Source organism: Amphritea sp. HPY (assembly GCF_050870985.1).
Classification (GTDB): Bacteria; Pseudomonadota; Gammaproteobacteria; order Pseudomonadales; family Balneatricaceae; genus Amphritea.
The window spans coordinates 2,696,058-2,926,743 of record NZ_CP194015.1; the positions used below are offsets into that span (position 1 = coordinate 2,696,058).

185 protein-coding genes and 1 pseudogene (2 of these 186 only partly in view) are annotated in these 230,686 nt (G+C 50.8%); 89 read left to right on the forward strand and 97 right to left on the reverse strand.

From position 1 onward, the window contains the following. The 6 genes from ACQUQM_RS12010 to ACQUQM_RS12035 form a co-directional block, all read left to right on the forward strand. Window position 1, forward strand: partial view of an acyl-CoA dehydrogenase family protein gene (locus tag ACQUQM_RS12010; RefSeq protein WP_432474777.1) — a 1-nt sliver only. 1,271 nt of this gene lie to the left of the window's left edge; just 1 of its 1,272 coding nucleotides falls inside the window; the start codon falls outside the window, past its left edge; only part of the stop codon is in view: it crosses the left edge, with 1 base visible at window position 1. Between the two features lie 85 nt (window positions 2-86). Further along, the gene (locus ACQUQM_RS12015; RefSeq protein ID WP_432474778.1) at window positions 87-1,202 is read left to right on the forward strand and encodes a saccharopine dehydrogenase family protein; all 1,116 of its coding nucleotides are present in this window, start codon (window positions 87-89) and stop codon (window positions 1,200-1,202) included. 89 nt (window positions 1,203-1,291) lie between these two features. Continuing rightward, entirely contained in the window at window positions 1,292-2,845 is a 1,554-nt protein-coding gene (locus ACQUQM_RS12020) for a class I adenylate-forming enzyme family protein (RefSeq protein ID WP_432474779.1), read from the forward strand. An 11-nt stretch (window positions 2,846-2,856) separates the two neighbouring features. Continuing rightward, complete coding sequence (locus ACQUQM_RS12025; protein ID WP_432474780.1) at window positions 2,857-4,047, forward strand: thiolase C-terminal domain-containing protein; 1,191 nt, start codon at window positions 2,857-2,859, stop codon at window positions 4,045-4,047. Between the two features lie 101 nt (window positions 4,048-4,148). After that, on the forward strand, window positions 4,149-5,696 hold the full coding sequence (locus tag ACQUQM_RS12030) for a DUF1254 domain-containing protein (protein WP_432470103.1): 1,548 nt from the start codon (window positions 4,149-4,151) through the stop codon (window positions 5,694-5,696). 208 nt (window positions 5,697-5,904) lie between these two features. Further along, the gene (locus ACQUQM_RS12035; RefSeq protein ID WP_432470105.1) at window positions 5,905-7,320 is read left to right on the forward strand and encodes a DUF1254 domain-containing protein; all 1,416 of its coding nucleotides are present in this window, start codon (window positions 5,905-5,907) and stop codon (window positions 7,318-7,320) included. 47 nt (window positions 7,321-7,367) lie between these two features. Here the strand turns inward: ACQUQM_RS12035 and ACQUQM_RS12040 are convergent, their stop codons facing one another. After that, window positions 7,368-8,354, reverse strand: coding sequence for a GlxA family transcriptional regulator (locus tag ACQUQM_RS12040; protein WP_432470106.1), 987 nt, complete (start codon window positions 8,352-8,354; stop codon window positions 7,368-7,370). Window positions 8,355-8,520: 166 nt separating this feature from the next. On the opposite strand from ACQUQM_RS12040, the gene ACQUQM_RS12045 reads away from it, so the two are divergent. Continuing rightward, window positions 8,521-9,498, forward strand: coding sequence for an NAD(P)H-dependent flavin oxidoreductase (locus ACQUQM_RS12045; RefSeq protein ID WP_432470107.1), 978 nt, complete (start codon window positions 8,521-8,523; stop codon window positions 9,496-9,498). A 73-nt stretch (window positions 9,499-9,571) separates the two neighbouring features. On the opposite strand, the pseudogene ACQUQM_RS12050 reads toward ACQUQM_RS12045, so the two are convergent. Next, window positions 9,572-10,104 (reverse strand): annotated as a pseudogene (locus tag ACQUQM_RS12050) (REP-associated tyrosine transposase). 354 nt (window positions 10,105-10,458) lie between these two features. On the opposite strand from ACQUQM_RS12050, the gene ACQUQM_RS12055 reads away from it, so the two are divergent. From ACQUQM_RS12055 to ACQUQM_RS12085, 7 genes are all read left to right on the forward strand, one after another. Further along, window positions 10,459-11,223: an SDR family NAD(P)-dependent oxidoreductase gene (locus tag ACQUQM_RS12055; protein ID WP_432470108.1), complete on the forward strand. Its 765-nt coding sequence runs from the start codon at window positions 10,459-10,461 to the stop codon at window positions 11,221-11,223. A 212-nt stretch (window positions 11,224-11,435) separates the two neighbouring features. Further along, entirely contained in the window at window positions 11,436-13,067 is a 1,632-nt protein-coding gene (locus ACQUQM_RS12060; protein WP_432470110.1) for a DUF1302 domain-containing protein, read from the forward strand. Window positions 13,068-13,091: 24 nt separating this feature from the next. Further along, the gene (locus ACQUQM_RS12065) at window positions 13,092-14,453 is read left to right on the forward strand and encodes a DUF1329 domain-containing protein (protein WP_432470111.1); all 1,362 of its coding nucleotides are present in this window, start codon (window positions 13,092-13,094) and stop codon (window positions 14,451-14,453) included. Between the two features lie 165 nt (window positions 14,454-14,618). Then, window positions 14,619-15,854: a WD40/YVTN/BNR-like repeat-containing protein gene (locus ACQUQM_RS12070; protein ID WP_432470112.1), complete on the forward strand. Its 1,236-nt coding sequence runs from the start codon at window positions 14,619-14,621 to the stop codon at window positions 15,852-15,854. Then, window positions 15,854-18,238 (forward strand): efflux RND transporter permease subunit, encoded by a 2,385-nt coding sequence (locus tag ACQUQM_RS12075; RefSeq protein WP_432470113.1) that lies wholly within the window; start codon window positions 15,854-15,856, stop codon window positions 18,236-18,238. Before ACQUQM_RS12070 ends, ACQUQM_RS12075 begins: the two co-directional genes overlap by 1 nt. Before the next feature lie 225 nt (window positions 18,239-18,463). Further along, complete coding sequence (locus ACQUQM_RS12080) at window positions 18,464-18,745, forward strand: hypothetical protein (RefSeq protein ID WP_432470114.1); 282 nt, start codon at window positions 18,464-18,466, stop codon at window positions 18,743-18,745. A 233-nt stretch (window positions 18,746-18,978) separates the two neighbouring features. After that, window positions 18,979-19,317: a hypothetical protein gene (locus ACQUQM_RS12085; RefSeq protein WP_432470115.1), complete on the forward strand. Its 339-nt coding sequence runs from the start codon at window positions 18,979-18,981 to the stop codon at window positions 19,315-19,317. A 278-nt stretch (window positions 19,318-19,595) separates the two neighbouring features. Here the strand turns inward: ACQUQM_RS12085 and ACQUQM_RS12090 are convergent, their stop codons facing one another. The 3 genes from ACQUQM_RS12090 to ACQUQM_RS12100 all read right to left on the reverse strand — a co-directional run bounded on the left by ACQUQM_RS12090 (window position 19,596) and on the right by ACQUQM_RS12100 (window position 23,553). Then, window positions 19,596-20,810 carry an ABC transporter substrate-binding protein gene (locus ACQUQM_RS12090; protein ID WP_432470116.1) on the reverse strand — a complete coding sequence of 405 codons (1,215 nt, stop codon included), beginning with the start codon at window positions 20,808-20,810 and terminating at the stop codon, window positions 19,596-19,598. Between the two features lie 41 nt (window positions 20,811-20,851). Continuing rightward, complete coding sequence (locus ACQUQM_RS12095; protein WP_432470117.1) at window positions 20,852-22,435, reverse strand: fatty acyl-CoA synthetase; 1,584 nt, start codon at window positions 22,433-22,435, stop codon at window positions 20,852-20,854. Window positions 22,436-22,548: 113 nt separating this feature from the next. Further along, window positions 22,549-23,553: an AraC family transcriptional regulator gene (locus ACQUQM_RS12100; protein ID WP_432470118.1), complete on the reverse strand. Its 1,005-nt coding sequence runs from the start codon at window positions 23,551-23,553 to the stop codon at window positions 22,549-22,551. A gap of 387 nt (window positions 23,554-23,940) precedes the next feature. Between ACQUQM_RS12100 and ACQUQM_RS12105 the strand changes: the two genes are divergently transcribed. From ACQUQM_RS12105 to ACQUQM_RS12115, 3 genes are read left to right on the forward strand one after another with little or no spacing between them, the layout of a single operon-like run. Beyond that, window positions 23,941-25,083: an acyl-CoA dehydrogenase family protein gene (locus ACQUQM_RS12105; RefSeq protein ID WP_432470119.1), complete on the forward strand. Its 1,143-nt coding sequence runs from the start codon at window positions 23,941-23,943 to the stop codon at window positions 25,081-25,083. Between the two features lie 60 nt (window positions 25,084-25,143). Beyond that, a complete protein-coding gene (gene bktB, locus ACQUQM_RS12110; RefSeq protein ID WP_432470120.1) occupies window positions 25,144-26,331 on the forward strand; it encodes a beta-ketothiolase BktB in 1,188 nt (395 codons plus the stop codon). Further along, window positions 26,328-28,631, forward strand: coding sequence for a 3-hydroxyacyl-CoA dehydrogenase NAD-binding domain-containing protein (locus ACQUQM_RS12115; protein ID WP_432470122.1), 2,304 nt, complete (start codon window positions 26,328-26,330; stop codon window positions 28,629-28,631). Before bktB ends, ACQUQM_RS12115 begins: the two co-directional genes overlap by 4 nt. Window positions 28,632-28,696: 65 nt before the next feature. Here ACQUQM_RS12115 and torS read toward each other — a convergent pair whose 3' ends face one another. Further along, complete coding sequence (gene torS, locus ACQUQM_RS12120; RefSeq protein WP_432470123.1) at window positions 28,697-31,624, reverse strand: TMAO reductase system sensor histidine kinase/response regulator TorS; 2,928 nt, start codon at window positions 31,622-31,624, stop codon at window positions 28,697-28,699. A 99-nt stretch (window positions 31,625-31,723) separates the two neighbouring features. On the opposite strand from torS, the gene torT reads away from it, so the two are divergent. Beyond that, the gene (torT, locus tag ACQUQM_RS12125; RefSeq protein WP_432470124.1) at window positions 31,724-32,770 is read left to right on the forward strand and encodes a TMAO reductase system periplasmic protein TorT; all 1,047 of its coding nucleotides are present in this window, start codon (window positions 31,724-31,726) and stop codon (window positions 32,768-32,770) included. 39 nt (window positions 32,771-32,809) lie between these two features. Here torT and torR read toward each other — a convergent pair whose 3' ends face one another. Then, entirely contained in the window at window positions 32,810-33,532 is a 723-nt protein-coding gene (gene torR, locus ACQUQM_RS12130; protein ID WP_432470125.1) for a two-component system response regulator TorR, read from the reverse strand. A gap of 229 nt (window positions 33,533-33,761) precedes the next feature. Here torR and ACQUQM_RS12135 point away from each other — a divergent pair, with 229 nt between their 5' ends. From ACQUQM_RS12135 to torD, 5 genes are all read left to right on the forward strand, one after another. Then, window positions 33,762-36,419 (forward strand): molybdopterin-dependent oxidoreductase, encoded by a 2,658-nt coding sequence (locus tag ACQUQM_RS12135; RefSeq protein WP_432470126.1) that lies wholly within the window; start codon window positions 33,762-33,764, stop codon window positions 36,417-36,419. Between the two features lie 185 nt (window positions 36,420-36,604). Further along, window positions 36,605-36,772 (forward strand): periplasmic nitrate reductase, NapE protein, encoded by a 168-nt coding sequence (locus tag ACQUQM_RS12140; protein ID WP_432470127.1) that lies wholly within the window; start codon window positions 36,605-36,607, stop codon window positions 36,770-36,772. 47 nt (window positions 36,773-36,819) lie between these two features. Further along, on the forward strand, window positions 36,820-38,004 hold the full coding sequence (torC, locus tag ACQUQM_RS12145; protein ID WP_432470128.1) for a pentaheme c-type cytochrome TorC: 1,185 nt from the start codon (window positions 36,820-36,822) through the stop codon (window positions 38,002-38,004). Window positions 38,005-38,060: 56 nt separating this feature from the next. Then, window positions 38,061-40,523 carry a trimethylamine-N-oxide reductase TorA gene (gene torA / locus ACQUQM_RS12150; RefSeq protein WP_432470129.1) on the forward strand — a complete coding sequence of 821 codons (2,463 nt, stop codon included), beginning with the start codon at window positions 38,061-38,063 and terminating at the stop codon, window positions 40,521-40,523. Between the two features lie 91 nt (window positions 40,524-40,614). Beyond that, window positions 40,615-41,283 carry a molecular chaperone TorD gene (gene torD / locus ACQUQM_RS12155; RefSeq protein WP_432470131.1) on the forward strand — a complete coding sequence of 223 codons (669 nt, stop codon included), beginning with the start codon at window positions 40,615-40,617 and terminating at the stop codon, window positions 41,281-41,283. Window positions 41,284-41,342: 59 nt separating this feature from the next. On the opposite strand, the gene moaA is transcribed toward torD, so the two are convergent. The 3 genes from moaA to ACQUQM_RS12170 form a co-directional block, all read right to left on the reverse strand. Next, complete coding sequence (gene moaA, locus ACQUQM_RS12160; RefSeq protein WP_432470132.1) at window positions 41,343-42,347, reverse strand: GTP 3',8-cyclase MoaA; 1,005 nt, start codon at window positions 42,345-42,347, stop codon at window positions 41,343-41,345. 236 nt (window positions 42,348-42,583) lie between these two features. Further along, window positions 42,584-43,273, reverse strand: coding sequence for a Crp/Fnr family transcriptional regulator (locus ACQUQM_RS12165; RefSeq protein ID WP_432470133.1), 690 nt, complete (start codon window positions 43,271-43,273; stop codon window positions 42,584-42,586). Window positions 43,274-43,549: 276 nt separating this feature from the next. Then, window positions 43,550-44,326, reverse strand: coding sequence for an IclR family transcriptional regulator (locus ACQUQM_RS12170; RefSeq protein WP_432470134.1), 777 nt, complete (start codon window positions 44,324-44,326; stop codon window positions 43,550-43,552). A gap of 394 nt (window positions 44,327-44,720) precedes the next feature. Here ACQUQM_RS12170 and bhcA point away from each other — a divergent pair, with 394 nt between their 5' ends. The 5 genes from bhcA to ACQUQM_RS12195 all read left to right on the forward strand — a co-directional run bounded on the left by bhcA (window position 44,721) and on the right by ACQUQM_RS12195 (window position 50,299). Further along, entirely contained in the window at window positions 44,721-45,902 is a 1,182-nt protein-coding gene (gene bhcA, locus ACQUQM_RS12175; protein ID WP_432470135.1) for an L-aspartate--glyoxylate aminotransferase BhcA, read from the forward strand. A gap of 38 nt (window positions 45,903-45,940) precedes the next feature. After that, window positions 45,941-46,921, forward strand: a complete 981-nt coding sequence (gene bhcB, locus ACQUQM_RS12180) for a beta-hydroxyaspartate dehydratase BhcB (RefSeq protein ID WP_432470136.1) — start codon at window positions 45,941-45,943, stop codon at window positions 46,919-46,921. Between the two features lie 24 nt (window positions 46,922-46,945). Continuing rightward, window positions 46,946-48,103 (forward strand): 3-hydroxy-D-aspartate aldolase BhcC, encoded by a 1,158-nt coding sequence (gene bhcC, locus ACQUQM_RS12185; RefSeq protein ID WP_432470137.1) that lies wholly within the window; start codon window positions 46,946-46,948, stop codon window positions 48,101-48,103. Between the two features lie 71 nt (window positions 48,104-48,174). Then, on the forward strand, window positions 48,175-49,188 hold the full coding sequence (gene bhcD / locus ACQUQM_RS12190) for an iminosuccinate reductase BhcD (RefSeq protein WP_432470138.1): 1,014 nt from the start codon (window positions 48,175-48,177) through the stop codon (window positions 49,186-49,188). A 238-nt stretch (window positions 49,189-49,426) separates the two neighbouring features. Beyond that, complete coding sequence (locus ACQUQM_RS12195; RefSeq protein WP_432470139.1) at window positions 49,427-50,299, forward strand: isocitrate lyase/PEP mutase family protein; 873 nt, start codon at window positions 49,427-49,429, stop codon at window positions 50,297-50,299. Between the two features lie 259 nt (window positions 50,300-50,558). On the opposite strand, the gene ACQUQM_RS12200 is transcribed toward ACQUQM_RS12195, so the two are convergent. The 4 genes from ACQUQM_RS12200 to ACQUQM_RS12215 all read right to left on the reverse strand — a co-directional run bounded on the left by ACQUQM_RS12200 (window position 50,559) and on the right by ACQUQM_RS12215 (window position 57,349). Then, window positions 50,559-50,885 (reverse strand): hypothetical protein, encoded by a 327-nt coding sequence (locus ACQUQM_RS12200; protein ID WP_432470140.1) that lies wholly within the window; start codon window positions 50,883-50,885, stop codon window positions 50,559-50,561. Window positions 50,886-51,237: 352 nt separating this feature from the next. Then, window positions 51,238-54,651 carry an adenylate/guanylate cyclase domain-containing protein gene (locus tag ACQUQM_RS12205; RefSeq protein WP_432470141.1) on the reverse strand — a complete coding sequence of 1,138 codons (3,414 nt, stop codon included), beginning with the start codon at window positions 54,649-54,651 and terminating at the stop codon, window positions 51,238-51,240. 331 nt (window positions 54,652-54,982) lie between these two features. Further along, window positions 54,983-55,561 (reverse strand): hypothetical protein, encoded by a 579-nt coding sequence (locus ACQUQM_RS12210; protein ID WP_432470142.1) that lies wholly within the window; start codon window positions 55,559-55,561, stop codon window positions 54,983-54,985. A 153-nt stretch (window positions 55,562-55,714) separates the two neighbouring features. Next, window positions 55,715-57,349: an acyl-CoA synthetase gene (locus ACQUQM_RS12215; protein ID WP_432470143.1), complete on the reverse strand. Its 1,635-nt coding sequence runs from the start codon at window positions 57,347-57,349 to the stop codon at window positions 55,715-55,717. A 321-nt stretch (window positions 57,350-57,670) separates the two neighbouring features. On the opposite strand from ACQUQM_RS12215, the gene ACQUQM_RS12220 reads away from it, so the two are divergent. Together ACQUQM_RS12220 and ACQUQM_RS12225 are read left to right on the forward strand one after the other, a co-directional pair. After that, a complete protein-coding gene (locus ACQUQM_RS12220) occupies window positions 57,671-60,541 on the forward strand; it encodes a cache domain-containing protein (protein ID WP_432470144.1) in 2,871 nt (956 codons plus the stop codon). Between the two features lie 39 nt (window positions 60,542-60,580). Next, window positions 60,581-61,288 (forward strand): response regulator transcription factor, encoded by a 708-nt coding sequence (locus ACQUQM_RS12225; RefSeq protein WP_432470145.1) that lies wholly within the window; start codon window positions 60,581-60,583, stop codon window positions 61,286-61,288. Between the two features lie 107 nt (window positions 61,289-61,395). Here ACQUQM_RS12225 and ACQUQM_RS12230 read toward each other — a convergent pair whose 3' ends face one another. Together ACQUQM_RS12230 and ACQUQM_RS12235 are read right to left on the reverse strand one after the other, a co-directional pair. Then, window positions 61,396-61,638 carry a hypothetical protein gene (locus ACQUQM_RS12230; protein WP_432470146.1) on the reverse strand — a complete coding sequence of 81 codons (243 nt, stop codon included), beginning with the start codon at window positions 61,636-61,638 and terminating at the stop codon, window positions 61,396-61,398. A 390-nt stretch (window positions 61,639-62,028) separates the two neighbouring features. Next, a complete protein-coding gene (locus ACQUQM_RS12235; protein ID WP_432470147.1) occupies window positions 62,029-62,520 on the reverse strand; it encodes a cyclic nucleotide-binding domain-containing protein in 492 nt (163 codons plus the stop codon). Window positions 62,521-63,111: 591 nt separating this feature from the next. Between ACQUQM_RS12235 and ACQUQM_RS12240 the strand changes: the two genes are divergently transcribed. From ACQUQM_RS12240 to ACQUQM_RS12275, 8 genes are all read left to right on the forward strand, one after another. After that, on the forward strand, window positions 63,112-64,389 hold the full coding sequence (locus ACQUQM_RS12240) for a flavin-containing monooxygenase (protein WP_432470148.1): 1,278 nt from the start codon (window positions 63,112-63,114) through the stop codon (window positions 64,387-64,389). An 85-nt stretch (window positions 64,390-64,474) separates the two neighbouring features. Continuing rightward, window positions 64,475-64,912 (forward strand): RidA family protein, encoded by a 438-nt coding sequence (locus tag ACQUQM_RS12245; protein ID WP_432470149.1) that lies wholly within the window; start codon window positions 64,475-64,477, stop codon window positions 64,910-64,912. 3 nt (window positions 64,913-64,915) lie between these two features. Next, window positions 64,916-65,587, forward strand: coding sequence for a DUF1028 domain-containing protein (locus tag ACQUQM_RS12250; protein WP_432470150.1), 672 nt, complete (start codon window positions 64,916-64,918; stop codon window positions 65,585-65,587). Between the two features lie 158 nt (window positions 65,588-65,745). Next, window positions 65,746-67,440: a hypothetical protein gene (locus tag ACQUQM_RS12255; RefSeq protein ID WP_432470151.1), complete on the forward strand. Its 1,695-nt coding sequence runs from the start codon at window positions 65,746-65,748 to the stop codon at window positions 67,438-67,440. A gap of 336 nt (window positions 67,441-67,776) precedes the next feature. Beyond that, on the forward strand, window positions 67,777-68,934 hold the full coding sequence (gene argE, locus ACQUQM_RS12260; protein WP_432470152.1) for an acetylornithine deacetylase: 1,158 nt from the start codon (window positions 67,777-67,779) through the stop codon (window positions 68,932-68,934). Between the two features lie 125 nt (window positions 68,935-69,059). Next, entirely contained in the window at window positions 69,060-70,484 is a 1,425-nt protein-coding gene (locus tag ACQUQM_RS12265; protein ID WP_432470153.1) for an APC family permease, read from the forward strand. Between the two features lie 538 nt (window positions 70,485-71,022). Beyond that, window positions 71,023-72,417, forward strand: coding sequence for an aminotransferase (locus tag ACQUQM_RS12270; RefSeq protein WP_432470154.1), 1,395 nt, complete (start codon window positions 71,023-71,025; stop codon window positions 72,415-72,417). A gap of 816 nt (window positions 72,418-73,233) precedes the next feature. Then, complete coding sequence (locus tag ACQUQM_RS12275) at window positions 73,234-73,908, forward strand: TorF family putative porin (protein ID WP_432470155.1); 675 nt, start codon at window positions 73,234-73,236, stop codon at window positions 73,906-73,908. A gap of 365 nt (window positions 73,909-74,273) precedes the next feature. Here the strand turns inward: ACQUQM_RS12275 and ACQUQM_RS12280 are convergent, their stop codons facing one another. After that, window positions 74,274-75,017 carry a pyridoxine 5'-phosphate synthase gene (locus tag ACQUQM_RS12280; protein WP_432470156.1) on the reverse strand — a complete coding sequence of 248 codons (744 nt, stop codon included), beginning with the start codon at window positions 75,015-75,017 and terminating at the stop codon, window positions 74,274-74,276. Between the two features lie 103 nt (window positions 75,018-75,120). Here ACQUQM_RS12280 and ACQUQM_RS12285 point away from each other — a divergent pair, with 103 nt between their 5' ends. Continuing rightward, window positions 75,121-75,630, forward strand: a complete 510-nt coding sequence (locus tag ACQUQM_RS12285; RefSeq protein WP_432470157.1) for a hypothetical protein — start codon at window positions 75,121-75,123, stop codon at window positions 75,628-75,630. Between the two features lie 166 nt (window positions 75,631-75,796). On the opposite strand, the gene ACQUQM_RS12290 is transcribed toward ACQUQM_RS12285, so the two are convergent. From ACQUQM_RS12290 to ACQUQM_RS12310, 5 genes are all read right to left on the reverse strand, one after another. Next, complete coding sequence (locus tag ACQUQM_RS12290; protein ID WP_432470158.1) at window positions 75,797-76,468, reverse strand: TorF family putative porin; 672 nt, start codon at window positions 76,466-76,468, stop codon at window positions 75,797-75,799. Window positions 76,469-76,745: 277 nt separating this feature from the next. Further along, complete coding sequence (locus ACQUQM_RS12295; protein WP_432470159.1) at window positions 76,746-77,591, reverse strand: ABC transporter permease subunit; 846 nt, start codon at window positions 77,589-77,591, stop codon at window positions 76,746-76,748. Continuing rightward, window positions 77,588-78,496 carry an ABC transporter permease subunit gene (locus ACQUQM_RS12300; protein WP_432470160.1) on the reverse strand — a complete coding sequence of 303 codons (909 nt, stop codon included), beginning with the start codon at window positions 78,494-78,496 and terminating at the stop codon, window positions 77,588-77,590. The genes ACQUQM_RS12295 and ACQUQM_RS12300 overlap by 4 nt, the downstream gene beginning before the upstream one ends. Continuing rightward, window positions 78,493-79,659 carry an ABC transporter ATP-binding protein gene (locus ACQUQM_RS12305; protein WP_432470161.1) on the reverse strand — a complete coding sequence of 389 codons (1,167 nt, stop codon included), beginning with the start codon at window positions 79,657-79,659 and terminating at the stop codon, window positions 78,493-78,495. Before ACQUQM_RS12305 ends, ACQUQM_RS12300 begins: the two co-directional genes overlap by 4 nt. A gap of 81 nt (window positions 79,660-79,740) precedes the next feature. After that, window positions 79,741-80,841 (reverse strand): polyamine ABC transporter substrate-binding protein, encoded by a 1,101-nt coding sequence (locus ACQUQM_RS12310; protein WP_432470162.1) that lies wholly within the window; start codon window positions 80,839-80,841, stop codon window positions 79,741-79,743. A gap of 565 nt (window positions 80,842-81,406) precedes the next feature. On the opposite strand from ACQUQM_RS12310, the gene ACQUQM_RS12315 reads away from it, so the two are divergent. After that, the gene (locus tag ACQUQM_RS12315) at window positions 81,407-82,318 is read left to right on the forward strand and encodes a GntR family transcriptional regulator (RefSeq protein WP_432470163.1); all 912 of its coding nucleotides are present in this window, start codon (window positions 81,407-81,409) and stop codon (window positions 82,316-82,318) included. 745 nt (window positions 82,319-83,063) lie between these two features. Here ACQUQM_RS12315 and nhaB read toward each other — a convergent pair. Together nhaB and ACQUQM_RS12325 are read right to left on the reverse strand one after the other, a co-directional pair. Beyond that, window positions 83,064-84,569, reverse strand: a complete 1,506-nt coding sequence (gene nhaB / locus ACQUQM_RS12320; protein WP_432474824.1) for a sodium/proton antiporter NhaB — start codon at window positions 84,567-84,569, stop codon at window positions 83,064-83,066. A gap of 159 nt (window positions 84,570-84,728) precedes the next feature. Then, window positions 84,729-86,228, reverse strand: coding sequence for an APC family permease (locus ACQUQM_RS12325; protein WP_432470164.1), 1,500 nt, complete (start codon window positions 86,226-86,228; stop codon window positions 84,729-84,731). A 329-nt stretch (window positions 86,229-86,557) separates the two neighbouring features. Between ACQUQM_RS12325 and ACQUQM_RS12330 the strand changes: the two genes are divergently transcribed. The 5 genes from ACQUQM_RS12330 (at window position 86,558) to ACQUQM_RS12350 (ending at window position 92,669) form a co-directional block, all read left to right on the forward strand. Then, entirely contained in the window at window positions 86,558-87,928 is a 1,371-nt protein-coding gene (locus ACQUQM_RS12330; RefSeq protein WP_432470165.1) for an aminotransferase, read from the forward strand. Between the two features lie 110 nt (window positions 87,929-88,038). Continuing rightward, a complete protein-coding gene (locus ACQUQM_RS12335; RefSeq protein WP_432470166.1) occupies window positions 88,039-89,412 on the forward strand; it encodes a glutamine synthetase family protein in 1,374 nt (457 codons plus the stop codon). 48 nt (window positions 89,413-89,460) lie between these two features. Then, window positions 89,461-90,849, forward strand: a complete 1,389-nt coding sequence (locus tag ACQUQM_RS12340) for an aldehyde dehydrogenase family protein (protein ID WP_432470167.1) — start codon at window positions 89,461-89,463, stop codon at window positions 90,847-90,849. An 81-nt stretch (window positions 90,850-90,930) separates the two neighbouring features. Continuing rightward, window positions 90,931-91,641 carry a glutamine amidotransferase-related protein gene (locus tag ACQUQM_RS12345; RefSeq protein WP_432470168.1) on the forward strand — a complete coding sequence of 237 codons (711 nt, stop codon included), beginning with the start codon at window positions 90,931-90,933 and terminating at the stop codon, window positions 91,639-91,641. Between the two features lie 398 nt (window positions 91,642-92,039). After that, window positions 92,040-92,669: a helix-turn-helix domain-containing protein gene (locus ACQUQM_RS12350; RefSeq protein ID WP_432470169.1), complete on the forward strand. Its 630-nt coding sequence runs from the start codon at window positions 92,040-92,042 to the stop codon at window positions 92,667-92,669. A 666-nt stretch (window positions 92,670-93,335) separates the two neighbouring features. Here ACQUQM_RS12350 and hisD read toward each other — a convergent pair. Together hisD and ACQUQM_RS12360 are read right to left on the reverse strand one after the other, a co-directional pair. Continuing rightward, a complete protein-coding gene (gene hisD / locus ACQUQM_RS12355; protein ID WP_432470170.1) occupies window positions 93,336-94,658 on the reverse strand; it encodes a histidinol dehydrogenase in 1,323 nt (440 codons plus the stop codon). A 27-nt stretch (window positions 94,659-94,685) separates the two neighbouring features. Next, window positions 94,686-95,585 (reverse strand): LysR family transcriptional regulator, encoded by a 900-nt coding sequence (locus ACQUQM_RS12360; RefSeq protein ID WP_432470171.1) that lies wholly within the window; start codon window positions 95,583-95,585, stop codon window positions 94,686-94,688. Window positions 95,586-95,707: 122 nt separating this feature from the next. On the opposite strand from ACQUQM_RS12360, the gene ACQUQM_RS12365 reads away from it, so the two are divergent. Further along, window positions 95,708-96,664, forward strand: a complete 957-nt coding sequence (locus ACQUQM_RS12365; RefSeq protein ID WP_432470172.1) for a DMT family transporter — start codon at window positions 95,708-95,710, stop codon at window positions 96,662-96,664. Window positions 96,665-96,958: 294 nt separating this feature from the next. Here ACQUQM_RS12365 and ACQUQM_RS12370 read toward each other — a convergent pair whose 3' ends face one another. The 4 genes from ACQUQM_RS12370 to ACQUQM_RS12385 all read right to left on the reverse strand — a co-directional run bounded on the left by ACQUQM_RS12370 (window position 96,959) and on the right by ACQUQM_RS12385 (window position 102,592). Then, the gene (locus tag ACQUQM_RS12370) at window positions 96,959-98,443 is read right to left on the reverse strand and encodes an aldehyde dehydrogenase (RefSeq protein WP_432470174.1); all 1,485 of its coding nucleotides are present in this window, start codon (window positions 98,441-98,443) and stop codon (window positions 96,959-96,961) included. Between the two features lie 26 nt (window positions 98,444-98,469). Then, window positions 98,470-100,317: an aspartate ammonia-lyase gene (aspA, locus tag ACQUQM_RS12375; RefSeq protein WP_432470175.1), complete on the reverse strand. Its 1,848-nt coding sequence runs from the start codon at window positions 100,315-100,317 to the stop codon at window positions 98,470-98,472. A gap of 230 nt (window positions 100,318-100,547) precedes the next feature. Further along, complete coding sequence (locus tag ACQUQM_RS12380) at window positions 100,548-101,492, reverse strand: LysR family transcriptional regulator (RefSeq protein ID WP_432470176.1); 945 nt, start codon at window positions 101,490-101,492, stop codon at window positions 100,548-100,550. A gap of 230 nt (window positions 101,493-101,722) precedes the next feature. Beyond that, window positions 101,723-102,592, reverse strand: coding sequence for a LysR substrate-binding domain-containing protein (locus ACQUQM_RS12385; protein WP_432470177.1), 870 nt, complete (start codon window positions 102,590-102,592; stop codon window positions 101,723-101,725). A gap of 127 nt (window positions 102,593-102,719) precedes the next feature. Between ACQUQM_RS12385 and ACQUQM_RS12390 the strand changes: the two genes are divergently transcribed. After that, on the forward strand, window positions 102,720-103,850 hold the full coding sequence (locus ACQUQM_RS12390) for an S-(hydroxymethyl)glutathione dehydrogenase/class III alcohol dehydrogenase (RefSeq protein WP_432470178.1): 1,131 nt from the start codon (window positions 102,720-102,722) through the stop codon (window positions 103,848-103,850). Between the two features lie 53 nt (window positions 103,851-103,903). Beyond that, window positions 103,904-104,749, forward strand: coding sequence for an S-formylglutathione hydrolase (gene fghA / locus ACQUQM_RS12395; RefSeq protein ID WP_432470179.1), 846 nt, complete (start codon window positions 103,904-103,906; stop codon window positions 104,747-104,749). Window positions 104,750-104,753: 4 nt separating this feature from the next. Here fghA and ACQUQM_RS12400 read toward each other — a convergent pair whose 3' ends face one another. From ACQUQM_RS12400 to ACQUQM_RS12425, 6 genes are all read right to left on the reverse strand, one after another. Continuing rightward, complete coding sequence (locus tag ACQUQM_RS12400; RefSeq protein WP_432470180.1) at window positions 104,754-105,347, reverse strand: TetR family transcriptional regulator C-terminal domain-containing protein; 594 nt, start codon at window positions 105,345-105,347, stop codon at window positions 104,754-104,756. A gap of 104 nt (window positions 105,348-105,451) precedes the next feature. Beyond that, window positions 105,452-107,098, reverse strand: coding sequence for an electron transfer flavoprotein-ubiquinone oxidoreductase (locus ACQUQM_RS12405; RefSeq protein ID WP_432470181.1), 1,647 nt, complete (start codon window positions 107,096-107,098; stop codon window positions 105,452-105,454). A 127-nt stretch (window positions 107,099-107,225) separates the two neighbouring features. Next, entirely contained in the window at window positions 107,226-108,008 is a 783-nt protein-coding gene (locus ACQUQM_RS12410) for an enoyl-CoA hydratase/isomerase family protein (RefSeq protein WP_432470182.1), read from the reverse strand. 36 nt (window positions 108,009-108,044) lie between these two features. Then, the gene (locus ACQUQM_RS12415; RefSeq protein WP_432470183.1) at window positions 108,045-109,247 is read right to left on the reverse strand and encodes an acetyl-CoA C-acyltransferase; all 1,203 of its coding nucleotides are present in this window, start codon (window positions 109,245-109,247) and stop codon (window positions 108,045-108,047) included. Window positions 109,248-109,258: 11 nt separating this feature from the next. Further along, complete coding sequence (locus ACQUQM_RS12420; protein ID WP_432470184.1) at window positions 109,259-109,729, reverse strand: MaoC family dehydratase; 471 nt, start codon at window positions 109,727-109,729, stop codon at window positions 109,259-109,261. Between the two features lie 10 nt (window positions 109,730-109,739). After that, the gene (locus ACQUQM_RS12425) at window positions 109,740-110,525 is read right to left on the reverse strand and encodes an SDR family oxidoreductase (RefSeq protein WP_432470185.1); all 786 of its coding nucleotides are present in this window, start codon (window positions 110,523-110,525) and stop codon (window positions 109,740-109,742) included. 450 nt (window positions 110,526-110,975) lie between these two features. On the opposite strand from ACQUQM_RS12425, the gene ACQUQM_RS12430 reads away from it, so the two are divergent. Both ACQUQM_RS12430 and ACQUQM_RS12435 read left to right on the forward strand, forming a co-directional pair. Continuing rightward, window positions 110,976-112,361 carry a DUF1329 domain-containing protein gene (locus tag ACQUQM_RS12430; protein ID WP_432470186.1) on the forward strand — a complete coding sequence of 462 codons (1,386 nt, stop codon included), beginning with the start codon at window positions 110,976-110,978 and terminating at the stop codon, window positions 112,359-112,361. Window positions 112,362-112,385: 24 nt separating this feature from the next. Further along, the gene (locus ACQUQM_RS12435; RefSeq protein WP_432470187.1) at window positions 112,386-113,921 is read left to right on the forward strand and encodes a DUF1302 domain-containing protein; all 1,536 of its coding nucleotides are present in this window, start codon (window positions 112,386-112,388) and stop codon (window positions 113,919-113,921) included. Between the two features lie 162 nt (window positions 113,922-114,083). On the opposite strand, the gene ACQUQM_RS12440 is transcribed toward ACQUQM_RS12435, so the two are convergent. Next, entirely contained in the window at window positions 114,084-114,443 is a 360-nt protein-coding gene (locus ACQUQM_RS12440) for a nuclear transport factor 2 family protein (protein ID WP_432470188.1), read from the reverse strand. Between the two features lie 440 nt (window positions 114,444-114,883). Here ACQUQM_RS12440 and ACQUQM_RS12445 point away from each other — a divergent pair, with 440 nt between their 5' ends. Beyond that, a complete protein-coding gene (locus ACQUQM_RS12445) occupies window positions 114,884-115,231 on the forward strand; it encodes a DUF3127 domain-containing protein (RefSeq protein WP_432470189.1) in 348 nt (115 codons plus the stop codon). A gap of 271 nt (window positions 115,232-115,502) precedes the next feature. Here the strand turns inward: ACQUQM_RS12445 and ACQUQM_RS12450 are convergent, their stop codons facing one another. The 16 genes from ACQUQM_RS12450 to ACQUQM_RS12525 all read right to left on the reverse strand — a co-directional run bounded on the left by ACQUQM_RS12450 (window position 115,503) and on the right by ACQUQM_RS12525 (window position 132,693). Then, entirely contained in the window at window positions 115,503-117,092 is a 1,590-nt protein-coding gene (locus ACQUQM_RS12450; RefSeq protein WP_432470191.1) for an amidase, read from the reverse strand. A gap of 2 nt (window positions 117,093-117,094) precedes the next feature. Further along, on the reverse strand, window positions 117,095-117,979 hold the full coding sequence (locus tag ACQUQM_RS12455) for an SDR family oxidoreductase (protein ID WP_432470193.1): 885 nt from the start codon (window positions 117,977-117,979) through the stop codon (window positions 117,095-117,097). A gap of 266 nt (window positions 117,980-118,245) precedes the next feature. After that, window positions 118,246-119,400 (reverse strand): acetyl-CoA C-acetyltransferase, encoded by a 1,155-nt coding sequence (locus tag ACQUQM_RS12460; protein WP_432470194.1) that lies wholly within the window; start codon window positions 119,398-119,400, stop codon window positions 118,246-118,248. Further along, entirely contained in the window at window positions 119,400-120,461 is a 1,062-nt protein-coding gene (locus tag ACQUQM_RS12465) for an acyl-CoA dehydrogenase family protein (protein ID WP_432470195.1), read from the reverse strand. The genes ACQUQM_RS12460 and ACQUQM_RS12465 overlap by 1 nt, the downstream gene beginning before the upstream one ends. A gap of 8 nt (window positions 120,462-120,469) precedes the next feature. After that, a complete protein-coding gene (locus ACQUQM_RS12470) occupies window positions 120,470-121,636 on the reverse strand; it encodes an acyl-CoA dehydrogenase family protein (RefSeq protein ID WP_432470196.1) in 1,167 nt (388 codons plus the stop codon). A gap of 8 nt (window positions 121,637-121,644) precedes the next feature. Continuing rightward, window positions 121,645-122,397 (reverse strand): enoyl-CoA hydratase family protein, encoded by a 753-nt coding sequence (locus tag ACQUQM_RS12475; RefSeq protein WP_432470197.1) that lies wholly within the window; start codon window positions 122,395-122,397, stop codon window positions 121,645-121,647. Window positions 122,398-122,407: 10 nt separating this feature from the next. Continuing rightward, the gene (locus ACQUQM_RS12480) at window positions 122,408-123,475 is read right to left on the reverse strand and encodes an NAD(P)H-dependent flavin oxidoreductase (protein WP_432470198.1); all 1,068 of its coding nucleotides are present in this window, start codon (window positions 123,473-123,475) and stop codon (window positions 122,408-122,410) included. Window position 123,476: 1 nt separating this feature from the next. Further along, complete coding sequence (locus tag ACQUQM_RS12485) at window positions 123,477-124,367, reverse strand: enoyl-CoA hydratase (protein WP_432470199.1); 891 nt, start codon at window positions 124,365-124,367, stop codon at window positions 123,477-123,479. Between the two features lie 49 nt (window positions 124,368-124,416). Continuing rightward, window positions 124,417-125,226 (reverse strand): CoA-transferase subunit beta, encoded by an 810-nt coding sequence (locus ACQUQM_RS12490; protein ID WP_432470200.1) that lies wholly within the window; start codon window positions 125,224-125,226, stop codon window positions 124,417-124,419. Between the two features lie 24 nt (window positions 125,227-125,250). Continuing rightward, window positions 125,251-126,126, reverse strand: coding sequence for a CoA transferase subunit A (locus ACQUQM_RS12495; RefSeq protein WP_432470201.1), 876 nt, complete (start codon window positions 126,124-126,126; stop codon window positions 125,251-125,253). After that, window positions 126,119-127,027, reverse strand: a complete 909-nt coding sequence (locus ACQUQM_RS12500; protein ID WP_432470202.1) for a VOC family protein — start codon at window positions 127,025-127,027, stop codon at window positions 126,119-126,121. The genes ACQUQM_RS12495 and ACQUQM_RS12500 overlap by 8 nt, the downstream gene beginning before the upstream one ends. A 233-nt stretch (window positions 127,028-127,260) precedes the next feature. Further along, a complete protein-coding gene (locus tag ACQUQM_RS12505; protein WP_432470203.1) occupies window positions 127,261-128,196 on the reverse strand; it encodes an OB-fold domain-containing protein in 936 nt (311 codons plus the stop codon). A 4-nt stretch (window positions 128,197-128,200) separates the two neighbouring features. Continuing rightward, on the reverse strand, window positions 128,201-129,445 hold the full coding sequence (locus tag ACQUQM_RS12510) for a thiolase family protein (protein WP_432470204.1): 1,245 nt from the start codon (window positions 129,443-129,445) through the stop codon (window positions 128,201-128,203). Beyond that, window positions 129,426-131,273 (reverse strand): long-chain-acyl-CoA synthetase, encoded by a 1,848-nt coding sequence (locus tag ACQUQM_RS12515; protein ID WP_432470205.1) that lies wholly within the window; start codon window positions 131,271-131,273, stop codon window positions 129,426-129,428. The genes ACQUQM_RS12510 and ACQUQM_RS12515 overlap by 20 nt, the downstream gene beginning before the upstream one ends. A gap of 48 nt (window positions 131,274-131,321) precedes the next feature. Next, window positions 131,322-131,951 carry a nuclear transport factor 2 family protein gene (locus ACQUQM_RS12520; RefSeq protein ID WP_432470206.1) on the reverse strand — a complete coding sequence of 210 codons (630 nt, stop codon included), beginning with the start codon at window positions 131,949-131,951 and terminating at the stop codon, window positions 131,322-131,324. Window positions 131,952-131,961: 10 nt separating this feature from the next. Next, window positions 131,962-132,693, reverse strand: coding sequence for an SDR family NAD(P)-dependent oxidoreductase (locus ACQUQM_RS12525; protein ID WP_432470208.1), 732 nt, complete (start codon window positions 132,691-132,693; stop codon window positions 131,962-131,964). Window positions 132,694-132,956: 263 nt separating this feature from the next. On the opposite strand from ACQUQM_RS12525, the gene ACQUQM_RS12530 reads away from it, so the two are divergent. The 6 genes from ACQUQM_RS12530 to ACQUQM_RS12555 all read left to right on the forward strand — a co-directional run bounded on the left by ACQUQM_RS12530 (window position 132,957) and on the right by ACQUQM_RS12555 (window position 141,279). Next, window positions 132,957-133,787, forward strand: a complete 831-nt coding sequence (locus tag ACQUQM_RS12530; protein ID WP_432470210.1) for an alpha/beta fold hydrolase — start codon at window positions 132,957-132,959, stop codon at window positions 133,785-133,787. A gap of 53 nt (window positions 133,788-133,840) precedes the next feature. Next, window positions 133,841-135,958 (forward strand): FAD-dependent oxidoreductase, encoded by a 2,118-nt coding sequence (locus tag ACQUQM_RS12535; RefSeq protein WP_432470211.1) that lies wholly within the window; start codon window positions 133,841-133,843, stop codon window positions 135,956-135,958. Between the two features lie 149 nt (window positions 135,959-136,107). Next, on the forward strand, window positions 136,108-138,489 hold the full coding sequence (locus tag ACQUQM_RS12540; protein ID WP_432470212.1) for a multiheme c-type cytochrome: 2,382 nt from the start codon (window positions 136,108-136,110) through the stop codon (window positions 138,487-138,489). Between the two features lie 797 nt (window positions 138,490-139,286). After that, a complete protein-coding gene (locus tag ACQUQM_RS12545) occupies window positions 139,287-140,363 on the forward strand; it encodes an alpha/beta hydrolase family protein (protein ID WP_432470214.1) in 1,077 nt (358 codons plus the stop codon). Window positions 140,364-140,502: 139 nt separating this feature from the next. Beyond that, a complete protein-coding gene (locus ACQUQM_RS12550) occupies window positions 140,503-140,817 on the forward strand; it encodes a hypothetical protein (protein WP_432470215.1) in 315 nt (104 codons plus the stop codon). 114 nt (window positions 140,818-140,931) lie between these two features. Continuing rightward, window positions 140,932-141,279, forward strand: a complete 348-nt coding sequence (locus ACQUQM_RS12555) for a DUF3024 domain-containing protein (protein WP_432470216.1) — start codon at window positions 140,932-140,934, stop codon at window positions 141,277-141,279. Between the two features lie 82 nt (window positions 141,280-141,361). Here the strand turns inward: ACQUQM_RS12555 and ACQUQM_RS12560 are convergent, their stop codons facing one another. The 8 genes from ACQUQM_RS12560 to ACQUQM_RS12595 all read right to left on the reverse strand — a co-directional run bounded on the left by ACQUQM_RS12560 (window position 141,362) and on the right by ACQUQM_RS12595 (window position 149,518). Further along, a complete protein-coding gene (locus ACQUQM_RS12560) occupies window positions 141,362-141,649 on the reverse strand; it encodes a type II toxin-antitoxin system RelE/ParE family toxin (protein ID WP_432470217.1) in 288 nt (95 codons plus the stop codon). After that, a complete protein-coding gene (locus tag ACQUQM_RS12565; RefSeq protein ID WP_432470218.1) occupies window positions 141,642-141,863 on the reverse strand; it encodes a TA system antitoxin ParD family protein in 222 nt (73 codons plus the stop codon). The genes ACQUQM_RS12560 and ACQUQM_RS12565 overlap by 8 nt, the downstream gene beginning before the upstream one ends. Window positions 141,864-142,252: 389 nt before the next feature. Continuing rightward, window positions 142,253-143,452 carry an acyl-CoA dehydrogenase family protein gene (locus ACQUQM_RS12570; RefSeq protein WP_432470219.1) on the reverse strand — a complete coding sequence of 400 codons (1,200 nt, stop codon included), beginning with the start codon at window positions 143,450-143,452 and terminating at the stop codon, window positions 142,253-142,255. 15 nt (window positions 143,453-143,467) lie between these two features. Then, window positions 143,468-144,655, reverse strand: a complete 1,188-nt coding sequence (locus ACQUQM_RS12575; RefSeq protein WP_432470220.1) for an acyl-CoA dehydrogenase family protein — start codon at window positions 144,653-144,655, stop codon at window positions 143,468-143,470. 131 nt (window positions 144,656-144,786) lie between these two features. Further along, window positions 144,787-146,256: an arylsulfatase gene (locus ACQUQM_RS12580; RefSeq protein ID WP_432470221.1), complete on the reverse strand. Its 1,470-nt coding sequence runs from the start codon at window positions 146,254-146,256 to the stop codon at window positions 144,787-144,789. Between the two features lie 37 nt (window positions 146,257-146,293). Further along, on the reverse strand, window positions 146,294-147,091 hold the full coding sequence (locus tag ACQUQM_RS12585) for an enoyl-CoA hydratase-related protein (protein ID WP_432470222.1): 798 nt from the start codon (window positions 147,089-147,091) through the stop codon (window positions 146,294-146,296). Window positions 147,092-147,314: 223 nt separating this feature from the next. Continuing rightward, a complete protein-coding gene (locus ACQUQM_RS12590) occupies window positions 147,315-148,970 on the reverse strand; it encodes a GMC family oxidoreductase (RefSeq protein ID WP_432470223.1) in 1,656 nt (551 codons plus the stop codon). Between the two features lie 2 nt (window positions 148,971-148,972). Beyond that, a complete protein-coding gene (locus ACQUQM_RS12595) occupies window positions 148,973-149,518 on the reverse strand; it encodes a hypothetical protein (protein WP_432470224.1) in 546 nt (181 codons plus the stop codon). 292 nt (window positions 149,519-149,810) lie between these two features. On the opposite strand from ACQUQM_RS12595, the gene ACQUQM_RS12600 reads away from it, so the two are divergent. The 6 genes from ACQUQM_RS12600 to ACQUQM_RS12625 all read left to right on the forward strand — a co-directional run bounded on the left by ACQUQM_RS12600 (window position 149,811) and on the right by ACQUQM_RS12625 (window position 158,087). Next, complete coding sequence (locus ACQUQM_RS12600; protein ID WP_432470225.1) at window positions 149,811-151,019, forward strand: acetyl-CoA C-acetyltransferase; 1,209 nt, start codon at window positions 149,811-149,813, stop codon at window positions 151,017-151,019. A 13-nt stretch (window positions 151,020-151,032) separates the two neighbouring features. Then, entirely contained in the window at window positions 151,033-153,210 is a 2,178-nt protein-coding gene (locus ACQUQM_RS12605; protein ID WP_432470226.1) for a 3-hydroxyacyl-CoA dehydrogenase NAD-binding domain-containing protein, read from the forward strand. A gap of 74 nt (window positions 153,211-153,284) precedes the next feature. Next, complete coding sequence (locus ACQUQM_RS12610) at window positions 153,285-154,310, forward strand: NAD(P)H-dependent flavin oxidoreductase (protein ID WP_432470227.1); 1,026 nt, start codon at window positions 153,285-153,287, stop codon at window positions 154,308-154,310. A gap of 35 nt (window positions 154,311-154,345) precedes the next feature. Next, window positions 154,346-155,485, forward strand: a complete 1,140-nt coding sequence (locus ACQUQM_RS12615) for a CaiB/BaiF CoA transferase family protein (protein WP_432470228.1) — start codon at window positions 154,346-154,348, stop codon at window positions 155,483-155,485. A 181-nt stretch (window positions 155,486-155,666) separates the two neighbouring features. Further along, window positions 155,667-156,788 (forward strand): acyl-CoA dehydrogenase family protein, encoded by a 1,122-nt coding sequence (locus tag ACQUQM_RS12620; protein ID WP_432470230.1) that lies wholly within the window; start codon window positions 155,667-155,669, stop codon window positions 156,786-156,788. A gap of 36 nt (window positions 156,789-156,824) precedes the next feature. Then, the gene (locus tag ACQUQM_RS12625; protein WP_432470231.1) at window positions 156,825-158,087 is read left to right on the forward strand and encodes an acyl-CoA dehydrogenase family protein; all 1,263 of its coding nucleotides are present in this window, start codon (window positions 156,825-156,827) and stop codon (window positions 158,085-158,087) included. 114 nt (window positions 158,088-158,201) lie between these two features. Here ACQUQM_RS12625 and ACQUQM_RS12630 read toward each other — a convergent pair whose 3' ends face one another. Then, the gene (locus ACQUQM_RS12630) at window positions 158,202-158,861 is read right to left on the reverse strand and encodes a glutathione S-transferase family protein (RefSeq protein WP_432470232.1); all 660 of its coding nucleotides are present in this window, start codon (window positions 158,859-158,861) and stop codon (window positions 158,202-158,204) included. 119 nt (window positions 158,862-158,980) lie between these two features. On the opposite strand from ACQUQM_RS12630, the gene ACQUQM_RS12635 reads away from it, so the two are divergent. Beyond that, on the forward strand, window positions 158,981-159,559 hold the full coding sequence (locus ACQUQM_RS12635) for a TetR/AcrR family transcriptional regulator (RefSeq protein ID WP_432470233.1): 579 nt from the start codon (window positions 158,981-158,983) through the stop codon (window positions 159,557-159,559). Between the two features lie 64 nt (window positions 159,560-159,623). On the opposite strand, the gene ACQUQM_RS12640 is transcribed toward ACQUQM_RS12635, so the two are convergent. From ACQUQM_RS12640 to ACQUQM_RS12655, 4 genes are all read right to left on the reverse strand, one after another. After that, window positions 159,624-160,292: a glutathione binding-like protein gene (locus tag ACQUQM_RS12640; RefSeq protein ID WP_432470235.1), complete on the reverse strand. Its 669-nt coding sequence runs from the start codon at window positions 160,290-160,292 to the stop codon at window positions 159,624-159,626. 1,088 nt (window positions 160,293-161,380) lie between these two features. Next, entirely contained in the window at window positions 161,381-162,517 is a 1,137-nt protein-coding gene (locus ACQUQM_RS12645) for a dienelactone hydrolase family protein (protein ID WP_432470237.1), read from the reverse strand. A gap of 828 nt (window positions 162,518-163,345) precedes the next feature. Further along, the gene (locus ACQUQM_RS12650) at window positions 163,346-164,275 is read right to left on the reverse strand and encodes an SDR family oxidoreductase (RefSeq protein WP_432470238.1); all 930 of its coding nucleotides are present in this window, start codon (window positions 164,273-164,275) and stop codon (window positions 163,346-163,348) included. Window positions 164,276-164,360: 85 nt separating this feature from the next. After that, window positions 164,361-165,983: a GMC family oxidoreductase gene (locus ACQUQM_RS12655; RefSeq protein ID WP_432470239.1), complete on the reverse strand. Its 1,623-nt coding sequence runs from the start codon at window positions 165,981-165,983 to the stop codon at window positions 164,361-164,363. Between the two features lie 186 nt (window positions 165,984-166,169). On the opposite strand from ACQUQM_RS12655, the gene ACQUQM_RS12660 reads away from it, so the two are divergent. Further along, on the forward strand, window positions 166,170-167,066 hold the full coding sequence (locus tag ACQUQM_RS12660) for a LysR family transcriptional regulator (RefSeq protein WP_432470240.1): 897 nt from the start codon (window positions 166,170-166,172) through the stop codon (window positions 167,064-167,066). A gap of 154 nt (window positions 167,067-167,220) precedes the next feature. Here ACQUQM_RS12660 and ACQUQM_RS12665 read toward each other — a convergent pair whose 3' ends face one another. The 3 genes from ACQUQM_RS12665 to ACQUQM_RS12675 form a co-directional block, all read right to left on the reverse strand. Then, a complete protein-coding gene (locus ACQUQM_RS12665; RefSeq protein ID WP_432470241.1) occupies window positions 167,221-168,774 on the reverse strand; it encodes an acyl-CoA synthetase in 1,554 nt (517 codons plus the stop codon). 56 nt (window positions 168,775-168,830) lie between these two features. Further along, window positions 168,831-170,321 (reverse strand): coniferyl aldehyde dehydrogenase, encoded by a 1,491-nt coding sequence (locus tag ACQUQM_RS12670; RefSeq protein WP_432470242.1) that lies wholly within the window; start codon window positions 170,319-170,321, stop codon window positions 168,831-168,833. Between the two features lie 353 nt (window positions 170,322-170,674). Continuing rightward, window positions 170,675-171,586, reverse strand: a complete 912-nt coding sequence (locus ACQUQM_RS12675) for a LysR family transcriptional regulator (protein WP_432470244.1) — start codon at window positions 171,584-171,586, stop codon at window positions 170,675-170,677. 218 nt (window positions 171,587-171,804) lie between these two features. Here ACQUQM_RS12675 and ACQUQM_RS12680 point away from each other — a divergent pair, with 218 nt between their 5' ends. Then, window positions 171,805-172,488 (forward strand): nitroreductase, encoded by a 684-nt coding sequence (locus ACQUQM_RS12680; protein ID WP_432470246.1) that lies wholly within the window; start codon window positions 171,805-171,807, stop codon window positions 172,486-172,488. Between the two features lie 98 nt (window positions 172,489-172,586). Here the strand turns inward: ACQUQM_RS12680 and ACQUQM_RS12685 are convergent, their stop codons facing one another. Further along, the gene (locus ACQUQM_RS12685) at window positions 172,587-173,003 is read right to left on the reverse strand and encodes a hypothetical protein (RefSeq protein WP_432470247.1); all 417 of its coding nucleotides are present in this window, start codon (window positions 173,001-173,003) and stop codon (window positions 172,587-172,589) included. 190 nt (window positions 173,004-173,193) lie between these two features. Between ACQUQM_RS12685 and ACQUQM_RS12690 the strand changes: the two genes are divergently transcribed. Beyond that, window positions 173,194-173,523 carry an antitoxin Xre/MbcA/ParS toxin-binding domain-containing protein gene (locus tag ACQUQM_RS12690; RefSeq protein ID WP_432470248.1) on the forward strand — a complete coding sequence of 110 codons (330 nt, stop codon included), beginning with the start codon at window positions 173,194-173,196 and terminating at the stop codon, window positions 173,521-173,523. Between the two features lie 33 nt (window positions 173,524-173,556). Here ACQUQM_RS12690 and ACQUQM_RS12695 read toward each other — a convergent pair whose 3' ends face one another. After that, entirely contained in the window at window positions 173,557-174,582 is a 1,026-nt protein-coding gene (locus ACQUQM_RS12695; protein ID WP_432470249.1) for a permease, read from the reverse strand. Window positions 174,583-174,689: 107 nt separating this feature from the next. Here ACQUQM_RS12695 and ACQUQM_RS12700 point away from each other — a divergent pair, with 107 nt between their 5' ends. Beyond that, window positions 174,690-174,983, forward strand: a complete 294-nt coding sequence (locus ACQUQM_RS12700; protein WP_432470250.1) for an ArsR/SmtB family transcription factor — start codon at window positions 174,690-174,692, stop codon at window positions 174,981-174,983. Window positions 174,984-175,038: 55 nt separating this feature from the next. On the opposite strand, the gene ACQUQM_RS12705 is transcribed toward ACQUQM_RS12700, so the two are convergent. From ACQUQM_RS12705 to ACQUQM_RS12715, 3 genes are all read right to left on the reverse strand, one after another. After that, on the reverse strand, window positions 175,039-175,554 hold the full coding sequence (locus ACQUQM_RS12705) for a nuclear transport factor 2 family protein (RefSeq protein ID WP_432470251.1): 516 nt from the start codon (window positions 175,552-175,554) through the stop codon (window positions 175,039-175,041). A 308-nt stretch (window positions 175,555-175,862) separates the two neighbouring features. Then, window positions 175,863-176,048 (reverse strand): hypothetical protein, encoded by a 186-nt coding sequence (locus ACQUQM_RS12710; protein WP_432470252.1) that lies wholly within the window; start codon window positions 176,046-176,048, stop codon window positions 175,863-175,865. Between the two features lie 21 nt (window positions 176,049-176,069). Beyond that, on the reverse strand, window positions 176,070-177,788 hold the full coding sequence (locus ACQUQM_RS12715) for an FAD-dependent monooxygenase (RefSeq protein ID WP_432470254.1): 1,719 nt from the start codon (window positions 177,786-177,788) through the stop codon (window positions 176,070-176,072). Window positions 177,789-177,928: 140 nt separating this feature from the next. On the opposite strand from ACQUQM_RS12715, the gene ACQUQM_RS12720 reads away from it, so the two are divergent. Next, the gene (locus tag ACQUQM_RS12720; protein ID WP_432470256.1) at window positions 177,929-178,693 is read left to right on the forward strand and encodes a helix-turn-helix domain-containing protein; all 765 of its coding nucleotides are present in this window, start codon (window positions 177,929-177,931) and stop codon (window positions 178,691-178,693) included. 28 nt (window positions 178,694-178,721) lie between these two features. Here the strand turns inward: ACQUQM_RS12720 and ACQUQM_RS12725 are convergent, their stop codons facing one another. After that, complete coding sequence (locus ACQUQM_RS12725) at window positions 178,722-178,931, reverse strand: hypothetical protein (protein WP_432470257.1); 210 nt, start codon at window positions 178,929-178,931, stop codon at window positions 178,722-178,724. Between the two features lie 1,130 nt (window positions 178,932-180,061). On the opposite strand from ACQUQM_RS12725, the gene ACQUQM_RS12730 reads away from it, so the two are divergent. The 9 genes from ACQUQM_RS12730 to ACQUQM_RS12770 all read left to right on the forward strand — a co-directional run bounded on the left by ACQUQM_RS12730 (window position 180,062) and on the right by ACQUQM_RS12770 (window position 191,091). Beyond that, window positions 180,062-180,730 (forward strand): class I SAM-dependent methyltransferase, encoded by a 669-nt coding sequence (locus ACQUQM_RS12730; protein ID WP_432470258.1) that lies wholly within the window; start codon window positions 180,062-180,064, stop codon window positions 180,728-180,730. A gap of 717 nt (window positions 180,731-181,447) precedes the next feature. Beyond that, a complete protein-coding gene (locus ACQUQM_RS12735) occupies window positions 181,448-181,783 on the forward strand; it encodes a DOPA 4,5-dioxygenase family protein (RefSeq protein WP_432470259.1) in 336 nt (111 codons plus the stop codon). A gap of 507 nt (window positions 181,784-182,290) precedes the next feature. Further along, window positions 182,291-183,745 (forward strand): betaine-aldehyde dehydrogenase, encoded by a 1,455-nt coding sequence (betB, locus tag ACQUQM_RS12740; RefSeq protein WP_432470260.1) that lies wholly within the window; start codon window positions 182,291-182,293, stop codon window positions 183,743-183,745. 125 nt (window positions 183,746-183,870) lie between these two features. Continuing rightward, complete coding sequence (betA, locus tag ACQUQM_RS12745) at window positions 183,871-185,598, forward strand: choline dehydrogenase (RefSeq protein WP_432470261.1); 1,728 nt, start codon at window positions 183,871-183,873, stop codon at window positions 185,596-185,598. Window positions 185,599-185,789: 191 nt separating this feature from the next. Next, window positions 185,790-186,680: a choline ABC transporter substrate-binding protein gene (locus ACQUQM_RS12750; protein WP_432474825.1), complete on the forward strand. Its 891-nt coding sequence runs from the start codon at window positions 185,790-185,792 to the stop codon at window positions 186,678-186,680. Between the two features lie 129 nt (window positions 186,681-186,809). Then, window positions 186,810-187,655: a choline ABC transporter permease subunit gene (gene choW / locus ACQUQM_RS12755; RefSeq protein ID WP_432470262.1), complete on the forward strand. Its 846-nt coding sequence runs from the start codon at window positions 186,810-186,812 to the stop codon at window positions 187,653-187,655. A 2-nt stretch (window positions 187,656-187,657) separates the two neighbouring features. Continuing rightward, entirely contained in the window at window positions 187,658-188,851 is a 1,194-nt protein-coding gene (gene choV / locus ACQUQM_RS12760) for a choline ABC transporter ATP-binding protein (RefSeq protein WP_432470263.1), read from the forward strand. Between the two features lie 259 nt (window positions 188,852-189,110). After that, window positions 189,111-190,244 carry a BCCT family transporter gene (locus ACQUQM_RS12765; protein ID WP_432470264.1) on the forward strand — a complete coding sequence of 378 codons (1,134 nt, stop codon included), beginning with the start codon at window positions 189,111-189,113 and terminating at the stop codon, window positions 190,242-190,244. Between the two features lie 124 nt (window positions 190,245-190,368). Next, window positions 190,369-191,091: a TorF family putative porin gene (locus ACQUQM_RS12770; RefSeq protein ID WP_432470265.1), complete on the forward strand. Its 723-nt coding sequence runs from the start codon at window positions 190,369-190,371 to the stop codon at window positions 191,089-191,091. A 107-nt stretch (window positions 191,092-191,198) separates the two neighbouring features. Here ACQUQM_RS12770 and betI read toward each other — a convergent pair whose 3' ends face one another. The 4 genes from betI to ACQUQM_RS12790 form a co-directional block, all read right to left on the reverse strand. Continuing rightward, a complete protein-coding gene (betI, locus tag ACQUQM_RS12775) occupies window positions 191,199-191,816 on the reverse strand; it encodes a transcriptional regulator BetI (RefSeq protein ID WP_432470266.1) in 618 nt (205 codons plus the stop codon). Window positions 191,817-192,025: 209 nt separating this feature from the next. Continuing rightward, a complete protein-coding gene (locus ACQUQM_RS12780; RefSeq protein ID WP_432470267.1) occupies window positions 192,026-193,354 on the reverse strand; it encodes an outer membrane beta-barrel protein in 1,329 nt (442 codons plus the stop codon). Between the two features lie 256 nt (window positions 193,355-193,610). After that, entirely contained in the window at window positions 193,611-194,522 is a 912-nt protein-coding gene (gene metA / locus ACQUQM_RS12785) for a homoserine O-succinyltransferase MetA (protein ID WP_432470268.1), read from the reverse strand. Between the two features lie 109 nt (window positions 194,523-194,631). Then, the gene (locus ACQUQM_RS12790; protein WP_432470269.1) at window positions 194,632-195,747 is read right to left on the reverse strand and encodes a GlxA family transcriptional regulator; all 1,116 of its coding nucleotides are present in this window, start codon (window positions 195,745-195,747) and stop codon (window positions 194,632-194,634) included. Between the two features lie 224 nt (window positions 195,748-195,971). Here ACQUQM_RS12790 and ACQUQM_RS12795 point away from each other — a divergent pair, with 224 nt between their 5' ends. Further along, on the forward strand, window positions 195,972-196,892 hold the full coding sequence (locus ACQUQM_RS12795) for a LysR substrate-binding domain-containing protein (RefSeq protein ID WP_432470270.1): 921 nt from the start codon (window positions 195,972-195,974) through the stop codon (window positions 196,890-196,892). On the opposite strand, the gene ACQUQM_RS12800 is transcribed toward ACQUQM_RS12795, so the two are convergent. The 7 genes from ACQUQM_RS12800 to ACQUQM_RS12830 all read right to left on the reverse strand — a co-directional run bounded on the left by ACQUQM_RS12800 (window position 196,842) and on the right by ACQUQM_RS12830 (window position 204,663). After that, complete coding sequence (locus tag ACQUQM_RS12800) at window positions 196,842-198,101, reverse strand: MFS transporter (RefSeq protein WP_432470271.1); 1,260 nt, start codon at window positions 198,099-198,101, stop codon at window positions 196,842-196,844. The genes ACQUQM_RS12795 and ACQUQM_RS12800 overlap by 51 nt on opposite strands. Window positions 198,102-198,141: 40 nt before the next feature. Beyond that, the gene (locus ACQUQM_RS12805) at window positions 198,142-198,687 is read right to left on the reverse strand and encodes an ACT domain-containing protein (protein WP_432470273.1); all 546 of its coding nucleotides are present in this window, start codon (window positions 198,685-198,687) and stop codon (window positions 198,142-198,144) included. A 108-nt stretch (window positions 198,688-198,795) separates the two neighbouring features. Further along, a complete protein-coding gene (locus tag ACQUQM_RS12810; RefSeq protein WP_432470274.1) occupies window positions 198,796-200,091 on the reverse strand; it encodes a TRAP transporter large permease in 1,296 nt (431 codons plus the stop codon). 116 nt (window positions 200,092-200,207) lie between these two features. Beyond that, window positions 200,208-200,792, reverse strand: a complete 585-nt coding sequence (locus ACQUQM_RS12815; RefSeq protein ID WP_432470275.1) for a TRAP transporter small permease — start codon at window positions 200,790-200,792, stop codon at window positions 200,208-200,210. A 78-nt stretch (window positions 200,793-200,870) separates the two neighbouring features. Beyond that, window positions 200,871-201,896, reverse strand: a complete 1,026-nt coding sequence (gene dctP, locus ACQUQM_RS12820) for a TRAP transporter substrate-binding protein DctP (protein ID WP_432470276.1) — start codon at window positions 201,894-201,896, stop codon at window positions 200,871-200,873. A 163-nt stretch (window positions 201,897-202,059) separates the two neighbouring features. Beyond that, window positions 202,060-203,271 (reverse strand): M24 family metallopeptidase, encoded by a 1,212-nt coding sequence (locus tag ACQUQM_RS12825; protein ID WP_432470277.1) that lies wholly within the window; start codon window positions 203,269-203,271, stop codon window positions 202,060-202,062. A 360-nt stretch (window positions 203,272-203,631) separates the two neighbouring features. Continuing rightward, complete coding sequence (locus tag ACQUQM_RS12830) at window positions 203,632-204,663, reverse strand: YeiH family protein (RefSeq protein WP_432470278.1); 1,032 nt, start codon at window positions 204,661-204,663, stop codon at window positions 203,632-203,634. A 369-nt stretch (window positions 204,664-205,032) separates the two neighbouring features. Between ACQUQM_RS12830 and thiC the strand changes: the two genes are divergently transcribed. Beyond that, window positions 205,033-206,913 carry a phosphomethylpyrimidine synthase ThiC gene (gene thiC / locus ACQUQM_RS12835; RefSeq protein WP_432470279.1) on the forward strand — a complete coding sequence of 627 codons (1,881 nt, stop codon included), beginning with the start codon at window positions 205,033-205,035 and terminating at the stop codon, window positions 206,911-206,913. A gap of 341 nt (window positions 206,914-207,254) precedes the next feature. Here thiC and ACQUQM_RS12840 read toward each other — a convergent pair whose 3' ends face one another. From ACQUQM_RS12840 to ACQUQM_RS12850, 3 genes are read right to left on the reverse strand one after another with little or no spacing between them, the layout of a single operon-like run. Then, complete coding sequence (locus tag ACQUQM_RS12840) at window positions 207,255-208,085, reverse strand: dienelactone hydrolase family protein (protein ID WP_432470280.1); 831 nt, start codon at window positions 208,083-208,085, stop codon at window positions 207,255-207,257. Window positions 208,086-208,134: 49 nt separating this feature from the next. Continuing rightward, window positions 208,135-208,800, reverse strand: coding sequence for a hypothetical protein (locus ACQUQM_RS12845; protein WP_432470282.1), 666 nt, complete (start codon window positions 208,798-208,800; stop codon window positions 208,135-208,137). A 51-nt stretch (window positions 208,801-208,851) separates the two neighbouring features. Beyond that, on the reverse strand, window positions 208,852-209,268 hold the full coding sequence (locus ACQUQM_RS12850; protein WP_432470283.1) for a hypothetical protein: 417 nt from the start codon (window positions 209,266-209,268) through the stop codon (window positions 208,852-208,854). Between the two features lie 206 nt (window positions 209,269-209,474). Here ACQUQM_RS12850 and ACQUQM_RS12855 point away from each other — a divergent pair, with 206 nt between their 5' ends. Next, entirely contained in the window at window positions 209,475-210,422 is a 948-nt protein-coding gene (locus ACQUQM_RS12855) for a hypothetical protein (protein WP_432470284.1), read from the forward strand. 110 nt (window positions 210,423-210,532) lie between these two features. Here ACQUQM_RS12855 and ACQUQM_RS12860 read toward each other — a convergent pair whose 3' ends face one another. The 3 genes from ACQUQM_RS12860 to ACQUQM_RS12870 all read right to left on the reverse strand — a co-directional run bounded on the left by ACQUQM_RS12860 (window position 210,533) and on the right by ACQUQM_RS12870 (window position 212,306). Beyond that, entirely contained in the window at window positions 210,533-211,108 is a 576-nt protein-coding gene (locus ACQUQM_RS12860; protein WP_432470285.1) for an acyloxyacyl hydrolase, read from the reverse strand. Between the two features lie 117 nt (window positions 211,109-211,225). Beyond that, window positions 211,226-211,741 carry a DUF192 domain-containing protein gene (locus tag ACQUQM_RS12865; RefSeq protein WP_432470286.1) on the reverse strand — a complete coding sequence of 172 codons (516 nt, stop codon included), beginning with the start codon at window positions 211,739-211,741 and terminating at the stop codon, window positions 211,226-211,228. A 286-nt stretch (window positions 211,742-212,027) separates the two neighbouring features. Continuing rightward, window positions 212,028-212,306: a hypothetical protein gene (locus tag ACQUQM_RS12870; RefSeq protein ID WP_432470287.1), complete on the reverse strand. Its 279-nt coding sequence runs from the start codon at window positions 212,304-212,306 to the stop codon at window positions 212,028-212,030. 294 nt (window positions 212,307-212,600) lie between these two features. On the opposite strand from ACQUQM_RS12870, the gene ACQUQM_RS12875 reads away from it, so the two are divergent. The 3 genes from ACQUQM_RS12875 (at window position 212,601) to ACQUQM_RS12885 (ending at window position 214,300) form a co-directional block, all read left to right on the forward strand. Then, on the forward strand, window positions 212,601-212,981 hold the full coding sequence (locus tag ACQUQM_RS12875) for a DUF3461 family protein (protein WP_432470288.1): 381 nt from the start codon (window positions 212,601-212,603) through the stop codon (window positions 212,979-212,981). Window positions 212,982-213,530: 549 nt separating this feature from the next. Further along, entirely contained in the window at window positions 213,531-213,935 is a 405-nt protein-coding gene (locus ACQUQM_RS12880; RefSeq protein ID WP_432470289.1) for a GNAT family N-acetyltransferase, read from the forward strand. Between the two features lie 77 nt (window positions 213,936-214,012). Continuing rightward, entirely contained in the window at window positions 214,013-214,300 is a 288-nt protein-coding gene (locus tag ACQUQM_RS12885) for an excalibur calcium-binding domain-containing protein (protein ID WP_432470290.1), read from the forward strand. Between the two features lie 598 nt (window positions 214,301-214,898). Here ACQUQM_RS12885 and ACQUQM_RS12890 read toward each other — a convergent pair. From ACQUQM_RS12890 to ACQUQM_RS12910, 5 genes are all read right to left on the reverse strand, one after another. Continuing rightward, window positions 214,899-216,263 carry an NAD-dependent succinate-semialdehyde dehydrogenase gene (locus ACQUQM_RS12890; protein ID WP_432470291.1) on the reverse strand — a complete coding sequence of 455 codons (1,365 nt, stop codon included), beginning with the start codon at window positions 216,261-216,263 and terminating at the stop codon, window positions 214,899-214,901. Window positions 216,264-216,362: 99 nt separating this feature from the next. After that, the gene (locus ACQUQM_RS12895) at window positions 216,363-217,292 is read right to left on the reverse strand and encodes a dimethyl sulfoxide reductase anchor subunit family protein (RefSeq protein ID WP_432470292.1); all 930 of its coding nucleotides are present in this window, start codon (window positions 217,290-217,292) and stop codon (window positions 216,363-216,365) included. A 104-nt stretch (window positions 217,293-217,396) separates the two neighbouring features. Then, window positions 217,397-218,086, reverse strand: a complete 690-nt coding sequence (locus ACQUQM_RS12900; protein ID WP_432470293.1) for a 4Fe-4S dicluster domain-containing protein — start codon at window positions 218,084-218,086, stop codon at window positions 217,397-217,399. Between the two features lie 21 nt (window positions 218,087-218,107). Then, the gene (locus ACQUQM_RS12905; RefSeq protein ID WP_432470294.1) at window positions 218,108-221,062 is read right to left on the reverse strand and encodes a molybdopterin oxidoreductase family protein; all 2,955 of its coding nucleotides are present in this window, start codon (window positions 221,060-221,062) and stop codon (window positions 218,108-218,110) included. Window positions 221,063-221,341: 279 nt separating this feature from the next. Then, window positions 221,342-222,781 carry an aldehyde dehydrogenase family protein gene (locus tag ACQUQM_RS12910; RefSeq protein WP_432470295.1) on the reverse strand — a complete coding sequence of 480 codons (1,440 nt, stop codon included), beginning with the start codon at window positions 222,779-222,781 and terminating at the stop codon, window positions 221,342-221,344. 208 nt (window positions 222,782-222,989) lie between these two features. Here ACQUQM_RS12910 and ACQUQM_RS12915 point away from each other — a divergent pair, with 208 nt between their 5' ends. From ACQUQM_RS12915 to ACQUQM_RS12935, 5 genes are all read left to right on the forward strand, one after another. Continuing rightward, on the forward strand, window positions 222,990-224,795 hold the full coding sequence (locus ACQUQM_RS12915; protein ID WP_432470296.1) for a SulP family inorganic anion transporter: 1,806 nt from the start codon (window positions 222,990-222,992) through the stop codon (window positions 224,793-224,795). Beyond that, on the forward strand, window positions 224,792-225,541 hold the full coding sequence (locus ACQUQM_RS12920; protein WP_432470298.1) for a TSUP family transporter: 750 nt from the start codon (window positions 224,792-224,794) through the stop codon (window positions 225,539-225,541). The genes ACQUQM_RS12915 and ACQUQM_RS12920 overlap by 4 nt, the downstream gene beginning before the upstream one ends. A 609-nt stretch (window positions 225,542-226,150) precedes the next feature. Then, window positions 226,151-227,149 carry an AAA family ATPase gene (locus tag ACQUQM_RS12925; protein WP_432470300.1) on the forward strand — a complete coding sequence of 333 codons (999 nt, stop codon included), beginning with the start codon at window positions 226,151-226,153 and terminating at the stop codon, window positions 227,147-227,149. Then, window positions 227,136-228,899, forward strand: coding sequence for a cobaltochelatase CobT-related protein (locus ACQUQM_RS12930; RefSeq protein ID WP_432470301.1), 1,764 nt, complete (start codon window positions 227,136-227,138; stop codon window positions 228,897-228,899). Before ACQUQM_RS12925 ends, ACQUQM_RS12930 begins: the two co-directional genes overlap by 14 nt. Window positions 228,900-230,187: 1,288 nt before the next feature. Then, window positions 230,188-230,686, forward strand: the 5' portion of a protein-coding gene (locus tag ACQUQM_RS12935) for a Na+/H+ antiporter NhaC family protein (RefSeq protein ID WP_432470302.1). 833 nt of this gene lie beyond the right edge of the window; 499 of the gene's 1,332 nt are visible here — the first part of the coding sequence; it begins with the start codon at window positions 230,188-230,190; the stop codon falls past the right edge of the window.

Consider the following 230,686-nt stretch of genomic DNA (forward strand, 5'->3'; position numbering starts at 1 on the left):
AATAGAACCTTCTTATCAGTAACAGCACATCAATAAAAGCATCTATAAAAACTATCTATAAAAACAAGAGATTTGAGGATAATAAAATGAGTAAGAGCCCTGTAATTTTGTACGGCGCCAGCGGTTACACCGGTCGCCTGGTTGCCGAATACCTGCGTGAATATCAACTTCCGTTTATCGCTGCAGGCCGCGATGCCGCACGTTGCAAAGAAGCAATGAGTCTGGTGCCAGGTATTGAAACTGCCGAATATGAAGTAGTACAGGTTGAGCACACGCTGGATGCGCTGGTCGAGCTCTTCAGTGGTGCCAAAGTGGTTTGTAACACCGTAGGACCTTTTGCCCGTTTCGGTACTCTGGTTGTTCAGGCGGCTCTTAAGGCAGGCTGTCACTATCTGGACACTACCGGAGAGCAGGAATGGATGCTGGCGATGCGTGACGAATTCGGTGCTGCCTATGCCGAAAAGGGACTGGTACTGGCTCCTTCGACCGCATACATGCACGCCGTAGGTAACATAGCCGCCGAACTGTGCCTGGAGCAACCGGGGATTGATAGTCTGGATGCGGTCTGTGTACCAACCGGTGTGCCGACCGTCGGCTCTACCCGCACCGTTATGGATATGTGCCGTAACAAGCAGCACTGGCTGGAGAATGGCCAACTGGTTGAGATCGAAAACCCGATGGCCGGCTGCGAAGTGGCAGTGCCGGGGATGATTTCGACTGTACTGGGCCTGCCCTGGGGCGGCGGTAGCCTGCCACTGTGGTACGCTGAAGACCACCGCGTTCGCAACTGCCAGTCCCGCACCGGTTTCACCAACCGACCGCTTATGCAGGGGGTGGTTGATCTGGCTGCACACTACGAGGCCAACTTGAAACATCTGCCAAATGACGAGCAGGAGGCTGCATTGAACGCAGTCGCCGACAACGTCACACCGGGCATGCCACCACGGGAAAATCGCAACATTCACCGTACCGTCGATATGTGCTACGGCACAGGCAATAACACCCAGGTCAAGTGCACCATTGTCAGTAACGGTGGCTACCTGATGACCGGGCTGGTACAGGGCTTTATTGCCAACCAACTGATTAAAGGTGGCGGCAAGGCAGTTGGTTTCCAGGCGCCGACCAATATTGTAGGTCATCATGAGCTGCTGGCGGCGCTGCAAAGCTACGGTTTCTGCAACGTCAACGTCGAGACTATCTAACCAGACCTGATCTGTTCTAGTTCTGTTTTCTATGCTTCACGACCGGAGCGGTTGCTGCTCCGGTCGTTCTAATTACACAGGAGTGTCTCATGCGAGTTATTGATTCGTTTGACAATGGCGCAGCCCTCTACCCGGACAACCTGGCCTTTGTCGATGGCCCTGACAAAATCACCTACCGTGATGCGCAATCCCAGACCCGGCGTATTGCCGCGGCGATCCGGGGCCACGGTTACGCAGCCGGAAGTAAAATTGGCATCCTCGGCCCTAACGCCAACATTTCGTTTATTGCCCTGCTGGGCCTGTTCCGCTCCGAATCGGTCTGGCTGCCGGTAAATCCACGCAACGCAGTGGATGCCAATATCGATCTGCTGGACCGGTTCGACTGTGAACTATTGATGTTCCACTCCAATTACGAAGCCGAAGCCCGCGCTATCATGGCTGCTGTCGAGGGCATCAAAGAGATCCTTTGTATCGATTCTCAAGTTGATGGCATCGCGTCACTGGAAGGCTGGCTGGACGGGTACAGCGATACATTCGAAATGGCACCGGAAGATCCCGATGGGCTGTTTGCGATATTCCCTACGGGAGGTACCACCGGCCCGTCCAAGGGCGTTATGCTGGTTCATAAAAACATCGACACGATGTTCGCCAACTACTGGTCCCACCTGCATTATTACGACAATACCCGTCACTTAGTCGTCGCGCCGATGACCCACTCAGCCGGCATTTTGGGTTGTCTGCACTTTGCCCGTGGCGGCACCAACTATATGATGGCTGCACCCAGCCCCGAAGGCGTGCTGCAGCAAATTCAGGAACATGGCATTACCCACCTATTTTTGCCACCAACCGTACTCTATATGATGCTGGCACAACCTAACGTACGTGATTACGACTGCTCATCACTACAACACTTCCTGATCGGTGCTGCACCTTGCTCACTGGAAAAACTTAAAGAAGCGATCGCTGTCTTCGGCCCGGTTATGACCGAAGGTTTTGGTCAGACCGAAGCCCCTGCGGCAATCACCATCAAAGCCCCGTGGGACTATATGGATGCCGACGGCAATATTGACGAGGCACGCCTGCAAAGTATTGGTCGCCCTGCAGTATTTAACGAGGTTGCCATTCTGGACGACGAAGACCAGCCGGTAGCCAACGGCACTGCCGGTGAGATCTGCATTAAGGGTCGCCTGGTGACCCCGGGCTATTACAAGAACCCTGAAGCGACCGCAGAAATTCGCACCAACGGCTGGCACCATACAGGTGACATTGGCGTGAAAAGCGACGACGGTTTTATCACTATCGTCGATCGTAAGAAAGATATGATCATCACCGGCGGTTTCAACGTATTCCCTAACGAGATCGAGCAGATTCTGACGACCCATTCGGCAATTCAGGACTGTGCTGTGATCGGCGTTCCCGACGAAAAATGGGGCGAATCGGTTAAAGCGGTTATCCAGCTAAAACCCGGTTACACCGCCACCGAAGATGAATTGATAGCACTGACCAAACAGAAGCTGGGCAGCGTAAAAGCACCCAAAACAGTCGATTTCATCGCCGATCTGCCGCGCAGTGCGGCGGGCAAAGTGCTTAAAAAAGACCTGCGAAACCTGTACTGGGAAGGCCAGAGCCGCGCCGTTAACTGAGGATAAAACCTATGTCAGAGAATATTGTAATCGCCGGCGTCGGGATGATCCCCTTCAACAAACCCGGCCAGAGCGAAAGCTACGATGTGATGGGTGGCAAAGCCACCCGGGCGGCACTGACCGATGCCAACATCGACTACGATCTGATCCAGCAGGCCTATGCCGGATATGTCTATGGCGACAGTTGTGCCGGGCAGGCTGCGCTGTATCGGGTCGGCATCACCGGGGTACCGATCTTTAACGTCAATAACAACTGCGCCAGTGGTTCATCAGCGTTCTACCTGGCCAGCCAGGCAGTAAAAACCGGCGCCGTTGAATGCGCCCTGGCGGTCGGCTTTGAAGAGATGACACCGGGCGCCATCGAGATGGTATTCCCGGAGAAGACCCCGCCGCTGCAACGCCATACCGAAGCGGTTGGCCGGTTGATGAACCTGACTGAAGAGGAGATGAAACTACCACCAGCAGTGGTGATGTTCGGCTGTCAGGTTGACGCGACTAAACAAGAGCTGGGTATTGGCGATGAGGTGCTGGCGCAGATCGCTGTGAAAGCACGGACCCACGCCAAACATAACCCGTACGCTATCTTCCGCGATCCGATCTCCCATGAAGCGATCATGGAATCACCTTCAATCTACCGTGGTCTGAAAAAACTTTACGCCTGCCCGCCCAGCTGCGGTGCTGCCGCCGTTATCGTCTGCAGCGAAGCCTTTGCCAAAAAACACGGCATCGATTCCAGTGTCCAGGTGATCGGACAGGGTGTCTGCAGCGACAGTAAAGAGTACTTCGAAGATAACGTATTAGACGTCATGTTCCGCGCCCTTAGCCGTGATGCGGCCAATGAAGCTTACGAACAGGCCGGTGTCGGTCCTGATGATATCGACGTTATCGAGCTGCACGACTGCTTTACCAGTAACGAGATTCTCACCTACTCCGCCCTCGGCCTCTGTGCTGACAGTGATATGGAGAAGTTCGTAATGGAAGGTCGCAACACCTACGGTGGCGATGTGGTGGTTTGTCCATCAGGCGGCTTGCTGTCCAAAGGCCACCCACTGGGGGCCACCGGACTATCGCAGCTGACCGAGCTTGTATGGCATCTGCGCGGTACCGCCGGCGAACGCCAGGTCGAAGGCGCACGGACTGCTCTGCAGCATAACGGCGGTCTGGGCAGCGCAGGGTTCGTCAATATCCTGCAGCGCAGTTGAGGATACTTTTATAAATCAGCACAACAGCGCTGGAGCCCCTGCTACCACAGGGGTTCCTTGCGTCTGGCTACACTTAAAAATCACACCCGAGGTGATGAAAAATGAAAATAATAAAAAAGCAGAGAAAAGCGTTCACCATACTACTTGGCATGTCTCTGGGCCTGCTAATCAGCAGCCAGACAACGGCACAAATCAGTGATGAAATTTTGAATTCAATTACCACTCCTGACAGTGTTGAAACATCGGTCGGCACATTGCAGTTTATCGACGGGGCTCCTCTGCCGGAAACTTCCCGCAAGGTCTACGACCACCTCGATACCATGCGTGGTGTCGACGCCTTTCTCAAGGGTATCCCCGGTGCCTCCCTGCACGCCCTGATATCGGGCACCTATGCAGCAGGTGCCGTTGAGGCGCATCAGGTGCTGATCATGGACCGGATGCTGGACTCCCAACCACTGTTTTTAACCGGTAATACCTCAACCATGTACGTCATGCCGACACTTGATCTGGAACGTGACGGCCCGACTGTAATGGAAGTCCCCCCCGGCATGCTTGGCCTGATCGATAATGCCTGGTTCCGTTATCTGGGCGACATCGGTCCTTTGGGGCCTGACCATGGTAAAGGCGGTAAATTCCTGGTCTTACCACCAGGCTATGAAGAAACGCATGAGGATGATATCCCCGAGGGCTATTATGTTGTTCCCTCCGATAGCTACCACGTGTGGGTTGTAATGCGCGCTTCCGTCGCCAACGGCATCGAAGCGGCCGCGAAGAATATCAAAGATAACCTTCGAATCTACCCGCTGGCTAAGCAAGACAACCCGCCGGAAATGGAGTTTATCAGTTCCGACGGCAAGTCATTCAATACCATTCACGCCAATGACTTTAAATTCTATGAGGAAGTGAACGCTGTAATCCAGAAAGAGCCACTGGAGCTGCTAGACCCTGAGTTGCGCGGTTTATATGCCTCAATCGGTATTGAAAAAGGCAAGCAGTTTAACCCCGATGTCCGGATGAAAAAACTACTGACCGATGCGGTAGCAATTGCCAATGCTACTGCGCGTGCTACCGTCTGGTACCCACGTACCGAGGGCACCATGAAGGGTATTGAGGTCTTTCCCGATACAGGCAGTGCATGGAATATGGGGTGGGTCGACAAAAATGTCTTCTTCACCGGACCGGACGGCAGCACCATGAATTCTGATGCGCGCACCTATTTCCACTACTTCGCAACCGGAATAACCCCGGCCATGGCGGTCAGTATTCCCGGCAAGGGGTCAGACTATGCGATCGCTTTTGTTGATGCCGACAAGCAGCCATTCGATGGTGCCAAAACCTATAAAGTGCATATCCCTGCAGATGTCCCGGTTAACGACTTCTGGGCTCTGACCGTTTACGATTCGCAGACCCGCTCACAACTGCAGACCGATCAGCGCTTCCCTTCGGTCGATAGTTTGCAGGACTTAAAGCAGAACGGCGATGGCTCCTACGATATCTACTTCGGGCCAGTGGCACCTGAAGGTTTCGAGGAGAACTGGCTGCAGACTGTTCCGGGAAAGAGCTGGTTTACCGCACTCAGAATGTATGGTCCGCTTGAGGAATGGCTGAACAGAAGCTGGCGTCCCAGTGAGGTGGTGCGGGTTAACTGATCCCGTTATCCCCTTGAAAAAAAACACCTAAAAGCAGGCGTAGGGTGCAATAGCGGAGCGTATTGCACCTTTAACCTATGCTTTACCAAGCCCATCCTTTGAGGCGGTTATTACTCTGTCGATCAGGTTTTTGGCTTCTGGTTTCGCACAATGCTTACTAATTAGCCTACAGAATAGAAATAAGATTCCTGAAGGAGGCTTAACCCTAATGAAAAGACTCAAACTTTTGCTCATACTTGCCGCCGTAAGCATGATGCCATTTATAGCTACTGCTAAAGATTTCGATCTAAGCAAAGCGGATATTCATGACCGTATGGCATACCACCGCGCCATTGATGCAGTGGTGTGGAGCCAACCACTTATGAACTTTAAAACCTTTCGCGATGCCTTGACCGATGCCGGCGCCGGGCCTAATGATGTGAGCTATTTCGCCACAGTTCAAAACTGGAAATTCCAAACGGCTACACCGAACAATACGACCCCCTATATTATGGGATATTGGAACATGAAAGATGGTCCGATCGTGGTGGAATTACCTTCAGTTGTTGAAGGCCTGGGGATGTTCGGGACCATCATGGATGCGTGGCAACGCCCGATTGAAGATGTTGGCTCCCGTGGCCGCGACAAAGGCCAGGCTACTAAATATTTGTTGATTCCATCAGGGTATAAAGGTCCGTTGTTGCGAAACGCCAAGGTCTATACTCATGAAACCAACAGTGGCTTTATCGTTTTACGTCCGATTATTGCGGGGATCACCCCTGATAATATGGCTAAGGTTACAGACTATGCCAAAGGCGTAAAGATCTATCCCCTTTCCCAGGCCGATAACCCTCCCGAAATGAAATATGTCGATCTCTACGACAAACAGCTTGAGATGACACCGGTCAATTCCAGTGATATTTACAATCAGCTTCACGGGATGATCCAGGAAGAGGTCGTTCTTGATCGTGACTTATCCATGATGGGCCTGTTGGCGCGAATTGGTATCAAAAAAGGAGAAGAATTTAAGCCGGATTCAGAGATGCAGGCCATCTTTAAACAGGCAGCACCTGAAGCCCGTGAGTATTTGATTGAACAATACCATCGCAAGCTGAACCCCTGGATTTATGACAATAAGAAATGGAGTTCCCTCACTCCTTTGGGAGACATTGAAACAGACTGGACTTTTGAGTACCCGGCTTATTACGATTATGTCGCCCGTGGCGGCCTGTATTATGCCATCATCACAAGTATCAAGAATTATGGAACAGCGACTTTCTATGTTGATCTGGCAGAGACAAGTGACGGTCAGTGGCTGGACGGCTCTAACAATTATCGCCTGAGAGTGCCGCCAAACGTTCCTGTCAGTCATTTCTGGTCTGTTACAGCCTACGATCTGGAAACTGCATCCTATATCCGCGATGTTTCTGAAAGCAGCATCGACTCAATTACCAATACTGTACAGAGAAATGCTGACGGCTCTATTGATATCTATTTCGGCCCCAAGTCGCCTGAAGGCAAAGAAAGCAATTGGCTTCCCACTGAACCCGGGCGTCGTTTCTTCATGCTGTTCAGAGCCTATGGCCCTCAACCAGGTCTGTTTGATGGTAGCTTTGAGCTCAACGACATAGAGCCGCTTAACTAAGAAATTAGCGGGGGACAAAGCGGCTTGACCGGGCCGCTTACTCTAGTTTAGCCCCGCCTGAATCGCTCCCGATATACAGTCGGTGTCAGCCCGGCCCGCTCCTGAAACAGTCGGGAAAATGAGCTTGTGTCCTCATACCCCACCTCCTGAATGATCGATTCGATATTCATTTCCGTCGTTTCCAGCAAGTGTTTGGCTGCCTCTATGCGTAGATTCTGCAGATAGGTTAAAGGGGGCATTCCAAGCGCGCTATTAAACCGCCGCATCAGGGTTCGCTGGCTCACCGCCAACTCATCCGCCAGCTCTTTCATACTGATATTTTTACGCAGATCCTGTTGCAAGCGATACTGCGCCCTGGCCACCAGCTTATCACCATGATCGGTGGTTTTAGACAGAGAGAGGTAAGGCGCCTGGGCAGTCTGACCGATATCCACCAGCAGCGCTTTAGCGCAGAGCGAGGCTATGGCCGGGGAGAAAAACCGCTCAACCATACGTAGCGCCAGATGCTGATGGGTCGTAATAGCACCCGCGCAAACAAGTCGATCATCCTCGGTTAACAGCTGTTTCACATCGAGTGAGACATTTGGAAAGCGGCTGCGAAACTGCTTCTCCAGCCACCAGGTTGTGGTCGCGGTATGGCCGTCAAGAAGACCGACCTCTGCCAGTAAAAAAGTACCGGTGCAGTTAGCCGCCAGGATCGCTCCCCGCTGCCATTGTTCAATCAGCCAGCTGCCAATGACACCATGCTTCTTCAGAAAAAGATCAAATGCCTCAGCCCCGCCGTAGAAAACCCCGGGGATATAGACCACATCAAAGACTGTCTTCATATCAGGAGCGGAATCAACCGCTAACGGCAGGCCGCCACTGGCTTTTACATTGTTACCGTTAATAGAGAGAAGCTGCCACTCAAACGGTTCCATAGCATCTCCCAGCTGTTTTCTGGCGTGGGCATTGGCGATCTGCAGCAAGTCCATAAAACCGGTCAGACTTGAGGCATAACAGTCATCCATCGCTAATAGTGCAACCCGGGGCATATTGTCCATTCTCGCATTTAAGTTGTCATTTACGACCTTACACTTTAACAGAGCGACTCTTTAAACTCATCTCTAAGATAAAGAAAACATAAAGTAGCTGATTAATAACTATCCAGTTTTTTTGACAAGTCAGACAGACTTAGAGCAATTTACGAGGTGCTTAGACGTGATTAAGACAAGGTTTACAGAACTCTTTAATATCGAACACCCGGTAATTCAGGGCGGTATGCAACGGGTATCCACCGCTGAACTGGTCGCCGCCGTTGCCAACGCAGGTGCTTTAGGCTTTCTGAGTGCCCTCACCCAGCCAACACCTGAAGCATTAAGAGAGGAAATTGAACGTACCCGTTCGATGACCGACAAACCGTTCGGCGTTAACCTGACGATCCTGCCGACTCTGACCCCTCCCCCGTATGAGGAATACGCGCAGGTTATCGTCGACAGCGGCATCAAGGTGGTCGAAACCGCTGGCCGCAGCCCGCAGCCCTTTATGCCGATGTTTAATGCTTCCGGCGTTAAAGTTATTCATAAATGCACCTCAGTACGGCATGCTCTGAAGGCACAACAGGTTGGCTGCGCCGCTGTCACCATTGACGGTTTTGAAGCGGCAGGGCATCCCGGCGAAGACGATATCCCATCTCTGATACTGGTGCCCCGGGCCGTTGATGAGCTGGATATTCCGGTTATCGCCTGTGGTGGTTTCAGCGATGCCAGGGGCCTGGTTACCGCCCTGGCACTCGGCGCAGATGCCGTCAGCATGGGTACACGCTTTGTCGCAACTCAGGAAGCTCAAGTGCATGACAATATGAAACAGAAGCTGCTGGAGGCCAGTGAACTGGATAGCCAGCTGATCTTCCGCAAGTTCAGAAATACCGCACGGGTGTACAAAAATAGCATATCGACTGAAGTCGCCTCGATCGAAGCAAAACCTGACACTGAGTTCTCAGATGTTGCCGATCTGGTGGCGGGCAAGCGTGGTGCGGTAGTGCTGGAGACCGGCGATATGGAAGCCGGAATCTGGTGGGCGGGAATATCTGCCGGACTGGTCTATGATATCCCCAGCGTCAATGATGTTGTGTCAAACATAGTCACCGGAGCGGAACAGATTATCCAGCAGAAGCTGCAAGGGTATCTAAGCTCATAAAACCCAGCTATTTACTCCCCCAGAGATAAGTTACGTAGGGTGCAATAGCGCAGCGTATTGCACCAAAACTGTCTCAATCTTCGTAACCTAACGTATCTGCAACCGAGCTGTCCGCCCAATCCTTGTTATATCCCCCTGTTCCACCAAACGATGAAAAGTGGAATAGGGCCAATCCCCCACCCTGGATACCAGACCATGTTTGAGTGGATTGATATGGATGTAGTCCATATGGGCATTAAAGTCCTTTTCATCCCGTATCAAATGTTCCCAGAATCGCCTCTGCCAGATACCCCGTTCACCGCGTTTCTGACGCGATAGAGATCGCCGCTCTGAATGAGGAAGCATCTTCGAAAATTCCCCTTTTATTAACCGCCAGCGCAGTGAAAAGTTTGAGTCCCCCGGAGGTAAGCTGAAAATGCAATGAATATGATCAGGCAGCACTACCCAACCATGGATAACGAAGGGATGGCGCTCACGGACATCACGCACAACCGCACGTAAGATATCGACATGACGCACCAGCAAATTACTCTGCTGGCGCTGAAGTAGATTGACTGTAAAAAAATAGGTGCCGCCCGGCATCCATGCACGTCGGTAGTTTGACATAAGCAATACTGGCTGATTTAGCAAAGCGGTGCAATACGCTACGCTATTGCACCCTACGATGCTGAAGTAGATTGACTGTAAAAAACAGGTACCGCCCGGCATCCATGCACGTCGGTAGTTTGACATAACCAGATACTGGCTGATTTAGCAAAGCGGTGCAATACGCTACGCTATTGCACCCTACGATGCTTGCCTCTGCCAAGGCTACACGCAGCCACCGGCAGTTATAGCCACTACTTTCCAAAACCACCCTTTCAAGTGATCCCACCTGCCTCAGCCTCGATTAACGTCTGTATCAACGCCTCTATTGTCTGCGCAAAACGGCAAATGTTAATTATAAAAAGGTAAACAATCATGACTCAATTTTCTAACAAGGTGGTTATCGTCACCGGAGCATCCGCAGGTATCGGTAAAGCCACAGCACTCACTTTCGCTAAGCAAGGCGCGAAAATTGCCCTCGCCGATATTAACGAAAGCAGCCTGCACGGTGTTGCCGACGAAATTAAAGAGCTGGGTGGCGAAGCCCTGGTTGTTGTTACCGATGTCGCCGATGAAATTGCCTGCCAGAAGATGGTTGCAGACACCGTTAACCAGTTCGGTCGTCTGGACGTGATATTCAACAATGCCGGTATTTCCGGTGAGCGCGCGCTGGTTGCCGATACCACAGCGGAACAGTGGCAGAAAGTGATCAGCATCAACCTGAATGGCGTGTTCTTCTGTACTAAAGCGGCAATCCCTGCGATGCAGAACAGCGGCGGCGGTGTAATTATCAATACCGCATCTGTCGACGGCCTGATCGGCATGGCCAGCCTGAGCCACTATACCGCCAGCAAACATGCAGTAATGGGCCTGACCAAAGTGACCGCTCTGGAGTATGCCGACCAGAACATCCGCTGTCTGGCCGTTGCCCCCGGTTATATCGCAACAGCAATGACAGAAGAAGGCTTTAGCGACGAAGAAAAGCAGGGCTTACGCAGTATGGTGCCGATGAAGCGCCCTGCGGCACCGCAAGAGATAGCCAACTTTGTCGTCTGGGCTGCATCTGACCAGGCCTCTTACATCAGCGGCTCATCCCATGTCATCGATGGCGCACTGCTGGCGGGTATCAGCGGTAAATAGTCTTACCTTCATCTGACGGGTTAAGAAAGCATTGAGCTTTGTCAGTTCACAGTGCTCCAGAAAAAGGGTGATCTGAAAATTCACCCTTTAGAGGGACGTACTAATTACCCGTGACCTATAGTTTTAAACATAAGATCCAGCTCGGAGAGCAACATGCTGATGGTCATAGCAAATCGCTCGAAGACATTAATAAATATAATAAAGGAAGCACTATGAATCAGCTCGCAATGGCGATTCGCAAAACTGTTCGCCAAAAACATCTACGAATACTCTCTTCAGGGCTAATCGTAGCCGGTCTGGCGTTAGGCGCCTCATCGGCACACGCACTTAGCTTCGAACTGGAAAACGGCGTCACCATCGATTGGGATACCACCCTGAAATACGATGCCCAGTGGCGTATGGAAGACCAGGACAAAACGTTACTGGAGACCAGCCTTAGCGCTGGCAACGGCTTCCTGAGGGATGACGGCAACCTTAACTTTGATAAGCACGACATGACCCAGAACCGGGTCAGTTTCAGCACCGAAGCGGACATCAATGCCGGCAATTACGGCGCCTTCCTGCGCGCCCGGGGCTGGTATGACGAGGTTTACGATGATGACTCTTTGGCAGCAGCCAATTTTCAGCAGGATGGTATCGATCAGCATAAATCAGAGATAGAGATGCTCGACGCATTTATCTACGGTGACATCGAGATCGGTGAGAGAAGCCTGAACCTGCGGATCGGTGACCAGGTTGTCAGCTGGGGCGAGAGCCTGGCGCTGTATGGCGGAATCTCTTCGGCCCAGGGACCGATTGATGCGACCAAAGCTAACTCTCCCGGTGTCGATCTGAAAGAGATCTTCCTGCCAGTTGGTCAGGTTTACGGTGAGATGGACCTGAGCGATACCCTTTCGGTAGGCGCCTATTATCAGTATGAGTGGGACGAATCCCGCGTCGATGCACCGGGCACCTATTTCAGTCCTCTGGATGTCTATGGCCAGGGTGCTGTCGGGGACTCTTCAGCTTTAGGTATAGTGACTGAAATTACGCCTGACAGTGATTCTTACGGTATTGCACTACGCTACGTAGCCGAGGAACTGAACAGCACCGAATTCGGTCTTTACTACCTGCGTTATAACGACTTCATTCCAACGATTCAACTAACCGGTGATGGAACCCCATATCCCAGCGTCACCCTTGAGCACTTTAATGATATCAATCTCTTGGGCCTGAGCTTCGGTACCGTGATCGGGGATACGAATATCAGTGGTGAGATCAGCTACCGTGACGGTCAACCGGTTCAAGTTGGCGATGGCCCATTTTTCTATTTTACAGAGGCTGAGACCGTTCAGGCGCAAGCCTCATGGCTACATCTGTTCGGTGCAACGCCATTTGCCGATAATCTGACCTTTATAGGTGAAGTTGGTTACAACCGTGTAATCGGTATTGATGATGATGCCCTGGGTAGTGCATTAGCGATAACCACAGGTGCTTCAGGTGGCCCGCTTAGTCAAGAAAATATTGACAATGTTCTCAATAATGATCAGGAAGCGGCCAGTGCTCTGCTGCGACTGAAAGCAGATTACTACAGCGTCGCCCCTGGCCTGGATATGTCCGTTACCGGTACTTACCGCAACGACTTCTACGGTACTTCCTCGGTGCTGTTCACCTTTACCGAAGGCCGTGAAGACCTGGCGTTAAACCTCGATTTCACCTATCTCGATAAACACACCTTTGGCGCCAGCTATGTCGCTTTCCTGACCGATCCGGAAGACATTGTGGCGGGTGGCGATCCGATAGAGTTTGCCCATCACACGGCTGACCGCGATTACGCCTCCCTTTACTACAAGTACAGTTTCTAAAGATATTGTTACGGAGCTAAAATAATGAAAATAACTAAAGCCCTTTTACTTACCGGTGCAGCCAGCCTCGCGCTGAGCGCCTCTTCCCTCACCCTGGCTCAGGTCAGCGCAGAGGAAGCCGCCAAGCTGGGTGCTGAACTGACCCCTTACGGTGCCGAACGTGCCGGCAATGCCGACGGTTCAATCCCGGAATGGACCGGCGGTCTGAAGCAAACGCCTGCCGGTTACCAGGCCGGTGGTCTGCGTCCCGACCCTTACGCCAGCGATACTGTGCAGATGACCATCACCGGCGCAAACTACAAAGACTACGCCGACAAGCTGACCGAAGGCGCTAAGGCGATGTTTGAAAAGTATCCCGATACTTTTCAGATGCCGGTCTACCAGACCCGCCGTAGCTTTGCCGCACCGCAATGGATCTATGACAACGTAGCCAAAAACGCTACCAGCGCATCACTGAGTACGGACGGTAACGGTATCGACAATGCTGCCGGAGGCATTCCGTTCCCGATAGCTAAAACCGGTGCCGAAGTCGTTTGGAACCATAACCTGCGCTGGGCCGGTAAAGGCACCTATAAGGAATTCAGCTCTTACACCGTGTTTGACAATGGTCAGATCAATCTGGGTGGTGGACTCGCCTGGGAATCGTTCCCTTACTATAAGAAGAGCGAACCTTCCAAAGCGGATGATATCTACTTCCAGCTGCTGGTTCAGTACGCCCAACCGACCCGTCGCAAAGGTGAAGTAATTCTACTTCGTGACCCGATGAATCAGTCAGATAACCCGCGTCAGGCATGGCAGTATATCCCTGGCCAGCGCCGTGTTCGCCGTGCACCGACTGTTGCTTTCGACACTCCGAATGCTCAGTTCAGCGGGCAGGCAACATACGATGATGCCTATATGTTTAACGGCTCGCCCGAGCGTTATAACTGGACGCTTATCGGTAAGCAGGAGATGTACATCCCGTACAACAACTACAAGTTCATCAATGAAGCGGCATCCGGTCCTGAAGCCTTCGCTACACCGAACTTTCCAAACCCGGACCTGGAGCGTTGGGAGTTGCACCGGGTATGGGTAGTCGAAGGTGAGCTGAAAGACGGCAAACGTCATATCTACGGCAAGCGTCGCTTCTACTTCGACGAAGACAGCTGGCTGATGGTCGCTAACGACGCCTTTGATGGTCGCGGTGAACTCTGGCGTGCGGGTTTTGCCCACGTCGCTCACCTTTACGATCAGGATACTACCGTTCTGCGTGGCTACTGGCTGGCAGATATGCTCAACGGTGCCTATGCAGTTAACGAAGTTGATAATAAGCCGCTTGAACTTACTGAAGGTAAAGAAGCTAAATTCTTTACCCCGCAGTCGGTTCGTAAACTCAGCCGTCGTTAACCTGAGTTAATAATACAGACAGGGGCCTCTCAGCCCCCGGTCTGTATTTCCTATCCCCCGGTACGTGAGAAAGCTAAGCAGAAGATGATTGGCTCCTGAGCAGTGATCTGCTGTTAGATTTTTCCCTTTTGCCTCTCTACATAATAATAATCAGAGTGAAGTTTTATGTATTCTATTATCACTAAGCCACTTTCGGCGCTGGCCAGCCGGAGGGTTGATTTCATCCCCCGCGTCAAGAAACCAGGTATCCCTTTCAGTGGCTTACTCCGGCCCCTGGCTAAAGCACTCTGTATTGCCACCCTGACCTGCGCTCCCGCTGTTTATGCGGCTGAACCTTCATCGCAAATATTGAGCATTCCTTCTGAGACATCACCTTTAGCGCAACATAGCCTGCTGCTGGATACGGCTAATGCAGGTTCCCGTCAGGTGTCCGTTGGACAGTTCGGTCATATCCTCTATTCCGATGATGATGGCTCCAGCTGGACTCAGGCGAAGGTGCCTGTCAGCAGTACCTTAACAGCGGTCTACTTCGTCGATGAACAATCTGGCTGGGCAGTCGGGCACGAAGGCGTAGTACTGGCCACTACAGACGGCGGCGTTAACTGGACGCAGCAACTAAATGGTCTGGATATTAATGAGTTGGGGCTGAAACACGCCCAGGAATTACTCAGCTATCCGGCCAGTAATAATGGTCAGCTGCCACCGGGTATTCACCCTGACCTGAGCGCTGAAGATTTTGAAATGCTGGAAATGGACGCCGCTGATTTTGCCGCCGAAGGGGCATCACGACCTCTGATGGACGTCTGGTTCAAGAACAAAAATGAAGGGATGATTGTCGGTGCCTACGGCCTTATTCTGCGTACCAATGATGGCGGTAACAGCTGGGCTCCGGTTTTCGACACTATTTATAATATCGATAATTACCACTATTACAGCATCGTTCCGGCGCCGGGCCCACAACACTCTGATGCACTGATACTGGTCGGTGAAGCTGGCTTGTTGCAACGTTCACTTGATAACGGGCTGACCTGGGAGGCCCTTGAATCACCCTACGAAGGAACCTTCTTTGGCGGGCTTTATAATCCGGCAAGCAATGATCTCCTGGTTTACGGTCTGCGCGGCAACCTGTACCGCTCTTCTGACCTGGGTACCCACTGGCAAACCATCAACAGCAAAACGACGGCGACTATCTTCGATGGCAGCGTGCTGAACGATGGCTCGATATTGCTGGTCGGTAGCGCCGGACTGCAAATTTCAATTGATAGTAAGTCCTTTGCTGCGAAACCCGGTTTCAGCCCGCAACGTACCCCCTATAGCGCCGTGACAGTATCAGAATCCGGTAAGGTTTTATTAACCGGACTGCGTGGTCTTGAAGTGATGTCAGAGCAGAGGAGCCAATGATGAGCAATATGTCTGATAGTAAAACGGTAAAAGCCACGCTGCATGCGATCGATAGCAGCGAAGCTGTGGTTGAGAACATTCTTTTTAACAACCGCCTGGTCGTGGTTTTGTTTGCCCTCATCATAACGCTGTTTGTCGGGTATCAGGCGCTGCAACTGCGTCCCGATGCCAGTTTCGAGAAGATGATTCCGGCTTCCCACGAATACGTGCAAAATTTCTTTACCTATCGTGATGACCTCAAAGGCCTGGGTAATGCAGTACGCATCTCAGTCGAGACCACCGATGGTGACATCTTCAGCGCCGAATTTATGGACCATCTGCGTCAAGTACATGACGAGGTATTCTACCTCAACGGTGTCGACCGTAGCGCCCTGATGTCCGTCTGGGCAGCTGGCGCACGCTGGAGTGAAGTCACCGAAGAGGGCTTCTCCGGTGGCCCGATCGTACCCGACGATTATGATGGTACCCCTGCCAGCCTGGAGCGTCTGCGCCAGAACCTGCTTAAGTCAGGTAAGGTTGGTTCGCTGGCAGCAAATAACTTTAAGTCGGCGCTGATCTACGCGCCCCTGTACGATAAGGACCCGCAGACCGGCGAGGCCCTGGACTACCAGAAGTTTTCTGAAGATCTTGAAACCCTGGTACGTGAAAAGTACCAGACCGAAAATGTAAAAATTCACATCACCGGTTTTGCCAAAGTAGTGGGCGACCTGATCGATGGCGCGTCGCAGATTATTCTGTTCTTTGCCGGAGCCTGCCTGATCACGCTGATACTGCTGTATCTCTACTCACGCTGCATTACCAGCACTCTGATCGCACTATTCTGTTCGGTTGTTGCGGTAATCTGGCAGCTGGGATTACTGCATACGATGGGCTTCGGTCTGGACCCTTACTCGATGCTGGTGCCGTTTTTAGTATTTGCCATCGGCGTCAGTCACGGGGTGCAGATTATCAATGGTATCTCGCATATGTCGATCGCCGGATACAACAAGCTTGAAGCCGCTAAACGTACCTTCCGCATGCTGTATATTCCCGGCATCATCGCCCTGATCAGCGATGGTGTAGGCTTCTCTACCCTGATGGTTATTGATATCGCAGTGATTCAGGACCTGGCGGTTGCCGCCAGCGTCGGTGTCGCAGTCGTCATCTTCACCAACCTGATTCTGCTGCCGATTCTGATCTCCTATGTCGGTGTGAGTAAAAAAGCGGTCAAAAGCCTGCAGCATGAGGAAAATGACGAAGAGCATCCGATCTGGCACTTCCTTGCTAATTTCAGTCGTCCGAAGATGGCTTCTATCGCGCTTATTACCGCGGTTATCGGTTACGGTTTTGGTTTCTATAACAGTCAGGAGCTGAAAGTCGGTGACCTTGATCCGGGTGCGCCGGAACTGCGGGCCGATTCACGCTACAACCTCGATAACGCTTTTATGGGTGCCAACTACTCGGCCAGTTCCGATGTCTTTGTAGTGATGATCAAGAGTGCAGCACGGGAGACCTGCGCACTGTATGAAACAGTTGAACTGATGGACCGATTACAGTGGAAACTGCAGAACCTGCAAGGTGTGCAGTCGACCCAGTCCCTGTCGTCTATCACTAAACTACTGATCTCCGGCATGAACGAAGGCAGCCTGAAATGGATGGCACTGAGTCGTAACCAGGCCATTATGGATGCGGCTTCGATCCGGGTGCAGGAGATGGGTGGCCTGATCAACGGTGACTGTGATCTGGCGCCGATGCTGATATTCCTCGACGATCACAAAGCTGAAACCCTGCAGCGGGTCGTTACAGAGGTTGAGCAGTTTGCCAATGACCACAACAGTGACCAATACCAGTTCCTGATGGCGGCCGGTAATGCGGGTATCGAAGCGGCGACTAACGAAGTGATCGGTTCGGCACAATATGAAATCCTGATCTGGGTATACGGCGCGGTATCGTTCCTCTGCCTGCTGAGCTTCCGCTCGGTGACTGCAACAATCTGTATCATCCTGCCGCTGACGCTGACTTCTGTTCTGTGTCAGGCACTGATGACCTATCTGGGTATTGGTATCAAGGTGGCGACCCTGCCGGTTATCGCGCTGGGTGTCGGTATCGGTGTTGACTACGGCATCTACATCTTCAGTAGGCTCGATGGCTACCTGAAAGCTGGCGATAACCTGCACGATGCCTACTTCAAAACCCTGCAGAGTACCGGTAAAGCGGTTGCATTCACCGGTGCAACACTGGCGATCGGAGTTACAACATGGGCCTTCTCTCCGATCAAGTTCCAGGCCGACATGGGCATATTGTTAACCTTTATGTTCGTCTGGAACATGCTGGGGGCTCTGATCCTGCTGCCTGCACTGGCTTGCTTCCTGCACAAGCCGAAACAGATTAAAGGTAGGACTTGATCAATTTATCAGGTGCTATGCAAACATGCCTGTACAACCCTTTCCTGGCAGTTATACATGTTCAGCCCAACCTCTTCCCCCCGCTCGGCGGGGGATTTTTTTCTAGCTTAAGTCGACTTAAATTTCAGGCAAAGACTAGGGTTAACCGGTCTCTGACGACTGAAAAAAGCCTATCAAAGGTTGCTCAGGCTGCACCCCACAACAAGATTCAACATTGGAGTAATTATGCTATCAACTATTTTCAACCTTCTGAAAGTGGCTACTGTAATTTTCTATCTGCTCGCACTGGCGTCACTGGTGATCGAACCATTACATGGCTTTCAGATGATCCTGTTAACGATTGTCGCAGCCTTAGCGATCGCCCATGCCGCTGAATTTTTACTGGTAAGAAACAAGCTGGCACTGATTGAGAAAGCTGCTGGCCATCACTTATTGAATGTGATGCTGTTTGGTTTCCTGTATTGGATTCCGCTGCTCTATACAGATAACGCGAATTCAAATACCTGATACAACAGCCGGCTATTCAACCTTTATTAGCAAATCGAATCCGGCTATCTCTTTTCCTTATATGATCCTTTCGGGTGATACGCTTCACCCTCCATTTTCCTCCTTTCGGGGGATTCATTGCACCAGCTGAAAAGATAAATTTAAAGTGCAAAGGAAGTATGGAACCTGAACACAATTTACGGACAGCATGGAGTCGATAACGAGCAACTGAAAATAAAGAGATAGGTGACGAAATGTTAACGCAGCAAACCACACTACAACTCGCTGAAGAGAACCGTCAGTTCGCAGGAACCGGTGGCGTCAGTGAAGGTAATGCTCAAGCCAATTTCGCTCCCGCATTTCAGGATGCCACTACCGGACAAATTGCAGTATCACGGTTCAAAGATGGCCGCCCCGCACCCTTCCACCTTCTGGACGGTTTACCCGAAGCCTGGATCATGGAGCGGGATTTGAAAGGTCGTGTTATTGAAATTAAGGCTTCCGTAATTTCCGGTTTTGTCCGCCTGGGTCGTTTCTTTACCCGCCAGCAAGCCTCAGATTTTATGGCGCAGCACTCGCCTTCAGGTATCTGACACCGTTCACAAATCCCGAAGGGGCTCTTTCCACCAGGCTTAATTCCCCTGCTTCGGTACACGCTCCCAGGCTGCAGGGAGCCCACCGGTCCAGCGTTTGAATGCACTACGGACAAGCAGCTTGTTACTTAATATAAAGTCGCTGTAACGTTGATCAAATTGCAATTGACCGCTGCACATCTGGCGATGAACCAAAAAAAGCCCGCTTGCGCGGGCTGAACAGGGCTGTAATCAAGTTCTGCAATTAAGCCCTGAAGTTCTGCTTCTCAAACAGATCTTTACTTAAAGTCGCACTGGGCCAACATCGGGCCGAACGCTTCTTCGCCAGAAATAACATTCTCGACCACAAACAGGTCATCATCACCGTTACGTTCGGCTGCGGTTTTGATTCGCATCTGGTACATATCGTGGACCATCCGGCCATCGTTACGCAGTTTTGCGTTACGGGCGAAGAAGTCATCCGGTTTGCTGGATTTCATCTGCGCCATGACCGCATCCGACTCATCGGTGCCTGCCGCTTTTACGCTATTCAGGTAGTGCATAGTGGCAGAATAAACACCGGCATGGGCCATAGACGGGATACCACCGTGGCGGGTCTTGAAGCGAGCCGACCATTCACGGGTAGCATCATCCATATCCCAGTAGAAACCCGTCGTTAGCTTCATGCCACCGGCTATATCGGGATCAAGTGCCAGGGCGCTCTGGGTAAATACCAGCAGACCGGCAACATCCATTGTTTCGGTCAGACCAAATTCGGCTGATGTTTTCAGGGCGTTGATAAAGTCAGCGCCAGCATTGGCCAGAGCGACGACATCGGCGCCGGAAGCCTGCGCCTGCAAAACATAGGATGAGAAATCAGTAGTACCCAATGGTGCCCGGACCGCACCGACCACTTCACCACCATTGCTGTTTATAACTTTACTGGCAACACCTTCCAACGCGTGACCGAAAGCGTAGTCTGCGGTAATAAAAAACCATTTCTTCTTACCAGCATCGACCATCGGCTTTACCGTACCATTTGCCAGCGCCACTACGTTGTAAGTCCAGTGAGCGTTATAGGGAGAGCAGGCTTTAGTGGTAAACGCGTGGGAAGCGGATGCACCTATAAGCGCGATCTTTTTGTTATCGGTCAGTACCTTAGTAACCGCGCCAGTCACTGAAGAAGCGACCAGGCCGGTTACCGTATCGACCTGCTCATCTTCGATCCACTGCCGTACCTTGGCTGAACCGACGTCCGGTTTGTTCTGATCATCGGCACTGACCAGCTCAATCGGCTTACCCAGTACTGTACCACCAAAGTCTTCAACCGCCATTTGCGCGGCGGTGACACAGCCAGGCCCGCAAATATCGGCGTATACACCGCCCATATCACCCAGAACACCGATCTTGACTACATCGTCTGAGATGGCGCCCGCCTGAGCACTGCTGGCAATAGCAGCGCTCATGGTTACAGTGATTGCTGCAGTCAGTACAGCGTTTTTCAATCTTTGCATATGTTACTCCTGCTGTTCTTTCTTATTGTTGTGTAAAGGGGTTAAACCGACAGGGCCGCTGTCAACTGAGTTTCGTTAAACTGCTCTCGCAGGGTCCGCTTCAGTAGTTTTCCCGCAGTATTCTTAGGCAGAGCATCGATAAAGATAAATGACTTAGGGATCTTGAACGGTGCCAGATGCTGCTGGCAGTGACGGGTTAGTTCATCGCTGTCGGCATCTTCGCCCGCCTTGAATACGATGACGGCGGTGATCGCTTCTATCCAGCGCTCATGGGGGGTACCGATAACTGCAACTTCGGCTACTGCGGGATGCAGGTACAGCGCTTCCTCAACATCGCGGCTGGCAACCAGCACGCCACCGGTATTTACCACATCTTTGATGCGATCAACGATATAGAGGTAGCCCTCTTCATCGGCGTAGGCCAGATCACCGGAGTGAAACCAGCCTCCGCTAAAGGCTTCGGCGGTCTGCTCCGGCTTTTCCCAGTAGCCGACCATCACATGGGGTGAACGGTGGATAATTTCACCCCGCTCTCCCACTGGACAGTCTTCCATCGTCACCGGATCGACGATGCGGGTTTCTACCGACATCACCGGTTTACCGATGGAAGCGAGTCTGCCTTCCTGTTCTTCCGGGGCCAGTACGGTGGCAATAGGAGCCATCTCACTCTGGCCATAGCAGTTAAACAGCTGACAACCGGGCAGGCGCTGCTGTAGCTCAGCGACTATCGGCTCCGGCATAATCGATGCACCATAGTAGATATTAACCAGTGAGCTGAGATCATGCTGGTCGAAGCCGCTATCCCTTAGCAGACCGATCCATACGGTAGGTGGTGCGAAAACAGAGTTAAGCTTTTCGTTGCTGATCGCCTCAAATACCAACGGTGGCAAAGGCGCCTGCATAATATAACTGGTGGCGCCGATCATCAGTGCGGGCATAGTAAATACATGCATCTGGGCAGAGTGATACAGCGGTAGAGCACAAAGTGAACGATCATCTGAACTCAGGTAGAGGTGTTGAATGCAGCTGTTATATTCAGCCATAAAGCCCCGATGGGTATGCATCGCGCCTTTTGGATGAGAGGTGGTGCCCGAGGTGTAAAGGATCTGTGCCAGGTCGGTATCTTTTACCGTCACAGCGGGTGGCTGATGGTCTGCATCCGATAGAGCTGTCTGTAGAATATCAGCCCTCAATGCTGATGAGGCCTGGGTGTGTAACGTGCCGGTGGTGATAAGCGATGTATCATGCAGCACCGCTTCGATATTGGCGCTCAGATCATCATCTATAAAGACTGCTAGCGCGCCTGACTGATTCAGCAAATACAGCAGCTCATCTTTGACCAGGGCAAAATTGATCGGCACATGAATCAAACCGGCTCGGGCGCAGGCCAGAAACAGCAGCAGGTAGGCGTCTGAGTTCTTGCCGTAGGCAGCAACCCGGTCGCCCTGTTTTAAACCGCTTTGCAGTAGAAAGTTAGCTACGCGATTTACCGCGCGGTCAAGCTGTTGGTAGGTCCAGCGGCGCTGCTGGAAGATGATCGCTTCTTTGTTGGCAAAGCGCTTTGCGGAACGGCGCAGGCCATCTCCGATGGTATTCAGCGTGGCAATTTCTACTTCGGGAAGCATGGTTGTCAGCCCTCTTATTGTTGTTGTGCAATAAGAGTGTCTGTTGGACGTAGTTGAGACAATGATCAAACTGTCCAAAGCATTTGATAAAAGAGGTCAGAAACTGACCGGAATTAATATTTTCCGCTCTGATATGCTCTGGGCGCGACACCGGTCCAGCCTTTAAACGCCCGACAAAATGCAGCTTGTTCTGTAAAGCCGACCAACTCACTGGTTTCGGCTACAGTGAGGGACTCCTCGGTGAGCAGACGAATGGCTATATCGCAGCGTACCCGATCTTTTATCTGCTGATAACTGACCCCTTCATCCTTCAATTTGCGGCGCAGGGTGCGCGAAGTCATATGCAGGCAGCAGGCAATTTCTTCCAGCGTCGGTGCTTGCTCCAATCCCTTTTCCAGGATCAGTCGCTGCACCTGAATACTCAGACTGTTGTTCTCGCCAACCCGGCGTAACACCTCAAGGGGCGACTGGCGCAGAAATGATTTCAGCTCCATCAGATCCCGTACCCGGGGCAGGTTTAGCAACTTGCTGCTGAAGGTGAATCCGGCGCTGGTCTGATTAAACAGCAACTGCTCGCCAAACATCGGCGGGTACTCTTCATAATGTACGGGTACCGGGTAATTAAACCGGGTAGCGTGGATCGCCAGTTGCGAGTTGATCAGCCAGCTGCTGAAGCGTTGCCACATCAGCAGGACAAACTCCTGCAGCAGATGATCCGGGTCCAGTTCCGGCCGCCGCAGGGTGATACTGATATCCACCCGGTCTGCATCGGTAGTCATGGTGAAATCGATCTCACTCTGCACTGCGTTATAGAAACGAACACTCTGCTGCAGCATCGCCCCAAGAGTTTTCAGTTGGAACAGGGACTCCATCATCAGAGCAAAAACACCGTTTTTACATGGGTGTTCTGTCAGCCCCATAAATTCATCACCGGTGGCGCGCCAGACCGCTCTGATCAGATTAGCCAGCTGGACCTCTGTGATACGGGCCTTCGGCTTATGCATCAGCTCGGCAGGCACCGCCGCACTTTCCAGCAGGGGCTGAGGATCATAGCCCTGTTTGATAGCGCCATGCAGGCATGCCTGGATGTAGTGATTGGAGACCAGTTTTTTCTTCATAGTTAATAATGGTTTTCCCTAGTAGGAGAAGCATACCCTGATGTTATCCAGGGCACAAAAAAGCAACTGAATCGCTGTCTCATCAGAAGTAGGAACTCTTGTAACAAGAAGTCAGGATAGTACTGGACGTCACGCAACTGCAGACGGAAGAAAACCCGCCCGCCCTGATTTCATAGACCTCCTGCACGCGGCATATCCCTGCCGCCCCGCACCACCAATACAGGTTTATAAACATCAATTCGTAATATGGGCATTGCTCATAGTAATCCGCTGGTGCCTTTTCGGTTAATTTTTTTGTCCTTCCAGGTCATTCATGTGGATCAGTTGATTAGATCTAATAACCGAAGCTCACTTTTTAAAACTATCTTAGCAACCTGAGGGGTACCTATGTCAGCTCATGATAACGATATCGAACTGTTCCAAACAATGATTACTCGTGTATTAGAGCAGGAAATAGCCCCCCACTATGATGAGTGGGAAGCTGCAGGCGCTACCCCGAAATCACTTTGGCAAACATTAGGGGCTGCTGGCATGCTCGGCATCGATATGCCGGAAGAGTATGGCGGCGCTGGTGCCAGCATAGAGATATCCCAGCTGGCCGTAGAAGAGATTGCCCGACAGGGCTTCGGCGGTTTTTGTGGCAGTTACAATATCCACGCCAATATCGTCATGCCCTATATCCTTCATATCGGCAGCGATAAGCAAAAACAGCAGTGGCTGCCATCCATGGTCAGCGGTGAAGCGGTCGGCGCCATTGCGATGACCGAGCCAGGTGCCGGTAGCGATCTGGCGGCAATACGCACCACAGCCAAGCGCACAGACGATGGTTGGCTGATCAACGGTGCCAAGATATTTATCACTAACGGTCTGCAGGCCGATATCGTGATCGTTTGTGCAAAAACCAATCCGGACGCGGGCGCCAAAGGCGTTTCTCTGTTTCTGGTAGATGCCCGTTTACCGGGCTTTTCTCGCGGTAAAGGTATTCATAAAATTGGCCAGCACTCTGGCGATACCGCCGAGCTTTTTTTCTCTGATTTATTGGTGCCGCACGATGCCCTGCTCGGTGAAGAAAACAAGGGCTTTAGCTACCTGATGCAGGAGCTGCCTCGCGAACGTCTAGGTGTCGCTGCGCAGGCGATCGGCGCAACCGAAGGTGCACTGGCGCTGACCCTCGATTATGTACAGGAACGCAAGGCATTCGGCCAGCGTGTGGCTGACTTCCAGAATACCCGTTTCAAACTCGCCGAAGCTAAGGCGCAGCTGGATATGGCGCGGGTTTATCTCGATCACTGTATCGAAAAGTACAAACACAATGCGATGACCCCCACCGATGCTGCGGTTCTGAAACTGCAGCTGACCGAGATGCAGTGCAAGATCACCGACGAGTGCCTGCAACTGTTCGGTGGCTATGGTTATACCCTCGAATACCCTATCTCACGTTTCTATGTCGATGCCCGGGTACAGACTATCTATGCCGGCACCTCAGAAATAATGAAGGAAGTGATCGCCCGCTCCCTTCTGGGCAAGTAATCAACGCCTGAAATGTGAAGATCAGCAAAAGTAGAAACAAGAACAGATTCAGGAATCAGTATGAAAATTTCAGACGTTGTAATTTTAGATGGTGCACGCACCGCAATCGGTGGTTTTGGTGGCAGCTTATCAACAATGGCTCCGGCAGAAATTGGTACCGTCGCAGCTAAAGAAGCGATCAAACGTTCCGGCGTTGCTGCCGGGGATATTGATCACTCGGTATTTGGCCACATCATTACCACCGGCCCGGAAGATGCGTACATTGCGCGGCATATCGGCTTAAATGCCGGGCTGAAAGCCAGCTCTGCCGCGCTCAACGTAAACCGTCTTTGTGGATCGGCGGTGCAATCGGTAATCTCTGCAGCGCAGATGATCATGATGGGCGACAGTAAGTTCGCCCTCGCCGGTGGCGCTGAGTGCATGAGCCAGGGAGCCTATATGCTGCCTGGAATGCGTACCGGTCAGCGTATGGGTGACGGCCAGGTTGTAGACATGACAATTGGAGTATTAAGCGATCCCTTTGGCAGCGGCCACATGGGCATGACCGCCGAAAGGATTGCCGAACAGTACGGTCTGACCCGTCAGGATCTGGACACATTCTCTGCCGAGAGTCATCGTCGTGCCAGCAATGCGATCGAGAACGGTTATTTCGACGATCAGATCGTACCTGTGACCGTTAAGAAAGGCCGCAAAGAGTTCACCTTCAGTCAGGATGAACATGCCCGCGCGGGTACCACCGTTGAAAGTCTGGGCAAACTTAAGCCCGCCTTTAAAAAGAACGGTATTGTCACACCTGGTAATGCATCGGGAATTAACGACGGAGCGGCGGCGATGGTACTGACCAGCGCTGACGAAGCGGCAAAACGCGGCCTCAAGCCGCGTGCCCGTCTGATCGGTTATTCCTTTGCCGGAGTCAATCCTGATGTGATGGGACTGGGACCGATTCCTGCGGTCAAACAAGTATTGGAGCAGACCGGTTTAAGTACTACTGATCTGGATGTTATCGAATCTAACGAAGCCTTTGCTGCCCAGGCGATGGCCGTGACTCAAGCCCTGGAGCTTGACCCGGCTAAAGTGAACCCCAACGGCGGAGCCGTCGCGCTGGGTCATCCGGTAGGTGCCACCGGTTCAATCATTATCATTAAAACCCTGGCCGAACTGGACCGTATCGACGGCCGTTACGGTATGGTGACTATGTGTATCGGTGGCGGCCAGGGCATCGCTCTGATCCTGGAGCGTGTCGCATGAGTCAGCTGAGTAACGCACCAGAAATTAAAAAAGTAGCAGTTATCGGTGCCGGGGTGATGGGTGCCGGTATTGCAGCTCAGGCCGCGAATGGCGGGGCCGAGGTTCTGCTACTGGATATCGTACCGGCGGATTGCACTTCAAATGATCGTAGTCAGATAGCGCAGGGCGCATTGGATCGTTTTTTAAAAGCCGGCAGCGGCGGTGGCCTGATGCACCCATCAATTGCCGAGCGCGTGTCTGTCGGCAATATCGAAGACGATTTTCAGCTGTTAGCCGATGCTGACTGGATTATCGAAGTGATCGTCGAACGCCTGGATATTAAACAGGATCTCTATCGCCGTATAGCGGAAGTTCGTCGTCCTGATGCTATCGTCTCATCGAACACTTCCACCATCCCATTGGCCAGGCTGGTCGAAGGTCTGCCTCAAGATTTTTGTCAGCACTTTGTCGTTACGCACTACTTTAACCCACCTCGCTATATGCGTCTGGTTGAGATTGTTGCCGGCGAACAAACGCTTCCACAAGTGGTCGACAGCGTCAGTCTGTTCAACGATAAACAGATGGGTAAAACAGTTATTCACTGTGCCGACCGTCCCGGTTTTATCGGTAACCGCCTCGGCGTATTCTGGATGCAGGTAGCCCTGCAGGAAGCGATCAACTTCGGCCTTACTGTTGAGGAAGCTGACGCAGTCATGAAGGTCTGCGGCTTCCCTAAGACCGGTATCTTCGGCCTGTGGGATCTGTGTGGTATCGATCTGATGCCATCGGTCACCGAGAGTCTGGGCAGCCTGTTACCTGAAAATGATGACTTTGCCCCTTATGCGACGACCGTAAATACTGTTCAAGGCATGTTAGACAAAGGTTATTACGGCCGTAAGGGACGTGTGCTTCAGGGCTTCTACCGCCAGACAAAAGATGACAACGGTAAGCGAATTAAAGAGGTGATTGACCTCGATACTTTGACCTATCGTGCCCCGCTACAAGCGACGTTGACCAGCGCAAAACTCAAGCCCGGCCAGTTAACCGAGTTACTCGCCTGCGATGATAAGGGCGGCCGATACGCCTGGCGCGTGTTGTCTCAGATGCTGCACTACGCAACTAAACTGATTCCCGATGTGGCAACAGAAGTAAACGCCTTCGATCAGGCGATGAAACTGGGTTACAACTGGACCTGGGGTCCCTATCAGATGATCGACATAATCGGGTTGTCTACGTTTGCTGAACGCCTTAGTGACGACGGTATTGAGCTTTCCAGTTTTATGCAAGCTGCAGAGCAGCGTCAGGTCTACAGCTATCAGAATCAACAACAGAGCACTCTTAATGCAACTGGCGTTTATCAGGCTGTTAGTACCCGCGAGGGGATCCTGAATCTGGCCGACATCAAGCGTCAACCAGCCATCGCTCGAGACAGCAGATCAGCCGTATGGGATCTGGGCGATGATGTCTGGTGCATGGAGTTTACCGGTAAGGTTCCTGCTTTAAGCAGTGAATTACTGGATCAGATATCAGATGCTCTGGAACGTGCTTGTACGCATAAAAAAGCGCTCATATTTTATAATGCAGGACCGGTATTTGCGGCGGGTGCTGACCTGAAAGAATTCCTCTCCTTCATCGACAATCCCGTGCAGCTGCAGGCCTATATTGAAAAAGGTCAGCAACTGTTCCACGCCCTGCAAACCGCTCCGGTAGCAACTGTCGCGGCGTTATCCGGCAAGGCGCTTGGCGGCGGACTCGAACTGGCGCTGCACTGCCAGGCGATTCAGGCCCATGCCGAAACATATATTGGACTGGTAGAAAATCAGGTCGGTATCGTACCAGGCTGGGGCGGTTGTAAAGAGCTGTTACTGCGCTGCTCTGAGCGCTTTGGCCGAGACAGCGCGATCAAACACTGTTTCGAACTGATTCAATCCTGCAAAGTCACCGCTTCGGCGATGGAGGCCCGGCAATCCGGTATTCTCCGCGACAGCGATGGCGTCAGCATGAATCTGGACCGCTTACTGTTTGACGCCAAACAACAGGCGCTGACGTTACAAGCAAAACGTCTGCAGTCAGAACCACAACCTGCTATCCGACAGGTGGAGCCACTGACCAACGACCGGAAGATTACACTGAGTAGTGACGGCTATCAGGCACAGTTGGAAGCATCCCTGTTAAACCTGTTATCACGAGCTCAGGCTGATAACTGGTATCAGAACTTCTTTCAGGAGGAGAAAAACACCAATCTGGCGCTATGTCAGCACGGGGAGGCGAAACAACGTATGCAACATCTGATGGACACCGGGAGAGCACTGAAAAACTAAAAATTATCAGATCAGAACCGAAGGCACTGATATGCCTTCGGCTTATGTTTGTAAGCTATGTTCGGTTAACTGAACTCATTTTTAATTATGCTAAGTGACCGGTTCAGCGCTTCGTTTAATTGCTGAATCAACTCCTGGCTCAGCATTGAACTCTCAGCTTGCTGCTCCAGTTCGCTACAAAGTTGGTGCAACCGGGTCAGGCCGACGCTAGCCGCGGCCCCTTTCAATTTATGTAGTAAGCGTGATTGTTCTACAGCCTCACCGGCAACAGAAATCGCACTCACAGTTTGTACCGAATCCTGGGCAAACAGCTCGATCAGCTGCTGAACTTTCTCCCGGCCCAGATACTCCATATCCTGTTCCAGAACCCGGCGCTCAAACCATTCGTCGATACTTTCTGATTCTGCTGTATCAGCCTGTTCAGTTTCAATCTGCACAGCTCTAGTCTGATCAGATTCTGGCAACTCAAGTCCAACGACACTGTAGCCTTTAATCACTTTTGCCAGCATCGGTCGCAACTTCTTCATCTGGACCGGCTTGGCGATGAAACCATCAAAGCCCGCTGCCAGATAGCCCTCAACTTCCTCTTTCAGCACCTGGGCCGATACCGCAACAATGGGCAGTTGCCGGTTCTGATGGGCGGCCAGTTTACGTAATTGCCCGCTTAACTCGACGCCATTAATGTCCGGTAGATTAATATCTACCAGCGCGATATCAAAAACCTGGCTGGTCACTTCATCGAGGGCGCTGACGCCATCCCCCGCGACGGTCACCTGGTGTCCGAGTTTTTCAAGCAACCCCCGGGCGACCATCTGATTGACCTCATTATCCTCCACCAGCAGCACGCGCAATGGTCCGGTATCCGGCAACACCTGATCGATACTGTTTTCGTCCTGTGGCTCACCAACAGTCAGCTCAAGACTGAACCAGAAGCTGCTCCCCTGCTGCGGTTCGCTGACCAGCTCCAGTGTTCCACCCAGCCCCTTCACCAACCTCTGGCTGATAGTCAGGCCCAGTCCGGTGCCACCCATCGGGTTGTATAGCCCCTCCTGGGAGAAAGCTTCGAATACCATCGCCTGTTTGTTAAACGGAATCCCGATACCGGTATCAATCACTTCAAACTTAACCCTGAGCGGCTCTTCTCCGACAGAGGATTGCAAGCCGACTCGCAGAGTAATACCGCCTTCGTAGGTAAACTTAATCGCATTGCCTAACAGGTTAGCCAGAACCTGGCGAAGCTTACCCTGATCAGTCACCAGCCAGCGGGGAATGTTGCTATCAACCTCGGCTGTAAGCTGCAGCCCCTTCCCCTTAGCCCTGGCGGACATCAGCGCAACCAGATCGGCAATCAGCCGTGACAGATCAAAACTGGCCGGATTGACCTCCAGCTGGCCAGACTCGATCTTGGAGTAATCCAGAATATCATTGAGGATATCAAGCAAATGCTCACCGGAGCTGAGTATGGTTTCGACATACTGCTGCTGAAGCTGGCTAAGCTGGGTATCGGCCAGCAGCTCCAGGGTGCCGATAACGCCATTCATAGGGGTACGGATTTCGTGGCTCATATGGGCCAGAAAGGTCGACTTAGCCTGGTTCGCCTGCTCCGCCCTTAGCTTGGCAATCTCATGCCCCTGCACCTCTTCGCTGAGCCGGTCATTGGTATCACTGAGCTGCTCGGTACGTTGCTCCACCAGCTTTTCCAGGCTGGCCTTGTGATGCCTTAACTGGCGCTCGGTTTCCAACTGCTCCCGCTCCAGTTGACGTTTGGCCAGAGCATTTTGCCGGAACACTTCAAGCCCCCGGGCCATCTCGGCCAGTTCATCACTGCCACGGGCATCAACCTTCACCGTCAGATCACCCGAAGCCAGTCGGTGTAAAGCGTTAGTACTGCTGCTCAGGCGCCGTACGATATCCCGGTAAACCACCCGCCACATCAGGTATACCAATAGCAGCAGCGTCGCAGTACCACTGACCAGGACAATAATTTCACCTTGCTGCAGCAAAACGCGAAGCTGGTCAGTGGCATCAGAAGTCGCTCTGGAACTCTGCTTAACCAATCGATCTACGCCCTGATTCAGGGCGATAAAACGGATGCGGTTAGCCTCACTGATACCATCCACCTGTTGCTTCATTTCAAGCAACTGCCGTCGGGCAGTAAACAGTGGCTCGATCCGACTAAGCTGCCCCAGCGCAATCACCATCGCAGTTTTACGCTGAGGATCATTAACCGCTTGTACCCGCCGCACGATCACTTCCAGCAGCTGCCGGTACTGCTGCTCCAGCTGGCCGACCTTTGCAAGTTGCTGCTCTGTGGATAAACGATTAATCACATGCCTCAACTGCAGGCTGTTGCGTTGCAGTTCGGACATCTGTTCCAGTTGATCCAGATCCTCTTCGAGGGTCCGGTCCAGGGATGCGAAGATGGACGATTCAGGCGTTGCATCAGCAACCTGATCATAGACACTGGTCAGATTAACAATGGTGATAGTCTGGGCGTTAGCAACCTGGGACCCGGTCTGCTCGGCAATCTCCTGCGCGGCCCCCGCATATTTCACCAGTTCGACCGCCAGCGCCTGTTCCTGATCGATACGATGCCGGGCCAGTGGCACCAGTTGCTCCAGACTCTTGCCGATCTGTTGCGCGGTATCCTCCAGCGCCAGAATCTGCTGCGGCAGGAAACCCAGGGTTTTAAATTTTACCAACAGAGTCGATAGCTGATCTTTCTGCTTGCCCAGCTCCTGTTCCAGCTGCTTGCGTTGGCTCTGCCCGGTCGCATCTCTCAATTCCTGCGCGGTATGGGTTATACGCAGATTCAGTTCAGCCAGCTGGCGGGCGGCGGTCATGGTAGGAATTGCCTGCTCAGTAATCAGCTTTTCGCTACTGGTAATTTCCTGAAAACCGATCCAGGCGATAACTGTTGCGGTCAGTGAAAGACCCGCCATCAGAGTGAAGGCGTACAGCAGTTTTCGACCGATACCCAGGTTAGCAAGCAAGATAGTTTATCCCCGAACGGTTAACGAGCCTGATGAATTTAGTTTAACATTATGATTAACATTAAATTGATTCGCTTGATGATACCAGTGAGGAAGTCGATGGCCAGAGGACTCAGGACAGCAGTATTTATTCTGCTGACAGCCGTTACGCTTACGGTATCGGCCTGGCCGGTAGAAAACCGTACTCCGGCGTTTCAGTTTGCCGAGTCTGAAACGATTGAACTGACCCCACTGGCACTGGCAAAGAAGCCCTGGCGCCTCTGTGCCCTCTACCCGCACATGAAAGATTCCTACTGGCTGAGTGTCAATTTCGGCATGGTGCAACAGGCCCGACAGCTGGGTGTTACCCTCCAGGTTGCTGAAGCTGGCGGCTATCATCAACTGGAACGACAATGGCAGCAGGTTCGTGACTGTCTCGACTGGCAGGCCGACGCAATCCTGCTCGGCACTGTCTCTTTTCAGGAGATCAATAAGCGGCTAAAGGCACTGAATAACTCAACACCGCTCTTTGGTCTGGTTAATAACCTCTCGGCGCAAGGCCTCTCCGGTCGTGTCGGTGTACCCTGGTATCAGATGGGCTACCGTACCGGTTCTTTTCTGGCCAAACGACATCCGGCAGGTAGCCCACCAGTGACTATGGCCTGGTTCCCCGGCCCTGAACAACGCGGCGGTACACCGGAGTCGGAACAGGGACTCAGGGATGCGCTGGCCGGCAGTTCAGTAAAGATTCTGACCAGTGCCCACGGCGACAATGATCGCAATATCCAGCGTACCCTGCTACAACAGGTACTGGACCAGTATTCTGATCTTGATTATCTGGTGGGTAGTGCCGTGCTGGCGGACGTTGCGGTGAATGAGCTAAGAAAACGCAGCCTTGCTAAGCCCCCGGAAATTATCAGCCACTACCTAAGCCATGGTGTTTACCGGGGCCTTAAACGAGGAAAAATCCTGATGGCCAACAGCGATCAGATGGTGTTACAAGGACGTTTGGCGGTTGATCAGGCGGTACGCTCTCTTGAAGGGCTTGAATTCAAACCGGATATCGGGCCCCGGATTATCCAGCTCAGCCATGAAAACCGAAACCTGGAGCAGGCTGCAGAATCACTCTCTCCGGCCGGGTTCACACCAACTTATCAGGTGCCCTGAGGGATTCAGACCTATCTATAAAGCGATCTATCTACGGGCCTAATCAAGGTCAGCAGCAAACAGGTAACCTTCACCGTGCACTGTGATAAATAACTCAGGTTCTTTAGGGTTATCTTCCATCTTGTTGCGTAAACGACGTACCAGAACATCGATAGTACGATCACTGGGCGCATCGACCCGATGGCTGATCAGGTTTAACAGGCGCTCCCTGCTCAACACCCGGTCCGGGTATGCAACGAACGCCACCAGAACCTCATATTCCGCTTTGGTTAGCTTAACCGGCTTACAGTCACGGGTCAGTTTTCGTTTCGGTATATCAAACCGCCAGGGGCCGAAACAGGTGGCATCGTCCTCTTCGACAACCGCATCCAGTACCTTCTCTCTGGCCTGCTCGACCAGGCCGACCCGCCACAGCAGGTTTTTCACCCGCACCAGCAGCTCCCGAAGTTCGAAGGGCTTAGTGACATAGTCGTCAGCACCCATCTCCAGTCCGATAATACGATCGATACTGTCGGTGCGCCCTGTCACCAGGATGATGCCGATGTCGGAATGGCTGCGCAGTTCCCGGGTCAGTGCCAGGCCATCCTCATCCGGCAGGTTGATATCGAGCATGATCAGGTCGATATCATCAGTCTGCAGGATCGCCCGCATCTGCTGACCGCAGTCAGCCTCGCTGACACGATATCCGGCTTTCTCGAAATAGCCGCTCAACTTGGCCCGGGTAACGGGTTCATCTTCGACGACTAATATGTGATGACTCATGGCAGCTTCCTGATGACGACCTGATAACGATATGGACGGGGCTATCTTAGGCAGTTTTTCCCATAAATGCACACCTCTGATAATCAGACTAGCAGGGACCAAATTATCTGTTCACATTTTTTCACATTCCTTCACTGGCTGTTCACGGCCGACGGCTTACCCGTTCATATCTGCCCGGTAACCTAGTACTCAATCAAGAGATATAGAGATTTTGTCCAGGAGACTCGCCATGAATATCAGCCGTCGTAAATTCCTCAGCAGCTCCATTACTGCTACCAGTGCAGTGCCTGCACTAACCCTGTTTGGACCCAGTGCCGTATTCAGTGATGATACTGTACTGATTCCCCACGCGACCCACTTTGGTCCGTTTAATGGCGTGATCAAGAACGGCAAGCTGGTCGGCGTTCAGCCGATCGGCAGTGTCGATGCGATGCCTACCAAGATGCTCACCGAAGGCGTGCTTAGCCGAACCTTTCATGAGACCCGGGTGGATTATCCGATGGTACGTAAATCCTATCTGGAAGGGATGACCTCCGGCAGCGGAGATACTAAACCCGAGCTGCGCGGTAAAGAGGAGTTCGTGCAGGTATCCTGGGATGTCGCACTGGGTCTCACCTCCAAGGCTATTCTCGATACTATCGACACCCATGGCAACGAAGGAATTTTCAGTAGCTCCTACGGTGGCTGGAGCAACGCCGGTATCTTCCGTCCAAATGTGCTGCAGGGCCGTTTCTTCAACCTGATCGGTGGCCATAGCACAACATCTGGCGACTGGTCCGGCGGTGCATCCCAACTCAGCCTGCCGCACATTATCGGTGATATGGAGGTGTACTCACCTCAGACTGCCTGGGAGCAGGTGCGGGACAATACTGAAGTATTCTGTCTTGTTGGCTGTGATCCATTCAAGAACAACCGGATCGAATACCGGGTAGCTGACCACCAGATGTACCCACGCTGGGAAGCGATCAAGAAGTCCGGTGTCAAATTTGTATCCATCAACCCGCAGTACACTATTACCGATGAAGCGCTTGACGCTGAGTGGATCAAGATCATTCCGGGTACCGACACCGCGCTGTTCCTGTCCATGTGTTATCACGTCTACACTACCGGTCAGCATGATCAGGCTTATCTGGATAAGTACACAGAAGGCTTTGAAAAATTCCTGCCCTCCCTGCTCGGCGAAGGAGAGGACGGCAGCCCGGCTAAAACACCGGCATGGGCTGCAAAAATAACCGGTATTTCTGAAAACAAAATCATCGAACTGGCGGATATGTTTGCCAAGAACCGTAGCCAGTTCGCCGGTTCCTGGTCACTACAGCGCCAGGACCACGGCGAGATGCAGCACTGGGCGATCATCGCCTTCTCCAGCATGCTGGGTGGCATCGGTAAGCCGGGCCAGGGTGTTGGTTTCAGCTGGCACTATGGTAATGGCGGTATGCCGCAGTCAGGTAAGTCTACTCCTTCCGGTATGTCTCAGGGACGTAACCTGGTTAAGTCGTACTGCCCGGCATCCCGTATCACTGAGATGCTGGAGAATCCGGGTAAGGAGTTCGACCATAATGGCAGCAAGCATAAATACCCGCTGGTTAAGATGATCTATAACGCCGGCAACAACTTTATGTCCCATCAACAGGATACCAATCGCCTGGTAAGAGCGCTGAACGCTAATGTCGAAACCATTGTAGTGCAGGACCCATGGTGGTGTGCCTCCACCCGCTGGGCGGATATTGTGCTGCCAGCATCCAGTACGTTGGAGCGGGACGATATCACTTCCGGTGGTACCTACAGTAATGACAAGGTCTACGCCATGAAGCAGGTGATCGAGCCTCAGGGTCAGGCTCTGGATGATTTTGAGATCTTCCGCCGCCTGTCCCAGCTGTTTAACTGCGAATACCAGTACCTGGAAGGCAAGACCAAGCTACAGTGGATCCAGGAAGCTTATGCCAAGAGCTCTGCAACCATGCCGTTTAAAGAGTTCTGGAAGAAAGGAATAGCGCCGATTGAAGTTCCGCAGGAAGCCAACAAGTGGGTCCGCCACGGCGACTTCTTTACTGATCCGGTAAACAATCCGCTGGCGACTAAGTCCGGCAAGATCGAGCTGTATTGTCAGGACTTTGCCGACTATGACCTGGATGATTGCCCGCCGATTCCAACCTTTATTGAACCGCACGAGTATCTGGGTAACGCCAAACCGGGACAGGTTCATGTTGTAAGCCCGCACCCACGGATGCGCCTTCACTCACAGATGGCCAATACCAGCGTGCGTGAAGTCGATAACGTTCAGGGCCGTGAGCCTTGCCTGATGAGCCCGGAAGATGCCGCCGCTAACGGTATCAAAGATGGTGATCTGGTTGAGGTATACAACGAGCGTGGTTCCATCATCGTCGGTGCCCGTGTTGATAAACGGATCATGAAGGGGGTTGTCAGCATCTACGAAGGTTGCTGGCCGTCAGTGGATAGCAAGGGACGCTGTAACAGTGGGCTGGTGAACTTTATTACCTCCACCAAGGCATCCAGTAAGCTGAGCCAGGCGACTACTGCCAACACTGTGATCGCCAGTATCCGTAAGTGTACTGACCCGGATGGCCCGAACATGGCCTACACCAAACCGGCAATCCAGGAGATGACCGCTAAACCGGATCCATCTATCTACGGCTTGGCCCGTGCGGCGAATCTGAAGGATAAGATGACTGCGGACCTCAGCCCCGGCGAGAAGATCTTCTACCAGCGCTGTACTGTCTGTCACAGTCCGAAGGAGCCGTCTCACTTCACCCAGCTGCAGTGGAAGGGTATTACCCAAAGTATGTTCCCCCGTGCAGGCCTTAATGATGGCGAGCGTAACCTGGTAATGGAGTTCCTGCTGAAGAACGCCAAGGATGCAATTTAAGCCAACAGCATCTGCCTGAACAGCGCCCGGTGGCATATGTCACCGGGCGCACTTATATAGCCAGCGGCTACACTGTACTTAAATTCAACTGATCCGTTGTCATCACATTTTCTTCTGATCGGTAATCGGTCTCTCAGTGTTATTTCGCTCCCTGCAGACCGGTTAATACCAGAATGGAGCTTGTTATGAGTAATACCCCACCCACTGATGAAAAACCCTCTTTGTTCCAGGAATCAAAGGCATTTCTGCTCATTACCGCTGTACTGCTACCGCTGCTTACCGTCACGTTGATTGCCGGCTACGGCTTTACCGTATGGTTCTCGCAGTTGCTTCTTGGCCCGCCGGGCCACTGAATAATCAGGCAACCGGCAGTGCAGAAATATTTTGAGGATCTGGACTTATGAAACAATTTATTAAAACCATGTGGCAGGTGATGCGGTCACCCAGTACACACTTCAGCCTGGGGCTTCTGACCCTCGGCGGCTTCATTGCCGGTGTTATTTTCTGGGGCGCATTTAATACCGGCCTGGAAACAACAAACACCGAAAAATTCTGCATCGGCTGCCATGAGATGGCAGAGAACGTCTATGTGGAACTGCAGGACACAGTGCACTGGTCTAACCGTTCCGGTGTACGGGCCACCTGCCCTGATTGTCATGTGCCGCACAACTGGACTGATAAAATTGCACGCAAGATGCAGGCAAGTAAAGAGGTCTGGGGCAAAATGTTTGGCACCATCAATACCCGGGAGAAATTTCTCGAGAAACGCCTGGAACTGGCGCAGCATGAGTGGCAGCGTTTCTCCGCTAACAACTCTCTTGAGTGTCGAAACTGCCACGATTACAAGAGCATGGACTTCACTAAGATGTCCGAAAAGGCTCAGGTACAGATGCGCCGGGCAGCAGAGCGCGATCAAAGCTGCATTGACTGTCACAAAGGCATAGCTCACCAGTTACCGGATATGCTGGAAGGCAACTCTGAAGCCTTTGCCCAATTAGAGCAATCAGCCTCTGTGTCCAGTTTTAAGGTTGGCAATAACTACTTCAGTGTGCGACTGCTGCCCCTGTACCAGGATGAAGCACTACAAACCAAAGGTGGTCAGCTTAACCCTGTGACACCTGTAAAAGTGGTGCAGATAGAAGGCGACAAGATAAAAGTCGAACTGGCTGGCTGGCGTAAAACCAAAGGCTTTGGCCGGGTGGTCAATGAAGATTTCGGTTTCAATATCATCTCTGGTTTCCTTACAAAAGATGTCGCCCAGAGCGATGCCTTCGTCGAATCCTTTGAAACCAAAGTCGACGAACTGACCGGCCTGAAATGGCAACGGGTCACCGTTCAGTTATGGATGAAAGCCTCTGCGTTATCAGATTCAACTGAACCGCTTTGGGATTACGCCCGGGAAACTTACCAGACCAGTTGCAGCGTCTGCCATACCCAGCCGGATGAAGATCATTTTGATGCCAATACCTGGCCCGGCATGTTCAACGGCATGCTGTCGTTCGTCAATCTCGATGGCGACACCCAGGCGCTGGTACTTAAATACCTGCAGAAGCACTCGTCGGACTTTTCCGAAACAGGTCACTAATCACCTCAGGGCGATATAGCTGAAGCAGTTAGATTATAAGGATTAAGGAGGCAAATATGCCTGTTAGTCGACGCAGATTTCTAAGCGGTATCCTGACATCAGGAGCCGCAGTGATGGTCGGGCCAAGCTTACTGGCCAGTAAGGTACAAGCCGGAGAAGCGTCCGGCCGTTGGAAAATAACCGGCTCCCACTGGGGCGCGTTCCGGGCCCGGGTGTATGGCGGAAAAGTAGTTGAGATCAAACCCTTTGAGCAGGACCGGTATCCCACCGATATGCTGAACGGTATCCGGGGCCTGATCTACAGTCCCTCCCGAATCCGCTATCCTATGGTGCGCTATGACTGGTACCTGAAACGACATAAGAGCGATACCACCAAGCGTGGCGATAACCGTTTTATCCGGGTCACCTGGGATGAAGCGCTGGACCTGTTCTATGAAGAACTTGAACGTGTCCAGACCAGCTACGGCCCCTGGGCCCTGTTTGCCGGCCAGAGCGGCTGGCGTCAAACCGGGCAGCTACACAGCTGTGGCAACCATATGCAACGCGCCGTTGCGATGCACGGTAATTCGGTGAAAAAAGTTGGCGACTATTCTACCGGCGCCGGCCAGACAATTCTGCCTTACGTGCTGGGTTCGACAGAAGTTTATGCCCAGGGCACTTCCTGGTCGAAGATTCTGGAGCACAGCAAAGTAGTCATTCTTTGGGCATCGGATCCGGTCAAGAACCTGCAGGTGGGTTGGAACTGTGAAACCCATGAGTCTTACGCTTACCTGGAGCAACTGAAGCAGAAAGCGGCAGCCGGTGAGATACGCGTAATCAGCATTGACCCGGTACGTTCCAAAACCCAGAAATACCTGGATTGCGAGCAACGCTATGTCAATCCACAGGCTGATCTGCCACTGATGTTGGCCATCGCCCACACCCTATATAAGGAAAAACTCTACGACGAGAAGTTCCTTGATACTTACTGCCTGGGCTTTGATCGGTTCCTGCCATACCTGTTAGGTGAAGCGGAAGACAAAACAGAGAAAACACCTGAGTGGGCAGCCTCTATCTGTGGCGTACAGGCCGATGAAATTCGTGCCCTGGCCCGCCTTATGGCCAACAACCGAACCCAGCTGATCTTTGGCTGGTGTATCCAGCGCCAACAGCACGGCGAACAACCTTATTGGATGGGTGCGGTACTGGCTGCAATGCTGGGTCAGATAGGCTTGCCTGGCGGTGGTATCAGCTATGCTCACCACTACAGTTCAATTGGTGTTTCCTCATCAGGAGCCAGTGGTCCCGGTGGCTTCCCACGCAATGTTGATAAATTCAAGAAACCACGCCACGAGAGCGAAGATTTTAAGCACTATAGCAGCACTATTCCTGTCGCCCGCTGGGTAGATGCGCTGCTGGAACCCGGTAAGGAGATCGAGTACAACGGCTCGAAAGTGACCTATCCAGATATCAAAATGCTGATAATGAGCGGCTGTAACCCCTGGCATCATCACCAGGATAAAAACCGCATGAAACTGGCGTTTCAGAAGCTGGAAACGGTAATCGCTGTGGACTTCACCTGGACAGCTTCCTGCCGTTTCTCCGATATCGTGCTGCCGGCCTGCACTCAATTCGAACGTAACGATATTGACCTGTACGGTTCTTACAGTGGTAAGGGCGTCATCGCAATGCAAAAACTGGTTGATCCACTGTTCCAGTCAAAAACCGATTTTGAGATTTTTACCGCCCTCTGCCGCCGTTTTGGCAGGGATAAAGAGTACAGCCGTAAAAAGAATGAAATGGAGTGGCTGGAAGAGCTATACGAGGCATGCAGGGAAAGCAATCAACCCAAATTCCCAATGCCTCCGTTCCGGACTTTCTGGCGTGAGGGCTATGTAGAATTTGGCGCAGGTAAGCCCTGGGTCCGTCATGCTGACTTCAGGGAGGACCCTGAGATCAATTCATTAGGCACACCTTCCGGCTTTATTGAAATATTCAGCCGCAAAATCGACCGCTATGGCTACAGTGACTGCCAGGGTCATCCTGTATGGCTGGAAAAAAGCGAGCGCTCCCACGGTGGTCCGGGATCAGACAAGTTTCCTTTATGGATGCAGTCCTGCCATCCGGATCAGCGCCTGCACTCACAACTCTGTGATTCAGAAGAATACCGGGCGACTTATACAGTTCAGGGCCGCGAGCCCGTTTACATCAGCCCACAAGATGCTAAAGCCAGGGAGATTGAGGATGGGGATCTGGTTCGAGTCTACAATGAACGCGGGCAATTACTGGCCGGAGCCCGGGTATCTGATGACTATCCTGAAGGCGTTATCCGCATTCAGGAAGGTGCCTGGTATGGGCCTGTAGATGAAACTATTGGCGCTCTGGATACCTATGGTGATCCTAATACCCTGACACAGGATATAGGTACCTCCCGGCTGGCTCAGGCGGTCAGTGCCAATACCTGCCTGGTTGAGATCGAAAAATATTCCGGTCAGGCTACGGCAGTAACAGCCTTTGGCGGGCCTGAAGAGACCGCATAGTAAAGTCCTGATATAGCAAAGTCCCGATATAGTATTGTCGGGACATAGCTTTTTCGGGACCACTCTGAGCAAAAAAATTTGAGACGCGATCATGCAGATAGATTCACAAGAGACTGAAGCCCGCGCCAGCATATACTGGTGGCTATCAACGGTCTTTGCCAAAGAGTTAACCACGGATCAGCTAAATACCTACTTTGACAAGCCGGGGCTGCTTTTCATGGATGCTTTATCAGATGCGCTTCCGGGCGCAGCTGAGCATCCGTCGATAACCCGGCTCAAGAATGCGCTGGCTGGACTGCAGTTAAACCCGCATCCACAACTGGAGCTGGCAGCCGACTTCGCTCAGCAGTTCCTGGCTGATAAACGATCCTCTGCCCTGCCATATGCCTCGATTTACCTTTCTCCGGAGGGGTTGCTGTATCAGCAACCCCACGAAGAGATGCTGGCCCTGCTGACGAAAGAGCAACTAGTCGTCGTCGAAGAGTTCCGGGAGCCGGCGGATCATCTGGCAATTATGCTGGATTACCTGGGTAATCAGGTACTGAAACTACTTCAAACAAACAAGGAAGAAGAATACAGGGAGTTGCTGTACCAGCAACTCAATTTTATAGAGGAGCGCCTGCTGAGCTGGATACCTGAATTCAGGCTACGTAGCAGACAGATAAAAGGCTGCGGATTCTATCCTGCCGTGGCTGATTACTTACTCAGCTACCTGGAGTCTGAAAAGGCGTATCTGACCGGTATACTGGACAAAGAGTGACACTTCAATAGGAATTGGAGTTGGAGTTGGAATTAGGTGGCAACACTAACTTGTACAATTCAACCACCGGTCATGTTCATAAAACGCACAACCTGAACATCGTCACCATGACTAAAATCGTGCGCTTCAGGTTTGTGCTGCAGGGCATCGCAGATAGCCTGCTTTACCGCTGTCAGGTCACCCGGATGACCACGTAACAGACGTCGCAAATCGAGTGATTTTTCATTGCCCAGACAGAGCAGTAGCTGTCCCTCTACGGTAACCCTCACCCGATTGCAGCTATCACAAAAATTATGGCTGTAAGGTGAGATAAAGCCGACCCGGCTTTTGCTGCCCGCCATACGGAAGTAACGCGCCGGACCGCCGCTGGATTCGGTACTGGACAGCAGCGGAAAACGCTCAGCAATGATAGTCTGAACCTCATCACTGGAACAGAAACTCTGCTGCCGCGAATGTTCCTGAATATCCCCCAGCGGCATCTCTTCAATAAAAGTGATATCGATCCCCCGGCTACGGGCAAACTCAACCAGATCCAACACCTCATCGTCATTACGACCTTTCATCACGACCGCATTGAGCTTGATGCGCTCAAAACCGGCAGCAACTGCGGCATCGATTCCACTGATAACCTGAGCCAGCTTGTCACGCCGGGTAAGATCGGTAAAACGCTGCTGATCCAGCGAATCCAGGCTGATATTGATCCGTTTCACTCCAGCCTGGCGCAGCCCTTCAGCATAACGCTCAAGTTGCGAACCATTGGTGGTCAGGGTCAGTTCCCGCAACCCCGGCAGCTGACCGACTTCACGACAGAGGTCTACAATTCCGGGGCGCACCAGAGGTTCACCGCCGGTCAGACGAATTTTGTTAACCCCAAGCTCAGTAAAGGTTTGCGCAACACTATAAAGTTCTTCCAGTGTCAGAACCTGCGCCCGGGGCAGAAATTTAACATCTTCGTTCATGCAGTAAACGCAACGAAAATCACAGCGATCAGTGACCGACAGACGCAGATAGTTAATACTGCGACCAAAACTATCCTGTAACAGGGGTTTCACAAGTTGATTCATACCATCTGCCTCATATCAGTCAAGCAGTTAATGCTACGCCCGAAACTATCCTCAAATAGAAACATCACCAGCTGATTCATACCATCTGCCTCATATCAGTCAGGCAGTTAATGCTACGCCCGAAACTATCCTCAAATAGAAACATCACCAGCTGATTCATACCATCTGCCTCATATCAGTCAGGCAGTTAATGCTACGCCCAAAACTATCCTCAAATAGAAACATCACCAGCTGATTCATACCATCTGCCTCAGATCATTCAGACAGTTAATACTCAATCGATTGCCGTCCACTTCCAGCAGGCCCTTCTGACGAAAGCCGGCAATAACACGGGAGAAGGTTTCCGGCTGCATCGACAGGCGGGCAGCGATCAGACGTTTGGTGATCGGCAGTTTAATCTCGACCTTGTCACTCTTATGCTCGATCTCATCTATCTGGTTAAGAAGAAAGCTGATAACCCGATGGGAAGCGGTTTGCTTAGACAGGGCCTCTATCTCACAAGATCGCTCCTGTAATCGGGCTGCCATAGTGGCTATCACACCTAAACAACAGGCATTAGACGTCTGTAGAAGGGCTTTATACACATGGCTGCTAAAACTGATTAAACGCGTGCTATCCACCGCCGCAGCATTAAACGGAAACCCCGCTACATCAAGAAAGATCTCAGCTTCACCAACACATTCCATTTCACCAAACACATTAAGTACGGTTTCCCGGCCATCATTGGTGACCCGGTATAGCTTTACGCCTCCCTGAATAATAAGGAAAAAACGATCAACGCTGCTGTCCTGCAAAAACAGGGTCTCCCCCTTACGCAGGTCATGTAGCCGCGCGCTATCACTCAGGATATCGAACTGCTCAACGTCTAAGGATTTGAACAAAGGATGTTTACGGGCAATCTGTAATGGGTACTTGAGTTGGGACATGACCTTCACCAATGGGGGAGCTCCCCCTTTGCTTGGCACCTAATCCGAAATCAGAGCGTATTTATGTGCCAGTTAAATATCTACCGGCGGCTGCGGTAGTTAGCCCCTTACTTCATTGACTGTAGCGAGGGGCTTCTCAGAGTCTGATTCTATGGTTGTTATATGAACGACGATGCCCATGTCGGTTAACAGCGAATGACTAAATGTGAAAAGTTGTGAACAGTAGTGCTCCAGATATGATCTGGAGCTAAATTAAAATTCAGACCTGCACCCGATTCAAACAGCTGCTGTTTCTGACGCATACCCCAGCTGGGCGGATATCGCTTTTCCCGCTGCAATCAGATCTTCTATCCATTCATCCTTGCGCCGTTCGATAGGTGCCGACAATGACAGTCCGGCGGTAATACCCCCGCTTTGGTCATATAGAAGTACTCCTATACAGCCAACATCAATTTCGGCTTCCTCATTATCAAGCGCATAACCCCGCTCGACACTGGTGTGACATTCTTCGATCAGCGCAGGCAGTGAGGAAAATGTGTTGCGAGTATAGGAAGGCAGGTTAGTACGCTGTGCGTAGCTACGGATCTCATCTTCACCACTCAGACCTAGCATCAGTTTACCCACGGCGGTCACATGCAGTGGTGCCCTGCTGCCAACTATCTGCTGAACATGCATCATGCGGTTAGGCGTAGCTTTCTCGAAGTAGATCACAACATCACCTTCACGGATCGTCAGGTTCACCGTCTCACCTATTTTATCCCGCAGTTGCTCCATATAAGGCAGTGCAACCGCGCGCAGATCAATATCCGTATGCTGGCGATTACTCAACTGCAGCAAGCGTTGTCCGAGTCGGTACTCACCGCTGCCATCACGATCAACAAACCGGTTATCGATTAATGAGTGCAGAATCCGGTGTGCCGTCGATGGATGCAAATTAGTATCCGCACTTAGCACTTTAAGCTTCACTGGTTTTGTATACCGCGATATCGCATCAAGCAATAAAGCAGCCCTATCGATAACCTGAATGCGGGATTCCGGTTTTGTATTGTTCATAGCGGCAACACCTCAGGTCTACGCAATATTTTCAAAATTTATGTACTGAAGAATACAATCGATCTCATATAACGGAAAGGCTTATTTTGAAATATCACATTGTGAAATCTCTAAAATTATAGATTTGCTTTTTTAAACTGTTACTTATCAACAAGTTGAAACACATAAGCTCAAAAAAAGAATAAATTTCATATTGTGAAACCGTTGCGTATTGCGGAACCAAAGATAAATTTCTAAAGTAGTTCCCATACCAATGACAAACAGCTTGTGTACATACATTAGAAATTTGCAATTACAATCTAGAATCAATTGGATTATATTTGCATAAATCTTGTATACAATTTAGTCATTTATCGAACTAACTTAATTACTAACACTGACGGAGTGGATCCATATGTCTGATCAAAATCCGGTCTTTATCCCAGGCCCAACCAATATCCCTGATCGCTTGCGGAATGCGATGCACGTACAAACCCGTGATCATCGTTCACCGGATTTTGTCGAAACCCTTGCCCCGGTACTGCGTGACTGTAAACGTATCTTCGGTACCGACAGCGGCGAAATCATCACTTTCCCGTCGACCGGTACCGGCGGCTGGGAAGCAGCGATCTGCAACACTCTGTCACCGGGTGACAAGGTACTGATTGCACGCTACGGCATGTTCTCTCACCGCTGGATCGACCTGTGCCAGCGCCATGGCCTTGAAGTAGAGATTATCGAATGCCCATGGGGCAGTGGTGCACCGGCTAACCAGTTTGCAACCCGACTGAGCGCCGATACCGACAATGAAATTAAAGCGGTTCTGGTTACCCATAACGAAACAGCTACCGGTGTACGCAGTGATATCGCAGGTGTTCGTGGTGCGATGGATTCCGCCAGCCACCCGGCGATGTTGTTCGTTGACTGCGTAAGCTCTCTGGCTTCCATGCCGTTTGATATGGATGCCTGGGGCGTTGATATCGCGATCTCCGGTTCCCAGAAAGGCTTCATGCTGGCTACCGGCATGGCAATTCTGGCGGCAAGCCCGAAAGCGCTGGCGGCGATGGAAACAGCGCAACTGCCACGCACTTTCTTTGATTTCCGCGACATGATGGCGGCTAACAGCAATAGCGGTTTCCCTTATACGCCACCGCTGCAGCTGATCTACGGTCTGAAAGAAAGCCTGGAAATGTTGTTCGATGAAGGCCTGGATAATGTTTATGCCCGTCATCACCGTCTGGCAGAAGGTGTACGTAAAGCGGTTGATGCCTGGGGCTTGAAACTGTGTGCTAACTCACCAGATCTGTACTCCGATACGGTAAGCGCGATCTACGTACCGGAAGGCTTCGACAGCAACAAACTGACCGAGCACGCGTTCGATGCTTACGGCGTTTCCTTCGGTATCGGTCTGGGTGAGATGAACGGTAAAGCATTCCGTATCGGCCACCTGGGTTCTCTGACTGATGTAATGGTGTTGTCCGGTCTGGCCACTATCGAAATGGCGATGGCTGACCTGAACTATCCGATTCAGCTGGGTTCCGGCGTAGCGGCTGCACAGGAATATTTCCGCAAGACAGCGACTAAAGCAACAGCCTGATAACAGGCTGTTCATCAAATAACTTTGTGAGGTATTCCATGAGCAGTTCAGACGAACAGAACATGACGATTCCGACCTATGACGATGTATTGATCGCCCATGAGCGAATCAAGCCATACATCCATGAAACACCAGTACTGACCTCTCGTTTCCTTAACGAGCTGACCGGTGCAGAGTTGTTTTTCAAGTGCGAAAACCTGCAGAAGGCCGGCGCTTTTAAAGTACGCGGAGCTTCGAATGCAGTGTTTGGCCTGAGTGAAGAAGAAGCCAAGATCGGCGTTGCAACACACTCTTCCGGCAACCATGCGCTGTCTCTGTCCTATGCGGCAGGCCAGCGTGGCATCCCGGTCACCGTAGTAATGCCCCGTACCGCACCGCAAGCTAAAAAAGATGCGGTAATTGGCTACGGCGGCACTATCGTCGAGTGCGAGCCATCAACCAGTTCCCGTGAAGCGGTATTTGCTGATGTGGTTGCTGAATCCGGTGCTGACTTTGTTCACCCATACAATGACCCGCGGGTTATTGCGGGACAGGCAACCTGCTCTAAAGAGTTGCTGAGTCAGGTTGAAAACCTGGATGCGGTAGTCGCACCTATCGGTGGCGGCGGAATGATTTCAGGTACCTGCCTGACTATCTCCAATATCGCGCCAGAAGTGAAAATCTATGCCGCTGAGCCGCTCAATGCTGACGATGCTGCCCGCTCCTTCCGTGCTGGCCACATCATCGCAGACGACGCACCAGACACCGTTGCCGATGGCCTGAAAGTTCCGCTTAAGGATCTGACCTGGCACTTTGTCAGCAACCATGTAACCGATATTTTCACCGCGACTGAAGATGAAATTATCGATGCCATGAAGCTGATCTGGAAGCGCATGAAGATCGTTATGGAGCCAAGCAGCGCAGTACCGCTGGCTGTCATTCTGAAAAACCCTGAAGTCTTTAAAGGCAAGCGCATCGGGGTAATTATCACCGGCGGCAATGTCGATCTCGACAAACTTCCGTGGCTCAACAACAAATAAAAATATCCGACAGGAGAATAATAAATGACTACATTCAACAATCCTGAACAGCTGGAAGTTGGTTACGATGTCCCGGCTTTACCGGGTATGGACGAAGCCGATATTCAGACCCCTTGCCTGATTGTCGATCTCGACGCGCTGGAAAAGAACATTCGCACTATGGGTCAGTACGCTAAAGAGATGGGCGTACGTCACCGTGTACACGGCAAGATGCATAAATCAGTCGATATCGCATTGCTGCAAGAAGAGCTGGGCGACAGCTGCGGCGTTTGCTGCCAGAAAGTATCTGAAGCTGAAGTATTTGCCCGCGGCGGTATCAAAGACGTACTGGTTTCCAACCAGGTTCGAGACCCTGCCAAGATCGATCGTCTGGCACGTATGCCAAAACTGGGCGCACGCACTATCTGCTGCGTAGACGACATTGAAAACGTAGCTGAGCTGTCTGCAGCAGTACAAAAGCACGACACGCAGATCGAATGTCTGGTCGAGATCGACTGTGGCGCAGGCCGTTGTGGTGTTCAGGCGGGTCAGCCGGTAGTTGATATTGCACTGGCAATTGAAGCGGCTCCAGGCCTGAAATTCGCCGGTATCCAGGCGTATCAGGGTGCGATGCAGCACATGCAGAACTACAACGAGCGTAAAGAGAAGATCGATATCGCCGTTGAGATGGTTGCCCGTTCCATGGAGATGCTTAAAGAGAAAGGCCTGGAATGCGACATCGTTGGCGGTGGCGGTACCGGTTCTTACTACTTCGAAGGTAACTCCGGCGTATTCAACGAACTGCAGTGCGGCTCTTACGCCTTCATGGATGCTGACTACCAGACTATCCACGACGAGAATGGCGAGCGGATCTCCGAGTTTGAAAACTCGTTGTTTATCCTGACCACCGTTATGAGCCACACCAAAGCCGACAAAGCGATCTGTGATGCCGGCCTGAAGGCACAATCTGTAGACAGCGGCCTGCCATACATCTTCGGTCGTGACGATGTTGAATACATCAAGTGCTCCGACGAGCACGGTGTAATCACCGATCCTAACGGTGCACTGAAAGTGAACGACAAGCTGAAGCTGGTACCGGGTCACTGTGATCCAACCTGTAACGTACACGACTACTACGTTGGCGTACGTAACGGCAAGGTTGAAACCTTGTGGCCGGTTAGCGCTCGCGGTAAAGCATTCTAAATCACCCTTCTCAGGCAATCCCGGTATCTGATCCGACCGGGGTTGCCCGAAAAACTTAAAGGAGAAAGTCTATGGTTACTCCGAATGACGGAGCTGCAGTAACAACCACCGACAAAGGCATCTCGCTGGTTTCAGAAGCGGTGTGCGAAGCCGTAGTCGGTCGGCCTGAAGCATTTACTGCGGTCGAAAATGTATTCGCTGCGATGGCCAAAGGCGATGCCTACAATTTCCCGGTTGTACGCGAAGCAATTGGTCACGCCGATGCACTCTACGGTTTTAAGTCCGGTTTCGATCGTGCAGGTATGGCGCTGGGTGTTAAGTCCGGTGGCTACTGGCCTGGCAATGTCGACAAGAACCTGACTAACCACCAGTCTACGGTTATCCTGTTTGATCCGGATACCGGTAAGCTGAGGTCTCTGGTTGGCGGTAACTACCTGACAGCCGTGCGTACTGCAGCATCATCCGCTGTATCTATCGCCCACCTGGCGCGTAAAGATGCAAAAGTGCTGGGTATGGTTGGCGCAGGTCATCAGTCGACTTTCCAGCTGCGCGCAGCGGTCGAGCAACGCAACTTTGAAAAAGTCGTGGCCTGGAATCCGCATCCCGAATATCTGCCTAGACTGGCCGAACTATGCGAAGAGCTGGGTCTGCCTTTCGAAGCAGTTACCCGCGAGCAACTGGGTGCGCAGGCTGATGTCATTATTACTATTACATCGGCGTTTGAGCCGTTGCTGATGAAAGACTGGATCAAGCCGGGCACGCACATCGCCTGCATGGGTACCGATACCAAAGGCAAGCAGGAAGTCGATCCTGAACTGCTGGTTGCAGCTACCGTGTTTACCGACGAAGTCGCTCAGTCTGTCTCCATCGGTGAAGCCCAGCATGCAATCGAATCAGGCGCTATTAAGGCCGAAGATATCATACCGGTTGGTGCCGTAATCAACGGTACACACCCTGGCCGACGTTCCGACGAAGAGATCACTCTGTTTGACGGTACCGGTGTTGGCCTGCAGGATCTGGCGGTTGCTCAGGCGGCAGCAGTATTGGCTGAAGAACAAGGTCTGGCTAACTTCATCAGCCTGTAACAGCGTTTTGCACTTGCGATAGATAGCTTGCTGATTTTTAAGTTTAAGATTTTCAATTCACGGCAGTCTCAACTTAACAGCGGCTATTTATCTAAAGTGCGTCCCCTTGCTCCTGGTTCCGCCCGGTAGCATCCACACCCCCTCGTATAGGGAGGGGGTGTTCTTTCCTTTGCCAGTCCGATTTCTCGACAAAAGAGAGATCACCCTCCATCCATTAACTTCAGTTTGGTGTAACTTAATGAATAGTATTGCCCGCAGCCACATGAGAGAACTCCTCGAAACCGAACAGTGTATGACCTGCGCTTCAGTGTTTGATCCGCTGTCATCTCGTATGGCAGAAAGCATAGGTTTCAAGGTCGGCATTCTGGGTGGTTCTGTTGCTTCTTTAATGTCGCTGGGCGTACCCGATATTACCCTGCTAACACTGAACGAACTGGCCAATCAGGCCCGCCGCGTCTGCAGCGCATCGGATCTGCCGGTTATTGTCGATGGCGATAACGGCTATGGCAATTCACTCAATGTAATGCGTGCGGTAGAAGAGCTCGAATATGCCGGGGCTTCTGTCATCACCCTGGAAGACACTATACTGCCCCGCCCCTTCAAGGGTCCGGCGCTGAGCCTGATCTCTGTCGAGGAAGGCAAAACCAAGCTGAAAGCCGCCGTTAAGGCACGTAAAGACCCTGCATTCTCAATTTTCGCCCGTACCCACGCCTTAGAAAGCCAACCGTTAGATGAACTGCTGACACGGGTTAAGGCCTACAGCGAAACAGGTGTTGATGGTATCTGTATTTTCGGCATCTCCGACAAAGACAAACTGGCAAAGATTTCAGAAGCGACCGATCTGCCGTTAATGCTGATCAGTTATGGCGATGTTGATCTGGGTACTCCGGACGAGCTGGCACAGCAAAATGTGCGTATCCGTCTCAACGGCCACCGTCCCTATGAAGAATCAGTGAAAGCCATTTATCGCTCATATATGGAACTGCACCTGGGAAATGAGTACTCCGAAACGGAGAAAAGTGCGCAGGATATAATCAAAAAATATTCGCAGAGCTGTAAATACAGTGATATCACCACTGACTTTATATTTCCCGCCAACACGCAGACGTAGAAATCAGGCAACCAATAGGAATTAAAGCGACCAATTTAGTGATCTGCTAAGCCAGATTGAGATAGTAGTTCTACCCCTCCGTAACAATCAGGCAAAAAAAAGGCTTAAGGGCCGACAAACCCTTAAACCTTGAACTCAGGAAATAGCATAAGGTAATTTGGGGGCTTAACCCTGAAAGCTTAGCCCTGAAACCCAGGCCCCGAAACCTATGACCTGAGAAGAGTGAAGAACAGTCCCGACTCAACACTTAAACTGGTTTTCATACGAAGCTCTGCGCCATAAAATCGGCGGCCTCTTCACGTGTAAAGAATCGCCCCAGTCTCACAAATCCGGAAACAACGGAATCCTTAATCTCAACAACTCGTCCGCTAATACTGCGTTCTATAACCCATTCGTCCGGTACACCTTCCAATGAATGGAAAGGAGCGGGTGTGCCATTACCAAACCTGGAAATTTCTATTTCACCACTCAGCTGATCCATAAAGGCAGGGCAAAAATTCAAATGAGCGTTCCCCAGACTGACGCCACCTGTTCCGGAAAATTTCTGATTCTCTTTCTGTAAACGCAGTACTTGCTGAGTTGTCATGGCTTTCGCCTCCGCTTCAAAACCGTCTGGCCTCTGCCCTTCCCTGCATCTGTTTCCGATGACTAAAGCATCGCATATGGCCTGACAGCCAACGAGGTCAAAAATGGCCGGGGATAGTATCCATTTCGGCCAGACAATCACTTCTCTCGCAAACCTTAAACGTTCTCATATTCAGCACGAATACTAAAAAGGGAACCAAACGGCTCCCTTCAGTTTTGATGTCCGAATATCGCAATAGCCACTAAAAAGACGCCAATGTATCTCCAATGAGGCGCTGAATATCGTTGCAACTTTATGACTGATTTTAAGCACATATAGTGCTCAGGGGGTGAAGTTCAAGCACCGCGCCTATCTAATTTTTTTGATTTAACCGGGTAATTTTAGCTTCAGCGGATTTAAATATCTCCGGCTCAATGCTTTCATATGAAGCACTGCGAAGCTCATTCAATAATTGACGAGCTTCCTCTATATTGCCCTGTCGTATTCTAAATTGTGCAAGGGCTAACATTGCCCGCCACAATAATAGATTTGCACCTTGCCCACTGGACACATCCATTGCCTGCTTTAAACAGTTTTCAATCTCTCCATCTGTTTCTTCCTGCTTGAGATTCTTCTGCCTGATCAGGCATTCCCCCTTCAGCCTGTAAAGTTCAGCCTCATAGAAACGCTGCTCTGTTTTTTCAACCAACTCCAATGCTTCTGCTAACACTTCTATAGCTTCTGCAATTTTACCCGCCCTGATCAGAGCTTCAGCCCGAATCCCAAGGAAATATGTCAAATACAGTTCTGCACCTGTAGCACGGTACCCAATTATTCCCTGTTGCATCTGCTCAATTCCATGATTCCCCGGCTCCTGCCCGGTGAGAGCCCAGCCATACAGTATATTTCCATAACTAATCCAATAGGCCAGACCCTTTTCGGTCGCCAGGGTAATAGCTGAGCCAGCACTTACCTGAACCTCCGCAGCATCTCCCCGAAGCTGATGCAGTTCAGCGGCAAAGTCCAGAGCAAACGCAAGACTGGCTGGATGGGAAAGCTGGCGAGCCAGACTAAGAGCCTGGTCACATCGCTCCATTGCTCTTACCAAATCACCTTCCAACGCCAGAATCAGACTTAAAAAAGACAAGCTGAGCACACCTAAATCCAGCGCATAATGGAACGCGAGGCTACTGTGCTCTTCTGGATTATATTGATCACTTACAACCTCAAGAAAACTCCGGGCATTTTCCAGTTCGCCAAAAGCAAATAACAAAACCCCCATCTCACTTTGGGCTCCCAGCAAAAGAGCCTTATCTTTCGAATCCTTTGCTATTTTCAGTAGACGCTCAGCTTGTTTCAACGCAGTTTTGAGGTCTCCACGAACATAGTAATAGCTAAACAACCCGTCCAGAATTTTAAATTGTTCAAGTTCGGTCCCTATCTGCTGACATAGAGTCAGCGCCCGACCGTAGGTCTTTTCTACTTCAGTGGAAGCAAAGCCCTTGAGGGCCATCCACACAGGTCCAAGAATAAGCTCTAACTCAAGTTCCAGCTGAGTCCTCGCGGGTGTATCTGGCAGGCGCTTGAGCAATTTCAGAGCAGCCTGAAGATGATCAGCCGCCTCGGCATTAGCAGAACGGTAAACGGCCTGCTCTCCTGCCTGCTTCAGATATTCCACCGCTTTCGGAATATTGCCGCTGCAACTGTAGTGATGGGCCAGTTCGCTGCAGCGATCTTCAAGCCGACCGCTAAACAGATCCTCAATAGCACTGGCTGTGCGTTCGTGAAGCGCATTGCGCCGCAATGTAAGCATCGAACCGTAGGCAACTTCCTGAGTCAGACCATGTTTGAAGGTATATTCCACCTCAGGAAAAGCCGGCCTTTCATATAAGAACTCCCCGGATTGCAACCGTGATAACAACTGCCGCAGATCATTCTCAGGCAGATCAACCACCTGCAGAACAAGGCTCAGTGGAAATTCCTTGCCGATCACCGCTAACGTCTGCAGAAGCTCCTTCTCTTCCACCGACAAACGATCGATACGTGCTGCGAGCACGCCTTGAACTGTGGCCGGTATGTGCAGCGCAACAGGTGACTGTGCCAAACGGTAATAGCCAACTTCACCGCTAAGCATCTGCTCCTCCGCCAGGGTTTGTACAACCTCTTCGATGAAAAAGGGATTGCCTTCAGTCTGCGCCATTACTTGCTGTTTAAGCGGTTCCAAGCTCTTATCATTGCCCAACAGGGAAGCTAACAGCTCCTCGGCTTCCGCTTCACCGAGGGGGTCCAGCCGCAGTTGAATAAAGTAGCCCCTATGTCCCCAGTGGTGCTGGTATTCAGGCCTGTAATTAACCAATAACAGAACAGGGGCACTAGCGAGCCCCTCGACAAGAAAATTCAAAAATGCTTCCGTTTCATTATCCAGCCACTGCAGATCTTCAAAGATCACTATCAAAGGCTGAACCAGGCTTTCGCGCATGAGCAACCGTTTGACGGCCTCGAATGTACGCTGACGCCTCATCTGTGGATCCATCTCTATTAAAGGCGAATCGGGCTCTGCGATTCCCAACAGATAAAACAGATACGGAAGACCGTCTTCGAGACTACGATCCAGGGTCAAAACCTTACCTGTCACTTTTTCCCGGCGTCTTCGATCATCATCCTGAGGACTAATCTGCAAATAAGCTTTCATCAGCTCAATAAGGGGAAGATAGGCAAATGCCTTGCCATGAGATACAGAGAAGGTTTCCAGGACCATACAATCCTGCTGCAAACGCTGTTTGTACTCATAAAACAAACGGGATTTTCCTACACCTGGTTCACCCACCACTCCAACGATTTGCCCATGCCCATTCTTTGCGTGCTTCCGGGCACTGGAGATCTGCTCAAGCTCTTGCCGTCTGCCAACAAATGGAGCGAGACCTTTACGGGCAGCGACTTGCAGCCTGGTACGAAGGGGGCCGTTACCCAGCACTTCATACACTGTAATCGGATCTGTAATTCCCTTGATTGGGATAGCTCCCAGGGCCTTAAACTCAAAATACCCTTCAACCAATCTATAGCTGGATTCACTGACGACTATGGTGCCGGGAGTTGCAATGCCTTCCATTCTGGACGCCAGATGAATCGACTGGCCAACCGGCTCATAGTCGGTATGCAGATCCTCTGTGCGGATCGAGCGAACCACCACTTCACCGGTATGAATACCTACCCTGATCTGTAACGGCACTTCCTTTTCCAGGCGTACTTTATCAGCATATCGACGCATGGAATCCTGCATCCGCAAAGCAGCATAGAGCGCCCGCTGTGGATGGTCCTCATGGGAAATGGGAGCACCGAACAGAGCCAGGATGCCATCACCTAACGACTTAGCTACATAGCCCTCATAATAGTGCACGGCCTCCATCATCAGCTCCAGTATAGGATCAATCAGACTACGGACCTCTTCCGGATCGAGGTTCTGGATCAGTGCAGTAGATCCGGCCATATCTGCAAACAAAGCAGTCACTATCTTGCGCTCACCAATCTCAGCACCCTTAGACTGTAGTGCCACCTGCTCAGCCAGAATGCGTTCAGCCAGGTGCTTGGGAGTGTAATGAATAGGCGCAACTGATTCTGGCATCGCAACAACAGGTTTGATTAGTGCTGTACCACACTGATCACAGAACTTAGCTCCGGGACTTACAGAATGCCCGCAGCTGGGGCAGGCCCGTGCAAGCGATTCACCACACTGATTGCAGAACCTGGCTTCTGACGGGTTGTCAGCCCCGCAACTGATACAGTGCATAAGGCCTCCTGGACTCATACTGCTAAGCAACTAAAAGCATAGCTCAGCCGTACCGGAAGTATTCAGAGAAAGGGTCTTGATTAGAAATTAGGGGTGAAAATTGACACGTCAGAATCCATCAGGAAAATTTCGTATGGCGCCACCCATGACGTCATATTACAAGGGAAATTGAAAGCCTTGGTTTGGCCAGTCTGTCGAGCTCAAATAGTGCTGTCTGCCCCACTTTTATCAAATAAATAGCCAATAAAAACACTCAACCTGAATGCGGCCTCGCTGCTACCAGTACGTAGCGAGACCATAAAACAGGTTATTGAATTAAAATCAGGGACAATCAGGCGCTAGCTTCAAACGCCTGCCCCCCTCTGCTTACAGAAATATTCCGGCCATATAACCCGTCGTTGTGTAATGGACCTGCGTTCATCAAGGGCAGCTCGACGGTATGTAAACCACTGCCAATCTCCCTGATTACAAGTAATCGATAGAGACTGCTTGGTGGACAGCTGGCACACCGAAACTCCAGTAATTCAGCCAGCATTTTTCCAATCTGGCGGCTTTCTGGACTGCCATCTTCCCGACCAATAAGAACCAGATCCGGCGTATCCGTTTGTATAAGTTCAAGCAGTTGTTCTGCGATTTCCATCGTGCCCGGTGCCATATCACTGGCAATTCTAATGCTCCGATCAAAGCCCCGTATCAGCATAGGTTCTATACAGTGAGTAGCTCCGTCCTGGCCCATAACGGCGAGCGTAACTTCATTGGCAGCGTCCTTTCGCTTTAATTTAAGCCCCTCTTCAATCACTTCATTCAAAGGGTTTGTTCTATTTGGCATTACATCCGAAGGCTGGCTCAGGATCTGTGAATGCCATTCTGGCTGGGTAGCAACAGGCGGTAGTACTACTAGGATTTTCATCGCGACTCCCGGATCAACGGCATACTTATATGCACAATCATCGATCCTGATAAGGCAATAGAGAGAAAGGAAAAAATACCGGCCCGAAGGCCGGCTAAAAGAGCGTCAAACATTCCACAACGAACTTATATCTAAGGGCTTAGATCTAAGGAATCAGTCCAACTCTTTCGCTTTCTGACGCAATACAAACTTCTGAATTTTACCGGTCGATGTCTTAGGCAGATCGCCCAGCACAACTTTTTTAGGGGCTTTGAAATTAGCCATATTTTCACGGCAAAAGTCGATAATCTCCTGCTCGCTCACGGTCTCTCCAGGGGCTGGCGTGATAAAAGCACAAGGGGTTTCACCCCACTTTTCATCCGGACGAGCGACTACTGCCGCATCCTGAATTTTCGGATGGCGATAAAGCACATCTTCAACTTCGATACTGGAAATATTTTCTCCGCCTGAAATGATCACATCCTTAGAGCGGTCTTTAATCTCGATATAACCATCTTCATGCCAGACCGCCAGATCACCCGAGTGGAACCAGCCGCCTTTGAAGGCTTCATCGGTGGTCGACGGATTTTTCAGGTAACCTTTCATAACCAGATTGCCACGCATAAAGATCTCACCAATGGTCGTGCCATCCTGCGGTACCGGCTCCAAAGAATCAGGATCAGCAACCATCAGACCATCCAGCATCGGCGCTCTGACGCCCTGGCGGGACTTCAATCGTGCTTTCTGCGCTTCATCGTACTGATCCCAATCGTCATGCCATGCGCAAACAACTGACGGACCATAGGTTTCTGTCAGACCATAAACATGGGTCACTTTGAAACCCAACTCTTCCATCCCCTGAATCACTGACGCCGGCGGCGCAGCGCCAGCAGTCATCACTTTCACTTCATGATCGATGCCCGTTTTCAGTTCTTCAGGGGCACTGTTCATCATATTCAGAACAATCGGGGCACCGCAGAAATGATTAACCTTATGCTCTTTAATTGCACCGAAAATCTGGTCCGCACGTACATGCCGTAAACTAACACTGGTACCTGCAGCTGCTGCGATAGCCCATGGGAAGCACCAGCCATTACAATGAAACATAGGCAAGGTCCAGAGATAGACCGGGTGTTCGCCCATATTCCAGGAAACGATATTGCTGACCGCATTCAGATAAGCACCGCGGTGATGATAAACCACGCCTTTCGGGTCGCCAGTGGTGCCAGACGTGTAATTAAGAGTTATCGCATCCCACTCATCGGCAGGCATAACACCGGTGAAACTCTCATCCCCTTCGGCCAGAAAATCCTCATAGGTAAGATCCCCGATCAGCTCACCCTCATCGTAATAAGGATCATCTATATCGATCACCAGGATCTTCTTACCTATCATCTTCAGCGCGCGGGATACGGCCGTTGAAAACTCCCGCTCCGTAATCAGTACTTTTGTTTCGGCATGTTGCAGTACAAAGGCAATAGCTTCAGCATCGAGCCGGGTATTGATCGAGTTCAATACCGCACCACTCATAGGTACACCGAAATGGGCTTCAAAATGCTCGGATAAATTTGGCGCTATGATCGAAACAGTATCACCGACGCCAACGCCCCGGGCCTGCAACGCGCTGGCCAGCTTACAACAACGTTGATAGGTTTCACGCCAGTTACGGCGAATCTGGCCATGGATAGTCGCGATACGATTGGGATAGACTTTAGCGGTGCGTTCCAGAAAGCTCAGCGGCGTCAACGCCGTAAAGTTTGCCTGCGTCTGGTCCAGCGACTGGTTATAGATATTATGCGATTGAGACATGTTCGTTTCCTGTTGCGGTCATCAGCATATTTCTGCAAACAGATATTCAGATCTAAGCATGCGCAAAGTCTGCGGTCTGATGAGACAACTTCCCGTCTGGTAAGTTATCGGCAGCTGATTCCCAACCACGCTTCAGGCATGGCATTGTTATTATTTTTATAAGCAGAGCAGATTTCCCCTCCCTGTCTTGTACCCCTAGTAGAAAACAAGAGTTTTACGGGAGTTTTGCTGAATTCCTACAAAATGTAACAATGCCTAAACAGGCCTTACATTTTGTATAGAATAAAGACTGGGAAGGCACATTTTCCCCAACTACAAATAATGCGTTATCCACAAGCCAGCGGTACCGATATGCTATTCAAATCGAAACTGATGCAACGTTTCATTGTTACCATCCTGATTGTTTTTTCGGTGACCTTTACCGCCATCTATTTCTACTCTGTGCCACTGATCAAAGAGAAGGTTTTTGAGATCGAAAGAACCTCCAGCCGAATCGCCCTGGACAGTGTGTTCTCGCTGGCCAGCAAAATGTATTTCGATACGGAAAAATACCGCAGCCAGGCATTAGCATCACGCAAACAACACCTGAGAACTGTTGTCAGCCTGACAGAATCTTATTTGCAAAGCGTATTTGACCAGGTTACCCGGGGTGAATTGAGCCTGGAAGAAGCCCGCAAACAGGCCTTTGAAAGAATCCGCAACCTGAAGTACGGCAGCGACGACTACATATGGATATCCGACTATAACTCTATCATATTGTCACATCCTGACCCGCGGTATCACGGTACCGATGCTTCCAGACTGGTAAACAGCGATGGTGAGGCCGCGATTCCCGAAATGGTTAACCTGGCCGTAGAACAAGGCGAAGGTTTCTATCACTACAAATGGAATCGCCTGAGAGAAGACCGGCCCCAGGATAAAGTGTCTTTTATTAAAAACTATCCACAATGGGGCTTTGTCGTCGGTAGCGGAGTCTATCTCGATGACCTGAAACAAGACGTACTTAAGATCCGCGAAGAGGCTCTGCAAGAGCTACGGGAAGGTATGAAAGAGATCAAAATAGCCTCAACCGGCTACCTGTTTATCTTCGATGCCAGTATCAATATGCTGATTCACCCGAACCCCAATATCGATGGCACCAACTTCCTTGACCTGACCAATCCGGTCACCGGGCAATCAATCGCTCAGGAGCTGATCCGGGTTGCCAATACAGGCAAAGAACTCTATTACAAATGGGACCGCCCCGATGATCCCGGCAATTATAACTATGAGAAACTGTCTCTGGTACGTTATCTGCCCGGCTTCGATTGGTATATCGGTTCATCGGTGTATGTTGATGAACTAAAGAGCAGTTCCGAACTGCTGTCAGAACGTATTCTGACTATAGCCGCTATCGCAATGGTCATCGCGGTTGCCCTGATGTTCCTGTTTGCGCAATGGGTTACCCGTCCAATTCAGCAACTGGCCGATACCGCAGTCAGGATCAGCAGCGGCGAGTTAAACGCTAAAAGCGGGATCAACCGCGACGATGAGGTTGGCTTACTGGCACGCACTTTCGATGAGATGGTTGATCGTCTCGGCGACTATATCCAAAATCTGGATTCAAAAGTCGAACGGCGCACCCAGGCGCTGGCAGAGAAAAATGAACAGTTACTGGATGCGTCTGCCTCAGTACTCAGCGCTCAGGAGGAACTGACTCAGGTTGAAGAACGACAGCGATTAATTCTCGATGCCCTGCCTGCTCAGATCGCTTATCTGGACGGTGAACTGAACTACCTCTTTGTCAATCAGGGTTATGCCGAGATGTTCAACCAGGACAAACAGAACATAATTGGCCAGCCCGCGGCCAGAATCATTGGCAATGAACTCTATGCGGATATGGCCCGACAGATAAATGCGGCCCTCAAAGGGGCCGACTCAGTGCAGGAATACAGAATCACTATCGACGGCAAGGATGTCATAACCAAGCGCACTCTTATCCCCTGTTATGATAGCTCCGGTACAGTTAATGGTCTGTTGACTCTGGCCTTTGATATTACCGCTGAGAAAGAAGCAGAACGCCAGTTGACCGAAGCTCAGCGCATGAATGCCGTCGGTCAGATGGCTGGAGGACTGGCCCATGACTTTAATAATCTGCTAACGATTATTCTGGGTAATCTTGATGCTGCCAGCGAACATGTGCAACACGGCGATCTGACTAAGTACCTTACCCCTGCCATTCGGGCAACCCGCAGAGGAGCCGATATCACCAGTCGCCTGCTGTCGTTTTCACGACGCCAGCCTCTATCACCCAGCCTGGTCGATCTGAACCACCTGATAATGGATGCCATTAAGCTGATCAGCAGCTCAATGCCTAACTGTATCAATATCAGCCACCAGCAACACCGGTTAACAAGTCTGCCATTCGTCGATCCTGGCCGTCTGGAAGATGCCCTGGTCAACCTTGCCTTTAATGCCAGAGATGCCATGCCCGAGGGAGGAGAACTGGGGTTCAATGTCACCGAGCGGGAGGTATCAGAAACCCTCATTCTGGATGAGCCGGTAATACCCGGACACTATGTTGAGATCCAGGTATCCGATAGTGGCTCAGGCTTTTCCGATGAAACCCTGACCCAGGCTTTTGAGCCCTTCTTCACTACTAAAACAGGTGGTGCCGGTTCCGGTCTGGGGCTGAGTATGGTGTACGGTTTTGTCAAACAATCTAAAGGCTATATCAGCATCCATAGTGAGCAAAACCAGGGCTCAACCATATGTCTGTTATTACCCGCTAAACCGGTGGAACCAACCATAACCGAAATGCCAGAAATGACGTCTCAAAGCGCTGACGCGAGCTTTAAAGGTAAACTCATCTTACTGGTTGAAGACAACCCCGATGTCCGTGATGTGGTGCGGCAACAGTTACTCGGTATAGGTTTCGACGTGGTCGACGCCGCCAGCGCCGATGAAGCAGTCAACTTAATTCCCCTGTTACCCGATCTTTATGCTTTGGTATCCGATATTATGTTGCCAGGCAGTATGAATGGTATAGAGCTGGGACAGTGGCTAAGATCCCGCGCGGCTGACAGTAAGATCGTTCTTATCAGTGGTTATTCATACCAGCAATCGTCTGCCAGTTCGATTGATCCACCTTTTACATTACTGGAAAAACCCTTTGCCAGCGCAGACCTTAAAAAGGTACTGCAACAGCTGTAGCACATGAATACAGCCGATAGTCCATAACAGGAGACACCGTTGAACAACAATAAGACTATCTATGTTATCGATGATGAACGGGATATCTGCGATCTGGTTGCCAATGAACTCGAATTGTTTGGTTATTCAGTTCGCTCGTTCAACACCGGCACCCAGGCCAGCCATGCCATAAAAAATCAGCCACCGGCATTGTGTATTATCGATCTGGGGCTACCCGATATGGACGGTATGGATCTGGTCAAACAGTTGTGTGAAGAAAACAGTGTCGGGGTATTAATTCTCTCCGGCCGTAGCAGCGTGCCTGATAAGGTTCTGGGTCTGGAACTTGGTGCCGACGACTACATCGTCAAGCCATTTATTCCACGGGAGCTGGTCGCCCGGGTCAATAGTCTGCTGCGTCGGCTGGACAAAAAAGAACCGAATAACGATCAGCAGAAGAAACGCCACGCCCACTTTGCCGACTGGACTTATGATTCAGCTACCTTGTCACTGATTCATAAAGAAAAAGGTACCATCGAGCTGAGTTCGGCAGAAAGCGAACTGCTTCTGATGCTGCTCAAAGCGCCTAAAACCATTCTTTCCAGAGATCAGCTATTAGGCGAAAGAGCATCGCCGTTTGATCGTAGTATTGATGTCAGAATGTCACGGGTCAGAAAAAAGATCGAAGCCGATCCGAAAAATCCAGAAATTATTAAAACCATCTATGGCGTCGGCTACATTCTCACTGCGGATGTTAGCTGGAGCTAAAATCCAGCTAATAAAAAGCTCGGTATCACCGGGCTTTTTATTTAAACTGCGGCCATATATCGTAGCCTGCTTTGTGCCATTATCGAACCGGCATAATTACAACCGTTTTACTTTTCCTCAAATGACCCCTTAAAGCTCAGATCGGGTAAATTGACTCGCCCGATCATAATCAACACAATACCGCAGGTGAAAAAGAAAAAGGTTGATGCCAGATAGCTGGCTGAAAATATATCCTCCATACCATATTCCCGTGATCTGATGATCAGCATTACCAGGCAGAGCACCGAAATAACTTCACTGACAATACCCATTACCAGAGATGTTTTTTGTAGGAAGCCTTTTTTCTTCATGTAAATCACAATACGCTTTGACAGATAGGAGAGGCGATCATATCACTTAAAGGAAAGCTGAGTTTGACATGCATCAATTGATTTAGGTCGCATCCAGACCTTGTAGCAACACAGAGCTGTCTGAATCAAGTGGAACGATGCCAGGTAAAACACGAGAGTATAAGGTTTTCTGTTTAAGCAACGGGATTGTGTCGGTAAACGATCCAGAATAAATCGACTAGCATAAAGCCAAAAAAAATATCCAGTTACTCATAGCCAGGCCCTGTACAGTGCCATACAAGCTGAAGTCTCATACAAACCAGTTAACTCTGCGGTTGTTCTACCCTCTGACCAATTCGTCAAAGCAAGCAAAGTCATAACAAACGCCCCGCTACTTAGTGCCGCAGATAATTATTCAGCCGACCAGCCAACGCTCTTACCGATAACCTCTTCCAGCATCGCAATCTCCCGTGCCAGCTCCCGTGACAGGTTGATCATTAAGAGACCAAAGTCTGCCGGAAAATCCTGATGCAGATCGAAAAACTGAACGCTGCTGACCTGCAACACCAGACTATCTTCATAACCAATCTCAGTACCGCTGTTGGCAATCATGCCAATCATCGTATCAAAGCCGATCTGCTCGCCAGCCCGGAAATGACGGGTCAGGACATCTTTGCCTTTACAGTGTTTATAAAAGGCGATATTTCCCTGCAATACGATAGCGAATCCGGTCACCGGCATATCATAACTGCTGAGGACCTCCCCCTTATGCAGTGACTTCACCGTCCCCCTTGAAATCAGATCGATGATAGCAGCATCCGATATTGCACCAAATGTTGCCAGCTCCCTCAGGTATCGCAGGGTCAGATCCGCTATAACCTGCTCAGGTTGTAGAGTGTTCATCTCAGCATCCCCTTTATCAGTAGAGAATGTCTACAAGTATATACAAGGGATACCCGGCACACGCCGACGGCCTGCAGATACAGACCGTTGTTCGTCCACTATTGCATCAGATATTCAGCACTCGGTGATACTGGTGCATTTAGCTAATGAATTGACCTTGTGCGAGACACTACCTCAGATCCTGTAAACAGCTCTCAGCCACGCTGCATTATTTTTTTTAATGCAATTGCAAAGTTAATAATATTTTAACAATGCAGCGAGTTCTCATAACCTGAATGGGCAATCTGAAGAGACCGCTATGTTTGCTATCTATCAATCATTTCTGAAGCCGTCTGTTTATTCAGCCGGGTACTCAGATGAACACGACACAACGTCATAGAAATACCAGCGGTGTCATCACAGTAAACAGCGTAATCCAACCAATCAGATACGTTGCTGAACAGATTCCTGAGGCGCCCACCGCTTTCATCGGCTTACCGGGCGCTTAGCAAACAGGGCCAAAGCGGCCTTTGCAATAACAACAACAGTTCTTGCTGAAACTGCACTGACGCTGACTAAACCGTCTGATGCTAACTACTGGAGAGAATAAGAATGGCAATACGCACAGGTGAAAAAATAGAAATAGATACGCTGATTATCGGCGCCGGTCAGGCTGGGGTGGCCATGAGCGAGCATCTGAGTAAGCTCGGCGTTCCCCACCTGGTACTTGAGCGCAACCGTATCGCTGAACGCTGGCGCACAGAACGTTGGGATTCTCTGGTAGCCAACGGCCCGGCCTGGCACGACCGTTTCCCGGGACTGGAATTTGAAGGAGCAGACCCTGAATCCTTTATCCCTAAAGAGCAGGTTGCGGACTATTTCGTAGCCTATGCAGAGAAATTCAACGCGCCTATTCGTACCGGCGTGGAAGTAAAGAAGGTTGAACGTAATTCTGACCGCCCGGGCTTTACTATTGAAACCTCTGAAGGCCTGATCGAAGCCAACCGTGTGGTTGCCGCTACCGGTCCTTTCCAGCGGCCCGTAATCCCACCGATTGCGCCACAGAGTGAAGGGATCACGCAGATCCACTCTGCAGAATACCGTAACCCTGCACAGCTGCCTGAGGGCGGTGTACTGGTCGTAGGTGCAGGTTCTTCCGGAGTACAGATCGCGGATGAACTACAGCGTTCAGGTAGACAGGTACATCTATCTGTTGGCGCACATGATCGTCCGCCTCGCTCCTATCGTAACCGTGACTTTGTCTGGTGGCTGGGCGTTCTGGGCGAGTGGGATGCCGAGGCTATGAAGCCAGGCACCGAGCACGTAACTATTGCCGTAACCGGTGCCCATGGCGGTAATGGTACGGTTGACTTCCGCGGGCTTGCTCATCAGGGCATCACCCTGGTTGGCCTGACCGAATCATTCAATAACGGAACAGTAAACTTCAAATCAAATCTGGTAGAAAACGTTAACCGGGGCGATAAGAACTATCTGGATCTTCTGGATGCTGCTGACGCCTACATTGAACGTAACGGCCTGGATCTGCCAGAAGAGCCGGAAGCGCGGAACATGCTTGCAGATCCGGAATGTATGACTAATCCGGTGCTTGAACTGAATCTGGCCGAGGCAGGCATCACTTCAATCATCTGGGCGACCGGTTTTTCGGTTGATTACAGCTGGCTGAATGTCGACGCCTTCGACGAAAACGGCAAGCCTGCGCATCAGCGCGGTGTATCAACTGAGCCAGGGGTTTATTTCGTAGGCCTGCCATGGCTGTCGCGTCGTGGATCTACCTTCATCTGGGGTGTATGGCACGATGCAAAACATATTGCAGACCATATCGCTACTCAGCGTAAATACAGTGCTTACCGTGATCCTTCACAGCTGTAAACAATAACCCAGCTAAACCTGAGGGTAGGCCGACTGGCGCTACCCTTTTTTACCTTTAAGAATTTAGTTTATTTGGAGTAAGCAGATGCCGACTCATACTCGAATCCGTATGTTTAACACTAAAGAGACCTATCCGAATCAAACCCTGGATAACGATCTTTGTCAGGCGGTGCGGGCTGGGAACACCGTCTATGTCCGGGGGCAGGTTGGCACCGATTTCGACGGCAACCTGGTAGGTCTGGGTGACCCTGGCGCACAGACTGAACAGGCCATGAAGAATGTAAAGCAGTTGCTGGAAGAAGCCGGTTCTGACATGAGCCATGTGGTTAAAACGACAACCTACATTACTGATCCCCGTTTCCGCGAAGCAGTTTATAAAGAGACCGGTAAATGGTTCAAAGGCGTGTTCCCGATTTCAACCGGTCTGGTAGTGCAGGCCCTGGCCCAACCGGAATGGCTGATGGAGATCGATATCATCGCCGTAATCCCTGATAACCAAGAGCCGGATAACCAGGAGACGTAAGCTATGACATTTTCAGTTGCAGGCGTTTGCCCTGATACCGGCATGGTCGGTTGTGCTATCACCTCTTCCAGTATCTGCGTCGCCAGCCGGTGCGCCTTCACCCGCAGTGGTACCGGCGTTGCCCTGACGCAAAATATCACTAACCCGGATCTTGGACCACTGGCGCTGGATCTGATGAGTGAAGGGCTGAACCCCACAGCAATAATGGCGGCACTGGCCGAGGCCGACAGTAATGTACAGTGGCGTCAGCTCGGCGTACTCAATAAGACCGGTGAAGGCGCTACCTTCAGTGGTACAGAAGCGTTGGGATTGTACGCCACTGCAGAAGGTAAAAATTGTATCGCGATGGGTAACCTGCTGGACAATACCGATGTTCCACAGGCGATGATCGACAGTTTTGAAAACAGCAGCGGTCACCTTGCCGAGCGTTTACTCAACGCCCTGGAATCAGGCCTTGCCGCGGGTGGCGAACTGGGACCGATTCAATCGGCAGGTTTGCAGGTTTGTGCTGAACCCAACTGGCCGGTGGTTGACCTGCGGGTCGACTGGCATATTGAGCCGATCAGTGAGCTGCGCATGGTCTGGCGCAATTACCAGCCCCAGATGGACGCTTATATCACCCGTGCCAAAGACCCTGCTAATGCAGAATCTTATGGCGTTCCGGGCGACGAATAACACAACAGATCAGATCCCGTAAAAGCAAAGACCCGCGCGAATGACGCGGGTTTTTTTGCCCTTTTTATGTCGTAATGGCACTCTCGGAGTAATCACGGAAAAAGTACTATCCGAACTGTGCACTAATCGGGTATCACCAACAGAGAGTCTTCTTTAGCATGAGCCAAGCGAACCAGGAGGAAACCGGATACCATGCCTGGAACCCCGGTATCAGTACTGAACTACCCTCCGCCCTGCTTAAGCTGGAAACTCTTTATCGGCCGCCATATACCTCAACCGGGTTTGATGAACTGCAGGAACTGACCCGGCTGACCGGCATTAAGCAGGAACGGCTGGTCGCTTTCACCCCTGAACGTCTGGTACTGCACGAACTGATTATCCGGATCACCGCTGATATCCTGGTCGAGGAAGGACCAGAGGAAGAGATGCTGGGGCAGCGCTTTCGCCAGATCGCTCATCAGATACTGGCACAATATATTGCCCCCTCCCTGCACGAGCTGGAAGACTGTTTTAATACCCTGCAGCAGGAAGTGGAACAACAGGTATGGGATATCCTGCAACAAACCCTGTTTCAATCGGTACCGAACATGCCCGTCCAACCGCAGGGCTTCTTTGCACGCTGGCGCCGGCAACCAGGCCAGCCCCGACTATCCATAGAAGAACAACAATACCGGATCATCAAGCAGTTCAAAGATCAGGGCCTGCAGAGCAATCGCCCCTACGATAAAGCGCTCTACAAGAGCCTGTATGTCATTCTCAGCGCAATGGCAACAACCAGCGGCCGCATAATCCGTGATCCGGAACTGCTTACAACGCTGATCAGCCGCCAGATGTGCAACGATTACGGCAGCCGGCTAATCGGCCAGATGCTAGACCCGATCATCCGCCGGGCAATCAGTCAGGAAGGCTATAAAACGGTTCTGCCTACCGAGAAACCCTTGCTGATTAGCCTGAAAGGGGCTTCGGCATCCGGCAAGAGCACCCTGCGCCCGCTGTTACGTGAAGTGATCCGGCAACAAGGTATTGAGTCGGAAAGCTTTGGCACTATCAGCCCGGATATATGGCGGCGTCTGCTACTGGATTACGATGCCCTGGACCAGCATTATAAATATGCAGGGCGTCTCACCAGCAATGAAGTCAACATTATCGACCGAAAACTGGACCAGTACATCAGGGCCAAAGCCCAGCGCGACCGCTCTATCCCTCACCTGATCGTGGACCGCTTCCGGTTTGACAGTTTCACCACCAAACAGATCGCCGCAGTGCTGCACGACACTTACGCCCGCTACGTTGACACTATGCATATGTACTTCATTATCACACCGCCTGAAGCCACCGTAGAGCGGGGCTGGCAAAGGGGGCTGGAACGAGGTCGCTATAAGTCGGTAGAAGACTTTCTCGGTCACAGCGTCGAAGCCTACAGCGGTATGCCAAAACTATTTTTCAAATGGCTTGCCTACGATAAACCGGTGTTCAAATTCAGCTTTATGGACAACAGCGTTGCCAAAGGAGAATCACCGCTGACAGTAGCCTGGGGCTCTCAGCGGGAACTCAATATCATCGATCCAATGGCACTGATCAATATCGAACGCTATCAAAAGATCAATATCTACGCAGACTGTGAAGCTGAGGTTTACCCCCAGGGCAATCTGTTGGAGGTCAGTAACAATTGTGGCTTCCTGCAACAGTGCATCACCCGATTACCCAGAGTTAACTTTCTTACTTCTGTCGATTCAAAGCCCTACCTGATCATAGAAGGAAATCAGAAGCGTATTTTGAATACTTCCCAACTGAATGCGCTGCGCGATAGCGCTGAACTCGATAGCCTGTTCAGCATACTGCTGAATAACTGACCCCTGCCCCTCTACTTTAATTGACTCGCCCCCTTTCTCCTTTATTAACTCACACCTCTCTGCATAGGTTTTTCTGATCTATTCGAAAAATTAATAATATTTTAATGATAAAGAGATTAGTCATATCCTGCTCTGACAGATGAAATATTGATTTCGATCAATATTTACCCCTCCACTGAACAGGGTGATTCACGGCTCACCCCGATCGGCTCTCATGTAATCGTCTGTACAGGATAGTAGTCACAAGCACGGCCATGGATGGCACTCTCCGCCCAGCTATTTTAGCCCGCAGCGGAAATGAATTTAGCACTGCATTTTTTAGTTAACGGAGCAAACATGGCCCAGCCACTCACGCTAGAAATACTCGCTGACCTGATCGGTTTCGATACCACCAGCTGTAACTCCAATCTGGCGCTGATGGCTTATGTGCAGCGTTTTCTGGAACAGCAAGGCGTGAACAGTGAGCTGGTTTATGACGGTCAGGAAAGCAAAGCCAACCTGTACGCAACTATCGGACCGGCAAACAAAGCAGGTGTAATGCTCTCGGGTCATACCGACACAGTGCCGGTTACCGGTCAGAACTGGACCACAGAGCCTTATCAGCTAAGCGAACAGGACGGCCGCTACTATGGCCGCGGCACCAGCGACATGAAGGGCTTTATCGCGGTGGTTCTGGCCGCTGTACCCGAGATGTTGAAACAGCCACTGCACACCCCTATCCATCTGGCGTTCTCTTATGATGAAGAGATAGGTTGCGTCGGCGTAAGACGCCTCATCGATACCATGCAGAATCATCCAATGAAGCCAGCGTTCTGCATTATTGGTGAACCTACCTCAATGCAGGTGGTTACCGCCCATAAGGGTAAGCTCGCGGCAAAAGTCACTGTGACTGGCAAAGAGTGCCATTCAGGCATGGCGCCATTAGGCGTAAATGCGATTAACTATGCAGCCCGCATGATCATCTGGCTGGAACAGCTGGCACAGAATAAAGAAGACTTTGGCCCCTTTGAAGAGGGCTACGATATCCCGCACAGTACCGTACATACCGGTACAGTGAAAGGTGGTACAGCACTAAACATCGTACCTAACCGTTGTGAGTTCCTGTTTGAGATCCGCAATATCGCCGCAGAAGATCCCCGTGTCCTGCTCGCCCTGTTACAAACTTACGCTGATGAGCTGGTCCACGAAATGCAGCAGATCGATGCCGGCTGCAATATCAGCATCGAGATCACCACTGAATACCCCGGCCTCAGCACTGCAGAAGATGCTGAGGTCGTTGCCTTCGTAAAGAAACTGGCTCAGTCCACTGCCAACGCCAACATCAACTTCGGCACCGAAGGAGGTCTGTTCAGTAATGTTCTGGGCATTCCAACCGTTGTTTGCGGTCCCGGCAGCATGGATCAGGGACACAAGCCGGACGAATTCATCCACATTTATCAACTACAACAGTGCGAAGCCTTTATGGCGCGCTTGATCGATGAGCTAAGCGCTTAAAAATCCTAAGGAGGATAAGTAACAACAACAACAACAACAACAACTTACCCGGGCCATCTAATATGGCTCATACTTAACACTAACCTGATAACAAAAATATAAGAACTCTATTTCAGGAGCGAAAAATGTCTGACAACTCCACATATGCCACCAGCGCCGACGTCAGCGCTGAAAAAAGCCAGAAATCGGGCTTCAGCAGAGTACTGGGCCTCGGTTCACTGCTAGCTGTCGCGGTTGGCTTGGTAGTTTCCCAGGGTGTAATGGTTCTCATGCTGCAAGGCGCTGGTATCGCTGGTCTGGGTTTCATTATCCCGCTGGTAATCGGCTATATCCTTGCACTGACCTATATCTACTCTTTCTCTGAACTGTCCCTGATGATTCCCCGTGCAGGTAGTCTCAGTAGCTATACCGAGGTTGCCCTGGGTCACTTCCCGGCTATTCTGGCGGTATTCTCAGGTTACGTTGTCGTAGCGATGTTTGCGCTATCAGCAGAACTCTTACTGGTCGATTTCATTATCGAAAAGATCTATCCGGGAGCCTTCCCACAATATGCGGTAGGTTTTGGTCTGCTGGGTATCTTCACGGTACTTAACCTGATGGGCATCGACCTGTTCGCCAAGCTGCAGTCGGCACTGGCCTTCATCATGGTTGTGGTACTGTTAGTCTTGGGCCTGAGCGCTGTTGGTGGTGTAGCAAACCCGCACCCTGAAGGTATCGATCTGACGGGCACCTGGAATCCGCTTGGCGCTGAGGTAATCACCTTGGTTGCTCTGGCAATCTGGGGTTACGTTGGTGCTGAGTTCGTCTGTCCTCTGGTAGAAGAATCAAAAGATCCGAACCGTAACATTCCAAGATCCATGCTTATCGGCGTCACAGTCATCTTTGTTACTATCGCGGTTTACTGCTTAGGCGCGCTGCTATATATCCCAGCCGATGATCTGGCTGGCTCTGCCCTGCCGCATTATGACTTTGCTAAAGCAGTATTCGGTGATATCGGGCTGAGCTTCCTGGCGGTTGCCGCAGTCACTGCGACTTGTAGTACGGTTAACACCTCTCTGGCAGCTATTCCTCGTATGCTCTACGGTATGGCACAAAACGGTCAGGCATTCCCACAATTGAAGAAACTGACCAAGAACAAAACCCCTTGGGTTGCGGTATTGTTTGTTGCTGCGATCACCGGCCTGCCAATGCTGATCATGCGTGACAATCCGGATGCCATCGGTCTGTTGCTAATCTCTGCCGCTATCGCCTGGTTGCTGGCCTATATCATTACGCATGTAAATGTTATCGCCCTGCGCAGACGCTACCCGGACATCAAGCGCCCTTACAAGACACCGTTCTATCCTCTGCCACAGATCATTGGTATCGCAGGCATGATCTATGCCGTGATCTACGCCTCTCCGGCGCCTGAGCTAAGCAATCAGATATTCACTGCTACTGGTGTGGTTCTGGCTGTGGTCTCTGTGATCGGCGTATTCTGGGTCAAAGTTGTGATGAAGAAAGATCTGTTTAAACCAGAGCCAATTGAAAAAGCCCTGGAAGCGGAATAACAACCTCTAACCACACTCAAGTAAATCCCGACTCAGTGCTGACCTCTTGTCAGGTCAGCACTGAGTAAAAAGGGCGGTAAGTATAGGCTACCGCCCTTTTTCTTCTCCTGGCTTTACATCAATCTTTTAGCGCCCTGCCTGATCATGGACCTACCTACGGCTATGAGTGAATTCCAAGCCATCTGATTGGTGCCATCGCCACTGTCACTTACTTCAACGGTATCCCCCTGGGCCTCAGGCTTTTATTACCCGTTTATAACAACATCAGTACCAGATAAGCCTGGCTATTGCGGCATCCTTCTGAAACCTGAAAACCCGCTGACCATCTATACTTAAAGACATACTTAGAGCTATACCTAGAGCTATACCTAGAGCTATAAAACAGCTGATTGATAATGCTTTTTCTATGCCATGACCGCTGCATTTGTTTTTTTAATACAACAACACAGAAATTAATATTTTATCTATACCGGCATTACTAATACTGTAGAGATAAGCATTCGGCAGACTAAAATTACAATGAGGAGCAATCTCGAAAATGACCGATAACAAAGACATCAATATGCAAGACGTGTGGCAACAGGATAAAGACCACTATATTCATCCCTGGACTGATTTTTCAACATTCAAAGAAACAGGATCTATGATCCTGGCAGACAGCGACAATGTTCATGTAACAGATGGTGAAGGTCGGCAATATCTTGATGGCATCGGCGGGCTATGGTGTGTGAATATCGGCTATGCCCGCAAAGAGATGGCTGAAGCCATTGCCGAACAGATCATGAAGATCCCGTACTACTCCTCTTTCGGCCATCATACTACCGTACCTGCTGCACAACTGGCCGCTAAACTGGCCGAGCTGGCTCCGGGTAACCTGAACCATGTTTTCTATGGCTGTGGCGGCTCCGTGGCTAACGATACTGCAGTACGGATGATCCACTTCTACTTCAACCAGCTGGGTAAGAAGAGCAAGAAGAAGATCATCTCGCGCATCGACGGTTACCACGGCAGCACCTACATGGCGATGTCGATTACCGGTGTTAAATTTGACCATATCGGCTTCGATATCGAAGAAGAACTGGTGCACCATATCTCCTGCCCGAACCCGTACCGCCGTCCGGCAGAGCAAAGTATCGAAGCGTTCTGTGACGAAAAAGTGCAGGAACTTGAAGACAAGATTCTGGAACTGGGCCCTGATAACGTCGCAGCTTTCTTCGCCGAGCCGATTATGGGCGCCGGTGGTGTTATCGTGCCACCAGAGGGTTACCACAAACGTACTCTGGATGTATGCCACAAGTATGGCGTGCTCTATGTATCCGATGAAGTGGTTACCGCATTCGGACGTCTCGGCCACATGTTCGCCTCGGAAGACGAGTTCGGTATAGTACCGGACATGATCACCTGCGCTAAAGGCCTGACTTCAGGCTACCTGCCGCTGGGCGCGACTATCATCTCTGATGAGATCTACGACGTAATCAGCAAGCCACAGGCTGACGGTGCTCTGTTCACCCACGGTTACACCTATTCCGGCCATCCGGTAAGCTGCGCCGCCGGCGTTAAGAATATCGAGATCATGGAGCGCGAGAACATCTGCGGCCATGTTAAAGATATGGGCACTTACTTCGAAGAACAGGTTAAGTCACTGATCGATCTGCCTATCGTCGGCGATGTTCGTGGTCGCAAGTTCATGATGTGCATCGAGAACGTTGCCGATAAAGAGACCAAAGAGCTGATCAATCCGGATGCCAAAGTCGGCAACCGTATCGCTGATCACTGTCAGGCCCGTGGCCTGATCGTGCGTCCTCTGGCGCATATGAACGTACTATCTCCACCGCTGACCCTGACTAAGGAGAACATCGACTTCCTCGTGGCAACATTGCGTGAAAGTATCGAAGCTACTATGGCTGATCTGAAACAGGAAGGTTTTCTCTGATCTGAGAATAACCTGAGTTATTACCCCTGCACTTTCGTGTTACTCACCACCGGCAACTGCCGGTGGTTTTTTACCGTCGTAAGGCTCATGCACTGAGCCTTTTTTTCACAGTGAATCTGATTAGCCCCCATTAATCGGTGTTGCCATTGCTGTGTTTTTTTGAGGGCTTATTGCCCTCCTTTTTTTGAAACAACAGCCAGATTAAAACCAACCAATCTTTTCAATAAAAACAGAAATAGCATTTATTCAATTAAAAAAAACCAATCAACACACTTCCTCCAATTAATTAACATTAATTTAGCATTATGCATCGTAGATTTAAAAGGCAATAATCATTGTTATTTCTCTATATCATGAAGATATAAAGCCACCAGCTCACTCATTTTCATAAATAAACAAAATAAAAATAAAAACCACATAATTCAGGTAGCATGCGTCATCGCAGTGACAACGGCTGATTGTTATCAACCGACACTTGATAATACTTGCTATGGTGTTCGCCTCAAACGCTCCTTTTCATGCTGTCAGCAGCTATGAGCCAACTTAATTTCATTAGCAATAGCGCAATAATATTCCAGTGCCAAAAAACCAAAATCAATAACCATACTATTAACAAACCAATGGAGGTTATAAAAAAGGCTTATCTGTGTATTAAAATTTCAGATCCTAGCCATCAGTATTAAATATTTTATCAAATCATCCTTACATCATATATTTACACCTCAGTTCTACGCTGAAGCAGAAAACACTCAATCAAGAACATTAATTGATTCAGAAGCCCTTCTGCATTTCTAAAAAAATAATAAGGATTGATCGATGAAACTAACCTGGTTAGCTCCTGCTGTTCTATTTGCTGCATCCGCTGTACAAGCCGCAGAAGTATCAAGCACTATCACCTTCACTAACGATTACCGTTTCCGTGGCGTATCTCAGACCTCCGGCGATCCGGCCCTTCAGGGCAGCATCGATGTCGGTTTCGATAACGGTATCTACGCGGGTATCTGGGGCAGTAACGTAAACTTCGGTGACTCTGACAATGCCAACCTGGAAATTGACTATTATGTCGGACACGCCGGCGATCTGACCGAAGAGCTCAGCTATGCCGCTACTTTGTATTACTTCCAGTACCACGGTTATACCGACGGCACAGATATCGACTTTGCCGAGATAGATCTGCAGGGTTTCTACAAAGATTTCTCTGTGCTTTATGCCTATACCGATAACTACGTAAACAGTGGCGACGACTACCATTACGTGGCAGCTGACTATTCTACCGCAATCACTGAACAGGTTAATCTCGACCTGCACGCCGGTTACACCTTCGGTGATGCTTACGACGATGCAGAGTATTCTGACTACTCCATTGGCCTGTCAGGCAGCGCTGCAGGTCTTGATCTGTCAGTGGCTTACCTGACCAACGATGTTAAAGGCTCAAAGATTGATGATCTGGACGACAATACTGTCGTCTTCGCGGTATCCCGCTCGTTCTAAACCCTCCTCCCCTTCAGGGCAGAACGAAAAAAAGCCAGTCATGTGACTGGCTTTTTTGATGAGCCTGAAAAACCAATGGAGTATTGGTCATCTTATATAGATAGGAAAGAACAGCGTTCGGCACATAAGGAATCATGAGAAATCTGATGATTTGTGCTCAGGTTTTCCTTCTCAGAAACCTGAAATCAGACATAAACCTTAGTATCAAAGTTGGGTAGATATGTGCCAAGAGCAGCCATATTAATAATGCTCAAACCCATCGCTAGCCTCGCTTACCCACCGCCTTAAACATCGGAAATACTGAACCATTATCCGCAATATTACGGATGGAGAAACTATTAGGCCCATAACAAAACTTTAGCTTATTAAGCTAATGCTTCTCTGTATTTCGCCACTGTATTTCCCAATCCATATTTGAGTGAATCAATAATCAAAGCATGGCCAATTGACACTTCCTTTAAGTCAACTGACGAGGCAAGCATAGATATATTTTCAAGATTAAGGTCATGCCCTGCATTGATTTCCAAACCAAATGACTGTGCAATCTCAGCTGCAAGTATATATTTCTTTAATATTTCTCCCTGCCCCTGGGTTCCATATGCCTTAGCATATTCTTCAGTATAAAGCTCAATTCTATCTGCCCCTATGTGTGCAGCTAACTCATACTGAATAGCCTCCAAGCCTGGATCCATAAATAAGCTGACTCTAACACCCTGGCTTTTCAATTTTTTAATTATAGGTCGCAACGTATCTTTATCTCTCACCAAATCCCAACCATGATCAGAAGTAAGCTGGTTAATCTCATCAGGAACCAGAGTGCACTGATGAGGTTTAGCCTTGTGCACTAAAGTCATAAATCCTGGGTAGTTTTCATTCTCAGGTTCAAAGGGATTTCCTTCAATGTTAAGTTCAGTAGAGTCTGTAATATCTGATAGTCGATATACGTCGCATGGGCGGATATGACGTAAATCTGGCCTTGGGTGGACAGTAATGCTATCGGCACCATTTAAAATAGCTATTTTAGCCATTTCATATATATCTGGTAAGTTAGACAGACGTGAATTTCTTATTAATGCTATTTTGTTAATATTTACACTGAGCTTTACCATGATGTTATCCGTTTTGTTTTGTGTTTCAAGTGAAAAAGGCAATACTTTCCTATTCGGAGCTATTATTAACAATGAAGATTAGTTGTTATTTAAGGTGATGGCTTTGAAAACAATAAGTTATGAGCAGGTTGTAGATGAATATGGCATTGCATATTTTAGAGGATTAGCCTCTTTTGGTGCTTTGTCGGATGAGGTTATCACCTACTTGTTGGCGTCTGGCGTTATTTCTTCATATGCTGCTGGAGAAGTTATTTGTAAATATGGGGAAAGAGACCGTAGTTTTGCAATTATTATTAATGGCGATGTCGCATTCTATAAGCATTGTAAGGATCGTGATGTATTGACCAGACATTTTATTAGCGGAGATCAGATGTGCTTTGATCTTATGATTGGTCTTATTAAGCATAATGGTACTGAAATTGCTGACAAAGACAGCTTGATATTAGAGATGGCTGATCATCTATTGTTTGACTTACATGAGAAATTCCCTCAGCAGTTTGGTCTGTTTATGATTAACATGTCCCGTGAGCTTTCTCGCGAGATATCTTTACTTGAGGAAGTTATTGGCGATAGTACAGGCTGGGAGAAAAGGAACAGATATAAGAAAGCATAGCCTTCTATATCGAAAGTTATCTAATCTGCATTACCAGCCATAATTCCAGGTTTTGTTTAAGCTCTTATTTTTTAATAAATAAAATTAGTTTTATATTTTGAATCAGTTGTTAAAAAAAGGCTGCCATGAGCAGCCTTTCATATCTCAGAAGGGGGTGAGATATATATTAAAACGAACGTGACACACTAAAAACGATGGTGTCGTCATTTCTTTCAATACCGGATGAGACTGTATCGGCATCAGTCGTAATGTAATCGGCCGCGAGGTCCAGTCCCTGAAAGCTGCCTGAGATGCCGATAGAGTAATCAGAGTATTCTTCGTCTGGTTCAAACGCATCACCAAATGAGTAACCCGCATGCAGGTTCAGGCTGATAACCTCAGATACATCGTTGCTGTAATCTAAGGCTACGTATTGGCCATACAGAGAGCTGTCTTCTGCATCATTGGCAATGGCATAAAGAAAGCTGAACGACTTATAGTTCAGACCCAGAAATACTTCAGCGTAGTTTGAATCGGCATCATCACCCGGGTACTGGTAGTAGACTATGCTGGCATCGTATTCGAGTTCATCACTGATGCTTGCGGAATGGCCTATGTAATAGTCCAGTTCCAGGTGAGCATCGTCGCCATAATCTATGTTACTTCCCCAGAGTCCTGCGTAAACGCCATTATCAAAGGCGACATCCAGGCTACCTTGCAGTGCTGGATCTCCTCCTGTCTGCGAAATGCCCCGGAAGCGATAATCACTTGTAAAGCCTACAGTACCAGACACTTCAGCAGCGTTTACAGTACCGCACAGAGCACCGACTACAGTTGCCGCAAGTATAACATTTTTCATTTCTAATCCTCAGTTCGTGAATATTCAGATTTGTGAAGTTAATTGAATATATTTTTATTTTTGAACTAGTTGATTTAAACCTTTGGTGATCAGCTGATCACCCCCCTTAATACCATTGCAATACTTTCTTCAGACGTAGAGATGCCGCTTAACCGGTATCAAACAGGTAAGAAAAATATACTGTTTTGGTAACTGTTGTATTTTGGAATGACCGAAATGGACTTTTTTCGGTAGTCTGGGCAGGGGCTATTATTTGAAATAATCCCCTGCCTTATACTTAAGTTTTGTTTCTCGCTTTCGCCAGTTGATTCATAAGCTCTTGTTCTTTCTTTTGTCTCCAGCTTGCAAGCCACCACGTTAAGCAAACCAGGAACGACATAGTCATAATGATTATCGTAGCCAGTGCATTGATTTTGGGACTCACACCTAATCGCGCACTAGAAAAGACAACCATAGGCATAGTGGTTGAGCCGGGGCCTGCAACAAAGCTCGATATGACAACGTCATCAAGCGATAGTGTGAAAGCCATTAAGAAACCAGCCAACAGAGCTGGGGCGATAACAGGAACCGTTATAACAAAGAATACTTTGAAGGGTGTTGACCCCAGATCTTGAGCGGCTTCCTCAATAGACAAGTCCATATCTCGCATTCGAGAACTGATAACAACAGCAGCAAACGCAGTACAGAAAGTAGTATGGGCAATCCAAACAGTTACGATACCCCTATCACTTGGCCAGCCCAGTACATCTCCCATTGACACAAACAGCAATAGCAAAGACAAACCGGTAATGACTTCTGGCATTACCAGCGGTGCGGTCATCAATCCGCTGAACAAAGTATGGCCTCTGAAACGGCCAAACCTGATCATCACAAATGAAGCGATAGTGCCAAGAACAACCGCCGAAGTCGCTGATAAGAAGGCGATCCTTAAACTCATCCAGATCGAGGCTAATAATTGCTCATCCTTCATTAGTTCGAAATACCACTTAACTGAAAAGCCTCCCCAAACAGTTGCCAGCTTTGACTCATTAAATGAATAGATAATAAGAATCAGCATAGGCAGATACAAAAATGCTAAGCCAAACCCGAGCATACAGTTTTGCAAATTAAGAAGCTTTTTCATGATTCCGCCTCCATTGATTTTTGCTGAAGCCTATTAAAGAGAATAATGGGCACAATAAGCAGACAAAGCATCACTATCGCTACCGCAGAGGCTACGGGCCAGTCCCTGTTATTAAAGAATTCCTGCCATAAAATCTTACCGATCATCAGGGTACTCGGGCTGCCAAGTAGTTCAGGTATTACAAACTCACCTACCGCAGGGATAAACACCAGCATGCAGCCTGCTAAGATTCCCGCTTTAGTTAGCGGAACAGTTACCCTTAGAAAGGTTTTCCAGGGTCTGGCACCTAAATCGGAAGAAGCTTCGAGCAAGGAGTTATCTAACTTCACAATGTTGGCGTATAACGGCAGTACCATGAATGGTAAGTAGGCATAAACAATACCGACATACACGGCAAAATCAGTATGTAGCATGTGGATTGGCTCATCGATAATGCCTAAGCCCATCAAAGCACCATTAATAAGCCCCTGGTTTTTCAGAATGCCTATCCACGCGTATACCCGAATCAAAAATGATGTCCAGGAAGGCAATATAATCAACATCAGCAACACATTGCGCGCATTAGGTTCTGCGCGGGCTATGGCATACGCCATAGGGTATCCCAGCAACAGTGCCAGGAAAGTAGCTATTGCGGCAATTTTTACTGAGCTCAGATACGCTGTCAGATACAGGTCATCTTCAAGTAATAAAATGAAATTTGAGAAACTAACTTGGAAACTGAACATTTCATCCTCAACCCCCCAAATATCAGTATAAGGCGGTATTGCTACCGCAACTTCTGAGAAACTAATCTTAAAAATGATAAGAAAAGGAATTACAAAAAAGGCAAGCATCCAAACATATGGGATTGAAATCACCCCACTGCGTCCACTAGGAAGTATTTTATTTTTAAGTAATTTAATCATGACTCTAATACCACGCCGCTATCTTCAGACCAATGCAAATAGACACTGTCTCCGATTCTGAAACCATGTTCTCTTCGTTGAGAATTCAAGCTTACTACCTGAATTTCCAGACCTCGCTTACCGACTACGTTATAGACCGAATGCCCCCCCATATAGGCGACTTCTTCCACCGTACCTTTTGTATAGTTACAGTCAGCCTCTGGCTCAGTTCGACTTAAGGAAATTTTTTCAGGCCGGATAGCAACAAGAACATCTTGTCCGCCTGGCCCTGTAATACCGTGATCAATCGTAATCGGCACTTCTACATCTTCAGAGTGAACAATCACATGCCCCGGAGTTTCTTCCGAAACATAACCTTCAAATAGATTTACAGAGCCTATAAACTCAGCGGTATAACGGCTGTTAGGAAACTCATAAATATCGTGTGGAGATCCTATTTGTACCAGAGAGCCCAGATTCATAATCCCAACTCTGTCAGCCATAGTCATAGCTTCTTCTTGATCGTGCGTTACCATGACACAGGTAACACCGACGCTTTTGATAATATCAACCAGTTCTAGCTGCATCTGAGTTCGAAGTTGCTTATCCAGTGCCCCCATTGGCTCATCTAACAGAAGCAACTTAGGTTGTTTAGCCAGACTTCTGGCAAGTGCAACCCGCTGACGTTGACCACCAGATAATTGGTGAGGCTTGCGATTCCTATATTCAGTCATATGAACCATCGCCAGCAGCTCCTCTACCCTTTCCTTGGTCTCTTTTTTACTGGCTCCATCCTGATTCAGGCCATAAGCGACGTTTGTTTCTACGGTCATATGCGGAAATAACGCATAGGACTGAAACATCATATTAAAAGGACGTTTGTACGGCGGAATCTTTGAAATATCTTCCCCTTCCAACATCAAATGACCCGATGTCGGTTCCTCAAAACCAGAAAGCATTCTTAGTAAGGTTGACTTACCACACCCAGAACCACCCAGCAGAGCAAAGATTTCACCTTTATAAATGTTCAGATCAAGATCTCGTACCGCTACAGCGTCCCCAAAGCGCTTTGTAATTTGTTGAATAGAGATCAGAACATCCTTCGGATCCTTAAATGGCTTTGAAGGTGGATTGAAGGCTTTAATGTCCTGCAGTTTTTGGCTCGTAATAGGGACGATACTCATCATGATACCTGTGTATTATTGTTTTTCTTAAATCTAAGAGAGGCCCCTATTCCCTAAGATCAGAGAATAGAGGCAGAGGAATCAACGACCGGCTTTAACGTCAGTCCATACCCGAGTTTGGATACGATTGAATTTCTGAGGTAACCCTTTAATAGGGAATAAGACTTTTTTTAACTCTGGTGTTGGATAGATGCCTGGGTTATTACGAAGATCTTCATCTACCAAGGCAAAAGCTTCTTCATTTGCATTAGGATAAGTAGTCGCGTTGCTGTACTCGGCAACGACATCCGGACGAAGCATAAAGTTGATAAACTTATGCGCGTTTTCCTTATTTTTTGCATCGGCTGGAATAGCAAGCAAATCGAACCACACACCAGTTCCTTCTTGCGGAATCACGTAGGCTATATCAACGCCATTGCCTACTTCTTTAGCTCTGAGAGCTGCCTGATAAACGTTTCCGGACCAACCTAACGCAACACAGATATCACCATTAGCTAAATCATTGATGTACTGTGAGGAGTGAAAATAAGTAATGTACTCTCGTACACTATCAAGCTTGGCTTTTGCTTCTTTGTAGTCAGCTTTGCTCTGACTTGCCGGATCTTTACCCAGGTACTTTAGAACCGTTGGGATGACTTCAGAAGGTGCATCAAGTATTGATATTCCACAACTTGATAGCTTGGAGGCGTATTTAGGGTCAAAAATCAGGTCCCAACTATTTTCTGGAAAATCATCACCAATTTTTTCACGAACCTTATTTACATCATAGCCAAGTCCTGTAGTCCCCCATAGGAAAGGCAGTGCATGCTTATTACCAGGGTCACTCTCGTCTAATTGAGTCAGCAAAGCAGGATCCAAAGAATTGAAAGAAGAGAGCTTTGATTTATCCAGTTCAGCAAAAATACCCGCATCTACCTGACGCTTAATAAATAGACTACCGGGACCAACCACATCGAAACCCGAATTACCGGCCAGCAGCTTAGCTTCTAGCACTTCATTGCTGTCATAAACATCATATGTGATTTTAATACCAGTTTCAGATTCAAACTTTTCAAACAACTCAGGAACTATATAGTCCGACCAGTTGTATAGATTCACTACTTCTTCAGCATAAGCACTAGGGCCACCCAGAACTGACGCCAATACTGTAGCTGCCAGTGTTTGCTTTAAGTTCAGTTTCATCTTTATCCCTCGGTTCTTTATTAATTATTTTGACGGGGCTTAAAAGGCGTTAGTCAACAAACTCAATCGATTGCTATAACGCCACTTCACAACTTTCTTACTAACAACCTTGCTTGAGCAAACTGAATGATCATTGACCATCACAGTAACTAAAACATAGCCTCAGATTGTATCTAGGTCAACCCAAAATGCACTTTAGATGTTTTTTTAAATATCCGCGCGGAAATAATTACCACCGCAGCAGATAACATTCCTAGCCATAAACGCTACAATAGACAAAACAAATGAAGTATAAAACTGCTATTTACTTAATAAACAGCCACTAAAACTAATAACCAATTCGCCATTCACTTTCTATAAGGGTATAAAAGTGCTTGACACAATAATGATCGCATGTCTTATATGTCACTATTAGTGCAATAACTCTGATTGCGTGTGATTTTTCATTGAAGTGCTCACTTGGTAAAAAGATGAAGCAGTATTAAGATACTTGCACAGGCAAAACTGGAGCAGCTAGGGAGCAATACCCTACTAGTTAGATGGTCGGGGAATTTGATATTTCTTTATGAATAAATTAGTTGACGTAAATAAGGAAGCGATGAGTCAGGAATACAGTGAGCTACAAACACGCGTAGCTAAGAATATTGTTGAATCATTGCGACAAGAAAATCACAAGAAAGGAACCCACCTCAAAGAGCAGGATTTAGCTAACTCCTTTCAGGTATCACGCTCCCCTATCAGAGGCGCCCTTAATTTCTTAACTGATAATGGCATAGTTGAGCGAATTGCAAACAGGGGTTACTTTCTAGCATGTGATGCAACCTCAATATCTTTGAGCGATCTGGAAATATCTCCCACTTCTGATGAAAAAGTATGCGAGCAGATTGCTAAGGATTGGTTCCACGGCAAGGTACCAGAAGTATTTACTGAAGCAGAATTCAGGCGAAGATATGATTTAGGCAGACTAAGTCTTTCCCGTATTCTGGTGAAGCTTTCTGAAGAAGGCGTAATATCCAGAAATCAGGGTCATGGCTGGCGATTTGAACCTACTCTGAATACTGAAGAGCAGCACGATGCCAGCTTTGAATTTCGACAGGTGGTTGAACCAGCGTCAATAATGCTACCAACGTTTGAACTAGATAAAGGCTTAGCAGCGGCTAGCCGACATCATCACCAGGAGATTCTTAATGGAAATGTCACCGATATTGCACGCATTTTTGAAATAGATGCTGACTTCCATAAGATGCTGGCACTCAGCTGTAAAAACCCCTTCTTCGTTTCAGCGATAGAACGCCAAAGTAATCTACGGCGCCTAGTTGAATATGAATCGCTGATTAAAACCGACCGCTTAATAAAGTCTAGTCAGGAGCATATGGATATTCTTGACGCGATCGAAGTCGGTGATTTCAACCTAGCGTCAATATTGCTCAAACAGCATATAATGATTGCCGGTCGCTGCAAGCCCGCTTTTGACTAAACAAGAAGCAGGATAAAGAACCTGCGATTAAGTCTCCCGGCTTGAGGCAATACCCGGCTTTGCCGGGCATCAGGTTGCTGAACATGAACAGCATCTCCTCAAAAAATAGAAAAGCGGTTCCCTGATTTTAATCAGAAGCCGTTATCGAACTGCATTATTCTAAGCCTGGTCCTGATCAACGTCCCTACCCCCTTGTATGTTTCTGTACTCTCTACCTTCGGCTGTAGTACAACCTGGGTGCCCCGGCAATAGTAGATGCCTTTGATGCAATGCATAGATAGCACCCCTTACGCGCCTTTCACTCAATCCCAGCATCAACCCCTTGCTCTCACCCGATCATGAACTTTCAGTACTCACCGTAACCTCATGAGCCTGATCGACAAGCAGAAAGTATTCAAGGTAAAGAAAAAGAGATTGACTGGTACTATGTGGAACGCTATGACAATGTCAGGACTCTCAATATATATCCGAGATATCAACACTATCCCCATCAATATTGAATGCATGAAAGCCTGTATTCAAGAAGAGGTCAGGCATCTCTTTGGATAAGAAAGTGCCATCCTGAATTTACCAAAGCGAGATATCACGGACTTAGGATAAACCCGCCTGATTACCTTTAAACAGGTGTTCAGGCGGAAACAGATAACCAGAAATAATGAGTTCCTGAACCTTTTATGATCAAAGATACTTACACAGAGGAAAAGGCGATTTATGCAACGTCCCCTTACCTGCCTCTTGTTTTACCTTAAATCAAAAAAACCACACTCAGATAACCTGTCACACTCATAACAAGCGTATATGGCAGCGCCATCCAGACCATCTTCCCATAGGAAAGACGAATCAAGGGAGCCAGGGCAGACGTCAAAAGAAACAGAAAGGCAGCCTGGCCATTCGGCGTTGCAACACTTGGAATATTTGTCCCTGTATTAATTGCCACAGCCAGCTTTTCGAATTGCTCCCGATCAATTACCCCCTGGTTTAGTGCAGCTACAACTTCATTGATATAAACATTTGCGATAAAAACATTATCGCTTATCGCAGAAAGAAAGCCGTTCGCTATAAAAAATACGCCAGGCTGAACGTCCTTTTCCATAGATAGCACATAGCTAATCATTGGTTGGAATAAGTGCTGTTCATGAATCACTGAGACAATACCGAAGAACACCACCAAAAGCGCAGTGAAGGGTAACGCTTCTTCAAAAGCTTTCCCTATCTGATGCTCTTCAGTAATACCGTTAAATGCCGTCAATAAAATTATAACTGTAAGCCCGATCAAGCCGACGGCTGCCAAATGAAAGGCCAACGCAAACATTAAAAATATAGCCACTAATATCTGACAATAAAGCCGTACTCGTTGAGTATTCGCACGCCCTTGATCTTGTTGCTGGTCGTAGTCTTGCAAAATTATTCGCACAGAATTCGGCAGCGTTGAACCGTAATCAAACCATTGCAGTTTTTCCAGAGCAACACAGGTAAGTAGTCCTGCACAAAGAACAGGCATAGTAACAGGGGCCATAAAAACAAAAAACTGAACAAAATCCCAACCTGCCTTTTGTGCGATCAGCAGATTCTGTGGCTCGCCAACCAGGGTACAAACACCACCAAGAGCGGTTCCTACAGCCCCATGCATTAGCAGACTACGCAGAAAAGACCTGAATTGAAACAGAGCCGCACGATGGCTTTCTCGCAACTCTGAGTCGCTAGAATAGTTATGATCATCACTGTGGAATTCTTTACCTGACGCAACACGATGGTAGACGGAGTAAAACCCAACCCCGACACTGATCAACACAGCCGTGACAGTTAACGCGTCAAGAAATGCTGATAAAAATGCTGATAAGCCAGAAAACAAAAGGGATAGCATGACTTTTGATCGGACATTCAAAAGAATCTTTGTAAATACCCAGAGCAGCATCTCCTTCATAAAGAAAATACCAGCAACCATAAACATCAGAAGTAAAATGACATCTAAATTCGCTGCAACCTCCTGATATACGGTTTGAGAGTCTGCCAGTCCAATAATGATAGCTTCAATTGTTAATAGTCCTCCCGGTTGTAACGGATAACACTTAAGCGCCAACGCAAGAGTAAATATGAATTCAAAAATAAGACACCAGCCTGTTACAACAGGGCCCAAGCTAAATAATATAAGCGGATTAATGATCAAAAACAGGAGAATTATTTTCTTATACCAGCCAGGCGAATTCCCCAGAAAGTTACGGTATAAAGCGTTGGCTCTTGTCACTGTTATCCCAACCTTTCGAATTATATGTTTGTAATACAGGAGATAATTTAGGTGAGCCACAACAATGAAGCACACACAAAAACTGAGATATCCCGTCTCTTTATAAATAAAAAGAGCCAGAAAGGAGTCTTCCTTTCTGGCTCTTATAAAACTTACAACGTCTTGTTATTGAATCGCAGTCTCTGTAGGACTATTAGCACGTTTTGATATCTCTGCCTTAGCCTTTACTACAGCTTCCAGGGCTTCTGTTTCAAGCTCTTTTCGCTCGGCCTCCTGCAGCGCTTTACGACCACTGAAACTAATTCCTACCACAGCAACCACAGTAGCAAATCCAATCATCATAATCGCTTTCACACCATAGTCTGAGTGAGTTCCCAGAAAAGCGTAATACAGAGTAATTACGGTTGTAACAAGGCCGAAGTACGGAACCCAGGTAAACCATGCACCAAATGCATGATTGGTTTCCGGGTGCAGTTTCCGATTGGCAATACACATACAGTGATAGGCAACATAGATTAAGATCCAAACATAAGCAGCGGCAAATACCAGCGGTATAACATCTGCATCAATAATGCCTGGGACGATAAGTAGAATTGTTGCAAAAACTGTCGCATTTATTGGTGTATGGGATTTAGGATGCAGTTTGGCAAAGAATTTGGAGGTGTGATTACCAAAGAACATACCATCACGGCTAATAGCGAAAATCAGTCGTGGCACCGCAGCAAGAGCAACTGTAATGGTTCCTAAAGTAGCAGCTGCTGATGATAATGCCATTAGCTGATAACCGAAATCACCATATACCTGCATACCAATGGCTAGTTGTGGGCAATCACCACCACATGCTAATTCGGTTTCAGCCAACAAACGCCAATCTGCAAGCGGAGATGTCGGCAACAACCCACCTCCCATGATTACCGCTACAATGAAAATAGCGATGATGCCAGCCATCAGACCGAAAGGAATTGAGCGTTTAGGGTCCTTTACCTCTTCGGCAAGTGCGCAGGCATATTCGACCCCCACAAAGCTCCAGAAAGCATATGCCAAACCTGCTACTAGTATTCCGGTGCTACCAAACAGACTTGGCATGCCTTCAGGTGGAACCATATTAACGGCATCCCACTCTCCTACATTACCCCAACCAAAATACCCAGATAGCCCAAAGAACACTCGAATACCTAGCATGAAGCAAAGCAGTATGGCACTGAACCAAGCAGCTTCTTTAATACCAAATAAGTTTGGAATCATCGCTATAACAGCTAGCATAATGACGTAATACTCGATCGGCATATCTATTTCTAGCAAGGCTTGAGCACCATAGGCCCCCGCGGTCAGTTCACCGGCATAGCCAAAAGCAAAAATACAGATAAAGGTAATACCCAGAATAGTGCCAAACACGATTCCAGGCGCACCGTTAAAAACTGTTTTTGCATAATCATATAAAGCGCCAGCTCTTGGATGCGATACCGCAAGATCAGCAACTGACATTCCTAATACCAGGTTCACAACTCCAGCAAGGGCAAGTGCAATAACAAACCCCCAGCCTAAAGAAAAGAACCCCTGAAAGTCAGTTACTAAAGTACTGGCAGCTACCACCAGGGCGACCCCTGCGACAAATACGTCCCAGGTCCCTAGAGTTTTGACGAGTTTAACTTCTTGATTCTCCATTTCTTTTTATTCTCCGAGTTGAGTTTTATAAATAGTTTGTGAGTAGTCGAACCAGAAATTGTCGCTTTTCATATTGAGGAGGACGATTTCAAAATCCCATACTTTGTATCCAAAAGACCACAAAATACAATAAATCGCAAGTGTAAATTTTGTGGCTATCTCCAATCACTAGCACCATCTATAGCTACAAAAGCAATAGACACAGCAAAATGCACTAGATGGAAGAGATTATAAATATATTTGTATTTTGTGTTGACGAAGAACCAATCTTACTCTAATGTTTTAATGGTCGAACAAAATACAATTAGTACTGGAGCGAGGAATCCGTTATGACTAAAAACGTAGATACTCTGGAAGCACGCGATCTTAAGAACACTCTGCATGGTTTTTCAGACCTGAATACCCTGCACAATAAAGGCCCGGTAATTATTGACCGCGGTGAAGGCCCTTATGTTTACGACATTCATGGCAACAAATTTCTGGAAGCAAACTCCGGACTGTGGAACGTAGTTGCAGGTTTTAATCATGAAGGTTTGGCGGAAGCAGCTTGTCAGCAAATTAAAAAATTTCCCGCCTATCACTCTTTCTTCGGCCGAATCAGCCAGCCAACTATTGAGCTTGCAGAAAAACTGATTGAAATTGCCCCTGTACCAATGAGTAAAGCGTTTTTCACCAACTCAGGCTCTGAAGCAAATGACTCAGTAATTAAGCTGCTGTGGATGATCAACGAAGGTACCGGTGAACCTAAGCGTCGCAAGATTATATCCCGCGTAAACGCTTACCACGGCACTACAGTTATTACTACAGCTATGACAGGTAAAGCATATGCAGGAGCATTTGGCTTACCTGGTAATAGTGAAGTCGTGTTTGCTGATTGCCCACACTTCTGGCGCTTCGCTGAAGAAGGTGAGACAGAATTAGACTTTACTGCTCGTATGGCTCGACAGTTAGAAGAGCTGATCGAACGTGAAGGTGCAGAAACCATTGCCTGTTTCTATGCAGAACCAGTAATGGGAGCCGGTGGTGTTATTCCTCCATCTGAAGGTTATTTTCAGGCAATTCAGCCCATCCTCAAGAAACATGGTATTCCGTTAGTTGCTGATGAAGTTATTACTGGCTTTGGTCGTACTGGCAATCTCTGGGGGACTGAAACACTTGGAATGGAACCTGATGTCATCGTTGCATCCAAGGTAATGACTGCTGGTTATTTCCCAATGGGGGCCGTCATGATCAACGAAGATATTTATCAGAAACTGATGAAGGCTTCTGAAGTTTGGGAAGAAATTCCACACGGATTCACTACCGGTGGCCATCCTGTCGGCTGCGCTATTGCTCTCAAAGCGATCGACATCGTACTCAACGAAGGTGTATTTGAGAACGTTGTTGAAGTCGGCGCTTACTTCCAGGAAAAGCTGAAAAGCTATGCAGACCATAAATACGTAGGCGAAGCACGTGGAGTCGGCCTGATGGGAGCAATTGAGCTGGTAGCGGACAAGCAAACAAAAGCAGCTTTCCCATCAGAATATGCGGTAAGTGAACAAATTGCTGTTACAGCCTTGGAGCACGGATTGATCGTGCGACCAATCGGTCAGGCAATTGTTCTGTGCCCACCATTCATTATTACCCGTGATCAGATCGATGAACTGTTTGAAAAGCTGGATATAACCCTGAAGCAGGTCTTCAGTAAGATTGATGGCTAACCATCTAGACTAAATACCATGGTCAGAAAATAAATCTGACCATGGTATCTAAAGGAAACAGCTCGAACACAGGGTTATATCGTCCTGAAACTAAGAATAAGAGAAATATTATGCTTGAGCCTAGAGATGTAAAAAGCATTGAAGATGCAAAAAAGATTGTTGAAGAGCGTGGCCTTAGCTATGTAAAGGTTGGGGTCTTTGATAATGATGGGGTGATGGTTGGTAAGTATGTCAGCAAAGAGAAGTTCTTTGCATCCCTGGATGGTAACTATGCAATGTGCTCTATGGTATTGGGCAGTGATACCAGCGATAACCTATACGACAACGTGAGCTATACAGGTTGGCATAAAGGCTATCCCGATTCTGAACTACGCATTATCCCAGAAAGCTGTCGTGACATTCCGATGGAAGGAAACATGCTGCTGTTTAACTCAGAGTTTGTAGGTGAGGCAGCAGACGTTAGTGCACAAGGAATGCTTAAGCGCATCATAAAACGCGCCGAAGATATGGGTTTTGATGTCTACTCCGCTATTGAATATGAGTTTTTTCTATTTGATGAAACCCCTGAATCAGTGCGCAGTAAAAACTATAAGAACCTGAATAATTTTACTCAAGACAATTTTACAATGTCGATTCTGCGTAGCACTGTCCATGGGGATTTTTATCAAAAAATCCTGGATATGGCGGAAAAGATGGACTTCCCTCTGGAGGGCTTACACGCCGAAACTGGTCCTGGAGTTCTTGAGGTAGCTCTCGCGGTAGATAAAGCGGAAGCTATGGCCGAAAAAGCGGCCCTGTTTAAAACCTTTATGAAAGTCCTGGCTCAGAATAACAATATGATGGCCACTTTTATGGCGAAGTGGTCAGAAGAGGTTTCAGGCCAGAGCGGCCATATCCATAACTCTCTTCGTTACAGAGATGGCTCTGGATCCGCATTTTACGATGCGAGCAAGCCTTACTATATGAGCGATACTATGCGCCATTTTGTAGCTGGCCAGCAGCGTTTCCTCCCTGAATTTACTGCTCTGATAGCCCCGACTATCAATAGTTATTCTCGCTTGGTACCGGGTTTCTGGGCACCAACAGAAGCAACCTGGGGTGTTGAAAACCGCACCACTGCTCTACGAGTTATTCCCGGCAGCGAAAAATCTCAGCGAGTGGAGTTCCGAATTGGATCTGCAGACTCCAACCCTTACTTATCATTAGCTGCAGCTATAGGTGCAGGTTTATACGGTATAGAACAAAAGCTTGAGCCGGGTGAAATGACTACCGGTAACGCATACGACAAAGAGCAACCTGATGCCTTGAAACTTCCGGGTTCATTATGGGAAGCCGCACAGCGTCTGAAATCATCTGACGCTGCTAAAGAACTCTTTGGCAACAACTTCGTAGAACATTTTGCAGCCAGTCGTGAATGGGAAGAACGAGAGTTTCGCAGGCATGTAACTGACTGGGAACTACAGCGTTACTTCGAAATTATTTGACAGAGTCTCTGTTACCGTCCATTTGTTCATAATTATGAGAATCGAGTTATGCATACCTCTATAAAAACGATCTCTCCGGTAAACGGTAGTGTTTATGTTGAGCGTAATTTTGCCACTAAAGAAGATATTCAGTTGGCATTGAAAATAGCCAGGCAAGCACAAAGTGTTTGGCGCAATGTTGCACTTGCAGAGCGCCAGGCTATTTGCCGTAAAGCTGTTGAATTGCTGAACGAAGAAAAACAGCAGGTTGCTGAAGAAATTTCCTGGCAGATGGGTCGGCCGATTAAATTTGCTGCTGGTGAGGTTGCAGGCTTTACCGAACGTGCTGACTATATGATCAACGCTGCACCTGAATCACTTAAAACACAGAAGCTTGAAGATAAAGAAGGTTTTATCCGCTATATCGAGCGTGAGCCTGTGGGTGTTGTACTTGTAATCGCGCCCTGGAATTACCCTTACCTGACAGCGGTAAATGCATTTTTGCCGGCGTTACTAGCGGGAAATTCAGTCATCCTGAAGCACTCTCCTCAAACACCCTTGTGCGTTGAAAGACTGGTACGTATTTTCTCTGAAGCAGGTATACCTGAGGGAGTATTTCAATATCTTCATATGGATCACGAAGGTTCAGAGTCTGTTATTCGGTCGGCATTAACCAACTATGTTGCTTTTACCGGATCTGTGCCTGGTGGTGCAGCGGTAGAACGTGCTGCTGCTGGTCGGTTTATTGGTGTAGGGCTTGAATTGGGAGGGAAAGATCCTTCCTACGTCAGGGCCGATGCTGATATTGATAATGCAGTCGCTACACTGGTCGATGGTGCTTTCTTCAACTCAGGTCAATCCTGCTGCAGTATTGAGCGGGTCTATGTTGACCAGTCTGTATATCAGGAGTTTGTAGATAAAGCGGTGAAATTAACCAATGAATATGTATTGGGCTCACCTGTCAATGAGACGACAACGCTGGGACCGATGGTAAGTGCGAAAGCAGCTGCCTTTGTTCGGGAACAGATAGCTGAAGCTGTTGTGCAAGGGGCCATGGCCCATATTGATGAGTCACGTTTCCCTGAGTCTGAAGTGGGCACTGCGTATTTAGCGCCTCAGATATTGACCAACGTAAATCATGACATGCGGGTTATGACCGAAGAGACATTTGGACCGTTGATGGCAATTATGCCAGTCAGCTCCGATGAACAGGCGGTGACTCTCATGAATGATAGTGAGTTTGGGTTAACTGCATCAGTCTTCAGCAGTGACATCGATACTGCAATTCGTCTGGGTAATAAGATAGAGACCGGGACCTTCTTTGTAAACCGCTGTGATTATCTGGATCCGGCGTTGGCCTGGACTGGAGTTAAGAACTCCGGACGGGGATGTACTCTATCAAGTCTTGGTTTTGATTCCCTGACACAGCTTAAGTCCTTCCATGTAAAAGTCGTCTGATACTTTTGGCGCTCTTTGTTTTCTACAGAGAACGCCTTGATCAGTCCATGATTTCAAAATCTTTGTGAAACTGAGGTTGCTATGAAAATTGGCATATTGCAGTGCGACCATGTACTGGAAAAGTTTGTATCTGAGCATGGTACTTACCCGCAAATGTATAGTGCCCTGTTCGATAATGTTCAATTGGATGTTCAATTTGAACTCTATGATGTAACGCTAGGGGAATATCCCTTAGATATTGATGAATGCGATGCTTACATTACGACGGGCAGTAAATGCGGTGTGAATGACGACTTATCCTGGCTAGAAGGTCTCGAAAATTTCGTATTGAAATTACATCAGGCTAAGAAAAAGTTTGTTGGTATCTGTTTCGGTCATCAGCTGGTAGCGAAAGCGCTGGGGGGAAGAGTTGAATTGTCACCCAAAGGCTGGGGTATCGGATTATCATTTAATCAGATAGATGCCAGGAAAAGCTGGATGCGACCGTACAGCGAGGGTATGGATCTAGTGGTTAGTCATCAGGATCAGGTGGTGGTTTTACCAGCTCAAGCCCAGGTTCTGGCATCGAGTGATTTTTGTCCTTACTACATGATTCAGTACGAAGAGCATTTCCTGACGATTCAGGGACATCCGGAATTTCCTAAAGGCTATTCTGAGAGCCTGATGGATGATCGTCGGAATCGTATTCCTGCGCGAAGAATTCGAGAGGGAATGGTGTCTCTGCTAGCAGAAACAAACGAAGAATTATGTGCAATCTGGATTTATAAATTTTTTTCCACAGCCTCTAAATAGGCTGGCTCCCTTGGCAAGGCCCTCCTTTGCGGGCCTTGTCCTTTTTTTTCACGGTAGGCCTGTAAAGTAACTCCTTCATGTTATCGCATAGGTCTGTGCCACTTTCCCGAGTGGCTCTTCTCTGTCGGCTTGTCATTTCTAAATGACTTGTTGACAGAGCTTTTTAATATTTCACTGGAAGTTGACCTTAAAGGATGATTAGAGATTCATTAAAACTTAAAAAACCATTCAAAATGTCGCTGATGAAGTATCGGAGCACGCTCAGACTTCAGCTAAACTCAGTGACGAGATGACCGACATGGGGCGTCATAAAAACAAATTGATCGGGCGATTTAAAGTTTAGAATTTTCCACTTCACATGTCATTATGATTTTATATATGGGATATTTTTAAGAGAAATGAAATTATCAATAATTGGTAGTAACTTATTCTGCCATGGATTTGGTTATGTATTGCACGAACACAAGAACAAGAATTTTTATTTTGTTGATAACATCAATAAATTTATAACAAAGAATAAATCTTCAACTATCACAAACAACCATTATTACATCATTGATAGCTTCTGCCTTAAAAATCAGGATTCAATTGATATTATTTCAGACCTTATTAGCACAGGCGCTAGAATTATCATCATTGCTAGCCTGATAGATAGCGACTTTTCTGAAACTGTTAAGATCATAGGTGTTAAATCTATAATTAATGCATCCTTAGGTAAAGAGCACATCAAGTATAAAATAGATGAGATATTTAGATCAAATCATGAAAATGCTGATATATTTTTTGACAAAAGCACACATTCATTCAATTTAAAGTATGACAAATCAAATCTTTCACTTACTCCTAGAGAGAACCAGATCACAAAGCTAATATTAAAAGGAATGCTCAACAAAAACATAAGCTTTTATACAGGAATACAAGAAGCAACCATAAGATCTCACACTAGAAAAATAATGAATAAACTAAAAGTAAAGACTAAAACTCAGCTTATTATTCTTCTATTTAGCGGTAGACTTTTCAACAATTAAAAATTATTAACGATGATTTAAAAAAACAACAAGAAATAATAATTTATTTATTTCAACAATTTGAATAATTACTCACAAATCCAACATAAGATTCCATTACCAATTTTTTTCATAGCTGATAACCATTTATGACACGGAATCAGCATTTATACTCAAGTCCAAGAGCTCTTCCATATCCCCCCGAAAATAGACATCAGTGTCAAAATTTGACAGCTTTGTGGCGGTTGCAGACGCCTCAAGCGCCACATGATATATCCGCTTTCAGATTTAACAGAGGATAAATCCTGCGTAAATAACTAGAGCTATAGTGACTCCTTTGTACCGCTTGCGGAAGTTCAATATGCTCAGCAGGATAGTCCGCTTGGTGGCGCTTGCAGACGCTCAGAACGACACATACCATGTCCGCTTTCTGGTATTTTTGACGATGTGGAAGCGCCCTGGTGACTCGAACGTAAATGTTGCCTTCAGCTTGGTTCAGATATGAAAGCGGGATGCTGAGGCACCTAACTTAAAGAAAGAAAAAGCCACCCAGTTTTACCTGGGTGGCTCAAGGTTCAGTTAATAGCCCGTTTGATAACTGGTTTTCGATGCCAGAATTCGACAGGCTTAAGAGCATTTATCTGAAACACTTTTTAGCCGGGGTAGCTAATATCTGAAGAGCCTTCACTACCTGATATACCGCTGACGCACCTCAGATACCGCATTAGCATGGCCATCGAAGCCTTCATACGTCGCCAGTACTCTGGCCTGCTTTGCCATCTCCGGGTAACCACTTTCAGTGACATAGGCGACGGACATAAACTTCATAAAATCCATAACTCCCAACGGCGAAACAGTCGCCGCAGCACCGGATGTTGGCAGTACCGCATTACAACCCAGAACAAAATTGCCCAGGGTACTAGGCGAGTGCTGGCCTAACAGAACCTCACCTGCATTCTCTATCTGGCCCAGATACTGCCATGGGTCCAGACTCAGGATCTGCAGATGCTCCGGGGCATAGGCATTGATAAACTCAAATGCAGCGGCGGTATCAGCAGCCAACACAACGCCCCCCATCGGGCCACACAGGACTGTGCTTGAATACTCTACCCGCAGTTCACTCATTCCAGCCCAGTGTTCCGGCATAGCGCTAATGGCCGCTTCAGCAACCTCCCGGGAAGTAGTCACCAGGTAAGCTGAAGAGTCCGGGCCGTGCTCGGCTTCGATCAACAGATCCAGCGCAGCCAATTTACCATCGATGCCGGCATCGGCAAATACGATAGATTCTGAAGGGCCGGCAGGAATACCCGGATCGATACGGTTTGCCAGCACCTGCTTGGCCGCTACCATCCAGGGGCTACCAGGACCGACTATCTTGTTGCAGCGAGGTAAGGTTTCAGTACCATACGCCACCGCAGCGACGGCCTGGGCTCCGCCGCACTTATACACTTCTGTAATTCCTATCTCCCGACAGGCTGACAGCGTGGCAGCATCAACGCTACCATCGGCTCCTGGTGGGGTTATAACAATGACCCGCTTCACTTCTGCCACCAGCGCCGGAATGGCATTCATCAGCAGTACAGAGGGAAATGAACCCTTGCCGCGGGGGACATAGCAGGCCACCGACGGGATTGGCAGGAAGCGTTCGCCGACAAAGCTACCGCTGCGTACTTCCTGCAGCGTCATCTCACCGGGTTTCTGTGATTGATGATAACGGCGGATATTATCCGCGGCGAAGCGAATTGCCGTCAGAGTTTCACTGTCCAGCTGCTGTTGCGCCGCGACGAACTCAGCATCCGTCACCCGCAGTTGATCGATAGTAATGCTGGCCCCATCAAAGCGGGCAGCACAGTCGACAAGCGCCTGATCGCCCTGCTCCCGAACCTTAGCAATGATTGGTTGAACCTGCGTTATATAATCACTCAGGTCCGACTCTGTCCGTTGTAACAGGCTTTGTTGCTGTTTCGAAGTCAGCTTTTCTAACTCCCAGAAACTGATGTTCTTATTCATCTCTTATCCCACATTTAAATTACTTATTCAGATAAACTGTGCCCGGCAATCACTTTGTAGCAGGCGTTCGGTGAACCACTCCAGGGCTTTACCCCGACCGGATTGCCGCCAGCAGGTGAATAACTCAACACTGCTTTCCCTGTTAACTACTTCACGTACCTTGATCCGCCCCTGAGCGATCTCATTTTCGATCAGATACAAAGGTAAAAAACCCACCCCGATACCCGTTAAAATCGCTTCTTTCTGGGCAAACAGGTCCGGCACCGTAAGCTGATCGCTGTTATTAAACGCCGTAACATTTGAGCTTTGGATCAGACGACTGCTATCACCCGCATCCACCAGGCGATACTGGCTGATCTGCATCATCGACAGTGGCTCAGGAAGTACTGCGAGGGGATGATCTGCCGCCATCGCCAGATACAGATCACGGCGCCCCATCGGTACATACTGAACATCAACTTCATGGGGCGGACGACCAATTGCACCAATGACCAGATCGGCGCGTTTGTCATACAAGGCATCCCAGGTGCCGTTATACACCTCTCGAATAATACGGATTCGGGTGCCACTGTTAAGGCGGTAGAATTCGCTGATCCACTGGTACAGCACTTCGCTGCGCAACATATTGGTAAACGCAATACAGAGCTCTTTCTCCCAGCCACTGGATATCTGACCGACCTCCGCTACCAGACTCGATTGCAGGTGCAAAATCTGTCGTCCATAGCTGGCAGCGGCCTGCCCCGCTTCGGTCAGGCTGACTCTATAGTTATCCCGATTCAGCAGGCACTCAGCCAACTCAGTTTCCAACTGACGTATGGCATAGCTGACACTGGAGACGGTAATACCCAGCTCGGCAGCAGCGGCTGAGAGGCTGCCATTACGCTCGGTAGCGATCAGCGCCTTTAGATACTCTGGTTTTAACGACATCTATTAATAATCCGAATATGTTGTTTCAACTCGTCTGGTTATCTGCGCCGCTCGGGCGATTTACACTGTTTATCAATCGCCGTATTGCGGCTGCTTCTTTCATCATTAGCCGGATATCCGCCATGAATAATCAACAGAACTATTCCAGTAACAACAGCCTGATCGGCAGCAGTTATCTGCTAGTCGCTGCCGTTGCCTGGGGCGGTATGTATGGCGTATCCCAGACGGCGCTTAAGTATCTTGATCCTTATTCGATGACGACTATTCGCTACGGCACCGGCGCTATCATTTTTTGCCTGCTGCTCTGGTTCAAAGAGGGCTGCAAAGCATTTAGCTATGACGGCCAGTTCGCAAAACTCTGGCTATACGGTTCTTGTGGCTTCTGCGGTTTCAGCATTCTGCTGTTTCACGGTTTGAAACATGCCCCGGCAGAGCACGGCGCCGTTATCGCCTCCCTGATGCCGCTGATCAGCACCCTGATCAGCTGGATCACTCAAGGTAAGCGGCCAAACATAACCACCCTGATCTGTACCTTTGTCGCCATTGCCGGCGTGATACTGGTCATCTCCAGAGGCGAAGTTGCCAACCTGTTACAACTCGATGCGATCAAGGGCGACCTGATGATTATCATGGGTGTCACCTGCTGGGTGATATTCTCCATGGGCATGAGTCGTGTACGAGGCTGGAGTTCCAGCCGGTATACCGCGCTGTCATGCTGCGCCGGACTGATCACTATCCTGTTCGCCAATACTGTCGCCAGCCTGATCGGTGTCTCTGCGATCCCGACACCCGAGCGGATCGAACCGGTACTGTTTGAGATCGGTTATCTGATCCTGGCGGCCGGTGTGCTGGCCGTCTCATGCTGGTCTGGCGGTGTTGCCCGTATGGGCGCCCTGAACTCACTACTATTTATGAATATGATTCCGGTGGCGGCATTTATCATCGCCTTCCTGCAGGGTCAAACCATTGACCCTATGGAGATCTACGGTATGTGCCTGGTTATCCTGGCACTGGTCGCCAATAATGTATTGCCCCGTATTCAACCGGAAAACCGCAAGGTTACGACGTATTCCCGCTAACCTTGCACTGTTCTTTATCTGTTTAAGCGACTGTTTAGCCGTCTTTGCCGAGGCATCATTATCAAACGGATTCCTGCCAATGGCGGAAGTTCACATTAGAGCAAGGTCATACGGATTTTTGCTGAATAAGATGGCAGAAAAGCACAGCAATAAAGCATCGGTTTGAAGTCTGTTCTGAATTGCTGAGAGCGATAGAACTACACTTAGCTACCACCCAATAAAATCACCAGCCCTGCAGCCAGACATAGCCAGATATCAGAACGGGCTGGTAACAGCAGTCGCCAGCCGAACTCATCAACCCAGTTTGATCCAGGTGGTTTTCAGCTGGGTAAACTTATCAAAGGCGTGCAGAGACAGATCACGGCCAAATCCAGACTGTTTGAAGCCGCCGAACGGCGTGCTGAAATCCAGCGCATCCATCGTATTAACAGAAACGGTGCCGGCCTTGAGCTTCTTCGCCACCCGGTGAGCACGGTTCAGGTTAGTGGTCCACAAAGACGCCGCGAGTCCGTAAACAGAATCGTTGGCAATCGCCACCGCTTCGGCTTCTGAATCGAAGGTAATCAACGCTGCTACCGGACCAAATACCTCATCTTTTGCGATCGACATTTGCGGTGAGACGTCATCAAAGATAGTCGGTTCAACTACCGCAGTCGCTGTATCACCCGCGCCACCGGTAAGCATTGTTGCGCCTTCATCATTTGCCTTTCTGATGCACTCTCGAACATTTCCGGCATGATTGATATCAATTAGCGCACCCACCTGAGTATCACTGTCCAGCGGATCACCCACCTTCATCGATCCAGCCTTCGCCAGAAACTTTTCAACAAACTGATCTTTGATACTGCGCTCAATCAGAATTCGCGAATTAGCCGAACAGACCTCTCCCTGGTTAAAGAAGATACCCATCGCTGCATGTTCAACCGCGGCATCAAGGTCACAGTCGGCAAAGATAAGGTTAGGACTCTTACCACCGGTTTCAGGCCATACCTGTTTCATATTTGATTCGGCGGAGTAAGCCATAAACATCTTACCGACCCGGGTTGACCCGGTGAACGCCAGGCAATCAACATCCTGATGCAATCCCAGCGCCTTGCCGACAATATGACCGTGGCCGGTAACAACGTTCAGCACCCCGTCGGGGATACCTGCCTGCTGTGCCAGCTCAGCCAGTTTCAACGCCGTTAATGGCGACTGTTCAGCCGGTTTCAGAATGACTGAGTTACCAGAAATCAAAGCGGGTGCCAGTTTCCAGGCGGCAATATCCAGCGGAAAATTCCACGGCACTACTGCCGCAACGACACCCACAGGTTCGCGGGTGATGGTGGCTATATTATTGCCATCGGTCGGCGCTACTTCGCCATACATTTTGTCGACGGCTTCGGCGTACCATTCGAAACAACCGGCCGAACCTGGAATATCGATATTCATCGCGTCCTGAACCGGTTTACCGACATTCAGGCTTTCCAGCAGGGCCAACTCTTCATGGTTTTCCATGATCAGTGCGGCCAGTTTTTTCATCACGGCTTTGCGTTCTGAAGGTGCTTTATCGGCCCAGATACCGCTGTCAAAAGTACGACGTGCTGCTGCAACCGCAGTATTCACATCCTGCTCAGAGCAGGCTGCGGTTGCTGTTAATAGCTCACCAGTAGCCGGATTAATGGTGTCATAGGTGGTGCCATTTTGAGCTTCAACAAACTCACCGTTGATGAAAGCCTTATTTTGCAGGCTGATGCTCTGCTGTTTCGCCAGCCAGTATTCTTTATTTTGTGTAGTCATCTGTTTACTCCGTCACTGTCACTGATTCAGACAGCGTTATTGTTCACTGCGCTCTTGCGCACCCGGCGTGGCGCCGTCATATTTTCAACGCTCAGAATGTCGTCCAGTTCAACCGGGGACAGCAGGCCATCTGCGAGTACCAAATCACGTACGCTGCTATTCTGCTGGATTGCCTGTTGTGCAATTCGGGTCGCGTTCTCATAACCGATATAAGGGTTAAGCGCGGTAATGATGCCGATACTGTTATTCACCGTATTCAGGCAATGCTCTTCATTGGCGGTAATCCCTTTAATGCATTTTGACGCCAGCGTTTTTACAGCACGAATCTGCAAGCGCAGGGACTGTAAAACATTAAAGGCGATCACTGGTTCCATCACATTCAGCTGCAACTGACCGGCTTCGGCCGCCATCGTCACAGCGATATCGTTACCGATAACCTGGAACGCAACCTGGTTCACCATCTCTGGAATCACCGGATTGACCTTACCCGGCATGATCGAACTACCCGGCTGCATCGGTGGCAGATTGATCTCCTGGAAACCGGCCCGGGGACCGCTGGAAAGCAGACGCAGGTCATTACACATCTTAGATAGCTTTACCGCGTTTCGCTTCAGTACGCTGGAAAAGGTAACAAAAGCGCCCATATCGGAGGTCGCCTCGATCAGATTTCTGGCCCTGACCATCTCCTTACCTGAGATACGGCACAGCTCTTCTATCGCCAGGCTGGAGTATTCCGGATCCGTGTTTATTCCTGTGCCAATAGCGGTTGCGCCTAAGTTGATCTCACGGAAGTACTCCACCACATCTTTTGCCTCCTCGATGTCTTCCTTAACTGTGGAATACCAGGCATCGAATTCTTGTCCCAGCGTGATCGGCACCGCATCCTGTAACTGGGTCCGGCCCATTTTAACCACCCCGGAAAACTCTACCGCTTTCTGCTTCAGTTCATAACACAGCTCTGACAGAGCCGTGACATACTCCTGATGGCTCAGCAGAATTCCCAACCGGATAGCCGTAGGGTAAGCATCGTTTGTCGATTGCGAGAGGTTAACGTGATTGTTCGGGTGCAGGTTTTGATAGTCACCACGACTGTAGCCAAGAATCTCAAGACCTCGATTGGCTATCACCTCATTGGCATTCATATTGGTCGAGGTACCGGCGCCGCCCTGAATCACATCAACTACAAAGTGCTCATGCCACCGACCATCGATAATCTCATCGCAAGCCTGACCTATCGCCTGGGTCTTAATATCGTCCAGCAGGCCCAGCTTATTATTCGCTTTAGCCGCGGCTTTCTTGACCATAGCCAAAGCGCTAACCAGCTTAGGAAAGTGCATCAGCTTAATGCCGGTGATCTCAAAATTCTCTTGCGCACGCAGCGTCTGTACGCCAAACAGCGCAGACTGGGGAACATCACGCTCGCCCAGCAGATCTTTTTCCCGACGCACCAGTTCAGTACTGCTACCCCGATTTTGAAATTCCAGACGTTGCTTTTCCAGTTGCAGCAACACCGTGCCGATCGCAGCAGTTTCCGGTGAACCTGTACACCAGTTCAACAGCTGATTGCGATCTATATCCAGTAGAGTGGCATCGGTTTCCGCCAGAAAATGGCCGAACCCAGCGCTGCTACCCGACCCGACCAGAGGGTTACAGAGCACCGGACCGGTTAACTGAACCTGATGACCGGACAGAGTCTGCCGACTAACACCTGCTAATAAGATCAGCAGTCGCTCAGCACAGTCTTCAGTACGGACCGGTTTACCCTTTTTAATTTCTCTGACGACGCATAGTTTCAGCAATGCACTGAACTGCGAACTTTCCAGGCTATCGCACTGTAGAACTGTTTTGATTAACTTTTTATTATTTGCGTTCATTTTTTACTCTGCTGCCCCGCATACAATGCCGGGCTGGATTTGTTTCGAACTGTTCGCACAAGATGTACGAACTTTTACTCATCCAGACTAAAAAGAGCCGCTACATATGTAAAATATTATAATAATTTGGGCTGAATCAGTTTTTCCTATACAGCGTGTAAATTAACGTAGAAAGCCAGCACCGATCAGAGCGGTCAGTGCTATTGATAGGTTTGGCAGAAGTTACTTTATTACTTCAAATGACGGTAAAAGCGCTGATCGGGGAACACGGAAGCGGTCAATTCTGCTGCTCGCTCTTTCAGTAATTTGATAAATGCCTCAGCGACTGGCGTGAGCCTGAACTGTGAGATCTTAGCAACGCCCAATCGAAGCGGGCGCAGATTACCCGTTAGAGGAATAGCTTTTAGCTCGGATCCATCCAACGCCTTATTATTCACCAACGGTGCATTAAACAAGGTATAGCCAAAGCCATTGCTGACCAATCCACGGACCATTCCCAGGGATTGCGCCCGGTAGGCGAAGTCCGGCTCAAGATCCTGACTCAGAAACAGGGAGAAAAAATAATCCCGGGTCATCGGCCAGTCCAGCAGCACCATGGGATATTCTGCCAGCTCCTTTAAATCAAGCTCATCCCGATCAGCCAGCGGATGATCCTGAGCCAGTACAGCGTAAACAGGGAATTCCATGATAGGTTCAAACTCTATGTCCGAAGGGATCTGCAGATCATAAGTCAGCGCCAGCTCATACCGCCCATCTACCAGGCTCTGAATAATATCCTTCTGGTGACTCTCATCACACTGAATACTGGCCTCTGGATAGGTCTCTATAAACTTTTTCATCAGCGATGGCAGCAACATCGGCGTAAAAGTTGGGAAGCCGACAATACGCAGTGTTCCGGCGATATCTTCTCCCAACGTGTTCGCATAACGCCCGAGTCCTTCGGCGTCGTTCAGTAACTGTTTGGCTTTAAGAATAAACTGCCGCCCGGCAGGAGTAAGCGATAACCCCTGGGCATGATGACGCACAAACAACTGTAATCCGGTCACTTCCTCCAGGTGGAGTACCGCTGAGGATATCGAAGGTTGCGAGACATGCAACGCTTCAGCAGCCTTGGTGACGCTGCCAAACTCACCGGCTTTAGCAAAGTAGCGCAACTGTTTTAAGGTGAAATGCATTTTCGATAACCTTTCGATAAGAATGAGGAGACCGGAGGAATGATACCGGCGAATACAAAAGCGAATACAAAAGCGAATACAAAAGCGAATAACACAGTGTATAAGAAAAATTCACACAGAAATCAAATTAAATTATAAAAACAAATACAGCAATTAACCGGTTGCTATCTGTTCAGATAGATATAAAACCTGAAAGAACAACGCTATAGGTATGAAATAAAAGCTGGCAGTTAACTCAGATGCTCACTCAGATAATCCACCAGCAATCGAACCTTCGGCGACAGATGCCGATTGTGCGGATACAGAGCCCATACACCTTCATCTTCGGGCTGATAGTTCTGCAGTAGCAGAATCAATTTTCCGCGCTTTACATATTCCAGCACATAGTAGTCAGGCAGTTGCACTATACCTAAACCTTTTAAGGCTGCATCCAGTAAAGCCTGGCCACTGTTACAACTTAAATTACCGCTTATTTTTATATTTCTTTGCTGGCCACTCTCCTGAAAACGCCAGTACTCAAGTGTGCCCTGCAGGCAATTATGATGCTCCAGCTCGGATAACAGATGAGGTTCACCAAAGGTAGACAGGTAGGCGTGAGAAGCGCAAACAAACAGACGCCGTGAGGCCAGCCGCTTTGCCATCATGCTGGAATCGTCCAGCTTGCCCAGACGTATCGCCAGGTCAAAACCCGCGTCAACCAGATCGACCTTCTGGTTAGTTAGCCGGCATTGCACCTCCAGCTCCGGATACAGGCTAATAAAATCATTCAGCAGAGGCGCAATCTTGCTTTCACCATAGGTCGTCGGGGCTGTGATTTTAAGCTTGCCCCGTGGCGTGCTCTGCAGATCAGTCAGCGCCCGTTCGGCATCATCGAGGCCATCTAAAACCTGACGGCAGTGCTGATAGTAGATCTGCCCCGCTTCGGTAACCGAGACCTTGCGGGTGGTTCGATAAAACAGTTTGGTTGCCAGCCGACTCTCCAGTGCACTCACCTGTCGGCTGACCTGCGCAGTAGAAATCCCCAGCTGTCGGGACGCGGCAGTAAAGCTTTGTTTCTCTGCTACCGCAACAAATTCAGTAACACCTTCCCAGTTGAACATTATTACCATCTCGTAAAAGTAATTTAACAAACAGCTAGATTATCACTCATCAAGAAACAACTACAATGCGCTCATCAATTATCACAGCGACTATTCCGCTAACAGAACCGGTAAAGAGATAACAGCCATGAGCGAGAAAATGATCAAATCAAAAGCAGCGATCGCCTGGGGACCAAATCAGCCTCTGTCTATCGAAGAGATAGACGTTATGCCGCCGCAAAAAGGTGAAGTATTGGTACGTATTGTCGCGACCGGCGTATGCCATACCGATGCCTTTACCCTGTCTGGTGATGATCCTGAAGGGATCTTTCCGGCGGTTCTCGGCCATGAAGGCGGTGGTATCGTAGAAGCGATCGGCGAAGGCGTAACCAGCGTAGCCATAGGTGATCACGTAATCCCACTGTACACCCCAGAGTGTGGCGAGTGTAAATTCTGTAAGTCAGGCAAAACAAACTTGTGCCAGAAGATTCGGGAAACTCAGGGCAAAGGCCTGATGCCCGATGGTACCACCCGATTCTACAAGGACGGTCAGCCGATCTATCACTACATGGGCTGCTCTACGTTCTCTGAATATACCGTATTGCCTGAGATCTCCCTGGCTAAAGTGAACAAAGATGCACCGTTAGAAGAAGTTTGCCTGCTGGGCTGTGGTGTAACTACCGGCATGGGTGCGGTAATGAACACCGCCAAAGTGGAAGAAGGCGCAACGGTGGCTATTTTCGGCATCGGTGGCATCGGCCTGTCTGCCATTATCGGCGCGACTATGGCTAAGGCGAGCCGCATCATCGCTGTAGATATCAATGAAAGTAAGTTTGAGCTGGCGCGTCAGTTGGGCGCTACCGACTGCATCAATCCGCAGGACTACGACAAGCCGATTCAGGATGTCATCGTTGAACTGACCGACGGTGGTGTCGACTACTCGTTTGAGTGTATCGGTAACGTCAATGTGATGCGCTCCGCACTGGAATGCTGCCACAAAGGTTGGGGCGAATCAGTAGTAATCGGTGTTGCCGGCGCAGGTCAGGAGATCTCTACCCGACCGTTCCAGTTAGTCACCGGGCGAGTATGGCGCGGTTCCGCTTTTGGCGGAGTTAAAGGACGCTCTGAGTTACCAGAATACGTTGAGCGTTATCTGAAAGGCGAGTTCAAGCTGGATCACTTCATCACCCACACTATGGGGCTGGAAGAGATAAACGAAGCATTCGATCTGATGCACGAAGGCAAAAGCATCCGCAGCGTAATTCACTTCGACAAGTAAACGAATCCAGACTGCGGCCTACCTGATTTTCGGGATGGCCGCACGGAGCCCCTATGACGATAGAAAACCTTAGCCGCAACAAGAGTTTTGGTGGCTGGCACAAGCAATACAGCCACCGCTCGACGGCCCTGAATTGCCAGATGCGATTTGCTGTTTATCTGCCACCTCAGACTCTGGCCGGCGTTAAAGTTCCAGTGCTGTACTGGCTATCAGGCCTGACCTGCAGCGATGAAAACTTTATGCAGAAAGCCGGTGCCCAGCGTATCGCCGCAGAATTGGGGATCGCAATTGTTGCGCCAGATACCAGCCCGCGGGGTGACGATGTCGCCGATGATCCGGACGCTGGCTATGATCTTGGACTGGGTGCTGGCTTTTATGTTAACGCCACTCAAGCCCCCTGGCAGAGCCACTATCAGATGTATGACTATGTGGTCTCTGAACTGCCAGCACTGATTGAGCAGACCTTCCCGGTCACCTATCAACGGGCAATTGCCGGCCATTCAATGGGAGGCCATGGCGCCCTGACCATTGCCATGCGTAACCCTGACCGCTACAGCTCAGTTTCCGCATTCAGTCCGATCAGTAACCCGATAAACTGTCCCTGGGGAGAAAAAGCATTTACTGCTTATCTTGGCCAGGACCGCGAAGTATGGCGACAGTACGATGCCAGTGAATTGATGCGCACAGCACAAGAATTTGTACCTGCTTTAGTTGATCAGGGCGAAGCGGATGACTTCCTGACGACGCAATTGAAGCCGGAAGCATTGCTGGCTGCAAGTAAAGAAAGTAACTACCCACTAACCCTTCGTCGTCATGAGGGCTACGATCACAGCTACTACTTCATCGCCAGCTTTATCGAAGAGCATCTGCGCTTCCATGCCGGCCACCTTAAAATCTGAGTGGTTATCGGATGGATGTACGGTATACAAACTCTTCAAAGACGAACTCGATAACCTGATGCAGGGGCTGGGCTGATTGCTCTACCTGAGCTCTCAACAGCGCTCCCTGCCATGAGTCCCAAAAAAAGGTAGTGATCTGATCAACCGACAGGTCTGCTCTGATTGAGCCTTTTTCCTGCGCTCTTGTTAATAACAATCGTATCGTCGCTAATGATTCCTCAATATATACACTGAGGGAGTTGCGCAAAGCATCACTGGTTTGTGACAGAGTCCCGGCGTTGTTCGCAAACAATAAACCTGAATGGGCCTGCTCGGGCTCAACTTTTTCGACTGCCTCTTTCAGCAAACTGATTATCAGCCTTACTTCATCTTCGCTGCCGCCGGTTTCAGCAATCGTCTTCCGGTTCAGCAAAGCCGCAGTTTTCAGGACTTCACTAACAAAAACCTCTTTTGAAGCAAAATAATTGTAAAAGCTGCCTTTAGGTATATCGGATAATTTGACAATTTCGTTGATACCAACCGCATGGAATCCCTTTTGTGAAAAAAGGCTGAGACCAGCCTTTATCAGGCTTTTTCTTGTTTCATTCTTATTACACATAACCTGAGTCCTGATAGCGGCGAACCATAATAAAAAAACCAGATATTGAAGCAATATCTGGCAAAAGGACGTGAACAAGCGTTCACAGAGGTAACATCGTTACATTACATATTCGGATAGTTTGGTCCGCCGCCGCCTTCAGGGGTTACCCAGGTGATATTCTGGGACGGATCTTTAATATCGCAGGTTTTACAGTGCAAACAGTTCTGGCCATTAATCTGGAATCGCTGCCCCTGCTCATCTTCAACTACTTCATAAACCCCTGCCGGACAGAACCTTTGCGCCGGTTCAGCATACAGCGGCAGGTTTTTCGACAAAGGAAGATCCGCATCAGTCAGCTTAAGATGGCAAGGCTGATCCTCTTCATGGTTGGTATTAGAAAGGAATACCGACGACAATTTATCGAAGCTCAGCTTGCCATCCGGTTTCGGATAGCTGATCGGCGTGAAATGATCAGCAGTTTTCAACTGTGCATAATCGTCACGGTTATCGCGCAGTGTTATCGGTAATTTTCCGCCAAAGATATTCTGATCGATGTAGTTAAACGCACCGCCCAGTATCGGGCCAAACTTATGCATCGCCGGACCAAAATTCCTGCTTTTATGTAGCTCTTCGTGCAGCCAGGAGTTTTTAAACTTGTCCGTAAATGTTGTAAGTTCCTTAGCACCTTCGCACCCGGCGTTGATCGCCTCAAATACCGCTTCCGCCGCCAGCATGCCAGACTTCATTGCAGTGTGCGTGCCTTTGATCTTGGCGAAGTTCAGCGTACCGGCATTACAACCGATCACCAGGCCACCAGGGAAAGTCATTTCAGGCAACGCATTAAAGCCGCCTTTTGATATAGCCCGAGCGCCATAAGAGATACGTTTTCCGCCTTCCAGGTATTGTTTCAACACCGGATGGTGTTTCAGTTTCTGAAATTCATCAAACGGGCTCAGGTATGGGTTGGCGTAGTTAAGATCGATAATCAAGCCGACTACAACCTGATTGTTTTCGGTGTGATAGAGGAAGAAACCACCACTGGTGCCTTGCTCCATCGGCCAGCCGGAACCATGTAGTACCAGCCCTGGCTGATGCTTATCTGCGTCGATATCCCATAACTCTTTAATACCCAGGCCATAGTGCTGCGTATCCGCTTGCGCACTGAGATCAAAACGTTCAAATAGTTCTTTACCCAGATGGCCACGGCAGCCTTCGGCAAACAGCGTATATTTGGCGTGCAACTCCATGCCTTCCATATAACTGTCTTTCTGCTCACCCGCTTCGCTGACCCCCATATCACCGGTGGCGATACCTTTGACAGAGCCATCTTCATGATAAAGCACTTCGGCGGCAGAAAAGCCGGGGAAGATCTCGACTCCCAGTTGCTCTGCCTGTTCCGCCAGCCAGCGACACAGGTTACCCAGGCTGGCGATATAGTTACCCTGGTTATGCATCGTCTTAGGCACTACGAAGTTGGGCAGCTTTTGTCCCTTCTCTTCGCTTTTCAGCAGGAATAGCTGATCTTCGGTGACCGGGGTATTCAGGGGAGCACCCTGCTCTTTCCAATCTGGAAACAGCTCGTTTAGCGCACGGGGCTCAACGATGGCGCCAGATAAGATATGGGCGCCGACTTCAGAGCCTTTTTCTACGACACAGACCGTCAGTTCCTGTTCTGCAGCTTGCGCCTGTTGCATCAGGCGACAGGCAGCAGACAGGCCGGAAGGCCCGGCCCCAACGATTACAACATCAAACTCCATCGCTTCGCGCATGTTCAACTCCTCTTACTGCCAATACAAACGCTGCCCTGAGGCAAGGGTCTGTATCTGAGACGGTCACTTCCGTCCTACAATTTCAATTCAATAAATTTCCCGCGGGTAAGACTCTGCTGTGATCGTCTTACAACCCCTTAAAAACCGGCTTACGTTTATCAAAGAACGCTGCCACGCCTTCCTGGAAGTCATCGCTGGTAAACGTAATATTCTGGTACCCGGCTTCAAGCCTGATAGTCTCCTCAAGAGACAAGCGTTGTGCCGACTGCAATAACTGTTTCAGATACTTCTGCGACAATGGTGCACCGGCGGCTAATCGCTCAGCCCAGGTCTGGGCATAATCCAGCAGTTCTGCATCGGCGACGACTTTGTTAGCCAGCCCCAGGCTGACGCACTGTTCTGCCGGCAACTTGCCCGCTTCTGCGATCAGTTCATAGGCGCGCTTATAGCCAAGGCTGTTCACCAGATGCCAGGTGGCGCCGCCATCCGGCACCAGACCGATAGCAGAGAATGCCATATATAAGTAGGCAGATTCAGCCATCACCATCAGGTCACAGGTCATCGCCAACGCGCCGCCAATACCCGCTGCGGCACCATGTACCGCTGCTATATAGGTTTTGTCTGACTGACTGATACGGCACAGGAAAGGCTTATACTCTTCCAGAATCTGCGCTTCGATACTGTCACAACCGGCCAGAATCTCTTTCAGGTCAGCGCCCGCGGAAAAGCCTTTACCCGCCCCGGTAATAATCACTACCCGGACATTATCATCGCTTTCTGCCTGGTTAATGGCAGCCAGCAACTCAACTCTCAGCTGTTCATTGAACGAATTCAAAGACCCGCTACGGTTCAGTTCCAGCAACGCAACCCGATTGGTCACGCTGTAATTAACAGTGTCAAAGCTTGGCATATTCAGGCTTCCTTTTACGGCTGTTTAAAGTTTGCCTTAGCAAACTTCAAACAGACCGGCAGCACCCATACCACCGCCGATACACATGGATACAACGACGTACTTAACGCCACGACGCTTACCTTCGATCAACGCATGACCCACCATGCGAGTACCGGACATACCAAATGGATGGCCAATAGAGATAGCGCCACCATTAACGTTCAGGCGGTCATTCGGAATACCCAGCGCATCACGACAGTGCAGAACCTGACTGGCGAAGGCTTCGTTAATCTCCCACAGACCGATATCGCCCACGGTCAGGCCGAAACGCTCAAGCAGTTTTGGAATCGCATAAACAGGACCGATACCCATCTCTTCCGGTGAGCAACCCGCTACCGCAGTACCTTTATAGATACCTAATGGCGCTATACCCCGGCGATCTGCTTCTTCACGGCTCATCAGCAATGTTGCTGCTGCACCATCAGAGAACTGGGATGCATTACCGGCAGTAACATGTTCACCCTGAGACACCCACTGACCGTCTTTCCAGACCGGCTGCAGTGAACTCAGGCTTTCCAGAGTTGTTTGCGGGCGATTGCACTCATCACGATCCGCAACTACTTCTTTATGACCGGCCGGTTTACGATCCGCATCAAATACCAGCTGCTGCGCTGTCAATGGCACAATCTCATCATCAAACAAGCCGGCTTCCTGCGCTGCAGCAGTGCGTTGCTGGCTTTGCAGAGAAAACTCATCCTGCGCTGCACGGCTGATACCGTAGCGGTTAGCAACAATTTCAGCCGTCTCAATCATTGGAATATAAGCAGAAGGCATCGCCTCTTTGGCTGCTTCCGACTGTGCCCGGTAAGTATTCTTATGCTTGGTCTGGGTCAGCGACAGTGACTCAACGCCACCGGCAATAGCCACCTTCATCTCACCCGCAATAATATTCTTAGCTGCGACACCAATAGTCATCAGGCCGGAGGCACACATACGATCCAGCGCCATACCCGGCACAGTATCCGGCAAGCCGCCGGTATACGCACACAAACGGCCAATGTTATAAGCCTGGGTACCCTGCTGAACGGCAGCGCCCATAATCACATCTTCAACCGCTTCCGGCTCGATACCGGCACGCTCGACAACGGCACGTACGACGTGTCCGCCTAATACTGGTGCTTCGGTGTCATTAAATGATCCACGGAAGGATTTAGTCAGCGCGGTGCGCGCCGTTGCAACAATTACTGCTTCGGTCATCTTAAGTTTCCTCACTGAAAAGGGTTAAATGTGTAACGGCTGATGGTGTCTATGACACAGCCCGGGCGATCACTGCCCTCGATTTCAACAGTTACGCGGATAACCGCCTGTACTGCCTGTCCGACCATTTCGGTGCGGATAATTTCTCCACTGCCACGGATGCGACTGCCGACCGGTACCGGTGCCGGGAAACGCACCTTGTCACAGCCATAGTTAACCCCCATCTGCAGATTAAGTACTTCAATCAACTGGGGGAGGAACATATTCACCAGCGACAAGGTCAGATAACCGTGTGCGATGCAGCCGCCAAATGGCCCCTGCGCGGCTCGTTCAGGATCGACATGGATCCACTGATGATCGCCGGTAGCATCGGCAAACTGATTGACGCGTTCCTGGGTTATCTCCAACCACGCAGTCGTACCAAGATTCGCGCCCTCTGCGCTTAGCAGAGACTCTGCCGTGGAATACTGTTTATTTGCCATCTTCATATCCTCAGGCCTGCTGTGAGCTAACAGAGACAACTTCACCCGCCATATAGGATGAGTAATCACTGGCCAGGAACATCATCACGTTGGCGACTTCCCAGACTTCAGCAGCACGACCAAAAGCTTCACGGCTCGATAACTGCGCCAGCAACTCTTCGCTTGATGCTTTCTTCAGGAAGTCATGCAGCGCGATGGACGGTGATACCGCATTAATACGTACGCCAAACTCGGCTGCTTCCAATGCCGAACAACGGGTCAGTGCCATCACGCCGGCCTTCGCAGCCGCATAGTGCGCCTGCTCTTTCTGTGCCCGCCAACCCAGAACCGAAGCGTTATTAACAATCACACCGCGGCCGCGCTGTTGCATATGCGGCAGCATCGCCCGGGTCATCCGGAAAGTTCCGGTCAGGGTAATATCCAATACCATATGCCATTCATCATCGGTCATATCGGTGACCCGCTTCTGCCCACCCAGGCCAGCGTTATTGATCAAAACATCGACGCCGCCAAGCTTGTCTTCAGCTGCCGCTACCAGCGCCTGTACATCGTCTTCAGAGGTCACATTGCACAGCTGGCCATAGATCGCATCTAAACCGGTCTCAGCCTTCAGGTTAGTGACAGCTTCTTCCAGGCGGCGCGGGTGAATATCCGAAATCATCAGAGCCCGACAGCCCTCTTCAGCAGCCCGTTTGGCTGCAGAGAAACCGATCCCGGCTCCTGCTGCGGCCGTAATCAGTACGGACTTACCTTTCAGTAATCCATGTCCGCTTACATACTCTGGCACCTGCGTCATATTCACTCCTCGCTATTCCGTTACCGGATCTGCCCGATGGCAGACCCAACACTTAAGGCAACACTTAAAACAACATTTAAGACAACTACATTGTTCAGTTCTATTGCATTACTTAAGCGTTATTACGCCTTCACAGGGGGTTGTTATCATCGTCAATGCGGACTAGTGGAAATATGTGACTAAACTTAATTATGTCTAGCACATGAACCACCATGCTTTAGCAATAAGCAGCTGCTGCTTTCGCTCGATCAATCGGCTCAGGGATCTGTTTTTCATAACCAGATAGCGCACCCTATGTTCACTATTTTGGCCAACTAGTCCTAACAGACGATTTCATGATTCTTCGTTTGCAAAACAATTGAGCTACATCAATAAAAATAAACGAAATGGGTATTTGGCCTCAGCTGGTAACTTAATCATCTGAAGTACAAGCCCGATCAGGAGAGAAGGATGAATAGCAGAAATCTGTTGAAACCTTTGGTCGCAACGTTGCTCATTGCCAACAGTGCAGCAGTCATGGCCAAAGTTTCACCCGAAGACGTAGCAAAGCTGGGCAACGAACTAACCTGTACCGGTGCGATTGCCGCGGCTAATGCAGAGGGTACGATTCCAGCTTATACCGGCAAATGGTTAGGTACTCCTCCAGGTATCGAATACACTCCCCATGTTGGCCAGCATCCGGTCGATCCTTATGCCGGTGAAAAGCCACAGTTCGCTATTACCGGCAAGAACTGGCAGGACTATGCTGATAAGCTGACTGAAGGTCAGAAGGCGATGTTCAAGCGCTATCCTGACACATTCACTATGCCTGTTTATGAAGGCCGCCGTGACTTCCGCTACCCTGACAAGATCTGTGATGTATTCAAGCGTAACGCCGCTGATGCAGAGCTGATCGACGAAGGTTTTGGTTTCACCGGTTACAAGGGTGCGCCGCCGTTTCCAATTCCGGATGCCGACCAGCCAATGCAGGTACTGGCAAACCATAACTTCCCTTTCCGGGCGCACACCTACCGTACCATCCGTGACGTTGCCGATGTAGGTCCAAGCGGCAGGATCTCCTGGGGTCGTCAGAACAACAAAGGCTTCAATATCACCAACGCCCCTGATGAAATCGGTAAGCCGATGGGCGGCATTATGGCCTATGGCATGACTAAAACCGAGCTGCCTGCGCGTAACAAAGGTTCCGCAACTGCTTCCTCCGAGCCGGTTAACTTTGCCCGCGGCACCCGTCTGGCCTGGAACTATAACCCGGGTACACGTCGCGTACGTCAGCTGCCGGAATACGGTTTTGATACCCCTCTGGCAAGTACCTCAGGTAAGCTGACTATCGATTCCGATCGTCTGATGAACGGATCACCAGAACGCTATGAGTGGTCTCTTGGCGGTAAAAAAGAGATCTACATCCCGGCTAATGCCTACAAAATCCACACTAAAGACGTGAAATATGACGACCTGCTGCAGGCTGGCCATGCCAACCCTGAGTTTATGCGTTACGAGCTGCGTCGTGTATGGGTTTTGGAAGGCACACTGAAGGATGACTACCGCCACAAGTATGGCCGTCGCACCATGTATATCGATGAAGATACCTGGCACGGTGTTGTTGCCGATTACTACGATACCCGTGGTGAACTGATGCAGCATGCTTACATCAACTACTACTACGCTTTCGACATGAATGCATGGCAGGCGGGCAGCAGCTTCTACCACGATCTCACATCCGGCGCTTATGTTGGCTACAATTTGTTCAATGAACGTAAAGTAGGCCCGGTTCTGAACGAAGGTAACTTCACCAAAGAGATGTTCACCCCGGCGGCCCTGCGTAGACAGAGCCACTAAACTAAAAATAAAAGGGGATCAATAATGCAACAATTTAAGAAAAGTGCTCTGACAGCCGCGATACTCAGCGCATGTCTGGCCACTCAGGCTTCAGCCGGCGAGAGCATCGATCTGGGTAATGGTTATAATTTCGACTGGAAAGGAACCGCTGCATATTCTCTTGCGGCACGTACCGAAAATCAAAATCCTGCTCTCTCCACTGGATTTGGACGAAGCACTGGCGATGCAAATTTTGATAAGAAAGACCTGACCGCCAATGGCCTTTCTCTGCTGATGGAAGGACACCTGTCTAAAAACGGCAGCGGCCTGGTGATGTCAGCCAGTGCATTTTATGACGATGTCTATCAGGACGATAAATTCTCCGATGCTGCAGAGAAATACCACGGCGGTTACGCCCGCCTGCTGGATTTCTATGGCTACACCACCTTCGCCTTTGGCGAAACCGGCTACGCCGATATCCGCCTGGGTAACCATGTAGTCGCATGGGGTGAAGCACTGTTCTTCCCATCCATGTCGCTGGCTCAGGGCCCATCTGATGCGATCAAGGCAGCAGTTCCTGGCGCCGAAGTAAAAGATATCCTGCTGCCGGAAGAGCAGATATCGACGCAGCTGGAAATTAACGATAAGCTGTCGCTGATGGCCCACTACCAGTACGACTGGCATCAAACTATCGTGCCGGAACCCGGCTCCTACCTGAGCACCAGCGAAGCGGTCGGTTTTGGCGCTACATGCATGGTCGCACCAATATCCGGGTTTTGTCCCTTCGGTGCGCGAAATAATGATATTCAACCCGATGATGCTGGGCAATGGGGTATCGGTACACGCTACCGTATCAGCGAGAATACTGAAATTGGGTTCTATTACCTGAATTATAGTGATCGCATTCCGCTTACTCTGTATACCCCATCGGACGCAGGTTTTTCAGGACCAGGTACCTATCAGGTTCAATTTTTTGATGATATTGACCTTTATGGTGCAACCTTTACCACCACACAGGGAATGGCATCGATTGCAGGTGAGATCACCTACAAGAAAGGCGCTCCAACACTTGTTAATACGACAGCAGTTCCAACAGGTGCGCGATCGGATATTCTGCAGACTAACCTGAATGGTATATTTAACTTTGGTCGTACATCGTTTGCCGAAAACGCCACCCTCACCACTGAGCTGGCCTATGTCGACATCATGGATGTTAAAGAAGCAGCCTTGCCAGCTTTTGCGTTTACTTCTAGTGATGAACCATTCTGGGGCGATCATGGCTTAGCCTTCTCTGGTTCTTTAAGCCTGTCTTATCCAGGTATTACTGAAAACTGGGACCTGGGTGTACCAATCAGCTACGCCCGTCAGATCAGCGGTCGCACCCTGACCGGCGGTGTCGGTGGCGAAGGTGATCACCGCTTCGGTATCGGGGCGAACTTTACCCATCACCGTTCCGGTATCCAGGTTGGCGCGAAATACACGGCCTACCTTGGCGATCACCATACGGGTATAGCACCTGATAAAGAGAAAAAGCTGAGCGACCGCGACTATGTCGCACTGACCGTTAAGTACGCATTCTGATCTCTCTGTTGAGATAGTTTGAACTCCAAAACCGGCTTCTTGCGAAGCCGGTTTTTTTATCTCTGCCGATGATTGCACCCTGCCCGTGCATGCGTTTGTGCAGCAACGTCCCGTTGCTCAGTTCCCTTGGTTCAAGCCGACATGAGCCTGAAATAGCAGAACTCAGAATGCGCTCTTCCATTGCAGGGTATCGACAAACCACCGCTCCTCGTAGATCTTGTCGCCTTTGAATTTGAACAGGACCGACAGCTGCGAGCCTGCAACCTTTTCGGACTTCCACTCAACGATTGAGATGACTTCACTCTCCCCTTCGACCTGACGCAGCCCCGTGATTTCAAAGCCTGGCGGGAGAATTTCCCCAAGACCATTCAGCGCCGCTCGGAACGCCTGTCGTCCCTCAAGAACGTCGGTCTGCCCCGGCATGATGAACGTCATGTCCTCCACGTAGTCGGCCACCAAAGCATCGAAATCTCCGGCGCCGACCGCATCCCAGCCTCGCTGTACGATATCTTCTAAACTCATTACCCTTGTCCTCCACAACTAGTCAATTCGTACGTGCTATGCACTCACCGAACATTTGTCTATCAGGACCTTGCCAGATTGTAAGCCATGCCAGTTCCGGAGTTGATGTGCCAAAAGACTGTGGGGTGACGCAAACATTGAACCAACGCATGACCTAGCGGGAATTACCCGGCGGCTATCAAAGTCGATTTTATCTTTAATATAATAGTAGATAACGGCAGTACTACAGACCGTTTTGTGACGTTCAGCGACTATCCTGCATTGCGGATGAAAAGTCGGTTGCCAACCCGGAACAACCTATCAGACCAGATCTGATTCGATTGCGGCCGGCAGGATAGTGTTACGCTTGTATTTATCCGGGAAAAATCAGAAGTAATTTTTCCTTTATTCTGATTAAATAAATCATAGTACGATGCTTCGATAAATATAGGGTATAGGTAATGGCTTACGAGTTGACCGGCAAGGTTAAATTAATTCAGGATGCGCAAACATTCGGCAGCGGATTCACTAAGCGCGAGATGGTAGTTACTGTTGAAGACGGTAAGTATCCGCAGGAAATAAATCTGGAATTTGTTCAGGATAAAGTGAGCTTGCTCGATGCCCTTCAGGTGGGACAGGAAGTCACTGTAACCTTCGATATTCGCGGTCGCGAATACAACGGTCGCTACTTCAACAATCTTCAGGGGTGGAAAATTCAGACCGGAACATCGGGTAATACTGAAGCCGAGCAACCGCCTGTTTTCGATATGGATACGCCAGCTAGCTTCGATGATGATGTCCCGTTCTGACATGATCAGTTCGTAGGTTGGGCTAAACGCAGTGATGCCCTACAGCAGGGGTTATTCTTACAGTATTGTTGGGCTTCGTTTCACTCAGACCAACCTACAACTCTACGCCCCCTGTCTGCACCTTTTTCCAGACAACAAAAAACGCGCTCTAAGCGCGTTTTTTTTTACAAACTTTCTTACAACGCTACTCTATTCGCTCTCAATACCAAACCAGCTTAAGAAGGCTTTCCCGAGCAACGAGCAAGTCGCGAAGCGACGTTCGAGCAACGTCTTAGCCTTGTACCAGCGGCGGTAGTTTATCCGCCCAGGGAACAGCTTTCTCTAACTGGGCGGCCAGTGATAGCAAACGGTCCTCTGCACCATAGGGTCCGGCAAACTGCACCCCGATCGGCAAGCCTTGCTGATTCCAGTGCAACGGCACCGACATGGCCGGCAAACCGGTCATATTGAACAGTGAGGTGATCGGCGATGCTTTAAGCACATGACTGACAAAGTCTTCAAACGGTTGATCCAGCCTCAGATCACCGATTTTTGGCGGCGGCGCAATTGTTACCGGGGTCAGCAGCAGATCATATCCGGTGAAGAAACGGTCAAACTGCTGGCCACCTTCATCAAACGCCGAACGCGCCGCATACACCTGGTCGGAGGTATAGGTTTTAGCATTCTGCAAATGCATCCAATTGATGGGCTCGAGTTCATCCTCACGCACTGCCCTGCCCAGTGCCGACTCACGCGCCTGAACGGTGCGCAGCAGACCCGTGGAGGTTGCAACACCCATGCCCTTGAACATGCCTTCGATCGGTAGCGCCGGGAAGGCTTCAACTACTTCATGGCCCAGTTCAGTCAACAGCTTAATCGTGTTGTCCAGGGCATCCAGACAGTCCTGGTGCACCGGAAGACCAAACGGATGCGTCTTCATCACTGCGATACGCAATGCTTGCGGAGGCCGCGAGATCGCTGCCAGCAGATCCAGATCACGGTGCCTAACCCGTGACCCTGGCTCAGTTCCCTGCGTCAGTTGCAACAGCAACGCGCTGTCACGAACGCTGCGGGTAACTACATTCTGCACCGACAGTCCCATCCAGCCTTCAATCGCATCGGGTCCTGCAGGGACACGGCCACGGCTCGGCTTTAAGCCGAACAGACCGCAGTGGGATGATGGTATACGGATTGAACCACCACCATCGCTGGCGTGAGCCGCTGGCAGGATGCGTGCGGCAACCGCTGCTGCAGAACCGCCCGAGGAACCACCACTACTGTACTCCAGATTCCATGGATTAAGGGTGTCGCCATGCAGTTGAGATTCTGTGGTAGCGGTCTGACCGAACTCAGGGCTGGTCAGCTTGGCCATAATATTCAGTCCGGCCTGCTGATAACGCTCCACCAGAGTCGAATCATAATCAGCCACCGCATCTTTGAAAAATACACTGCCATTCGTCGTGACGGTGCCTTTCATCTTTACCGACAGGTCTTTCAGGGCAAAAGGCACACCCAGCAAGGGAGCCTTTGCCATCCGCCCTTCCCGGGCAACACGTCCTACCCTGCTCAGCAGTTTTGCCTGTTCACGGGCGCGATCGAAATGATCTACCGCCAGGGCATTAATAGCCGAGCGGCTATTAAAACGCGCGATAGCCGCATCGACCAATTCCAGCGCAGTCAGCTCGCCACCACGCAGCATGCTGGCCATCGCGGTAACATCGAGCGTATCGTATTCCGGCAAAGGTAAAGTACCAGTGTCGGTTTCCGCTGCAGTAGTCCGCGGTGAAATTCCCATCAGACCCGCTCCTCCCATCATCGCCGCGCTGCCGATCAGGCCACCGGCCTGCAGCAGACGACGACGGTTTTGATCGGCTTCATTCATAATTAACTACCCCAGACTTTCTGTGCAGGAACTTCCTGTTGCAACAACTGATCCATCGCCTGGCCGACTTCAGCCGGCGCCCAGCGATCGCCCTTATCGACACCGGCAGTTGAACGCCAGCCGTCACAGATAGAGATTTTGCCGCCTTCTGATTCAAATACCCGGCCGGTGATCGCTTTAGACTCAGCCGCAGCCAGCCATGCCAGCAGCGACGAAACGTTCTCCGGCGCCCAGTAGTCAAAGCTGTCGTCTTCAGGCTTGGCCATACGTGTCGCCATCGCCTCTACCGCAGTAGTCATGCCGGTACGTGCAGCTGGAGCCACCGCATTGGCAGTGATACCGTAACGGCCAAGCTCAGCCGCCTGGTTCAGTGTCAGCGCTGCAATACCGGCTTTAGCCGCGGCATAGTTAGACTGACCGATAGAGCCCTGCAGACCCGCACCGGATGTAGTATTGATAATACGCGCATCAACAGCGTTACCCGCCTTGGACTGGTCACGCCAGTAGTGCACCGCATGGGAAGAGATACAGAAATGACCTTTAAGGTGAACCGCCATGATGGTGTCCCACTCGGCTTCAGTCATTGACGCGAACATACGGTCACGGTTAACACCGGCGTTGTTCAATACTATATGCAGGTCGCCAAATGCGTCGATCGCGTCTTTAACCGCGTTAGCACTGGATTCGTAATTAGTGATATCAGAGGTATTAACAATGGCCTTACCGCCTGCAGCAACGATCTCATCGACCACTATCTGCGCGGCAGCCTGATTGATATCGTTTACTACAACAGCACAACCTTCAGCAGCAAAAACACGCGCGTGGGCTGCACCCAAACCACCGCCAGCACCTGTAATAATCGCAACGCGACCGTCTAAAATAGCCATATTCTTTTCCTCTTAGCTGCATCAATAACGCAGTAAAAATAGATTCTCAGCCTGCTACAGTTTCTAAACATAATTGAACAACCGAGAAGTGAATCTTGTTGTTATTGCAAGATTCTGAATTCTGTAAACAGCACCTCCTGAAAGAGGGTGCTGATACTGGTTTGCCAGCAAGGCGCGCAAGTTATTTAGCGAGGCAGCTTAAGTTGTAAGTGACCGGGCTAAATTGTTTTGCGCAACGCCGCTGGCAAGCCAGGAGCAAGCCCGTATTAACCGAGTCTTTCGATGATGGTTACGTTGGCCTGCCCGCCACCTTCACACATAGTCTGCATGCCATACCGGCCGCCGGTACGTTCCAGCTCATGCAACATGCTGGTCATCAGCCGCGCGCCGGTTGCACCCAGCGGATGGCCCAGTGCAATCGCACCACCGTTGACATTGGTTTTCCCGAGGCTGTAGCCGGTCTCTTTCAGCCAGGCCATAACCACTGAGGCAAAGGCTTCGTTGATCTCAACCAGATCGATATCGTCCATCGACATACCGGCCTTCTTCAGCGCCGCCTTGGTAGCAGGAATCGGTGCTGTCAGGTGCCAGATCGGATCATCGCCCATCACACTCAGGTGATGAATTCGGGCCCGCGGAGTAAGGTTGTAACGCTCAAGCGCAGCTTCCGACACCACCAGCATCGCGGCTGAAGCATCACAGGTCTGGCTCGATACTGCTGCGGTAATCGACGGATACGCCTCACCGACCGGATCCAGATCCGCCATCTTTTCCAGCGTGGTCTGACGCGGGGTTTCATCACGCTCAACACCTTCAAGCGGCACGATTTCACGGTCGAAATAGCCTGCCTCGTTCGCAGCGATCGCCCGACGATGGCTTTCCAGGGCAAACTGTTCCATCTCACCGCGACTGATATCCCAGTGATCGGCGATCCGCTGTGCCGCGTAAAACTGATCAACCGGTGCATCGCCAAAACGTTCACGCCAGCCCTTACTTTCCGCAAAAGGCGTAGTAAAGCCCAGTGGCTGACCCGCCAGCATCGCCGATGAGATCGGGATCTGGGTCATGGTCTGCACGCCACCCACGGCAACTACATCCTGGGTACCACTCATTACCGCCTGGGCAGCAAAATGCACCGCCTGTTGCGACGAACCACACTGACGATCCACGGTGGTACCCGGCACATTCAGTGGCAGGCCAGCAGCCAGCCAGCTGGTGCGGGCTATATCACCGGCCTGAGAACCGATGGTATCGACACAACCGAAGATCACGTCATCATAATCTTCAGCTGGAATGTTATTTCTTTCTACCAGTGCCTTGAGCACATGCGCGCCCAGATCAATCGCATGAACATGGGCCAGGCCGCCTTTACGGCGACCGGTCGGGCTGCGCAGCGCGTCAACAATATAAGCTTCAGCCATTATGATCTCCCGAACGTCTGACCAGGGCCCAGTGCGGCACCTTCTGCCAGCACAAAGTCGGATACCCGTGATTTATGGAATATACGATCGCCCCAGGACGATTCCAGCGCCCAGCTGCGTTTCATAAACATCTGCAGGTCGACTTCCCAGGTATAACCCATCGCGCCATGCACCTGAATACCGTGACGACCGGCGAGTAGCGCCGCTTCACCACAGGCCAGACGGGCCTGAGATACATGCATGCTGGCGTCGCTATCACCCTGCTGCAAAGAGTAAGCAGCACGGTAGAGTACCGGCTTGGCAAATTCGATCTTGCCGGCAACATCGGCCAGGTGATGCTTTACCGCCTGAAAGCTGCCGATCGGCTTACCGAACTGCTTGCGCTGGGCGGCATAATCCACTGACAGATCAAGCATCCGCTGCGCCAGACCCAACAATTGACCGGCGGCAGACAATGCGCCACGATCCAGAGTCTGTTGCCATAGTTTGCGACCCTCGTCACCAGCGGCGACCAGAGTAGAGCTATCAGTCTCCCACATCACCCGCATCAGACGCCTTGAGGAATCGATACTCGGGTTATGCTCAACCTCTATCTTAGCGCGTGGCACGGCATGTACCTCATCGCCATTGGCCAGCAGTATCAGGTCCGCCATATGCGCATCGGCAACCAGCGGATTAACCGGATGACCGACTGCAACACGCAAACTGCCATCACAGATCTGCTCCAGCCATGTGGCTTTTTCAGCAACAGTATCAGGTAGGTTACTGATCAGACCCGCCGCAACATAGGCGGTATCGGACAGGGAATCCGGGATACCGTAGTAGCCCAGTTCCTGGGTCATCAGAGACCAGACGACATCGCCCATTTCCAGGCCACCGGCACTTTCCGGTATGGACAGTGCGGTCAGGCCCTGCTCGGCCATTTTGTTACGCAGATCGGGCGAGCGACCACTGTCGGTTTCCCAAATCTCTCTCAGTGCTTCCGGTGCCGCTTCAGTCATCAGAAAACGACTGATCGCTTCACGGAAAGCTAATTCATCATCGGTAAAAGTGAAATCCATGGCTCACCTCAGGCTTTTGGCAGGCCAAGCATTCGCTCGGCGATAATATTGCGCTGAATCTCGTTCGATCCGGCATAAATAGGACCCGCCTGCGCAAACAGGAAGCCCTCCAGCCAACCGTCGTTGTCGCCGGATTGCGGAGCGCTTGCCAGCAGTTCACCGCGGGAACCCAGAATCCGCATCGCGGTTTCATGCAGCTTGAGATCCAGTTCGGACCAGACAATCTTATTGATACTCGACTCGGCGCCGATTTTTTCACCGCGAGTCAGTCGCCCGACCGTGTTGTAAGCGGACAAGGCATAGGCTTCAGCACCGGCCCAGGCTTCACACACCGCATCCCGGATACCCGGATCGCGATCCGCCCGTTCCTGGTTAGCCCGATACAGGTCAACCAGCTTACGTGCGGTTTGCTGGAAGCGAGCCGGTGAACGCAGTAACAGACCACGTTCAAAGCCGGCAGTCGCCATCGCAACCTGCCAGCCACGACCTTCATCACCGATCAGGTTCTCTGCCGGTACCCGGACATTGTCGAAGAAGATCTCGGCAAACGCGTCCTTACCGTTGAGCGCTTTAATCGGTCGAATCGTCACACCCTCAGTATCGAGGGGCAGCATCAGGAATGACAGACCATGGTGACGACTGGAGGTCGGATCACTGCGGAACAGACCAAATGCCCAGTCGGCAAAGATGGCACGGGTCGACCAGGTTTTCTGGCCGTTAAGAATATAGTGATCGCCGTCACGAATAGCCTTACTGGTGATCGCCGCCATATCGGAACCGGCATTCGGTTCTGACCAGGCCTGCGCCCACATATCTTCACTGGCGGCCATGCGTGGCAGGAAGCGCTTCTTCTGCTCCTCTGTACCAAACTCCATCAGGGTCGGGCCTAGTAGTAGCTGACCGTTCTGGTTAACCCGCATCGGGGCATCCGCTGCGTAATATTCCTCTTCGAAGATCAGCCACTCGATCAGGTCGCAGCCACGGCCACCCAGCTCTTCCGGCCACATCACCATCGACAGGCGGGCGTCAAACAACTTACCCTCCCACGCACGGTGTTGTTCAAATCCTTCCTTGGTATCGTAACTGGCAAGTTTCTGTTTCGGCACATTCTCTGCCAGCCAGCTACGCACTTCCTGGCGGAAGCTCTGTTGTTCAGGTGTATATGTCAGATCCATAATCGACCTCAGAAATTTGCGTCACGTTTTTCAACGAAAGCCCGTCGGGTTTCCGCTGAATCAGGACTGGTGTATGCCTGCAGGGTGAAACCCTGCTCCCAGCGATATTTGTCTTCCAGGTTGCCGTCTTCGATGCCGGTTAATGCCTCTTTAGCAAGGGCGATCATATTCGGACTTTTGGCAGCGATCTTAGCCGCGATTTCACGGGCGTTGTCCATCAACTGATCACGCGGTACAACACGTTCTACGGCACCCAGGCGATAAGCTTCCCGGGCATCGATCATGTCACCGGTGAAGTACATGTAGCGTACCTTCTGTACCGGGAACATACGCTGCAGATGCGCGCCACCGCCCATCGCACCGCGATCCACTTCAGGCACACCAAAGCTGGCGCATTCGGATGCGATAATGATATCTGCCGCACCGGAGATACCGATGCCGCCACCCAGCACAAAACCATGTACCGCCACAATCACTGGCTTAGGATTACGGTGGATCGCTTCAAAGGTGTCATAGTTACCCTTGTTAACCCGCACGATCAGGCTGTCGTCGGCATCAAGTTCCTTGATATCGACACCGGCACAGAAACCACGGCCTTCTGCTGCGATAATAATTACATTGACATCATCGTTACGGCCCAGTGCTTCGATCTCGGCGGCGATATCCGCCCAGCCCTGGCTGGTGAATGCGTTTACCGGCGGTTTATCAAACACCAGCTCTGCAACGCCGTTAGCGATAGCTAGTTTAAATGGTTGGGTCATATCTCTCCCCTCAGCCACGGGTACCACAAAGGCGCTCTAGACTGGCCTCTGCATCCCGTACAATTTCGTTAATGAGTTCATCGCAGCTCAACAGTGAATCGATCGCGCCGGCAATCTGTCCCGCAGGCAGCACGCCTTCAGCAGGCTTGCCATCGACCATCGCTTTCTGAATCACCATCGGTGCGTTGGCCGCCATAATGGTTTGCGCCGCAGTCATCTGCCCGCCGCTGCGCATCTGGATAGCCGACCTGAATAGTTGAGCGATGCTCATACCGGTATATTTACGATAGGCCAGGCCGCTGCTGACCGCCATCATCAGGCGCTTCAGAGGACCAGCTTTTTCCAGTTGAGCCAGCAGTTCGTTATTGATCATGCGCTGTGGCATACCATCGATACTGCGGCTGATAATGACCGCTGCAGGATTGTTAACTTTGACATACCGGTCCAGCGTTTCTGCCGGAACAGGGCTGTCTTTGGTCATCAGAAAGCGGGTACCCATAGCGATACCTTCGGCACCGTAGGCCAGTGCAGCAACCAGACCGGCACCATCTTTAAAGCCACCGCAGGCAACCACCGGGACATCGACCGCATCGATAACCTGAGGTAGCAGGATAGTGGTTGGTACAGCGCCGGTATGACCGCCACCTTCACCACCCTGAACGGTCACCACATCGGCACCCATTTCGACGGCTTTGACCGCGTGTTTCAGCGCGCCGACCGTAGGCATGCAGACCACGCCGGCATCTTTCAGCTGAGAGATCATCGCTTTGCCCGGCGAGCGGCTGTAGCTAACGGCCCTTACCCCGTGACGAATCACCATTTCGATAATATCCGCCGCATTCGGCTGATACATATGGAAGTTCACACCGAACGGTTTATCGGTCAGCTGTTTAGTTTCAATGATCCGCTGTTCCATCTCTTCCGGCGGAATAGTGGCTCCGGCCAGAAAACCAAAGCCACCAGCGTTGCAGGTCGCCGCGACCAGCTTAGGGTCAGCAACCCAGCCCATCGCGGTCTGGATCACTGGGTATTCGCAGCCCAGCAACTCAGTCAGGCGGGTATTCAGTCGTCCCGCCATGTTATGCCTCCGACCCGGACTTGCTGTCGGCAGCCGCCGCTTTATTCGCTTGCGCCATCGCTTTACCGTCATAACCACCCAGCTTGTCGCCGGACACATTTTCGTTATGCACATGGGCAAAGTGATGCAGACCAAATACCATCTCCATGGTGCTGCGCTTGCCCATCAGATCTTCGGCGTTATTACAGGCCTGTTTGGTCAGCTGTAACCCCAGACGCGGCATCTTGGCAATACGCCCGGCAATCGACATAGTCTCCTGCTCCAGCGCGTCACGGGCGACAACCCGGTTCAGCATACCCATCTGGTAGGCCCGCTCTGCAGGCATCCGCTCGCCGAGGAACAAAAATTCCTTGGCGATACGAGGATTCAACTCATGCACATGGGCAAAGTATTCCACCCCGGGAATACCCATACGCACGACCGGATCCTGATAAAAAGAATCATCGGACGCGACGATCATGTCGCACACCCAGGCCAGCATCAGACCACCGGCAATACAGGCTCCCTGCACCATCGCGATAGTCGGCTTAGGCATATCGCGCCAGCGGCGGCACATACCCAGATAGACTTCCTGCTCACGGGCATAAAGAAACTCGCCACCCGGCTTATTCGTGTGGTCATACCAGAGGCTGGTGCGTTCAAATGTCTTATCGACATCCCGCCCCGGCGTACCGATATCGTGTCCGGCCGAGAAGTGCTTACCACTGCCGGCCAGCACGATCACTTTAACTTCATCATCGTCACAGGCACGTTTAAAGGCCGCATCCAGGGCATAGGTCATCTGTGAATTCTGGGCGTTGTTGTACTCCGGGCGGTTCATCGTCACGATGGCGACGTCATCCCGCTTCTCGTACAGCACTACATCCTGAATATCATTATTATTGTCTGTCATAACGTGCCTCTTCTCCGCAGGCTGACTGCACCTGCGTTTTAAAACTGTCTTATGCCTGGCTGCGATCACCCGGCGGATTATCCTTCAGCTGGCGGGCACGAAGGTTATGTGGATCCAGCTGACGGATAATCTCCAGCTGTTCTGTCGTAGGGGCTGTAGTCTGCGCAACGTTATCCGGGATATGCACTTCAAAGCCGGTGTTTTCCAGCACCTGCTCGACACTGATCCCCGGATGCAGGCTCAGCAGACGCAGCTGATGCCCGGGACCGTTCCAGTCCATGACACCCAGATCGGTAATTACCAGACGAATATCGATATCATCCAGCTGGTAACCTTTCGGCAGGCGATCCGGGTTGTAACCGATAGATGCCACCATGTCGCACTCACCGGCTACAAATACCCGGCTGTTGTGGCTCGGCACAAAGAACGAGTTAGCGTGGCTGATGGAGTTACCCGGAAAACCGCGCACACCCAGCATCTGAACTTTAGGCTGTTTGTATTCACCACCCAGCGCCGAGATATTTGCCTGACCGAACTGATCGATCTGGGTCGGCCCTACCATGGCATGGCGCTTGCCACTCCAGACGTTGTCGAAGATGCGCGAAAAGCCCATCCAGGTCTCGTTCTTCTGCACGTAGTCGCTACCACGATCACCCACCGGATTCGGTTCTGACAGCAGATACGCTTCAGAATCGGTCATCATCAGGTCAGTGTTAAAAGTCTTCATCGCCAGGCTTGCCGCCAGCCGCGGTATCAGGCCGATACCCGTAGCCAGAACTTCACCATCATTGCGAAATGCTTCTGCACCGGCACAGATCATCAACTCTGCCAGGCTGTATTCGTTTGTCGCTGTAGTCATAATTCTATTTCTCCGCTCAGCCGATCAATAAACCGGCAGCGCAAGCTGCCTGATTGCGTCCAGTCCACCGACTTTCTCGCGATACTCTTGTTCGGTGCTATCTTTGATGTACTTATCAAAATACACCTCAAAACCACCCTCTTTAGCGGAGGCGTTGTACTCTTTAAAGTGTGCAACATCGAAGCCATACAGAGGTGCACAGGAAGATGGGTGAGCACCGCCCGGAACCAGGGCAACCGCGCTGGTCATAGAGCGTTCCCACAGTACGTAACGGGCCTCTTCAGGATCGGCGAAGAATTCGCTGTCGACCAGCTCATCACAGGTAACAAAGGTCTTGTCCGCAGCACGGGCAAACCAGTCATCCATATAGTGATCAGGGCCTTTAATCTGGCACACGCCACGCTCGTCGGCGCGATCGACATGGATCAGCGAGGCATCCAGCTTAAGTGCCGGCATCGCCACCCACTCTTTATCATCGTACGGGCTGTCGACCAGTTTCAGGTCAGGATTGACCTTCACTACATCGGTACCCAGTCCGATCTGAGTCGGAATATACGGGCAACCCCAGGCTGCAGCGCGCAGACCCAGCAGCATCATGCCTTCGTCAATTTCCATGGTTTCCAGAGCGCCGCTCTGACGCGCCTGACGGAAGTACGGCTCCAGCGGAATAAAGTCCAGTGAAACAAAAGCGAAGATCACTTTCTTGACCTTACCGGCCGCACACAACATACCGACATCGGCACCACCGTAGGCGACGATAGTCAGGTCTTTAAGATCGGAGCGCAGAATTTCACGTACCAGCGCCATCGGTTTACGGCGTGGTCCCCAGCCGCCTATGCCGATGGTCATACCATCTTGCAGCTGTGCGACCATGTCGGCCGTTGTCATCTGTTTATTCATTTTCTGCTCCTGTGTTCTGACCTACTGAGAAGTCATGTCCCCATAGGCTGACACGATTAAATTCAAAGGCACTGTGTTCTTCCCAGTCCAGCTGCAGGCCACCATAGCCAAACTCCATGTCGAAACCGGACGGGGTTTTCATATAAAAAGAGATCATCTGATCATTGAGGTGCTGACCCAGAGTGGCCGACAGCTGAACCTCATGCTCCTGATGACGGTCCAGGGCACGACCCACTTCAGACATTGAATCAACCTCAACCATCGCGTGCACACATCCGGACGGCACCGGGAATTCACAGATCGCCAGGCTGTGATGACGCGGGTTATTACAGTGCAGGAAGTAGATACGTACCGGATCAGCATCCGGGGCAGGCTTGAAATTAAACAGATCGGACAGTCCAAAACCCAACACATCTTTCAGGAAGGCATAGGTTTCATCGAAGTTCGGTGCAGGAATAACCGTATGACCCAGGCCCATATCGCCGGTCATAAATTTCGGCACCCCTTGTGGAGATATAAATGGCTGACAGTCAGAGCGATGCCCCCAGAACAGCTCATGCATATTACCGGACGGATCACGTACCAGCGCCAGTTGCTGAACGCCGCGCTGATCACACAATTCAGCATCGCCAGCTTCCCAGGCAATGTTGCGTTCATCCAGTTCAGCGGTGGCCGCGGCAAACGACTCCTGTGACGCCAGTTCCCAACCGGAAGCAAGATAACGTTTCTCAGCGCCTTCCACGATCAGCATGCGGAACGGCCGCTCATCCATCTTGATATACAGACCACCACCGGGAGCCGGTGATGTCATCATCCCCAGCACTTGTTCAGCGTAGTCCTGCCACTCTTTCAGATTATCGGTCTGTGCAACGTAGTAACCCAGTGCTCGAATATCAATCATCTCGTCCCTCACGGTTTTCAGTCGTTATGCTCGTTATAGACATTATGGGAACAGGGGCCCACTGCATCATCGTCCATAAAGACTAAGCTGCAGATACGACGAAACGATCAGAGTAAAGAGACACAAATAAGCGGAACAACAGGCAAAAAAAAGCCGCCGGACAGATCTGTCGGGCGGCAAGTACGTCGGGAAATATCAACGTTACTTAGTACTCAATTATCAGTACTCAGTTCTTAGCGATAGAGGATCACCAGATCATTGATCACCGAAGGTCGCTCATTGCCAACCACATGAATATTCACTTCAAGGGTTAACTGGGCACCTTTATGGCTGAACTCTACTGCTTTCACTTTGGCCCGGGCCTGAACCTGTGATCCCGCCGGTACCGGCGCCGGGAAGCGCAGGCGGTTAGAACCATAATTGACCATGGTATTGAAACCGGTGATCTCAAACGGCAGCGCAAACTGCATCCGGGACTGCAACACCTGCACCAGTGAACCATGGGCGATAGTAGTACCGAACGGACTCTCTTTCTCAGCCCGCGCAGGATCGGTATGGATCCAGTAATCATCGCCGGACAGCTCAGCAAAGCTGTTAATCAGCGCCTGATCAACGGTAAGCGCCTCACTCCATGGCGTAAATTCATTGTCAGCCAACGCCAGCATCGCTGCAGCGTTATCCACCGGTACCTGAACCTGACCTTTGTCATTACGCGACAGATCGGCTAGCGGATTCAGATAGGCAATACTATCGATCGGCTTATTGGCTCCGGTGAAGCGCAGCAGGGTACTGCCTTTAGCATCCACCTGATGGAATACCGGCTTCAGCGCCATACCCACCTGAATCTCATCTTCGCTGAGCCCGGTCAGCGTGGTATTAATACGCACACCCTGCTCCAGCTCGACCACCGCCAGTGCCTGCGGCATCTCGTCGGCGAACTCAGGCATAGTCGGTACACGAGCCAGGGTATAGCTATACAGCGTGCCTGCACCAGACACTTCACGCCACTCAAGATCATGGGCCAGGCAATGGCTGCAGTGCCGGCGCGGGAAAAACACCCAACCCTGGCAGCTGTTACATTGTTGAATAGTCAGTTTGCCGGCTTTTAACGACTCCCAGAAGGGTGCTGAAATCTCAGTCGCTACTGGCATCGGTTTTAATGTAGTCATAGTCTCAGCCCCCCTGCAGGATCAATGCGCCCTGCTCACTCATTACACCACCGGTACCGCTGACGAACACCTGATCACAGCCTTTCAGCTGACGACCATCGGCACGGCCTGCGATCTGGGTAAATGCCTCGATCACCTGCGACATACCACCGGCCGAAGCCGACTGGCCAAAGCTCAGCTGGCCGCCGTGGGTATTCAGCGGGAAGTTACCCATCCAGGTGAGGTTATTCTCACGAACGAAACGCATACCCTCTCCCTTCGGACAGAAACCGGCGTCTTCCAGCGACAGCAACACAGTGATGGTGTAGCAATCATAGATCTGCGCCGCATCCATATCTTCCGGTTTCAGACCCGCCATCGCAAAGGCGCGCTTAGCGGCTTCTGCAACCGGCGTTACTGTCATATCTTTTGCGTAGGACGGGGACTTGAACGATAAGCGTTCGCCAAAGCCCTTAACGAAGGCCGGGCGATGCTTAGCCCGGGCTGCAACCTCTTTCGAAGTGACGATAACCGCAGCACCACCGGCGACCGGCATTACGATCTCCAGTACATGCAGTGGGTCGGCGACTTTCTTACTCGCAAGAACTTCTTCTGCGGTCAGCGGCTTGCCGTAGAACATCGCTTCCGGGTTGTACTGTGCGTTAGTACGCTGATCCACCGCGATCTTAGCCATCGCCATCGGGTCATAACCGTATTGCGCCGCATAACGCTGCGCGATCATGGCATAACCGGTGTTCTGCCCCATGTGACCGTAAGGCAGGTCAAACTCGGCCTCAGGCGCACCAAACGCAGTACTGTGGCCACCATAACGCATCGCCGACGCCATCCAGGCCGGATCTTCATTCGGAGCCAGCGGCGCCATTCGCGCCGGAATTACGCAAAGCACCGCTTCACATAAACCCATCTCAATCGCAGCAGCGGCACGCCAGATCATACCGACCGAGGTACAACCACCCAGGTCGACAACCTCAGCAAAGTTAACTTCGATACCCAGATATTCAGCTGCCATCGCCGGTACGAACACCGAAGCTTCATGGAACTGCGGGCCGTTGATCACCAGGCCATCCAGATCACTGGCTTTAAGCCCGGCATCATCAAGCGCACGGGCCGCCAGATCGGCAACCTGTTCCAGATGAAACATCTGTGGCGCAGTCTGGTATTTTTCCGGCTTATACTGTGCTGCACCTACAATTGCAGCATCTCCTCTTAATCCCATCATATTCTCCAGATCATCCAGAATTCTGTTCAAACGGTGGATAGCGCAAAGCCTCCAGCACCGTCTCAGAGTAAGCTTGATAAGTGCCCGCTTTATCATTGCGTACAAACAGCGGATCGTTACATAGCTCCGGGGCATAGCCCTGGCGCTGCAGATCAACTTTACGCAACTTAAAGGTCGTGGTCATATCCGCCGCTTCGCTGACCCGTACAAACTGCGGTGCAGCATAGCGTGGCAGGCGAGCTTCGGTCAGATCGTAAAATGCCTGTGGATCGAATTCACACCCGTCCTGCATCACGATCGCCGCCATACCAGCACGACCTTCATGCTGCGGCACCTGCACACCGTAAATATTGATCAGCTCGGCACCGCTGAAATCATCCAGTGCACTGGCGACTTCCTGGGTCGATACGTTCTCGCTCTTCCAGCGGAAGGTATCGCCGATACGGTCAACAAAGTAAAAATAGCCATCTTCGTCATAGCGTAGCAGATCGCCGGAGCGCCAGAATGAATCACCTTCGGCCAACACATTACGCAGAATTTTCTGCTCGGACGCCTCTGCAGAGGTATAGCCTTCAAAGCGGCCACCACCGATATCAGGGCTATTGATAATAAAGCCAAGACCCTCACCTACTTCACCCGGCTTACACTCAATATAGAAGCCATTCTCATCCAGCAGATGCGAGTCGCTTTCAACATCGAAGCGCACCAGGCGGAAATTAGTTCTGCTCCAGTCCGGCACCCGGCCACAGGAACCGATATAGTTGTCCAGGTTGATCAGGTTGGTGTTCGCCTCAGTTGAGCCCCAACCTTCATAGACATCCATCTCACCAAAGCGCTCGATCCAGCGTTTCCAGGATTCCGCAGTCAGACCCGCACCCAGCATACAACGCAGCTTATGCTCGCCCGATTCAGATTCATGGTTAAGCAGATAACGACAGATCTCACCGATATACTGACACACCGTAATACCGTTATTGCGGACATCCTGCCAGAACTCCCGCACACTGAATTTACGTCGCACCACAATTGATGAACCGGCGGTCAGAGCAGTCGAAGTAACAGAGGTTGCCGCGGCACCGTGGTATAACGGCAGGCAACAGTAGAAAACATCATCCACGGTGGCATCGATAGTAACCGCCATTACATCACCTGACGACAGCCAGCGCATATGGCTATAGATCGCAGCTTTTGGCAGCCCGGTGGTACCCGAAGTGAAGATCAGCAAGGTTGGCGTTTCCGCAGTAACATCCTGACGCAACGCAGGATCAACGGCATCACGGGATGCGGCTTCAAGCTCTGCGGCGAAATTCGAATCGGCACAGGCCAGGTCATCCGCAGACGCAGGTTTCTCAGGATCAGGCAGCAACCACAACGACTTACCTTTCAGCTCAGGGGTCTGGGCAAAGTTATGCACACACTCTTCACCAACAATAACCGCCTTTGCTTCGGTCGAATTAATCGCATGACTAAGCGGTGTACCGTTTACCTGAGAATTGATAAACGCAGAAACCACGCCAAGCTTGGTCAGACCAAACCAGATAAAGAAAAACTCCGGCCGGTTCTCCAACGCTATGGCGCAGACATCCCCGGCTTTAAGCCCACGTTGCGCAACAGTATGCGCAACCTGATTAGCCCGGGCATTCACTTCGGCATAGCTGAAGCGCTGCTCACCATAGATCAGAAAAGGACGCTCCGGGTATTGTTTAGCCTGAGCTTCGAGGCGATCTGCCAGAGTATAATGCTGCAACGGCTTAATCAGCCCCGCGGCCTTCGCCCGGCGATCCATTTTAGCCTGAGTTACCTCACGAGAAACCACGCGGGTAACCGGCTCAGCCTGGTCAGAAATATTTGAACTCATGCTCACTCTATTCCTTGTTGTTATTAATAATCGGTGACTGAGACATACTTAACGCACCCGAATTTTCGGGGCGGCCGTATCACCACGCATGGTTTGCAAAAAAGTTTCCAGCGATGCCGGCGCAGCAACTTCAGGCAGCTGCTCAGGATCAGGCCGCTGGCTCCAGAACGCCTTCCAGCTTGGAAACAGTTCATGGAAGGTGCCTTCATAAGGTTCGCGACCCGGCCAGCGCATCTTCATGTCTCCGATCGGCGGTTTATTCAGGTCGGTGGCATACCAGTAGCAAGGCAGGCGACGACGGAAATACCAACGCCCATCAACCCGCTCATAATCATCCCAGTACAGCATCTGCATGATCACCCACTCCGGGCCGGTCTCATGCTCGTTCTTTGAATACACCACACCGATCGCGTGATCCGCATCGACAAACTCAATAATGTGCTGTCCCACATGATGGGAAGTACCGGTAAACTGATCGCGCAGGGTGTCATCGACCCAGGCTTTAAGGTGCTCACGCCCGGTCTTGCCACGGCCGACACGGATATCCGGTGCAAACAGGCCGACATGGGCATCGATATCCCGCATATCCAGTGACAGGGAGTACCTGCCTGCCAACTGGCGGATCTCTTCGATCGACTCCAGCCGATCGATGCGTTGTTCTAATGACTGCTGTGACATGCCACTACCCTCAGATAAAGACCATGCCGCCATTAACAGCGATATTCTGGCCAGTGATGAAAGAGGCATCGTCAGTCGCAAGGAATGACGCTACACGGGCTACTTCTTCCGGCTCACACATGCGACCCAGTGGAATAGCTGCAACCATCTGCTCCATCCAGTCATCAGGAATATCCGCCATCATCGGTGTATTGGTCGGGCCCGGTACTAAAGTATTTACCCGGATACCGCTACTCGCCAGCTCACGGGCGATGCTACGGGTCAGCCCGATAACACCCGCCTTGGATGCGCAGTAGTGACTCGGACCTTCACCGGACATAACCGCAGAGCTGGATACATTGATAATTACGCCGCCGCCATTCTTTTGCATCAGACGTGCGCCTTCGCGACAACAGAGGAAAGTACCGGTCAGGTTGACGCCGATCACCCGCTGCCAGTTCTCATCCGGGGTATCCAGAAAAGCATCGACGGAACCGATACCGGCGTTGTTGACCACCACATCCAGGCGGCCGAACTGCGTTTCGACTTCAGCCATGGCATCTTTCACCGAGCTACTATCAGAAACATCACAAGCAAGACCGATAACGTTGTCGCCACAAGCTGCCGCTGTGGCCTGCGCGGCTTCAAGATTAATATCAACCGCCGCCACCCGGGCACCTTCCGCAGCAAAGTGCTGAACAACCGCCTGCCCCATTCCCTGACCAGCACCAGTTACAAAAACCACCTGATTGTCATGCTTCATAGATATCTCTCCTGTCGCTTCCGGTACCGATAAACTGGCCCGCTATTTTTTTTCGTTATCCCCATCTTCTGCCACGGCGCAAGCTCAAACATCGTCCAATAAGACTAACTACCAATAACACCGGCTCTAACTGCCAATAACCCGGCTCTGGTCTGAATGGACGATGCTGTTAAACGGCAGTGATAAGAGGATTAGGCAATCTAAAAAGAAAACATCCCGCCGGCAGTCACTTTTTGCCGCGCTGACGAATATGGAGTCACGACATGTCTGAACAGGACCTCCCCCTGCCAACGGGCAGCTTTGCCCAGCTGAGTAATGGTTTACAACTGCACTACCTGGACGAAGGTGAAGGCCCGGTTGTGCTCTGGTTACACGGCAGCGGCCCCGGTGCCAGCGGCTACAGCAACTTCAAAGGCAACTACCCGCATTTCTGTGAGGCGGGCTACCGCAACATCGTGCTCGACCTGCCCGGTTTTGGCCGCTCCGATAAGCCGGACGATGTCGAATACCGGTTGGAATTCTTCGTCGAAGCGCTGAACCTGTTCCTGCAGCAGCTGGACATTAAAAGCTGCACTTTATTGGGCAACTCGTTAGGCGGCGCAATCGCACTGGGGCAGGCGCTGGCCTACCCTGAAACTGTGGATAAGCTGATCCTGATGGCTCCGGGTGGCGTTGAAGAACGTGAAACCTACTTCCAGATGGAAGGTATCAAGCGCATGGTTGAAGTCTATGGTTCCGGCCCGATGGGTGTCGCTGAGATGCGTGAGGTGATGAGCCTGCAGCTGTATGATGCATCCCAGCTGCAGGACGAGATCCTGGCAGAACGTGCCGCCGTAGCAGTTACACAACCGGCGAATCTATTCTCAACTATGCTGGTACCTAACATGACCGAGCGGTTGCACGAGCTGCGCTGCCCGGTACTGGGCTTCTGGGGCACCAATGATGTCTTCAACCCGCCAGCCGGTACCTTCAAGTTCCTCGACAATGTCCCTGAAGCCCGCTTCCTGTTGCTCAACCGTTGCGGACACTGGGTACAGGTAGAACATGAAGACCTGTTCAACCGGACCTGTCTGGACTTCCTCAAGCAGGGTTAAGCCCTGCTGGTCAGCATTAATAAGCCAAAGATAACAACAAAGGGATTCGCCCAATGGCCCAGTATCAAACACTTCTATCCAAAGGCAGCATCGGTTCGATGGAGCTGCGCAACCGCATCATCATGGCTCCGATGGGATCAAATTTTGCTGAAGCCGATGGCCATTGTGGCGAACGGATCCAGGCGTTCTATGAAGCCCGCGCCAAAGGCGGCGCCGGCATGCTAACGATGGGGGTCTGCTCGATCGCTTATCCGGCCGGCACCGCCGAGCCATATCAGGTAGGCGTATCCCGCGATGATTTTATTCCCGGCCTGAAACAGCTGACCGACCGGGTCCACAAGCATGGCGCCAAGATCGCTATGCAGCTACAACACGCCGGTAAAACCGCGGTGCGCGATATAGCCGAAGGGCGTGAGCTGTGGGTCCCGTCAATGCCTCCAGCGCATAAAACTGACATGATGAACTCGCTGACCAAAGCGGAGATCGGTGCATTTATCCGTTCCGCCAGCGGCGAAGTTAAAATCCGGGTGATGGATCTGGACGATATCGCCCAGATGGTCGAATGGTTTGCTGCGGCCGCCGAACGGGCCAAGCGCGCCGGTTTTGATGGCGTTGAAATTCACGCCGCCCATACCTACATAATCGCCGGCTTCCTTTCCCCTTATTACAACAAGCGTGATGATCAGTACGGCGGATCACTGGAAAACCGTGCCCGTCTGCTACTCGAAGTGATCGCAGCTATTCGTGAGCGCGTCGGCCAGGATTACCCGGTCTGGATGCGTCTCGACGCACAGGAACTACGCACCCCCGGCGGTATAACCCTTGAAGATGCCATCGCAGTTTCAAAGCTGGCGGAACAGGCTGGCCTGAATGCACTCAGCGTATCAGCGTATGCCAACCCAAGCAGCGGCGCCGCATTTACCGAAGCGCCACTGGTACAAAAACCGGCTGGTTTTTTGCAGTGGGCGGCCGATATCCGCAAGCAGGTCAGGATTCCGGTCACCGCCGTCGGCCGGCTTGAGCCAGAGGTTGCCGAAAAAGCACTGGCCGATGGCAAGTGCGACTTCATCGCCATGGGCCGCAAACTGCTGGCCGATCCCGAGCTGCCCAATAAGCTGATCGAAAACAGGCAGCAGGATATCCGCCCCTGTATCTACTGCTATACCTGTGTCAGTCAGATATTCATCAACAACCGGGTAAAATGTGCGACTAACCCGCTGACCGGACATGAGTCTGAAATTAACCTTATCGCTACAGATCAACCAAAACATATCGTAGTGGTCGGCGGCGGACCTGGCGGTATGGAGGCGGCACGAACCGCAGCCTTGCGCGGTCATAAGGTAACCCTGCTCGAGCGCGGTCTGCGTCTGGGTGGTACTTTGTTCTTTGCATCGCTGGCCTACTCAGAAAACGGTGCCCTGCTGGATTATCTGGTCAATCAGGTGCAGCAACTGCCGATCGACGTTCGCCTGAATACCGAAGCGACAGTCGATCTGCTCAAGGAACTGTCACCGGATCAGGTAATACTGGCCACCGGCGCCCTGCGTAATGCCCCGGCTATTCCAGGCGCTAATCAGAAACATGTCTGGTCCGGCGATGAGCTGCGCAAACTGATGACCGGCGAAGGCGAAGATATTGCCAAGCTTAAGTTGAGCATGACCCAGCGCATGATGCTCAAATCAGGCTCCCTGATCGGTGTCACAAACAGTACCGATGCAATGCAGCATCTGTCGAAACTGTGGATGCCACTGGGCAAGCGGGTCACTATCATCGGCGGCGGTCTGGTCGGTCTTGAGTTGGCTGAATTCCTGGTCGCACGGGGCCGAAAAGTCAGCGTCCTCGAGCCGGGTTCCGATCTGGGAGCAGAACTGGCTATCGTGCGCCGCTGGCGGGTATTACACGAGCTTAACCAGCACAATGTGGAAATTAAAAAGCAGGTTCAGGTCGAAGTAATCGATAATAAAGCGGTGCATTATACCGATGCCGAAGGCAACAACCACAAGCTGCCAAGCGACTCCGTGGTTCTGGCGCTTGGAGCAGAGCCGGATAACCGCTTAACCGACACCCTGACCAGCGCTGGCTTCAGTGTTACCAATATCGGTGACAGCGCCGAAGTGGCGTATATCGAAGGCGCCCTGCGCACCGGTTTTAATGCCGGGCTCGAAGCCTGATTCGACATATGACGGTGTTTATGAACAAGCACCAGAAAAACAGCGGCAGGGCAGTAATGCCCTGCCGCTTAAGTTATCATCGGCATCTGGCACCAAGGTTAATTTCATTCTACAACGGGTCCTGAGCAAGAGAGCGCTGCGCTATGTATATGCCACTGAGACTATCTGCGCCGCAGCACTGCCTGGTAACCCTGACATGCTTGTTAGTACTTTTATTCAGCCTGCCTGCATTCGCGGGGAAGCAATCATCTGACTCAGCGCTGCAAGATGGCTACGTAGGCAGCGAACAATGTCGCACCTGTCATACTGATCAGTTTCAGAGCTGGCAGGGATCAGACCATAAATTAGCGATGCAACACGCCACCCGGGATACAGTTCTCGGACAGTTCGATGGCTCTGAACTGCAATATTCCGACACCACCTATCAGTTCTTCCAGCGTGACGACCAGTTCTATATCAAAGCCGACGGCCCCGATGGCACCCCTACAGAATACCTGGTGCTGTACACATTCGGTGTCGATCCTCTGCAACAGTATCTGGTAGAACTTGATGGCGGCCGACTCCAGGCACTGCCGGTAGCCTGGGATAGCCGCATAGAAAACGCTGGCGGTCAGAGTTGGTTTCATCTCTATCCGGAGCAGGCGATCGACTACAAAGACCCACTACACTGGACCGGACTGAATCAGAACTGGAACTTTATGTGCGCCGACTGCCACTCCACCAATCTTAAGAAAAACTACGATCCGCAAACCGAAAGTTTTGATACAACCTGGTCGGAGATCAGCGTTGGCTGCGAGGCCTGCCACGGTCCGGCACAAAAACACCTGAAATGGGCAGAACAAGCCGACGCTGACAATACGTCAGATAAAGGCCTGCAGATTCAGCTTAATTCAGCCACCAGCGCCAAATGGACCCTGCAACCGGGCAGCAACACTGCCACCCGCAGCCAGACTCCAGATGAAGAAAATCAGCTGGCACACAAGCAGGATACTGAAGCCTGCGCCCGTTGCCACAGTCGCCGACTGACCCTGGCCGAAGACCAACCCGGCGCGCCGTTAGAAGATAGCCGCGCAGTACAACTGCTGGGGCAAAGCCTCTACCACAGTGATGGCCAGATCAAAGATGAGGTATTCGAGTATGGCTCTTTTATACAGAGCCGGATGTACCATGAAGGTGTCACTTGCAGCAGTTGTCACGACCCCCATTCCGCCAAACTGCGGGCGCCGAAACAGCAGGTCTGCGCGCTCTGTCATAACCCCGAAGGCTATGACAGCCCGCAACATAGTTTCCACCCTGGCAGCAGTTCATCAACTAATACAGGGCAAAGTAAAGCCTCCACCGTAAGCAAAAATCCAGACTGTCTCGACTGCCACATGCCCAACAAAAATTACATGGTGGTTGATCCGCGCCGCGACCACAGTCTACGGGTGCCGCGCCCCGACCTGTCCGTGGCGCTGGGCACCCCCAACGCCTGTCGTAACTGCCACCAAAAACAGACCGACCAATGGGCCGCCACGGCGATCCAAAGCTGGCTTGGGCGCGACGCCCGGGGCCTGCAAACCTATGCCGAAATACTCCATGCCGGACGCAGTGGTGAGTTGGATGCCGAACAAGGCCTTATCAGCCTGATCGAAAACCAGCAACAGCCGGCCATCGCCAGGGCAAGCGCACTGCAACTGCTGCCGCCCTACCTCAGCCAGACCTCTTTTCCGGTGCTGGTCAGCGCGCTGAAAGACGACAATGCCATGATTCGCAAGGCAGCCCTGTCTGCCACTGAGTCACTGTCCGGCGGTGACCGGCTGGCCCTGCTACCGCCCCTGCTAAGCGATCCGTTAAAAAGAGTCCGCATCGAAGCCGCCCGCTTACTGGCCGCTATTCCTGTAGAGCAACTACCAGCAGCAGACCGCCAACGACACACAAAAGCGCTGGAAGAGTTCCGACAAGCCCAGCTGTTCAATGCCGAAAGACCGGAATCCCACCTCAACCTGGGCAACCTGCTGCGCCAGCAGAACCGACTTAAAGAGGCCGAACAGGCTTACCGTAAGGCGATCCGGCTGGATAATAGATTCAGCCCGGCCTGGGCAAACCTGGCTGATCTCTACCGCCAATCAGGTCATGAAAAGAGATCCATGGCGACATTGCAGGAAGGACTTGTCACGCTACCGAATGATGCCGGACTACTGATGGCACAAGGTTTTGCCAGGATACGCCAGCAACAGGCAACACAGGCTCAAAAAAGCTTCGCCGCCGCCGTGGCCGCCGCGCCGGAGAACCCGCGCTACCGGTATATTTACGGCGTAGCCCTGCGCAGTAACGGGCAAAAACAGGCAGGACTCAAACAACTGGAAAAGGCCCGCGAACTGTTTCCGGCCAACGCCGAGGTGCTACGCGCCCTGCTCGATGCCACCCTGCGCGATCAACAGCTGCAGAAAGCCCTGCTATACGCCAATGACCTGCGCCATATTTCACCGCCTGATCCGCAGCTGGAACAGATGATTCAGCGGCTACAACAGGACCTGAAATTGCACTAGTTTGGACCAGTAGGCTGGTCAGAAAATGTTGGGCTTCGCGTTGCTCAGACCAACCTACTCATCGGGCTGAATGCCAGTAAATTGATCCTGTAGGTTGGTCTGAGTGTAGCGAAGCCCAACCTACTCATCGGGCTGAACGCCAGTAGATTGATCCTGTAGGTTGGTCTGAGCGTAGCGAAGCCCAACCTACTCATCGGGCTGAATGCCAGTAGATTGATCCTGTAGGTTGGTCTGAGCGTAGCGAAGCCCAACCTACTCATCGGGCTGACTGCAAGTAGTTTGATCCTGTAGGTTGGTCTGAGCGTAGCGAAGCCCAACCTACTCATCGGGCTGAACGCCAGTAGATTGATCCTGTAGGTTGGTCTGAGCGTAGCGAAGCCCAACACAGAGTTCTGAATGCCTGTAGATTGATCCGTAGGTTGGTTTGAGCATAGCGAAGCCCAACACAGAGTTCTGAATGCCTGTAGATTGATCCGTAGGTTGGTTTGAGCATAGCGAAGCCCAACACAGAGTTCTGAATGCCTGTAGATTGATCCGTAGGTTGGTCTGAGCGTAGCGAAGCCCAACACAGGGTGCTGCCCGAAACTAATCCAACAAACATGCATATGCTTTCAAGCTACGGCTGGATAACTGGATATATAGTAAGCACCTTCAAAAGATAGATGTTGGGCTTCGCGTTGCTCAGACCAACCTACTTCTCGCGGTAAAATCCTGTAGGTTGGTCTGAGCGTAGCGAAGCCCAACACTGCCCAGCTCAGCACAACAAAGGCATCTGCTTAAAAAACATGGAGAACGGCATGCTGCACCTTCGCTATATAACGATAATTCTGGCTCTGTTGTTTATGACCGGGTGTAATGAGTCGACGATTACCCATGCTGAACAACGGCTGACACATCAGACCGGCATCCTGCTCAAAGATGAAAGCCGGCAGCGGATTATCGATGTTCAGTTGTGGCACCCTTCACAACTGTCACAAACAAGCAGCATGCCGTTTCTCATCTTTGCCCATGGCCTTGGTGGTTTACCAAAGGAAGGCACCTGGCTGGCAAATTATATGGCTGAGCGAGGCTATGTAGTTGCTGCCCTGAAGTTCCCATTTACCAACCGTGATGACTTAGACGCCATTGACCGTAATGACCTGCCCAATCAGCCTGGCGATGTTAGTCTGGTGATCGATGCGGCACTGGGGCAGGTTGCAGGCATTGATAAGGCGGTGGTTGATGCCATAAATCCTGAACGCATTGCCCTTGCCGGGCACTCTTTTGGTGGTTTAACCACATACCTTACCGTCTATGATCGTCATCTATCTGATTCAAGGGTTAAAGCGGCGGTGCTGATGGCGGCAGCAGGCGGTGACTTTCTGACACCTGACTTTTACGCAAATAGCCCGGTTCCTATGCTGCTGTTACACGGCACCCATGACCTGCTTGTGGATTACCGATCAACCAGTGTTAATGCCTTTGCTCAATCTACGGCGCCGAAGATTCTGGTTGAGTACTCGGGCGGCACACACCTGGGATACAGCGGCCGCTCCAGTTATTTTTTTAACCCTGACAATCTACCTTGCTGGCTGGCGGGTGCACTGTTTGAGAAAGATGAGGGGGAAAGCTTTTACGATATTCTGAAACAAAGTGATCCGGATCGGGGGATCGGCCCCTACTCCGCGCCCATGCCCTGCACCTTTGCGGTGCCCGACAGCGATTTCATGGCCATTGAACGGCAACGATTTTTGAGTGAGCAGATCATTGCAATGTTTTTGGATAGCCTGCTCACAGCCCCTGAAGCCATAACCCAAAACAAAACCAGGCTTAAAGACTTGTTAGCTCAGTTTGATGCAGAGCAGCAAGATATTGAGATTCTTAACGACCTATAAAGAGCGACTAAAAAGCCCCCATTATCAGCGACACATAGAATCAGAGTTTCCAACAAACACGTCGTCATATACTCTGATGGGTACAGGTCATTCAATGGCCCCTATTGCCAGATGCGGGATTAGCTCCGGGTATAGAAAAATGAAAGAATCTGATTGGAAAAAATTCAAGAAAATTAAAGAAGCAGCATTAGACAAATGCTGCCAGGAAGCGCTTATAGAATATCAAAAATCGATTTCAGATGACTCAGCCAGTCATCACCAGCGTTTTCTAAATGTATACGAACTTGTGCATGATACGAATAAAGAGCTAGCTCAAATTTTTGACGACCAAAGCCGGTCAAAAGCAGTTATACAAATGCTGCTAATGCGCAGACGTGGATTGGTACCTGATGAATCAATAGCAATATTCTCTGAAGAGTTTCAACAAAGCTCTGATCCCGATTTTTTTCTATAGAGCGCCTGAAGTAGTAACAGCTAAGTTAGTAGCAAACGTTACTATCCTGACCCGTATAACCTGACGACATTACGATTGTGCGGTGTTTTACTTAACCTGATCTATGGAATGTTAATGACAATCAGCGAATTTGAAATAAAGCGATGTGAAAAAGAGCTGGATAAATTTTTGGCTGAAACAAGGCCTCCAGCTCATATGCGTGATCAACTCGATCTCGGCTACCGTATCGATAACCAGAGTGTAGAGATTTTCGAAATAAGACCACAATGGGATGACCCGGCCAACAAAATGGAATCCGCGGTGGCTAAAGCAACTTATTCAAAAAAAGAAAAAATCTGGAAGGTTTACTGGCAGCGTCAGGATATGAAATGGCATAGCTATAAACCTGAGCCAAAGGTTAAACATATCGAGGATTTTATTAGCCTTATTACTGAAGATGCCCATGCCTGCTTCTTTGGCTAGGAACGTTACTTACCAGACGTTGCCTACTATATTGGATATGACAGCACTACATTGCATTGCTGATGAGCCGCCCTGACACATTTCAATCCCGTTTAATATCGCGATAAAAGTTTTCATGGGAGCCCAGCGCTATGAGCTCCAGGACAATAGTTCCATCTTCGTAGCTATAGCCAAGCAAAGTCAGTTGCTTCACCATTTTGAACTTGTATACGCGAAGAAAGGATAGATCGCCTTTTTTCTGCTCCCCGAGCTGCGGATCTGTCATCAATGCTCTGACAGCATCATCCAGATCCTTTTTCTGATTGGCATGCAGATTTTTGACTGCCTTTCTGAACGTAGGGGTCTGAACCACCTGACCAATTTTAGCCAAACTCGTAACTCTCTAATTTACCAGCCTCTTTCTCAGCTTTAGCGATGATAGCCTGCTTAACAAACTGGTAGGGCAGATCAGGATTGTCTTCCATCATTTCACCTATCTTAGCCCAGTGTTCAATCTGCTTAGGCGTTGTTCGGTTTAATGCTTTCGCCATGATGGCGGCTTTCTCGACCAGTTCCTGATCTAAACGAATACTCGAAGTGCTCATAGATATCTCCTTAATGCTGACAAAAGTGTAGCAATTCGCCACAGATGAGGCAAATTGCATCAAGCTATGACCGAGAGGCCAGTCCAGAATATGTATAGAGCTGTGAAGAAGGACCCTGAAAACGCGTCCAACTATGAACCAGTAACAATGAATCTATAAAGATGAAGCAACAGCAACAAAGCAATTTTAAGCAGGCATTAAAAAGGCCCAGACACACTATCTAATCTAACCAATGTGCTTTCTGAGCCTTCCGAGACTAATCTTACGCCTCTGTATTCAGTATAGATGACAACGCTATATCTGCCGGTAAATCCGGTCATTTTGAACAGTTTTTTTTAACCGAATCACTGTACCTGAAAATACCCCTGCAAGATCATCTGCTTACAGGGTTACTTAAGCCTGATCTTCGGTTCTTTCGGCATATCCAGCCCGCGTTCGGCTATGATATTTCGCTGAATCTGGTTGGTACCGCCATAGATCGTATCGGAGCGCACGAACAGATACATCGACTGTAATCGATTCAGCTCATAAGGTTCGCCATCAAGGATCTGGCTTTCCGGCCCCAGCACATCCATTGCCAGCTCACCTAGACTGCGATGCCAGGTTGCCCAGAACAATTTGTAGATCAACCCCTCTCTGCCCAGATCACCATTGCGCTTCTGACCTGAAAGCATCCGCATTGCGTTATAGCGCATGATCTTCAGTTCAGCATGTGCCTTGGCCAGACGCTGACGCAGAACAGGATCTTTCGCCGCACCATTGCGCTTGGCGATATCGATGATCTGATCCAGTTCATTCTGAAATGACATCTGCTGACCCAGCGTCGAAACACCACGTTCGAAGCCGAGCAGGCCCATGGCGACCTGCCAGCCTTCGCCGGGCTTTCCGACAATATCACCGGCATCACACTCGGCGTCATCAAAGAATACCTCGTTAAATTCAGAGGTACCGGTAACCTGCTCGATCGGGCGCACCTCTATCCCGGGCTGAGCCATCTTCAGCAGAAAGAAACCCAGACCTTTATGAGCAGTGGAATCAGGATCGGTACGTGCCACCACAAAGCAGTAATCGGACTCATGGGCCAGTGACGTCCAGACCTTCTGACCGTTAATAATCCACTTGCCCCGGGCCTCGTCAAACCGCGCTTTGGTTTTTACGTTGGCCAGATCGGAACCTGCCCCGGGTTCGGAGTAACCCTGGCACCAGTATTCGGTGCCGTTAAGGATACCCGGCAGGTATTTCTGCTTCTGTTGTTCGCTGCCGAAGGCGATAATAGTCGGCCCCGCCAGACCTTCGCCGATATGGCCGACACGGCCCGGCGCCCGCGCCCTGGCGTACTCTTCAAAGAAGATTACCTGTTGTTCAATGGACAAGTTACGTCCGCCCTGTTCAGCAGGCCAGCCGACACAGGTCCAACCACCTTCTGCCAGTTTTTGTTCCCAGGCTACCCGCTCCCGGTGAAACATATGTTCATCACCGGGCCCGCCACGACCTTTCAGTTGGGCAAACTCGCCTGTCAGATTGTCCTGCAACCAGCCGGCGATCTCAGCCCGAAACGTTTCATCTGCAGCACTAAAGCTTAATTTCATGGTTATACCCTCGCCTTAATCCAGTAACAGCTGCGCCAGACGCTCACGGTGGAACGCACCATTTCCCAGAAACAGATCCGACGCTTTGGCCCGTTTGAAATAGAGATGCACGTCGTATTCCCAGGTAAAACCGATACCGCCGTGCATCTGCATCGACTCTCCGGCGTTCTTACAATAGGCATCGCTACAGTAAGATTTAGCGATGGACGCGGCTTCCGCCAGCTCGCCCGCCAGCGCACCACCGGTCATCGCCTCTTCAGCCACACAGGCGGCGTAATAGACCGCAGAGCGGGCTACTTCTGCCCGTTGCATCATGTCTGCCGCTTTATGCTTGATCGCCTGGAAACTGGCTATGGAGCGATTAAACTGGACCCGCTCTTTAGTATATTTAACGGTCATATCCAGTAACTGCTGGCTGCCACCCATCTGCTCGGCGGCAACCGCCACCGTTGCCAGATCGATAATCTGGGCCAACTTTGTCCAGGCCTGCCCCGCTTCACAGGCCTGTTCTCCCATCAGCGCAGCTGCGGGCAGCGATACATTGTTCAGAACCACTTCACCCTGTTTGCGGGTCTGGTCCATAGTCGGTAATCCGTTGCGCTCAACACCCGCAGTATCCGCAGGAACGATAAACAGGCTGATCCCTTCCTCTCCGATGGAACCGGGACTGCGCGCCGCAATAATCAACAGCCCGGCGGTTTGGCCATCGGGTACAAAACGCAGTGTACCGTTAAGCAGGTAGTTATCTCCCTCTTTTACCCAAGTCGCTGTTACGCCCCCTGCCCCCCAAATATTCCTGTCACACTGGCCGCCAACGCGACCAGTATAAGCAAGAGTACCGGTCAGGCTGCCGTCACAGATCTGTGGCAGGTAACGGCTCTTTTGCGCTTCACTGCCTGCCACCAGCAGAGCGTTGCCCGCCAGGCAAACGGTGGAGAAGAACGGTGAACACAACAGGTAGCGGCCCATCTGCTCCAGCATCGCCACCAGTTCAACCTGGCCCAGACCCATGCCACCATATTCCTCGGGGATATGGATCGCCTGCCAGTACATCTCGTCGCAGATCCGTTGCCACAGCTGTAGCTCATAACCCAGCTCGGTAGCCATCGCCTGGCGTATCGCTGCACTATCCGACACTTCGGCTAAAAAAGCTGCAGCAGTATCGCGGATCATCAGCTGTTCTTCAGTAAAGGTGAACTGCATCGCATCTTCTCCATCATAAAACGAGAAAGGACGCGGGGCTTACGCCCAGCGTCCTTTCACTTTACCTGTCAGGCTATCAGTGACATCACCTGTTTGCAGTACGAGGCTTCTGCAAAAGCCTGATCTCTATTTTATTCAACCAGCTCCATGCCGCCGCGCAGTGAGCCACCTTTCTGACGTGGCGGGAACTGATGCAGTGAAGTGACATGCTCAGTCATAATGTCGCGCAGAATACCGCCGATCCAGGCTTTCTTCTGGGCCAGCATATTGGCATAAAGGCCGTCATGCTGCTCGAACGGGTCCATCCGCAGGTTGAACAGCAGCGCGCTCTGGCGGAAGTAATCAAAGAAGCCACTACGTTCCTGGGCGTGGACTTTCCACTGCTTCCAGCGTACCGCTGCCAGGGTGCCTTCGTTGTAGTAGATAAAGCTTTCGCGGGATGAGTCCGCCTTGCCCTGCCAGTGCGCCAGGTTATCGACACCGTCGATATGCACCTTATCTTTCTCCTTCAGCTCAGCAGCAACATCCTTCACACCTGCCGCAGCGGCCAGTGTAGTGAACAGGTCCATATGGCTCTGGATACCATTTGATACTGAGCCGGCTTCAATTTTATCCGGCCAGCGCAGCAGCATCGGCACCCGGACACCGCCTTCCCAGGTGGTTGCTTTCTCACCACGGTAAGGTGTGATACCGGCATCAGGGAAGTGATAGGCCATCGGGCCGTTATCGGAGGTAAAGATCACAATAGTATTATCTGCGATACCCAGCTTATCCAGCTTGTCCAGCAGTATGCCGACGTGGTCATCCAGCTCCAGCACACCGGCACCGGCGATATCTTCCTCGGATGAGAACTCTGCTATACGCTTAATATACTTCGGCAGGGAGTGGGTATAGATGTGGATACGGGACGGGTTATGCCACAGGAAGAACGGTTTATCCTCTTCTACAGACTGCTCCATAAACTTCACACTGCGGGCGGTAAACTCTTCATCGATAGTCTCCATCCGCTTACGGGTCAGTGGCCCGGTATCTTTGATAAAACCATCCGGCCCCGCCTTGGAATCAATTACACCACGCGGTTTGTACTTAGTCAGCAGCTCAGTAGGATAATCCAGCTGCTCCGGCTCTTCTTCAGCATTCAGGTGATACAGGTTGCCGAAAAACTCATCGAAACCATGGTTGGTCGGCAGGTGGTGATCCTGGTCGCCGAGATGGTTCTTACCGATCTGGGCGGTTTTATAACCCAGCGGTTTCAACACTTCAGCCAGGGTCGGGTCACGCTCGTCGATCCCCAGAAGAGAGCCGGGCAGGCCTACCGTAGTAAGGCCGGTGCGAATCGGTTTCTGGCCGGTAATGAAAGAGGCCCGGCCCGCAGTACAGGTCGGCTCTGCATAGTGATCAGTAAACAGCATGCCCTCTTTAGCGATACGGTTCAGGTTCGGCGTTGGCGCCATAATTCCATGACTGTATGCACCAACGTTGGTTGGGCCTACATCGTCGGCCATGATCACCAGAATATTGGGGCGCTCAGCTGCGACAGCATTGCTCGCCAGGCCAGCCACCATCAGGCTGGTCATGAGCAAGCGATTAAATCTGTTCATCAGTCTATCTCCAGATAAATATTTTTTATTATGACTTTTACTGTCCACACCATTCAGGCGCGCGCTTACCAGCAAAGGCGGTTATCCCTTCCAGAATGTCTTTACTGTTACGCATCTGTTCCAGGGCCGGATAACTGCCGTCTTCCTGGCCAGCGATGGCGCTTTCGATATCCTGCGACATGCCGCGCTGTACGCACTGCTTAGTCGCCTGGACAGCCAGTGGTGCTGCTTTAAGAAGACGCTTCACCCAACGCTCGACTGCAACATCCAGCTCAGCCGTGCTAACTACCTCATTCACCAACCCCCAGTCGAGAGCCTTTGCCGCGTCGATCGTTTCGCAAGCCAGCAGCATCTGGTTTGCCCGTTTCATGCCGATCTCCCGTGGCAGACGGTGCATACCACCGGCATAGGCTACCACGCCGATCAGCGGCTCCGGCAGACCAAATGTCGCATGATCGGCGGCGATTACCAGATCGGCTGCCAGCGCAATTTCAAAACCACCGCCCATAGCCAGACCATTGACCGCCGCGATCACCGGCTTATCCAGATTGAAACGGCTGGTCAGGCCCCCGTAACCGGTTTCCGGTACGCGATATTCTTCGCCGCCGTTAGCCGCTTCATTCATCGCCTTGATGTCGCCGCCAGCGGAAAATGCCTTATCACCCGCACCACGGATCACCGCAACCCACAATGAATCGTCAGCGGCGTAGTGGTTCAATGCCTCTTCGAGCTGATGATTAGTCGAAGTGTCGATCGCATTCATCCGATCAGGACGGTTGATGGTGATGTAAAGCACGCGTCCTTCGGTGCGGCACAGTACGTTGTTATTGTTCATTGTTACTCCGCTTCTTTCTGTGTAGTCCGTGTTAATAAATCGTTTCGGGCAGTTGAATGACCGAAAAAATCACTGTTTCAACAAGGCTAACCTGTCGGGTACTATATTCGAACTTTATTTACTGAATGAATATCTATTCACAAGCCTTATAATGGAATCACTAGTCAATTAAGCGGTTAGCAGATTCCGCAACGCATTAAGCACTACGCTGCGTAATGTTTTTCTAACCTGCAGCCTTACTTATTTCCGGCGCGGCTGATCGCTTAGCATCGAGTATCATATCGGCGGCACGTTCAGCGATCATGATTACCGGCGCGTTGGTATTGCCTGAGACAAGGCTCGGCATCACGGAAGCATCAACCACCCGCAGTCCTGTAACGCCGCGCACCCGCAGTTCCGGATCAACAACAGAGTCATCGTCGCTGCCCATGCGGCAGGTACCTACCGGATGATGCACCGTCGAGCCCACCCTGGCGGCGAAATCCAGCATCTGGGTTTCGCTGGCATGATCACTGCCTGGTAACCGTTCCTTTGCGATCAGGCCCGCAAGCGCTGGTTGAGAGGCTACGTTACGGGCGATCTTCATCCCGGCTAGTGTCAGACTGACATCCTTATCAGTAGACAGATAATTGAGTTCAAAGCGCGGGGCCGAGGCGGGATCAGCATCACGCAGATGCACCCGACCACGGGCCTGCGGACGCAACACGCAAGGTGCCAGCGTCAGACCCGGCTCAGCGTGTGGCTTCTTGACCCCAGGTTCGCCGGTAACCGGCAGGCAGTGGAACTGGATCTCCGGCCTTGTCGCGTCGGCCGAACCTTTAACAAAGGCCCCGACTTCAGCGCCCGGCAATGTCATAGCACCACGGCGTGAAACGAAGTAACGCAGCACTTCCCGTAACACACCAAAGCCCTGCAAACGATTGTTCAGACTTGGCACGCCGTCTTTAAGCTGCCACATCATAGGTACAATAAAATGGTCTTGCAGATTGGCACCAACTTCCGGTTTGTCCACCAACACCGGGATGCCAAGATCTGACAGCGCTTTACCCGGACCAATTCCGGATCGCATCAGTACTCCGGGCGAATCGATCGCACCGGCACAGAGCACCACCTCATGACAGGCAACAGCTTCATATTTTTTTCCTTTAAGCTGATAAGTCACACCGCTGGCACGGCCATTCTGAATACTTACGCGGTCCACTTCAGCACCCACCACCACATCCAGATTTATACGCTCGAGTACTGGTTGAAGAAAGGCGTGATAGGTTGAGCAGCGCTGACCATCACGCATAGTGACCTGAAAATAGCCGCTGCCCTCCTGAGTCTCTCCATTGAAGTCATCATTAGCCGGATACCCCGCCTCGACAAAGCCACGGATAATCGACTCACTCACCGGATGCTTATCCGCCAGATCAGACACCACCAGCGGACCGCCAGTGCCGTGCAGCGGGGACTTTGTATGAAAACGCTGGTCCTCAGAACGTTTAAAATAGGGCAGCACCTGATCCCAGCCCCAGCCAGTCGCACCGGCGCGCTCCCAGTCATCGTAATCCTCATGCTGGCCACGGACATAGAGCATGCCATTGACCGTCGAACAGCCCCCCAACATACGGCCCCGCGGCAACACATGTTCACGACCGGCGGTATTCGTTTCAGGTTCAGAGCTGTACAGCGCACTGTATTTCGGGCTCTGAGTGATCAGCCCCCAGCCGGCAGGCATACGGGTCATCATATCTTCGCCCTTGCTACCCGCCTCAAGCAGTAAAACCCGATTTTCCGGGTCGGCACTCAGTCGGTTCGCCATCACGCAACCGGCAGAGCCGCCGCCGATGACAATATAATCATACGATTGACCGTTCACGGGGGTTTTCTGACGCATAATCAATCCTCTCTCTGTGCCAATTCGGCAACATTGTCATAGTCGTTGCCGACAGCTTGCCGCCGGGACGCATCCAGCAAAGCCCACCAGGCAATCAGTGCTGTAATACCCGCTCCCAGGATGGCAGCAAAACTCGCCTTAAACCAAAGGAAGTCATAAAGCTCCAGAGTCCGGGGGCCGTATAAACTCCACCACACCAGTACCGGCAAGGCCACTCCCAGCATCCCAATAATGCCGGCAATAAGACCACGTTTCAGACTTGAATCCGATGGTAAACAAGCCCTTTCCTGCATAGCAACAGGCAGCGGCGCAAGCTTACCGCGACGCATCTGAGACGCGATAATCGGTGTCACAATCAGGCAGGTCAGTAATGGCAGCAACAGCGCCGTCGCCAGTGTATCGACGATGATACTGGTGCCGCCCCATAGTGGCATGAACTCCAGTTCACGGTTCAGCCACCAGGCGATACCGCCATTAATAAAGAAATTAAAAAGACCGGGAACAACGCCTTGCTCTATTGCCAGAAAGCGGCCTAGCGAAGGACTCATACTGTGTTACCTCGCGCATCTGTTATTGGATCAGAGGGCCGTTAATTCAGCCCTTAAAGGGGGTCGATTCACTCGAGTATGTAGCGGTAGCCGAAATACCCACATCGTCCGCCCGGACTAGGCATTGCTTTATAAGTTTTATGAATAGATACGCATTCAGAAAATAAAGTTCGCATATAGTACTCGGCAGGTTAGCCTTACTGCAATGCCTGCTTTTATCGGCCGTCCAAACTGGCCGCTTGTTACAAGGCATAACTGTTATTAGCAAACATTAACTTTAGGGTATATGGCCATGACTGAAGCCTATATTTACGACCACGTGAGAACTCCCCGTGGTAAAGGCAAGCCGGATGGCGCACTGCACGAGATAACACCAGTGCAGCTTGCGACTCAGATGTTACAGGCATTGCGTGAGCGCAATCAGCTCGACACCGATTTAGTGGAGGATGTGATCCTTGGTTGCGTCGTCCCTGTCGGCGAGCAAGGTGGTAATATTGCCCGTATCGCCGCCCTCAATGCAGATTACGCACAGACAGTACCCGGCGTACAGATCAATCGTTATTGCGGCTCGGGCCTGGAAGCGGTCAACTTTGCTGCGGCAAAAGTAATGTCAGGTATGGCCGATCTTGCTGTCGGCGGCGGCGTTGAAAGTATGTCGCGGGTGCCGATGGGTGCCGATGGCGGTGCCTGGGCTACCGATCCACAGGTCGCCTTTAAAACCCACTTTGTAATGCAGGGTATCAGCGCCGACCTGCTGGCGACCAAATATGGTTTCAGCCAGGAGCAGTGCAATCAGTATGCGGTGGAGAGTCAGCGCAGAGCGGCTGTCGCCTGGAACGAGGGTCGTTTTGATCGCTCCGTCGTGCCGGTAAAAGACATGCTTGGCCTGCCGGTATTAGACCGCGACGAGATCCTGCGCGGCGATACCACACTGGAAAACCTTGCTGCACTGTCACCGGCCTTTGCCAAAATGGGCAGCCAGGCCGGTTTCGATTCCATCGGGCTGCAGCGCTACCCTCAGTTTGAAGCGATTAACCACGTCCATCACGCGGGCAACAGCTCGGGAATTGTCGACGGTGCATCAGCAGTACTGATCGGTAACAAAGCGATCGGCGAGCAGCTGGGTCTCAAGCCCCGGGCACGCATTGTCAGTGCCGTCACTATCGGCTCTGAGCCAACCATTATGCTGGACGGACCTGCCGCTTCGGCTACCAAAGCCCTTGCAAAGGCTGGTATGACCAGCGCCGACATCGACCTGTGGGAACTGAACGAAGCGTTCTCTTCAGTGGTGCTGGCATTCATGGAGGAGTTATCAATTCCCCACGATCGCATCAACGTCAATGGCGGCGCAATAGCCCTTGGGCACCCTCTGGGCGCAACCGGCGGCATGATCCTCGGTACCCTGCTGGATGAGATGGAACGCCAGGACCTGAGCACCGGTATGGTTAGCCTCTGTGAAGCGGCCGGCATGGCCTCCTCCACTATCATCGAACGCCTTTAAGGGAGCAACGGATATGATCGATTATTTTAAATACGCCGTTGATGGCGACGGTATCTGCACACTGACCATTGACCAGCCCGACTCCGCGGCCAATGTCATGGACCAGAATTTCATCGACAGCCTGCGCAGTAATCTGGACCGCGCCTTCAACGAGGCTGCAGTCAAAGGCATTATTCTGACATCGGCAAAGAGCTCCTTTGTTGCCGGAGCGGACCTGAAGTCGCTGGAAACCTCTCTGACCGAACCCCAGGACGCCAAAGAACTGTTTGATAAATGCTGGGCATTTTCCAGCCTGCTGCGCCGTATGGAAACTTCCGGCAAGCCGGTTGTTGCAGCACTCAACGGTGCGGCGCTGGGTGGCGGTTTTGAGATCGCCCTGGCCTGCCACCACCGCGTCGCGGTAGACAGCCGTAAGATGATGGTTGGCCTGCCGGAGATCGGTGTCGGCCTGTTACCAGGTGCAGGCGGCACACAGCGTTACCTGCGCAAGCTGGGCGTTGCCAAAGCGCTGCCACTGCTGTTACAGGGCCGTCAGTTGAAAGCGGCTAAAGCCCTTGAACTGGGCCTGCTTGATCAACTGGCCAGCGCCGAAGAGTTGCTCAGTGTAGCGAAGACATGGTTATTAGAATCCGCTACTGCGGAACAACCATGGGATTGCAAAGGTTACCGTATCCCAGGTGGTAACAGCCCGATGCAGCCAGAATTAGCCCAGCTGTTCATGGGTACCGCCGCCAGCCTGCAAGCAACCACGTACCAGAATATGCCGGCACCGCTGGCGATCACTTCATGCCTGTATGAAGGTATGCAGCTGCCGATGGATAAAGCACTACAGGTTGAGTGCAAATACTTTGTTCAGCTCAACCTTGATCCGGTTGCCGGCAACATGGTGCGTACCGCCTTTATTAATAAAACAAAGGCTGACAATCTGATTCGCCGGCCACAGGGCATCGAAAAGTGCAGCCATAGCAAGATCGGCGTACTGGGCGCAGGTTTGATGGGCGCGGGCATTGCCTACAGCGCTGCCAAAGCAGGTATGGAAGTGGTACTGATCGACCGTGATCAGGCCGCTGCCGATAAGGGCAAGGACTATTCAACGACTCGCCTGCAAAAGGATCTGGGCCGTGGTCGTACCACCCAGGAAAAAATGGACACTGTTCTGGCACGCATTAACGCGACGACTGATTACAATCAGTTAAGTGATGTGACGCTGATCGTTGAAGCGGTATTTGAGGATCGTGGTGTGAAAGCCGAAGTATTCGCTAAAGCCGAAGCTGCAATGCCAGAGAACGCCGTACTGGCGACTAATACTTCAGCCCTGCCGGTTACCGGCCTGGCCGAGACCACCAATCGACCACAGAACATGGTCGGCCTGCACTTCTTCTCGCCGGTAGAGCATATGCCGCTGGTCGAGGTGATCCGTGGTGAGCAGACCTCCGATCAGACCCTGGCGTATGCCCTCGATTTTGTGGCCCAGCTGTTCAAAACGCCGATTCTGGTTAACGACAGCCGTGGATTCTTCACCAGTCGCTTCTTTGGCGCATTCCTCAACGAAGGCGTAACAATGGTTGCCGAGGGGATCAATCCGGCCCTGATCGAGAACGCAGCCCGTCACCTTGGCTATCCGGTCGGACCGCTGTCGATCTCCGATGAAGTGGGCCTTGATCTGGCTTATAAAGGTGCCGAACAGGCGCGCGCGGATCTTGGTGATGAGTTTGAAGCAGGCTCTTCAGTACCGATCATCACCCGTCTGGTTACCGAGCATGAACGCCACGGCCGCAAAAACGGTAAAGGTTTCTACGACTATGCTGAAGATGGTTCGAAGCGTCTCTGGCCGCAGCTGGCTGATCTCTGGCCACGCCTGCCGGACGAGCAGCAGCCGTCAGAGGAAGAGCTGCAGGCACGAATGGTTCATTCCCAGTTTGCCGATGCGGCCAACTGCCTGGCGGATAATGTACTGACTGATCCCGCTGATGGCGATGTCGGAGCCTGTTTCGGTGTCGGTTTCCCACTCTATATGGGCGGGCCTTTTGCGGCGATGGATACCCGTGGCATTGCGCAGGTGGTCAGCGAATGTGATCGTCTGGCGGCAGCTTACGACACTAAGCGCTTCGCAATCCCGCAGATGCTGCGCGATATGGTCGCCGATAACAAGACTTTCTACGGCAAAAACCCGGTTATTCCATCTACTTAACAGAAAACAACGGTTAACCGGAATCAGACACTGACCTGCCCGCGGGTCTGTGTCTGTATCCGAGGAGTACTCAGATGGCTATACCTGAACTTTTTAAGGGACGACTGCAACTACCGATCATTGGCGCGCCGATGTTTCTGGCCAGTGGCCCGGAACTGGTCATCGCGCAGTGCAAAAATGGCATCGCCGGTTGTTTTCCGGCGCTTAACGCCCGGCCTGCAGCCGAGCTGGCAGACTGGATCGTCAACATCAAGTCCGCTCTCGCCGACTATGATGAAGCGAAGCCAGAACTCCCTTCAGCTCCTTTTGGGGTCAACCTGATTCTGCACCGATCTAACGATCGCCAACAGGCTGATCTGGATACGGTGGTAGCGCATCGGGTGCCTTTAGTCGTCACCTCTGTGGGTAAACCCGACGAAGTTGCACGGCGGGTACAGGCTTACGGTGGTCTGGTATTTCACGACGTCATCAGCATCGAGCATGCCCGTAAGGCGATTGCCTGCGGCGTCGACGGCCTGATCCTGGTCTGTGCAGGCGCCGGTGGCCACGGCGGTATGCTTTCGCCTTTTGCCTTCCTGCGTGAGGTACGGAAATTCTGGCAGGGCCCCATTGCTCTGGCCGGTGCAATATCAGACGGCAGCAGTATCCGCGCAGCCGAGCTGATGGGAGCCGATTTTGCCTATATGGGAACCCGTTTTATCGCCACCAGGGAAGCTGCAGCGCAGCCAGAACACAAGGCGATGCTGGTTGCCGATGGCAGCAGCGATATCGTCTACACCCCGGCTTTCAGTGGTATTGCGGCCAACTATCTGCGTAACAGCATCGTTGCCAGCGGTATAGACCCTGATCTATTGGAAACAGGTCAGATCGACAAGGGATCAGCTGCCGACAAGCAAGGCGGAAAAAAAGATCTGTTTACCGATCTCGATGCCCCACCGCCGCCAAAACAGGCCAAAGCCTGGAAAGAGATCTGGGCTGCCGGACAAGGGATCGGCGCCATCGACGATATTCCCAGCATAAGCGAACTGGTTCAGCGTATGGGCCAGGAATACCAACAGGCCGTAAACAGCCCTTCGGACTTTATTCAGAACAATAAGTAAGAGCTTGTATTAAAGGCTTAGTTAAGGATTTGAACATGACACAAAATAAACCTCTTTCTGGCGTACGGGTTCTGGACCTGACCCAACTGCTGCCGGGCCCTATGTGCACCTTGCACCTCGCTGATATGGGCGCCGATGTGATCAAAGTCGAGCCTCCGGGTCTGGGTGATCCGGTTCGTGGCGGCAAAGGTAAATTCTCCACCATGTTCCTGATGCTCAACCGTAACAAACGCTCGCTGGAAGTGGACCTGCGTTCGGATGAGGGACTGGACCTGCTTAAGAAACTGGTCGCCACCGCCGACGTGCTGGTTGAAGGCTTCCGTCCCGGCGTCACCGAGCGTCTCGGCATCGGCTATGCGGCGATGAACGATATAAATCCTAAGCTGGTTTACTGCTCTATTACCGGCTACGGCCAGGAAGGCCCGCTTTCTCAGGCCGCGGGCCACGACATTAATTATCAGTCATTAGCCGGCGTGCTGGAGCAAAGTGGTATGGCCGATGCGTCACCGGCACAGGGCAACTTCCCGATCGCCGATCTGGCTGGCGGCTCCATGTCTGCAGCAACCGGTATTCTGGCCGCCCTGTTTGATGCCCAGCGCAACGGTAAAGGTCGCCATGTCGATATCGCTATGGCCGACTGCCTGATGTCACTCAACATCATCGCCACCACCGCCTGGCAACAGAGCGGGCACCAGTCGATCCACCGCGGCGAAGATTTTCTCTCCGGCGGGCTGGCCTGCTACAGCATCTATGAAACCGCCGACGGCCGCCATCTGGCAGTTGGCGCGGTTGAAATGAAATTCTGGCGCAACGTCTGCGACGCTATCGAGCGGCCGGATCTGTACGACAAGGGTCACCTGCCAGGCAAAGCCGGCAAGGCAGCTAAAGCTGAAGTTGCAGCCATCATCGCACAACATGATCTGACGCACTGGACCGAAGTCTTTGCCAAAACCGATGCCTGCACTACTCCGGTACTACGCATCGACGAAGCACTTAAAGAGCCTCACGTAGCAGCCCGCGGCATGGTTGTGGAATCCAGCCACCCTGAAGCCGGTGACTATATGCAATACGCCTGCCCGCTGAAGATGAGCGACTGTGACTGGGAAGATCCTCGTCCTGCGCCGGCACTGGGAGCGGATAACGCCGCGATACGTTCAGAACTGGGCCTGGACTGAGTAGGGATTGCAGAGAGCAAAACTGAATAAGCGATTCAGCAATGTCTACGCAGTCAATATGAAAATCCGAGCTTGGCTTGACCTGAGACGCCTCGACTGAACAAGTCTGGACTCAACAGGCTACGCTGAGAATATGAACACTGGCCCTGCGCCGACTAACTGAATACCAAAGGAAGCAAAGATGAACTTTGACTTTACCGATGATCAGAAGATGTTACGGGATACGGTCCGTAAATTTCTGCAGAACGAGTCGCCTCTGACCGTTGCCCGAGAGGTGCTGGAACAGAAGCAGACCCATAGTGAAAAGGTCTGGAACGGCCTGCAGGAGATGGGTGTAACCAGCCTGATGCTGCCTGAATCCTGCGGTGGTTTTGGTCTGGGCGCGCTGGATCTGTGCGTGGTCGCCGAAGAACTTGGCCGCCAGCTCACACCTACCCCCCTGTCATCTACCCTTTATCTGGCTGCGCAGGCACTGCTGCTGGGTGCAGATGAAACACAACAGCAGCAATGGCTGACCCGCATCGCCGAAGGCAGCATCGCCACGATGGCCGCACCGCTGGATGGCAAAAACACGCCACTGCCAAGCTTCGAGTCCGGCGAACTTAATGGCAAGGCAGCTCTGGTACCCGATGCCCTGAGTGCCGAGTTTGCGGTGATTCTCGCGGCAAACAGTGACAACCAGCCAGTCTGGGTAGTCGCAGACCTGAGTGAGAAAACCGAGCGCACAGCGCTGACCACCATCGATGAGGCACGCCCTTTTGGCGCGCTGAGTTTCAACGGTACCCCGGCACAGCCTTTGAATCAGGTAAGCGATGCCCGCGAACTGTTGCAACAGGTGCGTAACCGCGCGGCGGTATTGTTTGCCTTCGAACAGATCGGCGGTGCCGATGCGATCACCGAGATCTCAGTGGAATACGCCCGTGAACGTAAGACCTTCGGTCGCGCGATCGGCTCTTATCAGGGTATCAAGCATAAGCTTGCCGACATCTACACCGGTAATCAGATGGCCCGTGCCCACTGCTACTACGGCGCCTGGGCGCTGGACAGTGACAGTCCGGAACTGGCTATTGCCGCAGCTGGCGCCAGAGTCTCCGCCAGCCGCGCCTTTAACTACGCTGCCCAGGAAAGTATTCAGGTGCATGGTGGCATGGGCTACACCTGGGAACTGGATTGCCACCTGTTCTACCGTCGCACCCGTCAGCTGGCGCTGATTTTGGGGCCGGAACAGCAGTGGAGCGAACGCATCGCCAGCGAACTTGAGCAAAAGTTTCTGAGCGAAGAAGAGACAACCCATACGGCCTGAAGCCGGAAATAAGAATTCAGTCTGGAGATCAGAGCTATGGATTTTAACGATTCAATTGAAGAAGCCGCTTTTCGTGAGGAATGCCGAGAGTGGTTAACGGAAAATGCGCCGCGTAAAGAGCGGCCCGACGAAGTATTCGGTCGCGGCATGTCCGCCGCAGAACTGATGCAGGCAGCCCGTGAATGGCAGGGCCGTAAAGCGGAAGCCGGTTTTGGTGCCATCACCTGGCCGGAACAGTTTGGCGGCCGTGGCGGCTCTCCGATTCAGGAGGTCATCTACCGCCAGGAAGAGGGCAACTTTAAAGTACCGGTCGGCGCGTTTAACGTTAGCCTCGGCATGGTTATCCCTTCCCTGTTCGTGCATGCAGATCCTGAAGTATCCAAACAACATGTCAGCGACGCCCTGCATGGTAAAGAACTCTGGTGTCAGCTGCTTTCCGAACCCGGTGCCGGATCCGATCTCGGTATGATTCGTACCCGCGCCGAACGCTGCTCCGACGGTCGCGACGGCTGGATCATCAATGGCCAGAAAGTCTGGACCACGCTGGCACAGTTTGCCGACTGCGGTATGGTGCTGACCCGCACCGATCCCGATGTACCTAAGTTCGCCGGCATGACCACGTTCTTTATCGATATGGATGCGCCGGGCGTAGAGATTCGTCCGATTCGTCAGGCCAATGGCGACGCCGAATTTAACGAAGTGTTCTTCAACGATGTCTTTATCCCCGATAACCAGCGTGTCGGCGAAGTGGGCGGCGGCTGGAAAGTCACCCTCACAGGCCTGATGAATGAGCGCCTGTCTATCGGTGGCGTGATGCCGCCTGAGCTGTGGCGCACCGCCATCAAGCAGATGCAGGACTGTGACTTAGGTTACGGTCAGAGTTACGGTCAGGGCGACAACCGGACAGCCCTGCAAGATAGTGCTATGCGCCAGCAATTGAGCGATCTCTATCTCAATGCTCAGGGCCTGTGGCTGCTTCAGTGTCGCGGTCTGACAGCTCTGGGCCAGGGTCGTGAACCCGGTGCTGAACTCTCGGTGGCGAAGATCGTTGCGGCCCGCACCCTTCAGGATTTCTCCTACTTTGCGATGGATATGAAAGGTACCCAGGGCATACTGACAGCAGAAGATCTCGGTGACAGCTGGCAGTTAGTCGAACAACTGTGGATGGGCGCTGCCGGTATGCGCATCGCAGGTGGTACCGATGAGATCGTCAAGAACAACGTTGGCGAGCGTGTACTGGGACTGCCGCCGGAGCCAAGAGCCGATAAGGGTATGACCTTTAAACAGTTGCTGGGCTGATTCGATCCGGGATCGATAGTTAAAACCAGCGGTTCAGCCGACAAGAGGCCGATAAAGTAATTTATCGGCCTCTTTTTGTTTACTGGGTACTATTTACTGGCCAGGGTTTACTGACTACTTTTTACCCGCCAGAGGCCGTAATACCTTCAAGCCGGACTCGCGCTTGCGCATTCGCTCAACATAGTCCGCAATTAGTGGATTCGGTTCCAACAGCTCATCACCCTGTGGCAGGTTCGCCAGATAATCCAGCATCGGAGTAACCAGCGCATCTGCGATACTGTATTGCTCGCCACAGATAAAAGGGGCACCACCAATTTTCACTTCCAACATTTGCAGCAGCTCTTTTACATACGGCTGAGCGGCACTGACCTTGTCCATCCGTACGCTGCCGTTCTCCCCTTTTGGAAAAGCAAACTCCAGCAGGTACTCACGCACAATTGCCTGATCGATGTAGAGAGAGATTGCTGCGCACCATTGATCGACCAGGGCGCGGTCATAGCTGTCTTCAGGCTGCAGCACCGGCCCATCAAACTCTGCGTCCAGGTAGCGGCAGATAGTCGCAGTTTCATACAGTTTACGCTCACCATGCAGCAGCACCGGTATCTTACCAAAGGGGTGTAATGCAAGATGCTCTTTGCTCTTCATCTCGATAGTGCTGCCCTCGAGGCTGAAACCATAGCTATAGGTGATCCCTTTCTCTTCACAGCACAGCATGACGGATCGAACAAAAGTGCTGAACTGTGGCCCCAGAATATGTACTTGTGCGTTCATCATTAATCTTCCTGAATTGGGTTAGCTATATTGTTATGCTAGCCTGCATAACAATATGTTCAAGAACATATTGTTATTTACTATACCCTGCGGTCATTCAACAACTGCAAAGGAGATTCGCAATGCCCTGGCACCCGGAACACAAGCAGCAAACCCGTGAGCGAATTTTGCTCAGTGCAGCAAAGCTGTTCACCCGTGACGGCTACGAGAATGTCAGTATCAACAACGTAATGACTGATGCCGGCCTGACACGAGGGGCTTTTTATAGCCACTTTGCTACCAAGTCTGAGCTTTACGCTGAAGCCATAGAAACCTCAGCTCGCCAGGGCCGGGCCAGGATAGAGGAGAGTAGCCTGCAGCCACTGGAACTGAACGCGTTGATTAAAGGCTACCTGAGTCAGGAACACCGTCGTGGGGAACTGCTATCCTGTCCGCTGGCTTTTCTTATCACCGATATATCGCAACGGGATGATCAGGTGCGCGACACTTATACCCGGGTTTTCAAGGGCTTTGTAAATAACCTTTGTCAGCATCAGGAAGGTGAAGCTGCAGAAGTGAAAACCCAGGCGTTGCAGACAGCGGTGATGATGATCGGTGGCGTAGCGATTGCGCGGGCAATTAATGATGATCAGCTGGCAGAGGTGTTATTAGAAGCATGCCAGCAAACTGTACTGCAGGAACCAGTCCCTGAACCGGTTTAGCTATTTCAGCTGAAATGCTACTGCCGGCAAACTAACCCCGGCTCTGTTAAGGATTAAAGATCAGTCACGATTTACCAATCTCGGTAAAACCATACACATCAAAGCCTCTGACCGTCGCCGGCCTGGCACTGCACCGACTAACCCACGCCGTCACGTTGGCAAATGATTCAAGCTCCAGCTGCTCGCTGGCCTTGTAAAACATATCCAGCCACATCACCCAGGGGAAAATCGCAATATCGGCAATGCTGTATTCATCACCGATAATATAGGTCCCGTCCTGCAGCCTTTCATCAAGAATTGTTAACAACCGCTGAGTTTCAGTGGCAAACCGCGCTTCCGGATACGGATGATCGCAGTTCTCTTTGCCGTAGGTATGAAAATGACCAAAAGCGCCGAACATCGGCCCGATATTCGCAGCCTGGAAAAACAACCACTGCAGCGCTTCGCATCTTTCAGTGGCATTGTGAGGCAGGAGCTTACCGGACTTTTCTGCCAGATATAACAGAATGGCCCCCGACTCCATAATCGAAACCGGCACTCCATCTGGCCCATCCGGGTCGACAATAGCCGGGATTTTTGCATTTGGATTTATCTTTTTAAAACTCTCGTCGAACTGCTCACCCTTCAGAATATCAATCACATGGGTGTCGTAGGCTAACCCCATCTCTTCTAAAGCGATTGAGACTTTAATTCCGTTGGGGGAGCCCAAAGAGTACATCTGAATATTCGACATGGCTGGCAATATTCTCATAGTAATAATTGAAAATTATACGCCTCTTTCTCTGGCGAATTAATACTCTGAATTATACAACTTGTTTGGTATTTCGTAGGTTGGTCTGAGCGGAGCGAAGCCCAACTTATACATTAAACAGGGTTCAGCGTTGGGCTTCGCGTTGCTCAAACCAACCTACCCATAAAACAGGGTCGGGGTTATGCGTTTACTGGTACAGCTTATCCTTCGGGAAATGAGCCTGTTCGAAGCGGTTAAAACTGGAAATTACATACTTCTGTTACAGGCTGTTTAACACTCTGAATGACGCTATTAATTCTACATTTCGTAGGTTGGTCTGAGCGGAGCGAAGCCCAACTTAAACATTAAACATTAAACAGGATTCAGCGTTGGGCTTCGCGTTGCTCAAACCAACCTACCAATAAAATAGGGTCGGGGTTATGCGTTTACTGGTACAGCTTATCCTTCGGGAAATGAGCCTGTTCGAAGCGGTTAAAACTGGAAATTACATACTTCTGTTACAGGCTGTTTAACACTCAGAATAACGCTATTGATTCTACATTTCGTAGGTTGGTCTGAGCGGAGCGAAGCCCAACAGCACACAGACCGGAGTCAGCGTTATGTTCAGGATCTAAATGGTTAGAACTAACTATCACGCTTCGTTTACCGGCTACTTAACACCCCAAACTACACGATTATTCAGCCCTGTAGGTTGGTCTGAGCGGAGCGAAGCCCAACTTGTACATAGGCCGGAGTCAGCGTTGGGCTTCGCGTTGCTCAGACCAACCTACCCGTATAACCAGACCGGCATTATGTTCAGGTTAAAACTAACAATCACGCTTCTTTTACCGGCTATTTAATACCCCGAGCCACACCTCTTATTCGGTCCCGTAGGTTGGTCTGAGCGGAGCGAAGCCCAACAGCACACAGACCGGAGTCAGCGTTGGGCTTCGCGTTGCTCAGACCAACCTACCCGTATAACCAGACCGGCGTTATGTTCAGGCTAAAACTAACTATCACGCGTCCTTTACCGGCTATTTAATACCCCGTGCCACACCGATTATTCGGCAACTTACGCATACGGTAATTATCTAATCTACATCAAGCAGATACCGTTGTAAGAACTGCTGCATTTTCTGCTTTGCCTGGCTATCGGCACTTTTATCCTTACCGATGATATAACCTCTTTGAATACACTCAGGGGCGTAAATACCGATAGCTGCGCGGGCATAAGCGCGCTCGTCACGATCAGCGCCCGCTGGGGCCGGAGGGGTAGCCTTGCCATTAACATGAAATGCGCCGCGATCCGCATCAAAGGTAAAATCGCAACCGCTGATGTAGGGGTAATCATATTCATCACGGGGCCGGCGGGATTCCCAGGCATGGCCTGCACCGCTAATCATAAATTGCTCAAGCGGACTACCTGACTGCTCAATTGCTTTATGAACCGGCTGACACTGGGCGACATTTACACTGTTGTCCTGATCACCGTAGATGGCCAGATAAGGAGCACCGGTAGTGCCATTGAAACCAAGAGTCTGATGGCAGGGCCCATACACGTCAATATGGGCCGCAAAAGCAGGAACATCCGGCGCGATAATCTGCTTCAGCCTTGAATCCAGCGTGTAGCGGGTTGCCATACCGCCATAAGAGTATCCGGTGACGCCAATACGGGAGGCATCAATCGCCGGATGACTGCCCAGCACCTTTAATGCTGAATAGGCATCTACGATAATATCGGTCTCAGAAGCCGACAGCGTTTTCATCAGATAGCTGATATCCGGTGTTACCCCCCGCACCGAATAATAATCCAATACGAAAGCCGCGATACCCTGTTCGGCAAACATGCGGGCATACACCGGTTCACGGTCTTTATCGATACCACCGCTACCATGCAGGATAATCATCGCCGGAACCGGTTGATCCGCAGAAGCACCTTTGGGCAGGGTCAGGTGTCCCTTACCGGTATTTTGCAGGGTATTATCAAAGTTATGTAATAATTCAGAAAAGTCATATGGGCTACGGGTTGCGAAGTAGATATCCCCTGACTGTCCTGCCGACAAAGTGGTTTGCGGTTCAGGGAGCTCCGGGAAAGCAGGTAACTCGATACTCGAAACCCAGGGCAAACCGATACCGGCATACTGGGTCTGCACGTAGTAGACACCACCGCCCAGCATTAACATCACGACTGCAACTATTAAGATAATAATCTTCTTCAGAACTGTCATAACCCGACCTGTTATATCTAATGGTTAATGGCGCCAGAGACTCAACTTCCATTGCGTTTCTCCGCCAGAATTAACCCCCATTATTCTGCTATTAAAGTAGAGTACATCGTCTGTAAGCACTAGGGAGTTCAGATAACCCCGGCTACTTAATACCCCGAACTACACCACTTATTCTGCCCCGTAGGTTGGTCTGAGCGGAGCGAAGCCCAACTTGTACATAGACCGGAGTCAGCGTTGGGCTTCGCGTTGCTCAGACCAACCTACCCGTATAACCAGACCGGCGTTATGTTCAGGATCTAAACGATTAAAACTGACTATCACGCTTCTTTTCCGACTATTTAATACCCCGAGCCACATCGATTATTCAGCCCTGTAGGTTGGTCTGAGCGGAGCGAAGCCCAACAGCACACAGACCGGAGTCAGCGTTATGTTCAGGATCTAAACGATTAAAACTAACTATCACGCTTCGTTTACCAGCTATATAACACCCTGAACGACACCGAACTACACGATTATTCGGCCCTGTAGGTTGGTCTGAGCGAAGCGAAGCCCAACTTGTACATAGGCCGGATTCAGCGTTGGGCTTCGCGTTGCTCAGACCAACCTACCCGTATAACCAGACCGGCATTATGTTCAGGGTCTAAACGATTAAAACTGACTATCACGCTTCTTTTACCGGCCACTTAACACCCCGAACTACACCACTTATTCGGCCCCGTAGGTTGGTCTGAGCGGAGCGAAGCCCAACAGCACATAAATCTAAATTCAGCGTTGGGCTTCGCGTTGCTCAGACCAACCTACCCGTATAACCAGGCCTGCGTTATGCATTTACCTATTCAGGTTCTGCAACATGATGCTGCCGGCTTCCAGGGTATCTTTCGGGAAATGCGCTTGTTCGAAGTTGTTAATCGCCGTCCAGTTTTCAGCTATATCGGCAACTGAAACCTCCTCTGCCGGCGGCATACCAAAGCCATCACTACGTTGCCAGCGCACCTTGGCATACCAGCCAGCACCCACTTCATACAGGCTGCCATTCTCGAGGCATTCGTCATGGCACAGGAACGCTGCCAGCGGGCTGACCAGCTCGGGCTTCATCTGCTTGCGGTACTCATCGGGCATTAAACCTTCGAGCATTCTTGAATCGAGCATCGGGGCGATAATATTGCACTGAATATTTTTCGCCGCGCCCTCCACCGCCAGTGTGCGGGTCAGACCAAACAATCCCGCTTTGGCCGCACTGTAGTTCGCCTGACCGAAGTTGCCGTACAACCCCGAGGCAGAAGCGGTAAACAGCACCTTGCCAGCGCCCTGATCCCGCAAATGCGGCCAGGCAGCCCGGGTCACCCGGTAGGCACCCTCCAGATGCACCCGCTGTACGAGTTGCCAGTCTTCAAGCTCCATTTTGTGAAAACTCTTGTCGCGGATAATGCCGGCGTTATTCACAACTACGTCTATCTGCCCAAACTGATCCATGGCCTGCTCAATAATACGCTCGCCCACTTCGACCGAATCATAGTTGGCAACCGCCAGACCACCAGCAGCAGTAATTTCAGCGACTGTATCGTCGACGGGACTTTGTCTTATAGCACTACTATCAGCAGCACTGCCGTCACGGTTAACACCCAGGTCATTGGCGACGACCCTGGCCCCCAACGAAGCAAAAAGTTTAGCGTGACTGCGGCCCAGGCCATTACCGGCACCGGTGACAACGACCACTTTCCCGTCAAAGCGGTATCGGTTTTCTGTACTGTTGTTCATTGCTGCTACCTATAGATGTATGACCGATAAATGTATGACCGATAGACCTATGACCGACCTTTAAGATAAACCAGGATGCTGATGTTTAAGTTTTCGCGGCACTGCGCTTGATCATATCCGCCACCTTTTCAGCGATCATAATCGTCGGTGCATTGGTATTACCCGCGACAATGGTCGGCATCACCGAGGCATCAACCACCCGCAGGCCTTTTACCCGATGGACCCGGCACTCATGATCAACCACCGCCATCGGATCCGAGCCCATCTTGCAGGTGCCGACCGGGTGATATCCGGTAGTGGCATTTGCGCGGATGTAGTCCAGAATTTCAGCGTCGGACTGAACCTCTTTGCCGGGACGGATCTCTTCGCCACAGATCGGTGCAAAGGCTTTCGTCGCAAAAATTGCACGCATTTTTTTAATCGCTTCAACTAATACGTTTCGGTCATACTCAGCGGACAGATAATTGGTATTTATCTCCGGCAGGTCCTGGGGATCAGCGGAACGAATACTGACGCTGCCACGGGACTCTGGCCGTACAATATGGATCATCGCAGTGACCCCCGCAGGCTTATCGACAACAGACTTACCTTCCTCATCCCGATAGCCGCTTACTGGCGTGAAATAGAGCTGCATGTCGGGCCGGCCTTTCTCCAACTGGTCTTTGGCGAAACTGGAGCGCATAAAAGCGCCTACATGGGAAGCGGGAAAGTTAAGAACCCCCTCACCACTGCGCAGATATCGATAGAGGTTTTTAACCAGCTTAAGCGGACTCATCTCGGCCAACAGGGTGACCGGTTTAGTCACCGAACTGGCGGCGATTACACCCAGATGGTCCTGCAAATTTTGTCCGACGCCCGGCAGATCTGCCAGTGCCTTAATACCGAACTTGTTCAGCAAATTACTATCGCCGATACCGGACAGCTGGAGCAGTTGCGGGGAGTTAATCGTGCCAGCGGCGAGAATTACCTCGCGGCGAGCATCTATTATTTGAGTCTCACCTTTCAGCCTGACCTGCACCCCACTGGCCCGATCATTATCAAACAACACCTTCTCGGTCATAGCTCCGGTCAGCACAGTCAGGTTTTTGCGCTGTCTGATCGATTTCAGATAGGCCGTTGCGGCGCTGTGGCGCCGACCATTTTTTATGGTCAGCTGATAATAGCTGCAGCCCTCCTGGGGACCATCGTTGAAGTCAGCAATCTCAGGAATACCCGCTTCAACGCAGCTCCGAATAAAGGTATCCGACGCTTCACTAGCCTGGGCATCAGACACATTCAGCGGGCCATTAATACCGTGGTATTGCGAGGCTCCCCGCTCCTGATGTTGCGCTTTTTTAAAATAGGGTAACACTGATTGCCAGTCCCAACCGGGATTTCCCTGCGCTTGCCAACCGTTGTAATCATCCTCGTGGCCACGAATATAGATCATGCCATTGATCGAGCTGGAGCCACCCAGTACTTTGCCCCTTGGCCAGCCTATTTCACGGCCGTTAAGGGCTTGATCGGCGGTGATTTTATAACCCCAGTTGAAACGTTTTTCGAAAGAGATCTGGGTCCAGCCAACCGGAATATGGATAAGGGGGTGACGATCAGGCTTACCCGCTTCCAGCAGCAGAACCTCTGTGTCGGGATTTTCGGATAGTCGATTGGCAAGCACGCATCCTGCCGAGCCGCCGCCGACAATTATATAGTCATATTTGGTTTTCATAACGTATGCCCCGCCCCCATTTCTTAAGCCGATCGATAACCTGAAAATTAATAACTACCGGTTAATCAGTAAGGTTAGCATCAGGCTAACAGATGACATACAATCACTGAAGTTTATTAAATTTATAGAAAACCATTCATGTCAGTGATACTAACTTAGCCACGGCCCGTGACAGGATTAAGCCTTATGCGACTGGACAAGATTGATCTCAATTTATTTATCGTTTTTGAAGTCATATACCGTGAAGGCAACCTCACCAAATCGGCCAATGTACTGAATATTACCCAACCCGCTGTCAGCAACGCTCTATCCCGTCTGCGCAAAACCTTTGATGATCAGCTATTCAATAGAACAGCAGACGGTATGAAACCAACCCCTTTTGCACAAAACCTGATCGGTCCGGTGCGGGAGGCCTTGTGGGTGCTCAATAACGGGGTGATCGATAACGATAGCTTTATCCCGGAGACCGCAAAGCGGCTGGTCAGAATCAGTATGTCCGACCTGTCATCGGCACTGGTACTGCCGAAGCTGGTACCCGCGTTAAGACAGCTAGCCCCGGGCATCGTACTGGAGACCCAGACTATCAACCGGGATCTGGTCATCGATGAGCTGAGCTCGTCAAATCTTGAATTCAGCATTGAAGCACCGGTACTGATGGACCAGCGGCTGTATCACGCACCACTGATCAGCGACTCTTTTGTCTGTGTTGTGCGCAACGGCCACCCTGCGCTGAGCGAGCCATTTACCCTTGAGAATTATCTGTCGCTCGATCATATCCACACCTCATCCAGGCCATCCGGCACCGGACATATCGACGCGGCACTGCACAGCATAGGTGAAAAGCGCAAGATCAAAGCCCGGATGCAGAACTATCTGGTCGCGCCAAAACTGGTGATGGAGACGGATCTGGCACTGACCATTCCCCGGCGTCTGGCACAGGTATTTGACCTGACCATTATCGAACTGCCGTTCAGTGTTCCGGATTACGGACTGCACTTGTACTGGCATAAAAGTAAGGATGCTGATCCGGGTCATAAGTGGATGCGGGAGATGCTGCTTAAAAGCTGTGAAGAGGATCGATGAGGCGCAGATGAGTTTTAAGCTATTGCCTGCAATCGCCGTTTGCCGAAACTGAAAACGCTCAGTTACATCGGCTAAAATAGCCAACGCAACTGAGCGTTAAATTCCTGTATATCCAGTAAGATCAGAGGCTTGTCTCAGACATCAAAACCTATTGTTAAACCTTAACTTCCTGGCCTTCCCAGTATGGCGCCCGCAAACGACGCTTATACAGCTTACCGTTAGGATCCCGCGGCAGTTGTGGCATGTAGTCGATACTTTTCGGCCACTTCATTTTGGCCAACCTTTCGCCAAGGAACGCCATGACATTCTCGGTAAAGTCATCATCTGCATCCACGCCGTCAACAGGCTGCACTACCGCTTTTATCTCTTCACCCCAATCCGCATTAGGAATACCAAACACACAGCAATCCTGAATCTCCGGGTGCAAAATCAGCACGTTCTCAATTTCAGCAGGGTAGATATTAGCACCACCGCTGATGATCATGTCGATCTTCCGGTCACAGAGAAACAGGTAGCCACCCTCATTCAGATAGCCGACATCGCCGGCAGTAAAATAGTCGCCACGACGGTCTTTCTCTGTTTTGGCTTTATCGCCTTTGTATTCAAAGCGGCTGATTTCAGGCATCAGCATATACACCGTGCCTTTTTCACCCGTCGGCACCTCTGCGCCTTCTTCATCGAATATTTTGATATCGGCACCATACCATGCCTTGCCCACAGTACCCGGGTTGGCCAGCCACTCCTCTGAGTTACAGATAGCACCGCCCCCCTCGGTCGCAGCATAGTATTCATATACACAAGGGCCAAACCACTCAATAATTGCGCGTTTAACATCCGGTGAACAGGGCGCTGCGGTATGCATCATATGGCGCATAGAGCTGACATCGTAACGGTTTCGAACCTCTTCTGTCAGCTTCAACAGACGCACCAGTTGCGTCGGCACCACATGGGCAGTGGTAATACGGTACTGCTCAATCGCCTGCAGCATCGCCTCCCCTTCCCACTTCTCATGTACTACCACTGCATGGCCGAGGTGCAGAGAGTTAGTAGACCAGTTCATTACTGCGGTGTGGTACAGCGGCGAGCCACAGAAGTGAACGTTGTCATTACCCGCCTCGATACCGAACAGAGCAGGAAACATGGTGAAATTGGTTGCGGTTGTGTCCGGGTCTACTTTAGGCACCGCACGGCGTACGCCTTTAGGTTTACCGGTCGTGCCGGAGGTATAGAACATCACCATGCCGGTGGCGCGGTCCTCCGGCATAGTGCCCGGCTGCCCGGCAATCAATTCGGCATAGGGACGAAGCTCCGACGAACTACCAATCATAAACGCAGCCTGCGCATCAAAGCTCACCTCATCAAGCGCAGCTTTACTGGCTTTAGTGGTCAGTTCGTGACAGAAAAACGCTTTAGCACCGCTATCTTGCAAAATATATGCAACCTCAGGGCCGGCCAGGTGCCAGTTGATCGGCACAAGAAAAAATCCAGCCTGGGTTACGGCCAGGTGCAGTGCGATATATTCGGCGCAGTTTGGCAGCATTGCCGCTACTGTATCGCCCTTTTCAAGACCAAGCTGGCGCAGGCCGTGGACGATTTTGTTACATTCTTCCAGTAGCTCTCCGCGACTCCACTCCCGACCATCGGGTGCAACTAACGCCAGATGTTGCGGATTTTCTTGTGCAAAGTTCCAAAAACCTAGCTTCTTCATAACTCTCTCGATTCTATTCAATTCTTATTTTTGTTGTTGAGCAGTCGTGAGAACGACTATTTTTTAATCAGCTTGCTCGACAATTTATCGATCTTTTCACCATAGGGCGGCAACAATCCGGCCAGCTTTGGCAGATTCAATACTCCCTGTTTAAATACCGACTTAGCGTGGCTGAAGGTCTTGAACCCCTCCCGGCCATGGTAATGCCCCATGCCACTTGCCCCGACACCGCCAAAAGGCAGATCGTCACAAGCAAAGTGCATGGCGATATCATTGACCGTCATCGCGCCGGCCAGGGTATTTTTAACTATCTTGTCCTGTTCAGCCTTGTCATTACCGAAGTAATACAACGCCAGTGGATTAGGCCGGTTATTGATATCGTTGATGCACTGATCGAGGCTGTCATAGCTGCGCACACAGAGAATCGGGCCAAACAACTCCTCCTGCATAACCAGCATATCGTCGGTTGGATTGATCACCAGATGCAGCGGAATTTTGTGTTTGCTACGGTCATCCCATGCTGCCTGTGTCGTATCAAGGGAGATAACCTCTGCTCCTTTAGACACCGCATCATCAAGATAGCTTTTCACACGATCATAATTAGCTTCATTGATCAGCGAGACAAAGTCAGGATTATCCTGAAATGATGGAAACGTACGGGCAACGATCTGCTGGCACTGATCAACAAAGGTTTCCAGTTTAGCCGCCGGGACAAAACAGTAATCCGGGCTGATACAAACCTGCCCTCCATTCATCGTCTTAGCCGCCATAATTTTCTCGGCGGCATCTTCCAGCTTGTAGCTATCGGAAATAATAACCGGTGATTTACCGCCCAGCTCCAGCGTCACCGGAGTCAGATTCTCCGCTGCAGCCTGCATTACCATCTTGCCTATATGCCCGGCCCCGGTGAAAATAATATGATCTAACGGCAGTTTGCTAAACGCAGCACCGGTAGCCACACCACCGGTAACCACCACTACTTCATCGGCACTGAAATATTCAGCAAACAACTGTTGCATCAGTGCTGCTGTATTAGGCGTAAATTCGGAGGGTTTTATCATCGCCCGGTTGCCGGCACCCAGGATATCCGCCAACGGACTGAAGATCATATTCACCGGTACATTCCAGGGCGTCATAATGCCGACAACACCCTTGGGCTGATAATGAATCTCGCTCCGGCCACCCAGCAGATTGGTTGGGAAAATCGCTTTGCGGCGTTCCACCTTCATCCACTTCTTCAGGTTTTTCTTTACGAACTTCAGGTTTTGTAGCGAGATGAACAGATCGGTCAGTCGGGTGACATACTTTGAGCGGCAGCCGAAATCTTTTTCGACCGCCTCACAGATACGATCCTGATGGGTAACGATCATATCGATACAACGATCAATACGACCGATACGGGTGGCAATACTTGGGTAAGGATCAGCAGCGATCGCTAAGCGCTGCTTATTCAGCAGAGCTGTCAGCGCCTCTTGCGTCATATCCTGGTTAATAGTTTGCGCCGGGCTAGCTTCAACCTTCGGTACCGTGCTGGCAATAGCAGACATCGTTCATAACCTCTAATAAGCTTGCCCAGATACACCGCATAAGCGATCAACACTCCTGCTTATCGCGGTATGTATAAAAAGGGCCACTAGTCATCCGTGGCGACGGCAAACGACAGCTAATAATCTATTCTGGAGCCCTCTCTGGCACTTAATCAGCACTTCCCTGAAGGAGGTCAAACAGACTCATTAACCTGGCTGTCGTTCAGCCACTTAAGTAATGCTCCTGAAACCGGTCCTCGATAATGGATGGCCGATAAATCAGGAATTTCATTAAGGCTAACCCGACGGCTACTATATTCGAACTTTATTTTTTGAATGAAACACTATTCATGAATCTTATAATAGATTCGAGGTTAAAGTAGCGTATCAAAGGCCTTGCCACTTAAGCACCTTTTAAGATACTCGGAGAACATCCTGACCTTAGGCGATATATGTTTTCGTTGTGGATAAATCAGCGATATCGGTAGTTCCTGCACCTTATACTCAGGCAATAATACTTCCAGGCGGCCAGTCGCCAGCGCTTTACCGATCGCGTAGTTGGGCAGGATAGCAAGCCCGCCACCGTTCAGGGCTGCCTCGCGCGTGGCTTGTGCATCATTAGTTGAAAAACGACTATTGATGTTGCAGGTATATTCCCGGTTACCTTTATACAGAGTAAGCGTCTCATAGGGCGGACGGTTCGGTGCAAGCCAGCGAATATAGCTGTAATTCTCTATTTCTGACGGATGATGCGGGCGTCCGCACCGGTCAAGATATTCCGGCGCGGCACATAGCATAAACTTCACCGTAAACAACTCAACCGCGACCAGGCTCGAGTCAGCCAGCGCCCCCATCCTGAGCGACAGGTCATAGCCCTCGCCGATCAGATCCGATAGCTGTTCCGAGTAATGCAGCTCGACACTGACGTCAGGATAGAGCGCCAGAAAGCCGGGGACCAGCGCGGCAATGACTGTATTACCGAACAATGGTGAGACGCTGATTTTCAGCGTTCCCTGCGGCGCCTCGCGATAAAGGCTTAATTCCTCTTTTGCCTGTTCAAGTTCCTGCCGGATATGTCGGCAACGCCGGTACAGCGCCTCCCCCTCTTCGGTGACATTCAGCTTACGGGTTGAGCGCTGGAGCAATCGCACGCCCAGTGCTTTTTCCAGTTCGCTCACCTTTTTACTCACCGATGACTTAGCCATACCCAGCTGTTCCGCGGCCTTAGAGAAGCTACCGGACTCTAATACCCGGGCGAAAATCATCATATTTTGCAGTTCTTGCATATCAGGGTCTCTGTTGCCGGATCATCACGTGGAGCAGCCGAAACATTGTTCGCCACAGGAAACAATGAATTCATTATAGCCATATTTATCACATCACAGGAAACCCATATACTGAATCTATACTGATGAAAGCTGGTTCAACTTTTTTGCTCGTTACTGACATTAAAAATGAATCAGCCGCTGAATCGACAACCAGCCCCGATCGAGGCCTTTACGCTATGTCCCATCTCTCTGTTACTGAAGCTCTGACAACACGAAAATCCGTCCGCGTATTTGATGACAAACCTGTTCCTCAATCCCTGCTGCGGGAGATACTGGCACTGGCGGGACGCTCCGCCTCAGGTGGTAACGTGCAGCCCTGGAAAGTCGACGTACTTACCGGTGATGCCCTGAAACAACTGGCCGGGACCGTGCAAGGTTTTATTCAGAACAGCGGTGGTAAAACCGAGCCTGAATTCCCGACCTACCCGAACAAAATGGCTGATCCTTATCACGAGCGTCGTGGTACCTGCGGTGAAGTGATGTATGAAGCCCTGGGCATCGCCCGTGACGATAAGATGAAACGGATCATGCAGACCATGAAGAACTATGACTTCTTCGGCGCACCGGTCGGTATTATTCTGAGCATGGAACGGGAGATGGGACAGCCGCAATGCCTGGACATCGGCATCTACATGCAGAGCATCATGCTGCTGGCCAAAGAGCGCGGTCTGGATACCTGCCCGCAGGTAAGCTGGACCGTATTCCCACAACCGGTCAGAGAAGCGCTTGGACTGGACGACAATATGAAAATTATGGCCGGCATCTGCCTCGGCTATAAAGCTGAAGACCAGCCGGTTAATGAGCTCAGCCAGGCCCGTGCAGAGCTGAGTGACTACGTTACCTTCCGCGGCTTTGAATAAACATTGGCATAGTGACTTAAGCGCTCTCAGGAAGTAGTCACCGAAACCAACAACAGGGCTGAACAGCCCTGTTGTTACACTATACAACTACCGGCTTTTTAATTAGCTCTCAAAATACCATCCAGCGGAAACAAACCCTGAAACAAGTCCAGCAAGCTCGTTCCACTTTTATAGCCGGGGGCAGGAGTTGTGCAGAGCCAGTATAGTTTTGTGTATTCGCTGACCTCATCCTTGCTGTAAATCATGTCCGGCACTTCAATCTTAGTTATCGCCCGGCAACCCTCTGACTTATCAGCAACATAATCACGGCAGGCACTAAGTTCAAAATTGTAGTCTTCCGCATTGAGTTCGCACTGCTGAACAGCATGATTCTCTATGATTTTAAAATACTCTGCTTTAGTGACGACTATCGTACCTATATCTTTATACTCAGCACCTTTATATTCAGCAGCACTGACAAGACCCGATATAAGTACAAGGCCTATTACAGGGAACAGCATTATTGATTTAAGCATGAAGTACATCCTTGTGACTCTGCCTGATGATAATCTCTAAAGAACGTTATGGGATTTATCCTCCTTTTACCAGCTGCCAGATAGCCCGCTCACTGCCAGATTCCCCAAAACTGCTTTTGCGGTCTATTATGAAATTATCCGGTCGGCAGAGTAACTCCCTGTAAAGCGGCCGTAACACGGGATTATGCTTATGAGCTCTGGCCTGAGTACCGTATTGAATATACTGACTAAATGGCACTGCACGCCGCAGCAGGCGATTAACATTCTGCATCTGCAAGCGAACGAGCCATTTCCGGAATACCTGAGCGAAGAGCAGCTACAGCGTGTCAGCTATGTGCTCAACATTCATACTTCCCTGACCACCGTCTTTAAAGATTCTGATAATGTCTACGGCTTCATGACACAGCCGAATAACGATCCCTGCTTTGCCGGTCACACACCACTGGAACTGATCGGCAGCGGCGACTTAACCGCACTGGAACAGACCTGCTGGCATATCGATTCCATGCGGGTTGCCTGAGTGTACTCATACCTGCCCCCTTCCCTGGTTCCCCTAAAAGAACAGGTTAAATAACAAACCAGCAAGTATAGCCATGGCGAAGATCACCAGCAGGAAGGCGATGATCATTGGCTTCCTGAACATTGATTTCAGCAGTATAACCTCCGTCAGGCTCGCGCCGGCACTGCCGATAATCAGCGCCATTATTGCCCCCATGCCCATTCCTTTTGCGGCCAGTGCTGCTGATAACGGGATCACCGCCTCAGCACGTATATAAAGTGGAACACCGATCACTGCAGCCACAGGAATAGCAAACAGATTATCGGCACCGGCATATTGCACGATCAGGTCTGCCGGTATGAAACCATAAGTAAAGGCACCTATAGCGATACCCAGCAGCAGGTAAGGCAGCACTTTTGTAAACTGACTCCAGGTTTCCTGCCAGATTCGGCTCCAGCGATTGCGATTCTCAGAGGCATTTTCAAGTGCGATGGCACCACCACAACCAACCTTTTCTGCGTCTGATTCTATTCCTGCATCGGTAACTGAACCTGTAGCTTCGCAGGCAACGGAATTAACTGTCGATTTTTCAGCACTACCGGAACAACCTGTAACAGGCTTGTCACCAAATACTTCAGGCCGAATATAGCGCTCGAAGTTCATCTTCTCCAGGCAATACCCGGCGGTAACTGAAACCACCAGAGCGATAGAGGAATATATCAGTGTCACCTGCCAGCCAAAGGTCGCCAGGAACAGCCCGATAATGATGGGATTCAACAGTGGGGAAGTGAACAGGAAAGTGATCGTAGGTCCAAATCCTGCCCGGGCTTTGAGTAACCCGGTCAACATAGGAATGGTTGAGCAACTGCAAAAAGGGGTAAGCCCGCCAAGTATAGCGGCGGAAAAATAGCCTTTACCGCTTTTTGAGCTAAGAATCTTTTGAATCTTATCGGCAGGTATCAGCTCCTGAATCACCCCCACAATAAAGCTGATAACCAAAAACAGCAGGGTCAGTTCTACACCTAAGTAGATGAACATACTTAATGCTTCTTCAAGCATAGAAATCATATCGTCAGACATATATAAATCCATATTTCTAAAATAATAGAAATATAATGTTCAACCTGCTTTGCCCTGTCAACATATTTCCAGTATTATCGAAATATAATTTTAGGAGCGAACCAACTATGCAGATTGAAACTGCCGCCAAACGACTTGCAGAATTAGGCCATACGACACGCCTGGAAATATTTCGCTACTTAGTCAAAGGCGGCCATCAGGGGGTATCGGTTGGTGAGATCCAGTCTGCGCTGGAGGTGCCGGGTTCGACGCTATCGCATCACATTACACGCCTGGTTTCTGTTGGTCTGGTTATTCAGCGCAGAGAAGGCAGAACGCTATACTGTGTGCCTCAGTACAGCGAGCTTGATGAGCTGATCGGGTTCCTTCAGGAGGAGTGTTGCATCAATGAATGTGATTAGCTGATTTAGCTACCCGTTATATGCGTTGTTGCGGCCGGTGTTTTCAGCCATGGCCTCAAACATGCTTCAATATCTGCTGCGCCTCTTCGGTCCCCAGTAAACGCGATTCCCTTAGCGCAATTAACCACTGACCTTGTTGCTTCTCGAAACGCCATTCATTGATACTTAAACGCATCAGGCCAAACGCGTCACCCTGCTTGCGATACAGTCTGGAATAGCCCACCGCTGTAGCTTTATGGCCTGTTACCTCAACATAGAATGGCCCCACCGTATGAGCACAATCGGGTAACAACGAACGGTGCATCGGTGAATTCAGCATGTTCGCTATCGCCTGATATCCTTCAAGCCGCAGATCCTCTGCACCATGTTCCGCGGTTTCCTGCTCGCTACGACCAGCACCTGGGGCACTGACTACAAACACCGCTTGTTTGGTGTGACAACCAACCGCCGCTGACGTATCACCACAATCAACCGCCAGGCTGTAGCGGGTTATCAGATTGCGTATTGCCAATTCAGCCTCGGCTTGCTCCAGCCGCTGCTCCAATGCTTCGAGACGGGCTTCAATAGTCATAAGATAGGACCTGCTTGTTTTCAGATGTAAGTTTTCTGATATGAGTTTTCTGATGTTGGTAGCCACCAATATAACCATTCCATAGCTTTGTTTTATCACGCTTATGGACTATGCCAGCATTGTTGCCCCTCCCTGTTTAAGGGTCCCCGGGACCTATTCGCAGGCTCCCCGGATCTACACCCGGACACTAAAAAGGGGCTACCCGGCTATGGGTGCCCCGTTTAATAAAAGCGCAAATTGCTAATTTCAGATACTAATTACAGTTACTACTTACAGGCCCACTTATAGATGCTGATTACAGGAGCTATTTAAAGATCCAGACCAGCATCCTCGATCGCCTGCAAGACGATACCTCTGTTCTGGATCTCGGCACTGAGGATCAGTGCCAGCTTGGTCAGGTAAAGAGTTTGTTTATCACCCGCCTGATCAATCCCCTCAGCCAGGGAGTCATAGACCAGCTCAAGATCGGTCACTGCAATATTTCGGTTTGTCATAGCTAAGCTCCTCTGATGTTATTAATGACGCCCTGAATGACCGGTAGCCACGCTGATTGCCTGCCGCAACTGATCTGCACTGACTTCTGACCAGCGGGCACAGATATGCTGATCCGGGCGTACCAGATAAGCCGTGAAGCTGGCGCTGTTATAGACCGCCGCACTGTTGTTATCCGGGTCATGGATGTGGGTTGTTCCCGGGGTAGATTTCAATGCCGCTGTAATCGATAAAATATCAAAAGGGATACCCTGCTGACGCAGATCTGCAGCGGTGTCTATCAACGCCTGATCAACCTTGCCATCACTGCTGAAACAGAGCAGATAGAATGCCGCCCCCATATGATCCATCAGATAACTCTTATCAGAGTTCTGCTGCAACAGTTTCACATTGGCGACCGGATAGCCCGGCACTAAACCGCTATCTTGCAGACTCGCTGATGTTTCAGTGTCACAGCTATTCAGAACTGAAGTCAGATAATTATGGGGCCGGGAAGTACGCCAGTGATACAGCGGCCGGACAAAATCCTGAGTCAGGGAGAGCGAAAGAGTGGCGTTACGCAGTAAGGCATAGCCTTGCGTAGGCGGCGTCATAAAGCGGGTACTCTTACCGGCTTCATCGATGATCTCCCAGGCAGCAGTAACCCGCTCCTGAGAATAGCTATCCAGCAGCGCTTTACCACCCCAGCCTTTAATGGTGGCCGCCAGTTTCCAGCCCAGATTATGGCCATCCTGCCAGCCGGTATTGGCACCACGCACGCCAAAGATCGGCAGCATATGGGCTGCATCACCGGCAAAGCAGACCCGCTTGTGGATATAGTTCTGCAGGGTCATCGCCCGGGCGGAATAGACCGAACACCAATCAATCTCCCAAGTACTGGTAACACCGATCATGTCCAGTTGTGCCTGAATGCGGGAGTGCAGTAGCTCAGGTTCAAGCGCCTGCTCCGGAGTTTCGCCTTTTGGCAGCTGATAATCGATACGCCAGATATTACCCGGCTCGCGGTGCATTAATACGGTGTTCCCGGGGTTCCAGTCGGGATCGAAAAATGCCAGCCGTTCTGTCGGCAGGTCGATATTGATCTCAATATCGGCAATAACAAAATGGCCTTCAAACGAATCGCCATCCATTCTCAGTCCCGTCAGACCTCGTACCCGGGAGTGGGCCCCGTCCGCCGCAATCAACCACTCTGTCTGCAGATCATATTCACCGTCAGGAGTATCCACCCGTACTACAGCGATCTCATCGTTGCGGGGAATATCGATGACCTTGCTGCCCCAGCGCAGGTCGATCAGCGGGTTCTGTTCGATCTGTTCCACCAGGTACTGTTCAAGATATTGCTGCTGCAGATTATTCATCGGCGCGTAACGGCTGTTTTCATTCACCGGCGCTTCCATCCGGAATACCCGCTTGCCACGATAGATCGAGTTACCCGCATGCCAGGGCAAAGCACTCTCCATCATTCGATCGGCAACACCGACCTGCTGCAGGATCTCCATTGAACGATGGGTAAATACGATCGCCCGACTGCCTTCTGATACCTGTACCGCGGCTTCAAGAATCACCACAGGTATCTCATAACGGGCCAGATCCAGGGCCATTGCCAGCCCTACTGGACCCGCTCCGACAATAACAACCGGGTGCAGCGGTGCTTCCCCCTGCAGCTCCGGCGGAGAATTAAATGGGTATACCTGGTAATCGTAATAGAGCGATTTACGGGGTGTTATATCAGGACTGTGCATTCTCTTTTTACCTTTTCTTATTCTCTGTGCATTCAGAGTAAGGTGATTAGATGCTGTCGCACGTCCCTATAAAAGAGGTACAAATAATATTACTACTATGCCTACAATGGGAATCAGAAATGCTGCCAAAGGCAACGAAGATGACAACAGATTCCATACCCGACCTGTTCGACCGTTTGGCAAGTCCTCTCGCGGCTTGCATCGATAAACTGGGCAGTGGCCAGTTTTATCCCCGCTACTTTCAGATGATGAAGCTGCTGGCCCGGATCGACCAGTATATGGTATTTGAGTTCTCCCCCGGTGGTGAGCATGCTTCCTGCCGGCTGGCCCACAACGTACAACGTCCGGAACTCGGACTGCAACTGGCATCCCTCTATCTGGACGGTGCTTACCTGGATGACCCTCTACTTAAACAATTACGGGACAAATCACTGCTGGATCCTGAGACTCCCGCCTGTACTCTGCTGGAAAAACGCACCCTGCCACCGGTATACCGTCGCCGCTTTTTTAATGTTCCGGATTTCGATGAGAAATTTGCCTTCGTCATTAACGATAACGACAGTGGTCACCTGTTCTATGTCAACTTCTATCACCAGCACAGCGCAGGCTTCGAATCGACTGAGCTGGAAGACCTGCGCCGGTCCAGCAGCTTAATCGGGACCCTGCTGCTGCGTCAGTTTCGAAATGAACGTAATCAGCGGAGTGAGGTTCAATCACTCCTGATGGCAGGTTTGTCAGAAAGAGAAGCCCAGATCTGTGGCATGCAACTGAAAGGACACACCGCTAAAACCATCAGTAACGAACTGGAAGTAGCAGAATCGACAGTCATTACTTACAAAAAACGGGCATATCAAAAACTGGGCATTCGCAGGAAATCCGAACTGCTTAAGTTTGTCAGGGCCTGATTCCAATTCCCTGGAACCAGCAGCCGAATTACGGCAACAACACCAACTTGCCAATAAATTTCTTCGCTATAAAAGCCTGTTGCGCCTGAGTGATATTCTGCAGCACATACTGTGCTGATACCAAAGGCTTCAGCTCGTCTCTTTCAATATAACTAACCAGGTTTTCAAACACATGTCGGGGCTGATAAGTACAGCCAAAGAAACTCAGATCTTTCAGGTAGAGTGTCCGTACATCCATCTCAACCATGGGCCTGCCAATCGCACCTGCGACGGTATAGCGCCTGCCCCGGATGCACCGGTAATCAGAACAATTACTCCCGCCTGAATATTAACCCTGTCGGTCATATTCTCCGCGGTGGAATAAGCACAAGGAAAGGAGGCCAGCTCAGCACCGCTCAGCAGACTGTCTACAGCAAAAGCTTCACTACAACGGGCAACCGCATATTGCGCAAAACCACCATCGCACTCAGACCCGAAAGTGATGCACCATGAGAATTGCCGTCTTTAAAAGGCGCCTGCAGCGTACGCACCACTACCCGTCCATCAATCCGGGACGGAGCAACCTGCTCACCAACTGCAATGACCTCACCACAACAGTCTCCCCCTGAATTCGTGGTAACAGCAAAGTTACGCCTGACCAGCTGACATCGTCATCATCGGCGCTGTCAAAGCCTTGTTCAGCAGCGGCCCCTGCCCCTAAGTAACAAGCTAAACTGGCACTTGGCCCTTATTTACAAGTTTGCAACACTCAGATCTGTCGTTAAACACCGGAAAAGATCATGTCACAACTTTTTATATAGACAGCCCCGGCCCCTATTTGACTGGCTAAACTGACACTTGGCTCTTATTAGCGAGTTTGCAACACTCAGATCAGTCGTTAAACACCGGAAAAGATCATGTCACAACTTTTTGATATAGACAGCCCCGGCCCCTATTTGACTGGCTAAACTGACACTTGGCTCTTATTAGCGAGTTTGAAACACTCAGATCTGTCGTTAAATACCGGAAAAGATCATGTCACAACTTTTTGATATAGACAGCCCCGGCTCCTATTTGACTGGCTAAACTGACACTTGGCTCTTATTAGCGAGTTTGCAACACTCAGATCAGTCGTTAAACACCGGAAAAGATCATGTCACAACTTTTTGATATAGACAGCCCCGGTCCCTATTTGACTGGCTAAGCTGACACTTGGCTCTTATTAGCGAGCTTGCAACACTCAGATCTGTCGTTAAATACCGGAAAAGATCATGTCACAACTTTTTGATATAGACAGCCCCGGCCCCTATTTGACTGGCTAAACTGACACTTGGCTCTTATTAGCGAGTTTGCAACACTCAGATCAGTCGTTAAACACCGGAAAACATCATGTCACAACTATTCGATAACTGGCCCGATCCATACGAGCAATGGTTTCACAGCCCGATTGGTGCATTGGTTAAAGCAGCTGAACTTAAGCTGGTACTGAGACTGGTACAGCCGCAACAGGGGGAATCTATTCTGGATGCTGGTTGTGGCAGCGGAATATTTACCCAGCCACTGGCTAACGCCGGCTGTCGAATTACCGGCCTGGATATTTCAGTACCCATGCTTAACCGGGCCCTGCACCGGCTGCCAGAGCAATCATTTCTGGCGGCTAATATCTGTGACCTGCCCTTTGCCGATAACCACTTCGACAAGACAGTTTCTATAACCGCACTGGAATTCATCGAAGATGGCCAACAAGCCATAGCCGAGTTATTCCGGGTAACTAAGCCAGGCGGCACCGTCGTGGTTGCCACCCTGAACAGTCTCAGCCCATGGGCAACCCGACGTACCGATACGGCAAAAAAGAATCAGGATTCGGTGTTTAATCACGCAATATTCCGTAGCCCGGATGAACTACTCAACCTGGCTCCGGTATCAGGCGAGACTTATACAGCCGTACACTTTGCCAAAGACTGTGATCCTGAACTCGCCGCTACGATTGAACAACAACGGCAGGTGGAATGCCTGGATAGCGGTGCTTTTCTGATTGGTTGCTGGAAAAAGAGCTGACGCAGACATATCCGAATACCTGCAGCAAAGTTTTTTCGATCCTACCTTCTGAGCCCACTGAAGAGCTTGTAAAATACAATTATAAATTCAAATAGAGCGCTTTCAGCTTTTCCTATTCAGGGAGAGATGTTGGGTTACGCTACGCTAACCCAACCTACAGTTCTGAGGAACTTGTAAGACACAATTAGGAATTCAAATAGAGTACTTTCAACTTTTCCTATTCTGGGAGAGATGTTGGGTTACGCTACGCTAACCCAACCTACAGTTCTGAGGAACTTGTAAGACACAATTAGGAATTCAAATAGAGCGCTTTCAACTTTTCCTATTCTGGGAGAGATGTTGGGTTACGCTACGCTAACCCAACCTACAGTTCTGAGGAACTTGTAAGACACAATTAGGAATTCAAATAGAGTACTTTCAGCTTTTCCTATTCTGGGAGAGATGTTGGGTTACGCTGCGCTAACCCAACCTACAATTCTGAGGAAGTGACTCCCCATCGCGCCTCCTACAAAAAACACATCTTACGAAACAATTAACAGTCGAATCGGTAATGCTCAAAAAAAAAACGCTTTTAGGCTTTTTCTAGCCACTGGCAGGAAGGCCTGCCTTCCGTTCTAGCTTGTCGCGAAGCGACGATCTAGCCACGGCTCTTAAACGACCTACCATTTACCCGCCATCTGCATGATAATTACGTTACTAGAATATACGGACCCTCACATGCTAATTCCTGAAATATCCGGCTATCATGCCCATGTTTACTTCGATGCTGATACCCTTGATCAGGCAACAACCCTTTGCCACCGTGCTAAGGATGAGATGGCCGTGGCGATGGGGCGGATTCACCGGCAACCGGTTGGCCCCCACCCTTGCTGGAGCTGCCAACTGACTTTCCCCGCCGAACAGCTCGGAGAGATTTTGCCCTGGCTAAGCTGGAACCGGGATGGACTGACGGTATTTATCCATCCGCTTGGCGAAGATGCCCTGGCCGATCATACCCGTCATGTTATCTGGCTCGGCGAAAGTAAGAAGCTGGATATTTCTATCTTCCTGTAACAGGTTCAGCAACAGCTCCTAAGCTTTCCTCCATTAAACTTACTTTCCATTCCTAAGGTTCCACATTTTCCGGCCAGCTAGCCGCCGCCCAGACATCAGTCCAAATTATCTGTATTCGTCCAGAACTGGCCTGTATGCGACAATCCTTACCGGTTTTAAGCTATATTCTGGCCCCTCAGCGACACATATAGTGCCAACCAACGAACCAAAAACCACCAAACCCTCTAAAAACTCCTGCTTCTGCGCCGATCTCCCTCAAAACAACAACAACAGTCACTCAAGACAACTACCATAAACGACCCCTGCCCATCCTTGACTTTTGATCAGAGAATAGCCAAAGTTGTTTTTAATTAAACGATCAATTAATAAAAAATCATTTACTGCTAAGCTGTACCGACAGCGACATAACAGGTCTGACAACACAGACCAGCAGAAGATTGACAGCGAAATATAAACATCGTTGCTTTGCTAACTAAGCAAGACAACAAAAATGCGGGATACAGACAGATGCAACAATCTCTATACATCAACGGTCACTACCAGGACGCTACGTCCGGTGAGACTTTTATCACTCGCAACCCGGCTACTGGTGAAATTCTGGCGGAAGTCCAGCAGGCATCTCTGGCAGATGTTGACCAGGCCGTCGCAGCAGCACAGCAGGGTTTCAAAGTCTGGTCTGCGATGAGTGGTGTGGAACGTGGCCGTATCCTGATGCGCGCTGTCGCCATCCTGCGTGAACGTAATGATGAACTGGCCATGCTGGAAGTTCTGGATACCGGTAAACCGCTGCAGGAAGCCAACTGCGTCGATATCGCAACCGGCGCCGATGTTATCGAATACTACGCCGGCCTGGCTGCAACCATTCATGGGCAGCAACAGGATCTGGGTGGCAATAACTTCTTCTACAGCCGTCGCGAGCCGCTGGGTATCTGTGCCGGTATCGGCGCCTGGAACTATCCGATCCAGATCGCAATGTGGAAATCAGGCCCTGCGCTGGCGGCCGGTAACTGCATGATTTTCAAACCTTCTGAAGAAACTCCACTGAGCGTACTCAAGCTGGCTGAGATCTTTACCGAAGCGGGTCTTCCCGACGGTGTATTCAATGTAGTTCAAGGCGACTACCGGGTCGGTCAGGCGCTGTCCCGCCACCCGGAGATTGCCAAAGTATCCTTCACCGGTGAGTGCGGTACCGGCAAAAAAGTGATGGCTGATGCCGCCGGCTCACTGAAAGAGGTAACCATGGAGCTGGGTGGTAAATCACCGCTCATCGTATTCGGCGATGCCGATCTTGAAAACGCAGTATCCGGCGCCCTCCTCGCTAACTTCTATACCCAGGGCGAAGTCTGTACTAACGGCACCCGGGTGTTTGTTCACGACAGCCTGTACGACGAATTTGTCAGCAAAGTAGCCGAGCGTACCGAACGGATGATTATCGGCGATCCGACCGACTTGAATACTCAGGTTGGCGCGCTGATCTCATCCCAGCATATGGAAAAGGTTCTCGAGTTTATCGAAGCGGCTAAAACGGCCGGTGCCCGACTCGTTTGTGGCGGTGAACGTGCCACTGAAAGCGGTCTGGAGAACGGCTACTTCGTCAAACCCACCGTATTTGCCGACTGCAGCGATGATATGCCCAACGTCAAAGAAGAGATCTTTGGTCCGGTAATGTCGATCCTGCGCTTCAGCGATGAAGAGGAAGTGATCCACCGCGCCAACGATACCGAGTACGGTCTGGCTGCCGGCGTATTCTCCACTAACTTCTCCCGCGCGCATAGGGTTATCGCCCGCTTGCAGGCGGGTATCTGCTGGATCAATACCTGGGGCGCTTCACCAGCTGAGATGCCGGTAGGCGGCTACAAGCAATCCGGTATCGGCCGCGAGAACGGCATTGAAACCCTGAACCACTACACCCAGGTCAAGAGTGTCTACGTCGAGCTGGGCGATGTCGAATGTCCTTATTAACGCTCCATATTTAACAAAGCTTATTTAGCAGCCCTGAAAAAAGGGCATCGCACTAAATAGCTTTACCGGCCGTATCCAGTATATACGGCCGCTGATTTCAGTTTGTTTAAGCGGGCAGTAACAGAATGACAAATAATAAAAATTACGATTACATCATTGTAGGAGCCGGTTCCGCCGGTTGTGTATTGGCCAATCGCCTGACCGAAGACGGCAAGCATAGTGTTCTGGTTCTCGAAGCCGGAGGCAGTGATAAAAGTATCTTTATCCAGATGCCGACCGCCCTCTCCTATCCGATGAATACACCGAAATACGCCTGGCAGTTTCATTCTGAGCCGGAGCCTTTTCTGGATGGCCGTTCAATGCACTGTCCACGGGGCAAAGTGCTGGGCGGCGGATCTTCCATTAACGGCATGGTATATGTCCGCGGCCACGCCTGCGACTTCGACGAGTGGCAGGAAAATGGTGCCGATGGCTGGGGTTACCAGCAGTGCCTGCCGTATTTCAAGAAAGCAGAAACCTGGAACAAAGGCGAAGATAATTACCGTGGCAGCGAAGGCCCGCTAAGCACCTGCAGCGGCAACGATATGAAGCTGAACCCTCTGTATCAGGCCTTTATCGATGCCGGCGAAGACGCTGGCTACCCTACCACCGAAGATTACAACGGCTACCGTCAGGAAGGCTTCGGCACGATGCACATGACAGTCAAAAATGGCGTCCGTGCATCAACTTCCAATGCCTATCTGCGTGATGCGATGAAACGCAGCAACCTGACCCTGATCAGCGGTGTTCTGACCCGCCGGGTAATAATGGATGGCAAGCGCGCAACCGGTATTGAATATGAGAAAAGCGGCAAAATCACGACAGTAACTGCCAACACCGAAGTCATTCTTGCCGCAGGCTCCGTGGGTTCCCCCCAACTGCTGCAATTGTCAGGCATCGGGCCGAAGAACGTGCTGCAGGAAGCTGGCGTTGAGGTCATCCACGATTTGCCCGGCGTCGGAGAGAATTTGCAGGATCATCTGGAAATTTACTTCCAGTACCACTGTAACCAGAAGATTACCCTGAACGGTAAACTCGATCTGGTCAGCAAAGGCATGATCGGCACCCGCTGGATGCTGTTTAAAGATGGTCTGGGTGCTACCAATCACTTTGAATCCTGCGCCTTCATCCGTTCTCGCAAAGGATTAAAGTGGCCTAACCTGCAATATCATTTCCTGCCGGCAGCGATGCGCTACGACGGTGGCAAGGCGATCGACGGTCATGGTTACCAGGTTCATGTTGGCCCGAACAAGCCAGAAAGCCGCGGCCGCATCTGGATCAAGTCAGCTGACCCTAAAGCCAAGCCCGGTATCGTCTTTAACTACATCGGCACCGAACAGGACAAGCAGGACTGGCGTGACTGTATCCGCCTCAGCCGTGAGATTCTGCATCAACCGGCGATGGATCAGTTCCGTGGTGACGAGATTCAGCCGGGACTGCATATTACCAGCGATGAAGAGATCGATAAGTGGGTACGCGAGAACGTTGAAAGCGCCTACCACCCTTCATGCAGCTGCAAAATAGGTGCGGATAACGATCCGATGGCGGTTCTGGACAGCCAGTGCAAAGTGCGTGGCATTGAAGCACTGCGCGTAGTGGACTCCTCCATCTTCCCCACCATTCCGAACGGTAACCTGAACGCGCCGACCATCATGGTGGCGGAAAAAGCCGCCGACATGATTCTGGGTAAACCGCAGCTGCCAGCAGCCGGAGTCAACGTCTGGATCGATGATCAGTGGCAACAGCGCCAGCGTATTGGCACAGCGAAAAGACCTTTAGACAACAACACGGAGATTAAACAGGCAGCGGGGTAATCCCATAGCCGGCGGCGATCCACTACAGAGATTGCCGCAGCCTTCGCCTTTACCGGCGCAGGTTCTGTAAGAGCAACCGAGAAGACCGTACTTTCAGACAATAAAAATAAGGTAGAAAACTCATGACGACTCGACAGAAAACAACCAGCCCTAAGCACAACCTGTTGCGCGGTATTACCGTCGCGATCGGGATGTCTGCATCGATGGCCTTCGCCGGCCAGTGCGACACTGTGCGCTTTTCTGATGTGGGCTGGACCGACATCACTGCGACCACCGCGGTCACCAGTGAAGTAGTTCAAGCGTTGGGCTACAAGCCAACCACGCAGCTGCTCTCAGTGCCGGTTACTTACACCTCGCTGGCCAATAACGATATCGACGTATTTCTGGGTAACTGGATGCCAACCATGGAAGCCGATATCGCCAAATACCGTGAGGCCGGTACTGTCGAGACCGTCCGTGCAAATCTGGAAGGGGCAAAATACACCCTGGCGGTGCCTAAGTACGTCTATGACGCCGGTGTTAAAAGTTTTGCCGATATCGCCAAATTCAAAGATAAGTTCAAGGGCCGTATGTACGGCATCGAACCGGGCAACGATGGCAACCGCCTGATGCAGGATATGATCGACAAGGACGCCTTTGGTCTGAAAGGCTTTAACCTGGTGGAATCCAGCGAAGCGGGCATGATATCCCAGGTCAGCCGTTCGGCTAAGCGCGAACAGTGGGTGGTCTTCCTGGGCTGGGCGCCGCATCCGATGAATGCCAACATTGAAATGAAATACCTGGACGGTGGTGATGACTACTTCGGCCCGAACTACGGCGGTGCCAGTGTCTACACCAACGTACGCCAGAACTATGCACAGGATTGCCCGAATGTGGGTCGCCTGCTGCAAAACCTGTCCTTCAGCCTGGAAATGGAAAACGAAGTGATGGGTGCAATTCTGGATGATGGCGAGAAGCCTCAGATCGCAGCACGTAAGTGGCTGAAAACTAACCCTCAAGTGCTGGATAACTGGCTCAGCGGCGTGACTACCAAAGATGGTGGCGATGCACTAGCCGCAGTGCGCGGGCATCTGGATATCTGAATCCGGACAGCTGCTGCCGGTAACCATTTTTGGCAGCAGCTATACCCCGCATTGAATAGTTGTATTTGGCAGCCATTGGATACTGCAATGGCGCCATCTATCTGAAAGGCATATCTGAAGGGCAGTCCTATGAACTGGATTACTGAAAACAAACTCCCCCTGGGGAGCTGGATGGAAGCATTCGTCGACTGGCTGACGCTTAACGCTGCCGGCTTCTTCGATGCTATCTCTATCTCCCTGGAGTGGCTTATCATCTCTATGGTCGAGATATTCCAGTGGTTTCCACCATTTGTGCCGATGGCCATGACGGCGGCACTCGCCTGGGCACTGCACAGAAGTCTGCCTCTGGTTATTTTTGTGGTTGTCGCTCTGTTGCTAATCCTTAACCTCGGTTACTGGCAGGAGATGCTGGAAACCTTCGTCCTGGTTCTGGCGGCAACAACCTTGTCGGTGATGGTCGGTATCCCGATCGGCATCATGGCCGCACACAGGCCCTGGATGTATACCATACTTCGGCCAATTCTCGATCTGATGCAGACGATACCAACCTTCGTCTACCTGATTCCGACCCTGGTACTGTTTGGCCTGGGCGTAGTGCCAGGACTGATCTCCACTATTATTTTCGCGATCGCCGCACCGATCCGCCTGACCTATCTCGGTATCAGCCGGGTACCTGAAGATCTGATCGAAGCCGGTAAGGCGTTTGGCGCCACGCCGATGAAACTGCTCTATAAAGTCGAGTTGCCCGCGGCGATGCCTAACATTATGGCCGGTGTCACCCAATGCATCATGCTTTCACTATCGATGGTGGTTATAGCTGCCCTGGTAGGCGCCGATGGCTTAGGTAAACCGGTTATCCGGGCACTCAACACCGTCAATATATCCCAGGGCTTTGAAGCTGGCCTGGCCATTGTACTGGTCGCCATCATTCTGGACCGTATCTGTAAAGCACCAGGCGCTAAGGAGGAGGGTTAATTATGTCAGCAATCAGCATCCGTAATCTGGACGTAATTTTTGGCAATCAGATGATGATGAGCCTGAATCTACTGGACAAGGGAAAAACGCGCCAGGAAATAATCGAGAGCACTGGTGATGTCGTCGGCGTACAAAACGCCAACATTGAGGTCAAGCAGGGTGAAATCTGCGTTTTGATGGGACTATCAGGCTCGGGCAAATCCAGTCTGTTGCGTGCGGTTAACGGTTTAAACAAGATCAGTCGCGGTCAGCTGCTGGTGCAAGACGGTGATCAGATGGTGGATATCGCCAGCTGTGATGCCACAACCCTGCGCCATATGCGCACCCACCGCATCTCCATGGTGTTTCAGAAGTTTGCCCTGATGCCCTGGCAGACCGTTCTGGATAACGTCGCGTTCGGCCTTGAAATGCAAGGCATGGGCAAGCAGGAACGTCGCGCTAAAGCGATGGAAAAGTTAGAAATGGTAGGACTGGCGGAATGGAGCGGTAAGTACCCTCACGAACTTTCCGGCGGTATGCAACAACGAGTTGGTCTAGCCAGGGCCTTCGCCATGGACAGCGACATTTTGCTCATGGATGAGCCTTTTTCTGCCCTGGACCCGCTGATCAGAAGTCAGCTGCAGGATGAACTGATTGAGCTGCAGCAGCGGCTCAACAAAACCATCCTGTTTGTCAGCCACGACCTGGATGAAGCACTGAAGATCGGTACGAACATCGCGATCATGGAATCAGCCCGCATCATCCAGCACGGTAAACCCGAGGAGATAGTACTTAACCCAAGCAATGCCTACGTCGAAGATTTCGTCGCCCATACCAACCCATTGAATGTGTTGCGTGGTCGATCGTTGATGACTGATGCGACAACGTTGGAACGACTCGACGACATGCTGGTGCTTAACAGTAATGACAACACCTGTATCAGCACCGATCACTTTGGACAGGTGGTGTCGGCCAGCCGTCAGGGACAAACTCTGGCATTGCATGAATGGCAGGAAGGCCAGGATATCAGCCGGCTGCCCGAAGATGCCCTGGTGATGACAACCCCGGATATATCGATGCGTCAGGCCATTGAGATTCGCTACCGTACCGGTCAGCCGGTACTGCTTAACGAACAAAATAGCCTGGTTGGCATTCTGTCCGACAAAGATTTTTACCATGCCCTGCTGGGTAAGCACTTTACCGCCAGCGCCGCATGACAAGGCTATGACAGAAAGAGAACCTGTTCACTGGTAGAATGGAGTGAGTTGTCTGAACTCCCGGCACGGTTAACCTACCGTACCGGGATGACAGCAGCCAGTGACAATGGATTGAAGAGACAGCCGCACTCCACGCACAGTCTCTACAACTTTCTGAAAAATAAGCTCTGAAACACAAGTTCTATGCCAGACGATTTTTAGAAAAAATCAGGCCTGCCAGACAGGCCGGTAATATTATAAAAATAAGGAACCATTGCTCATGACTACCATACTCACGGTCGCCATCCTGGTGACACTGCTGACTTCGGCGTACATCGTCGTTCGGGCAGGTAATATTAACTGTAAAGGCGCGATGCCAAGCTCATTGTTTGCATTTATCGCGATACTGTTCACCTCGGGTCTCGATGTCGGTCTGATCATGTTCCCACTGACCGAGTTCCCGACCTATGCCGCCGAAGAGGTTTACCAGTTCACCAACCCACTGGCGATAGAGTTTGGCTTCTGGGGCTTTCTGGTATGGGGTTTCTATTTCCTGACCACCTTCTACTTCTGTGTCATCGAACCGAAAGTGAAGTTGTTTGAGATCCCTGTTATCAAACTGGTTAATAACATAGTTATCATTGGCACCTGTGCTTTCACCGGCTTCCTGTTCCTGAGCTACCTGCCAAGTTACGTCGAAGGCATCTCAGATCCGGTACGCTTTGGCCTGGTCGCTGTCGTAGTACTGATGGCAGTACTCTCCAGTACCGATGTCAGTTACGTAAAGATTCTAAGCATAGGTTCTACATGGTTGTTCTTTGGCCTGATCGCGCTGGTAATGTTCAGCACCAGTGGCTTAGGGTTTAGTGAGCTGTTTGGCACTATGGCTAGTATCGGTGGTTATTTCACCAATATTGATCAATTTACTCGTCCGATCTCTGACTATCACGAGTTCTATCTGTTCTGGTGGTTCAGCTGGAGCATCATGATCGGTCAGTTCGTGGCACGTTTTGTCGGCGGTATTAAAACCTGGCAACTGTGCATCGCCTTGCTGGTTATCCCATCAATTCCACTGGCGATCTGGTTCTCGGTCCTCTACTACAACTATGTTAATGCGATTGAGATGACTGAATTCCTGAAACTGGCGATGGTGTTTGTTGGTATTGTGTTTGTGATTAACTCTCTGGATTCCCTGATCCGCCTGTATACACAGAACCTTGCGCTGACACCTGAACGGTTCGGTAAAGCTAAGTACGTTCTGGGTAACTTCATCGCCATGTACGGCCTGATTCTGGCGTACCAGTTCACCCCGTTCGATATCGCCTGGGTAGGTCTGATCGTCATTGGTCTCTACGCCGCGATCTATCTGCTGCTACTCCAAAAGCGCAATCAGCTGGTTACGCAAACCGCCTGATCTGAAGCTCTACTTCTAGCACTTTTCTGGTCTCTGCCTGATTTATCAGGCGGCGGCCCCGTTACGCCCAAAATTCGGCAATTCGCTGGACAAGGGAACTGTTAATACCCTAAAAAAGAAAGGATTGACCATGCTTAAAAAAATAATATCAACCGCAGTAATGGCCTCTTCAGCAACCTTTGCTATGCAGGCTCAGGCTGATGTATCTGCGACCGTCACTCTGGTTTCTGACTACGTATATAACGGTGTCAGCTCCACCGATGGCGACCCGACTTTGCAGGGTAGCGTTGACTGGTATAACGATGCCGGTTTCTATGCCGGTGTCTGGGCTTCCGGTCTGGACGAAGCGACCTTCGCCAGTGCAGAAGTTGAAATCGATTACTATGCAGGTTACGCGGGTAGCCTCAACGACAGCCTGAGCTATGATGTCGGTTACGCATTTTATACCTACCCGGGTGCTAACGATGCCGGTGCCGAATCCGACTACGGTGAAGTCTACGGCGCGCTGACATTCAACGAAAACACCACTGCTAAAGTACTCTACTCAGACAACTATTTTGGCGATGTAGGCAACTCAGTAATTCTGGAACTAAGCCACACTATCGCTTTACCAGAGGACTTCAGCCTGACACTGTCAGCGTCTCAGACCACTCTGTTGGATGATAAAGCTGCGGATTACTTCGACATAGGTGAAGATTCCTACAATCACTGGGGCGTATCTGTCGCGAAAAGCTTAGCCGGTTTTGATTTTGCACTGGCCTACACCGACACCAATATCGATGAGACATACTGGGGTAATGATAGCGCCGATGCCCGTGCAGTATTGAGCGTCAGCCGTAGCTTCTGATCGATACTGATAGTTAGGTAATAATCAGCCCCTACCACCCCCTTCAGGTCAGGGGCTGATCTTTACAAAAAAACCGGCAAAAGCCGGTTTTTTTTACTTAATAGTCCTCATACCTGGGAGCTCTGATATCTCGCCAAAACATCCTCAGGCAGCTGCTGCTTCAGGTAATCCATAATTAAACTTTGCGCCAGATCGCTGTTAATCCCGGAGGGTGTCAACGCGCCCCGCAACCAGATTCCATCGATCAATGCAGCTATTCCCTGCGCCACAAAGAGCGCCCTTTCAGCGGGCAACACCCGTTTCAGCTCCAGCAACAGATGCGATAGCAAACGCTTTTCATTTACCCGTTGCAGGCGAAACAGGGATTCATCGTGCATCGCCAGAGACCAGAATGCCAGCCAGGTTTTTACCACTTTACTGTCCATCTGCTGAGAATCAAAATTACCGCCAACAATCGCCCTGATCCGCCCCACTACATCGTCAGGATCTACCTCTTTCAGGCGAACTTGTACTGCATCGGAAAGCTGGGCCAATACCGAACGCATAGTCGCTTCCAGCAAGCCGTTTTTACCACCGAAATAATGGTTGATGATCGCCGGAGAAACACCAGCATAACTGCTGATCATCGCGACGCTGGCTTTATGCAGGCCTACCGAATTGATCGCTTCCATTGTGGCGTTGATCAGCTGGGGTTTCCTGATCGCAGGCATACCTACTTTTGGCATTTAACAGGGTCCATAAAATTAAATACAGGTTTGATTTAAAGTGCCTTTCTGTCTGTTCGCTGTCAAGCCGGAAGCCGACCTGAAGGTTGGCAATTACGACTTCTGTACCAATAAAGTATTGGCTGATCACCAAAAGCGTCAGGAGGCACAAAAAAAAACCAGCATATAAGCTGGTTTTTCTACTTACTATCTGGCTTTTCAGTTAGCCCTTAGAAATAAACGATCAGATCCACCGACGCCAACCACTGAGAGTCTTTAGTGCCATTGGCAAAGGCATCCGGGCCATCACTCTTCTGCATGTCGTAGCGAAGCTCAGGGCGGATCCGTACGCCGTTAGCAGGCTGCCAGCTCATGTTAGTGGTCAGCGCGTAGAAGTCGCCGGTACTCCACTCAGAAGGCGCTTTACCTGCTGCTGCGCCAGTTAGCACCAGATTAGCGGCATCGTCAGCATTGAACCACTCCAGGCGTGAATTCCAGCTCAGGGCCGGGGTTACTTTGTGATACCAGTTCAGGTTGGCACCGTACCAGTAGGCATCCTGGCCGCCATTCAGCGCGGCTTTTTCCTGTTCACCATAACTCATCTCCAGCGCGACACGGTTATCACCGTTAAGCTGCTGCGCCAGAGTCAGGTAGGTCTGGTAACGGTCAGCTTTTTCACCCGGCGCCGTTGCAGTCGGGTAAGGTGAACCGCAGGCACAACCGGCGAAGCTATCGTTGGCACCGTTGCCATAGATATTCTCCCAGTCCAGCCAGGTCGCCATATTGGCTGAACGCCAGCGCAGGTTGGCTATCACATCCAGATCGTTGTTTTCATCCTGCCAGTTATTCCAACCCTGTACCGCACCAACCTCAAAGCCCCAGATATTCTGGCCCGGCTCTGACGGCAGCTTAAACGAGTACAACGCACCGGCATGCTTGGCTGGCCCCGCCATAAAGGAATAGGAATGGGTGTAAAACTCGGTCGGTGCCGGTGCCGGCCAGGCAAAGCCGATCTCATTTTCCAGCGGCGTATGGAACAGGCCCAGCATCAGGTTAGAACCACCCAGAACCGGAAAGTAGAATTCCAGGTATGCCTGGGTAAATGTGAAAGCCTCTTCATCATTATCGTTGATATCGTTAACGCCCAGGTCTTCATCCCAGCCATAGGCCTTGAAGAAATTAGAGTCGTTGCCGTAGATAGCCAAGATATTAAAACCCCAGTCCATAGCCTGGGGCATAGGTGCGGGTGTCGGCGTGGCCCGGCTGACAATATTGCTCTTCAGCGGTTTCTCAATCGTCAGCGCCAACTGATTCAGGTTAAAACCTTCATCGCTATTCAGAAAGCCCTGTTTCGCCACATCATCGGTACCGTTTGCATTAGCAATCAACCCTGCCTGCATCCAGCCGTGAACTAATACGCCATACTGTTCAAGTGAATCACCGATCACAGCCCGGGCCAGACGCCCCTGTGGGTTTTCAGTTTCTGCATAAGCGGAACCCGCAAGCATTCCAGAAAATATTCCGCTAACAGCAACCGCAGCTAACAAGGTCTTCTTCATATTATTTTTACCTACCTGTAGTCGAATGATGTTTCCGGTTTGTCAGCCTTCGGAGAAGCAACCGGACTTGATACTCCAAAAATGAAAATCACCATCAGAATGCATCGTATTAATGGCAAGCAGAATACAGCTAGTAGAGGCGTTATGTAACTGATCCTGAACAACTAAGACCAATTGACCAGGGCAGACTGAACGATACAGAAAAGAATCAGGCCGCAAAGGCGGCCTGAAATAGAAAACGAAAAAATTCAGTCGGTTACTTATTCAACTCATAAGGGGTGATCTGATACACGTAGTAGTTCAACCAGTTGGCAAACAGCAAACTTGCATGGCTGCGCCAGGTATTTCGTGGTTTATTATCCGGAAGATTTTCCGGAAAATAATTCACCGGAACCGTCGGTTCAATGCCGACATCCCGATCGCGCCAATACTCCTGGGCCAGGGTTTCCGCATCATACTCGGGGTGCCCGGTAACATAAACCTGCCGACGACAAGAACTCGCCATCAGGTAAGCCCCCGCCTCTTCCGAAGAAGCCAGCAAATGCAGATCGGTATGGTTAGTTATGAAGTTAACCGGGAACGCGGCGTTACGCGATTGCGGTACCAGAAACTGATCATCAAAACCTCTGATCAGCGGCTCATGTTGGGTCAGAATCTGATGTTTATAGACCCCGGACAACTTCTCATCCCGGGTCTGCTTAGGCAGATCAAACAGCACCTTCAATGCAGCCTGTACTGCCCAACACAGAAACATAGTCGATGTAACATGCTCCTGGGACCAGCGAATCACTTCCTGAATTTTATCCCAGTAAACGATATCTTCGAAATCAACTAAGCCAAGCGGTGCGCCGGTAATAATCATGCCATCGTAATTACAGTCTTTAACCTGCTCAAAGGAACGGTAAAAACTATTCAGATGCTGAGTCGGCGTATTCTTGCTCTCCCGCTGATCGATCCGCAGCAACTCAATATCAACCTGCAACGGGCTGTTAGACAGTAATCGGATCAACTGATTCTCAGTATCGATTTTCTTCGGCATGAGATTTAGAATCAGCAATTTCAGCGGTCTGACATTCTGATGCGCCGCCCGGGTATCTGTCATAACGAAGATATTCTCACCACTGAGAACATCAACGGCAGGCAACAGATCAGGGATTTTAATTGGCATAGCATCTCACCTCAGACGAACAGGACAAACGAACTGCCTAAGATAACATGACTTAGCACTAAATAAGACCTCTATAACGACAGAATCTGTAAAGTATTCCAACCGCTAATCAACTGAAATTCTGACGGTATTTATCCCGCACATGCGATGGCGAAACACCAAAGAAATCCTTGAAACAGTTACTGAAATGGCTGGAGGTTACAAAACCACAGGCCAAAGCGATATTGGTAACGCTGTCATTACTCTGTAACAGTAAACGACGGGCATGGGTAATACGCAGCTCCAGATAATAACGCGACGGTGATGTATCCAGATGGGTCTGAAATAACCGTTCGATCTGACGCCTTGAAATGCCGATACAGGCCACCAGCTCATCAATACTCAGCGGATCTTCAATATTGGCATTCATCAGCTGAATAATATCCCGCAGGTTATCCGGCATCGCAGGGTTATCGGTAATACCGGTAAGCTTATTACTGCCCTGCTCTGCTACCTGGTCGCAGCTGAGAATCTCCCGGACCGCCCGCATTATCTCCCGACCCTGTAACTGGTCAATCAGTTGCAGCATCATCTCCAGTGCACTGGCAGGGCCCGCACTGGTAATAATCTTCGGTTCCAGTTCCAGAGTGTTATCGGTCACCCTGACCTCAGTGAACCTTTCCCGCATAAAAGCATGATTATCAGGATGCAAAGCGCACTGCATATTATCCAGCAACCCTGCGTAAGCAAGCGAAATCGCCCCGTTCCAGATACCACCAACAACTGTTTTATTTTTGGCAGCAGCTTTCAGCAGCTCCGTCAGAGCTCTATCTTCTGCCATAGAACAACGAAAGCCACCGCAGACAATGATCACATCAAATTCACTGTGAACATGGCCGTAAAGGCTATCCAGGCCACCTTCGGTAGAGATCTCAATACCAAGATCACAGCTGACTTTGTCAGAATTGATGCCGTAAGTAGAAAAGTTAAACAGTGGTGCTGTTTGTACCAGATTGGCGGTTACCAGTGCATCCACTGCCGCAGTGAAAGACATCATGGAAAAGTGTTCAGGCAAGATAAAACCGACCCGGATGGCTTTCGCACTATCTCTGCTTGCGGGCAAAAAAGCCCGGTTTGTATCGCGCATCAGGTGGCTGAAAGTGCGCTTGCCTTCCATTTGCAAAGGTCTGACGTGATCTGGCAAAACTTTTCTGGCGTCATAAGTATGATCAATGTGCTTAAGCATTATTATTATTCTCCTGACCGGGCATCCACGGGATTGGATAACGAGTATTACCTGGCAGTTAGCGGTATATAGATTGGCAACCGTTGCACAGATATAACGATGCTAAAAATCTGAGAGCCATTAGTCCAACTAATAGTTTTAATGATGTCATTTGCATTGCTTATACTTCAGAGGTACCTTTAACTATGTGTTCCGATACAACAATAAAATACCGGCCTGTCGCGATGAAAAATATTCCCATGGATCTGCTGCGCACCTTCACCACCATTAACGATCTGGGCGGCTTTACTCCGGCCGGAGATCTGCTCGGCCGCTCCCAACCGGCGATCAGCCTGCAGGTAAAACGGCTGGAAGAGTTACTGGATGTTCAGCTGTTCAACAGGGTTGGTGGCCTGCAGCTAACGGAGGAAGGACGGGTTCTGTACAGTTCGGCGCGCAAAATACTGGAGATGAACGATACGGTGGTGTCACGCCTGTCGACACCCTCCGTTAGTGGTTCTGTGCGACTGGGCACGCCTAATGACTTCGAAGTTTCTTTCCTGCCGGTATTACTGTCTAAGTTTTCCCGTGCCTACCCCGATGTCACCCTGGATGTGACCTCAGATGTCAGTATCAACCTGCGTGATGGCTATAAGAAGGGTTCCTATGATCTGGTCATGACGATGGATGAGTATCCGGAACACGGTTTTGCCGAAGAGGACTATATCGTTGAAACACTCTCCTGGATCGCCGATCCGGGGTTTAACCTGAACAACAGCCAGCCCGTCCCTCTGGTGCTTTATCCGCAAGGATGCATCTACCGTAAACACATCACCGATGCGCTGAACAAAGCCAATATCCCCTGGCGGGTACTTTACTGTTCATCCAGTTTGCTGGGAATTCAATCGGCCATAAAAGCCGGCCTGGGAATCAGCGCCCTGGTGCTGAACACCATTCCCGATACTTTTCAGGCAGAGAAAACCTATAGTGACTTGCCGGAGCTGGGCAAGGTGACCATCGGATTCAACTACGACCAGAATAATTTATCGCCCGCTGCGGCTCTGCTTCTGGACTTCCTCCGCCGCGGCCTGAAACAGAGCCAGAGCTATCCGGCATCACTTAAGATCCCCCAGGATTCCGGAAATAGCCTCCTCACGGTTCGTTGACACAACAGATACCGGCTGATCGGCTCTACCCTGCCGACTACTGAAGCAGTAGATAAGAATAGCGATAACCATCATTATCGATAACGTAACAAACAATATCCGGTATTGGTTCGCCGTAGAGAACTGCTCAGCTATTGCCCATTCCAGCAACCAACCACTCCCTGCCTGAACCAGCGCAACACCGATGAAGCTGGCAGCGGTCAGCACCGCCATACCCCGCCCCAGATACTGCGATGACAGAAATGTTCTGGAGTGAGACATCAATAAGGGATAATTAAAGCCAAACAGACCCAGCATGATAAATGCCAGCATCGCGAGATAAGCACTTTCTGCAGGATAGACCGTCAATAAAACAAGCGGAAACATCGCCAGCACAGAGCTGACGATAACAACGGCTTTAGTATATTGAAATCTGCGATCCAACATGCCCAGCATAAAAGTGCCGAGAGCCATGGCAACCGACATCGCCATCAGAATAAGCCCCCGTTCTGCCGCATCAGAACCAAACAGATCCGCCAGATATGGGCCGCTCCATACTCCGCGAATCGCCATCAGCACTGCATAGCTAACCAGAAACATCGGTAGCAACGGCCATAACGAGCGAACCCTGAGAATCCGCGCCATCCCCTGCAGCATATGCCTCAAAGTTTCATGATTTGCCGGAGGTTTATCACTGTTCAAACCGAACAGACAAAGTAACGCTATCAAAGCTGTAATCAGTGCCACCAGCCGCAACGAACCGCGCCAGCCAAATTCATCAGCCAGCATCGCCAATGGAGTAGTTCCCAGCAGGTCTCCGACACTGCCAATAGCGATCACCAGCGCAGTAATATAAGCAAAACGAAGGGGATCAAAACGACGACCGATAAACAACATTGTGCCGGTAAAGATTGGTGCACAACCGATACCTAACAGCACCTGTGCCAATATCGCCGGACAGTAACTATCAGCCACACTGAACAGCAGGGTTCCGCAAACGGCAAGCCATAAAAATCCAGCTATTGTAAGGCGCCCGCCAAACCGGTCCAGCAAGATACCACTGGGTATCTGAGCGATAGCAAAGCTGATAAAAAAGCTCGACGCCAGTAACCCTAGCATGCTCTCATCCAGCACTAACTCTGCTGAAATTTCAGGCGCAATAACCGCCAGCATCCCGCGATAAAACAAACTGATCGAATAGGCAGCACATAGAACGGCTAACTCACCCATAACACGATCTCTTCAGACTGTTTCTTTAAATTTGCTTCGACTAGCTGGCCAATACAACCTCGTGCTCGGTAATGCTGATGCGGATATTCAGCCCTGGCGAAAGGCGATGTAACGCCTGTAACAGATCAGGTTCGGATATCGGATGGGCCAATACTGCCCGAATTGTTGAGCTGAACTGCGACTCGCCAACCGATGTCTGACCAACGTAATGCTGATTCAACTGCTCTATCTGAGCACCATGGCACTCAAGAATTGTCCGGATATCATGATCAATACCGAAACGATACTGGCCCTGTATTTCCAACAGCAGTTCCAATATCTGGTGGCTGCCAGCACCCGCCTCTGCACTGATCTCCTGTACCGAAACAACCTCCAGCCCATTAACTGTGTATTCGGCAAACATCTTTCTGGCAAACGACACGTGAGTGGCCGGCAAACAAACTTTGAACATAGCAGTAACCTGCCCCGCCATCACTGTCTGTTGCTTATCCAGAAATACCCCTTCCATCAGGGCGATGGTTTCACAGAACTTATGTAGCAGCTCAGGCTGATCCTTTCCCGCCACAGTTATTAACCAGGTCACCATAAAAACTCTCCGAGTAAAACATGCTGCAGAGTTGACTTAATCACTGCATATTTTAAAAACGTGAATACCGATATCAGCAGCAACTGATATCGGTAGTAGAGGAATTGATCAGTCCAGCAAGCTTGGCAGCCACAGACTAAGTTCAGGTATGAAAGTAACCACAAATACCATTGGCAGATGCCCCAGCAACAGGAACTTCATGGTTGGCCCGATATATTTATCCAGCGATAGCTTGGTCACCCCGCCGGCCATGTAGAGTAATGGCGCACAAGGCGGTGAAATATTACCCAGACCGAGGTTTGTACCCACGATGGCGGCAAAATGAATCGGATCAATGCCTATCTTCTGCACCACCGGCATCAGAATTATCGCTGCCAGTACTCCGCCGGAAACATCATCAACGATCATCCCCATCAGCAATAACAGCATATTGATGATCAATAGCAGGATAATTTTATTATCCGAGATACTCAGTAGCAGTTCGGCAAACTGATTCGGTATCTGCGCCAGAATCATGCCCCGGCTGAGAATAAACAGGAAGAACAGCACCATGATCACCGAACCGGTTAAGATGGCGGCATCTTTACTCGACTCAAACAGGTTACGTATCGTCATCGTGCGGTAGATTACAAAACCGACTAACAGGGTATATACCAGGGCAACAGCCCCCGCTTCCGTCGGAGTTGCGATACCGCTGTAGATTCCGCCCAGGATAATGAACGGCATGATGATCGCCAGGGAAGCTCGCTTTCCTGCACCCCAGATCTCCCGCCCTACACCACGCAGCGGCAGCTTAGGTGAAACCTTTATGGTGTTGTTGTTACGCAGGAACCAGAAGTTCAGCGCACAGTACACCAGCGCCAGTAAAATGCCCGGTAACATAGTTGCAAGAAATACTTTTGCCACCGACTGCCGGGTTGCAATCGCGAACACGATCATTGGGATACTTGGCGGTATCATCAGTGCCAGCACCGACGATACTGCAACCAATGCGGTCGCGTGTCCCTCTGGATAACCTTCCTTGATCATCCGCGGCACCATGATCTTGCCGATCGCGGCAATTGCGGCTGAAGCGCTGCCTGAGATTGCGCCAAACATGGCACAGCTGAGCACGGTTACCGCACCCAGACCACCTTTAGTCCGGCCCACAAAAGCATTCACAAAATCCAGTAAGCGCTCCGATATACCACCGGTACCCATCAGGGTTCCGGCCTGCACGAACAGTGGCAGTGCCAACAGTGAGAACGCCCCTATCTGTGAATAGCCATAACCGGCATGGAAAGAGATATCGGTCCCGCTCTGTATACCATAAAACAACGCGCCGAGACCGAAAGAAAAACCTACTGGTACTTCAAGCAGCAGCAGAACAACGACAATCGCAATAGTCAGGAAGAATATTGTCATGGCCACACCTTTTTACTTATTATTTTTCTATGAGCACTATTTTCAATGAGTAATGATTATTACCCGGGAACTATTTACTCAGCGCTTATTAATCCGTACTTCTATTCAGAACTAACTCAAGAGCTATCCGAACCATTTTTCAGGTCCCGGACTTCAGCGATAATTTGCAGGCAGTAATAGAACGCCATCAGTGCAAAACCGGTGACCATGCTGAAATCCCAAAGATACTTAGGCCAGCGCATATAGATGCTTTTTCGATGCAGATCCAGGTTGAACTGGGCAAACTTCAGTGCAAAATAGCCAAACACACATACCGCCAGTAAACAGGCACAACTACCCGCCAGACGGATCGCTTGTATCAGCGTGCGGTTTTTAAAGATCAGGGCGATAATGCCGCCGGAAATATGATCCTGATCCCGGGTGGCGTAGATCATGCCCAGAAAATAGGCCCACAGCGCCAGCATTGGTGCCAGTTCTTCAATTCCCAGAAAAGGAGATTCCAGGCCATAGCGCATCACAACCTGTGCCGCCATCAATAAACCAAGTGCTATTGTCGAAAGTACCATCGCTACGGCAATCACTTGTGCCAGGCGGGCTTCAAGCCGGTAGAACAGGCTTTGTCTGGCTTTGGCATCCCCCGGTACTGCTTTGACGTAAGCCGGTCCGACCATTTCATCCGGATGGGTATACTCGATACTCATAATTAAGCTCCGTTGATTGCTCTTACAGAAAGAGCCTGCATAACGCAGTTCGCAGGCTCTCCAGAACTACCCCGGGTATTACAGACCGGCGGTTTGTTTCAGGTCAGACATGATCTTCTTACCCAGCAGGCCTTCCATGATCGGCCATTCGACCTCCATTACAGTCTGCTTGTAAGCTGCAGCCTGGGCAGGATCCTGCTCCAGCACTTCGATACCAGCAGCCTGAATCTTATCCAACCAGCCCTGGCTGAACTCTTCAGCGTTATCCCACGCCCACTTGGTGGCATAGTCGGCAGCTTCATGAACCCAGGCGCGTTCCTGATCGCTCAGGCCAGCCAACCAGCTCTTGCTTGCAATCCAGAAAGTTGGTTCGAAAGATTCACGGGTATACACGTAAGCACGCAGAACATCGCGGAACATCAGCACTTCATAGGGAGGAGAGAATGCACGGCCGTCGATCGCGCCTGTCTGCAGTGCGGTATGCACCTCAGAGAATGCCATCGGCACTACGGAGAAACCCAGCGCGCTGTAACGGTCGATCGCCATCGGATAGTTAGGCACGCGGATCTTAAAGCCTTTAGCATCCTGAGGAATCTTGACCGGAATATCGACGCCTTTACGCACCACATAACCTGTGAAATCGGTTGGCAGTGTACCCAGCAGTTCAACATTCAGTCCGTCATAGATCTCAGCGAACAGGTTATCCATCTGACTACCCGGACCGTACACCTTAGTTGCACTTTCCCAGTCATCAGCAACATAACCCAGATTCGCAATATCAAGACGCGGATCCAGCTCTGAATTGGACCAGGCCATAGTCATTGGCAGAGCGCCCTGCATCACCTGTTCGGTAATGGTAGACCAGTCACCCAGATCGCCACCCGGATGATATTCAATATTTACAGTGCCACCTGACAACTCATCCAGCTTACTGATGAACTGTTCAGATACACTGTTAAAAATATGATCTGTCGGCATCACGTGCGCCAGAATATGGCCACCTTCTGCAGCCTGCAACTGGGCAGGGAGTGTCAGAGTTAAAGCACTTGCGGAGAGGGCTGCTGCGGCGAGCACCCCGGTAAACTTTTTGCTTAATCGGGTCATTTGACCACCTCTATTATTTTTATTAGTGGAACAGGATCTAGCATTGTCTGCTATAACAGCAGAGCATTCCCTGCCCTAATCTATGTGCTGCAGACAGGGGCAGGTTATATCCGCACTGCTAAGCAACAGGGTTACTTAGCGGTGCAGTTAACTGGCTCAGTTATCAGGATTTAACGATGTTGTGCTCAGGGCCGAATGGGAACTTAGTGATGTTTTCAACACTGTCCTCACCCACTACCAGGATATCGTGCTCGCGGTAACCACCGGCGCCAGCCAGACCTTCCGGCAGCATCAGCATTGGCTCCATAGACACCACCATGCCCGGCTCGATTACTGTGTCGACATCTTCACGCAGCTCCAGACCTGCTTCACGGCCGTAGTAGTGGCTCAGCGTGCCGAAAGAGTGGCCGTAGCCGAAGGTGCGGTACTGCAACACATCATGCTGCAGGAATATTTCGTTCAGCTCTGCGGCGATATCGCTGCAGCGGGCACCCGGGCGGATCAGCTCCAGACCGCGGCGATGCACTTTACAGTTGATCTCCCACAGCTCCAGGTGACGATCTGATGCGAACTCACTGAACAGAGTACGTTCCAGTGCGGTGTAGTAACCGGCAATCATCGGGAAGGTATTCAGGCTCAGGATATCACCCGCCTCAACCTTACGGCTGGTCACCGGGTTATGTGCACCATCGGTATTAATACCGGACTGGAACCAGACCCAGGTATCCATCAGCTCACCATGGGGGTAAGTCTTGGCAATCTCACGTACCATCGCCTGTACACCCGCCAGCGCAACCTCATACTCAGGTACGCCAACCGCAATCGCGTCACGGATCGCAGCACCACCCACATCAGCAACCCGCGCGCCATTCTTGATCACAGCTATCTCTTCCGCTGACTTGATCATGCGCATCTTCATGGTCGGCACACCGATATCCGCGAAGTCTGAAGAAGGGAAAGCTGCTTTCATCTTTTCCAGGTTCTGCAGTGGCATATGATCGTATTCAACGCCGATTTTGCCACCATCTTTAACCAGGTTCTTCAGTGCGTAGAAAAAGTTATCTTTCTGCCAGTCGGTATATACAACGTTGTCGCCCAACTGGTTACGACGGTACGGCTGGCCGCCATCGATGTTCGCAGTCACAGTAGTATAAGAATCAGCTGTTACCACCAGGCCGTAGTCGCGGCCAAAGCGACAGTAAACGAAATCGCTGTAGTAGTTGATGTTGTGGTAAGAAGTAAACAACACTGCCTGCAGGTCGTTTTCAGCCATATAGCGGCGCAGCTTTTCCAGACGGCCGTTAAGCTCCTCTTTGGAAAATGTTGGCTGCACCTTTTCGCCGTTTGGAATCGACAAAGTGTGTGGCATCTGCATGTTTGGAATCCTCTTATTTTTCTAATTTTTACGTATGACCTTTGGCACTTTTGCAGGTCCGGACGTTACACAAGCAAGCTGGTTAGCTGCTGAAAATCAGATTAGCTGGAGACTCGACATAACAGAAATCAATAGTTCTAATAAGATCATTTGCGACGCAAATGACTCATTTGAACCCCATAAACGACGGGGGACTGAGAAAAATTCAGGAAAATAAAAGCGGTTGAAGAAACTGGAAAAACATACTTGATAAGGCCTGACATGAGGATTTCAGGCAGTAAAAAACCCGGTACCTGAAACAGGTTACCGGGCTATGGAATAGACTAAAGTGCATGCGAATTGAGAGTTAGTACCACACAGTTAGCGCGCCATGAATAACCAGATCGCAACCAGCGCAGCCAGGAATACTGTTTCAGCAACCATCAGCGCTATTGGCCGCCAGCCCATTTCAGAAAGCTCCTTGAAAGAGGCCTTCATGCCCAGCCCTACCATGGCGATAATCAGGCACCAGCGGGACAGTTCGGTCATACCATCTAATACCAGCTGAGGGATATAACCGGTGCTGTTGATCGCGACGATCACCACAAACGCGATCAGAAAGCCCGGCAACGGCAGCGATGACCCACCCTGCGATTTTGCTTTACCCTTTTTCGCAAACAGCAGGGAGATGACGATAACCACCGGTACCAGTGCCGCGACCCGCAGCAACTTAGTAAAAGTCGCAACATCACCGACATCGTCAGACATCATATAACCTGCACCAACCACCTGGGCGACATCATGGATCGTCGCGCCGAGAAATATGCCACTCTCAGCTTCGCTCAGGTTCAGTCCGGTCACTATCAGTGGATAAGCGATCATCGCTACGGTACTCAGCGCTGTCACGCTGATCACCGTAAAGATCAGATTCTTCTCTGATTCTTTGTCTTCCGGTAACACTGCAGAAACAGCCAGAGCCGCAGATGCACCACAGATACCGACAGATGCGCCGGAGAGAACACTCTGGGACTTGCTTAGCTTCAGCCACTGACCACAGAAGTAGCCAAACAGAATGGTTGCCGGCACACCCGCCAGGACAATAGCGATGGGCGTGAAGCCTAATCCCAGTAACTGTTCAAAGGTAATACGGGCACCGAGCAATGCGATACCAAAACGCAGTACTGACTTCGCAGCAAACTGAATACCGGCTATGCAGCGGCCTTCCTGAGACAAGTAGTTTAGCGACATGCCCATTAGCAACGCATAGAGAATAGTCGGGCCGCCATAGTGCTCAGAGACAAACTTTGCCGCCATGCCTACCACCAGGCACAATATAAAGCCCGGCATCATTTCAGACAGCCACTGCTTACCGGCACCATTAGTAAAAGGTAGCTGTTTAGGTATGCCGGTCATAGATATCTCCTTAACGACACGATAAATCAGGCAATCTGATCCGGTCTTAGTTCTGGCCCTTTAGTATAAGAATGCTATAACAAACCGGTAGATACAGAGCAGAGGCACAAGTGGGGCCAGCCAGATAGCCTCTTCACTGCTTGCGATAATACAGAGTTTACTGGCCCTGAGTCGCATCCATTTCTGGCACTAATCAGGGCATCTGTTCTATCGCTATAGTTATCCGCAATATTCCCTGATTCGACTGCCTTTTGTTGATGAGCAAGGTTACATCTACGTTATTACTAATTTATAACGACAGGCGATCAGACGTATCAATAATAGTGAACGAAGAATAAAGATAGAAAACAATAATAAGGTGGTAGTTCTATGTCAGATAACAATACCGTGCTGAGTCGCAGCGCACAGGTTGACGAAGCATCCGTTCAGCCGTTCCCTAACTCGCGCAAGGTTTACATCGAAGGTTCCCGTGCTGACATTCAGGTACCGATGCGCGAGATCTCACTGGACGATACCCCGACCGATATGGGCGGCGAAAAGAATGAGCCGCTGTATGTTTACGACACTTCCGGCCCGTATACTGATCCGAAAGCCGAGATCGATGTCCGTAAAGGCCTTGAAACATTGCGTGCTGGCTGGATTGACGAGCGTAATGATACTGAGCAACTGGATGGTCTGAGTTCCGAATACGGCCGTGGCCGCGAGCAGGATCTGCGTCTGGACCACCTGCGTTTTGAGCTGACACGAAAGCCACTGCGCGCCAAAGAAGGCGCTAACGTTTCCCAGCTGCATTATGCCCGTAAAGGCATCATCACGCCGGAGATGGAATACATCGCTATCCGCGAGAACATGAAGCTGGCCAAAGCCGGCGCCGAAGGTCAGATGGTTGATCAGCAGCATCCGGGCCATAGCTTCGGCGCCCAGCTGCCGGAACAGATCACCCCTGAGTTTGTCCGTAAAGAGGTGGCTGAAGGTCGTGCCATTATTCCGGCCAACATCAACCATCCGGAAGTCGAGCCGATGATCATCGGTCGTAACTTCCTGGTCAAGATCAACGGTAACATCGGTAACTCGGCGCTGAGTTCTTCCATCGAGGAAGAAGTGGAGAAGATGACCTGGGGTATCCGCTGGGGTTCCGATACCATCATGGACCTGTCTACCGGTAAGAACATTCATGAAACCCGCGAATGGATCCTGCGTAACTCGCCGGTACCGATCGGTACTGTACCTATCTACCAGGCGCTGGAAAAAGTCAGCGGCGTGGCCGAAGACCTGACCTGGGAAGTGTTCCGCGACACCCTGATCGAACAGGCTGAGCAAGGGGTGGATTACTTCACTATTCATGCCGGTGTACTGCTGCGCTACGTACCGATGACCGCCAAGCGGATGACCGGTATCGTCTCCCGCGGTGGTTCTATCATGGCGAAGTGGTGTCTGGCGCACCACGAAGAGAACTTCCTCTACACCCACTTCGAAGAGATCTGTGAGATCTGCAAGGCCTATGACGTATCCTTCTCATTAGGCGACGGCTTGCGTCCGGGCTCGGTTTACGATGCTAACGACGAAGCGCAGTTCTCCGAACTGGAAACCTTAGGTGAGCTGACCAAGATCGCCTGGAAGCACGACGTACAGGTGATGATCGAGGGCCCTGGCCACGTGCCGATGCACATGATCAAAGAGAACATGGACAAGCAGCTGACCGAGTGCCACGAAGCACCGTTCTACACGCTTGGACCACTGACTACCGATATCGCACCGGGCTATGACCATATCACTTCCGGTATCGGTGCGGCGATGATCGGCTGGTACGGTTGCGCCATGCTTTGTTATGTCACGCCGAAAGAGCACCTTGGCCTGCCAAACAAAGATGACGTGAAGACCGGCATCATCACCTACAAGATCGCTGCCCATGCGGCCGACCTGGCGAAAGGCCATCCGGGTGCCCAGATTCGTGATAACGCGATGTCCAAGGCGCGCTTCGAGTTCCGTTGGGAAGATCAGTTCAACATCGGTCTGGACCCGGATACTGCCCGTACGTTCCACGATGAGACCCTGCCGAAAGAGTCCGCCAAAGTCGCGCACTTCTGCTCCATGTGCGGCCCGAAATTCTGCTCGATGAAGATCTCGCAGGAAGTACGTAACCTGGATTCCAGCGAAGTCGCAGCGATTGAAGCGGCGGCGGATAAAGGGATGCAGGCAAAGTCGGAAGAGTTTAAAGAGACCGGCGCTGAGATTTATCACAAGATCTAAGCATAAGCTCTGATCATAAAACCCAGGCACAAGATCTAAGGACCGAAACAGCCGCCATCCCTTTTCCCTAAGAGAAAGTAGAGACGATAGCGGCTGTTAAGTCTCACCCCAGATCCACCATGGTGGGATGGCAATGGTTTACCAAACCAGATGCGTCCACTGCACCGTCCTGAAAAACGATATGCTCATCCTCTTCAGGGCTGCCACTCCCACCCTTAGCCACTCTGGCCCGCACTGTCACGACGCACCAAATTAGCTTTGTTACCCTCAGCTATAACAGTCGTGATGGTGCTTTTTTTCCACATCCAGCGGCGATACCAGAGCAGCACCCCAGGCGAGAGCTAATCCAGATGGCGCTCTAAAAACGCTTTTGCAGCATCTATTGAATTTTCAGCAGCACCTTGATCGTAGGCTATTGTATAACCTTCATATATTACTGGTGGGATCATGCTTGAGTCGTCAAATCCATGATAGGCCTTATCAAATACCTTCAGTGATATATTATTCCTGTATCCACGATCCTGAGCATCTATATAGTCATAACATCTTTTTACAGGGGTCCAGTCATCCGCCTTACCTGACAGAATTAGCAAGGGCGATGCCGTTGTCTTAAGGCTGGAACTCTCACACCATGGATAATAAGAGACCACCGCCTGAATCGGCGCTTCTTTTGCCTGTTCAGGCAGGTAATCCTGAGCGACATAAAGAGCGCTCCATCCCCCGTGTGAAAACCCGATCATGGCAATTTTGTCAGGTCTGACAAAAGACTGTTTTCGAAGATATGCTGCTGCACCATAGATATCACAAGCACGCGTTTCGGGTGAGACCTGGTTAGGGCTTTCACAAACAGTAGATACATCTCTGGAAGAAAAGCTATCTACAATAATTGCGACATACCCCCAGTCATTCAGGCGTTGCGCCCAGATATGATGATTCGGTTCAACCCCAAAACAACCATGTGCAATTATTACAGCAGGAAATGGTCCGCCTCCTTCAGGCTTCGAAACAAGACCACGAATAGACGTTGAACCTTCCTCATTGACCGGCGCCGTGTCGAATGAAATCCAACCGGCAAAGACTTGTTCTGATACAACCATAATAAACAACAGAATGCCGACAATCACTGAAGAGTATTTGAAGCGACTCTTAACTGCTTTAATACAATAAAACATTAAGCCTCCCGTTCTGCATACCCCCCCCCCCCCCGAAAACCCTTCTTCACTAGCCTCCGTATAAAAGGAACCATAGCGGCACTGGCGCTATAGCGACAATCAAAAGAAGAACGAAAGCGTAGAAAGGGATAATTTTGCTCATTCCGATAACCAGCGCGATGCCACCGCCACCGCCCATTAACCCATTTCCCGGCAGATTTAATAATGCCGCAATACTCAGATAGCGATACTTTACAAACAACATAGCAAGCCGTGGTGAAATTCTTTCGTTGAGAAATTTAAGCCTATCATGTTGATTTAAGGGCTCTATCTGGCGGACAAGAATGCTGGCCTTGTTAAGGTGTAGCCATTTAAGAAATCTGCACACCGAGCGTGGAGGTATCAATCTTCCAACCAAGAAGCTGATCGATAACGCTGTAAGAGTGCACAGGTACACTAATAATGCGCCCTTGCTCCCAAGCATCAACATCAGCGCCAGACCGATCTCAATGCCGGGCATAAATGGAATGGCCATCAAAAATATGTAAAGTAAAACCAGCGTCAAAATGGCCATGTTCAGCATCGAATCATGGCGGGGAAATATCTGGAAATTGATCTGCTGCGCCAGCCAGGCGCCAGCATAATTTAACACCACGATAATGCTTAAAACTAAAGCATATTTCAGATATCGGGTGAGTCGGGATGGGGCTGACCCGCTGTCATCTGATTTGAGCATACTATGCACCCAATAAAAACATTTCCATGCAATGTATCAGAGCAGGAATAACTACTCCTTCAGCACTCCTTTAAACCAGTATTCCCGGCGTGTATCCCAATACCAACGCTCTTTTGTCCAGATAAAAGTCATTTCAGCTGTACTGCCACTCACTACTCCCTGCCAACTAATTTTGCCATGGCTCGGGCTTTCAGTTACCGCTTCAAAATGGATCGTATTACCAACCACCCTGGTTGAGTACTCGCTGCTGTTAAAATTATAAGGTTCGCACGAAGTCGACGTGAAAAGCCCATTCTGAAAAATTATCTCTTCAACCTCGTCCTGGTCGAGCGCATAGCCTTGCTCGCCGTTATGGCCGATAAAACGCTTACCATCGAGCAGGCCAGACAGCTCTTCAGAACATGCAAAGTTTGCAATAAAAAGACTTAACAGCGCGAGAGATTTGAATCTGGATAGCAACCAGTACATTTTGAACACCTCCTGCGCAGGCCTTTGCTTATTCAAAGACAATGCGCAGCAAAACAAAGCTGACCACTACAATAAATTTATAACAGCAAGCAGTGCCCTAAATTTTAGCAGCAGAAACGAAAGCCCCCTGATTTTTTCGGTAAGTACTGAAACTTATACTTTTCAGCCCTGCCACTGTTTCTATGCTGCGGCGCACTGGGTACACTATGCCACTTGATATGCCGCATACAGGATTAAGCGCGATGGCCTTTTATACCGAAGAAAAAATAACCATCAATACCCTGACTGATATTACCGGTCGACCCAAATATCAGGATTCTGTACGGCCATTAAAACCACTGTTTCGTTTCGTACTTGCCGCGTATTCCTTCCCCCGTAAAATAGCCTGTTGCAGTGTCAGTAACTGTTACCAGAATCACAAGAAAGGCTATCTGGTCAGAACAAAAGACGGTGGCGATTGCAGCTTATGTGAAAGCTGCGCCAAGCGGTTTATGGACCCATCGGCGCTAAAGCCAGCCAAAGCGACCCGCAGCCGAACCAGTTCAGGTACAAGCACCGCGACCCGGAGCCGTACCCGAGCGCCTGCTGTACAAGCGGCTACCCGCCAGATAGAACTGGATACTTTCATCACAGAAAGCGCCAATATTAAGCTGCGGGTACAGCAACTCAAGCAGATGTCCAAAGGCGCAAACTGGCTATACCAGTCCCTGAGTCAGTTCCAGAAAGCCTGTCCGCCGGAACTAATCATTGCATTGAAAGAGCTACAGGCCAAAAAAGAGGAAAGCTCCGTTTTCGAGAGCCTGATCGAGAACGACGCCAGCGATCAGCAACTTCAGGATATAGAACAACTTGAAGGCCTCGACGTATTTACCGCCGATATCCGTCAACTGCTAATTGAACGGGTCCTGAAACCGCTAACCGAACTGGATGCAAAAGCGAAGGAAGGCGTACAGTCTGTCGCTATTCCGGCTGACTGGATCGATCAGGTGGAACAGAACTTTGTCGCCGCAGAAACACTGATTGCAGAAGCACAACTGTTCTTCACCGATGACAACATCAAACGCCTGCACAGCATTCCCCTGGAAGACAAAGCAGCGAAGGCATTTCGCAGCTTTCGCTGGGATTGCGATAAAGGCGCAGTGAAAAAAGGCTGACTACGGCGCTAGCAACCAGGGGTGAACTAATACATAGCCGCCATACTCCCCTGTCAGCTCACACCCAGGGCAAAAGATAAACGGACTCTGACGACCGCTTATCTCAATGCTCAGAGTGCAAAGCTATAACTAATGACCAATGAATCCGCCCCGGGGTTCTCATCAGCAAAACTGCCATTTGAAAGATGATTAACCCCTACCCCTAAGCGAGAGCTTTCACTAAACTTGTACGCCACCTCCAATCCAGATCGAAACTGAAAAGTCGAGCCCATTTTTTTAGCGCCGTTATCTTCATACAAAGCTACTGCTATGTGCGGTGTCAGCACCCAGCTCCCGCTGAATTGGAAGTCATAACGAACACCGCCGTACAGCCAGTAGGCATCATCAGAATTAGCCGCTAAACCAACTGCGGGTATCAGGTCATACATAGACTCAAGTGGCGCAGCGCGATATTCAATCCCGACTTCCGAGACAGCATCGTCGAAGGCATCAAATTCACCAACCGATATTGCTATAGCCGAAGATTGTTCAGCAAGAGCCAATGATGAGGTAGTTAAACAGAAAGCTACCAGAGTTAAAGTAGCCAGCTTGTTATTCAATCCACTGATAAAAAAAACAGAAGTGTCGCTGTCCGGGCGACCGAGCCTCATCCTGAGGAGTTTTTGAGGAGCTGGAAATGTCAGCATCTCAATATCCTCTTGCCTGCTTTTCGGGCCTTTTATTTGGGCCTGAAAATAACTTTAATAGTGTTAAAGCTAGTCACAGATAAGCAGGTCTTCAAGCCATAAACCTGTATTCAGTAATCAATGGCGACCCGGCAACAGGTTCGGAATCATAACTCGTGTTTTACTGTCGATCTGATGCTTATGAACAAAACCCGGCCGGGTTTCAATAACATAGCGAACATTCGCGGCGCTATAAACAGAACAGGGCTCGCCAGCCACACAAGGAGCAACACTCTCAACCGTAGCCAGTACATATCCGGCTGCAGAGACAAAGATAATATCTATAGAAATCAACATTCCCTTCATCCAGATACGGGTATCCTGATGCGGATTAGACTCCAATAACAAGCCAGTTCCGGGAGGGATTTCCGACACCCCCGCCAGCCCCCTTTTTTTATCTGTCGGAGATACCAGCGGAGTCAGTTTAAGCTGCACGGAACGATACTTATGCGATTGCTGAAAGGTAGCGATCAAAGCATCGGTATGATCGGCGCCATAACTCAAACCAGAAATGCTGCTAAGAATAAGCAGCATGAATATGCATAAGCGCGGATAGCGATAGTGAACAGAGGCGGTATGCCTGACCTGTCGCACAGTTCGCTTTCTATACAGCACGGCGAATATCAATCAGATGCGTCATCTATGCAGTATATACGGGGGTTCAGAATTCACCTCAGTCGCCACATGACAATCAATTAACAGGTATTATTCTGCTTCAGAACACTCACTCGCTTTACCCAGAGGACCGGTTAATCAAGCCAGTCATGAAGGTATTTTCAGAGCGAAAAAAAAGCCGCTAAACAGCGGCTTAAAAGTGCGTAAAAAAGAAAACAAGGAACAACATCAAACGAGGTCTTAATTAACCGGAATAACCTTACTGTTAATTAACCACCAGCGGCTCATCCTGAGCGGCATTCTTCTGTACCAGAGCTGCCTCAGCCATCTTGCGGCCAAACACCTCCATTACATCAATATTGGCATCCGGATCGGCACTGGCCTCATCCATCGCATCGACCATCGCCTGCACCGTTGGCAGGGTCTTTTCTACCAGCTGCTGAATATAAAATTCCGGGGAAGTGCCGGTGTACTTGTGGTAACGGTCGAACAGCTCAACAGTTTCTGGCTGGAGCTCAACTTTAACGAAAGACTTAGTAGCCATAACCCGACTATCTCCTACATGTTATTTTCTTATAAGGACGCTGACTCCGGTGCCACCACACACCTGCGATTCAGCCCGCCAGAGCAAATCTAATGTCGCTGCCAGCGGTATGATCTAACTATATGAAATGCGTTACTGCAGGTTTAGAACCAGAAAAAAAGCCGGCTTAGAGCCAGATCAGACACGCTGGTCATATCAATGGCATCAAACTGGTCCTACTGTTTCCAGATCGCTGAATTATTCTAGAAGCTGGCCAAAACACGCATCTAATTATGATAATAAGCAGGTAGAACAATGTCCGAATACACTACTCTTCAGGCGATGGGACTGACCGAGATCGATAGCATCAGTCACTACAAGCTAAGCAATAAAGACGATCAGGAAATACTGAAGATCTACTTCAAGCGCCCGGAAGGCTCTACCCTGCCGAACAGCAGCAGCTTCTGCTTTGAGCGGAATAAAGTAGTTGCCGCCGACAGCAAAGCCCAGGCCCAGAGTAGTAAGAACAGTGGTAGCGACCCGGTTCTTATCGGCGCAATCGACGAGCTCAACAGCCTGTCCAAGGCCCATAACAACGGCGACCGCCGCGCAATCCTGCTCAACGAGCTCGACCGCCTGGAGCAGGTAATGGCATCGAAGATACGTGAATTGCGGGAAGACTTAGCGCGCATCTAAAAACCGGAACGGTTTTAGAAGCAAGTGGCTAGACCGCAGCTTCGCTGCTAGCTAGAACGGAGCCTTCAGCTCCTGCTAGTGGCTAGAAAAATCATAAAAGCAGCTGCTAGATCGTCGCTTCGCGACTAGCTAGAACGGAAGGCAAGCCTTCCTGCTAGTGGCTAGAAAAATCCTTCTTTATCAGTTGCATTGCCTGCCCGAAAGAACATACCGCTGTAAGCAATTGCAGCAGAAAAAAGCGCCTACAGGCGCTTTTTTTGTGCCTGACGGAAAACATACAACCCTGTTTAACCACTCCTTTTGACCTGCACCATCAATATTCAGAATTTCTCTGACCCAACCCACTTTAATCCATTGATGGATTGTGCAAGGATAGTCATCAGTTTGACGTGTTTTCACAAATGGACACCAAGTAAGTTAAGGAAAGCTTATGGATATCAATACGTTGCCCCTCCCCTCCAAATCCCATTCCGGAGTTATACGTCAAATTGACGTGTTATATCACGTCAATTTGACGTCTATTTAGCTGTTATATTTTCTAAGAGAACAATGATGTATTCGAAAGATGATTATCAAATTCATGACAAGCGTAATATGGTTCAATTAGATAAAGTTGAATCATTACTTAGAAAGTCATATTGGGCTAATGAAAGAGATATTGAAACTATTAAAATCTCAATAGAAAATAGTGTTTGTTTTTCTCTATTCCATGATGAAAACCAAGTTGGTTTTGGACGAGTTGTCACAGATTTTGCCTCAGTTGCATATGTCGCTGATGTCATTGTTGACCCTAAACATCGTGGCAAAGGTCTTGGCAAGTGGCTAGTAGAAACAATGATTAATGATCCTAGATGGAAAAATAAATTCCAATTTCTTGTAACAGATGATGCACATGCTTTGTATGAGAAATTTGGTTTTTCTGGTAGTCACAAACTAATGAGTACAAAAATATAACAAGGCAAAGCATTTGGACTCGCTGCGCGAGCCCATGTTTGCGGCGTTATAGTTTTCTCTGACATAGGATGTTGAGTTTGAAAAAGATCATTATTCTCGCGCTTATCGGTTTTACCGCTTGGAACTACTACTCCAAAAATTCAGGCACTACTCATAACTCCGTTTCTGTCCCCGCTGCTGTCGCAGAGCAACGCAGCGATACTTTTTATCAGCAGCCAACTTCAAACTTTAGGTGTGATGGTCGAGAGCATTGCAGTCAAATGACCTCAAGAGCAGAAGCTGTTTTCTTTATAAACAACTGTCCAAATACCAAAATGGACGGCGACCGTGATGGGGTTCCTTGCGAAAATGATTCTCGGTTCTGACATGAAAAACTATAACAAGGCATTCAACTTCCGCCAGCAAGCTGGCTCGGAACTCCAAACCGCTGCGCGGTTTTCCGTTCCGTTAATGCGGCGTTAACGTCCGTCAAAAACCAAAAAACGCGCCCAAAGGCGCGTTTTTTCCTACTCAAATCGCTTACACCGTAAGCACTCCGCTGACCACGCACCAAAACCTATAAAGAAGGCTTTTACGCTTTTTCTAGCTACTAGCAGGAGGGCTTGCCCTCCGTTCTAGCCAGTCGCGAAGCGACGATCTAGCTACTGCTTTTTTAAGCGACCCAAATCGACTTAGTATTACAAAACTCCCGAATACCACTGATTCCCAATTCCCGACCCTAAAAAGTGGGGTCAGATGAAACTTTCTGGAGTCATTTCAAAAACAAAAAAACGCGCCCAAAGGCGCGTTTTTTTCCTACTCAAATCCCTTACACCGTAAGCACTCCGCTGACCACGCACCAAACCTCATAAAGAAGGCCCTTACGTTTTTTCTAGCTACTAGCAGGAGGGCTTGCCCTCCGTTCTAGCTAGCAGCGAAGCTGCGGTCTAGCCACTTGCTTAATCAAACGGCTGCGCCGTTTGATTAAGCGACCCAAATCGACTTGGTATTACAGAATTCCCGAATACCACTGATTCCCAATTCCCGACCCAGGCCAGAGGCTTTGACGCCGCCGAACGGCATGCGGATATCGCTGGCAACCTGAGCGTTGAGGAAAGCGTTACCGACATCGATCTGACGCAGCATCGCTTCGCCCTTCTCCAGGTCTTCGGTCCAGATACTGGCACCTAAACCAAAGCGGGTTGCATTGGCCTGTGCCACCGCATCCGCTTCATCCCGTACTGCAATGATCGCAGCGACCGGGCCGAAGATCTCTTCGTTATAGGCGGTCATACCCAGCTTGACGTTGTTGAGTACTGTCGGCGCAAAGTAGTAACCATCACCGGGCAGATTCTCACCACCGGTCAACAGCTGTGCGCCCTCATCCAGGCTGGCCTGTACCTGCTGCTGAACCTTATCCCGCAGGTCGGCACGGGCCATCGGCGCGATAGTCGTCTCAGCCTGCATCGGATCGCCCTGGCGCAGTTTGTTAACCCGCTCAACCATCATGGCTGTGAACTCTTCGATTCGGCTTGGCACCACCAAAAAGCGTTTCGCTGCGATACAGATCTGACCGGCATTCGCAAAACGGGCCCGCATCGCTGCGTCCATCGCTTTTTCAAGGTCAGCATCATCCAGGATGATGAACGGATCGGAACCACCCAGCTCCAGCACGACTTTCTTCAGGTGCTGTCCGGCCAGCGCAGCGATCTGACGCCCGGCGCCTTCGCTGCCGGTGAAGGCAACGCCCTGCACCCGGTGATCGGCGATCACCTGCCCGGTCTGTTCTACAGAAATAGTCAGGTCGGTTACCAGGCCTTCCGGCGCACCGGCATCGCGCAGGATCTGCTCGATCGCTTTAGCGCAACGGGGTACATTCGGCGCATGCTTGAGCAACACACCATTACCCGCCATCAGCGCCGGAACCAGGCAACGGAACACCTGCCACAGGGGGAAGTTCCACGGCATAATCGCCAGTACGATACCCAGTGGCTGATAGCTGATCAGGCTGCGGCGGGCTGGCGTTTCCACCAGTTCATCCTGCAACATCTCTGCGGAATGCTCGGCATAATAACTACAGGCCAGGGCACATTTATCGACTTCGCCTAACGCTTCACTGAGCAACTTACCCATCTCCAGCGAGATAGTTTCTGCCAGAGACTGACGCTGCTGATGCAGCTCGGTCGCGACCGCTTTCAACAGCTGAGAACGTTCATCAAACGAGCTGGCCGCCCAGGCATGGGCAGTGGTTTCAGCCTGGTTCAGGCGCTGTTCCAACTGTACGTCGGTCAGCTGATCAAACTGTTCCAGCAGTTCACCGGTCGCAGGATTACGGGTTTCAAAGTTCATTAAATCTGTCTCCGTCTGTGGAATTAAACTGCTACTACAGCTCACCTGTTGCAGAATTACCGGTTTCAAACTTCATCGAATCGGTTTTCGTCAGTAAAATTAAACTGTCTGATCACCGTGGAACAGGCGTACCACGTGGCGTGCCTCAGCGAAGAACAACCAACGCTCAACCAGCAGGCCTGCAACAGTCAATAGCGCAGCAACAACCAGTAACGTGCTGCTACCGGTCAGCAACAGCAGGAACGGCACGACAAATGCCAGCACCAGCATCAGCAGGCGCAGACGTACCAGCTTGTTCGCTTCGACGGTGTAGCCAAATTCATTATTCAGGAAACTGTTAGAGGTATGACCCTGATCCAGCAGACGCACGCTGGCCTGGGTAAAACCGGTCGCGGTATTGATGGTGCTGCCGGCGGGCTTGCCGATCCAGAACAGATATACCAGTTTGCCAACAGCACCGAGTACCAGCAGTGAAAGTGACAATACCTGCAGCGTACCCGACAGATCACCGGAGATGATCGCCTGCACAGTCGCCAGCAACAAAGAACCGGACATCAGACCCAGCGCAATGTAGTTAATCGGCGTCAGGGAGGAGTTCCACTGGCGGATTGTCTTCAGGCTGGCGTAGATCATACTAGTGCAAAACAGGGTAACCATCGCCAGTACTGCGCCAATAATACCGGCCAGCAGAGGAATACCTGTTACATCGCTCCCGCCGAACCAGATACCCGCCAGATAGATCAGTACAAATGGGTAGAACAGCACCGCAAACACAGCCTCACGGGACAACCATGAAGTCTTGAAGCGGCTGAAAGAACGCCAGGCATTCTTAGGGTTTGCAAGGTGCAGCGTAGATGACAACAGGCCAACCGTAATCAACACCAGTGACAGGATGCCGCCACTGAGCAGTACTGCGCTGTTTTGCAACTGCGCCAGACCACTAAGGTGACCCAACACCAGCAATGTCAGCAGGCCGTAACCCGCGCCGGACATCACCGTAAATACAAGAACTGAAAAAGCCGGATGCATAGTAAAGACTCCGTTTTTCTATTGGCTAATATTTTAATAACCAACAATTTTTATAATTTTTCTAAGTAACAGCCGGGATCATTTATGACCCCGGCTAAACCTGCTTATCGAGCAATAACTTTGTTCACCCAGTCTTTAACTGTCGCCGCTACAGACCTTGGCTCATATACCTCCACAACCGGCTTATTGCGCGGTGGCAGGTAGGTATTGACCGGGTTGTAACCCAGCTCAGGCATCAGCTGTTTACCGGCACGATCACGTACCAGCTGGCTGACTTCTGAATTCGGATCATCAAAGTCACCGAATACCCGCGACTTAGTCGGACAGGTCATAACACAGGCCGGCTTACGCTCGTCTTGCGGCAGTTTTTCGTCGTAAATACGATCCACGCATAAGGTACACTTCTTCATCGTGCCTTCATGGGGATCCAACTCACGGGCGCCGTACGGGCAAGCCCATGAACACAAGTTACAACCCATGCACTTATCCTGGTCGACCAGAACGATGCCATCCTCTTCACGCTTGTAGGATGCGCCGGTCGGGCATACAGTAACGCAGGCCGCGTTATCGCAATGCATACAGGACATCGGCATGTTTACAGTTTTACTGTTCGGTGTATCGTCCACTTCATAGGTACGGATACGGTTCAGCCATGCGCCATTCGGATCACGGCCGTACGGGTCTTTATCGGACAGCGGGCCGATGGTGCCAGAGGTGTTCCACTGCTTACACGCAGTGGCGCAACCGTGACAACCAACACAGGTATCCAGATCAACTACCAGACCTAATTTCATATTCTTATTCTCCGTCTGCAGTTACTTCTCGCCGCGGGTCAGAACGTCTGACATCGGGCGGACCAGATTGACATTTTTATGGGAGCTGTAGCTCAGCATATCCGGAGACTGCTTTGCATTCGGCTGAGGTTTCAGTGCTGCAAAACTCGGCCATGATCCCGTTTCACCTGATGCTGCCGGGGTGATCTTCACCCGCAGGTCATACCAGGCTGCCTGTCCGGTGACAGGGTCGGAGTTAGTAATACGGTCTTCCTTATCGCCCTTTTGTGGCAACAGTTCAGAGATCAGGTGGTTCATCAGGAAGCCGTCGGTCGCTTCATTGGCATCATCCTTCAGGCCCCAGGCGCCGCTGCGCTTACCGATCGCATTCCAGGTCCAGACGGTCTGTTCGTTGGTGCCTTCCATCAGTTTGACCTGACAGCGAATCTTACCGTTATGGGATTCAACCCAGACCCAGGACAGATCTTCGATACCATCGCGCTCGGCAGCAACGCGGTTCATGTACAGATAGTTCTGCGACATGATCTGGCGCAACCAGGCGTTCTGGCTGTCCCAGCTGTGGTACATGAACATCGGACGCTGGTTCACCGCATGGTACGGATACTCCTCACGATCGATGCGCTGCTCCTCCAATGGCATGTAGTAGATTGGCAGCGGATCAAAGTACTTAACCAGACGCTCTTTATGGTGCTCTTCGGTCGGCATCGGACCGTCATACAAGCCCTGCCCCGCCAGACGGAAGGTCTGCAGTTTTTCAGAGTACAGTTCGATCACGATCTGATTAGTCGAACCAACCCATGAGGCTTCTTTAGCCAGGGTCAGGTAATCCAGGTTAGCGTGCCGCATATAGCGCTGATTAGGTTTCAGCTTCTGTTCGAAGAAACCTTCATTCTCTTCATAGGCTTCCCACTGGCGAGGGTTTGGCTCACCACGCAGGGATTTATCACCGTCTTTGCCGCGGTAACCCGCGAGGAAACCGATACCCGGCTCTTTCTCAAAGTTGATGATGAAATCTTTATAGCCGTTGTACTTCGGCTTGCCTTCCGGACTGGTGAATGCAGGGAAGCCAAGGCGACCCGCCATCTCAACCATCACTTCCTGCCAGGACATCACATCGCGGTCAGGCTCAATCACCGGAATACGTACCGCGTCACAGGCCGCATCCGGCTCAGAGATCGGACGATCCAGCATGGAGATAGTGTCGTAACGTTCCAGATACGTGGTATCCGGCAGCACCAGATCAGAGTAAGCCACCATCTCGGAGTTAAAGGCATCAGAGCAGACGATGAATGGGATCTTATACTCGCCGTCATCCTCTTTCGCGCACAGCATATCCAGAGTCTGGGCGGTGTTCATGCTGGAGTTCCAGGCCATGTTGGCCATGAACAGCATCAGCGTATCGATCTTGTATGGATCACCCTTCACCGCATTGCTGATAACCATGTGCATCAGGCCGTGACATGAGATAGGTGCATCCCAGCTGTAGGCTTTGTCGATACGTAGCGGATTACCTTCAGCATCGATCACCAGATCTTCAGGGCTGGTAGGGAAACCCAATGGTGGCGATTTCAGCGGTGTATTCGGCGCCATCTCTTTTGCTGGCTTTATGCCAGGCGGGATATGCTTAGGGAACGGTGGCTTGGCCAGATGGCCCCCCGGGCAATCAATGGTACCCAGCAACACTTGCAGCAAGTGAATTGCACGGCAGGTCTGGAAACCGTTGGAGTGCGCAGAAACACCGCGCATCGCGTGCATCGATACCGGACGGCCGATGAACTTGTCCTGCTTACGACCCGCCCAGTCGGTCCACTCAATATCGAGAGTGATGGTTTCCTTGAACGCAACATGGGCCATTTCCAGCGCCATACGTTCGATATCTTCAGCGGCAACGCCACACTCTTTAGCGGCTACTTCAGGCGAGTACTGCTCATCCAGGTATTTCTCTAGCAGGATGCTCATCGCAGTACGCAGTGGCGTGCCATCGGGAGCAGTGTATTCGCCAAACAGCGCAGGATTAACATCCGGCAGGTTGGCATCGACGTATTCTTCTTTAACCAGGTCCCAAACCTGAGGTTGTTCGCCCTTACCTTCTGCTAAAGAGCCACGGTAGAACAGACCATCACCCACTTTACCCGGGGTGTTCACAACCAGCTGCGCAGAGTTGGTATAACGGATCAGGAACTCTTCATCAACCAGCTGATTCTTCAGCAGTACATGAACCATGGACAGCGCCAGGATGCCATCGGTGCCCGGGCGGATCGCCACCCACTCATCGGCAATCGCCTGATAACCGGTGCGTACCGGGTTGACCGCAACAAACTTAGCGCCGCGCTCTTTGAGCTTTTTCAAACCCAGCTTAATCGGGTTCGAGGCGTGATCTTCTGCCACCCCCCACATCATAAAGTACTTAGTGTTGTCCCAGTCCGGATCGCCGAATTCCCAGAACGCATGGCCCATAGTGTACAAACCACCAGCCGCCATATTGACGGAGCAGAAACCACCGTGCGCGGCCCAGTTGATGGTACCAAACTGGCTAGCCCACATACCGGTCAGTGCCTGCATCTGGTCTCGGCCTGTGAAGTAAGCCAGCTGCTTAGGATCGGTAGCACGGATTTTAGCCAGACGCTTTTCCAGCATATCCAGCGCCCGTTCCCAGGAGATCTCTTCAAACTCACCGGCGCCACGCTCAGTACCCGGCTTACGCAGTAAAGGAGAGCTCAGCTTGGCTGGCGAATACTGCTTCATGATGCCGGAGTTACCCTTAGCACAAAGCACCCCCTTATTGACCGGATGGTTCGGGTTACCCTGAATAAAGCGAACCTTGTTATCCTCAACTGTCACTTTGATGCCGCAGCGACAGGCACACATATAACAGGTGGTGTATTTGGTCTGTTGATTGTCGCGGTCTTCGAAGACCGGCAGATCTGACCCGGTCAGGGTCGGGTCAACAGTTTGAATAGTGGCTTGGCTTGTCATATTTATTATCACCGTAGCGTCATGGAGTCGCTTGAGCTGCTCACCCATGTATTCGTAAATGCCGTAAATTTGAGAGTCAGTAGTTAGCAGCTGGTATGACAGCTATAAGAATCTGACTCTTCCATTTATGCTATGGATTGGATGCAAGCCACACAATGACCAGACTGAAACGACCGATGGGGCCAGCCGATGAATACAAGGGTGCACTGGTACTAACCAGCGCCGACAGATACAAAAATGGCCGCATAAAGCGGCCATTACATAAACAGATATGAGGGGTTAAGCGTCAGACCAACCGGTAACCGCTTTCACTTCCAGGAACTCTTCCAGCCCCCAGCTGCCACCTTCACGGCCATTACCGGATTGACCATAGCCACCAAAGGGTGCGCCAGCGCCCATCGGTTCACCGTTGATCTGCACCATACCGGAGCGCAACCGACGCGCAACACGGCTTGCCTTATCGCTATCCTGGGTCTGGATATAGTTGGTCAGACCGTAAGGGGTATCGTTAGCAATACGGATAGCTTCCGCTTCAGTATCAAACGGAATAATCGACAATACCGGACCAAAGATCTCTTCCCGTGCGATGCTCATCTCATTGTTAACGTCAGCAAACACCGTAGGGCGTACAAAGTAACCACGCTCCAGCCCTTCCGGCTTGCCTAACCCGCCAGCGACCAGTCGGGCACCTTCATCGATACCCCTGCCGATCAGATCCTGAATCTTACTGTACTGCAACTCAGATACTACCGGTCCGATATGACGCCCTTCCTTCGAAGCGATATCCACCGTCGTTTTGGCTGCCACATCTGCCGCAGTCGCTACCGCCTGATCATAAACGGAACGTTCGACCAGCATTCGGGTCGGCGCGTTACAAGACTGTCCGGTGTTATTAAAGCAATGGCGCACGCCACGGGTGACCGCTTTTTCATCGGCATCGGCAAACACCAGGTTAGCGCCTTTACCACCCAGCTCGAGGCTGACACGCTTCACCGTATCGGCGGCATTTTTAGAGATTGCCACGCCGGCTCTTGTCGAACCGGTAAAAGAGATCATATCCACATCCGGGTGCCCCGATAACCGCGTGCCTACGCCCGGGCCATCGCCATTCACCAGGTTAAATACCCCTGCTGGGAAGCCCGCCTCATCGATCATCTCGGCAAACAGCAGTGACGACAGTGGCGAAATTTCAGACGGCTTCAGCACCATAGTACAACCGGCAGCCAGCGCTGCGATAACCTTCAGCGCCACCTGGTTCATCGGCCAGTTCCACGGCGTGATCAGGCCGCAGACACCGATCGGTTCATACATAATATGGTTACCCGGTGCATGATCCCCCAGCGGTTGCTCAAACTCGAAATTCTGCAGCGCCCGGATCAGGTTTTTAATATGCCCGGCACCAGCGCCCCACTGGGCCGTTTGTGCCAGCGCCAGCGGCGCCCCCATCTCCATAGAAATCGCGGTCGCCATCTCAGCCGAGCGGGTTTTATAGATACTGTAGAGCTTATCCAGTAACGCTAACCTCTGCTCTTTACTGGTCTGGCTCCAGCTATCAAATGCACTGTTCGCAGCGGCAACGGCAGCGTCGGCATCAGCTTCAGACCCCAGAGAAATAACAGCGCAGGGCTCTTCAGTCGAGGGATTAATCACATCAAAATCGTTCGCCTGTGCAGGTGAAACCCACTGCCCGTTAATATAAAACTCGCGCTTATCCAACATCCTGATCACCCCGTCCATTATTCGTTATGTTTTAGCTATACAGTTATAGTAAGGGTTAGTACTTATAAAACAAGGCGACGCACAGTAGTGGCATTAAAATTTACCCTGATCTGGTTCTACAGCTACCGGGGAACTATACGTAAGATCCTGTTCCATAAGCCGTAAAAGCGTTTACGATAACAATATAAAAACGATAAAAGGTTGTGTAATGCTCAATAAAGCAGGTCTCAACAGCAGTAACAAAAGCACAGCACTGACCCGTTTTCTGCCGTTCCTGGTCTGGTTGCGCCTGATTACTCCCGCCAAAGCACGGGATGATCTGTTCGCCGGCCTGACCAACGCTGTTATCGTTTTGCCGCAAGGTGTCGCCTACGCGCTGATCGCCGGCATGCCGCCGGAGTACGGACTCTACGCGGCGATAGTACCGGCCATAATTGCCGCCCTGTTCGGTTCATCATGGCACTTAATTTCCGGCCCGACGGCGGCACTGTCTATCGTGGTGTTCACCACGGTCAGCCCACTGGCTACGCCCGGATCACCTGAATTTATCAATCTGGTACTGGCGCTGACCCTGATGGCCGGTCTGTTCCAGTTACTGCTGGCCTTCTTCCGCTTCGGCACTCTGGTTAACTTTGTTTCGCACTCTGTAGTGGTCGGCTTCACCACCGGGGCGGCGATCGTCATCGCCTCAAGCCAGGTGAAGAACATCCTGGGCATCAGTATCGAAAGCAGCGGCGCTTTCGTCTCGACCTGGCAAGGCGTATTTGAAGCCGCCCACAATACCAATTTCTACGCAGTATCTGTTGCTGCAGTCACCGTGGTTTGCTGCCTGCTGGTGAAAAAATTGCTGCCACGCTGGCCTAACATGCTGATCGCCATGGTTATCAGCAGTGCTTACGCCTGGTGGTTGGGTGCCGCCGATAAAGGTATACAACTGGTTGGCGAGATTCCCGGCAGCCTGCCACCTTTCCTGTTCCCACAGATGGACGCAGACTCTCTCTATGATCTGGCACCCGGCGCTATCGCTATCGGTCTGCTAGGCCTCGTCGAAGCCGTATCTATCGCCCGCTCTGTCGCGACCCGGTCTCGTCAGAGCATCAATGGTAATCAGGAATTCTATGGCCAGGCGCTGTCGAACATCGTCGGTTCCGTGTTCTCATCCTATGCCTCATCCGGCTCGTTCACCCGTACCGGCGTGAATTACTCTTCCGGTGCAAAAACACCACTTGCAGCGATTATTGCGGCGATCTCACTGGCGATTATCGTACTGGTATTTGCCGATCTGACCAGCTATGTGCCGATTCCGAGCATGGCCGGACTGCTATTGATCGTGTCCTGGAACCTGATCGATTTCCATCATATACAGAGCATATTCAAAGCCGGTAAATCCGAGTTCGCGGTACTGGCTGTAACCTTCTGCGCAACCCTGGTGATGGCGCTGGAATTCGCCATCTATCTGGGCGTTATCCTGTCGCTGGTGTTCTACCTTAAACGTACCTCCCAGCCGACTATTGTCGAAGTGTTACCCGATCCCAACAGCCCGACCCCGTTCTTTAACCCGGCCCACAACGATCAGCAACCTCGCTGCCCACAGCTGCGTATCATCCGTATCGAGGGCTCACTGTTTTTCGGTGCTGTGAACTATGTGAAGGATTATCTGGAAAGCATAACCGAGCCTAATGTGCTGATCGTCGGCAACGGCATGAACCATATCGATATTGCCGGCGCTGAAATGCTGATGCATGAAGCCCAGCGCCGCCGGGATAAAGGCCATGCCCTGTACCTCAGCAATCTGAAGACCCAGGTCGATGACTATCTGGGCCGTGGCGAATTCCGGACTGAGATCGGCGATGAACAGATATTCAGCTCCAAAGGGATCGCTATTACCCAGATCTACAGTCGCCTCGATGCAAATATCTGTAAGGCTTGTAACAGCCGTATCTTTATCGAGTGTAAGCCCGAGATCATTACAACCACAGCAGACATCCCAACAGATGATCTGGTCGCTAAATGAATGATCTGCTACCGCTGATTCCCTTTATAGCCATTATTGCGTTTGCCACTTACGTACAGACCGTTACCGGCTTTGCCCTGGGCATGATCGTCATGGGCGCCGTCACCACATTCGACCTGGTGCCGATCGCCTTTACTTCTGTGGTAGTCAGCGCAGTCACTTTCATCAACGGTGCCGTTGCCCTGAAAGGCAATTTCGATGCGGTGGATACCAAGCGGGTGCTGATCACTTGTAGCGCAATGTTTCCTGCGATCATGGGCGGACTGCTGCTACTCGATTATATGAGCAGCGATTTCAACAGCCTGCTGCAACTGTTGCTGGGCATTACCATTATCGCAGCCGGATTGATGATAATGCTCAAACCTGAGCCGATGGCTAAACCCTCCTCCAACCTGATGTTCGCCGGCTCCGGTGCAGTCGCCGGACTGATGGCCGGGCTGTTCAGCATGGCCGGACCACCGCTGGTATACCTGTTCTACCGCCAGCCATTCGAGTTGATCACCATCCGCCTCTGCCTGCTCAGCATCTTCCTGCTCAGCGCCGTCGGCCGTACCACCATGGTCGGCGCCCAAGGCGGTCTGACCCTGGACATGCTGATCTTCTCCGCAGTCTGCATCCCGATGGTGGCCCTGTTCACCTGGATCGGGAAGAATTATCCGCCACGGGTTAGCCCGAACACACTTCGCCGGATGGCTTTTTTCCTGTTAATAATTATCGGCGCAAGTTTGGTGGTTAAGAATATTTAACGGGCTGACAGAGACCGCTGAACAAGTTCAGCTTGCTAGACCGCGGCTTCGCCGCTAGCTAGAACGCGCTACGCGCTTGTTAGTGGCTAGAAAAATCTTTAAAAACATTCTTAATTACCACCATACTTTTGCTCAAATCTTGCACTGTGTAAGCTAATGCTTATAGCAATTTTCTTTCAAGCTGACTAAATGTGGGAGTGACGCCCCGTCACGATAATGGCCTGATCAATCGCGACGAGGTACCCGATGGGGCATGCCAGCGTCGCTCCCACAAGCGATCTTTTTGGCAGAAAGACTCTATTCCCATTTCTCTTACGCAGAAAAAAGCCAAGAATAATGACTGGCGAACTTAAGAACGATTGTATGCTTTTTCTAGCCACTAGCAGGAAGGCCTGCCTTCCGTTCTAGCAAGTCGCGAAGCGACGTTCTAGCCACTGCCTTTTTGCTTTTTCTAGCCACTAGCTAGCCGAACTTGTTCGGCGGTCTAGCTACTAGCAAGCGGCGAAGCCGCGATCTGGCTTTATAGAAAGCCCACAACTGGCCCATTCCCCGGCCCTGCATATTCCCTAAACTGGTACCAACTATAAATTCCCAAGGTGCAGCCTTCCTATGTCCGATATTAAGATTGATCAGCCAGATACCATGGTCTCCGTAAGGGATGTGTTCGGTATCGATACCGACCTTAAGGTGCCAGCCTTCAGTGAGCGGGATGATCATGTACCGGAGATCGACACCGCCTATCAGTTCAACCCGGAAGTGACGCTGGCGATTCTGGCTGGTTTCAGTCGCGACCGCCGGGTGATGGTGCAGGGTCTGCATGGTACCGGTAAGTCGACCCATATCGAGCAGGTCGCAGCACGCCTTAACTGGCCCTGTGTGCGGATCAATCTTGATGGTCATATCAGCCGTCTCGACCTGGTGGGTAAAGACACCATCGTACTCAAAGACGGCAAGCAGATAACTGAGTTTCAGGAAGGTATCGTACCCTGGGCGCTGCGCCGTCCGACCGCGCTGATCTTTGATGAGTTCGATGCAGGTCGTCCCGACGTGATGTTTGTTATCCAGCGTATTCTTGAGCGTGACGGTAAGTTCACCCTGCTGGACCAGAACGAAGTGATCCATCCGCATAAACAGTTCCGCCTGTTTGCGACTTCCAACACTATCGGTCTGGGTAACAGCACCGGCCTGTACCACGGCACCCAGATGATTAACCAGGCCCAGATGGACCGCTGGAATATAGTCACCACCCTGAACTACCTGCCGACCGAAGATGAAGTGAAGATCGTTCAGGCCCGTGTTAACAGCATGGACAGCCCAGAAGGCACAGAGCTGGCACGCTCTATGATCGCCGTGGCCGATATGACCCGTAACAGCTTTGCCGCAGGTGATATCTCTACCCTGATGTCGCCGCGTACCGTGATTTCATGGGCCGAGAATATCGAGATATTCCGTGACCCTGCCATCGCTTTCCGCCTGTCGTTCCTGAATAAGTGTGACGAAGCCGAACGGCCGATGATCGCTGAATTCTTCCAGCGCTGCTTCGACCAGGAACTGACTGATTCCTGGGCTCATAAGGCGTCCGGAGTGATGTCCAGTGAGCAACACTAATACCGGTTACGATCCGAAACCTGTTCCGCAGCAGCCGCGTCAGGAAAAGCTTCAGCAGCAAGTTGAAGAGCTCTGCGGTGCCAGCGTCCGGGGTTACTCCGGCGTCAGCGGCTTCAGGTTTCGCGGCCATCGCCCGGAACTGAATGGTGGCCCTTCCGGCATCCGTGCGCCACACCTGCGCACCGATCTGGAAAAAGACGACTTCCAGTCTTTCCGCGGCGCCGCCGACGGCATCGCCCTGCGTCTGAAGCATAGCGATAGCGAACTGCACCGCAGCCTGATGCCCGAGAGCGATGTCGGGCAGATGATCTTCGAACTGCTGGAGCAACTGCGGGTCGAGGCATTGGTCGATCCCGCCCACCCCGGTGCCAAGCGCAATATCGAACACCGCTTCGAGTCATGGTGCATGCAGCTACACGCCGCCAACATGACCGAAAACAATGTCGGCCTGATGATCTACACCGTCGCACAGATGGTCTGGACCCGGCTTTCCGGCAAACCGGTTATCGAAGTCACCGAAGACCTGATCGAACCCCATCGAATGATGCTCGCGCCCCATGTCGGCAGCTTTCTTGTGGGCATGCGTCGTAATATCCGAGACCAAAAAGTATTTGCCGAAAATGCTTTAGGCGTCGCTCAGGTCGTCGATGAGCTGGTCGGCTTTCTCGATGAAAACGAGAAAGACAGCGAAGATGACGACGAAGTAATCAAAAGCAACTTCGGCCTGCTGCTGGAATCGGAAAGCGAATCCGAAGGTGAAATGCCAACCAGTACCGGCCGCACCACCCGCTCCGAATACCGCGAACTTCTGGCCCAACTGGCAGGCTATAAAGTCTGGTCCCGGGAAAATGACCGTATTATCACCGCAGAAAAACTGGTCGCCGCTTTCCTGCGCACCCGATATCGCGACCAGCTGGATGAACGCATCAAAGGTCAGGGCGTGAACGTCCCCCGCCTCGCCCGCCAGTTGCAAATGATTCTTTCCGCACCGGAGCTGGATGGCTGGAATTTCGGCGAAGAGGAAGGCTACCTCGATGCCCGCCGCCTCAGCCGTCTGGTGACTTCGCCGGACTATCGTCAGCTGTTCCGCAAAGAACGCTATCAACCGCACAGCAACTGCCTGGTTACCTTCCTGCTGGATAACTCCGGGTCAATGAAGGAGCATATCGGCTCCATCGCCATGCTCATCGAAATCATGACCAAAGCACTGGAACAAGCCGGAGCCAGTACCGAGATCCTGGGCTTTACCACCCGTAGCATTCAGGGTGGCAAAACCTTTAAGCGTTGGCGCTCATCACCCGACAAAGAGCCAAATCCCGGCCGTCTGGCTGAGACCGAACACATCATCTACAAAGATGCCGATACCCCGTTCAAACGCGCCCGGCAGAATATCGCGGCGATGATGAAGCCGGATATCTTCAAGGAAGGGGTCGATGGCGAAGCCCTGCTCTGGGCCGCCGAGCGCATGAGCGGTCGCCCGGAAGAACGCAAGATCCTGATCGTACTGTCCGACGGCTCGCCAATGGAATCCGCCACCGCCCAGAATAACGAGCCGGACTTCATGGACAACCACCTGCGCCAAGTTGCGACTATGCTCGAAGCCCGCGGCGATATGGAACTCTACGCACTGGGCTTTGGCCTGGATCTGAGCACCTACTACCGCAACTCGCTTGAGCTGGATCTGCCGGAGGTTTTAGAAAATAGTGTGTTTAAGGATATTCTTAAGATGTTGGAGAGGCGGCGGCGATAAACGCAGTGGCTAGAACGTCGCTTCGCGACTCGCTAGAACGCGGCTCCGCCGCTGCTAGTGGCTAGAAAAATCAAAAGCTAAAAACCTTCTTAACTAATGCTGCGCCAGACTCCATCTCATCACTTTGTAAGAACGCTAGGGTGATCTGAGCGCAGCGATGCCCAACATCAAGAATTAAATTTACTCTGAGCCTATTTACTGCAGTGACTAGAACGTCGCTACGCGACTCGCTAGAACGGAAGGCAAGCCTTCCTGCTAGTGGCTAGAAAAATCAAAAACAAAAAGCCTTCTTAATTATTGCTGCGCCAGACTCCATCTCATCACTTTGTAAGAACGCTAGGGTGATCTGAGCGCAGCGATGACCAACATCAAGAAATTAATTTTACTCTGACCCGGTTAATTAAAGCAGTGGCTAGATCGCCGCTACGCGGCTAGCTAGAACGGAAGGCAAGCCTTCCTGCTAGTGGCTAGAAAAATCAAAAGCTAAAAGCCTTCTTAATTGTTGCTGCGCTAGGTCTCACCCTCACTCTGTAAGAAACGTAGGTTGGTCTGAGTGCAGCGATGCCCAACATCAAGAAATTAATTTTACTCTGGCCCGGTTAATTAAAGCAGTGGCTAGATCGCCGCTGCGCGACTTGCTAGAACGGAAGGCAAGCCTTCCTGCTAGTGGCTAGAAAAATCAAAAGCTAAAAGCCTTCTTAATTGTTGCTGCGCCAGACTCCACCTCTTCACCTTGTAAGAACGGTAGGTTGGTCTGAGCGTAGCGATGCCCAACATCTAGAAATTAATTTTACTCTGAGCCTATTTACTGCAGTGACTAGAACGTCGCTACGCGACTCGCTAGAACGGAAGGCAAGCCTTCCTGCTAGTGGCTAGAAAAATCAAAAACAAAAAGCCTTCTTAATTATTGCTGCGCCAGATTCCACCTCTTCACCTTGTAAGAACGGTAGGTTGGTCTGAGCGCAGCGATGCCCAACATCAAACTCGACCTTAGATATTCCTTATAGTTATTTAATATTAATTTCTTATAACAAAACTAATCAATCTCAGATTAAATCATTATTAGCTCTGATGCCCCGTCTGAGTATAATGCCGTCATTCATTGTGGGACGGCCCTACCCGGTCTGTTTTCCCGCCTCTGTAGAGCCCTGTGTTCCAAAAGAATGACAGGATTTTAATGCTATTTCTGCTTATCGGCAGAGCAGGAACTCTAATTTAACCCAACCTTTTCCGGCATCCCTACGGTTAATGCGTTGTGCAAGAGTTTCGCTAATCTGGAAGTCATAAGATGAGAGCCAATCCGCTCGCTTTATTGCCCTTACTGCTATTCCTGGCCCTGTTTATCGGCAGCGGCGTCTATTACCAATCACAGAATGTTGATTTCGCTTTCTACCAGATCTCGGCCCCGGTGGCGATTCTGCCGGCTATCGTGCTGGCGCTGCTGCTCGGTCGCGGTGAACTGAACAAACGGCTGGAAACCTTTATTCAGGGTGTTGGTGACAGCAATATCATCACCATGTGCCTGATCTACTTGTTGGCAGGCGCTTTCGCAAGCGTCGCTAAAGCGGTCGGCGGTGTCGATGCCACAGTTAACTTTGGCTTGAGCATTATTCCGAGTGAGCTGGTACTGCCCGGCCTGTTCGTTATTACCGCCTTTATCGCAACAGCGATGGGTACCTCGATGGGTACTATTGCCGCTATGGCGCCGATTGCGCTGGGGCTTACAGAAGTCAGTGATCTGTCGCTGCCGCTGTGTATCGGTGCTGTTGTTGGTGGTGCGATGTTCG

Bases quoted from the DNA above. Each gene is read 5' to 3' on its own strand.
- ACQUQM_RS12015 (WP_432474778.1), top strand. From the start codon at position 87: ATGAGTAAGAGCCCTGTAATTTTGTACGGCGCCAGCGGTTACACCGGT.
- ACQUQM_RS12020 (WP_432474779.1), top strand. From the start codon at position 1,292: ATGCGAGTTATTGATTCGTTTGACAATGGCGCAGCCCTCTACCCGGAC.
- ACQUQM_RS12025 (WP_432474780.1), top strand. From the start codon at position 2,857: ATGTCAGAGAATATTGTAATCGCCGGCGTCGGGATGATCCCCTTCAAC.
- ACQUQM_RS12030 (WP_432470103.1), top strand. From the start codon at position 4,149: ATGAAAATAATAAAAAAGCAGAGAAAAGCGTTCACCATACTACTTGGC.
- ACQUQM_RS12035 (WP_432470105.1), top strand. From the start codon at position 5,905: ATGAAAAGACTCAAACTTTTGCTCATACTTGCCGCCGTAAGCATGATG.
- ACQUQM_RS12040 (WP_432470106.1), bottom strand. From the start codon at position 8,354: ATGCCCCGGGTTGCACTATTAGCGATGGATGACTGTTATGCCTCAAGT.
- ACQUQM_RS12055 (WP_432470108.1), top strand. From the start codon at position 10,459: ATGACTCAATTTTCTAACAAGGTGGTTATCGTCACCGGAGCATCCGCA.
- ACQUQM_RS12060 (WP_432470110.1), top strand. From the start codon at position 11,436: ATGAATCAGCTCGCAATGGCGATTCGCAAAACTGTTCGCCAAAAACAT.
- ACQUQM_RS12065 (WP_432470111.1), top strand. From the start codon at position 13,092: ATGAAAATAACTAAAGCCCTTTTACTTACCGGTGCAGCCAGCCTCGCG.
- ACQUQM_RS12070 (WP_432470112.1), top strand. From the start codon at position 14,619: ATGTATTCTATTATCACTAAGCCACTTTCGGCGCTGGCCAGCCGGAGG.
- ACQUQM_RS12075 (WP_432470113.1), top strand. From the start codon at position 15,854: ATGAGCAATATGTCTGATAGTAAAACGGTAAAAGCCACGCTGCATGCG.
- ACQUQM_RS12080 (WP_432470114.1), top strand. From the start codon at position 18,464: ATGCTATCAACTATTTTCAACCTTCTGAAAGTGGCTACTGTAATTTTC.
- ACQUQM_RS12085 (WP_432470115.1), top strand. From the start codon at position 18,979: ATGTTAACGCAGCAAACCACACTACAACTCGCTGAAGAGAACCGTCAG.
- ACQUQM_RS12090 (WP_432470116.1), bottom strand. From the start codon at position 20,810: ATGCAAAGATTGAAAAACGCTGTACTGACTGCAGCAATCACTGTAACC.
- ACQUQM_RS12095 (WP_432470117.1), bottom strand. From the start codon at position 22,435: ATGCTTCCCGAAGTAGAAATTGCCACGCTGAATACCATCGGAGATGGC.
- ACQUQM_RS12100 (WP_432470118.1), bottom strand. From the start codon at position 23,553: ATGAAGAAAAAACTGGTCTCCAATCACTACATCCAGGCATGCCTGCAT.
- ACQUQM_RS12105 (WP_432470119.1), top strand. From the start codon at position 23,941: ATGTCAGCTCATGATAACGATATCGAACTGTTCCAAACAATGATTACT.
- bktB (WP_432470120.1), top strand. From the start codon at position 25,144: ATGAAAATTTCAGACGTTGTAATTTTAGATGGTGCACGCACCGCAATC.
- ACQUQM_RS12115 (WP_432470122.1), top strand. From the start codon at position 26,328: ATGAGTCAGCTGAGTAACGCACCAGAAATTAAAAAAGTAGCAGTTATC.
- torT (WP_432470124.1), top strand. From the start codon at position 31,724: ATGGCCAGAGGACTCAGGACAGCAGTATTTATTCTGCTGACAGCCGTT.
- torR (WP_432470125.1), bottom strand. From the start codon at position 33,532: ATGAGTCATCACATATTAGTCGTCGAAGATGAACCCGTTACCCGGGCC.
- ACQUQM_RS12135 (WP_432470126.1), top strand. From the start codon at position 33,762: ATGAATATCAGCCGTCGTAAATTCCTCAGCAGCTCCATTACTGCTACC.
- ACQUQM_RS12140 (WP_432470127.1), top strand. From the start codon at position 36,605: ATGAGTAATACCCCACCCACTGATGAAAAACCCTCTTTGTTCCAGGAA.
- torC (WP_432470128.1), top strand. From the start codon at position 36,820: ATGAAACAATTTATTAAAACCATGTGGCAGGTGATGCGGTCACCCAGT.
- torA (WP_432470129.1), top strand. From the start codon at position 38,061: ATGCCTGTTAGTCGACGCAGATTTCTAAGCGGTATCCTGACATCAGGA.
- torD (WP_432470131.1), top strand. From the start codon at position 40,615: ATGCAGATAGATTCACAAGAGACTGAAGCCCGCGCCAGCATATACTGG.
- moaA (WP_432470132.1), bottom strand. From the start codon at position 42,347: ATGAATCAACTTGTGAAACCCCTGTTACAGGATAGTTTTGGTCGCAGT.
- ACQUQM_RS12165 (WP_432470133.1), bottom strand. From the start codon at position 43,273: ATGTCCCAACTCAAGTACCCATTACAGATTGCCCGTAAACATCCTTTG.
- ACQUQM_RS12170 (WP_432470134.1), bottom strand. From the start codon at position 44,326: ATGAACAATACAAAACCGGAATCCCGCATTCAGGTTATCGATAGGGCT.
- bhcA (WP_432470135.1), top strand. From the start codon at position 44,721: ATGTCTGATCAAAATCCGGTCTTTATCCCAGGCCCAACCAATATCCCT.
- bhcB (WP_432470136.1), top strand. From the start codon at position 45,941: ATGAGCAGTTCAGACGAACAGAACATGACGATTCCGACCTATGACGAT.
- bhcC (WP_432470137.1), top strand. From the start codon at position 46,946: ATGACTACATTCAACAATCCTGAACAGCTGGAAGTTGGTTACGATGTC.
- bhcD (WP_432470138.1), top strand. From the start codon at position 48,175: ATGGTTACTCCGAATGACGGAGCTGCAGTAACAACCACCGACAAAGGC.
- ACQUQM_RS12195 (WP_432470139.1), top strand. From the start codon at position 49,427: ATGAATAGTATTGCCCGCAGCCACATGAGAGAACTCCTCGAAACCGAA.
- ACQUQM_RS12200 (WP_432470140.1), bottom strand. From the start codon at position 50,885: ATGACAACTCAGCAAGTACTGCGTTTACAGAAAGAGAATCAGAAATTT.
- ACQUQM_RS12205 (WP_432470141.1), bottom strand. From the start codon at position 54,651: ATGCACTGTATCAGTTGCGGGGCTGACAACCCGTCAGAAGCCAGGTTC.
- ACQUQM_RS12210 (WP_432470142.1), bottom strand. From the start codon at position 55,561: ATGAAAATCCTAGTAGTACTACCGCCTGTTGCTACCCAGCCAGAATGG.
- ACQUQM_RS12215 (WP_432470143.1), bottom strand. From the start codon at position 57,349: ATGTCTCAATCGCATAATATCTATAACCAGTCGCTGGACCAGACGCAG.
- ACQUQM_RS12220 (WP_432470144.1), top strand. From the start codon at position 57,671: ATGCGTTATCCACAAGCCAGCGGTACCGATATGCTATTCAAATCGAAA.
- ACQUQM_RS12230 (WP_432470146.1), bottom strand. From the start codon at position 61,638: ATGAAGAAAAAAGGCTTCCTACAAAAAACATCTCTGGTAATGGGTATT.
- ACQUQM_RS12235 (WP_432470147.1), bottom strand. From the start codon at position 62,520: ATGAACACTCTACAACCTGAGCAGGTTATAGCGGATCTGACCCTGCGA.
- ACQUQM_RS12240 (WP_432470148.1), top strand. From the start codon at position 63,112: ATGGCAATACGCACAGGTGAAAAAATAGAAATAGATACGCTGATTATC.
- ACQUQM_RS12245 (WP_432470149.1), top strand. From the start codon at position 64,475: ATGCCGACTCATACTCGAATCCGTATGTTTAACACTAAAGAGACCTAT.
- ACQUQM_RS12250 (WP_432470150.1), top strand. From the start codon at position 64,916: ATGACATTTTCAGTTGCAGGCGTTTGCCCTGATACCGGCATGGTCGGT.
- ACQUQM_RS12255 (WP_432470151.1), top strand. From the start codon at position 65,746: ATGAGCCAAGCGAACCAGGAGGAAACCGGATACCATGCCTGGAACCCC.
- argE (WP_432470152.1), top strand. From the start codon at position 67,777: ATGGCCCAGCCACTCACGCTAGAAATACTCGCTGACCTGATCGGTTTC.
- ACQUQM_RS12265 (WP_432470153.1), top strand. From the start codon at position 69,060: ATGTCTGACAACTCCACATATGCCACCAGCGCCGACGTCAGCGCTGAA.
- ACQUQM_RS12270 (WP_432470154.1), top strand. From the start codon at position 71,023: ATGACCGATAACAAAGACATCAATATGCAAGACGTGTGGCAACAGGAT.
- ACQUQM_RS12275 (WP_432470155.1), top strand. From the start codon at position 73,234: ATGAAACTAACCTGGTTAGCTCCTGCTGTTCTATTTGCTGCATCCGCT.
- ACQUQM_RS12280 (WP_432470156.1), bottom strand. From the start codon at position 75,017: ATGGTAAAGCTCAGTGTAAATATTAACAAAATAGCATTAATAAGAAAT.
- ACQUQM_RS12290 (WP_432470158.1), bottom strand. From the start codon at position 76,468: ATGAAAAATGTTATACTTGCGGCAACTGTAGTCGGTGCTCTGTGCGGT.
- ACQUQM_RS12295 (WP_432470159.1), bottom strand. From the start codon at position 77,591: ATGAAAAAGCTTCTTAATTTGCAAAACTGTATGCTCGGGTTTGGCTTA.
- ACQUQM_RS12300 (WP_432470160.1), bottom strand. From the start codon at position 78,496: ATGATTAAATTACTTAAAAATAAAATACTTCCTAGTGGACGCAGTGGG.
- ACQUQM_RS12305 (WP_432470161.1), bottom strand. From the start codon at position 79,659: ATGAGTATCGTCCCTATTACGAGCCAAAAACTGCAGGACATTAAAGCC.
- ACQUQM_RS12310 (WP_432470162.1), bottom strand. From the start codon at position 80,841: ATGAAACTGAACTTAAAGCAAACACTGGCAGCTACAGTATTGGCGTCA.
- ACQUQM_RS12315 (WP_432470163.1), top strand. From the start codon at position 81,407: ATGAATAAATTAGTTGACGTAAATAAGGAAGCGATGAGTCAGGAATAC.
- ACQUQM_RS12325 (WP_432470164.1), bottom strand. From the start codon at position 86,228: ATGGAGAATCAAGAAGTTAAACTCGTCAAAACTCTAGGGACCTGGGAC.
- ACQUQM_RS12330 (WP_432470165.1), top strand. From the start codon at position 86,558: ATGACTAAAAACGTAGATACTCTGGAAGCACGCGATCTTAAGAACACT.
- ACQUQM_RS12335 (WP_432470166.1), top strand. From the start codon at position 88,039: ATGCTTGAGCCTAGAGATGTAAAAAGCATTGAAGATGCAAAAAAGATT.
- ACQUQM_RS12340 (WP_432470167.1), top strand. From the start codon at position 89,461: ATGCATACCTCTATAAAAACGATCTCTCCGGTAAACGGTAGTGTTTAT.
- ACQUQM_RS12345 (WP_432470168.1), top strand. From the start codon at position 90,931: ATGAAAATTGGCATATTGCAGTGCGACCATGTACTGGAAAAGTTTGTA.
- ACQUQM_RS12350 (WP_432470169.1), top strand. From the start codon at position 92,040: ATGAAATTATCAATAATTGGTAGTAACTTATTCTGCCATGGATTTGGT.
- hisD (WP_432470170.1), bottom strand. From the start codon at position 94,658: ATGAATAAGAACATCAGTTTCTGGGAGTTAGAAAAGCTGACTTCGAAA.
- ACQUQM_RS12360 (WP_432470171.1), bottom strand. From the start codon at position 95,585: ATGTCGTTAAAACCAGAGTATCTAAAGGCGCTGATCGCTACCGAGCGT.
- ACQUQM_RS12365 (WP_432470172.1), top strand. From the start codon at position 95,708: ATGAATAATCAACAGAACTATTCCAGTAACAACAGCCTGATCGGCAGC.
- ACQUQM_RS12370 (WP_432470174.1), bottom strand. From the start codon at position 98,443: ATGACTACACAAAATAAAGAATACTGGCTGGCGAAACAGCAGAGCATC.
- aspA (WP_432470175.1), bottom strand. From the start codon at position 100,317: ATGAACGCAAATAATAAAAAGTTAATCAAAACAGTTCTACAGTGCGAT.
- ACQUQM_RS12380 (WP_432470176.1), bottom strand. From the start codon at position 101,492: ATGCATTTCACCTTAAAACAGTTGCGCTACTTTGCTAAAGCCGGTGAG.
- ACQUQM_RS12385 (WP_432470177.1), bottom strand. From the start codon at position 102,592: ATGTTCAACTGGGAAGGTGTTACTGAATTTGTTGCGGTAGCAGAGAAA.
- ACQUQM_RS12390 (WP_432470178.1), top strand. From the start codon at position 102,720: ATGAGCGAGAAAATGATCAAATCAAAAGCAGCGATCGCCTGGGGACCA.
- fghA (WP_432470179.1), top strand. From the start codon at position 103,904: ATGACGATAGAAAACCTTAGCCGCAACAAGAGTTTTGGTGGCTGGCAC.
- ACQUQM_RS12400 (WP_432470180.1), bottom strand. From the start codon at position 105,347: ATGTGTAATAAGAATGAAACAAGAAAAAGCCTGATAAAGGCTGGTCTC.
- ACQUQM_RS12405 (WP_432470181.1), bottom strand. From the start codon at position 107,098: ATGCGCGAAGCGATGGAGTTTGATGTTGTAATCGTTGGGGCCGGGCCT.
- ACQUQM_RS12410 (WP_432470182.1), bottom strand. From the start codon at position 108,008: ATGCCAAGCTTTGACACTGTTAATTACAGCGTGACCAATCGGGTTGCG.
- ACQUQM_RS12415 (WP_432470183.1), bottom strand. From the start codon at position 109,247: ATGACCGAAGCAGTAATTGTTGCAACGGCGCGCACCGCGCTGACTAAA.
- ACQUQM_RS12420 (WP_432470184.1), bottom strand. From the start codon at position 109,729: ATGGCAAATAAACAGTATTCCACGGCAGAGTCTCTGCTAAGCGCAGAG.
- ACQUQM_RS12425 (WP_432470185.1), bottom strand. From the start codon at position 110,525: ATGACGCAGGTGCCAGAGTATGTAAGCGGACATGGATTACTGAAAGGT.
- ACQUQM_RS12430 (WP_432470186.1), top strand. From the start codon at position 110,976: ATGAATAGCAGAAATCTGTTGAAACCTTTGGTCGCAACGTTGCTCATT.
- ACQUQM_RS12435 (WP_432470187.1), top strand. From the start codon at position 112,386: ATGCAACAATTTAAGAAAAGTGCTCTGACAGCCGCGATACTCAGCGCA.
- ACQUQM_RS12440 (WP_432470188.1), bottom strand. From the start codon at position 114,443: ATGAGTTTAGAAGATATCGTACAGCGAGGCTGGGATGCGGTCGGCGCC.
- ACQUQM_RS12445 (WP_432470189.1), top strand. From the start codon at position 114,884: ATGGCTTACGAGTTGACCGGCAAGGTTAAATTAATTCAGGATGCGCAA.
- ACQUQM_RS12450 (WP_432470191.1), bottom strand. From the start codon at position 117,092: ATGAATGAAGCCGATCAAAACCGTCGTCGTCTGCTGCAGGCCGGTGGC.
- ACQUQM_RS12455 (WP_432470193.1), bottom strand. From the start codon at position 117,979: ATGGCTATTTTAGACGGTCGCGTTGCGATTATTACAGGTGCTGGCGGT.
- ACQUQM_RS12460 (WP_432470194.1), bottom strand. From the start codon at position 119,400: ATGGCTGAAGCTTATATTGTTGACGCGCTGCGCAGCCCGACCGGTCGC.
- ACQUQM_RS12465 (WP_432470195.1), bottom strand. From the start codon at position 120,461: ATGGATTTCACTTTTACCGATGATGAATTAGCTTTCCGTGAAGCGATC.
- ACQUQM_RS12470 (WP_432470196.1), bottom strand. From the start codon at position 121,636: ATGGATCTGACATATACACCTGAACAACAGAGCTTCCGCCAGGAAGTG.
- ACQUQM_RS12475 (WP_432470197.1), bottom strand. From the start codon at position 122,397: ATGACCCAACCATTTAAACTAGCTATCGCTAACGGCGTTGCAGAGCTG.
- ACQUQM_RS12480 (WP_432470198.1), bottom strand. From the start codon at position 123,475: ATGGCGGGACGACTGAATACCCGCCTGACTGAGTTGCTGGGCTGCGAA.
- ACQUQM_RS12485 (WP_432470199.1), bottom strand. From the start codon at position 124,367: ATGACAGACAATAATAATGATATTCAGGATGTAGTGCTGTACGAGAAG.
- ACQUQM_RS12490 (WP_432470200.1), bottom strand. From the start codon at position 125,226: ATGACTACAGCGACAAACGAATACAGCCTGGCAGAGTTGATGATCTGT.
- ACQUQM_RS12495 (WP_432470201.1), bottom strand. From the start codon at position 126,126: ATGAATAAACAGATGACAACGGCCGACATGGTCGCACAGCTGCAAGAT.
- ACQUQM_RS12500 (WP_432470202.1), bottom strand. From the start codon at position 127,027: ATGATTGATATTCGAGCACTGGGTTACTACGTTGCACAGACCGATAAT.
- ACQUQM_RS12505 (WP_432470203.1), bottom strand. From the start codon at position 128,196: ATGACTACATTAAAACCGATGCCAGTAGCGACTGAGATTTCAGCACCC.
- ACQUQM_RS12515 (WP_432470205.1), bottom strand. From the start codon at position 131,273: ATGAGTTCAAATATTTCTGACCAGGCTGAGCCGGTTACCCGCGTGGTT.
- ACQUQM_RS12520 (WP_432470206.1), bottom strand. From the start codon at position 131,951: ATGTCACAGCAGTCATTAGAACAACGCATCGATCGGCTGGAGTCGATC.
- ACQUQM_RS12525 (WP_432470208.1), bottom strand. From the start codon at position 132,693: ATGAAGCATGACAATCAGGTGGTTTTTGTAACTGGTGCTGGTCAGGGA.
- ACQUQM_RS12530 (WP_432470210.1), top strand. From the start codon at position 132,957: ATGTCTGAACAGGACCTCCCCCTGCCAACGGGCAGCTTTGCCCAGCTG.
- ACQUQM_RS12535 (WP_432470211.1), top strand. From the start codon at position 133,841: ATGGCCCAGTATCAAACACTTCTATCCAAAGGCAGCATCGGTTCGATG.
- ACQUQM_RS12540 (WP_432470212.1), top strand. From the start codon at position 136,108: ATGCCACTGAGACTATCTGCGCCGCAGCACTGCCTGGTAACCCTGACA.
- ACQUQM_RS12545 (WP_432470214.1), top strand. From the start codon at position 139,287: ATGCTGCACCTTCGCTATATAACGATAATTCTGGCTCTGTTGTTTATG.
- ACQUQM_RS12550 (WP_432470215.1), top strand. From the start codon at position 140,503: ATGAAAGAATCTGATTGGAAAAAATTCAAGAAAATTAAAGAAGCAGCA.
- ACQUQM_RS12555 (WP_432470216.1), top strand. From the start codon at position 140,932: ATGACAATCAGCGAATTTGAAATAAAGCGATGTGAAAAAGAGCTGGAT.
- ACQUQM_RS12565 (WP_432470218.1), bottom strand. From the start codon at position 141,863: ATGAGCACTTCGAGTATTCGTTTAGATCAGGAACTGGTCGAGAAAGCC.
- ACQUQM_RS12570 (WP_432470219.1), bottom strand. From the start codon at position 143,452: ATGAAATTAAGCTTTAGTGCTGCAGATGAAACGTTTCGGGCTGAGATC.
- ACQUQM_RS12575 (WP_432470220.1), bottom strand. From the start codon at position 144,655: ATGCAGTTCACCTTTACTGAAGAACAGCTGATGATCCGCGATACTGCT.
- ACQUQM_RS12580 (WP_432470221.1), bottom strand. From the start codon at position 146,256: ATGAACAGATTTAATCGCTTGCTCATGACCAGCCTGATGGTGGCTGGC.
- ACQUQM_RS12585 (WP_432470222.1), bottom strand. From the start codon at position 147,091: ATGAACAATAACAACGTACTGTGCCGCACCGAAGGACGCGTGCTTTAC.
- ACQUQM_RS12590 (WP_432470223.1), bottom strand. From the start codon at position 148,970: ATGCGTCAGAAAACCCCCGTGAACGGTCAATCGTATGATTATATTGTC.
- ACQUQM_RS12595 (WP_432470224.1), bottom strand. From the start codon at position 149,518: ATGAGTCCTTCGCTAGGCCGCTTTCTGGCAATAGAGCAAGGCGTTGTT.
- ACQUQM_RS12600 (WP_432470225.1), top strand. From the start codon at position 149,811: ATGACTGAAGCCTATATTTACGACCACGTGAGAACTCCCCGTGGTAAA.
- ACQUQM_RS12605 (WP_432470226.1), top strand. From the start codon at position 151,033: ATGATCGATTATTTTAAATACGCCGTTGATGGCGACGGTATCTGCACA.
- ACQUQM_RS12610 (WP_432470227.1), top strand. From the start codon at position 153,285: ATGGCTATACCTGAACTTTTTAAGGGACGACTGCAACTACCGATCATT.
- ACQUQM_RS12615 (WP_432470228.1), top strand. From the start codon at position 154,346: ATGACACAAAATAAACCTCTTTCTGGCGTACGGGTTCTGGACCTGACC.
- ACQUQM_RS12620 (WP_432470230.1), top strand. From the start codon at position 155,667: ATGAACTTTGACTTTACCGATGATCAGAAGATGTTACGGGATACGGTC.
- ACQUQM_RS12625 (WP_432470231.1), top strand. From the start codon at position 156,825: ATGGATTTTAACGATTCAATTGAAGAAGCCGCTTTTCGTGAGGAATGC.
- ACQUQM_RS12630 (WP_432470232.1), bottom strand. From the start codon at position 158,861: ATGATGAACGCACAAGTACATATTCTGGGGCCACAGTTCAGCACTTTT.
- ACQUQM_RS12635 (WP_432470233.1), top strand. From the start codon at position 158,981: ATGCCCTGGCACCCGGAACACAAGCAGCAAACCCGTGAGCGAATTTTG.
- ACQUQM_RS12640 (WP_432470235.1), bottom strand. From the start codon at position 160,292: ATGTCGAATATTCAGATGTACTCTTTGGGCTCCCCCAACGGAATTAAA.
- ACQUQM_RS12645 (WP_432470237.1), bottom strand. From the start codon at position 162,517: ATGACAGTTCTGAAGAAGATTATTATCTTAATAGTTGCAGTCGTGATG.
- ACQUQM_RS12650 (WP_432470238.1), bottom strand. From the start codon at position 164,275: ATGAACAACAGTACAGAAAACCGATACCGCTTTGACGGGAAAGTGGTC.
- ACQUQM_RS12655 (WP_432470239.1), bottom strand. From the start codon at position 165,983: ATGAAAACCAAATATGACTATATAATTGTCGGCGGCGGCTCGGCAGGA.
- ACQUQM_RS12660 (WP_432470240.1), top strand. From the start codon at position 166,170: ATGCGACTGGACAAGATTGATCTCAATTTATTTATCGTTTTTGAAGTC.
- ACQUQM_RS12665 (WP_432470241.1), bottom strand. From the start codon at position 168,774: ATGAAGAAGCTAGGTTTTTGGAACTTTGCACAAGAAAATCCGCAACAT.
- ACQUQM_RS12670 (WP_432470242.1), bottom strand. From the start codon at position 170,321: ATGTCTGCTATTGCCAGCACGGTACCGAAGGTTGAAGCTAGCCCGGCG.
- ACQUQM_RS12675 (WP_432470244.1), bottom strand. From the start codon at position 171,586: ATGCAAGAACTGCAAAATATGATGATTTTCGCCCGGGTATTAGAGTCC.
- ACQUQM_RS12680 (WP_432470246.1), top strand. From the start codon at position 171,805: ATGTCCCATCTCTCTGTTACTGAAGCTCTGACAACACGAAAATCCGTC.
- ACQUQM_RS12685 (WP_432470247.1), bottom strand. From the start codon at position 173,003: ATGCTTAAATCAATAATGCTGTTCCCTGTAATAGGCCTTGTACTTATA.
- ACQUQM_RS12690 (WP_432470248.1), top strand. From the start codon at position 173,194: ATGAGCTCTGGCCTGAGTACCGTATTGAATATACTGACTAAATGGCAC.
- ACQUQM_RS12695 (WP_432470249.1), bottom strand. From the start codon at position 174,582: ATGTCTGACGATATGATTTCTATGCTTGAAGAAGCATTAAGTATGTTC.
- ACQUQM_RS12700 (WP_432470250.1), top strand. From the start codon at position 174,690: ATGCAGATTGAAACTGCCGCCAAACGACTTGCAGAATTAGGCCATACG.
- ACQUQM_RS12705 (WP_432470251.1), bottom strand. From the start codon at position 175,554: ATGACTATTGAAGCCCGTCTCGAAGCATTGGAGCAGCGGCTGGAGCAA.
- ACQUQM_RS12710 (WP_432470252.1), bottom strand. From the start codon at position 176,048: ATGACAAACCGAAATATTGCAGTGACCGATCTTGAGCTGGTCTATGAC.
- ACQUQM_RS12715 (WP_432470254.1), bottom strand. From the start codon at position 177,788: ATGCACAGTCCTGATATAACACCCCGTAAATCGCTCTATTACGATTAC.
- ACQUQM_RS12720 (WP_432470256.1), top strand. From the start codon at position 177,929: ATGACAACAGATTCCATACCCGACCTGTTCGACCGTTTGGCAAGTCCT.
- ACQUQM_RS12725 (WP_432470257.1), bottom strand. From the start codon at position 178,931: ATGGATGTACGGACACTCTACCTGAAAGATCTGAGTTTCTTTGGCTGT.
- ACQUQM_RS12730 (WP_432470258.1), top strand. From the start codon at position 180,062: ATGTCACAACTATTCGATAACTGGCCCGATCCATACGAGCAATGGTTT.
- ACQUQM_RS12735 (WP_432470259.1), top strand. From the start codon at position 181,448: ATGCTAATTCCTGAAATATCCGGCTATCATGCCCATGTTTACTTCGAT.
- betB (WP_432470260.1), top strand. From the start codon at position 182,291: ATGCAACAATCTCTATACATCAACGGTCACTACCAGGACGCTACGTCC.
- betA (WP_432470261.1), top strand. From the start codon at position 183,871: ATGACAAATAATAAAAATTACGATTACATCATTGTAGGAGCCGGTTCC.
- ACQUQM_RS12750 (WP_432474825.1), top strand. From the start codon at position 185,790: ATGTCTGCATCGATGGCCTTCGCCGGCCAGTGCGACACTGTGCGCTTT.
- choW (WP_432470262.1), top strand. From the start codon at position 186,810: ATGAACTGGATTACTGAAAACAAACTCCCCCTGGGGAGCTGGATGGAA.
- choV (WP_432470263.1), top strand. From the start codon at position 187,658: ATGTCAGCAATCAGCATCCGTAATCTGGACGTAATTTTTGGCAATCAG.
- ACQUQM_RS12765 (WP_432470264.1), top strand. From the start codon at position 189,111: ATGACTACCATACTCACGGTCGCCATCCTGGTGACACTGCTGACTTCG.
- betI (WP_432470266.1), bottom strand. From the start codon at position 191,816: ATGCCAAAAGTAGGTATGCCTGCGATCAGGAAACCCCAGCTGATCAAC.
- ACQUQM_RS12780 (WP_432470267.1), bottom strand. From the start codon at position 193,354: ATGAAGAAGACCTTGTTAGCTGCGGTTGCTGTTAGCGGAATATTTTCT.
- metA (WP_432470268.1), bottom strand. From the start codon at position 194,522: ATGCCAATTAAAATCCCTGATCTGTTGCCTGCCGTTGATGTTCTCAGT.
- ACQUQM_RS12790 (WP_432470269.1), bottom strand. From the start codon at position 195,747: ATGCTTAAGCACATTGATCATACTTATGACGCCAGAAAAGTTTTGCCA.
- ACQUQM_RS12795 (WP_432470270.1), top strand. From the start codon at position 195,972: ATGAAAAATATTCCCATGGATCTGCTGCGCACCTTCACCACCATTAAC.
- ACQUQM_RS12800 (WP_432470271.1), bottom strand. From the start codon at position 198,101: ATGGGTGAGTTAGCCGTTCTATGTGCTGCCTATTCGATCAGTTTGTTT.
- ACQUQM_RS12805 (WP_432470273.1), bottom strand. From the start codon at position 198,687: ATGGTGACCTGGTTAATAACTGTGGCGGGAAAGGATCAGCCTGAGCTG.
- ACQUQM_RS12810 (WP_432470274.1), bottom strand. From the start codon at position 200,091: ATGACAATATTCTTCCTGACTATTGCGATTGTCGTTGTTCTGCTGCTG.
- ACQUQM_RS12815 (WP_432470275.1), bottom strand. From the start codon at position 200,792: ATGAGTATCGAGTATACCCATCCGGATGAAATGGTCGGACCGGCTTAC.
- dctP (WP_432470276.1), bottom strand. From the start codon at position 201,896: ATGACCCGATTAAGCAAAAAGTTTACCGGGGTGCTCGCCGCAGCAGCC.
- ACQUQM_RS12825 (WP_432470277.1), bottom strand. From the start codon at position 203,271: ATGCAGATGCCACACACTTTGTCGATTCCAAACGGCGAAAAGGTGCAG.
- ACQUQM_RS12830 (WP_432470278.1), bottom strand. From the start codon at position 204,663: ATGACCGGCATACCTAAACAGCTACCTTTTACTAATGGTGCCGGTAAG.
- thiC (WP_432470279.1), top strand. From the start codon at position 205,033: ATGTCAGATAACAATACCGTGCTGAGTCGCAGCGCACAGGTTGACGAA.
- ACQUQM_RS12840 (WP_432470280.1), bottom strand. From the start codon at position 208,085: ATGTTTTATTGTATTAAAGCAGTTAAGAGTCGCTTCAAATACTCTTCA.
- ACQUQM_RS12845 (WP_432470282.1), bottom strand. From the start codon at position 208,800: ATGCTCAAATCAGATGACAGCGGGTCAGCCCCATCCCGACTCACCCGA.
- ACQUQM_RS12850 (WP_432470283.1), bottom strand. From the start codon at position 209,268: ATGTACTGGTTGCTATCCAGATTCAAATCTCTCGCGCTGTTAAGTCTT.
- ACQUQM_RS12855 (WP_432470284.1), top strand. From the start codon at position 209,475: ATGCCACTTGATATGCCGCATACAGGATTAAGCGCGATGGCCTTTTAT.
- ACQUQM_RS12860 (WP_432470285.1), bottom strand. From the start codon at position 211,108: ATGCTGACATTTCCAGCTCCTCAAAAACTCCTCAGGATGAGGCTCGGT.
- ACQUQM_RS12870 (WP_432470287.1), bottom strand. From the start codon at position 212,306: ATGGCTACTAAGTCTTTCGTTAAAGTTGAGCTCCAGCCAGAAACTGTT.
- ACQUQM_RS12875 (WP_432470288.1), top strand. From the start codon at position 212,601: ATGTCCGAATACACTACTCTTCAGGCGATGGGACTGACCGAGATCGAT.
- ACQUQM_RS12880 (WP_432470289.1), top strand. From the start codon at position 213,531: ATGATGTATTCGAAAGATGATTATCAAATTCATGACAAGCGTAATATG.
- ACQUQM_RS12890 (WP_432470291.1), bottom strand. From the start codon at position 216,263: ATGAACTTTGAAACCCGTAATCCTGCGACCGGTGAACTGCTGGAACAG.
- ACQUQM_RS12895 (WP_432470292.1), bottom strand. From the start codon at position 217,292: ATGCATCCGGCTTTTTCAGTTCTTGTATTTACGGTGATGTCCGGCGCG.
- ACQUQM_RS12900 (WP_432470293.1), bottom strand. From the start codon at position 218,086: ATGAAATTAGGTCTGGTAGTTGATCTGGATACCTGTGTTGGTTGTCAC.
- ACQUQM_RS12905 (WP_432470294.1), bottom strand. From the start codon at position 221,062: ATGACAAGCCAAGCCACTATTCAAACTGTTGACCCGACCCTGACCGGG.
- ACQUQM_RS12910 (WP_432470295.1), bottom strand. From the start codon at position 222,781: ATGTTGGATAAGCGCGAGTTTTATATTAACGGGCAGTGGGTTTCACCT.
- ACQUQM_RS12915 (WP_432470296.1), top strand. From the start codon at position 222,990: ATGCTCAATAAAGCAGGTCTCAACAGCAGTAACAAAAGCACAGCACTG.
- ACQUQM_RS12920 (WP_432470298.1), top strand. From the start codon at position 224,792: ATGAATGATCTGCTACCGCTGATTCCCTTTATAGCCATTATTGCGTTT.
- ACQUQM_RS12925 (WP_432470300.1), top strand. From the start codon at position 226,151: ATGTCCGATATTAAGATTGATCAGCCAGATACCATGGTCTCCGTAAGG.